241 protein-coding genes (2 of these 241 running past the window's edge) are annotated in these 227,959 nt (G+C 52.2%); 80 read left to right on the top strand and 161 right to left on the bottom strand.

The window, feature by feature from the left end; all coding sequences use genetic code 11:
- The 3 genes in view from KNP60_RS02165 to KNP60_RS02155 are tightly spaced (at most 49 nt apart) and all read left to right on the top strand, a layout consistent with a single transcriptional unit that may run on beyond the window.
- On the top strand, positions 1-725 hold the 3' portion of the coding sequence (locus tag KNP60_RS02165; protein WP_214796805.1) for a glycoside hydrolase family 43 protein. 202 nt of this gene lie to the left of the window's left edge; only the last 725 of its 927 coding nucleotides appear in the window; the start codon falls outside the window, past its left edge; the stop codon is at positions 723-725.
- A 21-nt stretch (positions 726-746) separates the two neighbouring features.
- Positions 747-2,531, top strand: a complete 1,785-nt coding sequence (locus KNP60_RS02160) for a glycoside hydrolase family 2 protein (protein ID WP_214796804.1) — start codon at positions 747-749, stop codon at positions 2,529-2,531.
- A 49-nt stretch (positions 2,532-2,580) separates the two neighbouring features.
- Positions 2,581-3,906, top strand: coding sequence for a glycoside hydrolase family 43 protein (locus KNP60_RS02155; RefSeq protein ID WP_214796803.1), 1,326 nt, complete (start codon positions 2,581-2,583; stop codon positions 3,904-3,906).
- A 91-nt stretch (positions 3,907-3,997) separates the two neighbouring features.
- Here the strand turns inward: KNP60_RS02155 and KNP60_RS02150 are convergent, their stop codons facing one another.
- The gene (locus KNP60_RS02150) at positions 3,998-4,858 is read right to left on the bottom strand and encodes an NAD-dependent epimerase/dehydratase family protein (protein WP_214796802.1); all 861 of its coding nucleotides are present in this window, start codon (positions 4,856-4,858) and stop codon (positions 3,998-4,000) included.
- A 266-nt stretch (positions 4,859-5,124) separates the two neighbouring features.
- Here KNP60_RS02150 and KNP60_RS02145 point away from each other — a divergent pair, with 266 nt between their 5' ends.
- Both KNP60_RS02145 and KNP60_RS02140 read left to right on the top strand, forming a co-directional pair.
- Entirely contained in the window at positions 5,125-5,577 is a 453-nt protein-coding gene (locus KNP60_RS02145) for a sigma factor (RefSeq protein ID WP_214796801.1), read from the top strand.
- A gap of 5 nt (positions 5,578-5,582) precedes the next feature.
- On the top strand, positions 5,583-6,458 hold the full coding sequence (locus KNP60_RS02140; RefSeq protein WP_214796800.1) for a tyrosine-type recombinase/integrase: 876 nt from the start codon (positions 5,583-5,585) through the stop codon (positions 6,456-6,458).
- Positions 6,459-6,624: 166 nt separating this feature from the next.
- Here KNP60_RS02140 and tagD read toward each other — a convergent pair whose 3' ends face one another.
- From tagD to KNP60_RS02065, 15 genes are all read right to left on the bottom strand, one after another.
- Positions 6,625-7,029 carry a glycerol-3-phosphate cytidylyltransferase gene (gene tagD / locus KNP60_RS02135; RefSeq protein ID WP_214796799.1) on the bottom strand — a complete coding sequence of 135 codons (405 nt, stop codon included), beginning with the start codon at positions 7,027-7,029 and terminating at the stop codon, positions 6,625-6,627.
- Complete coding sequence (locus tag KNP60_RS02130) at positions 7,030-7,854, bottom strand: LicD family protein (protein ID WP_214796798.1); 825 nt, start codon at positions 7,852-7,854, stop codon at positions 7,030-7,032.
- 68 nt (positions 7,855-7,922) lie between these two features.
- The gene (locus tag KNP60_RS02125; RefSeq protein ID WP_214796797.1) at positions 7,923-9,176 is read right to left on the bottom strand and encodes a glycosyltransferase family protein; all 1,254 of its coding nucleotides are present in this window, start codon (positions 9,174-9,176) and stop codon (positions 7,923-7,925) included.
- Between the two features lie 4 nt (positions 9,177-9,180).
- Positions 9,181-10,590 carry an oligosaccharide flippase family protein gene (locus KNP60_RS02120; RefSeq protein WP_214796796.1) on the bottom strand — a complete coding sequence of 470 codons (1,410 nt, stop codon included), beginning with the start codon at positions 10,588-10,590 and terminating at the stop codon, positions 9,181-9,183.
- Positions 10,580-11,911, bottom strand: a complete 1,332-nt coding sequence (locus KNP60_RS02115; protein ID WP_214796795.1) for a hypothetical protein — start codon at positions 11,909-11,911, stop codon at positions 10,580-10,582. Before KNP60_RS02115 ends, KNP60_RS02120 begins: the two co-directional genes overlap by 11 nt.
- A 195-nt stretch (positions 11,912-12,106) precedes the next feature.
- Positions 12,107-13,096: a glycosyltransferase gene (locus KNP60_RS02110; RefSeq protein ID WP_214796794.1), complete on the bottom strand. Its 990-nt coding sequence runs from the start codon at positions 13,094-13,096 to the stop codon at positions 12,107-12,109.
- Positions 13,093-14,220 carry a non-hydrolyzing UDP-N-acetylglucosamine 2-epimerase gene (gene wecB / locus KNP60_RS02105; RefSeq protein WP_214796793.1) on the bottom strand — a complete coding sequence of 376 codons (1,128 nt, stop codon included), beginning with the start codon at positions 14,218-14,220 and terminating at the stop codon, positions 13,093-13,095. Before wecB ends, KNP60_RS02110 begins: the two co-directional genes overlap by 4 nt.
- A gap of 6 nt (positions 14,221-14,226) precedes the next feature.
- Entirely contained in the window at positions 14,227-15,090 is an 864-nt protein-coding gene (locus tag KNP60_RS02100; RefSeq protein ID WP_214796792.1) for an SDR family oxidoreductase, read from the bottom strand.
- Positions 15,090-16,112 carry a polysaccharide biosynthesis protein gene (locus KNP60_RS02095; RefSeq protein ID WP_214796791.1) on the bottom strand — a complete coding sequence of 341 codons (1,023 nt, stop codon included), beginning with the start codon at positions 16,110-16,112 and terminating at the stop codon, positions 15,090-15,092. The genes KNP60_RS02100 and KNP60_RS02095 overlap by 1 nt, the downstream gene beginning before the upstream one ends.
- Positions 16,113-16,140: 28 nt before the next feature.
- Positions 16,141-17,367 carry a glycosyltransferase family 4 protein gene (locus tag KNP60_RS02090; protein WP_214796790.1) on the bottom strand — a complete coding sequence of 409 codons (1,227 nt, stop codon included), beginning with the start codon at positions 17,365-17,367 and terminating at the stop codon, positions 16,141-16,143.
- A 78-nt stretch (positions 17,368-17,445) separates the two neighbouring features.
- The gene (locus KNP60_RS02085) at positions 17,446-18,078 is read right to left on the bottom strand and encodes a sugar transferase (protein ID WP_214796789.1); all 633 of its coding nucleotides are present in this window, start codon (positions 18,076-18,078) and stop codon (positions 17,446-17,448) included.
- 17 nt (positions 18,079-18,095) lie between these two features.
- Complete coding sequence (locus tag KNP60_RS02080; RefSeq protein WP_214796788.1) at positions 18,096-19,973, bottom strand: polysaccharide biosynthesis protein; 1,878 nt, start codon at positions 19,971-19,973, stop codon at positions 18,096-18,098.
- A gap of 221 nt (positions 19,974-20,194) precedes the next feature.
- Positions 20,195-20,962, bottom strand: coding sequence for a tyrosine-protein phosphatase (locus KNP60_RS02075; RefSeq protein ID WP_214796787.1), 768 nt, complete (start codon positions 20,960-20,962; stop codon positions 20,195-20,197).
- A 14-nt stretch (positions 20,963-20,976) separates the two neighbouring features.
- A complete protein-coding gene (locus tag KNP60_RS02070; protein WP_214796786.1) occupies positions 20,977-21,693 on the bottom strand; it encodes a CpsD/CapB family tyrosine-protein kinase in 717 nt (238 codons plus the stop codon).
- Positions 21,686-22,411: a YveK family protein gene (locus tag KNP60_RS02065; RefSeq protein ID WP_214796785.1), complete on the bottom strand. Its 726-nt coding sequence runs from the start codon at positions 22,409-22,411 to the stop codon at positions 21,686-21,688. Before KNP60_RS02065 ends, KNP60_RS02070 begins: the two co-directional genes overlap by 8 nt.
- Positions 22,412-22,606: 195 nt before the next feature.
- Between KNP60_RS02065 and KNP60_RS02060 the strand changes: the two genes are divergently transcribed.
- Positions 22,607-23,839 carry a flagellar basal body-associated FliL family protein gene (locus tag KNP60_RS02060; RefSeq protein WP_214796784.1) on the top strand — a complete coding sequence of 411 codons (1,233 nt, stop codon included), beginning with the start codon at positions 22,607-22,609 and terminating at the stop codon, positions 23,837-23,839.
- Positions 23,840-23,866: 27 nt separating this feature from the next.
- Positions 23,867-24,883 carry a UDP-glucose 4-epimerase GalE gene (gene galE / locus KNP60_RS02055; protein WP_214796783.1) on the top strand — a complete coding sequence of 339 codons (1,017 nt, stop codon included), beginning with the start codon at positions 23,867-23,869 and terminating at the stop codon, positions 24,881-24,883.
- Between the two features lie 23 nt (positions 24,884-24,906).
- Here the strand turns inward: galE and KNP60_RS02050 are convergent, their stop codons facing one another.
- From KNP60_RS02050 to KNP60_RS02030, 5 genes are all read right to left on the bottom strand, one after another.
- A complete protein-coding gene (locus KNP60_RS02050; RefSeq protein WP_214796782.1) occupies positions 24,907-25,257 on the bottom strand; it encodes a hypothetical protein in 351 nt (116 codons plus the stop codon).
- Between the two features lie 125 nt (positions 25,258-25,382).
- Positions 25,383-26,582, bottom strand: a complete 1,200-nt coding sequence (locus KNP60_RS02045) for an alpha-amylase family glycosyl hydrolase (RefSeq protein WP_214796781.1) — start codon at positions 26,580-26,582, stop codon at positions 25,383-25,385.
- An 81-nt stretch (positions 26,583-26,663) separates the two neighbouring features.
- Positions 26,664-27,587, bottom strand: a complete 924-nt coding sequence (locus KNP60_RS02040; RefSeq protein ID WP_214796780.1) for an LCP family glycopolymer transferase — start codon at positions 27,585-27,587, stop codon at positions 26,664-26,666.
- A 103-nt stretch (positions 27,588-27,690) separates the two neighbouring features.
- Positions 27,691-28,536: a YihY/virulence factor BrkB family protein gene (locus KNP60_RS02035; RefSeq protein ID WP_214796779.1), complete on the bottom strand. Its 846-nt coding sequence runs from the start codon at positions 28,534-28,536 to the stop codon at positions 27,691-27,693.
- Between the two features lie 70 nt (positions 28,537-28,606).
- Positions 28,607-29,560: an LCP family glycopolymer transferase gene (locus KNP60_RS02030; RefSeq protein WP_214796778.1), complete on the bottom strand. Its 954-nt coding sequence runs from the start codon at positions 29,558-29,560 to the stop codon at positions 28,607-28,609.
- A 434-nt stretch (positions 29,561-29,994) separates the two neighbouring features.
- Here KNP60_RS02030 and KNP60_RS02025 point away from each other — a divergent pair, with 434 nt between their 5' ends.
- The 3 genes from KNP60_RS02025 to KNP60_RS02015 all read left to right on the top strand — a co-directional run bounded on the left by KNP60_RS02025 (position 29,995) and on the right by KNP60_RS02015 (position 32,000).
- Positions 29,995-30,207 carry a hypothetical protein gene (locus KNP60_RS02025; RefSeq protein WP_034779072.1) on the top strand — a complete coding sequence of 71 codons (213 nt, stop codon included), beginning with the start codon at positions 29,995-29,997 and terminating at the stop codon, positions 30,205-30,207.
- Positions 30,208-30,268: 61 nt separating this feature from the next.
- Positions 30,269-31,150, top strand: a complete 882-nt coding sequence (gnd, locus tag KNP60_RS02020; RefSeq protein ID WP_214796777.1) for a phosphogluconate dehydrogenase (NAD(+)-dependent, decarboxylating) — start codon at positions 30,269-30,271, stop codon at positions 31,148-31,150.
- A 316-nt stretch (positions 31,151-31,466) separates the two neighbouring features.
- Positions 31,467-32,000 carry a hypothetical protein gene (locus tag KNP60_RS02015; RefSeq protein WP_214796776.1) on the top strand — a complete coding sequence of 178 codons (534 nt, stop codon included), beginning with the start codon at positions 31,467-31,469 and terminating at the stop codon, positions 31,998-32,000.
- 30 nt (positions 32,001-32,030) lie between these two features.
- Here the strand turns inward: KNP60_RS02015 and KNP60_RS02010 are convergent, their stop codons facing one another.
- A complete protein-coding gene (locus tag KNP60_RS02010; protein WP_214796775.1) occupies positions 32,031-32,645 on the bottom strand; it encodes a flavodoxin family protein in 615 nt (204 codons plus the stop codon).
- A 119-nt stretch (positions 32,646-32,764) separates the two neighbouring features.
- On the opposite strand from KNP60_RS02010, the gene KNP60_RS02005 reads away from it, so the two are divergent.
- Together KNP60_RS02005 and KNP60_RS02000 are read left to right on the top strand one after the other, a co-directional pair.
- Positions 32,765-33,751, top strand: a complete 987-nt coding sequence (locus tag KNP60_RS02005; protein WP_214796774.1) for a metallophosphoesterase family protein — start codon at positions 32,765-32,767, stop codon at positions 33,749-33,751.
- Positions 33,752-33,937: 186 nt separating this feature from the next.
- Positions 33,938-35,137 (top strand): MDR family MFS transporter, encoded by a 1,200-nt coding sequence (locus tag KNP60_RS02000; RefSeq protein WP_214796773.1) that lies wholly within the window; start codon positions 33,938-33,940, stop codon positions 35,135-35,137.
- A gap of 6 nt (positions 35,138-35,143) precedes the next feature.
- On the opposite strand, the gene KNP60_RS01995 is transcribed toward KNP60_RS02000, so the two are convergent.
- The 3 genes from KNP60_RS01995 to KNP60_RS01985 form a co-directional block, all read right to left on the bottom strand.
- Positions 35,144-36,736 carry an FMN-binding glutamate synthase family protein gene (locus KNP60_RS01995; protein ID WP_214796772.1) on the bottom strand — a complete coding sequence of 531 codons (1,593 nt, stop codon included), beginning with the start codon at positions 36,734-36,736 and terminating at the stop codon, positions 35,144-35,146.
- A 59-nt stretch (positions 36,737-36,795) separates the two neighbouring features.
- On the bottom strand, positions 36,796-37,179 hold the full coding sequence (locus KNP60_RS01990; RefSeq protein WP_034779079.1) for a hypothetical protein: 384 nt from the start codon (positions 37,177-37,179) through the stop codon (positions 36,796-36,798).
- Positions 37,180-37,441: 262 nt separating this feature from the next.
- Positions 37,442-38,290, bottom strand: coding sequence for a MurR/RpiR family transcriptional regulator (locus KNP60_RS01985; RefSeq protein ID WP_214796771.1), 849 nt, complete (start codon positions 38,288-38,290; stop codon positions 37,442-37,444).
- A 126-nt stretch (positions 38,291-38,416) separates the two neighbouring features.
- On the opposite strand from KNP60_RS01985, the gene gnd (KNP60_RS01980) reads away from it, so the two are divergent.
- From gnd (KNP60_RS01980) to gntK, 3 genes are all read left to right on the top strand, one after another.
- Positions 38,417-39,301 carry a phosphogluconate dehydrogenase (NAD(+)-dependent, decarboxylating) gene (gnd, locus tag KNP60_RS01980; RefSeq protein WP_214796770.1) on the top strand — a complete coding sequence of 295 codons (885 nt, stop codon included), beginning with the start codon at positions 38,417-38,419 and terminating at the stop codon, positions 39,299-39,301.
- A gap of 83 nt (positions 39,302-39,384) precedes the next feature.
- Entirely contained in the window at positions 39,385-40,728 is a 1,344-nt protein-coding gene (locus KNP60_RS01975; protein ID WP_214796769.1) for a GntT/GntP/DsdX family permease, read from the top strand.
- A 17-nt stretch (positions 40,729-40,745) separates the two neighbouring features.
- Positions 40,746-42,245, top strand: coding sequence for a gluconokinase (gene gntK / locus KNP60_RS01970; protein ID WP_214796768.1), 1,500 nt, complete (start codon positions 40,746-40,748; stop codon positions 42,243-42,245).
- Positions 42,246-42,281: 36 nt separating this feature from the next.
- Here gntK and KNP60_RS01965 read toward each other — a convergent pair whose 3' ends face one another.
- A complete protein-coding gene (locus KNP60_RS01965) occupies positions 42,282-42,800 on the bottom strand; it encodes a dihydrofolate reductase family protein (RefSeq protein WP_214796767.1) in 519 nt (172 codons plus the stop codon).
- 66 nt (positions 42,801-42,866) lie between these two features.
- Between KNP60_RS01965 and KNP60_RS01960 the strand changes: the two genes are divergently transcribed.
- Entirely contained in the window at positions 42,867-43,766 is a 900-nt protein-coding gene (locus KNP60_RS01960) for a helix-turn-helix transcriptional regulator (RefSeq protein WP_214796766.1), read from the top strand.
- Between the two features lie 135 nt (positions 43,767-43,901).
- Positions 43,902-44,120, top strand: coding sequence for a hypothetical protein (locus KNP60_RS01955; protein ID WP_214796765.1), 219 nt, complete (start codon positions 43,902-43,904; stop codon positions 44,118-44,120).
- Positions 44,121-44,171: 51 nt separating this feature from the next.
- Here the strand turns inward: KNP60_RS01955 and KNP60_RS01950 are convergent, their stop codons facing one another.
- Together KNP60_RS01950 and KNP60_RS01945 are read right to left on the bottom strand one after the other, a co-directional pair.
- Positions 44,172-45,680 (bottom strand): PTS transporter subunit EIIC, encoded by a 1,509-nt coding sequence (locus KNP60_RS01950; protein ID WP_214796764.1) that lies wholly within the window; start codon positions 45,678-45,680, stop codon positions 44,172-44,174.
- A gap of 116 nt (positions 45,681-45,796) precedes the next feature.
- On the bottom strand, positions 45,797-47,146 hold the full coding sequence (locus tag KNP60_RS01945; protein ID WP_214796763.1) for a 6-phospho-alpha-glucosidase: 1,350 nt from the start codon (positions 47,144-47,146) through the stop codon (positions 45,797-45,799).
- A gap of 146 nt (positions 47,147-47,292) precedes the next feature.
- On the opposite strand from KNP60_RS01945, the gene KNP60_RS01940 reads away from it, so the two are divergent.
- The gene (locus KNP60_RS01940; RefSeq protein ID WP_214792307.1) at positions 47,293-48,012 is read left to right on the top strand and encodes a GntR family transcriptional regulator; all 720 of its coding nucleotides are present in this window, start codon (positions 47,293-47,295) and stop codon (positions 48,010-48,012) included.
- A gap of 38 nt (positions 48,013-48,050) precedes the next feature.
- Here KNP60_RS01940 and KNP60_RS01935 read toward each other — a convergent pair whose 3' ends face one another.
- The gene (locus tag KNP60_RS01935; RefSeq protein ID WP_029594764.1) at positions 48,051-48,458 is read right to left on the bottom strand and encodes an Lrp/AsnC family transcriptional regulator; all 408 of its coding nucleotides are present in this window, start codon (positions 48,456-48,458) and stop codon (positions 48,051-48,053) included.
- Positions 48,459-48,576: 118 nt separating this feature from the next.
- Between KNP60_RS01935 and KNP60_RS01930 the strand changes: the two genes are divergently transcribed.
- The 3 genes from KNP60_RS01930 (at position 48,577) to KNP60_RS01920 (ending at position 51,218) form a co-directional block, all read left to right on the top strand.
- On the top strand, positions 48,577-49,335 hold the full coding sequence (locus tag KNP60_RS01930; RefSeq protein WP_214796762.1) for an MBL fold metallo-hydrolase: 759 nt from the start codon (positions 48,577-48,579) through the stop codon (positions 49,333-49,335).
- A gap of 128 nt (positions 49,336-49,463) precedes the next feature.
- Positions 49,464-50,180 (top strand): polysaccharide deacetylase family protein, encoded by a 717-nt coding sequence (locus tag KNP60_RS01925; protein WP_214796761.1) that lies wholly within the window; start codon positions 49,464-49,466, stop codon positions 50,178-50,180.
- 99 nt (positions 50,181-50,279) lie between these two features.
- Positions 50,280-51,218: a M23 family metallopeptidase gene (locus tag KNP60_RS01920; RefSeq protein WP_214796760.1), complete on the top strand. Its 939-nt coding sequence runs from the start codon at positions 50,280-50,282 to the stop codon at positions 51,216-51,218.
- A 51-nt stretch (positions 51,219-51,269) separates the two neighbouring features.
- On the opposite strand, the gene KNP60_RS01915 is transcribed toward KNP60_RS01920, so the two are convergent.
- From KNP60_RS01915 to KNP60_RS01900, 4 genes are all read right to left on the bottom strand, one after another.
- Positions 51,270-51,668, bottom strand: coding sequence for a cytidine deaminase (locus KNP60_RS01915; protein ID WP_021066236.1), 399 nt, complete (start codon positions 51,666-51,668; stop codon positions 51,270-51,272).
- 132 nt (positions 51,669-51,800) lie between these two features.
- Positions 51,801-52,127 (bottom strand): cyclophilin-like fold protein, encoded by a 327-nt coding sequence (locus KNP60_RS01910; RefSeq protein WP_214796759.1) that lies wholly within the window; start codon positions 52,125-52,127, stop codon positions 51,801-51,803.
- A gap of 101 nt (positions 52,128-52,228) precedes the next feature.
- Positions 52,229-52,789, bottom strand: coding sequence for a sugar O-acetyltransferase (locus KNP60_RS01905; protein WP_214796993.1), 561 nt, complete (start codon positions 52,787-52,789; stop codon positions 52,229-52,231).
- Positions 52,789-53,520, bottom strand: coding sequence for an SDR family oxidoreductase (locus tag KNP60_RS01900; RefSeq protein WP_251131294.1), 732 nt, complete (start codon positions 53,518-53,520; stop codon positions 52,789-52,791). Before KNP60_RS01900 ends, KNP60_RS01905 begins: the two co-directional genes overlap by 1 nt.
- Positions 53,521-53,624: 104 nt before the next feature.
- Here KNP60_RS01900 and KNP60_RS01895 point away from each other — a divergent pair, with 104 nt between their 5' ends.
- Positions 53,625-54,503 (top strand): LysR family transcriptional regulator, encoded by an 879-nt coding sequence (locus KNP60_RS01895; protein ID WP_214796758.1) that lies wholly within the window; start codon positions 53,625-53,627, stop codon positions 54,501-54,503.
- On the opposite strand, the gene KNP60_RS01890 is transcribed toward KNP60_RS01895, so the two are convergent.
- The gene (locus tag KNP60_RS01890) at positions 54,500-55,069 is read right to left on the bottom strand and encodes a TetR/AcrR family transcriptional regulator (protein ID WP_214796757.1); all 570 of its coding nucleotides are present in this window, start codon (positions 55,067-55,069) and stop codon (positions 54,500-54,502) included. The two genes, KNP60_RS01895 and KNP60_RS01890, sit on opposite strands and share 4 nt — an antisense overlap.
- A gap of 141 nt (positions 55,070-55,210) precedes the next feature.
- On the opposite strand from KNP60_RS01890, the gene KNP60_RS01885 reads away from it, so the two are divergent.
- The gene (locus KNP60_RS01885; RefSeq protein WP_058764679.1) at positions 55,211-55,960 is read left to right on the top strand and encodes an SDR family oxidoreductase; all 750 of its coding nucleotides are present in this window, start codon (positions 55,211-55,213) and stop codon (positions 55,958-55,960) included.
- Positions 55,961-56,007: 47 nt separating this feature from the next.
- On the opposite strand, the gene KNP60_RS01880 is transcribed toward KNP60_RS01885, so the two are convergent.
- From KNP60_RS01880 to KNP60_RS01860, 5 genes are all read right to left on the bottom strand, one after another.
- Positions 56,008-57,039, bottom strand: a complete 1,032-nt coding sequence (locus KNP60_RS01880; protein ID WP_029594756.1) for a FecCD family ABC transporter permease — start codon at positions 57,037-57,039, stop codon at positions 56,008-56,010.
- Entirely contained in the window at positions 57,036-58,055 is a 1,020-nt protein-coding gene (locus KNP60_RS01875) for a FecCD family ABC transporter permease (protein WP_214796756.1), read from the bottom strand. Before KNP60_RS01875 ends, KNP60_RS01880 begins: the two co-directional genes overlap by 4 nt.
- 4 nt (positions 58,056-58,059) lie before the next feature.
- Positions 58,060-59,097: an iron-siderophore ABC transporter substrate-binding protein gene (locus tag KNP60_RS01870; protein ID WP_214796755.1), complete on the bottom strand. Its 1,038-nt coding sequence runs from the start codon at positions 59,095-59,097 to the stop codon at positions 58,060-58,062.
- Between the two features lie 368 nt (positions 59,098-59,465).
- A complete protein-coding gene (locus tag KNP60_RS01865; protein ID WP_214796754.1) occupies positions 59,466-60,227 on the bottom strand; it encodes a hypothetical protein in 762 nt (253 codons plus the stop codon).
- A 62-nt stretch (positions 60,228-60,289) separates the two neighbouring features.
- Positions 60,290-60,886, bottom strand: coding sequence for an FMN-binding negative transcriptional regulator (locus KNP60_RS01860; protein ID WP_214796753.1), 597 nt, complete (start codon positions 60,884-60,886; stop codon positions 60,290-60,292).
- A gap of 107 nt (positions 60,887-60,993) precedes the next feature.
- Here KNP60_RS01860 and KNP60_RS01855 point away from each other — a divergent pair, with 107 nt between their 5' ends.
- Positions 60,994-61,680: a haloacid dehalogenase type II gene (locus KNP60_RS01855; protein ID WP_214796752.1), complete on the top strand. Its 687-nt coding sequence runs from the start codon at positions 60,994-60,996 to the stop codon at positions 61,678-61,680.
- Here the strand turns inward: KNP60_RS01855 and paiA are convergent.
- Entirely contained in the window at positions 61,655-62,173 is a 519-nt protein-coding gene (gene paiA, locus KNP60_RS01850; protein ID WP_214796751.1) for a spermidine/spermine N(1)-acetyltransferase, read from the bottom strand. The genes KNP60_RS01855 and paiA overlap by 26 nt on opposite strands.
- A gap of 11 nt (positions 62,174-62,184) precedes the next feature.
- Positions 62,185-62,637, bottom strand: a complete 453-nt coding sequence (locus KNP60_RS01845) for a MarR family winged helix-turn-helix transcriptional regulator (protein ID WP_214796750.1) — start codon at positions 62,635-62,637, stop codon at positions 62,185-62,187.
- Between the two features lie 142 nt (positions 62,638-62,779).
- On the opposite strand from KNP60_RS01845, the gene KNP60_RS01840 reads away from it, so the two are divergent.
- Both KNP60_RS01840 and KNP60_RS01835 read left to right on the top strand, forming a co-directional pair.
- Positions 62,780-63,136: a DUF2200 domain-containing protein gene (locus tag KNP60_RS01840; protein WP_034779123.1), complete on the top strand. Its 357-nt coding sequence runs from the start codon at positions 62,780-62,782 to the stop codon at positions 63,134-63,136.
- Positions 63,136-63,558 carry a DUF1801 domain-containing protein gene (locus KNP60_RS01835; RefSeq protein WP_214796749.1) on the top strand — a complete coding sequence of 141 codons (423 nt, stop codon included), beginning with the start codon at positions 63,136-63,138 and terminating at the stop codon, positions 63,556-63,558. The genes KNP60_RS01840 and KNP60_RS01835 overlap by 1 nt, the downstream gene beginning before the upstream one ends.
- Before the next feature lie 30 nt (positions 63,559-63,588).
- On the opposite strand, the gene KNP60_RS01830 is transcribed toward KNP60_RS01835, so the two are convergent.
- Entirely contained in the window at positions 63,589-65,331 is a 1,743-nt protein-coding gene (locus KNP60_RS01830; protein WP_214796748.1) for a hypothetical protein, read from the bottom strand.
- A 119-nt stretch (positions 65,332-65,450) separates the two neighbouring features.
- Complete coding sequence (locus KNP60_RS01825) at positions 65,451-67,160, bottom strand: methyl-accepting chemotaxis protein (RefSeq protein WP_214796747.1); 1,710 nt, start codon at positions 67,158-67,160, stop codon at positions 65,451-65,453.
- 206 nt (positions 67,161-67,366) lie between these two features.
- Between KNP60_RS01825 and KNP60_RS01820 the strand changes: the two genes are divergently transcribed.
- A complete protein-coding gene (locus KNP60_RS01820) occupies positions 67,367-68,014 on the top strand; it encodes a TVP38/TMEM64 family protein (RefSeq protein WP_138858815.1) in 648 nt (215 codons plus the stop codon).
- A gap of 112 nt (positions 68,015-68,126) precedes the next feature.
- A complete protein-coding gene (locus tag KNP60_RS01815; RefSeq protein ID WP_214796746.1) occupies positions 68,127-69,653 on the top strand; it encodes a methyl-accepting chemotaxis protein in 1,527 nt (508 codons plus the stop codon).
- Between the two features lie 37 nt (positions 69,654-69,690).
- On the opposite strand, the gene KNP60_RS01810 is transcribed toward KNP60_RS01815, so the two are convergent.
- Positions 69,691-69,867, bottom strand: coding sequence for a hypothetical protein (locus tag KNP60_RS01810; protein ID WP_167491749.1), 177 nt, complete (start codon positions 69,865-69,867; stop codon positions 69,691-69,693).
- 180 nt (positions 69,868-70,047) lie between these two features.
- Complete coding sequence (locus KNP60_RS01805) at positions 70,048-70,908, bottom strand: SDR family oxidoreductase (protein ID WP_214796745.1); 861 nt, start codon at positions 70,906-70,908, stop codon at positions 70,048-70,050.
- A 147-nt stretch (positions 70,909-71,055) separates the two neighbouring features.
- On the opposite strand from KNP60_RS01805, the gene KNP60_RS01800 reads away from it, so the two are divergent.
- Positions 71,056-71,490: an Rrf2 family transcriptional regulator gene (locus tag KNP60_RS01800; RefSeq protein ID WP_058764740.1), complete on the top strand. Its 435-nt coding sequence runs from the start codon at positions 71,056-71,058 to the stop codon at positions 71,488-71,490.
- A gap of 22 nt (positions 71,491-71,512) precedes the next feature.
- Here KNP60_RS01800 and KNP60_RS01795 read toward each other — a convergent pair whose 3' ends face one another.
- Both KNP60_RS01795 and KNP60_RS01790 read right to left on the bottom strand, forming a co-directional pair.
- The gene (locus KNP60_RS01795; protein WP_214796744.1) at positions 71,513-72,349 is read right to left on the bottom strand and encodes a Cof-type HAD-IIB family hydrolase; all 837 of its coding nucleotides are present in this window, start codon (positions 72,347-72,349) and stop codon (positions 71,513-71,515) included.
- A gap of 146 nt (positions 72,350-72,495) precedes the next feature.
- Positions 72,496-73,377 carry an AraC family transcriptional regulator gene (locus KNP60_RS01790; protein ID WP_214796743.1) on the bottom strand — a complete coding sequence of 294 codons (882 nt, stop codon included), beginning with the start codon at positions 73,375-73,377 and terminating at the stop codon, positions 72,496-72,498.
- A 156-nt stretch (positions 73,378-73,533) separates the two neighbouring features.
- Between KNP60_RS01790 and KNP60_RS01785 the strand changes: the two genes are divergently transcribed.
- The 4 genes from KNP60_RS01785 to KNP60_RS01770 all read left to right on the top strand — a co-directional run bounded on the left by KNP60_RS01785 (position 73,534) and on the right by KNP60_RS01770 (position 75,381).
- The gene (locus KNP60_RS01785) at positions 73,534-73,779 is read left to right on the top strand and encodes a hypothetical protein (RefSeq protein ID WP_214796742.1); all 246 of its coding nucleotides are present in this window, start codon (positions 73,534-73,536) and stop codon (positions 73,777-73,779) included.
- A 13-nt stretch (positions 73,780-73,792) separates the two neighbouring features.
- Positions 73,793-74,773, top strand: coding sequence for an aldo/keto reductase (locus tag KNP60_RS01780; RefSeq protein ID WP_214796741.1), 981 nt, complete (start codon positions 73,793-73,795; stop codon positions 74,771-74,773).
- A 129-nt stretch (positions 74,774-74,902) separates the two neighbouring features.
- Positions 74,903-75,088: a hypothetical protein gene (locus KNP60_RS01775; RefSeq protein ID WP_214753760.1), complete on the top strand. Its 186-nt coding sequence runs from the start codon at positions 74,903-74,905 to the stop codon at positions 75,086-75,088.
- Between the two features lie 89 nt (positions 75,089-75,177).
- The gene (locus KNP60_RS01770) at positions 75,178-75,381 is read left to right on the top strand and encodes a hypothetical protein (RefSeq protein ID WP_214796740.1); all 204 of its coding nucleotides are present in this window, start codon (positions 75,178-75,180) and stop codon (positions 75,379-75,381) included.
- Between the two features lie 13 nt (positions 75,382-75,394).
- Here KNP60_RS01770 and KNP60_RS01765 read toward each other — a convergent pair whose 3' ends face one another.
- Entirely contained in the window at positions 75,395-75,898 is a 504-nt protein-coding gene (locus tag KNP60_RS01765) for a DUF305 domain-containing protein (protein WP_214796739.1), read from the bottom strand.
- A gap of 175 nt (positions 75,899-76,073) precedes the next feature.
- On the opposite strand from KNP60_RS01765, the gene KNP60_RS01760 reads away from it, so the two are divergent.
- The 3 genes from KNP60_RS01760 to KNP60_RS01750 are packed head-to-tail and all read left to right on the top strand — an operon-like array spanning position 76,074 to position 79,645.
- Positions 76,074-77,522 (top strand): UDP-N-acetylmuramoyl-L-alanyl-D-glutamate--2,6-diaminopimelate ligase, encoded by a 1,449-nt coding sequence (locus KNP60_RS01760; RefSeq protein WP_214796738.1) that lies wholly within the window; start codon positions 76,074-76,076, stop codon positions 77,520-77,522.
- 54 nt (positions 77,523-77,576) lie between these two features.
- Positions 77,577-78,254 carry a response regulator transcription factor gene (locus tag KNP60_RS01755; protein ID WP_214792256.1) on the top strand — a complete coding sequence of 226 codons (678 nt, stop codon included), beginning with the start codon at positions 77,577-77,579 and terminating at the stop codon, positions 78,252-78,254.
- The gene (locus KNP60_RS01750) at positions 78,251-79,645 is read left to right on the top strand and encodes a sensor histidine kinase (protein ID WP_214796737.1); all 1,395 of its coding nucleotides are present in this window, start codon (positions 78,251-78,253) and stop codon (positions 79,643-79,645) included. Before KNP60_RS01755 ends, KNP60_RS01750 begins: the two co-directional genes overlap by 4 nt.
- Before the next feature lie 37 nt (positions 79,646-79,682).
- Here KNP60_RS01750 and KNP60_RS01745 read toward each other — a convergent pair whose 3' ends face one another.
- Positions 79,683-80,639 carry a F510_1955 family glycosylhydrolase gene (locus KNP60_RS01745; protein WP_214796736.1) on the bottom strand — a complete coding sequence of 319 codons (957 nt, stop codon included), beginning with the start codon at positions 80,637-80,639 and terminating at the stop codon, positions 79,683-79,685.
- A gap of 59 nt (positions 80,640-80,698) precedes the next feature.
- Positions 80,699-82,555: a heavy metal translocating P-type ATPase gene (locus tag KNP60_RS01740; RefSeq protein WP_483299260.1), complete on the bottom strand. Its 1,857-nt coding sequence runs from the start codon at positions 82,553-82,555 to the stop codon at positions 80,699-80,701.
- 283 nt (positions 82,556-82,838) lie between these two features.
- Between KNP60_RS01740 and KNP60_RS01735 the strand changes: the two genes are divergently transcribed.
- The 4 genes from KNP60_RS01735 (at position 82,839) to KNP60_RS01720 (ending at position 87,479) form a co-directional block, all read left to right on the top strand.
- Positions 82,839-84,338, top strand: coding sequence for a multicopper oxidase family protein (locus tag KNP60_RS01735; RefSeq protein WP_214796735.1), 1,500 nt, complete (start codon positions 82,839-82,841; stop codon positions 84,336-84,338).
- 26 nt (positions 84,339-84,364) lie between these two features.
- Positions 84,365-84,946 carry a YdhK family protein gene (locus tag KNP60_RS01730; RefSeq protein ID WP_029594721.1) on the top strand — a complete coding sequence of 194 codons (582 nt, stop codon included), beginning with the start codon at positions 84,365-84,367 and terminating at the stop codon, positions 84,944-84,946.
- Between the two features lie 436 nt (positions 84,947-85,382).
- Positions 85,383-86,099, top strand: coding sequence for a peptidoglycan DD-metalloendopeptidase family protein (locus KNP60_RS01725; RefSeq protein WP_029594720.1), 717 nt, complete (start codon positions 85,383-85,385; stop codon positions 86,097-86,099).
- 204 nt (positions 86,100-86,303) lie between these two features.
- Complete coding sequence (locus tag KNP60_RS01720) at positions 86,304-87,479, top strand: sensor histidine kinase (protein WP_214796734.1); 1,176 nt, start codon at positions 86,304-86,306, stop codon at positions 87,477-87,479.
- A gap of 30 nt (positions 87,480-87,509) precedes the next feature.
- Here the strand turns inward: KNP60_RS01720 and KNP60_RS01715 are convergent, their stop codons facing one another.
- A complete protein-coding gene (locus tag KNP60_RS01715; RefSeq protein WP_214796733.1) occupies positions 87,510-88,952 on the bottom strand; it encodes a carbon starvation CstA family protein in 1,443 nt (480 codons plus the stop codon).
- A 246-nt stretch (positions 88,953-89,198) separates the two neighbouring features.
- Between KNP60_RS01715 and KNP60_RS01710 the strand changes: the two genes are divergently transcribed.
- On the top strand, positions 89,199-89,345 hold the full coding sequence (locus KNP60_RS01710) for a hypothetical protein (protein ID WP_214797008.1): 147 nt from the start codon (positions 89,199-89,201) through the stop codon (positions 89,343-89,345).
- A gap of 49 nt (positions 89,346-89,394) precedes the next feature.
- Positions 89,395-89,565: a hypothetical protein gene (locus KNP60_RS01705; protein ID WP_214764341.1), complete on the top strand. Its 171-nt coding sequence runs from the start codon at positions 89,395-89,397 to the stop codon at positions 89,563-89,565.
- 23 nt (positions 89,566-89,588) lie between these two features.
- Here KNP60_RS01705 and KNP60_RS01700 read toward each other — a convergent pair whose 3' ends face one another.
- From KNP60_RS01700 to KNP60_RS01670, 7 genes are all read right to left on the bottom strand, one after another.
- The gene (locus KNP60_RS01700) at positions 89,589-90,272 is read right to left on the bottom strand and encodes a glycerophosphodiester phosphodiesterase (RefSeq protein WP_214796732.1); all 684 of its coding nucleotides are present in this window, start codon (positions 90,270-90,272) and stop codon (positions 89,589-89,591) included.
- 1 nt (position 90,273) lies between these two features.
- Positions 90,274-91,590, bottom strand: a complete 1,317-nt coding sequence (locus tag KNP60_RS01695) for an ABC transporter substrate-binding protein (protein ID WP_214796731.1) — start codon at positions 91,588-91,590, stop codon at positions 90,274-90,276.
- A gap of 15 nt (positions 91,591-91,605) precedes the next feature.
- Positions 91,606-92,415, bottom strand: coding sequence for a carbohydrate ABC transporter permease (locus KNP60_RS01690; RefSeq protein ID WP_029594714.1), 810 nt, complete (start codon positions 92,413-92,415; stop codon positions 91,606-91,608).
- On the bottom strand, positions 92,412-93,317 hold the full coding sequence (locus KNP60_RS01685) for a carbohydrate ABC transporter permease (RefSeq protein WP_034779185.1): 906 nt from the start codon (positions 93,315-93,317) through the stop codon (positions 92,412-92,414). The genes KNP60_RS01690 and KNP60_RS01685 overlap by 4 nt, the downstream gene beginning before the upstream one ends.
- Positions 93,314-94,405: an ABC transporter ATP-binding protein gene (locus KNP60_RS01680; RefSeq protein ID WP_214796730.1), complete on the bottom strand. Its 1,092-nt coding sequence runs from the start codon at positions 94,403-94,405 to the stop codon at positions 93,314-93,316. The genes KNP60_RS01685 and KNP60_RS01680 overlap by 4 nt, the downstream gene beginning before the upstream one ends.
- Positions 94,402-94,989 carry a glycerol-3-phosphate responsive antiterminator gene (locus KNP60_RS01675; RefSeq protein ID WP_021066164.1) on the bottom strand — a complete coding sequence of 196 codons (588 nt, stop codon included), beginning with the start codon at positions 94,987-94,989 and terminating at the stop codon, positions 94,402-94,404. Before KNP60_RS01675 ends, KNP60_RS01680 begins: the two co-directional genes overlap by 4 nt.
- Before the next feature lie 200 nt (positions 94,990-95,189).
- Entirely contained in the window at positions 95,190-96,677 is a 1,488-nt protein-coding gene (locus tag KNP60_RS01670; protein ID WP_214796729.1) for a cryptochrome/photolyase family protein, read from the bottom strand.
- A 74-nt stretch (positions 96,678-96,751) separates the two neighbouring features.
- Between KNP60_RS01670 and KNP60_RS01665 the strand changes: the two genes are divergently transcribed.
- A complete protein-coding gene (locus KNP60_RS01665) occupies positions 96,752-97,378 on the top strand; it encodes a class I SAM-dependent methyltransferase (protein WP_214796728.1) in 627 nt (208 codons plus the stop codon).
- A gap of 2 nt (positions 97,379-97,380) precedes the next feature.
- Here the strand turns inward: KNP60_RS01665 and KNP60_RS01660 are convergent, their stop codons facing one another.
- The 6 genes from KNP60_RS01660 to KNP60_RS01635 all read right to left on the bottom strand — a co-directional run bounded on the left by KNP60_RS01660 (position 97,381) and on the right by KNP60_RS01635 (position 101,874).
- On the bottom strand, positions 97,381-97,659 hold the full coding sequence (locus KNP60_RS01660) for a hypothetical protein (protein WP_214796727.1): 279 nt from the start codon (positions 97,657-97,659) through the stop codon (positions 97,381-97,383).
- Between the two features lie 115 nt (positions 97,660-97,774).
- Positions 97,775-98,824: a C45 family autoproteolytic acyltransferase/hydrolase gene (locus KNP60_RS01655; RefSeq protein WP_034779192.1), complete on the bottom strand. Its 1,050-nt coding sequence runs from the start codon at positions 98,822-98,824 to the stop codon at positions 97,775-97,777.
- A gap of 63 nt (positions 98,825-98,887) precedes the next feature.
- Positions 98,888-100,627 carry a methyl-accepting chemotaxis protein gene (locus KNP60_RS01650; RefSeq protein ID WP_214796726.1) on the bottom strand — a complete coding sequence of 580 codons (1,740 nt, stop codon included), beginning with the start codon at positions 100,625-100,627 and terminating at the stop codon, positions 98,888-98,890.
- A 97-nt stretch (positions 100,628-100,724) separates the two neighbouring features.
- Complete coding sequence (locus KNP60_RS01645; protein WP_034779196.1) at positions 100,725-101,174, bottom strand: hypothetical protein; 450 nt, start codon at positions 101,172-101,174, stop codon at positions 100,725-100,727.
- 12 nt (positions 101,175-101,186) lie between these two features.
- Positions 101,187-101,609, bottom strand: a complete 423-nt coding sequence (gene fabZ / locus KNP60_RS01640) for a 3-hydroxyacyl-ACP dehydratase FabZ (protein ID WP_021066156.1) — start codon at positions 101,607-101,609, stop codon at positions 101,187-101,189.
- Positions 101,610-101,622: 13 nt separating this feature from the next.
- On the bottom strand, positions 101,623-101,874 hold the full coding sequence (locus tag KNP60_RS01635; protein WP_214753720.1) for a DNA-directed RNA polymerase subunit beta: 252 nt from the start codon (positions 101,872-101,874) through the stop codon (positions 101,623-101,625).
- Between the two features lie 206 nt (positions 101,875-102,080).
- Here KNP60_RS01635 and mscL point away from each other — a divergent pair, with 206 nt between their 5' ends.
- Complete coding sequence (mscL, locus tag KNP60_RS01630; protein WP_034779201.1) at positions 102,081-102,458, top strand: large-conductance mechanosensitive channel protein MscL; 378 nt, start codon at positions 102,081-102,083, stop codon at positions 102,456-102,458.
- 27 nt (positions 102,459-102,485) lie between these two features.
- On the opposite strand, the gene KNP60_RS01625 is transcribed toward mscL, so the two are convergent.
- The 4 genes from KNP60_RS01625 to KNP60_RS01610 all read right to left on the bottom strand — a co-directional run bounded on the left by KNP60_RS01625 (position 102,486) and on the right by KNP60_RS01610 (position 107,265).
- The gene (locus KNP60_RS01625; protein ID WP_251128447.1) at positions 102,486-103,583 is read right to left on the bottom strand and encodes a glycerate kinase; all 1,098 of its coding nucleotides are present in this window, start codon (positions 103,581-103,583) and stop codon (positions 102,486-102,488) included.
- 64 nt (positions 103,584-103,647) lie between these two features.
- The gene (locus tag KNP60_RS01620) at positions 103,648-104,427 is read right to left on the bottom strand and encodes a flagellar hook-basal body protein (protein WP_214753718.1); all 780 of its coding nucleotides are present in this window, start codon (positions 104,425-104,427) and stop codon (positions 103,648-103,650) included.
- A gap of 11 nt (positions 104,428-104,438) precedes the next feature.
- Entirely contained in the window at positions 104,439-105,212 is a 774-nt protein-coding gene (locus KNP60_RS01615) for a flagellar hook-basal body protein (protein ID WP_214796725.1), read from the bottom strand.
- Positions 105,213-105,333: 121 nt separating this feature from the next.
- On the bottom strand, positions 105,334-107,265 hold the full coding sequence (locus KNP60_RS01610) for an ATP-binding protein (protein WP_214796723.1): 1,932 nt from the start codon (positions 107,263-107,265) through the stop codon (positions 105,334-105,336).
- A gap of 181 nt (positions 107,266-107,446) precedes the next feature.
- Between KNP60_RS01610 and KNP60_RS01605 the strand changes: the two genes are divergently transcribed.
- Positions 107,447-109,258: a sensor histidine kinase gene (locus KNP60_RS01605; RefSeq protein WP_214796721.1), complete on the top strand. Its 1,812-nt coding sequence runs from the start codon at positions 107,447-107,449 to the stop codon at positions 109,256-109,258.
- The gene (locus KNP60_RS01600; RefSeq protein WP_214796719.1) at positions 109,239-110,018 is read left to right on the top strand and encodes a response regulator; all 780 of its coding nucleotides are present in this window, start codon (positions 109,239-109,241) and stop codon (positions 110,016-110,018) included. The genes KNP60_RS01605 and KNP60_RS01600 overlap by 20 nt, the downstream gene beginning before the upstream one ends.
- Positions 110,019-110,381: 363 nt before the next feature.
- On the opposite strand, the gene KNP60_RS01595 is transcribed toward KNP60_RS01600, so the two are convergent.
- The 16 genes from KNP60_RS01595 to KNP60_RS01520 all read right to left on the bottom strand — a co-directional run bounded on the left by KNP60_RS01595 (position 110,382) and on the right by KNP60_RS01520 (position 123,187).
- On the bottom strand, positions 110,382-111,143 hold the full coding sequence (locus tag KNP60_RS01595; RefSeq protein ID WP_214796717.1) for an SDR family oxidoreductase: 762 nt from the start codon (positions 111,141-111,143) through the stop codon (positions 110,382-110,384).
- Between the two features lie 20 nt (positions 111,144-111,163).
- Positions 111,164-111,577 (bottom strand): DUF4275 family protein, encoded by a 414-nt coding sequence (locus tag KNP60_RS01590; protein WP_214796715.1) that lies wholly within the window; start codon positions 111,575-111,577, stop codon positions 111,164-111,166.
- 101 nt (positions 111,578-111,678) lie between these two features.
- Complete coding sequence (mreB, locus tag KNP60_RS01585; protein WP_021066145.1) at positions 111,679-112,665, bottom strand: rod shape-determining protein; 987 nt, start codon at positions 112,663-112,665, stop codon at positions 111,679-111,681.
- A gap of 77 nt (positions 112,666-112,742) precedes the next feature.
- Entirely contained in the window at positions 112,743-114,044 is a 1,302-nt protein-coding gene (gene murA / locus KNP60_RS01580; protein WP_029594691.1) for a UDP-N-acetylglucosamine 1-carboxyvinyltransferase, read from the bottom strand.
- A gap of 244 nt (positions 114,045-114,288) precedes the next feature.
- A complete protein-coding gene (locus KNP60_RS01575; RefSeq protein ID WP_021066143.1) occupies positions 114,289-114,507 on the bottom strand; it encodes a DUF1146 family protein in 219 nt (72 codons plus the stop codon).
- A gap of 198 nt (positions 114,508-114,705) precedes the next feature.
- A complete protein-coding gene (locus KNP60_RS01570) occupies positions 114,706-115,902 on the bottom strand; it encodes an EAL and HDOD domain-containing protein (protein ID WP_214753706.1) in 1,197 nt (398 codons plus the stop codon).
- Positions 115,903-116,076: 174 nt separating this feature from the next.
- On the bottom strand, positions 116,077-116,487 hold the full coding sequence (locus tag KNP60_RS01565; RefSeq protein WP_021066141.1) for a F0F1 ATP synthase subunit epsilon: 411 nt from the start codon (positions 116,485-116,487) through the stop codon (positions 116,077-116,079).
- Between the two features lie 28 nt (positions 116,488-116,515).
- A complete protein-coding gene (gene atpD / locus KNP60_RS01560) occupies positions 116,516-117,934 on the bottom strand; it encodes a F0F1 ATP synthase subunit beta (RefSeq protein WP_021066140.1) in 1,419 nt (472 codons plus the stop codon).
- A gap of 34 nt (positions 117,935-117,968) precedes the next feature.
- Positions 117,969-118,826, bottom strand: a complete 858-nt coding sequence (gene atpG, locus KNP60_RS01555) for an ATP synthase F1 subunit gamma (protein WP_021066139.1) — start codon at positions 118,824-118,826, stop codon at positions 117,969-117,971.
- Positions 118,827-118,862: 36 nt separating this feature from the next.
- Positions 118,863-120,371 (bottom strand): F0F1 ATP synthase subunit alpha, encoded by a 1,509-nt coding sequence (gene atpA, locus KNP60_RS01550; protein WP_029594689.1) that lies wholly within the window; start codon positions 120,369-120,371, stop codon positions 118,863-118,865.
- 18 nt (positions 120,372-120,389) lie between these two features.
- The gene (locus KNP60_RS01545) at positions 120,390-120,923 is read right to left on the bottom strand and encodes a F0F1 ATP synthase subunit delta (protein ID WP_021066137.1); all 534 of its coding nucleotides are present in this window, start codon (positions 120,921-120,923) and stop codon (positions 120,390-120,392) included.
- Positions 120,923-121,450 carry a F0F1 ATP synthase subunit B gene (atpF, locus tag KNP60_RS01540; protein ID WP_021066136.1) on the bottom strand — a complete coding sequence of 176 codons (528 nt, stop codon included), beginning with the start codon at positions 121,448-121,450 and terminating at the stop codon, positions 120,923-120,925. The genes KNP60_RS01545 and atpF overlap by 1 nt, the downstream gene beginning before the upstream one ends.
- 71 nt (positions 121,451-121,521) lie before the next feature.
- A complete protein-coding gene (atpE, locus tag KNP60_RS01535) occupies positions 121,522-121,734 on the bottom strand; it encodes a F0F1 ATP synthase subunit C (RefSeq protein ID WP_024370837.1) in 213 nt (70 codons plus the stop codon).
- Between the two features lie 78 nt (positions 121,735-121,812).
- Positions 121,813-122,550 carry a F0F1 ATP synthase subunit A gene (atpB, locus tag KNP60_RS01530; protein ID WP_021066134.1) on the bottom strand — a complete coding sequence of 246 codons (738 nt, stop codon included), beginning with the start codon at positions 122,548-122,550 and terminating at the stop codon, positions 121,813-121,815.
- Entirely contained in the window at positions 122,550-122,963 is a 414-nt protein-coding gene (locus KNP60_RS01525; protein WP_029594687.1) for an ATP synthase subunit I, read from the bottom strand. The genes atpB and KNP60_RS01525 overlap by 1 nt, the downstream gene beginning before the upstream one ends.
- Positions 122,960-123,187 carry a hypothetical protein gene (locus KNP60_RS01520; RefSeq protein ID WP_029594686.1) on the bottom strand — a complete coding sequence of 76 codons (228 nt, stop codon included), beginning with the start codon at positions 123,185-123,187 and terminating at the stop codon, positions 122,960-122,962. Before KNP60_RS01520 ends, KNP60_RS01525 begins: the two co-directional genes overlap by 4 nt.
- A 645-nt stretch (positions 123,188-123,832) precedes the next feature.
- Here KNP60_RS01520 and KNP60_RS01515 point away from each other — a divergent pair.
- The 4 genes from KNP60_RS01515 (at position 123,833) to KNP60_RS01500 (ending at position 129,445) form a co-directional block, all read left to right on the top strand.
- Positions 123,833-125,233, top strand: coding sequence for an FAD-binding oxidoreductase (locus KNP60_RS01515; protein ID WP_251131323.1), 1,401 nt, complete (start codon positions 123,833-123,835; stop codon positions 125,231-125,233).
- Positions 125,230-126,552 (top strand): (Fe-S)-binding protein, encoded by a 1,323-nt coding sequence (locus tag KNP60_RS01510; RefSeq protein ID WP_251131292.1) that lies wholly within the window; start codon positions 125,230-125,232, stop codon positions 126,550-126,552. Before KNP60_RS01515 ends, KNP60_RS01510 begins: the two co-directional genes overlap by 4 nt.
- A 185-nt stretch (positions 126,553-126,737) precedes the next feature.
- The gene (locus KNP60_RS01505; RefSeq protein WP_029594683.1) at positions 126,738-127,862 is read left to right on the top strand and encodes an ABC transporter ATP-binding protein; all 1,125 of its coding nucleotides are present in this window, start codon (positions 126,738-126,740) and stop codon (positions 127,860-127,862) included.
- The gene (locus KNP60_RS01500; protein WP_214796710.1) at positions 127,859-129,445 is read left to right on the top strand and encodes an ABC transporter permease/substrate-binding protein; all 1,587 of its coding nucleotides are present in this window, start codon (positions 127,859-127,861) and stop codon (positions 129,443-129,445) included. Before KNP60_RS01505 ends, KNP60_RS01500 begins: the two co-directional genes overlap by 4 nt.
- A gap of 60 nt (positions 129,446-129,505) precedes the next feature.
- Here the strand turns inward: KNP60_RS01500 and KNP60_RS01495 are convergent, their stop codons facing one another.
- The 10 genes from KNP60_RS01495 to glyA form a co-directional block, all read right to left on the bottom strand.
- Positions 129,506-130,657, bottom strand: coding sequence for a GGDEF domain-containing protein (locus KNP60_RS01495; RefSeq protein ID WP_353048626.1), 1,152 nt, complete (start codon positions 130,655-130,657; stop codon positions 129,506-129,508).
- Positions 130,658-130,812: 155 nt separating this feature from the next.
- Positions 130,813-131,442: a uracil phosphoribosyltransferase gene (upp, locus tag KNP60_RS01490; protein WP_021066126.1), complete on the bottom strand. Its 630-nt coding sequence runs from the start codon at positions 131,440-131,442 to the stop codon at positions 130,813-130,815.
- A gap of 143 nt (positions 131,443-131,585) precedes the next feature.
- The gene (locus KNP60_RS01485; RefSeq protein ID WP_214796706.1) at positions 131,586-132,995 is read right to left on the bottom strand and encodes a glycoside hydrolase family 191 protein; all 1,410 of its coding nucleotides are present in this window, start codon (positions 132,993-132,995) and stop codon (positions 131,586-131,588) included.
- 362 nt (positions 132,996-133,357) lie between these two features.
- The gene (locus tag KNP60_RS01480) at positions 133,358-134,587 is read right to left on the bottom strand and encodes a hypothetical protein (RefSeq protein ID WP_214753697.1); all 1,230 of its coding nucleotides are present in this window, start codon (positions 134,585-134,587) and stop codon (positions 133,358-133,360) included.
- Positions 134,588-134,715: 128 nt separating this feature from the next.
- Positions 134,716-135,432, bottom strand: a complete 717-nt coding sequence (locus tag KNP60_RS01475; RefSeq protein WP_251131291.1) for a hypothetical protein — start codon at positions 135,430-135,432, stop codon at positions 134,716-134,718.
- 116 nt (positions 135,433-135,548) lie between these two features.
- Positions 135,549-136,787, bottom strand: coding sequence for a sensor histidine kinase (locus KNP60_RS01470; RefSeq protein ID WP_214796702.1), 1,239 nt, complete (start codon positions 136,785-136,787; stop codon positions 135,549-135,551).
- Position 136,788: 1 nt separating this feature from the next.
- The gene (locus tag KNP60_RS01465; protein WP_021066121.1) at positions 136,789-137,466 is read right to left on the bottom strand and encodes a response regulator transcription factor; all 678 of its coding nucleotides are present in this window, start codon (positions 137,464-137,466) and stop codon (positions 136,789-136,791) included.
- A gap of 72 nt (positions 137,467-137,538) precedes the next feature.
- Positions 137,539-137,808 carry a hypothetical protein gene (locus KNP60_RS01460; RefSeq protein WP_214796700.1) on the bottom strand — a complete coding sequence of 90 codons (270 nt, stop codon included), beginning with the start codon at positions 137,806-137,808 and terminating at the stop codon, positions 137,539-137,541.
- A 113-nt stretch (positions 137,809-137,921) separates the two neighbouring features.
- The gene (locus tag KNP60_RS01455; RefSeq protein WP_214796698.1) at positions 137,922-138,848 is read right to left on the bottom strand and encodes a hypothetical protein; all 927 of its coding nucleotides are present in this window, start codon (positions 138,846-138,848) and stop codon (positions 137,922-137,924) included.
- Positions 138,849-138,851: 3 nt separating this feature from the next.
- The gene (glyA, locus tag KNP60_RS01450; protein WP_214796696.1) at positions 138,852-140,105 is read right to left on the bottom strand and encodes a serine hydroxymethyltransferase; all 1,254 of its coding nucleotides are present in this window, start codon (positions 140,103-140,105) and stop codon (positions 138,852-138,854) included.
- A 129-nt stretch (positions 140,106-140,234) separates the two neighbouring features.
- On the opposite strand from glyA, the gene KNP60_RS01445 reads away from it, so the two are divergent.
- Positions 140,235-141,020 (top strand): alpha/beta hydrolase, encoded by a 786-nt coding sequence (locus KNP60_RS01445; RefSeq protein ID WP_214796694.1) that lies wholly within the window; start codon positions 140,235-140,237, stop codon positions 141,018-141,020.
- 36 nt (positions 141,021-141,056) lie between these two features.
- On the opposite strand, the gene KNP60_RS01440 is transcribed toward KNP60_RS01445, so the two are convergent.
- From KNP60_RS01440 to rho, 10 genes are all read right to left on the bottom strand, one after another.
- Positions 141,057-141,599, bottom strand: a complete 543-nt coding sequence (locus tag KNP60_RS01440) for a TIGR01440 family protein (protein ID WP_214711099.1) — start codon at positions 141,597-141,599, stop codon at positions 141,057-141,059.
- Entirely contained in the window at positions 141,596-142,036 is a 441-nt protein-coding gene (rpiB, locus tag KNP60_RS01435; RefSeq protein WP_021066115.1) for a ribose 5-phosphate isomerase B, read from the bottom strand. Before rpiB ends, KNP60_RS01440 begins: the two co-directional genes overlap by 4 nt.
- A gap of 4 nt (positions 142,037-142,040) precedes the next feature.
- A complete protein-coding gene (locus KNP60_RS01430) occupies positions 142,041-142,541 on the bottom strand; it encodes a low molecular weight protein arginine phosphatase (protein WP_034779240.1) in 501 nt (166 codons plus the stop codon).
- 22 nt (positions 142,542-142,563) lie between these two features.
- A complete protein-coding gene (locus tag KNP60_RS01425) occupies positions 142,564-143,574 on the bottom strand; it encodes an L-threonylcarbamoyladenylate synthase (RefSeq protein ID WP_138858770.1) in 1,011 nt (336 codons plus the stop codon).
- Complete coding sequence (prmC, locus tag KNP60_RS01420) at positions 143,540-144,412, bottom strand: peptide chain release factor N(5)-glutamine methyltransferase (RefSeq protein ID WP_214796692.1); 873 nt, start codon at positions 144,410-144,412, stop codon at positions 143,540-143,542. The genes KNP60_RS01425 and prmC overlap by 35 nt, the downstream gene beginning before the upstream one ends.
- Positions 144,412-145,482, bottom strand: coding sequence for a peptide chain release factor 1 (gene prfA / locus KNP60_RS01415; protein WP_034780138.1), 1,071 nt, complete (start codon positions 145,480-145,482; stop codon positions 144,412-144,414). Before prfA ends, prmC begins: the two co-directional genes overlap by 1 nt.
- Before the next feature lie 79 nt (positions 145,483-145,561).
- Positions 145,562-146,173, bottom strand: a complete 612-nt coding sequence (locus KNP60_RS01410; protein WP_021066110.1) for a thymidine kinase — start codon at positions 146,171-146,173, stop codon at positions 145,562-145,564.
- A 116-nt stretch (positions 146,174-146,289) separates the two neighbouring features.
- Positions 146,290-147,513, bottom strand: a complete 1,224-nt coding sequence (locus KNP60_RS01405; RefSeq protein WP_034779247.1) for a cation:proton antiporter — start codon at positions 147,511-147,513, stop codon at positions 146,290-146,292.
- A gap of 99 nt (positions 147,514-147,612) precedes the next feature.
- Positions 147,613-147,855, bottom strand: a complete 243-nt coding sequence (locus KNP60_RS01400) for a type B 50S ribosomal protein L31 (protein ID WP_021066109.1) — start codon at positions 147,853-147,855, stop codon at positions 147,613-147,615.
- Positions 147,856-147,937: 82 nt separating this feature from the next.
- Positions 147,938-149,278, bottom strand: coding sequence for a transcription termination factor Rho (gene rho, locus KNP60_RS01395; protein WP_214796690.1), 1,341 nt, complete (start codon positions 149,276-149,278; stop codon positions 147,938-147,940).
- Between the two features lie 378 nt (positions 149,279-149,656).
- Here rho and KNP60_RS01390 point away from each other — a divergent pair, with 378 nt between their 5' ends.
- Complete coding sequence (locus KNP60_RS01390) at positions 149,657-150,358, top strand: C40 family peptidase (protein WP_034779250.1); 702 nt, start codon at positions 149,657-149,659, stop codon at positions 150,356-150,358.
- 23 nt (positions 150,359-150,381) lie between these two features.
- Here the strand turns inward: KNP60_RS01390 and KNP60_RS01385 are convergent, their stop codons facing one another.
- Positions 150,382-150,888, bottom strand: a complete 507-nt coding sequence (locus KNP60_RS01385; protein ID WP_138858767.1) for a DUF421 domain-containing protein — start codon at positions 150,886-150,888, stop codon at positions 150,382-150,384.
- A gap of 118 nt (positions 150,889-151,006) precedes the next feature.
- Here KNP60_RS01385 and KNP60_RS01380 point away from each other — a divergent pair, with 118 nt between their 5' ends.
- The gene (locus KNP60_RS01380; RefSeq protein ID WP_214796689.1) at positions 151,007-151,405 is read left to right on the top strand and encodes a hypothetical protein; all 399 of its coding nucleotides are present in this window, start codon (positions 151,007-151,009) and stop codon (positions 151,403-151,405) included.
- Positions 151,406-151,415: 10 nt separating this feature from the next.
- Here the strand turns inward: KNP60_RS01380 and KNP60_RS01375 are convergent, their stop codons facing one another.
- From KNP60_RS01375 to KNP60_RS01335, 9 genes are all read right to left on the bottom strand, one after another.
- Complete coding sequence (locus KNP60_RS01375; RefSeq protein ID WP_214796687.1) at positions 151,416-152,186, bottom strand: ABC transporter permease; 771 nt, start codon at positions 152,184-152,186, stop codon at positions 151,416-151,418.
- Positions 152,176-153,102: an ATP-binding cassette domain-containing protein gene (locus KNP60_RS01370; RefSeq protein ID WP_214796685.1), complete on the bottom strand. Its 927-nt coding sequence runs from the start codon at positions 153,100-153,102 to the stop codon at positions 152,176-152,178. The genes KNP60_RS01375 and KNP60_RS01370 overlap by 11 nt, the downstream gene beginning before the upstream one ends.
- 102 nt (positions 153,103-153,204) lie before the next feature.
- Positions 153,205-154,173, bottom strand: coding sequence for a class II fructose-bisphosphatase (gene glpX, locus KNP60_RS01365; RefSeq protein WP_029594665.1), 969 nt, complete (start codon positions 154,171-154,173; stop codon positions 153,205-153,207).
- A gap of 17 nt (positions 154,174-154,190) precedes the next feature.
- Positions 154,191-155,444: a UDP-N-acetylglucosamine 1-carboxyvinyltransferase gene (gene murA / locus KNP60_RS01360; protein WP_214796683.1), complete on the bottom strand. Its 1,254-nt coding sequence runs from the start codon at positions 155,442-155,444 to the stop codon at positions 154,191-154,193.
- A 26-nt stretch (positions 155,445-155,470) separates the two neighbouring features.
- Positions 155,471-156,121, bottom strand: coding sequence for a fructose-6-phosphate aldolase (gene fsa / locus KNP60_RS01355; protein WP_034779261.1), 651 nt, complete (start codon positions 156,119-156,121; stop codon positions 155,471-155,473).
- 79 nt (positions 156,122-156,200) lie between these two features.
- On the bottom strand, positions 156,201-157,031 hold the full coding sequence (locus tag KNP60_RS01350) for a hypothetical protein (RefSeq protein WP_214796681.1): 831 nt from the start codon (positions 157,029-157,031) through the stop codon (positions 156,201-156,203).
- A 98-nt stretch (positions 157,032-157,129) separates the two neighbouring features.
- Positions 157,130-157,984 carry a class II fructose-1,6-bisphosphate aldolase gene (gene fba, locus KNP60_RS01345; RefSeq protein ID WP_021066099.1) on the bottom strand — a complete coding sequence of 285 codons (855 nt, stop codon included), beginning with the start codon at positions 157,982-157,984 and terminating at the stop codon, positions 157,130-157,132.
- 160 nt (positions 157,985-158,144) lie between these two features.
- A complete protein-coding gene (locus KNP60_RS01340) occupies positions 158,145-158,504 on the bottom strand; it encodes a response regulator (RefSeq protein WP_251131289.1) in 360 nt (119 codons plus the stop codon).
- An 80-nt stretch (positions 158,505-158,584) separates the two neighbouring features.
- A complete protein-coding gene (locus tag KNP60_RS01335; protein ID WP_034779268.1) occupies positions 158,585-158,935 on the bottom strand; it encodes a YxeA family protein in 351 nt (116 codons plus the stop codon).
- Positions 158,936-159,047: 112 nt separating this feature from the next.
- Between KNP60_RS01335 and KNP60_RS01330 the strand changes: the two genes are divergently transcribed.
- Positions 159,048-159,470, top strand: a complete 423-nt coding sequence (locus tag KNP60_RS01330; RefSeq protein WP_214796679.1) for a hypothetical protein — start codon at positions 159,048-159,050, stop codon at positions 159,468-159,470.
- 37 nt (positions 159,471-159,507) lie between these two features.
- Here the strand turns inward: KNP60_RS01330 and KNP60_RS01325 are convergent, their stop codons facing one another.
- Complete coding sequence (locus KNP60_RS01325; RefSeq protein ID WP_251131288.1) at positions 159,508-161,163, bottom strand: glycerol-3-phosphate dehydrogenase/oxidase; 1,656 nt, start codon at positions 161,161-161,163, stop codon at positions 159,508-159,510.
- Between the two features lie 260 nt (positions 161,164-161,423).
- Between KNP60_RS01325 and KNP60_RS01320 the strand changes: the two genes are divergently transcribed.
- The 3 genes from KNP60_RS01320 to KNP60_RS15600 all read left to right on the top strand — a co-directional run bounded on the left by KNP60_RS01320 (position 161,424) and on the right by KNP60_RS15600 (position 163,800).
- Positions 161,424-162,539, top strand: a complete 1,116-nt coding sequence (locus KNP60_RS01320; RefSeq protein ID WP_034779275.1) for an NADH-dependent flavin oxidoreductase — start codon at positions 161,424-161,426, stop codon at positions 162,537-162,539.
- A 265-nt stretch (positions 162,540-162,804) separates the two neighbouring features.
- Positions 162,805-163,017: a hypothetical protein gene (locus tag KNP60_RS01315; protein ID WP_034779277.1), complete on the top strand. Its 213-nt coding sequence runs from the start codon at positions 162,805-162,807 to the stop codon at positions 163,015-163,017.
- Positions 163,018-163,131: 114 nt separating this feature from the next.
- On the top strand, positions 163,132-163,800 hold the full coding sequence (locus tag KNP60_RS15600; protein ID WP_152567763.1) for a helix-turn-helix transcriptional regulator: 669 nt from the start codon (positions 163,132-163,134) through the stop codon (positions 163,798-163,800).
- Positions 163,801-163,814: 14 nt separating this feature from the next.
- Here KNP60_RS15600 and KNP60_RS01305 read toward each other — a convergent pair whose 3' ends face one another.
- The 5 genes from KNP60_RS01305 to KNP60_RS01285 all read right to left on the bottom strand — a co-directional run bounded on the left by KNP60_RS01305 (position 163,815) and on the right by KNP60_RS01285 (position 169,082).
- Positions 163,815-164,363, bottom strand: coding sequence for a GNAT family N-acetyltransferase (locus KNP60_RS01305; protein WP_214796678.1), 549 nt, complete (start codon positions 164,361-164,363; stop codon positions 163,815-163,817).
- 43 nt (positions 164,364-164,406) lie between these two features.
- The gene (locus tag KNP60_RS01300; RefSeq protein WP_034779281.1) at positions 164,407-165,237 is read right to left on the bottom strand and encodes a TVP38/TMEM64 family protein; all 831 of its coding nucleotides are present in this window, start codon (positions 165,235-165,237) and stop codon (positions 164,407-164,409) included.
- A 136-nt stretch (positions 165,238-165,373) separates the two neighbouring features.
- Positions 165,374-166,969, bottom strand: a complete 1,596-nt coding sequence (locus KNP60_RS01295) for a CTP synthase (RefSeq protein ID WP_034779284.1) — start codon at positions 166,967-166,969, stop codon at positions 165,374-165,376.
- Between the two features lie 234 nt (positions 166,970-167,203).
- Complete coding sequence (gene rpoE / locus KNP60_RS01290) at positions 167,204-167,683, bottom strand: DNA-directed RNA polymerase subunit delta (protein ID WP_021066088.1); 480 nt, start codon at positions 167,681-167,683, stop codon at positions 167,204-167,206.
- Positions 167,684-167,753: 70 nt separating this feature from the next.
- Positions 167,754-169,082 (bottom strand): hypothetical protein, encoded by a 1,329-nt coding sequence (locus KNP60_RS01285; protein WP_214796676.1) that lies wholly within the window; start codon positions 169,080-169,082, stop codon positions 167,754-167,756.
- Positions 169,083-169,255: 173 nt separating this feature from the next.
- Between KNP60_RS01285 and KNP60_RS01280 the strand changes: the two genes are divergently transcribed.
- A complete protein-coding gene (locus tag KNP60_RS01280) occupies positions 169,256-170,554 on the top strand; it encodes a methyl-accepting chemotaxis protein (RefSeq protein WP_214796674.1) in 1,299 nt (432 codons plus the stop codon).
- Positions 170,555-170,594: 40 nt separating this feature from the next.
- Here the strand turns inward: KNP60_RS01280 and KNP60_RS01275 are convergent, their stop codons facing one another.
- The 6 genes from KNP60_RS01275 to KNP60_RS01250 form a co-directional block, all read right to left on the bottom strand.
- A complete protein-coding gene (locus tag KNP60_RS01275; RefSeq protein WP_214796672.1) occupies positions 170,595-172,724 on the bottom strand; it encodes a (Fe-S)-binding protein in 2,130 nt (709 codons plus the stop codon).
- Between the two features lie 90 nt (positions 172,725-172,814).
- Positions 172,815-173,531, bottom strand: a complete 717-nt coding sequence (locus KNP60_RS01270) for a hypothetical protein (RefSeq protein WP_214796671.1) — start codon at positions 173,529-173,531, stop codon at positions 172,815-172,817.
- A gap of 6 nt (positions 173,532-173,537) precedes the next feature.
- Positions 173,538-174,053 carry a GNAT family N-acetyltransferase gene (locus tag KNP60_RS01265; RefSeq protein WP_214796669.1) on the bottom strand — a complete coding sequence of 172 codons (516 nt, stop codon included), beginning with the start codon at positions 174,051-174,053 and terminating at the stop codon, positions 173,538-173,540.
- 46 nt (positions 174,054-174,099) lie between these two features.
- Positions 174,100-174,528: a hypothetical protein gene (locus tag KNP60_RS01260; protein ID WP_034779296.1), complete on the bottom strand. Its 429-nt coding sequence runs from the start codon at positions 174,526-174,528 to the stop codon at positions 174,100-174,102.
- Positions 174,525-174,944, bottom strand: coding sequence for a YwiB family protein (locus KNP60_RS01255; RefSeq protein WP_214796667.1), 420 nt, complete (start codon positions 174,942-174,944; stop codon positions 174,525-174,527). The genes KNP60_RS01260 and KNP60_RS01255 overlap by 4 nt, the downstream gene beginning before the upstream one ends.
- A 127-nt stretch (positions 174,945-175,071) precedes the next feature.
- Positions 175,072-176,781, bottom strand: coding sequence for a glycoside hydrolase family 13 protein (locus KNP60_RS01250; protein WP_285800868.1), 1,710 nt, complete (start codon positions 176,779-176,781; stop codon positions 175,072-175,074).
- Positions 176,782-176,995: 214 nt separating this feature from the next.
- Between KNP60_RS01250 and KNP60_RS01245 the strand changes: the two genes are divergently transcribed.
- Positions 176,996-177,460 carry a GNAT family N-acetyltransferase gene (locus KNP60_RS01245; protein WP_214796665.1) on the top strand — a complete coding sequence of 155 codons (465 nt, stop codon included), beginning with the start codon at positions 176,996-176,998 and terminating at the stop codon, positions 177,458-177,460.
- A gap of 47 nt (positions 177,461-177,507) precedes the next feature.
- Positions 177,508-178,272, top strand: a complete 765-nt coding sequence (locus tag KNP60_RS01240; protein ID WP_214753656.1) for a MerR family transcriptional regulator — start codon at positions 177,508-177,510, stop codon at positions 178,270-178,272.
- Between the two features lie 26 nt (positions 178,273-178,298).
- Here KNP60_RS01240 and KNP60_RS01235 read toward each other — a convergent pair whose 3' ends face one another.
- The 6 genes from KNP60_RS01235 to KNP60_RS01210 are packed head-to-tail and all read right to left on the bottom strand — an operon-like array spanning position 178,299 to position 184,546.
- On the bottom strand, positions 178,299-178,952 hold the full coding sequence (locus KNP60_RS01235; RefSeq protein ID WP_214796663.1) for a hypothetical protein: 654 nt from the start codon (positions 178,950-178,952) through the stop codon (positions 178,299-178,301).
- Between the two features lie 35 nt (positions 178,953-178,987).
- On the bottom strand, positions 178,988-179,989 hold the full coding sequence (locus KNP60_RS01230) for a polysaccharide deacetylase family protein (protein ID WP_214796661.1): 1,002 nt from the start codon (positions 179,987-179,989) through the stop codon (positions 178,988-178,990).
- Positions 179,990-180,008: 19 nt separating this feature from the next.
- Entirely contained in the window at positions 180,009-180,593 is a 585-nt protein-coding gene (locus KNP60_RS01225; RefSeq protein WP_034779310.1) for a hypothetical protein, read from the bottom strand.
- A 12-nt stretch (positions 180,594-180,605) separates the two neighbouring features.
- On the bottom strand, positions 180,606-181,748 hold the full coding sequence (locus KNP60_RS01220) for an aminotransferase class V-fold PLP-dependent enzyme (RefSeq protein ID WP_214796659.1): 1,143 nt from the start codon (positions 181,746-181,748) through the stop codon (positions 180,606-180,608).
- Entirely contained in the window at positions 181,745-182,596 is an 852-nt protein-coding gene (locus KNP60_RS01215; RefSeq protein WP_167491737.1) for an NAD-dependent epimerase/dehydratase family protein, read from the bottom strand. The genes KNP60_RS01220 and KNP60_RS01215 overlap by 4 nt, the downstream gene beginning before the upstream one ends.
- A gap of 30 nt (positions 182,597-182,626) precedes the next feature.
- Positions 182,627-184,546 (bottom strand): polysaccharide biosynthesis protein, encoded by a 1,920-nt coding sequence (locus KNP60_RS01210; RefSeq protein WP_214796658.1) that lies wholly within the window; start codon positions 184,544-184,546, stop codon positions 182,627-182,629.
- Positions 184,547-184,964: 418 nt separating this feature from the next.
- On the opposite strand from KNP60_RS01210, the gene KNP60_RS01205 reads away from it, so the two are divergent.
- A complete protein-coding gene (locus tag KNP60_RS01205; RefSeq protein ID WP_034779320.1) occupies positions 184,965-185,717 on the top strand; it encodes a homing endonuclease associated repeat-containing protein in 753 nt (250 codons plus the stop codon).
- A 48-nt stretch (positions 185,718-185,765) separates the two neighbouring features.
- On the opposite strand, the gene KNP60_RS01200 is transcribed toward KNP60_RS01205, so the two are convergent.
- The 4 genes from KNP60_RS01200 to speE form a co-directional block, all read right to left on the bottom strand.
- Positions 185,766-186,716 (bottom strand): sodium-dependent bicarbonate transport family permease, encoded by a 951-nt coding sequence (locus KNP60_RS01200; RefSeq protein WP_214796656.1) that lies wholly within the window; start codon positions 186,714-186,716, stop codon positions 185,766-185,768.
- Between the two features lie 193 nt (positions 186,717-186,909).
- Positions 186,910-187,278, bottom strand: coding sequence for a Na-translocating system protein MpsC family protein (locus KNP60_RS01195; RefSeq protein ID WP_034779329.1), 369 nt, complete (start codon positions 187,276-187,278; stop codon positions 186,910-186,912).
- A gap of 2 nt (positions 187,279-187,280) precedes the next feature.
- Complete coding sequence (gene speB, locus KNP60_RS01190; protein ID WP_034779331.1) at positions 187,281-188,162, bottom strand: agmatinase; 882 nt, start codon at positions 188,160-188,162, stop codon at positions 187,281-187,283.
- On the bottom strand, positions 188,159-188,998 hold the full coding sequence (speE, locus tag KNP60_RS01185) for a polyamine aminopropyltransferase (protein WP_138858739.1): 840 nt from the start codon (positions 188,996-188,998) through the stop codon (positions 188,159-188,161). The genes speB and speE overlap by 4 nt, the downstream gene beginning before the upstream one ends.
- A gap of 205 nt (positions 188,999-189,203) precedes the next feature.
- Here speE and KNP60_RS01180 point away from each other — a divergent pair, with 205 nt between their 5' ends.
- Positions 189,204-190,124 carry an EAL domain-containing protein gene (locus tag KNP60_RS01180; protein ID WP_251131287.1) on the top strand — a complete coding sequence of 307 codons (921 nt, stop codon included), beginning with the start codon at positions 189,204-189,206 and terminating at the stop codon, positions 190,122-190,124.
- A gap of 38 nt (positions 190,125-190,162) precedes the next feature.
- Here KNP60_RS01180 and KNP60_RS01175 read toward each other — a convergent pair whose 3' ends face one another.
- Positions 190,163-190,306 carry a hypothetical protein gene (locus tag KNP60_RS01175; RefSeq protein ID WP_161566909.1) on the bottom strand — a complete coding sequence of 48 codons (144 nt, stop codon included), beginning with the start codon at positions 190,304-190,306 and terminating at the stop codon, positions 190,163-190,165.
- 133 nt (positions 190,307-190,439) lie between these two features.
- On the opposite strand from KNP60_RS01175, the gene cls reads away from it, so the two are divergent.
- Positions 190,440-191,969 (top strand): cardiolipin synthase, encoded by a 1,530-nt coding sequence (gene cls, locus KNP60_RS01170; protein WP_214796654.1) that lies wholly within the window; start codon positions 190,440-190,442, stop codon positions 191,967-191,969.
- On the opposite strand, the gene KNP60_RS01165 is transcribed toward cls, so the two are convergent.
- From KNP60_RS01165 to ypfJ, 9 genes are all read right to left on the bottom strand, one after another.
- On the bottom strand, positions 191,945-192,478 hold the full coding sequence (locus KNP60_RS01165) for a TVP38/TMEM64 family protein (protein ID WP_214796652.1): 534 nt from the start codon (positions 192,476-192,478) through the stop codon (positions 191,945-191,947). The two genes, cls and KNP60_RS01165, sit on opposite strands and share 25 nt — an antisense overlap.
- Positions 192,479-192,536: 58 nt before the next feature.
- On the bottom strand, positions 192,537-193,799 hold the full coding sequence (locus tag KNP60_RS01160) for a dicarboxylate/amino acid:cation symporter (RefSeq protein ID WP_214796650.1): 1,263 nt from the start codon (positions 193,797-193,799) through the stop codon (positions 192,537-192,539).
- Positions 193,800-193,956: 157 nt separating this feature from the next.
- Complete coding sequence (locus KNP60_RS01155) at positions 193,957-194,460, bottom strand: YwhD family protein (RefSeq protein WP_214753637.1); 504 nt, start codon at positions 194,458-194,460, stop codon at positions 193,957-193,959.
- Positions 194,461-194,517: 57 nt separating this feature from the next.
- A complete protein-coding gene (locus tag KNP60_RS01150; RefSeq protein ID WP_214796648.1) occupies positions 194,518-195,570 on the bottom strand; it encodes a DUF871 domain-containing protein in 1,053 nt (350 codons plus the stop codon).
- Between the two features lie 53 nt (positions 195,571-195,623).
- Positions 195,624-196,997 (bottom strand): PTS transporter subunit EIIC, encoded by a 1,374-nt coding sequence (locus KNP60_RS01145; protein ID WP_034779348.1) that lies wholly within the window; start codon positions 196,995-196,997, stop codon positions 195,624-195,626.
- A gap of 12 nt (positions 196,998-197,009) precedes the next feature.
- A complete protein-coding gene (gene murQ / locus KNP60_RS01140; protein ID WP_214796647.1) occupies positions 197,010-197,903 on the bottom strand; it encodes an N-acetylmuramic acid 6-phosphate etherase in 894 nt (297 codons plus the stop codon).
- 144 nt (positions 197,904-198,047) lie between these two features.
- Positions 198,048-198,503, bottom strand: coding sequence for a GNAT family N-acetyltransferase (locus tag KNP60_RS01135; RefSeq protein ID WP_214796645.1), 456 nt, complete (start codon positions 198,501-198,503; stop codon positions 198,048-198,050).
- Positions 198,500-199,348, bottom strand: a complete 849-nt coding sequence (locus KNP60_RS01130) for a MurR/RpiR family transcriptional regulator (RefSeq protein WP_034779356.1) — start codon at positions 199,346-199,348, stop codon at positions 198,500-198,502. The genes KNP60_RS01135 and KNP60_RS01130 overlap by 4 nt, the downstream gene beginning before the upstream one ends.
- A 107-nt stretch (positions 199,349-199,455) precedes the next feature.
- The gene (gene ypfJ, locus KNP60_RS01125; RefSeq protein WP_034779359.1) at positions 199,456-200,310 is read right to left on the bottom strand and encodes a KPN_02809 family neutral zinc metallopeptidase; all 855 of its coding nucleotides are present in this window, start codon (positions 200,308-200,310) and stop codon (positions 199,456-199,458) included.
- A 164-nt stretch (positions 200,311-200,474) separates the two neighbouring features.
- Here ypfJ and KNP60_RS01120 point away from each other — a divergent pair, with 164 nt between their 5' ends.
- Positions 200,475-200,663 (top strand): 2-hydroxymuconate tautomerase, encoded by a 189-nt coding sequence (locus KNP60_RS01120; protein ID WP_012727443.1) that lies wholly within the window; start codon positions 200,475-200,477, stop codon positions 200,661-200,663.
- A 52-nt stretch (positions 200,664-200,715) separates the two neighbouring features.
- On the opposite strand, the gene KNP60_RS01115 is transcribed toward KNP60_RS01120, so the two are convergent.
- From KNP60_RS01115 to KNP60_RS01105, 3 genes are all read right to left on the bottom strand, one after another.
- Positions 200,716-201,027, bottom strand: coding sequence for a hypothetical protein (locus KNP60_RS01115; protein ID WP_214796643.1), 312 nt, complete (start codon positions 201,025-201,027; stop codon positions 200,716-200,718).
- A 132-nt stretch (positions 201,028-201,159) separates the two neighbouring features.
- Positions 201,160-202,746 (bottom strand): Na/Pi cotransporter family protein, encoded by a 1,587-nt coding sequence (locus KNP60_RS01110; protein ID WP_214796641.1) that lies wholly within the window; start codon positions 202,744-202,746, stop codon positions 201,160-201,162.
- 23 nt (positions 202,747-202,769) lie between these two features.
- Complete coding sequence (locus tag KNP60_RS01105) at positions 202,770-204,065, bottom strand: HD domain-containing protein (RefSeq protein ID WP_214796639.1); 1,296 nt, start codon at positions 204,063-204,065, stop codon at positions 202,770-202,772.
- Between the two features lie 100 nt (positions 204,066-204,165).
- Here KNP60_RS01105 and KNP60_RS01100 point away from each other — a divergent pair, with 100 nt between their 5' ends.
- The 3 genes from KNP60_RS01100 to KNP60_RS01090 are packed head-to-tail and all read left to right on the top strand — an operon-like array spanning position 204,166 to position 206,211.
- Positions 204,166-205,014, top strand: a complete 849-nt coding sequence (locus KNP60_RS01100) for a lipoate--protein ligase family protein (RefSeq protein WP_214796637.1) — start codon at positions 204,166-204,168, stop codon at positions 205,012-205,014.
- Positions 205,015-205,018: 4 nt separating this feature from the next.
- Positions 205,019-205,864: a DegV family protein gene (locus KNP60_RS01095; RefSeq protein WP_214796635.1), complete on the top strand. Its 846-nt coding sequence runs from the start codon at positions 205,019-205,021 to the stop codon at positions 205,862-205,864.
- A 56-nt stretch (positions 205,865-205,920) separates the two neighbouring features.
- Positions 205,921-206,211 (top strand): hypothetical protein, encoded by a 291-nt coding sequence (locus KNP60_RS01090; RefSeq protein ID WP_214796633.1) that lies wholly within the window; start codon positions 205,921-205,923, stop codon positions 206,209-206,211.
- Positions 206,212-206,251: 40 nt separating this feature from the next.
- Here the strand turns inward: KNP60_RS01090 and KNP60_RS01085 are convergent, their stop codons facing one another.
- The gene (locus KNP60_RS01085; RefSeq protein WP_214796631.1) at positions 206,252-208,201 is read right to left on the bottom strand and encodes a glycoside hydrolase family 3 protein; all 1,950 of its coding nucleotides are present in this window, start codon (positions 208,199-208,201) and stop codon (positions 206,252-206,254) included.
- 327 nt (positions 208,202-208,528) lie between these two features.
- Between KNP60_RS01085 and lipA the strand changes: the two genes are divergently transcribed.
- Positions 208,529-209,428, top strand: coding sequence for a lipoyl synthase (lipA, locus tag KNP60_RS01080; RefSeq protein WP_332908964.1), 900 nt, complete (start codon positions 208,529-208,531; stop codon positions 209,426-209,428).
- A gap of 18 nt (positions 209,429-209,446) precedes the next feature.
- Positions 209,447-210,277: a lipoate--protein ligase family protein gene (locus KNP60_RS01075; RefSeq protein WP_214796629.1), complete on the top strand. Its 831-nt coding sequence runs from the start codon at positions 209,447-209,449 to the stop codon at positions 210,275-210,277.
- A 27-nt stretch (positions 210,278-210,304) separates the two neighbouring features.
- Here KNP60_RS01075 and amyS read toward each other — a convergent pair whose 3' ends face one another.
- The 5 genes from amyS to KNP60_RS01050 all read right to left on the bottom strand — a co-directional run bounded on the left by amyS (position 210,305) and on the right by KNP60_RS01050 (position 215,148).
- The gene (gene amyS / locus KNP60_RS01070; RefSeq protein WP_251131319.1) at positions 210,305-211,822 is read right to left on the bottom strand and encodes an alpha-amylase; all 1,518 of its coding nucleotides are present in this window, start codon (positions 211,820-211,822) and stop codon (positions 210,305-210,307) included.
- Positions 211,823-212,019: 197 nt separating this feature from the next.
- Positions 212,020-212,547: a DUF2812 domain-containing protein gene (locus KNP60_RS01065; RefSeq protein ID WP_214796625.1), complete on the bottom strand. Its 528-nt coding sequence runs from the start codon at positions 212,545-212,547 to the stop codon at positions 212,020-212,022.
- Positions 212,544-212,876: a PadR family transcriptional regulator gene (locus tag KNP60_RS01060; protein WP_214796623.1), complete on the bottom strand. Its 333-nt coding sequence runs from the start codon at positions 212,874-212,876 to the stop codon at positions 212,544-212,546. The genes KNP60_RS01065 and KNP60_RS01060 overlap by 4 nt, the downstream gene beginning before the upstream one ends.
- A 113-nt stretch (positions 212,877-212,989) precedes the next feature.
- Positions 212,990-214,117 (bottom strand): YfbR-like 5'-deoxynucleotidase, encoded by a 1,128-nt coding sequence (locus KNP60_RS01055; RefSeq protein WP_034779389.1) that lies wholly within the window; start codon positions 214,115-214,117, stop codon positions 212,990-212,992.
- Entirely contained in the window at positions 214,117-215,148 is a 1,032-nt protein-coding gene (locus tag KNP60_RS01050; protein ID WP_214796621.1) for an ion channel, read from the bottom strand. Before KNP60_RS01050 ends, KNP60_RS01055 begins: the two co-directional genes overlap by 1 nt.
- Positions 215,149-215,251: 103 nt before the next feature.
- Here KNP60_RS01050 and KNP60_RS01045 point away from each other — a divergent pair, with 103 nt between their 5' ends.
- From KNP60_RS01045 to KNP60_RS01025, 5 genes are all read left to right on the top strand, one after another.
- Positions 215,252-215,710: a hypothetical protein gene (locus KNP60_RS01045; RefSeq protein ID WP_021066042.1), complete on the top strand. Its 459-nt coding sequence runs from the start codon at positions 215,252-215,254 to the stop codon at positions 215,708-215,710.
- Complete coding sequence (locus tag KNP60_RS01040) at positions 215,707-216,072, top strand: hypothetical protein (protein ID WP_021066041.1); 366 nt, start codon at positions 215,707-215,709, stop codon at positions 216,070-216,072. The genes KNP60_RS01045 and KNP60_RS01040 overlap by 4 nt, the downstream gene beginning before the upstream one ends.
- Positions 216,069-217,292, top strand: coding sequence for a glutathionylspermidine synthase family protein (locus KNP60_RS01035; protein WP_214796619.1), 1,224 nt, complete (start codon positions 216,069-216,071; stop codon positions 217,290-217,292). The genes KNP60_RS01040 and KNP60_RS01035 overlap by 4 nt, the downstream gene beginning before the upstream one ends.
- Positions 217,289-217,702: a DUF350 domain-containing protein gene (locus KNP60_RS01030; protein WP_021066039.1), complete on the top strand. Its 414-nt coding sequence runs from the start codon at positions 217,289-217,291 to the stop codon at positions 217,700-217,702. The genes KNP60_RS01035 and KNP60_RS01030 overlap by 4 nt, the downstream gene beginning before the upstream one ends.
- Positions 217,703-218,030: 328 nt before the next feature.
- The gene (locus KNP60_RS01025; RefSeq protein ID WP_214796617.1) at positions 218,031-218,570 is read left to right on the top strand and encodes a hypothetical protein; all 540 of its coding nucleotides are present in this window, start codon (positions 218,031-218,033) and stop codon (positions 218,568-218,570) included.
- Between the two features lie 60 nt (positions 218,571-218,630).
- On the opposite strand, the gene KNP60_RS01020 is transcribed toward KNP60_RS01025, so the two are convergent.
- Positions 218,631-219,731 (bottom strand): globin domain-containing protein, encoded by a 1,101-nt coding sequence (locus KNP60_RS01020; RefSeq protein WP_214796615.1) that lies wholly within the window; start codon positions 219,729-219,731, stop codon positions 218,631-218,633.
- Between the two features lie 190 nt (positions 219,732-219,921).
- Here KNP60_RS01020 and KNP60_RS01015 point away from each other — a divergent pair, with 190 nt between their 5' ends.
- Positions 219,922-220,362 carry an RrF2 family transcriptional regulator gene (locus KNP60_RS01015; protein WP_021066036.1) on the top strand — a complete coding sequence of 147 codons (441 nt, stop codon included), beginning with the start codon at positions 219,922-219,924 and terminating at the stop codon, positions 220,360-220,362.
- 22 nt (positions 220,363-220,384) lie between these two features.
- Here the strand turns inward: KNP60_RS01015 and KNP60_RS01010 are convergent, their stop codons facing one another.
- Positions 220,385-221,317, bottom strand: coding sequence for a ring-cleaving dioxygenase (locus KNP60_RS01010; protein ID WP_214796613.1), 933 nt, complete (start codon positions 221,315-221,317; stop codon positions 220,385-220,387).
- 119 nt (positions 221,318-221,436) lie between these two features.
- On the opposite strand from KNP60_RS01010, the gene KNP60_RS01005 reads away from it, so the two are divergent.
- The 5 genes from KNP60_RS01005 to KNP60_RS00985 all read left to right on the top strand — a co-directional run bounded on the left by KNP60_RS01005 (position 221,437) and on the right by KNP60_RS00985 (position 226,422).
- Complete coding sequence (locus KNP60_RS01005) at positions 221,437-221,646, top strand: helix-turn-helix transcriptional regulator (protein ID WP_021066034.1); 210 nt, start codon at positions 221,437-221,439, stop codon at positions 221,644-221,646.
- A complete protein-coding gene (locus KNP60_RS01000; RefSeq protein WP_214796611.1) occupies positions 221,643-222,107 on the top strand; it encodes a hypothetical protein in 465 nt (154 codons plus the stop codon). Before KNP60_RS01005 ends, KNP60_RS01000 begins: the two co-directional genes overlap by 4 nt.
- A 112-nt stretch (positions 222,108-222,219) precedes the next feature.
- Positions 222,220-223,569, top strand: a complete 1,350-nt coding sequence (locus KNP60_RS00995) for an MATE family efflux transporter (protein WP_353048625.1) — start codon at positions 222,220-222,222, stop codon at positions 223,567-223,569.
- Positions 223,553-225,844, top strand: a complete 2,292-nt coding sequence (gshAB, locus tag KNP60_RS00990) for a bifunctional glutamate--cysteine ligase GshA/glutathione synthetase GshB (RefSeq protein WP_214796609.1) — start codon at positions 223,553-223,555, stop codon at positions 225,842-225,844. The genes KNP60_RS00995 and gshAB overlap by 17 nt, the downstream gene beginning before the upstream one ends.
- 77 nt (positions 225,845-225,921) lie before the next feature.
- Positions 225,922-226,422: an SRPBCC family protein gene (locus KNP60_RS00985; protein WP_214796607.1), complete on the top strand. Its 501-nt coding sequence runs from the start codon at positions 225,922-225,924 to the stop codon at positions 226,420-226,422.
- Positions 226,423-226,464: 42 nt separating this feature from the next.
- On the opposite strand, the gene KNP60_RS00980 is transcribed toward KNP60_RS00985, so the two are convergent.
- The 4 genes from KNP60_RS00980 to KNP60_RS00970 all read right to left on the bottom strand — a co-directional run.
- The gene (locus KNP60_RS00980) at positions 226,465-226,836 is read right to left on the bottom strand and encodes a YidH family protein (RefSeq protein ID WP_021066029.1); all 372 of its coding nucleotides are present in this window, start codon (positions 226,834-226,836) and stop codon (positions 226,465-226,467) included.
- 31 nt (positions 226,837-226,867) lie between these two features.
- Positions 226,868-226,990 carry a helix-turn-helix domain-containing protein gene (locus KNP60_RS15555; protein WP_285800867.1) on the bottom strand — a complete coding sequence of 41 codons (123 nt, stop codon included), beginning with the start codon at positions 226,988-226,990 and terminating at the stop codon, positions 226,868-226,870.
- Between the two features lie 79 nt (positions 226,991-227,069).
- On the bottom strand, positions 227,070-227,627 hold the full coding sequence (locus tag KNP60_RS00975; protein ID WP_214796605.1) for a hypothetical protein: 558 nt from the start codon (positions 227,625-227,627) through the stop codon (positions 227,070-227,072).
- Positions 227,628-227,645: 18 nt separating this feature from the next.
- Positions 227,646-227,959 carry the 3' end of an NAD(P)/FAD-dependent oxidoreductase gene (locus tag KNP60_RS00970; RefSeq protein WP_483299259.1) on the bottom strand. The gene runs 883 nt beyond the window's last position, so only the last 314 of its 1,197 coding nucleotides appear in the window; the start codon falls outside the window, past its right edge; its stop codon occupies positions 227,646-227,648.

The raw sequence follows: 227,959 nt of genomic DNA, 5'->3' as shown, positions 1-227,959 counted from the left end.
TCTCCCCGCCGGCCGGGTATTGGGGCGTCCGCCATTACTGGGCGCCCGAGGTCCATCGCGTCGACGACAGTTACTGGATGCTCGCGACGTGTAAAGGCGGGATTGGCGTCCATCGGGGCACGACGATTTTACAGGCCGACCACCCTGGCGGACCGTATCACCCGCTCTATAATGAAGCGACTACGCCTCGGGAAGAAGAGGCGCTCGACGGGACCCTATACGAGGAGGACGGCAGACGTTTTCTCGTCTACTGCCATGAATGGACCCAGCAATATTACGGAGAAATCAAGGCCATCGAACTTGACGCCGGGCATCCTATCGGTCGACCGTTTCAAATCGTCCGCGCCGGTGATCAGTCGTGGATTCGAAAGTTCAGTGACCCGCGCATCCAGAAGGAAGGCTATTTGACCGACGCCCCCTTCTTCTATAAAGCGACGAATGGTGACTTGCTCATGTTTTGGTCGAGTTATGCCGACGCACATGTGACAGGCGGTGCCGGAGGCTACACGGTCGCCGTCGTCCGTTCGACGTCAGGCTCAATTTTTGGGCCCTGGGACGAAGACGAGATGCTCTTCCTCGACAAGGACGCCGGGCACTGTAGCCTGTTCCGCACGTTCTCAGGCGAACTGATGCTTTGTACACATTCGCCCGACACACCTCACGGGATGGAACGTCCGACGTTCTTTTCGTTAATCGAGACAAATGATGGACTGTTGATTCAGTAACCGACAAAGGAGTAGACACTTATGACGATCACACACTTCCCTCGCCCACAATTCATCCGAAAAGACTGGCAAACTCTCGATGGCGCTTGGCGATTCGCCTTCGATGATGACAACAAAGGACTCCAAGAACATTGGTTCAAAGGATACGACTTCCCGCTCACCATCAACGTCCCGTTCGCCTATCAGACAGAACGAAGCGGTGTAAACGACCCGAGCTTCCATGACGTTGTCTGGTACGAGCGGACGTTTAACGTGCCGAGCGATTGGAAAGAGCGCGTCATCTTACATTTCAACGCGGTCGATTACGAGACGGCCGTATATGTGAATGATCAATTGGTCGGCACGCACATTGGCGGGCAGACCCCGTTCTCGTTCGACATCACCGACGTCTTGAATCACGGAGAAGAACGCGTCTCCGTCCGTGTGTTCGACCCGTCCACGGATGAGACGATTCCACGTGGCAAACAGTTCTGGCAAGAAGCGCCCGACTCGATTTGGTATACGCGGACGACCGGTATTTGGCAGAGCGTCTGGCTCGAGCATGTGCCACACGCCTCGCTCCAACGCGTCCGGATGACACCTGACCTCGATCAAGGCGAGATTCGACTCGCCTACGACGTTTCGCCCGGCGCGGTCGGACTCACGCTCGAGACCGAGATTTCCTTCCAAGGCGAGCTCGTCAGCTTAGAGCAAACCCGACTCGTCTCGACGACCGGGAAGCGCGCCGTCAACGTCCTGGGGCCGCATATCTTCCATACGAATTTCCATCACGACGGCCGGACGTGGACCCCGGAGAACCCGAACTTGTTCGATATCGTGTTCCGACTAAAAGACGACGAACGAATCGTTGACGAAGTAACGTCGTATTTCGGGATGCGAAAAATTCATACCGAGGGCGGCATGTTCTATTTGAACAACAAGCCATACTATCAAAAACTCGTCCTCGACCAAGGGTACTGGCGTGAGAGCCTCCTCACCCCACCGTCGGACGACGCGTTAAAGCGTGATATCGAGCTCGCCAAAGAGATGGGCTTCAATGGCTGTCGAAAGCATCAAAAAGTCGAAGACCCTCGTTTCCTCTACTGGGCGGATCACCTCGGCTATCTCGTCTGGGGCGAATCGGCTGCATCTGCCTTCTATACAGAAGACGCGGCGGCACGCCTGACGAGAGAGTGGATTGAGATTGTTGAACGTGACTATAACCATCCGTCGATTGTGGCCTGGGTACCACTGAACGAGAGCTGGGGCATCCCGCTCGTCCGGTCGGATGCGATGCAACAGCATCACTCACAGGCAATGTACCACTTGATTCACTCAATCGACGGGACACGTCCGGTCATTTCGAACGACGGCTGGGAACTGACCGTGAGCGATATTTGTGCCATCCATAACTATAATCATGGCCAAGCAGAAGAGACGGAGAAATACGAGGTGTATAAGCAAGACCTCGCGACGACCGAATCGCTCCTCGCCTCACAACCGGCCCGTCGTCGTATATATGCGAACGGCTTCAGCCATCAAGGAGAGCCGATTCTATTGACCGAGTTCGGCGGAATCGGCTACAAGATCGGTGGCGACGCCGGCTGGGGGTACACGTCGGTCTCCGACGGGGAGACGTTCGTGAACGACTACGCTCGCATCATGGACGCCGTCTACGCCTCCCGTGCGCTCCATGGCTACTGCTATACCCAACTGACAGATGTCGAACAAGAGATCAACGGATTGCTCACGTATGACCGGGAACCGAAAGTCCCGCTCGAGGCGATTCGCCAAATCAATGACCAGTGGCATCACGAAATCCGTTAATCCATTATAGGTGCCTCTCGGGGCACCTTTTCTTCTAAAGGAGGAGCTTATGAATCGAAAAACAATGTGGATTGTCGCCGCCCTTGTCGGTGCGATTGCCATTGCCCTCGTCGGGTGGTCGCTGACGAGAGCGGATCAATTGACCGAGAGTGATACGTTTAGGAATCCGATTTTACCGGACGGGGCCGATCCGTTCTTGTATGAGCATGACGGATCATACCTGTACACGCAGACGACCGGTAGCAACGTCACGCTATGGCGCACCGATGCCCCAACCGAGCTGGCGACAGCCGAATCGAAGGTCATCTGGCAACCGACGAAAGGCGAACGGGACATTTGGGCCCCAGAAATCCATTTCGTGAACGACCGCTGGTACGTCTATTATGCGGCCGTCATGCCGGGCGAGGTGCACAAGATGTATGTGCTCGAGTCGGCGACCGCGGACCCGTTCTCCGATTACACGGAAAAAGGTGTCATCGAGGACCCGTCCGGCAAGTGGGCCATCGATGGCACGATTCTCAAGAACGGCGATGACCTGTATTACGTCTGGTCGGGTTGGGAAGGCGACGTCAACGTCAGCCAATACTTGTATATCGCCGAAATGTCCGACCCGATGACGATTTCGAGCGAGCGGGTCGAGTTGTCTCGTCCGACCTATGACTGGGAGTCGCTCGGTGCCCCACCATCGATTAACGAGGGACCTCAAATCCTGATGAAAGAGGACCAAATCCATATCGTCTATTCGGCGAGCGGCAGCTGGACCGACTTTTACCAACTCGGCCTGTTGTCGGCGCCTAGCGATGCCGACTTGATGGAACCGGACGTCTGGACTAAACAAGAAGAACCCGTCTTCTCATCGAATGAAGACGTCTTCGGTCCCGGTCACGCTTCGTTCGTGACGTCCCCGGATGGAACAGAAGACTGGATCGTCTATCACGCCGCCCGCGCCAAAGGGAGCGGCTGGACACGGAACGTCCGGATGCAGCCGTTCACCTGGGAGGACAATGTCCCGGTGTTCGGCGAACCGGTCTCGACGGATGAAGCTCTCCCGCTCCCGTCTGGCCAGACAGGAACGCTCGCCGTCGGTATGAACAAGACGATAACGTCTGACGGCCCATTAGACCTGCGACTCGACATTCCTGAGAGCGGACGTTATCAAGTAGTCGCCTATATCGAAAACCAAGACGAGACACCGCTCACGCTCACGATTGGCGACCAAGAAATTCGTGGTATGGCCCTTCAAAATGACGGGACTGCACCTACGCTCAACACGGTCGTATTCGATGCGATTGAGTTACAAAACGGCTCCACACCATTTGAGTTGGCAAGTGAAGTCGAAATTGACATCAAGCGGATTGAGCTTCGGCGTCGCTAAGACAAGTTCATCATTCGGTCGATTTAATCATAGGTTTAAAACAAAACGTCCTCATCTGCTTATGCATGATGAGGACGTTTTGTTCGTAATATTAGTTTTTTTCTGTAGCAATGATACTATCATTAAAATCACGCACATGGTAGTCATGTTCATATGTCGACAATTCTTTCGCATACGCGAAGTCGCCGAACAATTTATTGATGGTCACGTTACGGTCTACGAGCTGACGGATGACACCATTGAACAAGCCCAATCCTCTGACCTTATTACCATGGACAGACCCAATCGTCGAGACGAGCTCCGACGTACAGACATACTCTTTGTTTTGCGGGTGGAACGTGCCACTGTTCTCATGAAGAACGACCTGTGCTAAAAACTCTGACAAGTTATCGATGTGAATCATACTACGTTGATTTTGATAACTCGGGAAGAACGGGATTTTCTTTGATAGACCAGCCAGCTTGATGTAGTTCCCTTTTGATCCTTTTCCATAAATCATCGGCGGACGGACATTCACGACGAGGAAATCTCGATCCGCAATCGCTTCAAGTTTCTTCTCGGCTTGTAGCTTGCTGTTCCCGTAGAAGTTCGTCGGCTTCGGCATTGTATCTCGGGTAATCATTTGAGCGTTCGAAGCATCCCCGTACACGATCATGCTGCTGAGGAAGATGAACTGTTTCACACCTTCAAGCTTTGCCTTCTCAGCAACCTCGGCCGTCAAATCTGTGTTCACTTTATAGTATAATTCCTCCATGCTCTTGTCCGTTGAAACGTGGGCAATCCCCGCAGCATGTAAAATCGCATCATACCCATCGAACGAAATGTTCTTCCATTCTCCGTTTCGCATCCCCACTGTATCGACTTGAACAGAGGTAGTATGATGTGCCTCCACCCATTGTTTGAATGCATTACCGACGTAGCTATTCGCTCCCGTGATCAATACTTTTTTCATGTATAGCCCTCCTCCATAAACTTAACTATGTATTTTCTATGATCTATAACTAATTTATTCGCCTTGAACGGGGAATAATCGTTGTTCTTCCCGATGCACCAATGGCCTTGTGCGAATGAAATAGAGGGGATTATCTCCTCGAAGACGCAATGATAAAGAGAGGAGCCGTAGAGGCAAGGGATACCAACACCCAAAAAGGTAAAGAACAACGATTATACTCGGTCTTACCTAGGAATCACACCGAGCGCTCAGGAAAGAGCAACTTGATGAACACGATTGACGAACAGATTCGCGAGTGGGAGCCGATGATCCATTATGTCGTTCGCCACCTATCCATCCACCCTAATGAACAGGAGGACTGTGCCCAAATCGCCCGGATCGCATTATGGGAAGCGTTGAACCGCGGCTGTACCTTATCGAAGACGTACTGCTTCCAACGCATCCGGGGAGCCATACTCAACCACCAACAAAAGAACGCGCGTCATTTGAAGCACGAAGTCGCAGCTGAACGAATCCCAGAAACATGCATCGAGTCAGAACGTCGATTCCACGACTGGCTCGATGAGCAAAAGAAGTTGCTATCGCCTCGCCACTTCGAGCTCCTTTGCCACCTCATCGACGGGACCGAATCGACACTGCCTTATTCTCCAAGCCGGCTTCGGGCCTATAAGGCAGATGTCCAACGAGAACTTCGAGAGGCCATCCAAATGAAGGAGTGATCAACATGGAAACCATTTTGTTGCAAGACGCGATCGAACTGTATATGCAAGACCTGATTGTTCGTCGAGAATTGCCAAAGACGACAATTAAAACGTATCGAAACACGTTGTGCCGATTCGAGAATTTCGTTGCCCAACGCAACGTTCTCTTTTTGCAGGACGTGACCTACCTCGAGCATGCGTTACCTTACAAACTGTCGCTCCAAGAGAAGGGTCTATCGAATTGTACGGTGCGTGCTTATATTATGTCAGTACGTTCCCTCTTCACGTTTGCCATTCACCAAAAATGGGTCATAGATAATCCGTTCGCCCAAATCATCACAAAAGACGGCGTGCAAAAGAAACCGAACGTCATCACCCGACAGCAGTTAAATTTAGTATTGTATCAGGCTAAAAACGCGACGTTATATGCCATCTATTTAGCTGGCGGTGACGCTGGACTTCGGATCAGCGAAATTCTCGATTTAGAAATTTCTCACCTCGACTTTGAGAACAACGTTTTGTATGTCAACAAAGGCAAAGGTGAGAAGCAACGCATCATTCCGATGAGACCCCGTCTAGCAAAAGAGCTCAAAGACTATATCGAAAGAGACCGGCCTAAGTTCCCGAATTCACCTTACGTGTTTCTCATGCCGAGCGGGCGACAAGTACGTGCCAACTATGTCAACGAGGATTTAAAATGCATTTCAGAGAAATACTTCGGCGTACATTTGACGACTCATATGTTGCGTCATAGTTTTGCCACCTCGTGTTACCGAAATGGAGCCAGCCTAATGGTAATTCGTCAATTACTCGGCCATAAACATGTCCAGACGACCGAACGCTATTTGCATGTGACGAATCAAGAAGTCCGAGATGCTGTCGACGACTTAGAAGATTGAAAATATGGAAACACATAAGTCCTTTCGACGCATAAAATCAAATATATTTTGATAGCAAACTTAGAGTGTACTTCGTGAATACTTTGCCTATTATTTAGTAAACAAGGGTAGTTTAATGAGCCTACTCATTAAACTACCCTTGTTTTTCGAACTAAAGTTTTTGATTTTATTTATTCCAACCGCCATTAATTCCTAATTCATTTTTAATTTTAGTAGTTGAAATCTCAGGAGTTCTTTCTAAATAAACTACCTCACAATACTCTTTTAAAAAATCAAACTTTCCTTTCCAATCATCTCCCATAACAAAATAATCAACTCTGTGATCCTGTACATCTTTAATTTTCTGTTCCCAATTGTCCTCAGGAATTACTAAATCTACATATCGTACTGACTCAAGTAGTTTTTTTCTTTCTTCATAAGAAAAATAGCATTTTTTACCTTTTTTTTCATTAAATTCATTTGTAGATAATGCTACTATTAAATAGTCCCCTTTTTCCTTAGCACGTTTCAAAATATTTATATGTCCGTAATGTAATAAATCAAAAGTACCGTATGTTATTACCCTTTGCAATTAAAATTCCTCCTCAAATGATACTTCAACAATGTTGTGTCGATTTAATCTTTGGCGTTCAGGTGGTGGAGTAAGGTAATCCCCGTAAAAATAAGTAAGATATTGTTCACAGCGAATTGGAGCAAGAAATTTTTCATTTTCAAAATCGATGTCTCTTAAGTTCTCAAGCCAGTCTCTTTCAATCGATTCTTTTTGGTAGCCATATGCGCCACCGAAAGTAACGATTTTACTAGAATTGTTTTTATTACTTAATTTCATAGTTTCATTTAAATATTTTTTTATTAACCTTACATCAATAGCGTAAGATGCAAATTTAAGAAGTGCATAAAAGTATTTTTTTAGGAAATCTCCATCCTGATACACTTTGTAATTCATTTTTATTAACAAGATACGCTTTAATACATAAGCTAAGATAGTTTGTAGTTTTTTCTTTATATTATTATTTGGTACATTATCAAACGGAAATATATCTATATATATTCCAGAATGCAGATTCGAATTTGCGGAATTTTTTTCTACAAATTTAGTTCCTTTTTTTCTTATTTTAGCTATAGGTAAAGCGAAATGAGGATCCGTTTCCCATGTTTGTAAAAAATATGATGGATTAAGTTCTAGATTGCATATTTGTAAAAATCTTTCGTATTCATCTCTCATCATTCCAATATCTAAGTCATCATCCCAAGGAATGAACCCTTTATGTCTTACAGCCCCTAATAATGTCCCTGCTATAATAGAATATTGTATATCATGTTTCTCACAAATTCTTTTTACTTCTAGAGCCATTTCTAATTGAACTTTATGAACTTTTTCTAACAAATCATTCATTATTTACCCCGCCTTAATAAGAGTTCATATTAATCGATTGTACCCACTAATATCCACAAGAAATCTGATTATCTGATTAAACTATTAATTTTTTTCACAGTATATTCAGGAGTAGCATCTAAAAATGTATGTTTTATTTCTTCAAAAGATAGCCGTTCATCTACATTATTTTTACAAAAGTTGATTATTCTATTTGAATTTAAGGTTTTATTATCCGAATTTTGATTTACACAAATTGCTAATTTGTATTTTTCTAACACTTCCAAATTTTTATCATTTGAATTTGTATAGAAATATATAATGGGTTTTCCGTAAGTAAAGTATTCGAATATTTTACTTGGAACTTGTTTGTCATCTTTATTACCTAAAGCCACCAAAAAGTCACTATTAATAAGTTTCTCAGGAATTTTGTCATTACTAATTTTCCCGAAACTCTTTATTTCAGATTTATTATAGGTATAATTCTCAATTATTCGGTCGCAATCACCGAATGAATATATATTGAGTTCCCCTTCAGACTTTTCAAATATTTTAGTGAATACATCTAACATGTACTTTGGATTTCTAATATTTTTGTAGAATGATCCTGCATAAACAAATTTGGTCTTATTGTTGTTACTGCTAACAGTTACGTTTGGCAATTTCAATAGTGGATGTTCTACTACATGAACTTTCTTCATAAACTTTTCATAGTGTTTCATATAATAACTATTCAATTGCTTTAAAATCAAAATCGAATCTGAATTTTCAACAGTATTTTTTTCTAATTTAGAATGAGCATTTCGTTTTAATATTTTTATTAATTTCAAGCGGTGTAAACTATCATTTTCTACAAATTGATCAAATAAATAAGGAATTACCTTGACCTCATTGTTATATTTTTTCTTGTATTGTATAGATGCAATTACACCTTCATAAGGCATACAAACTGGGATGATGGTATCTATAGGATGCGAAATACTAGTCAGTCCATTTATATAACTTTCAACTAAATTTTGATTAATAGTCGTTTTAGAAAAAATGATATTAAAATTTCGAAAGACTTTATTAAGTTTATTTAAAATAATATAACCTGATTTGATAAATCCCTTTGAAGACTCAATTTTATCATTTAATTTAAATTCTTTGACTAAGTCTTTAGTAGTTACACGTAAAATTTTCTGATTATTTATTTCATCATTTTCATTTTGATTGAAATAATCTTTTAAAGAAATAACAGTAACTTTATTACTTTTTGCTAATTCTTCGGCAATGTTACTCGCGCATTTTCCTACAGCAGAATAATTAGGATAATAACTTCCAACTACAAAAACAATATGCAAAAAATCATCCCCTCATAAAATAATCAATATTCTTTTTTATAAATTTAAGTTGAGTTAAAAGATAGAGCATAAGAATAATTGTATATCCAAAAATTCCTAATGAGAAGCTGACTTGGTATGCAAAAATTATAAATATAGTTATATAAAAAGCTTCGAGTAAAAAGCCATTGTCTTTATAAATTTCTAATTTTTTCTTTATAAATTTTTCAGAAAGATATAATCTAATGGCCATAGCACAAAATGTACTTAATGCTATAATAAATACAGATTGCGTTACAAAATATGAAACTGTAATTGTAACTATTGCAAAGATCAACCCCATAATATTCGCAACCATCATTGCTCTTTCTTCCCTTAAAAGTTTATAAAAAGGATTTATTACAATTTGCATCTTTGCTTGCAGAAATATTATCGCGAAAATTATTGGCAAATAATCAAAAACTAATTTGTATTCATTCATAAATTCTTCAATAAAAAATTTTAAAGGGAAATAGGAGACTAATAATATAAACACTAAGATTCGTATTAAATTATTTAGCTTTAGAAAATACAGTGAATATCGTTCTGCGTTAATTCTACTAAAAGTCGGATAAACTACTAAACCTAGTGCAGAAATAAAAATCAAAACCAAATTTATAGTTGAGTTTGCAAAAGAATAACTACTATGAACATCTATATTTTCGAATCTTTCTACAACGAACCTTCCAAATCCAAGAATCATCATTCCAGCGAAATTTGCTATCATAAGCTTTATACCCACTCTAATATTGTCGCTCAGCTCTTTTCTAGCAATATTAACACCTGCACCGTTTCCAAATATTAATTCTTTGCATGAACGAATCATTAGCACAAGAACTATTATTTTAGAAAGGAAATCAGTAAAAATAATTAGTAAATAATTATTTGTTTGAGTAAAAAGAGCGATTAAAATAACGATTAAAAGTAGTAGTTGATCTAAAATTGTATAAAAACTGTATTTTTTTAATTGATTGGTTACCTGTAAAATATAAATTAATACGCCACTAAAACTTGCAATAGGAATATTTATCGTGGCAAACATTAAAGCAATTTTTTTATTTTCATCCGGTTCAAACATGACTAAAGTGAATATTATCCATGTAATCATTATTTGAAGTATAAAAAATAATTTAATACTGGATCTAAATTTTTGTTTTGGTAACTCATTGTAATCATACTTACCGTACTTAAGGTATATCCCGTCATTGAATCCTAAAGTGAAAATACCTACGTAACTCAGATATAATAAATAGACTTGCCAATATCCGAAATTAGTAATACCAAGGATTAATGGTAACAGTAGAATTTTTGAAATACCTAAAACTAATTTGATAACTTGTGATAATAAAACAAAAATTGTGTTATTTATACCTTTTTTTAAGATTTCAGATTCCATTTTCAACCTCATTTTCAAACCCACAATAGTTTGGTGTATATCTAATTACGAGAGTTATTAAAAATAATGACATAGAATATACGTTATTAATAGAACCTGTGAAAGTCCAACAAACTATTAATAAAAAAATGATCAAAGAATTATCGAAAGAAATATTCATTTTTGCAATTCCTTTAAATATTAAAATCAACCATAATATAAAACCAAATAGACCTAAGCTCGCTAACAAGGTAGGTATAAATCCATGCGCGTAACTAGTACCAATACCAATTCCGAATAATGGTCTATCAAGAAAAATTTTAAAATTTTCTATCACGCTTATAATTCTAATATGCTCAGAATAAGTTTGATCTATTCTATTTAATACTAGTAAATCAACTACGTTACCCAAACGTATTAAATAGTATTCAAAGACACTTGAAAGTGTAACTGTAAATACAAATAATGTTGTTAGAGAAACAAATATCGTTTTTCTATTATTAAATATTGCATATATTGAACTCAAGGTTGCGAGATAAAGTACAGCAGAGAAAGATCTACTTAAAAACATAATTAAGCCTATGAAAAGTAATGAAATTAAGGTTTTACGACTTTTACCAGAAAAAACGATTACTAAAGTAAGCGAAAACAGTGCTGCAGCAAAATGTGCTGGTTCTTTGGTAAAACCTTGTAAGGCAAATGTATCACTTCTTTCGATTAACACTTCCACGGTCCAATCACCTAATCCAAAAAACCAATTATTGAATGAAGATAAGAAGTCACTCTGCAAAAAGTTTTTAACAACGAATTCTAAATAACCATAACCCACAACAAAATACCCAAAACTAATAAATCTTTTCGTTAATTCTTTTACATCACTTTTGCTTAGAATGCTAACACTAACAATCGTTATTAAAACATACAAAATAATTCTCAAAGACATTTTAATACTTTGAATGGTGAACTGTGCCATTGCCATTTCTCCAGTGAAATATCCAGTCCAGGGCATCCCAAATGTAATAATCGGCTTAGAATAAGGCAAAACTATTAATATTAAACCGCTTATTATCAGAGATCCGATAAACAGCAATCCTATGGTAATTATTGATTTGTTAACTTTATTTTTTAATAAATATGTCATAGAAAGCATGCCTAAAATTGCAAGCATAAACTCAGAATATTGTAGTTCAAAATTAGAAATTTTGAAGAAAAAACCAAGATTTATAAATGTTTCTATACAAATAGTTATCACCAATAAATACATGTATCTCTGCTTAAAACTTGATGTGTTAAAAAGCATATAAAATAACATTAAAATTAAAATTATACCAAATGGATTCATGAAATTCTCCTAATTTCCAAATCGGGTGAACATTTTTATTTAATTATACATTTCAATGCTGCATACGTTGTTAGAATTATTGTATCTAAATATAAAGATTTGCATACGTTGTCATTAAATGAACATTAAAAAAATTATAGTTCTCAAATTTTAAAGAATAATAAACACTTCGACGGGTATTTTGCAATCTAATTATTAAACTATATATTTCTTCATATGATTCGCAAGAGTTCTACAATCTGAAAATTTAAAGTATAATGCTTCCTCATAGCCTGTTAAAATTTCTCTGCTATATGAACAATCAGCAACAATTACTGGAGTCTTATGCATCTTAGCCTCGATCAAAGGTAAACCTACTGTTTCTATATAAGAAGGAAAAATAAGTACAGATTTAGTATAAAAATCAAATACTTCTTCTCTTTTTAAAACTCCAATAAATTCAATGGGTAGTTTTTCTCTTTTGACTATTTTATAAATTTTTTCAGTTAGAGAGTTCTCTTCTTTAGCTAAAGTAAGAACTACTTTATAATTACTAACTCCTTCCTTTTTTAACTTTAAGCATGCTTCTATTATTATTTGATGATTTTTAAAAATCATACCACTTGCCGGATAAAAGAAAGTACAAAAATTTTCAGACGGTTTATCGAAGAACTTAGTGACATTTTTATTAATTTTCGGATGCTTAATTACAATTTTTTTTGATGGTACATTTAACTTATAGGAAATCTCATTTTTCATCCAATTGGTCTGTACAATTACCTGATTTGCTTTTCTAATTGAATGTATTATTTTTTTTCCGACAATGTTTTGATAAATCCATAGAAATTTACTTTCCTTCAAAGAAAATTTCTTAGGAGAGAAAGGGAGTGCATTGTGTACAAACAAACTTTGATTTGTCCTTACGTTCGGGATAATAACATTTTGAAGAGAAAGTATTTGATCAACTTTATATTCACTAACTAGGCGTGGTGCAACGAAATAATCAAAGTATAATCTGTGAAACCAGCTAATCTTCACCCAAGGAAAACGTAGAACTTTCACATTCTGCGTTTCCTTTAACTCAGGCAAACTTAAAACAAGAATGTATTCATTTTCTTTATCAAGTAGAAATTCTTCATAAAAATCCTGCAGAACCGAAAGCGCACCTCCATTTTCTGCAGGAACATCAAAAACCATTATTTTCATGACTTTCTCCAAACCATCTTATTAACTATTCCGGTGTAACTCTGAATTAGTTTTATTACTTTTGTGCTTACATTTTCATCTACATAGTTAGGGACATTTTCTCCCAAGTCTCCCTGAATGTTCATTTCTACTGCCATGTCTACAGCTTGTAATACCTGCTCCGTAGTTATACTACCAATCACCATATTTCCTTTGTCTAATACTTCTGGTCTTTCTGTACTCGTCCTTACAGATACTGCAGGAAATTTGAAATAAGATGCTTCTTCAGCAATTGTCCCACTATCAGACACTACGCAAAAAGAATTCATTTGAAGATGGTTGTAATCTGAGAAGCCAAAAGGTTGTAAGCTTTTAACGTTAGAATGAAACTCAAATTTTCTATCTTCAATAATTTTTTTACTTCTAGGATGCATACTATAGATTATAGGTAAGTCATACTTATCTGCTAAGGCATTAATAGCATTCATTAAAGCCATAAAGTTATTTTCATCGTCTATGTTTTCTTCTCTATGTGCTGAAAGCAAAATATACTTACCTTTTTCTAAATTCAAAGTTCTAAGTACTTCACTATCTTCAATAGACTTTTTATTGTTTTTTAATACTTCTGCCATCGGTGAACCTACAACATATGTTCGATCTTTAGAAACTCCTTCCCAGTTTAAATAGTTTCTTGCGTGTTCTGTATAACAAAGATTCACATCACTTGTGTGATCAACAATCCTTCTATTAATTTCCTCGGGCAAATTCTCATCAAAACATCTATTTCCTGCTTCCATGTGAAAAATCGGAATTTTCAAACGTTTCGCCGAAATTACACTTAAACATGAATTTGTATCTCCTAGCACTAATAAAGCGTCGGGTTTCTCTCTTACCAGAATTTCGTAAGATTTTGCAATCACATTCCCCATAGTTTGTCCTAAATCGTCTCCAACTACATTCAAATAATAATCTGGCTCTCGAATCCCTAAATTCTCAAAGAACACTTGATTTAATGCATAGTCATAATTTTGGCCAGTATGAACAAGAACATGTTCGAAATATTTATCGCTTTTTTTAATTATTTCAGACAATTTAATTATTTCAGGTCTTGTACCAACAATGGTCATTAATTTTAATTTACTCATGTATTTTTACTCCTCGATTAGAAAATAATGCGAATACAATTCTTGATGTGTGTCAATCCACTCTCTCATTTCACTTATCATAACTTCATAACTTGGAACTTGAAACGAGAAGTCTTCTCGATTATTTACTAAAGATTTATCAAGCACGAGTTTGTCACTAGGTAATATTGTCAATTCATTATCTTTAAAGTATTTGTTGAATAACGTAAGTAATTCATACTTATTGATCACATCATTATTAACCAAATTGTACAAGCCAGAAAGATTTTCATCTAATGCTTTTTCCATTGCTTTGGCCAATGTCAATGTCGTTACACCCGTCCAAATAGCTTTAGTATAGCCTTGTACTTTACCTTCTTGCTTCATAAACCAATTAAATAGTCCTATTCCATCTCTTTTCATATCGGGTCCTATAATTGAATTTCTAAATGTTAAATCTTTATTATTATCTAATTCACCCAAAGCTTTTGAACGATCATAAAAAGTATCGCCGTCTTTTAATGCATTTTCAGAGTAAGATCCATCTTTGCCCGAAAACACACAATCTGTACTCATGTGAATAATCTTTGTCTTAGTGTTTTTAGTTAAATCGCTTAAAAAATGTGGTAAATAGCTATTTAGCAATACTGCATTTGATTTGTTATTTTCCGCATCCGCATTTAATATACCAACTGCATTAATTACTGCATCATATTCACCTTTTACAATTATTTTTTCTATTTCAGCAAAATTTGTAACATCGCCAATTATGCTTTCACAATAGTCGACTTTGTTTCTGCTTAACACTGCAACATTATGACCTGATTCCTTGAAATAGAGAGAAATGGTATGCCCAGCCATTCCTGTTCCACCTAGAACTAAGATATTCATTATTTAATTCCCCATATTTTTAACTCATCTTTAATAAAATCGAGATTTAATAGTTTTTCTTTTATTTGCTCTACGTTTAGTCGTTCTGTATTGTGAGAGTTATAATCCTCAACTTGTTGTAGTTCTTCATTCCCCTCCACGAAATATTTATCATAATTTAAATCTCTATTGTCAGCTGGGACTCTATAAAAACCACCCATATCCTCAGCCACTACATGTTCTTCTTTAGTCAAAAGTGTTTCAAATAACTTTTCTCCATGTCGAGTTCCAAAAACTTTAATTTCATTATCTGCATTAAATAACTCTTTAACAGCTTGAGCTAAATCTCCTATAGTAGAGGCAGGAGCTTTTTGCACCATTATGTCCCCAGCTTCAGCATTTTCAAAGGCAAAAACTACTAATTCAACTGCTTCTTCTAAACTCATCAAAAATCTCGTCATATTCGGATCTGTTACCGTTAAAGGTTGTCCAGTTTTAATCTGTTCTACAAACAATGGAATAACTGATCCTCTAGACGCCATCACGTTTCCATATCTAGTACCACAAATTAGTGTTCTATTTGGATTGACTGTTTTCGATTTAGCTACAAACACTTTTTCCATCATAGCCTTTGAGATCCCCATCGCATTAATGGGATATGCAGCTTTGTCTGTAGATAAACAAATTACTTTTTCAATTCCCATTTCAATAGCTCCAGTTAGAACATTATCTGTACCTAACACGTTTGTATTAACTGCCTCAAGAGGGAAAAATTCGCATGATGGTACTTGCTTAAGTGCTGCTGCATGAAATACATAATCCACATCGTGCATTGCATTTTTTACACTCGAAAGGTCTCTAACATCCCCAATGTAAAACTTCAATTTATCATCTTTATATAGTTTTCTCATGTCGTCTTGTTTTTTCTCATCTCGAGAAAAAATTCTTATTTCTTTTACATCTGTATGCAAAAATCTTTTCATGACTGCATTTCCAAAAGATCCTGTGCCACCTGTAATTAACAAAGTTTTATCTTTAAACATTATTATGTACCCCTATCATTTTATGTTTTTATCTTCCAAACCATGTATCCATTTTATTTAACAATGATGTTTTATCAAAGTTGTTATTATAGTAGTTCACTGCATTCAAAGACATGTTTTGCCGTTCATCTATTGACATCCCAACCATTTTTTTTATGTTTTCAGCTAAACCAATCGCGTCTCCTGCATCACCACAAACTCCGGCTTGCGATTCAGCGATTACTTTTTGTATTTCTCCATCGGCTGCAACGATTACAGGTATTCCACATGCTAAGCATGATTGAGTTTTCGCAGGAAGAGTAATTGAAAACACCTTACTTTTGGAAAGACTTATTAATGTCGCATCACTAACTGCCATGAAATCCGAAATTCTTTCAGGCGGCTGTTTACTTATGAAGTTAAAATATTCTGAGACTTCGTAATTTCTAGTTGTTTCTATAAGGGAATTTTTATATCTACCTTCTCCTACAATATTAAATCTAACTTTTATACTCATATCTTTAAGAATTTTTGCTGCCTTTGGAAGAATGTCTAATCCTTGAGCATATCCCACATTACCTGCAAAAATTATATTAAAAATATCGTCTTGAGGGATTTCTGGAACGTTAACATTAATTCTATCAATCGGTTTATAATAATCCTCAGCGTATTGGGGCCAGTATTCTAGCTTATCTGAATTAACACCACGGCTTTCGATTGATTCAATAAAACTATGAGATGATGTAAAAATTCTATCGCATCTCTTATAAATATAATCAACCATCGCACCTATTAAATTAATTATTTTTTTATTTTTAATTCCTGCAACGATTTCAACATTCTCAGGCCATAAATCTGTGACATATAAATAACAAGGAATGTTTCTCTTTTTAGCATACCAAACACCAGGAAGAGCTTGAGTCATTGGTGATACTTCATATACAAACACATAGTCTGCTTTTATTTTTGAAAACAGGCTCCAGAAATATCCTGAAATCACGAATGAAAGATAATTTAAAGCCAGCATAATTGAGCTACTACCTCTAGGGATAAGCGGAATTCTTATAATATCGACACCTTCGTAAGTATCTTTAGTTTTCTTAAACAGCCCGTATCCATTGTAATATTTTCCTTGCGGATAATTCGGTATTCCTGTTATTACTGTTACCTTATAACCTTTTTGAACCCATTCTTTGCAGATGTCATTAATTCGAAATTGTTCTGGATAAAAATATTGAGCAATGATCAATATATGTTTTTTCAAAGCTATATCCACACTTCCTTATTATCTTTGTTAAATACTTTAATATTAGTACTAATTTTAAATCAGCATGTATTATTGCCCGCTATAGTATTATTCAATAATTTTTTCTTCTGTACTGGCTACCTCAATCTCTGCTTTATGTTGCCCTTCTCTAACCCCATTACTTTGAACAACACTTACAATGGTTTTAAAAAAACACATACAATCCATCGTGAAACTAATTCTTCGAACGTATTCTCCATCCAATCTAGCTTTAATTTCGATTGGTAGTTCATCTCGACCATTGATTTGAGCCCAGCCAGTTAATCCAGGAGTTACACTGTTAGCTCCATACTTTTCACGTTCCTCAATTAAATCATATTGATTCCAAAGTGCGGGACGAGGGCCAATTACTGCCATATCGCCTTTTAAAATATTAAAGATTTGAGGAAGTTCATCAAGACTCGTTTTCCGAAGAAACTTTCCTACTTTTGTAATGTAGAGATCTGGGTCTAGTAATAAATGCGTTGGTGTATCATTAGGAGTATCAATTTTCATCGTTCTAAATTTTAAAATTTGGAAATGAGTTTGATTCACTCCGACACGCTTTTGTTTAAAAAAGATGGGACCTTTCGACTCCAATTTAATCGCAATCATAATCCCAACAAATAAAGGTGATAAAACAACTAATCCTACTAAAGAAAGAATGAAGTCCATTTTTCTTTTCTGCTCAATGTATTTCATTATTCACACTCCAATAGTCAAACAGTTTCTCGAATATTATCAGTCAACTCAATACCATCATTTGCCCAACTTACAAGATAAAGACTAAGTGCCTCGCTTGTTGTAAGATAGTCAATTTGATTTAGTTTTTCGTCTAAATTCTTCTCTTCTGAAACGATTCCTGTAAAGATTTTTGGATATACTGCTTCCGGATGGACTTCGCCTTCTTTCAACAACTCTTCGAACATTTTTTCGCCTGGACGAATCCCACTATATTCAATAGAGATTTGTTCCTCTGTAAACCCACTTAATTTGATCATGTTTCGAGCAAGGTCAACAATTTTCACGGGTTCGCCCATATCTAAAACGAAGACTTCTCCACCGTCAGCAAGCATGCCTGCCTGAATAACGAGTCGACTCGCTTCAGGAATAGTCATGAAGTATCTGGTCATTTCCGGATGAGTAACTGTAATCGGGCCACCTTTTTCAATCTGTTCTTTAAAAAGCGGTATGACCGAGCCGCGGCTTCCCAGAACATTCCCGAAACGAACTACAGCATATTTCGTACGGCTTACTTTTCCTAAACGTTGAACTACCATTTCAGCAATCCGTTTTGTTGACCCCATGACATTTGTGGGATTCACTGCCTTATCAGTGGAAATCATCACAAATCGAGAAGCACCAAATTCATTGGCCATTTCAGCAACGTTTTTCGTCCCATAAATATTATTCTTAACAGCTTCATGAGGATTAGACTCCATCAATGGCACGTGTTTATGGGCTGCTGCATGAAAGACAAGATGTGGCGTGTATGATTCAAATACTTCTCTTAATCGATTTCGATCTTGTACATCCGCAATAATGGGAATAAGTTCAATATTTAAGTTTAAATTACTTAGCTCACGTTCGATTAAATAGATACTATTCTCTCCGTGACCCAATAGTAAAAGGCGAGATGGCTGGAACTTTAAGATTTGACGACAAATTTCAGAACCAATCGAACCACCAGCACCGGTCACAAGGACCGTCTTGTCTTCTACTTCTGACTGTATACCAGAGATATCAAGTTCTACAGGCTCACGCCCAAGTAAATCTTCAATTGACACTTGGCGCATCTGATTGACCGATACTTTACCAGCTGCCACTTCTTCAATCATTGGCAACGTATGAACATTTGTACAAATCGCTTTTGCACGTTTGATAATTTCTAATCTTTCTTTGTAATTCATCGATGGGATAGCAAAAACAATTTTATCCACCGCTTCACGTTCAACTACAGATTCTAAATCATTAACCTTCCCTAATACTTTTACGCCGTTAACAGTTAATGACTGCAGATGACTATTATCATCAATAAACCCAATCGGGTTCATCCGATGATTTTGTGAGTGTTGCATTTGACGGACGAGCATCCGTCCGGCTTGACCAGCACCGATGATCAGCGTCCGTTTCTCATCTTTTCGTCTCTTTAATTTCTTATTAAATATGCCTGAAGCAGAATTAGAGTTCCAAGTGATTACTACACGCGAACCTAAGCGAATTGCTCCTAAGGCTAATAAGGAAAGACAGAAACTGAGAAACAACATGCGCTCCATTGCTTCTCCATACATTCCAAACTGTATAAGATATAGGGAAACTGTACTCATTACCAATGTAAGTGTTAGTCGAATGGCTTCTTTAATACTGGCGAATCGCCATGCTACATCATAGAGACCGCTTAGTCCCGCTATTACAATAAATAACACACTGTAAATAATCGCCGATTGGATGAAATGATTTTGATTCATCGAAAATAAAAATTCGACGGGATACAAAAAGAAATACGTAAATGTGATTGCAGAAATGATTGCAATAATATCTAGCGTAGCCAAAATACTAGTCCGAATCGATTTTCTTTTCAGCTCCGTAAATGACATTCATCGTTCCTCCTCGCTGGGATAATATATATTATATGTCTGATTCATAGAAAAAAGGATGTAACTTACATCCTTTCAAAATTATAAACTAAGGGTATCACTTTCGACCTAATATAAAAACATACGAGGAGTAAAATAAACCTACAATCGTTCGACAGTTGTCGACAAAAGAATCACATTACAAGCAAATTGTAAATATTTAGTCTTGTAAAATAAGTTAATTACTTTTTCCATTTCCCTCGCCAATTTTTAGTCGGCAACGTCGGTGGATCGATAAATACAAAGTCATCTTTTATAATTGCTTCCGAATTGACTACGTAATTTTCCCACTTGTCTAAACCGAGTTCTTCCTGAACAACCTTTTCGACTTCCGTCCAATAAAATGTTCGACGACCTGTACTATGAGCATCTGATGCGATTAAATGGCTGAGGCCGTTACGAAGGAAAGCAAATGCAAGCTCTTTCACGTTCTGACCGAACTCTCCTGTCAAACTACTCGTCGTAATCTGTGAGAGCGCACCAGACGAGACGAAGTCCATCAGTCGTTTGGGATTGGTGGCAAATTCTTTATTACGTTCTGGGTGAGCGATGACGGGGGTATAGCCTTCCGTTTGAAGGCCAAAGAATAGCTGTTCAGCATAAGCTGGTACAGAATCACTAGGAAACTCCACCAGGACATAACGTGATCCAGCAAGCGATAACGCTTTACCTTGCTCTAACGATTCCGCAAGGTCTCCAAAGATTCGAATCTCTTGTCCTGCATACAAATCAAGGTTGATCCCCTCTTGCCGCAAAACATTTTGTAATCTCGTGACAGCATTCGCTACATCGAGCTGGCTTGTGTCAAACTGCGGATGAAACGCGTGGGGGGTGACCACGATTGCAGTCACCCCTTCATTTACGGCGCGCTTCGCCATCTCGACCGCTTGTTCGACTGTTTCCGGACCGTCATCGACAGCCGGCAATAAGTGACAATGGATATCAATCATGGCACGCTCTCCTTTTATTCGTATGCATAGTAGTAGTAGTAATCGTCGCTGCCTTGTGGTTCGCGTTTGTTCAAGACAACACCGAGAATATGTGCTTCCGCGAGCGTCAACTGTTCTTTCGCTTTGACAACCATCTGACGATCTGATTTATCACAACCGACAACGAGAACGACACCATCAACCTTACGAGCCAAAAGACGTGTATCTGCTACTTGCATCATTGGAGGAGCATCTAAAATGATGATGTCATAATTTGCTCGAACTTCTTCTAAAACTCGATCCATCATCTTGGAAGATAATAATTCAGATGGGTTTGGTGGAATTGGTCCAGCCGCAATCAAATCTAAATTCTCGACTTGGGTCGAATGCGTGGCTTTTTCAACAGTCGTTTTCTTCGCTAAGACTGTCGAAAGTCCAATTCCGTTTGAAAGACGAAACGTGAAATGGGCTGTCGGACGACGCATATCACAATCGACTAACAGAACACGCTTACCTTGTTGAGCATAGACAACAGCAAGGTTCGACGAGGTAGTAGACTTCCCCTCCCCTGAAGAAGCTGAGGTAATAACCATTGTCTGTAGATCCTCATCGACTGCCGTAAACTCTAGGTTTGTCCGGATTGTTCGGTATTGCTCTGAAATCGGTGACTTTGGCTTGTGTAGTGTGATTAAGTCCCGACCCGTTTTATCATATTTGATATGCTTACTTTTCTTTTTTCCGAAGTTAAACATGGACTTGATCACCTTTCACGTTAGCTTGACGTTGTTTCATCATTTCGACTTTATCAATCACAGGGATTGATCCGAGAACAGGAAGTTCTAAAATGTTTTCAACATCTTGTTCCGTTTTAATACGACGATCTAATACCACTTTGAGGAATGCGATGGCAACACCAATCATTAAACCAAGAACTGTTGCGATTGCTGTGTTTAATATAATATTTGGACTAACTGGATACATTGGAACTGATGCATCAGACAATACCTTGACGTTGTCAACACCACTCATTAACTCGCTGACTTCTTCTGCGAACACAGTGCTGATTTCGTTGGCAATGTCCGTTGCTAGAACCGGGTTCGTATGTTGAACTTTAATATTGATGACCTGCGAGTTTTGTTCACTGTTGACTGTGATTAAGTTACTGATGTTCTCTGGAGCACCAATCACATTCTGTTGAACAGCTTCTAAAATTGCCGGGCTTTGGATGATGACCCGATATGTGTTTACGAGCGCGACCGACGACTGAACTTGGCTGCTATCAATCATGTTGTTCTGTGTTTCCTTCGGAGCGACGAGTACTTGCGTCGAAGCTTCATATGTCGGACTAATCACGAACGAACTAATTAAAAAGGCGATAAGCGCCGCGATGATTGCTAAAGTAACGATGAGCCATTTGCTCCGTTTTAAGATGGAGAATAATTCTCCAAGGGAAATTGTTTCTTCTTTCATGCTCGTGTTTTCTCTCCTCTGTTCTTTAAAGTCACTACTGGAAAAATTCCGCAGATAATATTTAACAATGCCAATACCAAAACATTATAGCAAAAATCCTCACAGTTGATGACCCATTTTTTAAAATTTGGGTTTTTTGGTATGTAAATCTGATAAACTTTGTTAGGAAGAACTTAACAAAAGGAGGAGTCAATAGTGCACGTTAGTGAGCGCCTACTCCAGTTGTACGCAGACACGAATGCGGCAACACGTACAAAACTGCAAGATACCATTAAACAAAATTTAGGGGACGGAAAATCGTTAAGTGTGTCCTTCGAAGAATTGACCGGAGCAACGCAAGAATCACTACCGACGGAAGAAAAGTCGGCGGGAGACTTCGCTGGTTGGATTAAAGACGGAAAGAAAGATGCCATGTTTCTTCCATACTATGTGTCTTTACTTGAGATGCATGACACCGTGTTGAACAAAGAAGCAACGGTTCATCAATCTGCATCAATTGACAAGACAGTCGTCAAGGGAACACCGATTGTGGACAAGGTACCGGTACCCGCCCCTGAAACAACCGTAGTCGAAACTACAAAAGCAGAAGAGAAATCAACTATTGCTAAACCACGTTATATGCCCGAAGCGCCAGTCCCATCACGAGCCGAACGAGCGAAGTATCAACGCACGATCGAGCCGGCAAAACCACGCCGAAAATCCGGCAAGTTGATCGGTGTGCTTTTCTTCCTGATTTTACTCATAGGAGGCGGCTATTTGGGGTATCCATATGTATTGGACTTGTTGGAACCAAAACAAGAAGCCAAAGTCGTCGAGGAAACACCGAAGCCAGATCCTGAGCCGGTCGTTCAAGAACCGGAAACGAATTATGTTTGGCTCGCATCGAAGAATGTCAACCTCGTCTCGGAACCGAACGGCACGACCGTCACCTATATAGGAGATATCGGCGACCGTTACGAGATTGTGAAGGAACAAGACGATCACGTTGAAGTGAATTTGGATGGGACGACAGCGTGGGCCCCGCTCGACGCGGTCACAACCGACTGGCCACAACGTGACTTGACGGATAGCGCTCTACTCGACTGGGTGAACACGAATTTGAACAACGATTGGCTCGGCGAATCAATTCCTGATTTCTTCACCATGAACGAAGCAGCACTTACGGAGACGATCGGCGCTCCTTACGGCCGGGAGACGGATGCATTGAACGCCTATACGTTCTATAACGGCGGCTTCTTCGTCATTCAACAAGACAAAGTACACGCCATCGACTGGACGAACACGCAAACGACACGCGAGGCGTTCCGCTCGCTCGGCGAACCAGTCTTGGAAACGGACGATGCAGTAGTTTACGAGAGTGAGACGTATTCAATCCGCTTATTCGAAGGTACGAACGGACAGACACGGGTACGACTGACTGAAAAATAAGAGAGTTTCACGGAAGGAGCAATCCCCATGAACACGATTCTTGTTACAGGGGGTGCCGGTTATATCGGTACCCATACCGTCCTACAGTTGCTTGAAGCTGATTACAACGTCATCGTCATCGATAATTTTTGCAACAGCTGTCATGAAGCGCTTAAACGCGTTGAGTCTTTGGCCGGAAAGTCGGTCACGTTCTACCTTGGCGATATCCGCGATCGCGAGTTATTAGAGAAAATGTTTACCTCGCACCAGATTGACGCCGTCATTCATTTCGCTGGATTGAAGGCAGTAGGTGAATCAGTTGCCGAGCCACTTCGCTACTATGAAGATAACGTCGTCGGTACGACCATCCTTTTAGAAGTAATGGATGAATTCGGTGTGAAACGGATTGTCTTCAGCTCATCGGCGACCGTCTACGGGATTCCTGAACGAACTCCGATTGACGAGACGTTCCCGCTCAGCGCAACGAACCCGTACGGTCGGACGAAGCTGATGATTGAAGACATCATGCGCGACCTTGCTGTATCTGATTCGTCTTGGAGTATTGCCCTCTTACGTTATTTCAACCCGATCGGCGCCCATGAATCAGGCCGAATCGGCGAAGACCCGTTCGACGTCCCGAACAATTTGATGCCGTACATCACGCAAGTCGCCGTCGGCCGCTTGAACGAACTGAGCGTGTTCGGTGACGATTACGACACACCGGATGGGACCGGCGTCCGTGACTACATCCACGTCGTCGACTTGGCCGAAGGTCACTTGAAAGCTCTCGACTATGTCATGGACCACACCGGCGCCGAGGCATTCAATTTAGGGACTGGGACCGGCTATAGCGTCCTCGACCTCGTCCATGCGTTCGAGGCCGAGAGTGGAAAAGCTGTTCCGTACCAAGTGACGCCGCGCCGACCGGGCGATATCGCCATGTGCTTCGCCGATCCATCGAAGTCGAAACGTGTACTCGGCTGGGAAGCGAAACACGACGTCCGCGCCATGTGCCGCGACGCTTGGAACTGGCAATCGAACAACCCGAATGGTTATCGGGCATAAGAAAAACGGCTGACACGAGAACCTTAAGGTTCTTCTGTCAGCCGTTTTGTCATGTCGACTTCAATAATTTCGGGTTCTTTGCCCGGTGTGACGAGTACCCCGAAGTCGAGGACGGCAATCAAGATGGCGATGCCGGCGAGCGCCCACGCTGCGTCGAACGTGAACTCACCGACGATTAATCCGAACAAGACGAACGCTGCGAACGTCAAATAGTAGAACTTACGCCAAATCGTCCGGTACTCGATCGCAAATTCACGGTCCCACATGTAGAAAAATACGAAGCCCGCTAATGCGATGAACAACGTCGCAAACATCCAATACGAAAATGAATGGAATGTAAGGCTTAAGACATGCATAAATAGTGACTGATTCATCGGAATTCGCTCCTTAGGTGTATGTAGGATTTTGTCATGGAAATTCCTTCTATATCCATTCTCCTACCAAATGAATCATGAGTCAATACACCTAAATCACACAATTTAAATTTGAATCAAAAGTCCTATTCAGATTTCACCCAAACAAACCCATACGCATCGAGGTCAATCGTCTCGACCGGCTCACCTGTGAATAGGTTCGTCCCGCTCGTCTGCACGGTGACCGGCTCATTGCTGACGTTCGTATACAGCATGAGCGTCTCCTCTTTACTCTTTCTTTCGACCGTGAAGACGCGTTTGTCGGACGTATCGATTCGCTGCTCAGCATAAGGCGAGAAGGCCGGATGTGTCCGTTTGACGTTCAACTGGCTGATGATACCAGAGAATACTTGCAGGCGATACGGATCCGTCTTTAGCTCTTGGATGAGCGCGTCATGGTCGACCGGTGTCTGGACACCGAGCAGTGTCCGGTAATCAACGGTCGGGATGCCTTGTAGCGAGAACAAGATGCTGTGAGCCGCGAGAATCATGTCGACGCTCGGCTCAATCAAATTTTTCTCGAACGGGTCACGCTCGTGGATCGACAAGAAGTTAAAGTATGTCTTCCCTGCTTCCGGCGCCTCAATCCGATTCGCCCAGTCGGACAGCTTCTTGGCATCCCCTTGCGCGAAAGCGAGCATCGTGTGCGACGCGAGGTCGAAGTGACAAATCGCATCGGCGACGCTGATGTACGAGCCGAGTGCTTGGACGTCCCCTTCATAGGCGAGAATCAACTGGCCGTGCGGTTTATAGTGATGAAGTACCGCGTGCCAGAGTTCGATGACGCGTTGAATGCTCTCCTCCGGCATACCACGGAATGATTGCACATGAACACGCAGCTTCGTCGCGCCTTGAGCGAGCCGCTCGATGAAAGCGTCCGTCTCCTCGAGCAGATTGAACTGTAGCTCGTTGTAGACGTCGGGCTCGGTGTCATACATGAGCTCGAACTCGTGCTTGAAGCGTCCGAGGTCCTCGTATAATCGGATGCGCGGATTGATGGCCGTATCGGTCGGTTTGGCCGGATACGGGAACAGCGAGACGAGATACAAGTCGCTGATCGACGCCTGGACGTGTTCCTTCAACAGGTCATGGAGTGCGTCCAAGTCGGGACTCCCATCCGTCGTGACGGCGTTCGCGTCCATCATGAGCACGCTCGTCTTCTCGCTCACACCTTCCCCGTCGTGCCAATGATGACCATCCCACTTCATGAACAGCTCCTGCCAGTCCTCTGATGTATGGTCATCCTCTAATCGGTTCATGATCGGTTCAACAGTTTCCCAAAGCATGTGATCCCTCCTCAGTGTCTCTTTATCACTCCCACCGATACACGATTTTCAAACGCAAAAAAAGCCGTCCCCAAGGACGACTCAGTTCATCAAGCGCTGTAGCTCGGCTTGGACATCGGCGAGTGAGGCTTCATTCGGATGCCAGTAATAGATGCCGTCCGACTCCAGACCACCCGCTCCTTCGATGCGAAGTGTGCTGGCGTTGCGGAACGCCTTCATATAGTCTGTCGACAACGCCACGAGCTCGTTGAACTCGATGTTTGTCTTGGCCCGGTTGCCGGCGACGTCGAGCAGCTTCGTTACTTTGTCGACCGAGAAGTCAGAACGTCCCTTCTCGACGATGGCCGCGACGACGGCGCGTTGCCGCTCTTGACGGCCGAAGTCACCGTTTGGGTCGTCGTAACGCATACGGGCGTATGACAACGCCGAGGCCCCGTTCAAATCGACCTGTCCGACTGGGTACGAGTAGCCGTCCGACGAAAACGCGAAGTTGTTCGTCACCGTGATGCCGCCGAGCGCGTCAACGACCTCGGTGAACGCCTCCATGTCCGCCTCGACGACGTAATCGATCGGGATATCGAGTAACCCTTCGACCGTATTCATCGCCATCTCGGCCCCACCGAACGCATAGGCATGGTTGATCTTGTCGTTCATGCCTTTTCCGACGATTTCTGTCTTCGTATCGCGCGGGATGCTGAGCATCGCCCCTTCGTCCGTCGTCGGGTTGAGCGTCATGACGATGATTGAGTCACTCCGTCCCTGCTCCCCGTCACGACGGTCAATCCCAAGCAGTAACACCGATACCGACTCTTTCTGCTCAATCGTCTCGACTTGTTTCCGTTCTTCGCTGATTTCCAAGTTGTCGTTCACTTTCGTCACCGTCTCGTTGACGTCCCGGTACATCGACCAGACGAACAAGCCCCCAGCGACGAGGAAAACCGTCAAGACGCCGAGCGTGATCGCCAACACCTTTTTCCAGCGTGATTTCTTCTTATGTCTCGCCATGCGTGCACCTGCTTTCAAAATCGTTAGATATGGATATAATTCCCGCTTCACGTGTTGTATTATAGCACGTTGTAAAAAAATGCTAACCATATCTTTTCAATTTTCATGGGAAATGTGTCTGATAGCGGGCACGTCGTATGTGGTCGGGCCAGGCCGCGTTGATTTCGGCCCCGAGCAGCATCGTCGCCGCCGTCAAGTAGAGCCAAATTTGCAATAAGATAACGATGCCGATCGTCCCATACGTGTCCCCGAACATCGAGAACCGGTCGACATAGACGCTATAACCTGTCGACAGTAGCTGCCAGGAGATGACGGCGAAGACGGCACCGGGGAGCGTCTCTGTGAATTTGACGTGTTGTTGCGGGGCGATCTTATAGAACATCGAGAACGCGAAGATAAGGATGACGGTTGACAACGTATAGCGCGCTAAAGTCGCCAATCGATCGAAGTCCTCGAACATTGGGAACCAGGTGTACATGAGCTCAACGAACTCACGGCCGAAGATATGGAACACGATCAAGATGACGGCCCCGATGCTAAAGGCGATGAGCGTGAGCAGACCGATCAAACGACGGACGACATAGCTTCGTGCCTCTGTCTCCCCGTAGGCGAACACGGTCAGCTTGACGAGGCGGGCCGTCCCGTTCGATGCCGACCAGACGGCGATGATGGCACCGATTGAGACGACACCGGCGTTGATGTTACCGCTGACGTCATAGACGATCGACAGCATGTCGCGCACGCTCGAACCCGGGATGAGAATCTCGATCTGTTCGATCAACAAGGCGTCGTCGATGCCGAGCCACGCCATGACGGTGAACAAGAGGACGAACGTCGGGAAGATGGCGAGAAACCAAAAGAACGCGAGCGTCGCGCTATAGTCGTTAATATGGTGGTCCTTGAACCGATGGCGGACGTCGATGACGAGGCGAACCAGGCGGTCGAGCACGCGCGTCACTCCTTTTCTTCTTATTATCGCACAAATCAAAACGCCTCATCCGATTGGATGAGGCGGTACGTCACTGTTCCATCAATTGTCCGAGATACGACTTCACGTCTTCAAGTGAAGCAGCGTCCGGGTTCCAGTAATAGATGCCGTCGCTTTCTTTCCCGCCCGTTCCTTCGAGGCGAAGGACGTCCTGGTTTTTGAAAGCAGCCATATAGTCGCTCGAGAGCGTCCGGATGTCTTTGAACGTCATGTTCGTCTTGGCGTTGTTGCCAAGCACGTCGAGCATGTTGTTGAACTTCGAGATCGAGAAGTCGTCTTTGCCTTTATTGACGAGCGCCGTGATGACGTCACGTTGACGCTCTTGGCGACCGAAGTCCCCGCTCGGGTCGTCATAGCGCATGCGCGTGTACGCCAGCGCCTCTGAACCGTTAAGCGTGAGTGCGCCCGGTTCGAACGTATGCTCACCTGACGTGAATGACAAGTTATTCGTCACGTTGACGCCGCCGAGCAGGTCGACCGTGTCTTGGAAGCCTTTCATGTCGACTTCGGCCACGTAATCGATCGGGATGTCGAGCAAGTTCTCGACCGTGTCGAGCGCCATCTCGGCTCCACCGAACGCATAGGCGTGGTTGATCTTATCAGACGTTTCTTTCCCGACGATCTCCGTCTTCGTGTCACGCGGGATGCTGAGCATCGCGCTTTGATCCGTGTTCGGGTTGAGCGTCATGACGATGATCGAGTCGCTGCGACCCTGCTCGTCGGCACGACGATCGACACCGAGGAGAAGGACCGAGATTGGCTTCTTATTTTCAATCGTTTCCGGTTGCATGCGCTCCGGGCTAAGGCCCGTCGACTCGTTCAACCGTTCGACGGTCGAATCGACTTGATTATATAAATATGTCGCCACCCCGACTCCAATGAGCAGGAACAGCCCTACTACGATTCCCGCGATGATCGCGATGCGTTTTACGGGTGAACTCTTTCTCCGGCGTTTCTTGACTCTCTTTTTCTTTTGCTCTTCCATGACATAGCACCTTTCTCGAACCTTTTAATGAATAAGACCAGGTTTTATTTTATCATGCAAATAATTTCGACTTTTTAAGAAATTTGTAAAAAAGGTAAATGTTTGTCGGCAAGTGTCGAAATATTCATTCGTTTTTAAATATCGGATTTCCCTCATGAATAGTTTAGTCTTCTGCCAACATTCCTTTGTAAGAGTACCACGCCTTGGTACAACTGAAACCGTTCTCACTTTTCACTCATATGTATAAGGTCCCATTTTTCTGTTAGAACTTTACTGGATTTATGTCGAATATACGTCGAATGTGTAATTTTTTAGGTCTGTTTCCTTATATTTAAAAACCTTTATGGGACAAATGGATGATTTTTTGTAATAATTGACTCATTCGTAATGTAAATGTAAATGAAAACCTATTAACTGGTCGGAGGAATCGGCAGATGCGTTATGTCGTCACGTGTTTTTTAGAGAAAAATGAGCTTTGTTCGTTTATCGTGTATGGAGGTTCGATTCATGAGGCATCGTCCACGTTCGAGAAGACGTTAAAGGTCGCGAGTCCTTTGAATGACTTCGTCAACTTGAGTGACGGGAAGCAAGTGAAGGTCGGGTCGATCCTCGCCTACCGCATCGATGAAGTGAAGCCCCTCTTTTGAAGTCCATCCATTTCGGGTAACCCTTATAAGGAAACCACTACAACGAACGGGGTGAACCGATATGGAATTAGGGATGATCGGACTTGGGAAGATGGGGTTGAACTTGGCACTCAACTTGACGGACAGTGGACACCGTGTGCTCGGCTACGACCCGGGCAACGTGTCGACGAGCCAGTTCGAGACGAAAAGTTCACTCGAAGAAGTCGTCGAAGGGCTCAAAGCGCCACGCGTCGTCTGGGTGATGGTACCGGCGGGCGACGTGACCGAGCACGTCTTGAACGACCTGCATGCGTTGTTGTCACCAGGGGATATCGTCATCGACGGTGGCAACTCGAACTATAAGGAATCGATGCGGCGGGCCGAGCACTTCAAAGACAAGCTCATCTATTTCTTTGACGTCGGTACGAGTGGCGGCATGGAAGGAGCGCGGCACGGCGCCTGCACGATGATCGGTGGAGATTTAGAGGCGTTCGGCAAAATCGAGGAATTGTTCCACGACGTGTCGACGGACAACGGCTATTTGTACGCCGGACCGAGTGGCAGTGGCCACTTCTTGAAGATGATCCATAACGGCATCGAGTACGGGATGATGCAGGCAATCGCCGAAGGGTTCGAGATTCTCGAGAAGAGCCCGTTCGAGTACGACCATGAGCAAGTCGCCCGCGTCTGGAACCACGGCTCGGTCGTCCGCTCGTGGCTAATGGAGCTGACCGAGAGCGCGTTCCATAAGGACGCGAAGCTCGACGAAATCAAAGGGGTCATGCATGCCTCAGGGGAAGGCAAGTGGACGGTCGAGACGGCGCTCGAGTACGGCGTGCCGGCTCCGGTCATCGCGATGTCGCTCATGATGCGGCAACGTTCGCTCGAAGAGGACACGTTCTCCGGGAAAGTCGTCGCCGCCCTTCGAAACGAGTTCGGCGGTCATGCGGTGGAGAAAAAATAATGAAATCAAACTAGTACTCGCTCTGATCGTGAGCAAATCTTTTAAAGGCGCCTTCGAGCGTCTTTTTTATGTTTGAATCACTGATTGTAAAGAAAGATCTCAGTCAACGATTCGACTGAAATCTTTCTGTTTTTTGCGCAATATTTTCTAGCGTGACAAATGTCTCTTTTATAAATTTCAAGGGAAATGTTACTACGAATGGAAAGTACAGCGATTACCTTCTTAAATGTACTATAATTTGTAAAATTCTAACCTTTAAAATTAGCTTATGATGAAAGGAGCACCGTATCTTGTGTTGAACAAGGAGTGGAAAAACATGTTGAAACTTCATGAATATCCGTTAAACGTCTCGAAAAATCTACACAAAGCCACAAGGGAAATCCTTTTTCGCCAACAGACGAACGATTGGCGAGATGTCGATTACACCTTCAATCGAATCGCCGACCAAGCGCTTCGCATCAGTGAACAAGATCATCGTTTCAAATTCGAAGGAGAGACGATGATCTATGAACCGATGACCATCCTCAAATTAACACGCACGTTCCCCGATGGTGGGGAGATCTCGTTCCAAATGATGTATCAACAGGAAGTAGACGAGGCTTATTTTGTCATTCGCGTATTGGATTACATAAGTCGTTTGAAAACAGCCTGGTTACCGCCTGGCTTTTTGTGCGCCGGACCGCATACTTATCAACACGTCCTCCAGTTCGAGCCTTGCTTAGTCAACGAGCATTTCATTGAACACATCATCGATTATATGATGAAGCAGAAAACGTTGATCGAGAAACGCATCAAACGCTACGGAAAACCTGTGCATCCAAGCGACACTCGTCCGTTCTTCGGTGAATAAGCATCAAAAAGGCGGCCGAGGCCGCCTTTCTCATTCCATTGTATTGCCTTCGGCCGGGATTGGCGTCTGCTTCAACATGTTCGCGAAATGGTACAAGTTGTACGCCATGACGCGTCCATTCTTTTTCGTGAAGGCGTTGTCGCGCCCGGCATCGATGTACGAGTCACCCGGTCCGGCCTCGCCAACCCAGTACGCGTCGACGTTCGGGGGGACGGTGAAGCCGATATGTGACAGGCCATACAGGATCGAAGCACAGGCGTGTTTCGCCCCGTCCTCGTTCCCCGTCACGACGACACCGCCGACCTTGTTGTAGTAGATGGCCTGGCCCTTGTCGTTCGTCAAAGCGCTGCCCCCATACAACCGCTCGATGACTTGCGTGGCGACGCTGCTCTTCTCGCCGAGCCAAAGCGGTGTCCCGATGATGAGGATGTCGGCGGCTTTGACTTTCTCAAAAATCTGGGGCCATGCATCCCCGTCCCCTTCATCCTCGGTCACGCCGAACGCGACGTTGTAGTCGACGACGCGGACGATCTCCGAGTCGACCTCGAGCTTATCGAAGTGCGGGATGATATCCTTCATCAATCCTTCCGTATGTGAGGTCGTGTCCCCGCCTTTCAAGGAACAGTTCAAGAATAAGGCTTTCATCGAATCCCTCCTTATAGTAGACAGTTAGGTGTTCCCCGCCCGTAGAAAGATTAATCTTGTCGACACGCTTGCCTTCACATGGGAAAATTAGGATAGATCAGATTCGGGAGGACTTGCCAATGACACGTTTCATTCATATAGCTGATTTACACCATGCGAGACATACCGGGAACGCCATCACGGCCGAACGGACGAGTTTTGCCACCCAAGCCGAGAAGCTCGCCCAGCTCGCGGAAGTCATTCGACATGAAAACATCAAGGCAGTGCTCATCGCCGGAGACATCGAAGTGAGCGACCCGGAAGATTTCGTCCCGTATTTGAAGACGTGGACCGCCCTCGGTGCATCCGTCTATTTGGTATACGGGGACCATGATATCAATCGGCTCGCTTATCACGACCGTTGGCGTCAGATTAAGCACGTGCATAGTTTCCTTCGACCCGGGTATGTCTTCGATGAAGCGCTCGGCGCCGCGATTTATGGGCTCAGCTGTGAGACGAACCAGACCAGGTTGAAAGAGGATGTCGCAAGGACGCCGATGCGAGACGACCCGTATCCGAACATCTTCCTCGGTCACGGGGACCGACAACGGTTCCCCACATCCGTCGTCGCCCGGCTCGGGTTCAGCTATTACGCCCTCGGTCATCATCATCGCTATGAGGTCACTCGACGTGGCGATGCCGACCTCGTCTATCCTGGTCATGTCTTCTCGGTGTGGGACGGATGCGGCAAGGCGTGGCCGACCGGCTATGTCATCGATGAGGTCACTCCTTCAGGGATCACACACGAGTTTCGACCGTTCACAGGTCCAGAGACGCGACGGCTCAGTTTCAATCCGTTCATCCGGGACGGGTCATGCATCTTGCTCACGCGCGACAATCTCGAGGGCTCGTCGGAACAATGGATTGAAGAGGACGAAACGGTGTTACGCGATTTCGTCCGCTCCACGTTGACCGCCTATCCTAATGATTATTTCGTCACACCGAGCCAATCGACAGGTTTTCCGACACGCCGGCTGTCGATGACCGGACGAACATTGCTGGAAGACGATGAACGATTCGAGGAATTTTTCGCCCGCAGTTTCAAGGCGACGAAGACGACGCAATAAAAATGACCCCCGATGGTTACATCGGGGGTCATTTCACAAACGTATGTTCGTTTCAAGGGACAGCGCAAACAAGCGCTCTCTTATTCGTTTCTTCTATTATTAGCGTAGCAAATCACGCAACATAAGTCTATTCTTTCTCGGCTTGAATCCGTACAGTGAAGACAGACCTACTGAAGGAGGACATTCATGGAAACATACCGCTGGGACCTCAACTTGAAAGTCCGCCTGTTCGGCGAAGGGCTGTTCAATCTGTTGTTTTGGATGTACTTCCCGTTCATCACCGTCTATTTCGCCCAGACGCTCGGCGTCGAACTGGCCGGTCTGCTCATGGCCGTGCCGCCGCTGTTCCTCCTCGCCGGGAGTTTATTAGGCGGATCGCTCGCCGACCAGGTCGGGCGCCGTCCCGTCATGCTCGTCGGGACGTTCGCGCAAAGTATCCTGTTTCTCGGTTTCGCCTTCTCGACGAACGCGATCGTCGACTATGTCACGTATATCGGCATCGGCTTCATGGGCGCCATCTACAAGCCTGCCAGTTCGGCCATGGTTGCCGATCTCGTACCGCCTGAGCACCTACGTGACGTATTCGCGACGTTCATGGCGTCGAACAATATCGGAGCCGTGCTCGGCCCCATCCTCGGGGCGGTCCTTTTTTTCGAGCATCGTCAGGCGCTGCTCCTCGGCTGTGCCCTCGTACTATTCGGATACGGGGTGCTGCTCGCGGCGCTCACCCATGAGACACGGCCGGGCTCGACCGGAAAGACAGTCGCGACGACATTCCGTACCCAGGGAAAATCGTATGCAACGATCCTGCGCGATCCGTTTTTCCGCCTCTACTTGATCGCCGGAGTGTTCGCCCTGATTCCGATCATGCAGCTCGACGTGTATTTACCGGTCTATTTGATCGAACAGGCCCCGGCCACATTCGATGTCTCGAACACGGTCCTGTTCGGCTGGCTCGTCGCCTATAACGGCCTGTTGTTCGTCGTCTTCATCATTCCTGTCACGCGCGCGTTCCGGGCGTGGGATGAACGACGCGTCTTCCTGTTGTCGACATTCCTCGCCGGCTTCGGGACGTTCCTCGTCGCCTTCTCGTCGAACGTCTGGTACTTGCTCGTCGTCACGACCGTGTTCACGTTCGGCGAGTTGATTCGCTCTCCGGTCAGCCAGAGCTTCGTCAGCCGCTATGCGCCTCCCGAATCACGCGGACAATACCTCGCGGCTGATACGCTCCAAAACACGATTGGTAAGTTCCTCGCGCCGGTAACGGTGCTCGCTTCAGGCTTCGTCTCCCCGCTCGCCGTGTTCACGCTCATCTTGCTGTCGGCGCTCGTCGGGATGGCGCTGTATTCGAAATTATTCCAACGACTTACGCAACAAGACGGATGACCGCGGTCATCCGTCTTTCGCCTGTCCATCGAATAATTCTTCGCCCCGCTTCACCCGACCGTCCGGGTACTTGTAGGCGACATGTTCGAGCGACAGTTTCGTCGGCGTGTCGAGTCCGGCCGCGGCCGCCATGTTGTAGAGTCCTTCCCGGAGCGAGATGATATAGTTCGTCACGCGGAAACTCTTCTCGTCGACGACGAGGGCGTGCTGCAGTTTCGGGTCGGTCGTCGCGACGCCGACCGGGCATCGGTTCGTATGGCACACTTGCGCCTGGATACAACCGACGTTGAACATGAGTCCGCGGGCGATATTGACGCAATCGGCCCCGAGCGCCAGGGCGACGGCAATCTTATCGGCCGTCACGAGCTTGCCGGAGGCGAACAAGGTGACGCGGTCACGGAGCCCATGTTCGACTAGTAAGCGATGCACGTACGGGAGCGCGGCCTTCAACGGCAGCCCGACCGTATCGGCGAGCTCTTGGTACGTCGCCCCGGTCCCGCCTTCCCCGCCGTCGACCGTGATGAAGTCAGGATGTTTCCCCGATGAGTCCATCTCTTGAATGAGCGCCTCGACGTCTGCGAGGCGTCCGACGACAAGCTTGATGCCGACGGGTTTGCCGCCGATGTCGCGCAAACGCTCGATGAAGCCGAGCAGTTCCCGGTCCGTCTTGAACTCGGAGAAGCGGTTCGGGCTGTCGATCGTCACGCCGACTTTGACGCTCCGGATGCGGGCAATCTCTTCCGTCACTTTTGAGCCCTCGATATGGCCACCCCTCGTCTTCGCGCCTTGGGCGAGCTTCAACTCGAAGGCGCGTACTTGTGGAATCTCGCTCTTCGCTTTAAACGCTACTTCCGAGAATGCCCCGTCCTCGGTCCGGACACCGAACAAGGCCGGCCCGATTTGACAGATGAGGTCGACCTCGCCTTTCAAGTGATGGTCCGACAGGCCACCTTCCCCGGTGTTCATCCATGTCCCTTTGGCCCGACCGAGCCCGATCGACAGCGCCGTGATGGCATTCTCGCCGAGCGAGCCGAAACTCATCGCGGATTGCCCGACGAGGCCGCGGACACGGAACGGTTCCCGACACGTCTGTTTTCCGATGACGATGCTGTCTTCTTCCATCAACAAGGACGGACCGACCTCGCGTTCGACGATCCGCTCTTTCCGCGTGAACAGGTTGTCCTCCTCGACTTGATACAGCCGCGTCGACACGGTGTCCCGGTTGTCGATGCGGAGCTCGTCCCGGTTCGTCGGGTAGAGCACGTTCTGGAGATAGAAGCCGCCGCCTTCGAAGTCCCGTTCCGAGCCGAATCCGATGATGCGCGACTTATATTTTCCGGAAATCACGGCCGCCTCGTAGTCGTTCCGGGAGAACGGTTTTGACTCATTGTCGTTCAAGAACAAGTATTGGCGCATCTCAGGCCCGACCTTCTCCAAGATGTAACGCACCTTGCCGAGGATCGGGAAGTTCCGGAGGACGGAGTGCTCGCGCTGGTGGCGGTCCTTCCGCCAAAGGTACAAGATGAACAGGAACGGGGCGGCAATCGTCGATACCATCAGGACGAGCACGATGGCGAGCATCGTCGTATTCACGGACATGGCGTGGCCTCCTTCAACTAGACAAATAACCCGTCCCGACCGATTCGGGACAGGTCAACTTATTTTGGTATGGTGACGTCGTCAAATTGCTCGTCGCGACAAAGTGTGATCGCCTGCATCGCGAGTTGATAGTCGTCTTGCGGCAGACTGATCAACTCGGTCGGGAGCACCCATTCTTTATTGTTGTACAAGTGAATGACGAGTTTCACGAGGATGAAGTCTTGTTTCTCGAACGTGTTGTCGTCGATGATGGTGGCCGTGCTGATTTTGCCTTGCTCGAGGTCCATGTACGGCAAGAGAAGGTTTCGCACCCGTTCGTTCCCGGCGATGACATAAAGGGCGGAGAAATACTCTTTCTTGACGTCTCCGGGACTCTTGAGGCGCTGGGCCAACTGTTTGAACACGTCGTAGTGCTCGGTCGTCAAGAAGTTAAGGTTATTCATATCGGTCGTTCCTCTCTGTATAAACGAAAATCAATCTGTTTATACTAATTCCACCCTTTTGCACTTTATAATCCTCAGGTGATACCCATACCCCTACTTGTATCTGTAAATCTTTTTCAAAAATCAGGTTTTTATACATATTGATTGTGCATATACAAGACAACAGGCTCCGTCATAATTTAGATGCTCCGAGCCGGGTCGAGAAACGCGTTCATCAAATGACACGCAAATAAGAAAAAGACTGGCCCGAGGGTCAGTCTTTTCACATGCGTCGAAGCGAGATGGCTTCGCGCATCTTCTGGAGCGATTCTCTACCTTCTTCCCCGCGCCGCATCATGACGACGGTGAACAAGGCGTCGATTAGACTGAGCTCGGCGATTCGCGAGGCGAGCGCCTCGGAGCGAAACTCCGTCTCTTGCGACACGGTATAGAGGGCGACGTCACACAGCTTCGAGAGCGGTGACTTCGCATAGTTCGTGATGGCGATCGTCGGCACGCCGCGCTCGTTCAATACTTTCGCCACGTCGAGCGTATCTTTCGAGGCACCCGAGTGCGAAATGAGGACGGCGACGTCATCTTCCGTCAGCTGTGACGCCGACATGAGCTGCATGTGCGACTCGAGGTTCGCCGTGACGAACAGGCCGCTCCGGACGAACTTATGGTAGGCGTCGAGCGCGATGACGGCCGAACCGCCGCTCCCGAAGAACTCGATGCGGCGGGCCGACAACAGCAGGGCGACCGACTTGTCGAGCGAGGCCGCGTCCAAGATTTGCCGGGTCGCCTCGAGCGTCTTCACGTTCGAAGTGAATATCTTCTCGGCGATTTCATGTGGCGTGTCTTCGTTCGAGATGTCTTCATGGATGTCTTGGAGCGGCGCGACGACGTCAGTGGCGAGCGCAATCTTCAGCGCCTGATAACCTTTGAAGCCAACGCGCTGACAGAAACGGAACACGGTCGACTCGGCGACGTCGAGGTCGTCAGCGACTTGGTTGATCGTATGGTGGATGATGCGTTCGGGCTGTTTCAAGATATAGTCGGCGATGCGTTGCTCTTTCTTGCTCAGTGTCGTATAGGCCCCACGAATCCGGGCCAGGCCGTTCATCGATTCCATGTGTCTCACCCTTTTTTCTTTTAACGATACCTTTTCGAAAAAAATTCCGCAATCTCTATTGAAAATAGAATTTAATTTGATATTATAGTGGAGAGATGGAAAAAAATTCGATTTAGAGGTGACGATATGCAAATCGGTTTGATTGGATTAGGCAAGATGGGATACAACTTGGCGCTCAACTTGAGCGACCACGGTCATACGGTCGTCGGGACGGACGCCGGGAACGTCGAGGCGACATCGAAGTTTGAGATCGTACCAACGCTCGAAGACGTCATCAACTCGCTCGAGACGCCACGCGTCGTCTGGGCGATGGTTCCGGCCGGTGACATCACCGAGACCGTACTGGCAGAACTGCTCGAGAAGCTCGATCCGGGTGACATCGTCATCGACGGGGGGAACTCGAACTACAAGCTGTCGGTCGCACGCGCCGAACAGTTCAGCGCCAAAGGCATCGCCTTCTTCGACTGCGGGACGAGCGGGGGCACGGAAGGCGCCCGTAACGGCGCCTGCACGATGGTCGGCGGAGACGCCGACGCCTGGCCGACGATCGAGCCGATCTTCAAAGACCTCTCGGTCGAGAACGGCTACTTGTACACGGGACTGGCCGGCAGCGGCCACTTCTTGAAGATGATCCACAACGGCATCGAGTACGGCATGATGCAGGCGATCGCCGAAGGGTTCGACATCTTGGAGAAGAGCCCGTTCGATTACGACTACGAGCAAGTCGCCCGCGTCTGGAACCACGGATCGGTCGTCCGCTCATGGCTCATGGAACTCACTGAGAACGCGTTCTCGAAAGACGCGAAACTCGACGACATCCGTGGCGTCATGCATTCCTCAGGGGAAGGAAAATGGACGGTCGAGACAGCGCTCGAGTTGCAGGCGGCGGCTCCGGTCATCGCCATGTCGCTCATGATGCGCTATCGCTCGCTCGAGGACGACACGTTCTCAGGGAAAGTCGTCGCCGCACTCCGTAACGAGTTCGGGGGCCACGCGGTCGTCAAGAAATAACCGCAAGGAAAAGGTCAGGGGTGGCCTTTTCCTTTGGTAATATTTGTAAACGGTTACACGTAAAATAAAGGGGGAACTACATAATGTCTGGCTCTACGCTTATACTTATCGCAGTCGCAGGGATTTTCTTGCTCTTATTCTTGGTCATGCGGACGAAGCTTCACGCGTTCGTCTCACTTCTCCTCGTCAGTCTACTCGTCGGGATCGCGGCCGGCATGCCGCTCGGGGACGTCATCGCCTCGATTCAGAACGGGATGGGCGGCACGCTCGGTTTTGTCGCCGTCGTCGTCGGTCTCGGAGCCATGTTCGGGAAGATGTTAGAAGTATCGGGTGGCGCGGAACGCCTCGCCCAGACGCTCGTCAATAAGTTTGGCGAAGACAAGGCGCAATGGGCGCTCGCCATCACCGGCTTCATCGTCGCCGTGCCGGTCTTCTTCGACGTCGGTTTCATCATTCTCGTGCCGATTGTCTACGGTCTCGCCAAAAAGACGGGCCGCTCGCTCCTCTACTACGGGATCCCGTTGCTTGCAGGTCTCGCTGTCACGCACAGCTTCATCCCGCCGACACCAGGTCCGATTGCCGTCGCCAACTTGATTGGGGCCGAGCTCGGCTGGGTCATCTTATTCGGGGTCATCGCCGGGATTCCGGCCGCGATTTTGGCCGGTCCGGTTTTCGGAAAATATATCGCGAACAAGATTCAAGTCAACATTCCAGACTATATGGAATTCGAAGAGATTGACACGTCGAAAGAGTTGCCGAGCTTCAAGATGATCGTCTCGCTCATCTCGATCCCGCTCGTCTTGATCCTCGCGAACACGTTGTCTACCGTCTTATTAGAAGAAGGCAACAGCATCCGCACGTTCTTCACGTTCATGGGTCACCCGTTCGTCGCCTTGACGCTCGCGACGTTGCTCACGTTCATCTTCCTCGGCACACGCCGCGGCTATACGCGTGACGAAGTGCAAGAGATTGCGACGAAAGCGCTCGAACCGGCCGGGATCATCATTCTCGTCACCGGTGCCGGTGGCGTGTTCAAACAAGTGTTGATCGACTCAGGTGTCGGTGACGTACTCGGGGAAATGATGGCCGGGTCACCGCTGCCGGCCATCGTGCTCGCCTTCTTGATCGCGACCGTTGTCCGTGTCGCCCAAGGTTCGGCGACCGTCTCGATGGTCACGGCGGCAGGACTCATCACGCCGCTTCTCGAAATCCAGAATATCACCGGTGCCGCGCTCGGCCTCATCGTCATCGCGATCGCCTCTGGTGCGACCGTCTTGTCTCACGTCAACGACTCAGGGTTCTGGCTCGTCAACCGCTACTTCGGGCTTGACGTGAAAGACACGCTCAAGTCGTGGACCGTCATGGAAACGATTATCGGATTGACTGGCTTCGCGGTCGTCTTCTTGATCAGCTTGTTCATTATTTAAGTTAGGAAGTGATGTGTATGTACACGATTGGCGTCGATATCGGGACGACGAGCACAAAAGCCGTCCTGTTCCATAACCAGCAACAACTCGCGGTACATAACGTGTTGTACCCGCTCCTCACCCCGGACACGGAGACGGCCGAGCAAGACCCGGTCGTCATCTACGGGGCCGTGCTCGAGGCAATCTCGGCCGTCCGCGCCAAAGCCGACGGTCCGGTCCGCTTCGCTTCATTCAGCTCGGCGATGCACAGCCTGATCGCGCTCGACGCATTAGGTCGCCCGCTCACCCACAGCATCACCTGGGCCGATAGCCGGGCCAACCCGTATACGCAAGAGATCAAACGGAACTTCGACGCGAGCGCGCTCCATATGCGCACCGGCACCCCGGTCCATCCGATGGCGCCGCTGTCGAAGCTGCGTTGGCTGAAACATGAGCATCCGGACGTGTTCCAGCAGGCAACCAAGTTCGTCTCCATCAAAGAGTACGTCTTCTATCGCCTGACCGGCCGCTTCGTCATCGACCATTCCATCGCCTCAGCGACCGGGTTGTTCAACTTGAAGAACTGCGACTGGGATGCGGAGGCGCTCGACGTCGCCGGAGTCACGCCCGAGCAACTGTCCGAACTCGTTCCGATGACGGAGATTTTGTCGCTTAAATCGGATGTTGTTGAGACGCTCGGTTGGGACTTCCCGCTCGTCATCGGGGCGAGCGACGGGGTGTTGTCGAACCTCGGTGTCGGGGCGTTCGAACAAGGTGTCGTCGCCGTCACAATCGGGACGAGCGGTGCCATCCGCACGGTCGTCCGGGAACCGGTCGAGGACCCGAAAGGACGCATCTTCTGTTACGCCTTGACCGACAAGCATTGGGTCATCGGCGGACCGGTCAATAACGGCGGCATCATCCTGCGCTGGCTCCGCGACGAGTTCGCGGCGAGCGAGGTCGAGACGGCGAAACGGCTCGGGATGGACGCCTATGATGTGTTGACGCGCATCGCCGAAACGGTCAAACCGGGATCGGACGGTCTGTTGTTCCACCCGTACTTGATGGGGGAACGGGCCCCGCTCTGGGACTCGAACGCACGCGGTTCGTTCTTCGGCTTGAGTATCCACCATAAGCGCGAGCACTTCATCCGCTCCGTGTTAGAAGGTGTCATCTTCAACTTGTATACGGTCATGCTGGCGCTCGACGAGTTGACGGGCGCACCGAACCGGATTCATGCGACGGGTGGGTTCGCCCAGTCGAGCCTGTGGCGCCAGATGATGGCCGACATTTTCGATACGCCGGTCGTCGTACCGGAGAGTCATGAGAGCTCATGCTTAGGTGCTGTCATGCTCGGCGAGTATGCGTTTGGGGACATCGACGACTTCACGGCCGTGCCGCAAGTCACGCATGAACATGCGCCAAATCATGAAGCAACAACGATTTATCGGGAGTTGCTGCCGATTTATATCCGGCTCTCTCGTCATCTCGCGGAAGAGTATGAAGCGATTTCCGCGTTCCAAAGGAAGCATGTATAGGAAGAGGCCGAGTTCATCGTGAACTCGGCCCTTCGTTTACCGCTCGTACGTCACCATGACGAACTGTCCGGACGCGCGTTGGCTCGTCAGTTTCAACTTCGTCTCTTTCGTGCCTTCTGGGAAGAGAGGAATCCCTTCGCCTAGCACGACCGGGGCGATGGCAATCTCATAGCTGTCGATCAAGTCGTGCTCCATCGCCGCCTTGATGACCTCGCCTCCTCCAACGATCCAAATGTCTCCGTCGATGTCTTGCTTCAATCGTTTGACGAGCTGCTCGATCGGCTCATCCGTGAACGTGACGTGCTCGGCTTCACGGTTCGGGTTACGTGTCAAAATATAGTTCGGGATGTTCGCGTACGGATAATGATTGTCCTCGAGCCGGAGCACTTCCTCGTATGTCTTCCGTCCCATGATGACCGCTCCGACCGTCTTGAAAAAGTCCGCGTAGCCGTTGTCCTCTTCCCCCTCGACCGCGAACAACCAATCGAGTTGGTCGTTCGTTCGGGCAATTTTTCCATCTAAACTCGTCGCGATATATAAGACGACGTTTGCCATGATGAATTCCTCCTTGATTCGTGATACATTCAGCTTACTTGATAAACACGACAAAACATGACGGGAATGGATAAGGTGAAAAAACGACATCTGCACTTGATTCGATTGTTGAATCGCGGGCGCCGGTTCACGGCGGATGAACTCGCTCTTGAGACAGGTGCCTCGGTTCGGACGATTCAGCGCGACATGTTGACGCTCGAGGAGCTCGGCTATCCGATTTGGAGCGTCCCCGGAACGGGTGGCGGTTATGAGATGTTGCCGAACCGCCTGCTTCCCCCGCTCCAGCTCCGGGAACAGGAAGCGGTCGCGCTCTACCTCACCCTCAAATGGATGGAACAGATTCCGGACGTGCCGTTCGGGGACATGCGGGACACGTTGTCCGACTGGTACGTCAACGAGTTGCCGCACGACCTCGAGACGAAAATCGCTCGGCTCGAAAAGAATATCCTTTGGCTCGGGAATCAGACCGTCCCACCGGCGCCGTTCACGAAAGACGTATTTCAGGCGGTCGAGCAACGGCGCAACATTGAGATGACGTACGCGACGACGAAAGGATCACGCACGTTCACGATTGCACCTGCTGGGATGGCGCTCCTCGATTTGAAATGGTACGTATTCGGTCTCTCGGATTACGGCCTGCGCCAATATCGCATCGACCGGATTGAAGCGATGCGCCTGCTCGATGAGACGTTCGAAGCGGACGACTTGGCGACGCTCCTCGAGGCGAGTGACGAACGAAGCGGTGTGACCGTTCGGCTCAAGCTCACCCCGCTCGGCCGCCGTCTGCTTGAAGACGTATTACCCGATATCAGCGAAAAGAATGAGTGGGACGTGCCGGAAGCCGAACTCCCGTTCTTGTCGCGGCAATTACTCGCGGCCGGGGCGGAAGTCGAGGTCGTCGAGCCGATTGAACTGCGGGAAATGATGCGGGAGCAAGCGGAGCGGTTATTGAACCGGTATCGTTAATCAAATCGATGCTTTGTCCTCATGTAAGAATTGTCTTTATATGGTAATATGAGTCCATATTGCTACATGTAAAGGAGCGTTCGCATAACCAAGCTATCGTTTTCAAAATTATTTGTCTCAATCAGTGTCATCTCATTGTTCGCTATCATGGTGTACCTTAACGTCTCGACGCTCGAACTGAACGAGACGATCGGTTCAGGGCTGTTCTACTTGAAAGGCTATTATGAGGAAGGCAACATGATCGTCACCGAGCAAGGGATTGGCGTCATCACGTTACCGCTCGCCATCGGTCTCGTCGCTTCGACACTCATCAAAGGCGCTCAATTTTATCGTGCCTCGTCGGTTACGAACTAACCTTCTCATCTCGGACAAAGAGCCCAACCGTAAATCGGTTGAGCTCTTTTTTCAATTCGCTTGGTCCATCTCTTTATGCAGTTTGAGCAACTCATTCTTGTACAAATCCGAGCGTCCTCCAAAGATGGCCTGGATGTTATTTTTCACTTTCACGACCCCGGCTGCCCCGAGTGCCTTCAACTCGTCCTCATCGATTTGGGACACATCTTTCAATTCGACACGGAGACGTGTGAAACAGGCATCGATATCGATGATGTTGTCACGGCCACCGAGCGCCTCTTGAATGGCAAGTGCCGTCGTTTGGATTGATGTCTTTCCTGATTTCTTTTCATTGTAGTCTTTGCGGGTAAACAGTTTCGTCTCTTGTCCCCCTCGGCCCGGCGTCGCCAAGTTCCATTTTTTAATCGCGAACGTGAAGATGCCGTAATAGACGAAGAAGAATCCGGCCCCAACGACGAGGTTCATCCACCAGCGCGGCGTCCCTGGCAACACATTCACCAAGACATAGTCAATCAATCCCGAGCCACCGGCCCAGCCGATATGGGCGTCAAGAGCGTACATGAACGCAAACGACACCCCTGTCAACACACTATGCACGACGTAAAGAAGTGGTGCAATGAATAAGAACGTGAACTCGATCGGTTCGGTGATCCCGGTCAAGAACGCCGTCCCTGCCGCTGCGAGCAAGAGGCCACGCACGACGGGACGCTTGTCCGGGTCGGCCTGACGGTACATGGCGAACGCCGCTCCAAGAAGACCGAACATGACGATCGGGAACTTGCCGGCCATAAAGCGTCCGGCCGTCACGTCGACACCTTCTGCGATTTGAGCGAGGAAAATATATTGGTCCCCGCTCACAATCGAACCGCCAACCGTCGCCGTGCCGCCAAGTGACGTCCATAAGAACGGTGCGTACCAGATGTGATGTAATCCGGTCGGAATCAATAACCGTTCGAGCATTCCGTATAACCCGACGTAAGCCGGATTCGTCGCATCACTCGCGATGACATTCGCCATCGCTGTGAGGCCGGTCTGAATCGGCGGCCAAATGAGCATCATAAAGAAACCGAGCAAGATGGAGAAGAATACCATGACGATACCGACCGAACGATCTCCGGCGAAAAAGCCGAGCATCTCTGGCGGGTTGAACGTGTGGAATTTTTTATACACCCAGACCGCAAGCAAGCCGACCGCGATCCCACCGAGCACACCCGTCTCAAGTGACGGGATACCGAGCAACATGCCGTACTCCCCGCTCTCATCCGCCATTTCCGGTGTGATCCCAAGGGCAATCGAAATCGTCGTGTTCATGATGACGTAGCCGACGAGTGCGGCAAGTGCCGCAATTCCCGACCCGCCGGACAGACCAACCGCGACGCCAATCGCAAAGATGATTGGCAAGTTGGCGAAGATGCTCAACCCGAATTGAAGCATCCCGGCACTGATCGCTTCGACCGTCCCGTTCTGTAAAAACGTCCAACTTTCTGCAAGCGGACCTGTTAGCGCCGCGCCGAGACCAAGTAAAATACCGGCCGCCGGCAAGAGCGCGACTGGTACCATGAGCGCCTTCCCGAATTTTTGAAATACCCCGAACCATTAACTCATTTGATTCACTCCTCATGTGTAAGCGTTATCAATTCACAAAACGAACAAAGGGGAATAACTCCCCTTCGTCTTTAGCGTGCGACCGTCTCCCGTTGTTTGAGGGCCGGCCAATAGTTTTCGTTCTCGTTAATCAAATCGTCAAGGATTTGACGGGCGACCGGCGCATCGACGACGGTCCGGTTGAGCGTGAGTGCCTGGAGTGCCTTTTCATAGCTGTTCTCGAAATAGGCGTCGACGACGAGCTGTTCGTAGGCGAGCTGTCCTTCAATCATCCCTTTGTAGAAGCGAGGAATGTGTCCGACAGCGAACGGTTTCGGTCCACGGTTCGTGAGCATCGCCGGCACTTCGACCATCGCATCATCCGGCAAGTTAGCGATGATGCCGTCGTTCTTCACCATGACGATGAAGATGTCGCCATTGTTGTAGGCGATTGACGCTGCGACGCGAATCATGTAGCAACCGTGGATGTCGACTTCAAGATGCACGTTCTCAAGTGAGTCGTCAGCGATGATTTGATCGCACATCGAGAAGACCCGATGCTGGCGGCCGTTGATGACTTGACGGGCCCGCGTGTTCTCCACATCTTCCTTCTCCGCCATGTCGGACGGATACAAATAATACTGAAGGTACGTGTTCGGCAAATATTCCGGGAAATCGGTGAGCATCTTCTCGACTTGCTTGAACGTCTTGATCCAAGATGGGTCGTTTGCGATCTCTGAGTCTTCTGGGATGAACCCGTCCTCTAAGATGGCGCGCTTGATGTCTTCCGTCAACTCATTGCCTTCTTTGTCATAGATGCCTGTGAACCAACCGAAGTGGTTGAGGCCGAAGTATTCCGGCACGAGATCCCAAATTTCTTTGCCGAGAATCTTCGCGTAGCTCACCATGATTGCAGCCGGCATATCACAGATATTCAAAATCTTTTTGTCATTCGGGTAGGCACGCTTCAACGCCTCGGCGACGATTGCGGCCGGATTCGTATAATTTAAGATCCAACCGTCCGGTGAGCCTTGGCGGATGTCTGCGACGAGATCAATCATGTCCCCAATCGACCGCATCCCATACGACATCCCGCCCGGTCCACACGTCTCTTGTCCAACCACGCCGTGACGGAGCGGAATCTGTTCATCTTTCTCGCGCATCTCCAGGCCGCCCGTTCGAATTTGAACGAAGAAGAAGTCCTTGTCGCGGAAGGCGTATTCTTTGTCCGTCGTATACTCGAACAGCTCGAGCTCTGGGTAATGCTCACGCAAGATGATTTCAGTCGCTTTGGCGACACGCTCCTGGCGCTCACCATCCGTATCGTAAAACGTGATGGAACGTAGTGGGAAGTGAGCCTTCTCTTCGATCAAGCTCATAATCATACCGATTGTGTACGTGCTGCCGCCACCGACGACGACGAGGCGTTGTCCTTGTTTCATGTGTGTGTTCCCCTTTCGAATACATATCTAATTGATTACAATACAAATTTAATACATATTATTTTAAACGTCAACAATATTTTTGAAAACATTTTACTTTGTGTATACTAGAAGTATGAATTTAGGTCGAAATCGGAGGGTCAGTCATGAAAGCAAAATCACCGCTCTACCAACAAGTCGCCCACAAAATGCGCACGTTTATCGAGTCCGGCACGTGGGCGCCCGGTGAGGCGATCCCGACCGAGGCTCAACTCGTCGAAGAGTTCAGCGTCAGTCGAGTGACTGTCCGGCAGGCGGTCAAATTGCTCCAAGAGGAAGGTCTCTTATGGAAACGACAGGGCAGCGGCACATACGTCCAGTCCGAAAAAATTGAACACAACATGTACGAATTAAAAAGCTTCACGGAAGACATGAAACGAGAAGGGAAAGAAGTGACGAACAAAGTGCTCACCTTCACGTTACAGCCACCGAGTGAGAAAGTGCGAGAGGCACTCGAACTCGAAGATGGCGAGCTCGTCTTCTACGTGAGGCGCCAACGATTCGCAGACGGCGAACCGCTCATCGTCGAGGACACATACTTGCCGCTAAAGCTGTTCCCCGACTTGACGTACGAAGTGATGTCGCAATCGAAGTACGCTTATATCGAAGAAATCAAACAGTTCAAGATTGCGGACAGCGTCCAAGAGTTCATCCCGGTGCTCCCGACAAAAGAGATTGCCGAGATGCTCGGAGTGAGTGAACGAACGCCCGTACTCAAAGTCGAACTCTATTCGTTTCTTATGGATGGCAGTCGGTTTGAGTTCACAGAAACGTATTTCAAGAGTGAAGAATACCGCTTCATCATCCGCGCCGGACGAAGACATTAAAAAGGACCTGTGAATCACAGCGATTCACAGGTCCTTCGTCAGTTAATGACGATCGACAACTTATAATTGACGTACTTGCTGAGCCCGTCCAAAAAGGCGTTCAGCTCTTGGTTCGACGGGAAGCGGCATTCCAAGACGTAACAGCCGTCCCCGCTCACCTTGTAGTTATTGCGGACGTACGGCCGGTGCTCCTCGAGGAACATGAGATACGGGTCGTGGAACGTGCTCGACGTAAAGATGGTGATCATCGCGTGGACCGGTAACCCGAGCTTGTCCTCGTTCACGCGAATCGTATACCCTTCGATGATGCCGAGGTCTTCGAGCTTCTTGACGCGCGTCGCCGTCGCCTGCCCGGTCAAGTGCACGTGTGCCCCGAGTTCTTTCATCGTTATCCGGCTGTTCGCCTGTAGCGCCTCGATGATGAGGCGATCTGTTGGATCGAGCATAGGTGACTCCTTTCACGATTCAAGCCAATCCGTCCAAACACTTGATTCGTGTTATGTATGAAACGACGGCTGCTTGTTAGACTGTACATACATTATAGCTAAAAGGAGAGATTTTTCTATGCACGTACAACTGATCCGTAATGCCACACTCCGCGTCGAATACGCCGGAAAGACGTTCCTCATCGACCCGTTCCTCGGGGAGAAAGGGGCCTATCCCCCGTTCCCGAACTCGGCACGGCAAGACGCTAATCCATTGGCCGACCTGCCAATCGCGATCGACGACATCCTGACAGGCGTCGATGCCGTCATCTTGACCCACCTGCATCTCGACCACTACGACGAGGTCGCAAAACAAGTTCTGCCGAAAGCGATCCCGCTGTTCGTTCAAAACGAGGATGATTTGACTGTCATCGAAGGCGACGGCTTCACGAACGTGACCGTGTTGAGCGACACGACAGCATTCGAAGGAATCAACCTCACGAAGACAGCTGGGGAGCACGGTCGCGGTCCGATTTTAGAAATGGCCGGTCTCGTGTGCGGTGTCGTCTTCACCCACCCTACGGAACAGACGCTCTATGTCGCCGGGGACACGGTTTGGTATGACGAAGTCGCCAAGACGATTCAAGCGCATCAACCAGCAGTCATCGTCGTCAACGCCGGGGACAACCAATTCGTCGAAGGCGGGTCGCTCGTCATGAACGAAGAGGACGTCCGCCATGTGCATGAGGCGGCTCCAGCCGCGACGATTATCGCGGTCCATATGGAAGCGGTCAATCATTGGAAGTTGTCGCGTCCTGACTTACGTGCCTATGCGGCATCACATGGCTTCGCCGATCAACTCATCGTTCCAGAAGACGGCGAGACGATTTCACGCTAACGAAACGACGGCCTGACCTTTCACGTCAGGGGCATTTTCAGCTTCATTTTTGAATCCTTTTTGTGGTATTCTATGCTTCATACCGATGCCATGTCACCCGTTTTTTGCCTCGAGGGAGTTTTGTGAGAATGAAGAAACGCGTCATTTTGCTCATGTCCATCTTTTTGTTAATCAGCTCCCTGTCTCAGGCGGCGATCCCGAAACCGAAAGCTTATAACGACCGCAGTCTCATCTATTTGACGCTCGATGACGGACCGAACCGGAAGACGGGCGCGCTGCTCGATGTCTTGAAGAAGCATCGGGTGAAGGCGACCTTCTTCATTCTTGGGAAGAATATCAAGGGCAATGAGCACCTCATCCGACGCATCGTCGCCGAAGGCCATCTCATTGCCTTGCATGGGATGACACACGTGCGCGAGGAGTTTTATGCGTCGCCGATGACGGCCGTGCGTCAAATGAAGGACGTGCAACGTCTCATATATGAAGTGACAGGCATCCATACGAACATGGCCCGCACGATTTACGGTAGTGACGCAGGCATGACGCCTGCGCACTGGCAAGCGATGGACGAGGCCGGTTTTGAGATTTGGGACTGGAACGTCGGCAGTCTCGATCATATTTATAAGAAAGACAACGCGCCAATCGAGCAGCGTGTGTTCAATCGGCTCGAGGCGAATTACAAGATGAATATCGCCTCGATCATCTTGGCGCACGATCACTCGATGACACCGAAAGCGCTCGATACGATTATCCGCTATGCGAAAGAACGCGACTATGAGTTTCGGACGTTAGAAGGGGTGCATCCCCCGTACAACTTTTTCAATCCGTGGGAACCGAACGAATGAAACATGCTGAGTCTACGTGGACTCAGCTTTTTGTTTGCTCGAAACTTTATGTTCTTTACGCCGTATACAATAGGAACAACCAGCAAAGGTGGAACCCACATGCAACTCGACGTCCGAACGTTTCCTAAATCATTTCTCGATGGTCAATTCGATTCGATTTATAGCCAGACGACCGACTCATTCAAACAACAGACCTCGCTCGACACGTTCTACCAGCTCGCCACTTCATTCAATGAAGGTGTTCGCCGCTATCGTGTGGTCAATGACATGAAGTTGAACGGTAGCCGTCACCTCGTCTGGATGGATGACCGGAAGGAACGTGTGCTGAGCGCGACGTTCAATCAGGACGACCTCATCGAGGAACTACTCATGACGCCATATCAACCCGATTCGAGGGGCGACCGTCGCTTCACGAAACATACATACCACCTTCCGTTCACGGATGACTGGCTCGTCGTATCAGGCGGCACACACCCTGGTGAGAATAGGCATTATCCGGAACGCGCGCAACGATACGCCTACGACTTCATTAAAGTGAACAACAACTGGTCATACAACAAGACAAAATCCGGGAACCACTCGTTTTATGCGTTCGGGGAACGGATCATCACACCATTGGACGGGACGGTTGTGGTGGTTGTCGATGATGTACCGGACGTTTCGGATTCGAACCATCCCTTTGGTAATCACGTCATCCTCGAGCATGCCAATGGCGAGTACAGTCTCCTCGCCCACCTCGAGGCCGGCTCGATCGCCGTCAACGTCGGGGACCATGTCAAGACACGCCAATTGATCGGTCGCTGCGGGAACTCGGGGGATTCGTCTGAACCGCAACTCCACTTCCAAGTGATGGACAGTCCTGACTTGGCATCCGCCACCTCGATTCGGATTCGTCTAAAAGGAAGAAAGAATCCGGTTCGTGGTCAAATCGTCAGACCGAAACAGTCCAACTCGTTGGATCGCACGAACTTAGCCGCTGACTTTTTATTCGAACTCGCGCTCGCCGTTCCTAGACTCCTGTTTAACTTTTGGCGGTAATCGTTAACTACAAAAAATGTCCCCGCATCGATGGATGTGGGGACATTGCTGTTACATCTCGAGTTCTGTGAACGCAAGCGGGACGAGCTCTTCCAGCGTCACTTCTTTCACGTCGGCGTTGCCGTTCGTGAGCAATACTTTGAAGTCCGGGTCGCCGAACTCGACGAGCACTTGGCGGCAGATGCTGCATGGCGGCAAGAAGTCGACCGTGTCGCCTGACACCGCGACGGCTTCGAAGTCACCTTTTTTATAGCCTTGCGCGACCGCTGTGAAGATGGCCGTACGCTCGGCACAGTTCGTCGCACCGAACGAGACGTTCTCGACGTTGACGCCGTCGATGACCGTACCGTCCTTCATGAGAAGCGCTGCTCCGACGCGGAAGTTCGAATACGGCGAGTAGGCGTTCTCTTTCACTTGGCGGGCACGCTCGACTAATTGTTGTTGGTTCATGGGATCATGGTCCTCTCTGACTCGAAATGAACTGATGCCAGTTCCCGGCCTCTCTTTTTGGGCAGGATTTTTAGCATACACCTCAAGCGATAGAGAAGTCAATGAATTTTTGAAAGCGGTCACAATCTTTTATCAGTTTTGAAACGTCAGCTCGACCGTCCCGCTCCCGAGTAGTGGTGCAAGCGTGGAGAAGTCCTCGACCCGACCGATGCGCGTATATGCATAGCTCGTCTCGACGTCTTTATAAAACAAGACGAGACAGTCATCGCCATACAGCATGACATCCCCGGCTCGAATCGAACCGCCACGTTCCGGGTTCGTCGGGAACGGTTCATCGAAATAGAAATATTTCTCGTTCTGATGCAAGTCCTGCATCGACAACGTGAGCGGCAGACGGGCTTGGAGCGCTTCGGCTGTCGGGTTGGTTTCGAAACGTATTGAGACGTTTAGTTCTTCCACTTGTGACGTCACTCCTTCCTGATTCTCCGGCTTCCTCACCGTGTCGTCCCCACACCCAGCGAGAAACAACATGGAAGCGACTAATCCGAGCCGGATGACGTTCATGACGTCTGAACGACACGGGCCGGTGTCCCGGCGACCGTCACATTGTCCGGGACGTCTTTCGTCACCGTCGCGTCAGCTGCGACGATGGCGTTCTCGCCGATGGTGACACCCGGCAAAATCGTCGCCCCAGCCCCGATCCAGCCGTTCCGTTTCACGCGAATCGGCTTCGTGATCAAGCCGCGCCGTTCGGTCGGGTCGGTCGGATGGTTGACCGTCAACAGTTTGGCGAACGGGCCGATCAAGACGTGGTCCTCGATGTCGATGCCTCCGAGATCGGTGAACATGACACCACGGTTGATGAAGATGTCTGTCCCGAGCGTGATGTGTTTCCCGAAATCGGTATAGAACGGCGGCAGCACCGTGACCGAGTCCGCGACGTCTTGCCCAAGTAGCTCCGAGAGCGTCCGCTGGAACTCGTCTTTCGGCAAGTACTGATAGTTCAGGCGCATGAGTGTCGGCTCGATGGCTCGTTGAATGTGATGAATCTCTTTAAAGACGGCTTCACCCGCAGCGATCGTTCGGCCGGACACGCGTTCTCTCAATCCGCTACCCATCATCACACCTGTTGTTTCGTCGGACGGATGATGAGGTTGCTTACAGAGACCCGGTCCGGCGTATCGATGGCATAGACGACCGCTTCAGCCACGTCCTCACTCGTCAATCCCCACTCGGTTTGCGCCTCATGGAGCGCCTGGGCGGCTTGTTTGTCGCTGATCGTGTTGTACAGCTCGGTCTGGACGGCTCCCGGCGAGATAATCGTCGATTTGACGTTGTTCTCGCGCTGTTCTTGGCGCAAGCCTTCCATGATGGCGCGGACCGCGAACTTCGTCCCGCAGTAGACGGCCGACTCCGGATAGACAACGTGGCCGGCCACCGAATCGGTCGCGATGATATGACCCGACTGTTGACGTTCCATGATTGGAAGCACGGCGGCAATCCCGTTCAACACCCCGGTCACGTTCACATCGAGCATGGCCTGCCATTCGTCACGGCGACCGTCGACGAGCGGGGCTGTCGGCATGATCCCGGCGTTATTGAACAAGACATCGACTTTCCCGAACGTGTCGAGTGCCGTCTTCACGACCGCCTCGACGGCTTCGTAGTCCGTGACATCAGCTTGCTGGATGACGATGTCGGCCTCGGGATGCTTCGCTTGGATGGCTTCCAACCGGTCGAGACGACGAGCGACGAGCACAAGTTTCGCGCCCCGTTCGGCCAACAGATGAGCCGTCGCTTCCCCGATTCCGCTTGACGCTCCCATGATGATGACAACTTTATTGATGGTCATAATCCATTCCTCCTTTGATTGACTCCAGTATAGGAACGGACAAGCGTCATGTCTAATGCTACTATTTGATTAAGAACCATAACGAAAATGCATGGAGGAATGACATGGAGCTACAACAACTACGCTACTTCCTCGCCGTCGCGAGCGAAAAGAACATCACCCGCGCGGCCGAACATTTACGGCTGTCGCAACCGGCGCTGTCCCGACAAATCCATCAGCTCGAGGACAGCCTCGGCGGTCCGTTGTTCGAGCGGAGCCAAGGCGGGGTCACGCTGACGGAACGAGGCTACTATTTGGCCGAACACGCCAAAGAGATGGTTCGTCTGGCCGATAAGATCTCGATCAACTTGAACACGGCGACACCCATCAGCGGAGAATTGTACATCGGCGGTGGGGAAACGGAGACGCTCACCTCGGTCGTCGAGACGTTCCGACAGATGAAACAGCTTCATCCCGACGTCAAATTACGCCTGTATAGCGGCAACGGAGACGACGTCATCGACAAGTTGGACCGAGGCATCCTCGACTTCGGGGTCGTCATCGAACCGATTAATCTGGCCACGTATGCCTCCCGCAAGCTCCCTCATGTCGACCGTTGGGGTATCTTGACCCGCCGTGACAGTCAGGTTGGACAAAAGAATGCCATCGAGACCGGGGATCTTCTCGACTTGCCGCTCATCTTGTCAGAGCAATCGCTCGTCGACCGGCATTTGTCGGCCCGGCTCGGCATCGATTTGACTGAAACGGACGTCGTCGCGACGTACAACCTGCTCTATAACGCCTCGCTCCTCGTCCGGGAAGGCATCGGCCACGCGCTCTGCCTCGACGGGATCATCAACACGCAAGGGACCGAGTTGGTGTTCGTCCCGCTCCATCCCCCGCTCACGTCTTCCGTCCATTTGATTTGGAAGAGCGGGAGTCGCCTCTCGAACGTCGCCTCAACGTTTTTACAGCTGTTTGATGAACGGGAAACGGCCACCTAAACACGGCGGCCGGAATCGAGGCGCAATATGTGCGCCAACTGCTCGTTCATCTCGTCCGGGGTGGCCGCAAAGTCGTGTTCGGCCCAATGGATGATCATCCCGACGATGGCGTTCGCTTGATACGAACAGAACAACTCATGGTCAATCTCGTCTTGCTTGTGCGCCGCCGTGTCGCGGAGGAGCAACTTGCGCACTTCGTCGAACAACATGTAATAGTACGCGAGCGGTACGTTTTTCGAAAAGACGATGCGATAGAAGTCGACGTACGTCTGGACGTGGTGAAAGATGCGAATCGTCGATGGTTCGAGTTCACGCGGATTGAGCAGCTTCACATGTCGATACGGCTCCTCATACGACTTGGCGAGGTCGGCCGTGATCTCTTGGAAGTACTCCTCGAATACGTCCTCGACCCGGGCGTAATGCAAATAAAACGTGCCCCGATTGACATTTGCCACACGACAAAGTGCTGAAATCGTCACTTGTTCGAGCGAATGATTCCTCAATAATTCGACGAGCGCCTCATGGAGCGCTCGCTTTGTTTTGACGACACGCAAGTCCGGCTTCATAGTTTGCACATTCCTCTCAACAGTTATGGCTGGAAGTGTTGATTACTCAACAGAACGTCTCTTTTTTGATGATTGTAAGCGCTTTCCAACATTCATTATAATAGTTATTGAACACATGTTCAATTAAAGGAGGAGACAGTTATGCGGTTATCGGGGAAAGTGGCGATTGTCACAGGTGCAGCATCAGGAATGGGGAAAGCGATCGCGGAACTATATGCGAAGGAAGGAGCCCGCGTCGTCGTCTCGGATATGAATCTCGACGGAGCGCAGGCCGTCGTCGAGGGGATTTCGGGCGAGGCGTTCGCCATCCAAACAGACGTCACGTCTGAAGAGGCGCTCCAGCAGTTGTTCGACGAGACGGTGAAGACGTTCGGTCAAGTCGACATTCTCGTCAACAACGCCGGCATCATGGACGGGATGGAGCCCGTCGGTGAGATCTCAAACGAACGTTGGGAGAAAATCTTCGCCGTCAACACGGTGTCGGTCATGAAATCGATGCGCATCGCCGTCGACTTGTTCACGAAGCAAGGGCACGGCGTCATCGTCAACAACATCTCGGCCGGCGGTTTGTACGGCGCTCGGGCCGGCGCGGCCTATACGGCGTCGAAACACGCCGTCGTCGGATTGACGAAGAACACGGCGTTCATGTATGCCGACCAAAACATCCGCTGTAACGGGATCGCGCCGGGCGCGGTCGCGACGAACATCGGCTCGACGATGACGAACATGAGCCAGGCCGGATTCGGTCGCCAGCAACTCGGGATGGCCATCAACCCACGCATCGGACAACCGGAAGAGATCGCTCAACTCGCCCTCTTCCTCGGCTCGGACGAATCGAGTTTCATCAACGGTCAAGTCGTCGCCATCGACGGCGGTTGGACCGCCTACTAAACCAAAAAAATGAGCCATATCCGACGCCGGATGTGGCTCATTTCTCGTTATAGCTCCCCTCTCCGGTTCATCCGAATCAAGAGATAAATCAAATACGGCGCCCCGACCATGCCGGTGATGACGCCGACCGGATAGCGGGCCGTGAAGGCGAACTGACCGATGAGATCGGCCGCGAGCACCAAGATGACACCGACGAGTGCCGCCGGGATGATTGTCGAACGCCCGTCCCCGACGAGCCGCTTCGCGATCGGTCCCGCTAGGAATGCGACGAACGCGATCGGGCCGGTCGTCGCCGTCGCGAGCGCCAGCATGAGCACCGAGGCGACAATGAGCAGCACCCGCGTCTGGTTCGTCTTGACACCGAGCGACGTCGCCGTCATCTCCCCGAGCTCTAAAATCTGGAGCTGTCGGCTGAGCCGGAGGATGACCGGGAGGCAGAGCGCGACCGCGATCATGAGCGGCGGGAGCGTCTCCATCTTCACCCCGTTCAAGCTACCGCTCAACCAGCGCATCGCCGTCCCGACATCGTTTTGGCGGCTGATGAGCAGCAAATAGTTGATGACCGCCGTCAGCATCGCTTGAATCCCGATGCCGACTAAGACGAGCCGGCCGATCGAGAAGGCGGCGCCTTTCGACAAGAAGTAGATGGCGAGGACGGTCAACAGCCCGCCGATGATCGAGATGATGGAGACGAACGTATCGCTCGCCTGTAGGACGACGATACCGAACACGGCCGCCGCACTCGACCCGGTTGTGATGCCGATGACGTTCGGGTTGGCGAGCGGGTTACGAAGCATCGTTTGGAACACCGTCCCGGCGATCCCGAACGCGAGTCCGGCGAAGACGCCGGCGAGCATGCGCGGCAGACGAATCGTGCCGACGGCGAACGAGGCGCCCGGTACTTGTTCCCCGAACAAGACACGGATGACGTCCGCGACCGGATAAATCGTGTTGCCAAGCATGAGCATCGTCGCGCTCAACGTAAGGGCCAGCGCGAACAAGACAAGCGTCACGAAGACGGTCCGTTGCCGGCGCTTGCGACTGTTATGGATGATGGGTTGAATCGATTGGTTCGTCATACGCCACGCACCTTCACTTTCATCGTCAAGGCGATCAAAATCGGGGCCCCAACGAACGCCGTGACGATCCCGACTTCGAGTTCACCGGGACTGCCGAGCAAGCGCCCCGCCACGTCAGCGAACGTCAATAAAATCGCGCCCGTCAGTGCCGACATCGGGATGATGTACCGTTCATCCGCTCCGATGACCAAGCGGACGAGGTGCGGCGCCAAGAGACCGATAAAGCCGATTGGTCCAGCCAGTGCCGTCGCCGCCCCGCACAAGATGACACCTGCGAACGAGGCGATCCCTTTCAACGTGCCGATGCGGACACCGAGACCTGTGGCGAGCTCTTCCCCGAGCGCCAAGATGTTGAGGGACGGTGCCGCCAAGATGGCGATGACGATACCGCCGATAAAGAACGGCAGGAACGTCATAATCGAATCCATCGTCCCGGCCCCGACGCTACCGACTTGCCAAAACCGGAACTGGTCCATGACGTTCGAGCGCGGAATCATGATGGCCATGACGAGTGACGACAACGCCGCACTCGTCGCCGCGCCGGCCAAGACGAGCTTGAGCGGCGTCGAACCGCCCCGCCCGAGCGACCCAATCCCGAACACGAACGCCGCCGTCAAGAGCGCGCCGGCGAGCGCGAACCAAATATAGTCGCTCGCGGTCGAGATATTGAAGAAGGCGATCCCGACGACGACGAACAGCGCCGCTCCCGTGTTGACCCCGAGAATGCTCGGGTCGGCGATCGGGTTGCGCGTCACCGACTGCATCAATGCGCCCGAGACACCGAGTGCTGCCCCGCACATGAAACTGAACACCGTCCGAACGACCCGCTGCCGGACGATGTCCGCTTCATACGACTGAACAGCCGGACGGAATAAACCGTCAAGCAGTTCATCCCATCCGACTGTCCGTGAGCCGAAAGCAAGCGAAGCGAGCATACAGACGACGAGCAGGACGAGCGACCCTACAAGGAGGAGCCCGAACCGTCTCGGCGTGTGTAACTTCTTCGGCATATTCATTTGATTACTCGACTTTCGCGAGTGCTTCTGACACGAGCTTCACGTAGTCATCGATCGTATATTCAATCGAGAGTGGTGATGGTGTCCCAGCAGCCGCGAGCGGCGTGTTGTCTTCGATCATGACGACCGAACCGCGTTTGATGGCCGGCACTTTGCTGTAGAGCGGGTCAGCTTGAAGTGCTTTCAACGTCTCTTCGTTGCCGTAGGCGACGAAGATGTCGACGTCGTTCAAGATGTCAGCGTTCTCTGAGCTGAGCTCGAGGTAGAAGCTGTTCTCATCTTCGATTTGACTCGTGATGTTCTCAGGGTACTCCATGCCGAGCTCTTCGATGAATGCACCGCGTGGGTCACCCGTCGTGTAGATGTAGAACTTCGACAGGTCGTCTGGGCTGAGCGCGACGAATGCCGCTTTCTTCCCTTTCATCTCTGGCACTTCAGCCGCCTTGTCGGCGATGAGTTTCTCTGTATCTTCAATCAACTGTTTGCCTTCTTCTTCCATGCCCATGGCCATTGAGTCATAACGAACCGTGTCCTGCCATGATGACACCCAAGGCGTCTCTTGGTATGCGACGACCGGTGCAATCTCTGTCAACGTGTCGTAATCTTCTTGCGTGATGCCTGAGTAGGCAGCGAGAATGACGTCCGGCTGTGAGTCGGCGATCGCTTCGAAGTCGAGGCCGTCCGTATCTTGATAGATGTTCGGGTTTTCTTCACCGAGGTCTTTCAACTTGTCAGCCGTCCATGGCAACATGCCGCTGCCGTCTTGGACACCATAGTTCGCAGCCGAGAATCCGACTGGTACGACGTCGAGCGCGAGCGCCACGTCTTGGTTCGACCAACCGACCGTTGCGACGCGTTCCGGCTTCTTGTCGATGACCGTCTCGCCTAACGCGTGTTTGATTGTGATTGGATAACCTTCTGCCGTTTCAGCAGATTCATCTGTCGTGGCTGCATCTTCGTTGTTCGAGCCGCATCCTGCGAGCACGAGCACGAAAGCAGACATGATGATGAACATATGTAGCATTTTCTTGTAGCTGTTCATGTCCTAGTCCCCTTTTTCTGTATGACAACGTTTTACGCCGACATTGATAATCATTATCATTTATGAGTATAGGATGAATGCGGGCGTGCTGTCAATCTGAACTTCAAGATATCTTGTGAAAAATAGAAACAGCCTGCATCTCTCAAATGGTGAGATGCAGGCTGAAGTCATAACGTTTGGTTAGCCAAATTGATCAGTTGTCGGACCGGTAAGCGGGTCTCGCCGTCAAGTTCGATGGAGTTGCCATCGATGTAGTAGATGATTCGGGCAGTGAAGCCGTTTTCTCTTCAGCCCTTAGCAGTGTGAATAGGAGAAATGCCTTTAAACCAAAAAAGTACTATAACAAAACGTACAATTTCAAATTAATTTTATTGATTGTTTTCAAACTCGTCGAAGTATTCTAACAGAAAAATTAGTTCTTCTCCTAATGTTTTGAGGTTTCTAATATATTCTTTTTGATCAACCTCAAAGCCTATTTTAAGACCAAAATCCAAAGGTGTAGCAAGAGTGTTTTGAAAAAGTGTTTCAACGGTCAATAAACTTTCCCTTAAATCATCAGGTAAGAACCCCATATACCTAGAAATAAACTCTTCAAAAATCTTTTGATTTTCTTCTTTAGATATTTTGCAAAATAGTTGATGTTCAATTTTTTCAATTTCACTACTAACTTCTGTTGGTTTTTGCACTATGTAATGCCATTCAATTTTCTCATTCATAAAATCAGGTGGGACTAACTGTTCTAGGTTATTCATTATTTCCTCAATTTTTTGTTTCATTTCTTGACATTCATTGCTTTTATATCCAAAAGGTTTTCGTGAAATTAAATGTACGTATTTTCTACCAATATCAAGAATCAATCCTTTATATCTTTTCCTTGTAAGTTTGTATGCTTTAAATTTAGCTTTCTTTTCTTCACTTTTTGATAGTAAGTAAGCTATAAAATAATACGTAATGAGGATGCTTAGCATTTCCACCATGATACCAGGGATTATCGAAACTATAATTCCTCGATTGACTTCTTTTAAACTGTAAAGAATAAGAAAAGATATACCAATAGTAATAATAGTAAAAGTAATAATAAATATATGTTCCTTTTTCCCAATTAATTTATTTATATTTCTTTTTCCCATATGTTTCTTCTCCCTAATTTTAATACCTTCAATTCGAAATAAAATTAATTTATCATATTCCTTTATTTTTCTTTACGTCGCATCACATCTGCCATCGGACACCCTGCTTGCTCGAGCTCGGAGACGATGCGTGTATAATCCGTTTCGTTTCGATTCTGACTCAGTTTGAACGCCGCCTGCATCTCTTCGATGTCGATACGGAAGCCGACGACGCCATATTTCTGTCGCTGCACCGGCTCGGACAATTCCTCCCAGACGACGGCGTGCTCCCGGTCCCCTTCATGATCTTGAAGCAGTCCGGCCAAGTCTTCCTCGAGTTGGTCCGCATTCAGGATGGTCGCCTGTCCGTATGCATGAACGGCCTGATAGTTCCACGTCGAGACGTCCTCATGCCCGTACCACGACGCCGAGACGTAAGCGTCCGGGCCTTGGACGATCAAGAGCACGGTCTGGTCTTCAATCGTTTGCCACTGTGGATTGTTTTTGGCGATGTGTGTCGTGAACCAGACTAGGCCCTCTTCCTCATGGAAACGGAGCGGTACGTGCGTCGCAATCGGCTTCTGTCCGTCATGCGTGACGACGGTGCCGAACGGATGGGCCTTCAGAAAGGCGTAGACTTCTTTCGGGTCATTCACGGCGTATAGTTTTGGGACGTACATCAAATTCCTCCTGTCTTGTTCGTTGTTCAACTGACTGGACCCTTCCGTATAATTCACGCCAACTAGGGTAAAGAGTAGATGACGCGATTTTACTGAGGAGGGATTTCATGAAACCAACTATTAAAATATTCGTGTTCGATGTATACGGGACCTTGTTCGACGTGCATTCCGTCAAGACAGCGTGTGACGAACAATTCCCCGGAAAAGGTGAACAAATCAGCCAGGCGTGGCGGATGAAACAGCTCGACTACTTCTTTACCCGCCACATCATGGGACGTTATGAGGACTTCTCTGTCGTCACGCGCGACGCGCTCCGGTATGCATTGTCGGCGGCCGAAGTGACGTGGACGACCGAGACGGAGGATGCGTTGATTGCCACGTACGCCGACCTGTCACCATATGAAGAGGTCGCGGATGTCTTGCACCAGCTGCATCATAAACAGACTATCGTTCTCTCGAACGGGACGGACGCGATGCTCGAGGCGCTCATCCACAACGCCGGGTTCACCGACCTGTTCGACGAGCTCGTCAGCATCGACGGCATCAAACAAGCTAAGCCGTCACCGGCCGCCTACATGCACTGGTTCAAGAACAGCGGGTTGAAGCGGGACGAGGTGCTGTTCCTGTCCTCGAACGGATGGGACATCGCCGGTGCGAAGAACTTCGGGTTCCATACGGCTTGGATCAACCGCGACGGCAAACCGGTCGATATGCCCGACCTGGCCCCTGACGCCGTCTATGAGGACTTGTCCGGGATACTGGAATGGGTCACGGACGAAGCGGCTTGGCCATAATCAAATCGACTTGGGCGTCATCGCCCATATAAAACGTGTGTGCCCCGGTCTGGACGAAGCCGTGCTTTCGGTAAAAGGCGAGTGCCTTATGGTTATGTTCCCAGACACCGAGCCAGATTTCACGTTTGTTCAGCTCACCCGCGCACGTGATGGCCTGGTCATACAACGCCTTCCCGACGCCGCTCCCTTGGAAGGTGCGTCGCACATAGATCCGTTCGAGTTCGAACGCCTCCTCGCCCATGGCCTCGGTCTGGGCGTTGTTGGCGTTCACTTTTAAGTAACCAGCCACTTCCCCGTCAAGCATGGCGAAGAAGAACTGTGAGTCCGGATTCGAAAGTTCTTCTTTGAGTTGCGCCACGTTGTACGCCCGCTCGAGATACGCCGCCAGATGCGCCGGGTCGTTCTCCGCCTCGAACGTCTCCGTGAACGTCTCGATGCTGATAGTGCGAAGTGCGTCAACGTCTTCGATTGTGCAAGCTTTGATGGTGATCATGTTCGTTCCCCCTAGTAGTCTCGTTTCTTCCCTTTCTTCACGGCATCCCAGTCCCCTTCGATATTGTGGCGGACCCGCTTCAACAGCCGGAGCAGCTGCTCGGCTTCCTGGTCGCTCAGCCCGGCGAGCGCGACGTCCGTCGAATGCTCGTGCTCGCGGATGATGACCGGGTACAGCGTCTTGCCCCGTTCAGTCGGGACGAGCCGCTTGATTTTCTTGTTGTGCGGGTCGTCCTGCTTTGTGATCAACCCGTTCGTTTCCAACTTTTGAACCGCCCGCGCCGCCGTCGTCCGGTCGACTTTAATCAGTTCGGCGAGCTTTTCTTGAATGATGCCCGGCTCTTCACAAATCCGGACCAAATACAGATATTGCCCTTTCGTCAGCTCGAGCTCTTTGAACTCGATGTTGCTGATCGAGTCGAGGGCACGGGCAATCATCCCGATTTCACGCAACTGGTCTCTCATACAATCCTCCTGATTGTTGTATTTACAATATGTTACGTTTAGTATAATCCATTTAGTTGCATTTGCAACAAAAAGTATTTTAGATATGAGCTTAGATTATGTGAGAAAATAAAGGTATCATTCCACGAAACGAGGGGATCTCATGGCACACCGCATTTACACGACGAGCTTTGCGAGCGTCTATCCGCTCTATGTCGCGAAAGCCGAACGGAAAGGCCGGACGAAAGACGAAGTCGATACGATCATCCGCTGGTTGACCGGTTATGACGAGGCCGGGCTTGAACGTCAACTTGAAGCCGAGGTCGACTTCGACACGTTCTTCGCCACCGCACCCAAGATGAACGAGGACCGCGCCTTGATTAAAGGTGTCGTCTGTGGCGTCCGCGTCGAGAACGTCGAGGAGCCGCTCATGCGCGAAATCCGTTACTTGGACAAACTCGTCGATGAACTCGCCAAAGGCAAGGCGATGGCGAAAATCTTACGGGGAGGCGACGTCTGATGGACTATACGACACTCGTCGACGACAAACGGCTCGACGCCTTCATCCGTTTGATTGATGTCATCGATGCGAACTTACCGGCCGGGTTCGAGAAGACGACCGACGGGAACGGCATCCATTATGTCGTCCCGCTGTCGACGTATCCATCCGGGTATCACGTCACGCCGGGCACCCCGCTCCCGTTCTTGAGCGTCATCGCCCAGAAGAACCATGTCGCCGTGTATCATATGGGCGTCTATAGCGACCCGGAACTGCTGCGCTGGTTCGAGGACGCCTACGCCGCCCAAGTGCCTACGAAGCTCGACATGGGCAAAAGCTGTATCCGATTCAAAAACGTGAAGCATATCCCATATGAGTTGATTGGTGAGCTCGTCGCGAAGATGACTCCGGAACAATGGATTGCAGCTTACGAGTCACGTTAAAAAAGCCAAACCTCACTCGGTTTGACTTTTTTACTTTTCTAAATCACTTTTTTTGAAATGATTGTAGTAATAAGTTCTAACATGCTCTGTAGTTAGTGTTGGATATTCTTGTTTAAGTTGCTCAACTACTCTTTGAAATCTCTCTTTAAGCGTGGAAGTCATTTCATATTTTTTTAAGTATATATTTATTTTTTGATTTCGTATTAAAAGCATATCTTTTTTTCCTAGATTCATTTTTCTTAACCGATCCCTAACGCGTTCTAAGGGCAATTCAAGAACTTCAGCAATATCTTGTGATCTCATTCCATCTTGATACAATTGAGTTATTTTGACTCGGTAGTCCTCTTTACCTTTCATAAATTTTGTTTTATTTTCTTTACCATCAAATTTTGAATAATAGTAACCTTTTACAATGCTAAAAGTAATATCAGGATGTTCATGTATTAAACTATCTACAATCCATTCAAACTTCTCAGATAAAATTTCATGATCAGTATAACTAGAGAGTAGTTCATGAATTTTATTATTTCTAATTTTCATGTTTGCACTTTGATTAAGGCCCAAGTTTCTTAAATGATAGTTAACCATATTTATTGACATATTTAATTGATTTGCGATTTCTATACTTGGCTTACCCTCATGAGAGAGTTCAATTAAATTCATTATAGTTTCTTGATAGTTTTGTTTTTTCTGTTTCTGCCTCAGTTTATATTCTAATGGATAGGTGCCACTATATTCAGCTAACGCCTTTCCTAACAAAATAACATTCACGTATTTATAAGAAATATTTACTTTTTGAGCGATAGTCGGATTATCCATTCCTTGTTTATCATATGCAATGATTTGCTCAACCAACATTTTATGATACTCATGAATATCAGAATTATATTGATTTTCATCAATACTTTTGACTATTAGATCAAGCTCGCTAATAATTTCAGTTTGCTTTTCCACCTCTAATTTTTTAAAAAAGGGCTGTAGACCTAACCATTTGTAAATACTCATTTTTCGAATACCATGCTTAACCGTTATCGTTTCTCGACTTCCTAAGAGATAGATCACAGTAACAGCATCGAATTCATTCTTGTACTTAAGTACCTCCTTGTCAATTTCAGTTTTAATACTTCTCTTTATATCGATTGCTATATGAACTTTACTATTGTATAAATCTGGGGTACAACCATTGCTAAACCGTTTAAAATATTCGAAAGGTGCATCAACCTTAGACAGAATTTTCACGATATCAAATTCTATCTCTTTACCTTGCTTTAAAAAAACTCCTATTTCTGTATTCCTACTAATTAAATCTGGATTTTCACCCACACTGATAAGAAAAGAACGATAAGAATATCTTCCCTTATATAATCTCTGAGTTGCTTTGTAGAACGCTAAATGGTGGTCTCTAATATAACTTTCATACAATGGTTCAGATTGCTGCTTTAGTTTATCGAAATACATCGTCAAAGTTATCTCATCCCAAAAACCCTCTATCCAACCATAATATTTATGGAAAATGCCCTCATACATAAAGGACACTAACTGACTTAAGGTATAAGGACCAGGGTAGTCCATTAAAAATTTCAGGTGCGAAAGTGAAATGCCTGTTCCATTTGTATGAGTGATTCCTACTTGTCCACCTTTATAAATTTTCATTTCAATCCATTTATTATTAATACTTTGTCTCTTGAACCACTTTCCGTCATCACACTTAACTCTTTTTGTTTCAATCAAATCTATATGGAGCTGATTGATTCGTAACAAAAACTTATTCAATATTCTTCTCCTCGCCTAGACAATAAAAATTTTAAGCCACATTCTTTATCAATCAACTACAAATAACAAGTTAAGTCTAGTCATTAAAAAGAGTAGAGGATTATCCCCTACTCCACAAATCATATCGTAAATTTCTTCGTCATTTGACGCATCTCATCTGCCATGTTCGACAGTTCTTGGGCCGAGGCCGTGATCTCTTCCATCGACGCCATCTGTTCTTCCGTCGCCGCCGAGGTGTTCTCGGTTTCGGTCGCGGTCGTCTCGGTGATGCCTTGGATTTCGTTCACGGACGTCAAAATCTCGGTTGCCCCGGCTGCCATCTCTTGAACGGCGCCGGACACTTCCTCGACTTTTTGTCCCACTTCTTCGATTGCCCGCTTGATATCCTCGAACGCGTCGCCCGCTTGTTGGACGTTCGTGACGCTATGGCCCATCTCACTCTCGACGATGTGCATCGTTTGGACGGCTTGTTTCGTCTCCGTCTGCGTATCCCCGATCAAACCGGAGATGCGTTTCGTCGCGACGGCCGACTCTTCGGCAAGTTTCCGCACTTCTGACGCTACGACGGCGAATCCGCGTCCTTGGTCACCGGCTCGAGCCGCTTCGATGGCCGCGTTCAGTGCGAGCAAGTTCGTCTGTTCGGCGATACCGGAAATCGTGCCGGTGATGCTGCCGATTTCTTGCGAGCGGACGTCGAGTTGACCGATGACCGTCTGCAACGCCTTCACTTTCTCATTCATCGCCTCGAGCTGGGACTCGAGCGTCTCAATCAACTCGTTGCCGGTCCCGACTTTTTGGAGTGCCCCGTCTGACAACTCGGTCATATGTTGGGCGCTATTCGAGACGTGATGAATCCCGTTCGTCAGTTCGGTCAATGTGCTGTTCGATTCTTTCACCCGCGTCAATTGACGGAGCGAACCCGATGCGATCTCTTCCATCGTGACGGCGACCATCTCCGTCGCTTTCGTCGTCTCTTCGACGTTCGATTTCAAATCGTCCGATGACGTGGCGACGCGTCCCGCCGTCGACGTGACGTTACTGATCAAGTCACGCAAGTTGTCTTTCATATGATTGAACGACACCACGAGCGACCCGATTTCGTCACGTGACGTGTAGGTGCTGTCGACCGTCAAGTCTCCTTCACCGGCTCGGCTCATGAGTCCATTCAACTCACGAACCGGTCGCACGATGAGACGCGTAATGTAGATTCCGAGCCCGATTGAGACGAGCGCCCCGATGGCGACGAGCACCCAGAAGACGAGTACCGACTGGGCACGATTTTCCTGCATCGTCTGACTAGCCGTCTCGGCTTCTTGATTGATTCCATCCATGACGACCGTGGCTGTTTCGACGAGCGCGAGGCGGATTGGGCGTAGCTCGCTGACATATTGGCGATAGGCTGCCGTATTCTCGTTTCTGATTGCCGGTTGCAAGACGATATCAACCCGTTCCAAATACGTCGTAATCAAAGTATTCAAATCTGCGACCTGTTGTTGCATGTCAACATTTGTCGAAGCGAAGTTCTCATTGAACAACCTTAAATTCTCGACCATGCTGTCTCGTCGCTCCGTAATATTTTCTTGGAGTTCCGCGTTACGACTTTCTTCGGTTGCCAACATCAACTCGAGTACATAACCTTCAAGCGCACGGTTGTCCGTCCGAATCTGACCGAGCGCCCGAATCGGCAGCAACCGCTCTTCGTATAATTCTTCTCCCGCGTCGGCCATCCGTCCCATTAGGACATGACTGAGTGCCGCGATGATGACGAGCGTTGCGATAAACACGGTGATGAGCACCGTAAATTTTTTAGACATATTTAAATTTTTCATGATCATCCCTCCTATCTGCTTTATCGTAGGAAAGCAGCTTCACGTGAAGCGTGATCGCACATGCGTTGACCTAAGTTTCCATTTTCATCGCCGTTACCTGCTCGTCAGCACATTCGGCACCGGTTTGTAAGCTGGCTCACCTTCATTCGAACGAAAAATGCGCTACGATAAATAAAAGACTGATCGATTCGAAAGGAATGATTCGCGTGCCACGCCCGCTCAAACTCAGTCTCATGCTCGCCGTGTTCGGGAGCATCTTCTATATCACGCACTTCCATTATGAGCTTCGCCCGTCTGACGTCCGTGACGTCGTCTTGTCGTTCGGCTGGTGGGGTCCTGTCGTCTTCTTCCTCATCTATGCGATTGGCCCGATCATCTTCTTGCCGACGTCGGTATTGTCACTCGGGGCCGGTCTCGCCTTCGGGGTATGGCCTGGCGTCCTCTATATCTTGTTCGGGGCGACGGCGGCGGCCGTGACCGGGTACGTCATGGCCCGACTGTTCGGCCGTTCCGTGCTCAAGGTCGAGAGCTATCCATGGTCGGAGAAACTGTTCACGCAGATGGAGCAACGTGGTTTTCTATACGTGTTTGTCTTGCGGCTCATCCCGCTCGTCAGCTTCGATTTACTCAGTTACGCCGGCGGGATTGCCAAAGTCAAATTCAAGTCGTTTATCCTGGCGACCGTGCTCGGCATGATTCCCGGGACACTCGCTTACAGTTTTCTCGGTGCGAGTCTCGCCTCGGGAAGCATCACCTTGGTCGTCATCGCCGCCCTCGTCTTCGTCACGTTGATCGGCGTCACCTACTATTTCCGGGAACCCGTCAAACGGTGGCTCGGGCTCACGTCAGACTAGAGAAGCGCGATCGCTTCTCTTTTTTTATGTCGGCGTGTAAAAACGATAAACATTCGGGTCAATCGGACGATACTCTAGTAGCTAGATTGACCCATCACCAGGAGGAATCTATATGAGTTCTACGAAACGCAATCAATTGATGCTCGTCACCACGTTCGTTATCGTCTTGACGTCTGTCACCGTCCATCTGCTCCACCGCTTCACGGATTTTGCCTATACGTACACCGTGCTCCGAAACGGTGCCGTCGGTTACGCATATCCCATCGCGACATGGGTCCTGTTTGCCGTTCCGATTGTGCTACTGATCGCCATGGTCGTCAGCCAACGTGTGAAACCACAACTGTTCCCGCACTTGATGATGCTCACGCTCACGTTTTCGAGCATCTCGACCGTCGCCGGTGGACAAGGGCTCGTCGAGTATCACTTCTCGATTTTCGTCGTCTTGGCGATTCTGTCGTTCATGCGCCGCATAGATTTAATCATCTATAGCACCGTCATCTTCGCCGTGCAGCATCTAGCCGGATACTTCTTGGTCCCCGAGATCATCTGTGGGACGGCCGACTATCCGTTCAGCTTGTTGCTCGTTCATGCGGTCTACCTCATCTTACTGAGCGCCGTGCTCATCGCGCAGATTCACTTCCGTAACCTTGAGTCGTCGCGTGTCAAAGCACAAGAAGATGAGACGCGCCGTCTGTTACAGCAGGCCGTCACCGATGCGAGTCAACTCGTCATGACACTCAAAAACCATGCGACCGAGCTCGAGACGGCCGCCAACCAGTCGCTCGAGTCTGGTGAACAAATCGCCGTCACCGTCGATCCGATTGTCGCCCACGCGACCGAGCAAGAGACGTCGATGAACCATGGGGCCGATGAGATTCAATCGATTCGCTCCCTCACCGCTCTCATCCAAGAACGGATGGCCCAGACGGCTGCCGCCTCGTCACGCATCGCGTCCGATGCCATCGCCGGGAACAGTGACATGCAACGGATGGAGACGAAAGTCGGTGAGATCATCAGTGAGTCGGAGCGGCTCGAACGTGTCGTTGCGACGATGTCGAACCGATCAACCGAGATTCAAGCCATCCTGCAACACGTCGAGACAATCAGCGACCAAACGAACATGCTTGCCTTGAACGCCTCGATTGAAGCCGCACGGGCGGGTGACGCCGGTCGTGGTTTCGCCGTCGTCGCTTCCGAGGTCGGCAAGCTCGCCGTCCAGTCTCGAGATTATGCAGCCGAGATGACCCGCGTCCTCGGCGGACTGATGGATGACACGACCGTAGTCCGCGATTCGGCACAGTTATTCAAACGCGCGACCGAGAACTGTCAAACCGTCTCGGCCGATGTGACGGCCGTCTTCCATCGTTTGACCGAAGATGTCTCCGAGATCGACGGTCAAATCAGTTCGATTCAAGAGACACGTCAACGCGTAACGTCGCAGATGGAGACGCTCGAAACGCGCCTCGCGACGACGAAACGAGCGGCGAGCGAACTGCAGCAACAGATTCAGCACGTCGCCGCCGCGACCGAGGAACAAGTCGCCATCCAAAAAGAGTTGAGCCACATGTCGGACCGCCTCGCCTCGACCGCGAGCACGTTAGAAGACGTGACCGGTCAGCTCGAAGCCCGAGCGAACTAAAAAACAGACCGCGAATGTGGAGATTCGCGGTCTGTTTTTATGAATGGCTGAAGAATGAAATTTTTGCAGTCGACCGAATGATGAGTACCGATACGAGCATGAGGATGGCCGCGATTCTAAAGCCCATATCCCCGATGACATTGAATTCATATCTCAGCCCGAACAGTAATCCTAATCCTAAGACAACGCCGATTAAGAACATCATGTTTTTCATGTAATCGATCCTTCCTATAAACATATTTACCGATTCTTTCATATGTACACTTAAGATTATCCATTAATTTCTAGTATACGCGATATGGCTGAGGTATACGCAAATATGTGAAGACAAATCGCTAGCAATCATCAAAAAACGTCACGTTCTCGATGTTCGAAAACGTGACGTCACTATCGTTTATAACGTCGATACGAGCTTTTGAAGCGCCTCTTTGAGCGGTGTAACCGGACGACCGAGCAATAGCTCGAAATCGTTCGACTCAACTTCGAGCGAGCCGTTGCGGATACTGTCTTGAATCCCGACGACGATTGGGATCGCGCCATCTGGCACACCGGCGCCGCGCATGACACCGGCGTAAGCGTCCAAGCTCACTTCTTGGAGTGTCACCTCACGGCCTAGCACTTCACTGAGCGCCTCGACAAGTTCGGCTTGCGTATGGAGCGGGCCGGACAACTCGAAAATGTTCTGTTCGAAGTCATCCGCGAGGAGCACGTTCGCTGCCGCTTCAGCGTAATCGTCTTGCAACGCCCAACCAACCTTCCCATCACGGGCAGCCGTCACCCAAGGTGCACCGGCAAGCACGCCTTGGATGCTGCCAAGTTCGTTTTCTAAGTACCAGTTGTTGCGCAAAAACGCATGCGGGATGCCCGTCCGTTCGATTGCGCCTTCCGTCTCGACGTGTGGCGGTGCCATGAGGTTTTGGCTCTCTGTCGCATCGGCGAGGCTCGTATAGGCGATGAACGATACGCCTGCGCGTTCAGCCGCCTCGACGGCGTTCGCATGTTGACGGATGCGCGTGTCGTTGTCGCCGTCCGCCGAGATGATGAGCAATCGTTCGACACCTTTGAACGCTTCATCGAGCGTCTCCGGCTTGTCGAAGTCGCCGTGTCGTACATCGACCCCTTTCGCTTTCAGTGCTTCTGCTTTTTCAGGGTTGCGGACACTGACCGCGAGTTCACTTGCGGGTACCGATTTGAGCAACACATCGACAATTTTCGAACCGAGTTTCCCGGTCGCACCTGTGACTAAGTATTTCATGAATCATTTCCTCCCTTTAACCTGTAATTGAATCAGTTACATGTAACCATCATAGTTACAGCATCTTCGTTTGTCAATTGTTTGTTCCCTGTTATACTGAAGATGTAACCAATTCACTTACACGACTGTGCAGAAAGGTGGTAGCCTATGTCCATCAGTAGCCGTTTCGCGGTCGGCATTCATATCTTGACGTTGATCGAGGTCAATCAGGACGGCGTCACCTCGTCTGACTTTTTGGCCGGCAGCGTCAACACGAACCCGGCCCTAATCCGAAAAATCATGGCCATGTTGAAGAAGGCCGACTTGATTGAAGTGAAGCCTGGCGTCGCCGGAGCCAAACTGACGAAAGACTTGACCGAGATTTCGCTCTATGACGTCTATCGCGCCGTCAGTGTCGTCGAGGAGAACGAACTGTTCAGTATCCATGACAACCCGAACCCTGCGTGCCCCGTCGGCCAACATATCCAAGCGACGATCGAACCGATTTTCATCCACGCCCAATCGGCGATGGAGTCTGTGTTGAAGCATGTGACCCTCGCCGATGTCGTGAACGATGTCGCCACGAAAAGCCAAGCAACCTGAAGAGAGGTTGCTTGGCTTTTTTTCAGATGAGTCGATACTTTTTGAAGCTATTCGCAAGCCCGTCTTGATCACACGCGTCTGTCACGTCGTTCGCGACACGCTTGACCTCGGGTTTGGCATTGCCCATGGCGACACCGACCTCAACGTATTCGAGCATCTCGATGTCGTTCAACCCGTCCCCGTAGGCGAACGTCTGCGCTCGCTCGAGACCTAGATGTTCGAGCAGCGTCGCAATCGCCGTCGCTTTATTGACGCCCGGAATGGATAGCTCCCCACTGTTAGCCCCGAATACGGCGACCGTGCTCGGGATGACGGTGAAGCGGGATGCGAACTCTTGTTGGATGACGTCGAGCGGGACAGACGAGCCGAGGAACGAGATTTTGTTCACGTCGGGACGGACGAGGTCGACCCCTTCCATCATCGCGTCATGAAACGGCTTCAAGCCGCGTTCAATCGTCGCGCTCGCTTCCGGATTGTTCGCCATCAACTCGTCGATCATCGTCGCCACCCGTGCCTTGGCGTTGCCGCCGGCGAACAGGCCGTCGTTCGACTCGAGATAGAAGTCGATGCCGTGTTCGGTGAAGAACGAGATGAGATGACTCAAATCATCGACGGAGACTTGTTGATGGTACAGCACTTCCTCCTCGAGCTCGATGTAGCCCCCGGCTGCCCCGATGATGCCGTCAAAGCCGACGTCGAGAATATCCGAGAACAGCTCGGCCTTCGAGCGCCCGGTCGACAAGAAGACGAGATGGCCGTTCTGTCGCGCCTCCCGGACGGCCTCTTTGGCCGATTCCGGGATGTTGCCGTGGTCATCGATGAGCGTGCCGTCGACGTCTAGAAAGATGATGTGTTGCATAATATCCTCCTTTTTTGTCCTGAACACAAGAAAAACCTAAACCAGACGCCACATGTGCGCCCAGTTTAGGTTTTGCCTGGTCATCCAGTAACAATCCTGATGTATGTCGTTTTCCCCTCAAGCATACCGCTCGCACATTTCCTTTGTCAAAGCTGTCGTTGTTGCCGCACATCGGCCCGTGGCGACAGCCCGAACAACCGGGCATACTCGCGGCTGAACTGCGATTGACTCTCGTAGCCGACCTGGAACGCCGCCTCGCCCACGTCCGTCGCCTGCATGAGTAACAGCCGTCTCGCCTCTTGGAGCCGTAACTGTTTTTGGAATTGGAGCGGGCTCATCGCCGTCACTTCCTTGAAATGACGGTGGAGCGTCGAGACGCTCATGTTGGCGACGCGGGCCAATTCCTCACTCCGAATCGTCTCGTTGAAGTTCGCGATGATGTGGTCGATGACGCGCTTGATCCGGAACGCCTGACTCCCCTCATACGCCAACTGCCGTAGCATCTCCCCGTTCGACCCTTGCGCCACCCAATACAGGAGCTCGCGCTTATAAAGCGGCGCGAGTTCCACATGATCCGGTGTGTCGACGAGACGGGCGAGACGGAGCGCGACATCGAACAACGCCTCGTCAGCATCGGCGATATACATGCCTCGTTTCGGTTCACGCGGCTCGGTCAGCTCGACGTGCCCGACGGCATCGATCAAGTCGTCAATCGTCAACTCGAGTTTCAGCGCCACGTATGGAACGTCTGCGCTCGCTTTCGTCACTTGGCCCGTCACAGGCAAGTCGACCGAGGCGACGAGGTAATGCCCGCCCTCGTAGATGAGCCGCTCGTCGCCGAACAACATCTCTTTCCCACCCTGCAGGATTAGGCAAAATGACGGTTCATTGACGCGAGTGATCGGTTCGGTCACCATCGATTCATGGATGAACGTCATCGCCGGAACGATCGTCGGATGCACCCCGTCCCCCGGTATGTGTCGTGTGATGATGTCAATCAGTTGCAGTCGTGTCTCGATGTCGTCCATCCTCCCTCGGTTTTCTCCCCTTCAGTATACGGTAGATCGTTTTCTTGGACGAGGCCTGTCCAACCTGTTGAGAGGATTAGGCAAAAACACGACATGAACGCGCTAACGCTCGCCCCACATCTCGCGACATACTGGTGGCAAAGGAGGGGAATCGACATGGAAAAGACGTATCACGTGACGGTCGAACGCGGCTTCGCGACATTTCTCACCCGCTGTGCGCATTACGCCCTTGCCCATAACGTGGCGATTCGGCTCGATTCATTCCGACTCGAACCGACGCCCGAGGCACTTGTCGAGGCGCTAGCGCTTCCGATTGGCACCCATACCGAATTACGATTGACCGTCAACGACGACAGCACCGTGGATGAGTTCGAACGGTTCCTCTCCACGTATCAACTTTGAAGGAGGCATTTTCGTGGAATACGTAAAACTTGGCAATACGGGACTCGACGTCTCAAGGCTCTGTCTCGGCTGTATGGGCTTTGGCGACGCGAACCGATGGATTCACGACTGGGTACTCGATGAGGCGGCGACCCGTCCGATCATCAAACAAGCACTCGACCTCGGTATCAACTTTTTTGACACGGCGAACATCTACTCGAAAGGCACGAGCGAGGAATACGTCGGACGTGCGCTTCGGGATTATGCGAACCGGGACGAGATCGTACTCGCAACAAAAGTTCACGGTCGAATGCACGACGGTCCGAACGGTGGCGGCTTATCGAGGAAGGTGATTCTGTCGGAAATCGACCATAGCTTGAAGCGGCTCGGCACCGATTACGTCGATCTGTATATCATCCACCGCTGGGACTATGACACACCGATCGAAGAGACGATGGAGGCGCTCCATGACGTCGTCAAATCCGGGAAGGCCCGCTACATCGGTGCATCGGCGATGTACGCCTGGCAGTTCCAAAAAGCGCTCCACGTGGCGGAACGGAACAACTGGACCCGGTTCGTGTCGATGCAGAACCATTTGAACTTGATTTATCGGGAAGAAGAGCGTGAAATGTTGCCGCTTTGTCGGGAAGAGAAAATTGGGGTCACACCTTACAGTCCGCTCGCCTCGGGGCGCTTGACCCGCGACCTATCGACCGTGACCCACCGCTCCGAGACGGACGTGATTCAACGTTCGAAGTATGACGCGACGATGGACGCCGATCGGCTCATCATCGAGCGGGTCGCCGCCATCGCTGAGACGCGGGGGATCACTCGTACCCAAGTCGCCCTCGCCTGGCTCCTTCAAAAAGACACGGTCACGTCTCCAATCATTGGCGCCACGAAAGCACGTCATTTGGACGAGGCCGCCCTTGCGTTGACCGTCACGCTGACAGCGGACGAGATCGCTTCACTCGAAGAACCGTACGTGCCGCATGCGGTCGTCGGTGCGTTATAATCAACATCACTTTGATTTTTTCCGAGCTAACAATATGTGAAAATAAGTTCTTTCGACCTTAAAAGTTTATCCTTCTTCAAAATTGGTTAACTCTTTACTAAAGACCTGTTACGAGGAGGAATTAGACTTATGTCTGATCACAAACAAAACGGTAAGTATGACCACATCATTGACCAAGTTGCAGCCAAGGCGAAAGAAATAACTGGGAAAATGAATGATGACAAATCGACTCATCAACGCAACGACGGCCATTCCGACTCTTTAGCGGACAAAGTCAAAGGCGTTCTGAATCAATTCCAAAAGCCTAAAAAGTGAGGAACCGGGCGTCTAGCCAACAAACTAAACCGAGGCGCTCGCCTCGGTTTTTCTTATGTACACTGGGGAAAAATCATTTAGGAGGTCACATGGATTATTCAGCGACAGAACTGACGGAGGCGAAACGTCAAATCGATTCGATTCTCCACAAACTGAACGAGACGGTGAAGACGCTCGAAGCAAAAGACGAACCCGCCCGTTACAAGGCGCAACTGACGCTCGCCAAACGTCGCATTCAGGCGTTGACGATTGCCGTCGACTTGATTGAGACACAACTCCCTACCGACACATGACAACAGCGGCCGATCACTCGGCCGCTGTTGTTTGCGCTTCGGCTTCTTCAGCCGCCTTCGCTTCCTCTTCTTCTTGTTCTAGCTCTTCGATCAATCGCTTCATCTCGGCGATTTCTCGTTCTTGCGCTTTGATGATCTCTTCTGACAACTGTTTCACGCGCGGGTCTTCGATTTCCGCCCGTTCGCTCGTCAAAATGGCGATGGAGTGGTGCGGGATCATCGCTCGCATCCAACTGACGTCATCGACCGTCGTCTGGCTCCGGACGAGCCATAACGACAAGCCGAAGACGAGCGCGCTCACGCCCAAGATGATGGCGTTCAGCTTCTTGTTCTTGTACATGCCCCACATGAACAGCAACATGACGAACGCCATGACCGAGCCCATGATGAGCGCCATGTACAGACGCGTCTGACTGAAGAAGATGTGGTCGAGTTGGAACACGTTCAAATACATGAGCCAGTACATGAGGAACGTCGACACAAGAATCATCACTCCGAATTTCGCATAAGGTTTCATTGTTCTCTCCTGCCTTTCTATTTATTTGCTTCTACGTATTCCTTTGCCTATTCTTTTTTCGTTAAAACCCCATGATTCATCTAGTCGAGCGAGCGTTCCTACCATTTCACTTCTTTTTCACAAACAGGGGCTATACTGTCAAAATGGACTTTGCCGACAAAGGAGACATCAAGACGTGTTAAAAAACCTGCAAGACCTGTTGACAGAGCTGAAACAGCTTGTGACATGGACGTATTTAGACAATCCTGCCGAAACGATGATTGAAGGCATTTCCTTCTCCTCCAAAGAAATTAAACAAAATTTTTTATTCGTCTGTATATCAGGGTATCGACGTGACGGTCATGACTACGTGAACGAGGCAATCCACAACGGGGCCGTGGCCATCATCGCCGAACGTCCGATCGAGGCCCGGGTGCCTGTCATCTACTGTAAAGATACGAAACATGCATTAGCTGAACTCGCCAGTGCGTTCTATGACCATCCATCGACGCGACTCCGTCTTCATGGCGTCACCGGGACGAACGGAAAAACGACGACGACCGCCCTGGCACATCAACTGTTCGACCAACTCGGCATATCCGCCGGCTTGATTGGCACACTCGGTATCACCTATTCCGGTCAGACGTTCGAGACACCGAACACGACACCCGATTCGCTAACCATCCACCGCCACCTCCACACCATGATCGAGGCCGGCGTGACGGATTGTCTGATCGAGGTATCTTCCCAATCCATCGCGGAGAGACGTATCGCGAACTTGTCATTCGAGACGACCTCGTTTCTCAATCTGTCGCACGACCATTTGGATTACCACGGCACGATGGAGACGTATGCGTACACGAAAGCCCAATTGTTCGCGCAATTATCGGATGTGGGTTGCGGCATCGTCAATGGTGACGACCCGTATCATGAGCTCATGCGGTCCGTCGCACCACCTCACGCGAGGCGGTTCAGGTTCAGCCGTCATTCGTCTGTAGCCGATTTAACCGGTCAGACGGAAGCTGACCGTTTTATCGTTCGTATGGACGGAGAGACGGCGTTGTCTGCGCCCCCGTTCCTAGAAGACTATAACCTCGACAACACGTTATGTGCGATCAGTATCGTCCTTCAAACGGGTGTCTCTTTAAAAGAGATTGTCCCTCACCTCTCGAACTTAACCTTGCCGAGCGGGCGACTCGAGAAAGTGTCGGGCATCACGACACCCGTCTATATCGACTACGGACATACTCCGGATGCCATTGAAAAAGTCGTGACATCGCTAACGGCCCGTCATTCTCGTGTGCTCGTGTTACTCAGCGCCGCCGGTGAGCGAGACCGGATGAAACGTCGGATGATGACCGACGTGGTCGCTGTTTCAGGCGCCGACTTCATCTTGACCGTCCATGACCCGCGCCATGAAAATCCCCAGCAAATCCTCGACGATTTAGCGGATGGACAGTCTGCCGAACTCGCCCATTTCGACAAGCGCGAAGAAGCCATCCGTTTCTTCTGTGAGCGGATGGTAGACTATGACTGTGGGGTCCTGTTCGGGAAAGGACATGACCACGTCGAGCGCATCGAAGACGTCCTCGTGCCGTTCGACGAATCGGAGCTTGTCCGACAGTTCTTTACAAGGAGAACGTAGCACGACTCTCGAAATTGGTAGGAACGATGGACGAAAACAAAAGGAGGACAACAGATGAACATCTTGATTGTCGATGACGAAGTAAAAATGAGACGGCTCCTTCGCTTATTCCTCGAAGGGGACGGCTACACTTGCATCGAGGCCGCGGACGGACGAGAAGCCATGGAGCTGCTATCTGAACGTCCGGACTTGGTCATGTTGGATATCATGATGCCCGGTGTCGACGGGATCACGTTGTGTCGCCAAATCAAAGCACTCGACGCCGAACTACCTGTCGTCTTATTGACGGCCCGCTCGGATAGCGAGACGACGATCCGCGGATTGGACGCCGGGGCTGACGACTATGTCACGAAACCGTTCGAAGGCAACGTGTTGTTGGCCCGGATTCGCGCAGTGTTACGACGGAGCCGCGTCACGAATGTGAATTATGGACAATTGCGCTATGAAGAAGCGAGCGGACGCATCCTGTATCAAGAACAAGAAGTCGTCATGACGCCAAAAGCGACGGCCATCTTAAAGTTGTTTCTGCAACATCCGAACCGGTTGTACAACCGGATGGATTTATATGACCTGGTATGGCCTTATTCGTCCGAATCGGACCCACGCACGGTCGACGCCCATATCCGTATGATTCGCGACAAACTCGGCGAGGCCGGCTTCCCAATTGACGACTATTTGAAGACGGTGTGGGGACGCGGGTATCGCTGGAGCGAGGAGCGATCGGACTCATGACGTTACGACGCAACAGCCTCCCGTTCCGAATCAGCTTGATTTTTTTGTTGACGACATTGCTGATTGAAGGTGTCTTGTTCTTACTGCTTTACCACACGTTGCTCGGTGAGCGCGTCGTCGAAGAAATCGATCGCCTCGAGTCGCGGGCCGAGAGTCATGCGAACGTACTCTCGATGAGCTTTGATGCCGAGACGATCGGTCATGTCGCGACGATGGAAAGTGAGACCGATACGAAAGTCGCCATCACCGCTCCCGACCATTCGATTTTGCAGACGTCCAATCGCTTTCCCGACCCGCTCGCGACGCTCGTTCAAGATGAAGCGAGCCGAGAGGACATGAATGAAACGATCGTGCTCGAAAATGATTGGGAGAACGAACCGTATCTCGCGGTGCGGACCCCGATTGACGCCATGGAAGACGACACCCGCTTCGGATATGTGTATATGTTTCTCCCGACCGAGATCATTCACGAGATCAGCCATCGCCTCCAACTCCGATTTCTCTACATCACAGGGATCGCGCTCGTCATCACCGTTTTGACGTTCGTTTTGCTGAGCCGTTTGATTTCAAATCCGATTCAGCTGTTGCGCCGAGCCACCGAGAACGTACTGACGAATCCTGAAACGTTGACGCTTCCGACGACTCGAGAAGACGAGATCGGGGAACTTGCCCGCTCGATTGAAGCGATGTCGCTCGAACTCGTTCGTCTTCGTAAAGAGCGCAATCAATTTTTATCCGACCTCGCCCATGAGATCAAGACGCCGCTCACGTATCTGCAAGGCTATGCCGAGATCGCGTCAAAACCACAAACACCAGGACCGTTAAAAGAACAGTCGATTCAAACGATTCTTGAGGAGAGCCAAGCGCTGACGGAACTCGTCGAAAATGCATTCCAACTCGCCCAGTTGGATGAGAACACGTTCACGTTGCATCGCGAAACCGTGCCTGCAGGTGAGTTATGCGAAGACTTACGCAGAGTGCTCGATACGATGTTCCGGGTGACGCCGATCGCCTTCAAAACTCAGACCGATTGCGGCGCAACAGACGTCATCCTTCAGTTGGACCGAAGTCGAATCTTACAAGTGTTCCGTTCCATCGCCCACAATGCGATTGAACACAGCGAGGCACGCCACGTCCGATTTGATATGCAGCTTGCGGATGAGTCGCTTCATTTCACCATTCAAGATGACGGGAAAGGCATCCCACAAGAGGACCTGCCTTACATCTTCGATCGTCTGTATCGGGTCGAAAAATCACGTTCCCGTCGGACAGGAGGCAGTGGCCTCGGACTCGCCATCGCCCATCAAATCATTCGTCTGCATGACGGCACGTTGACCGTCGCCTCCGACCAATCTGGGACGACGTTTACCATCACGCTTCCACTCCACTAAAAATGGCCGGCCCCTGACTCAGGCGCCGACCATTTTTTCAGTTCATCTTCCCCGCTTTCAACAGTTGCGTCCATCCCTCGTCTTCGAAGACGTACACACTGTTGTCCGACGTCGCCAGCAACAATCGTTCTGCTTCCATCACGAGTTCAATCGGGACGTTGTCACCGTTCATCGACGGCAAGTCGACGGACGTCTCCGTCTCGTCGGTCAAATCAGAGACGACCAATTCAAACGAAGCGTCCTGTTCAGTGATGTACGCCAGTCGTCCTTTTGCCGTGGCCATGGTGACGATATTCCCTTGATCATTGAACGGTTCGAACGTATCTCCCCCGTCGTCTGAAACGAGGATGCCATCCGGTCCATAGACGAAGACACGTTTCGCTTCGCTCGCATCGGCCGTGATACCGGCGATGCCACGACCTTCGATCCCGTCCATCTTCATCGGCTCAAACGAGACACCGCCGTCGAGCGAACGATAAAAACCTGGCGCGAGCTCTTTTGTCGCTTGTTCTAAATACACGTAAAGGCTCTCGGATTCGAAGCCCGCACTCATATAGTGAAAATCGGCCTCGCCCTCTAGCGAACGAATTTCGAGCGTCTCGCCTTTCTCGGTTCCACGGACGACGCCGAGCGGATTCTTATACGGCGAATCCTGCGCCGGGTGACCGCTCGCGTAAAAGCCGTCCGCGACGAGCTCAAAGCCCATATAGTCATGCCGGTTCGACGACAACTCGTACCAGCCGTCTTCCCTGAATTCCATCAGTCCCGTATGCGTCGCGATGACCGGGCGTCCGTCTTGCCAAAAACCGGCACCGTGAATATGGGAGACTTCGGTGCCTGCTGCTGTCGCTTCCCAGCGGTCTGTCGTCTGTTCCGTTGTCGATTTCTCTTTCTCAACAACCGGTGCAGTGGTCTGATCCTCTGTCGGATCCGCACCGCACGAGGCAAGTAATACGGTCGTCACGAACATCGGTACGAATAGCTTTCGTTTCATTCTAGTTCCCTCCATCTTTAGCATCCTACTCATTATAGAGACTAAAGATGAAAGAATTGTTAAAACTTGAGCGTCCGGGCATTGAGCGCGACGATGACCGTACTGAGGCTCATGAGCACCGCACCGACGGCCGGTGACAAGATGAGGCCGAGCGGTGCCAACACACCCGCTGCGAGCGGGATGGCGACGATGTTATAGCCGGCGGCCCACCACAGATTCTGAATCATCTTGTTGTACGTGTTGCGAGACAAGTCGAGAATCGACAGCACGTCTTTCGGGTTGCTCCGGACAAGGACGATATCGGCCGTCTCGACAGCGACGTCGGTCCCGCTCCCGATGGCGATCCCGACATCCGCTTGGGCCAAGGCCGGTGCGTCGTTGATGCCGTCCCCGACCATCGCCACTTTGCTGCCATCGGCTTGGACGGTTTGGACTTGCCGTGATTTATCATCCGGTAGCACTTCTGCGTACACTTCATCGATGTGAAGTTGCGAGGCGACCCAGTTCGCCACTTTCCGGTTATCCCCGGTGAGCATAATCGAGCGGACACCGCGCTCTCTCAACGCTCGGACCGTCTCTTTCGCCTCATCGCGAACCATGTCCGCCAAGGCGATCATGCCGACCAATTCCCCGTCGCGAATCGTGAAGACGACGGTCTTCCCGGCGGCCGATAACTGATCAAATGCCGTTTCATCGATCGATAGCTCGTGCTCGCGAATAAAACGAGGACTGACGACTTGAACGTGTGCCCCATTCACGCGACCTTCTAGACCGACGCCCGTGATGGAGGCGAAATCGACGACCTCAGGTAACGTCAAACCTCGCTCTTCCGCTTCACGAAGAATCCCTCGTGCGAGCGGATGTTGCGAGGCCGTCTCGACGGCGGCAGCCAGACGCAACACTTCATCGTTCGTATACGAGGATGCGGTTTCAATGTCCGTCACCCCAAAATCACCTTGCGTCAGTGTGCCCGTCTTATCGAAGATGACCGCATCGAGATGACGTGCCTCCTCGAACTGGGTCCGGTTTCGAATCAATAGCCCTCGCTTCGCGGATAGCGACGTCGAGACCGCCACGACAAGCGGGGACGCAAGGCCGAGCGCATGCGGACATGAGATGACCATGACGGTGACCATTCGCTCGACGGCCATACTGACCGAGTAGCCGAGAGCGAGCCAAATGACGAACGTCAGCACACCCGCCCCGACGGCGACATAGAACAACAGCTTGGCGGCCCGATTGGCCAGATTTTGCGTTTTCGATTTGGACTCCTGTGCTTCTTTGACCAAGTCGATGACTTTCGACAAGTATGTGCTCTCTCCCGTGCTCGTCGTTGAAATCGTCATACTTCCTTCTTGGTTGATTGACCCGGCGATGACGACATCTCCCGTTTCTTTCTCAACGGGCATCGACTCCCCGGTCAACATCGACTCATCGACCGTCGTCCGCCCTTTCAGCAGTTCCCCGTCGACAGGGATCTGCTCGCCCGGTTTGACGAGAATCAAATCCCCCGCAGCGAGCGCCGAGACGGGAACGTCTTCGATATCACTCCCGTTGATGCGGTGCGCCACACTCGGTAATAGACGAACGAGCTGTTGCAACGCGTTCGAGGCACCCATGATGGAGCGCATCTCAATCCAATGCCCGAGCAACATGATCACGATCAACGTCGCCAACTCCCAAAAGAAGTCATGTCCATGCCCATACCCGAACACGATAGCGACACTATAGAAGTACGCGACGCTGATGGCCAGTCCAATCAGCATCATCATCCCCGGGTTTCGTTGACGCAATTCGTCGATGCTCCCTTTCAAAAACGGCCACCCTCCATAGACGTACACGATCGTCGCCAACACGAATAGCGTCTGCTTTTCATAAGTAAACGTAAGTTCGAAACCGGCCCACTCTTGAATCATGTCCGACAAGATGAGGATTGGAATCGTCAGTCCTAACGAGACGAAAAATCGACGCTTATACTCTTCAATCATCCCTTCATGTCCGCCGGCGTGCGAGTCATGCGCTTCTCCGTGTTCATGATGAGATGACGCGTGGTGTGAATGTTCCACGTTGACCACCTCCTATGTATACCATATACCCCTATGCAGTATATAAAAACTAAATTTCCCGTTTAACAAAAATTTCATAAGTTGTTGGTATAACTAAATAGGTTCTCGCTTTAACTAGAAAGGATGATGCCTTATGAACCGCGTCATGAAATGGATTATCGGGATGGTTATCGTAAGTATCGTGATTGGACTGCTCCTCCTGTTGTTCACGTTCGCTCCTGGAGGCTGGATGATGGGAAACGGATCATTCATGGGAGATCGGGACAATGGCGGCATGATGCACGGCAATGGTGGGATGGGACGTGGGAACACGATTGACCTCATCACCTCCGACGAACCAGCTCAACCGCTTCCGATTCCGAAACGGCTACAACCTGACCGCGTCACAGACGAGGCGCTTTATTATACGGTCCGCACTGAACGTGGCGAGCATCGCTTCTTCGACGAAGGCGTCAACACCGAGACGCTTGGCTATAACGGGACTTTACTCGGCCCAATGATTGAGTTGCCGGCTGGGAAGACCGTGTATATCGACACGATCAATCAGCTCGCCGAGCCGACCTCTTTCCATTGGCACGGTCTCGTCATCCCTGGAGAAGAAGACGGCGGACCGCACCACCTGATTGGCCCCGGTGAGCAAAAACAAGTTCGTCTCGAGATTGACCAAGAACCGGGCACGCTTTGGTTCCATCCGCATCCGATGGGCGCAACGGCCGAACAAGTATACCTTGGTTTGGCCGGACTCTTGTACGTAACGGACCAAGCGGAGAACGGGTTGCCAAACGAGTACGGTGTCGATGACATCCCGCTCATCGTCCAAGACCGTCTCTTCACAGACGACGGACAACTCGATTACGATCGCCAGATGAACGTCGATGGCACGGTCGGCGATACGTTGATTGCGAACGGAGCCATCAATACGACGTTCGACGTGACCACGAACACGTTACGCGTCCGTCTCGTCAACGGCTCTAACGCTCGGAACATCGACTTCTCATTATCGAACGGATCGTCATTCACTCAAATCGCGACCGACGGCGGGTTGCTCGACAAACCCGTACCACTCAAAACGTTGACGCTCACACCTAGCGAACGTGCCGAGATATTAATCGACTTCTCAGACTTGTCGCTCGGAGACGATCTCGCTCTTCAAGCGGATGGGATTCCGTTCACGACGTTCACGGTGCGTGACGAGGTCGATCAAGACGGCGAATGGAGCGATGCCTTTGACGGAACGTCTGCGTCTAACGAATCAAGCGTTGCCGACCGACGCCTCACGTTGTTCGGGATGGGCAACATGGTGTCGATTGACGGCAAACAATTCGATCCCGATCGAATCGACATCAATGTCCAACAAGGTTCGACCGAGATATGGGAAATTTATAATCGAGAAGACATGATGGGCGGGATGACCCACCCGTTCCACGTCCACGGCGTCCAATTCCGGATACTTGAACGGGACGGCCAACCCCCGCCTGACAACGAACGCGGTTGGAAAGATACGGTCGCTGTCGCACCGGGCGAAAAAGTAAAAATTGAAATGACGTTTCGGGAGACAGGGACGTTCATGTATCACTGCCACATCCTGGAACATGAAGAAAACGGGATGATGGGACAGTTGAAAGTAAACTAATCACACGTTAATTGGAGGGAATAGGAATGAAGATAAACAAAAAACTTGGAATGATGACGATGGCACTCTCACTGAGCGGTTTGCTCGTTGCTTGCGGCGAAGATGAAACGACGAACAATGACACGAACATGAATGACCAGATGGAAGAGACGATGGACGGAAACGACCATTCAGGAATGGATATGTCCGGGTCTGGTGACGTCCCCGAAGGCTTGAAGTCAGCGGAGAACCCGACGTTCGCGGTCGGTGACACGGCCATCATCACAGAAGCCCATATGCCAGGTATGGAAGGAGCCGAAGCGACGATTGTCGGTGCTTACGACACGGTCGTATACAGCATCTCGTATGATCCGACGCATGGGGGTGAACGTATCGAAGACCATAAATGGATTATCCATGAAGAAGTCAAAAACGCCACGACCGAACCATATGAGGTCGGCGATGAGATCGATGTCGAGGCTGAACATATGGAAGGAATGGGCGGCACGACGGCAACCGTCGATTCGGCTGAAAAGACGACCGTCTATATGGTCGACTTCACGTTAGAATCAGGTGAAGAAGTGACCAATCATAAATGGGTCACCGAGGAAGAACTGTCGGCACCATAATCGAAATATTCATCTGAACGTGATCACGCCTTCTCCGTAAGGGCAGACACGCTAAACCGGGGCGCATGCCTCGGTTTTTCTTATGTATAGAGGAAGCACTTCAAGGAAAGGACTGACAAAAGCGGCTGATTCTCATCGGTCTTTTTTATTTAGGCCAAACTAATTAAAATTACCCTGTTTTTCAAAAGCTAAACTATGAGAAATCGGAGTTTTTTTGAATATTAGGCATATATTCTTTTACCAACAAAACGTTGTATGTCTCAATCACGTTGGTATAACTCGACTTTTCCCACTACACTGTCGTTTTCATAACGATTATACTTTTTTGAAATATAAATGACATATTAGAATCTATTTTTTGATGGTAAAATTTTTTTGTAAGGTAATTATCATTGTTCTGTCGCATTGTTACATAATTGAAAGGATTTACCATACTATGAAAAAACAACTGATGACGATTACATTAGGCGCCCTTCTTGTTTCCGGCTTGACACTTCCCGCTTCGACACCGGTAGAGGCAGCTACATCGTATAAAGTCAAAGTCACGACGAATGTCCTGAACGTGCGGAGCGGCCCATCGACGTCTTACCAAAAAGTCGGCAGTGCCAAACTCGGCCAAACGTTCACCTATCTCGGCGCGACCGGTTCATGGACGAAAATCAATTATAACGGCAGTACAAAATACGTCTCGAGTACATATGTAAAAAAATATAGCAGCACATCACTCCAAACGGCGACAGCGGGCAAGCTCCTCATGCCGACAAAAGGTACGTTGACGCAAGGGTACGGCCCGGCGAGCGGAAAATATGGCTACACGTTCCATAACGGCATCGATTTGGCGGCCGCCAAAGGCACGACGGTTCAATCGGCAGCATACGGCCAAGTCATCGTCGCCCGGAACTACGGCGCCTACGGCAACCACGTCATGGTTTCACACACGATCAACGGTCAAGCCTATACGACCGTCTACGCCCACTTGGACCGCTTGAACGTCGTCAAAGGACAGAAGGTCGCCAAGGGTGGGAAAATCGGTACGGTCGGCAACACCGGCAACTCGTTCGGGAACCATCTCCACTTCGAGGTCCATAAAAACAAATACGTCTATAGCAGCTCAACGGCTGCCAATAGCGTCAACCCATACACGTTCTTCTAAGCCTGACGCCTTCCTCGCATCCTCGAGGGAGGCGTTTTTTCCTAGAATCGAGACCGAATCGTCCAAGTGTCCCGATCATGACCGGTTTTTAGCTAGGCCCATGGGTGGTATAGGGAATTAAGCCGGAATATCGTATAATGAATGGGAATGCTACGCACTTACTTACTTTCATAATATAACCTTTGATGGAAAGGAGGTTCTCTCATGAATCGAAAGTCATTTTATCCGGCACGGCGAAATCATGGACGGTCCGCGAGCAGTCGATCCGTCGTGACGAAGCGCGCCCGCTCCCCTCACGCCTTCCCGATCGCCTCGCTCGTCGAAGAGGTGCAGGACGCCGTCTGCTATATCGACTTCACACGGAACCATCTGTATTCGAATGAACAGCTCCGCGTCATCTGTCCATCGATGGAGACCCGTCGCTTTCCAAGCATGGACGATATGACCCGTTTCTTTTATGAGACGTTCGAGCGGAACGGGGCCGATATGACCGACGTGACGCTGTTTTGGGACGAGCTGTTGACGAACCGGTTCGGCTGTTGCCCGAGCATGGATGCGAAGTCGCTCCGCATCGGCGAGCGGACGATGCAACTCATTTCGAACTTCACGCACACCCCGCGTGGCGTGTTCATCATGTGGCGGGACGTCACCGACGCCATTCGGTTCGAGGAGCAGAAGGATGCTTTCCTCGCCGAGCTGTCCCACGAGTTCCGCTCGCCGCTCACAGCCATTAACGGCTATGCCGAACTGCTCATGTACCAGCATAGCGATAACGACAAGACGCACGGGATGTTGACGCTCGTCAAACGGGAAGCCGAGCGGCTCGAGCGCCTCGTCGACAACTTCCTCGACTATCAGCGGGTGAACTATTCCGAAGAGCTGTTATCGCTGTCGACGTTCGCCTTGCGACCGGTGCTCGAGGACGTCGTCGCCCACTACAAGGCAACTTCTCCCCAGCACGACGTCATCTTGTCAGCCGACGACGTGACGATCGAGGCCGACGAGGAAAAACTGTTGCAGTTGCTTCACAACTTGATTGGCAACGCCATTAAGTACTCTCCGGACGGCGGCACGGTCTATGTCGAGATGGCGACCGAGGGCGACACGTACGTCCTGTCGGTACGGGACACGGGGATCGGCATCCCGAGCGACGCCATCCCGTACGTGTTCGACGAATACTACCGCGTCGACTCGGACGCCCACCGTCCGATCAAAGGGACCGGGCTCGGCCTCCGCATCTGCAAACGGATCGCCGAGGCACACGGTTGGGGCATTCACGCCGACTCAGTGTACGGAGAAGGAACGACGTTCTCCATCTATCTGTATTCCCACAGCACAACGAGTACGACACTGCTCACGGAACAAGAGACAACCGACTAAAAAGGGTTTGGCCGAGGCCAAACCCTTTTGTCATGCTGCTTGATCGCTTGATATGTCGCACTCGAGCCCTTGTTCACGCATCGCTTTCGCGTGGCGGAAGAACAAGCCGAACAGTGTGACCGTGCCGATTGTGGCCAAAACATACGGGAGCACCCCGTCCATCTCGAAGCCGATCGGAGCCGTCAAAATGTAGAACCAGACGACATACAACATGAACGTCCCGGGCAACAAGGCGATCCAGTAGTTCCGTCCTTTGATATACAAGTACGTCGCACCGACGAACAAAGCGATGACCGCCGTCGTCTGGTTGGCCCAGTTGAAGTATTGCCACAACAGACGGAAGTCGACTTTCGTCAAGATGAATGACAGGACGAAGAGCGGGAGCGCGATCCACAACCGTGACGTGAACTTCTTCTGGACGATGTTCAAGTAGTCGGCGATGATCATGCGGGCACTCCGGAACGCCGTGTCGCCCGACGTGATCGGCAAGACGATGACACCGAGGATGGCGAGCGTGCCGCCGATGCTGCCGAGCATGAGCGTCGCCACTTCTTGGACGACGAGCGCCGGCGTGCCGGCATTGATCATGGCGAGCAGTTCACCCGGCTCGAAGATGGCCATGGCGGCAGCCGCCCAGATCATGGCGATGACCGCTTCGACGATCATCATGCCGTAAAAAATGCTGCGACCGTTGCTCTCTTTCATCGTCGTCCGCGAGATGATCGGTGACTGCGTGGCATGGAAGCCTGACAGTGCCCCGCACGAGATGGTGAAGAAGATGAGCGGCCAGAGCGGCAAGCCGTCCGGATGCATGTTCGTCAACGTCATCTCTGGGACTTGATAGCCTTGCGTGAATAGACTGACGGCGATGCCGACGGCGCTCAACAAGAGAAGCGCCCCGAAGAACGGATAGATGCGGCCGATGATTTTATCGACCGGGAGCAGTGTCGCCAAGATGTAGTAGGCAAAGATGCCGAACGTGACGATGGCGAGCGTCGAGCCGTTGCCGTCGAACAAGTTGTTGATCATATTGGCCGGTGACGTGACGAACACGGTCCCGACTAAGAGCAACAACAGCAACGCGAAGCCGTTGACGACGTGGCGGAGCGACCGACCGAGGAACTTCTCAGCGAGTTGCGGCAAGTGCGCCCCATTGTTGCGAAGCGAAATCATCCCGGTCAAATAGTCATGCACCGCGCCGGCGAAGATGGAACCGAGAACGATCCACAGGAATGCGACCGGGCCATACAAGGCACCCATGATCGGCCCGAAGATCGGACCGACCCCGGCGATGTTCAACAGTTGAATCATCGAGTTGCGCTTCGTCCCCATCGGCACGTAGTCGACGCCGTCCTGTGACGCATAGGCGGGCGTCGTCCGCTCTTCTTTGATCCCGAACGTCTTCTCGACGTACCGGCCGTAGACGAGATAACCGAGCAATAATAATCCTAAAGCAATGAAAAATGTAACCATCGGGTGGTCCTCCTATATATAAGTGATTTATGATTTCTTCATGTGAAATGTATCACATGATTAATATAGCAGGGTCCCCGGCCGTTGAATAGATGAATTTGCTCACAATTTCACATGAAAATATAACTGTTCATCGTTTAGACAAACGTTGGCGTTGAGCCGTTTTCATGAAAACGCTTGCTTTTAGAATGAAATGATTCGAAACCGGGAACAGTCGAACAGAGAGAAGCAGAAAGGATGATTTTTGTGAAACGTCAACGTGGATTTTTAGCACTCCCGGTCGCCATCGCCTTTGTCCTCATCTTCGGTCTGTTGTTCGATAACTGGTGGCTCGGACTCGGGGGCGGCATCGCGATGTTCTTCGCGTTCCAAGGGACGAAGAAGAAGGCTTGAAACTTTTTGAGGCGGCATCCGTATAAATTGGACAAAGGAGGAGTTCTCTATGTCCAATAAACAGACGACCGGCAGCTATGCCTTCCCGCTCGCCCTCGCAATCGGTATCTCGTTAGCCATCGCCCTCGACAACTACTTGATTGGGCTCGCGATTGGCGTCGGGATATATTTCGCTTTTAGTGATTCGCCGAAGAAAGATGAACAGAAAAGAACCCCTTGAGAGTCGTCTCTCAAGGGGTTCTTTCAGTTGATGCGTTGAAACCGCTCGACCTCGTCCGTCATGATGGCGTCGACACCAGTCATGTCCGGCAACTCGCTCGGGTCATTGATCGTGTAGAGACGTAGCAACCGATTTTGTTCGCGGAGCGTCGCCGCCTCCACTGTCCCGGTGAATTCCGGCTGGGCGTGGACGGCCTCGGCTCCGACTCGTTCCACAAATTCAACCAGATTCGGATGCCCATCAGTTGTCAGGACGGCAATCCTCGCCTCGCGGGCGATATCCCGCAACCGGACGAGCGTGTCCGGGTTGAACGAGGAGAAAACGACGCGCTCTTCTAACTTGAACTCGGTGACGGCGAGCCACGTCAGATACTCGATCCCGTCATAGTCGAACCGGTCCGTCTTCAGCTCGATGTTGAGCGTGACGTCGGTCGGTTCGAGCAAGACGAGCACTTCCTCGAGCGTCGGGATCCGTTCCCCGCTCTCCGTCCGTAGCAAGCGGAGCTGCCGGAGCGTCATGTCTTTGACGAAACCGCTCCCGTTCGTCGTCCGGTCGACCGTCTCGTCATGGATGACGACGAGGCGTCCGTCGCGCGTCAATTGGACGTCGAGCTCGATGCCGTCGACATGTGGCAACGCCGCCTTGAACGCGCTTAGTGTGTTCTCCGGATACTTGGCGCTATAGCCGCGGTGTCCGTAAATCAACATGTCACTGCCCCAAGGTGGAAGTTGTCTCATCGGCCGCGCGCTTCAACGCCTCTTCGACCGATACGCCTTGGTATAGGCTCTCCATCGCATTGACGACGCTTTGACGGGACTGCGGGAACGTCGAGATGAGCGCGCCTTGTGTCGCTGGTGAGGCTGTCGTCTCACTCAATTGATCGACCGTCACTTTCAGTTGCGGGTACTCGGCCCACATCTCTTTGACGATCGGCTCGTCATACGCCTCCGGATTGATGGCGAAGTAGCCCGTCTCGACGTGCCATTTGGCCTGTGCTTCTTTCGACGCCGCATACTTCATGAACTCCCATGCACCTTGCTTCGTCTCGTCGGCGATGCCGTCACCCATCCAGAGCGAGGCCCCGCCGATGATGACGCCTTCACGCTCCGCTTCGTTCGGCACCGGCAAGTATGATGCTCCGACCTCGAAGTCGGCGTTATCCGCGACGGTGCGAATCCCGGCCGACGAGTCGAGATACATGGCGACTTTCCCTGATTGGAAGGCGGCGCGCATGTCGTCCCAGTTTTGGCCGACGTTCATGAACGTCTTGTCGTCGTACATCTCTTTGATCAAGTTGAAGGCGTTCTGTCCTTCTGCCCCATCGAATACCGCTTTTGTCGGCGCACCGCTGCGCCCGTTGTCGTTGTCGACGTAGAGCCCGCCTTGCGCGGCGACGAGCTGTTCGAAGAACCAACCGTAGTTGAGCATCGTGAAGCCGGTCTGGCCGTCGGTCGTGTCGGTCGTCAGTGCCTTCGCCGCCTGCTTCAGCTCGTCATATGTGCGCGGCGCTTTCTCCGGGTCGAGTCCCGCTTGTTCGAACGCATCCTTGTTGTAGATGAGCACCGGTGTCGACGAGTTGAACGGCATCGAGTACTGCTTGCCGTCGACTTGATAATAGCTCAAGATGTTCTCTTCCCAAACGCTCGTGTCGAAGTCTTCTTTGTCGATGAACTCTTGGACCGGCGTGATTTTGTTCGAGTCGATCATATATTTCGTGCCGACCTCGAACGTCTGCATGATAGCCGGTGCGTCCGGTGACCCCGCGACGGCGTTGAACTTCGTGAGCGCCTCTTCATACGTGCCTTGGAACACCGGTTTCACTTCATACTCTTCTTGCGACTCGTTGAAGGCGTCGACTTGGTTGTTAAGCGCGGTCTCTAAGTCCCCGCTCATCGCATGCCAAAATACGACTTCCGTCTTCCCGTCCTCCGTCGCCGAAGCGGCCGGTTCCGCCTCTTCGCTACCACATGCCCCGAGCAACAATACCGAACTGGCCAACCCTGCGAATAATGCTTTCTTCTTCATCGTATATTCCCCCTATTATTTGATCGCGCCTTGTGTCAAACCTTCTTGTAACTGCTTTTGTCCTGCGAATAACAACATCAGCGTCGGGATGATAATCAAGATGACCGCCGCCATGACGACGCCCCAATCCGAGGCGACCTCGTTCGACTGCATCTGTTTAATCCCGATTTGCACCGTGCGTGCCTGCTCCGTGTTTGTCACGAGGAGCGGCCATAAGTACATGTTCCATGTCGTCAAGAAGCTATATACCGACAACGTGACGAGCGGTGTCTTCGAGACCGGCAAGACGACGTTCCAAAAGAAACGGAAACGGCTGATGCCGGCGATTTGTGATGCCTCGTACATCTCGTACGGAATCGTCTTGAACTGTTGCCGGAGCAGGAACGTCCCGAACGCGAGCGCGAAGAATGGCACCGACAGCCCCCACACCGAGTTGAGCCAGCCGAGCGACTGGATCGTCAAGAAGTTCGGTACCATCGTCGCTTCCCATGGCACCATCATCGTCGCGAGGAAGAGCATGAAGATGAGCCCTTTTCCTTTGAAGTCGATGAAGACGAACGCGAAGGCGGCAAGACTCGACAAGACGACTTGGCCGACCATGACGAGGAGTGCGACGACGAGACTGTTCCATAAGTACGTCATGAGCGGGATTCGTTCGAACGCGGCGACATAGTTGTCGAATGTGACGTCGCGCGGGATGAGGTTCCCTTTCAACACTTCGCTCCCGTCCATCAGGCTGATCGAGAACGCGTAGGCAATCGGGAACAGCATGACGACGGCGCTCAAGACGAGGAGCGTATACGTGACTACTTTCCGGAGCGTCATTGGTAATGCACCTTCCTTTCGACGAGCTTGAACTGGAGCCACGTCAACAGGAGGACCGTCAAGAACAAGAGCACGGCCTGCGCACTCGCCCCGCCGACGTTATAGTTGATGAACGCGTCCTTATAGATGGCGTAGACGATGACGTTCGTCGAGTTCGTCGGTCCGCCTTTCGTGAGCAAATCGATTTGTCCGAACGTCTGGAACGCATTGATGAGCGAGATGATGCCGACGAAGAAGAGCGTCGGGGACAGCATCGGGATCGTGATGGCCCGGAGCTGGGTCCAATATCCGGTTCCGGCGATGTCCGCACTCTCATACAATGTCCGGTCGATGTTTTGCAGCCCGCCGAGGAGAATCAAGAACGTGAAGCCGATATTCATCCAGACGGTCGCGAGCGACACGGATAAGAGCGCGTACTGCGGGTCAAGGAGCCACTGCACCCCGCTTGCCCCAACCGCTTCCAAGAAGCGATTGAAGATACCGATGGACGGGTTGTACATGAACATCCAAATGACCGACGAGGCTGCGACGCTCATCCCCATCGTCGCCGAGAATGCCGTCCGGAAGATGCCAATCCCGCGCAGCTTCTCGTTGGCGAGGAGCGCGAGCCCGAGCGCGATGATGATTGTGAGCGGGACGGTCAACAGAACGAAGCCGACCGTCGCCTGGATGCTCTGCCAAAACGAGGCGCTCGTGAACAGTTTGGCGTAATGCTCGCCGCCGACGTAACTGAGCGGCGTCCCTTGCGTGTCCGTTTGAAAGAAGCTCAAGTAAATCGTCCGGAACAACGGATAGACGAGAAAGATCCCAAATAACGCGATCGACGGGGACAAGTAGAGGAGTCCGCTCGTCGCGTCCGATAATCGGGTCCGGACGCGTTGTCTCGGAAGGGCGACCGTCATTGGAACACCTCCAGCGCCTCGAACAGTTTCGGTTGCCGCGGTTCGATGCGATTCCCCGTCGCGTCAAACAGTGACATCTGTTTCGGGTCGACGTAACAGGCAATTTTCTCCCCAATCGCGAGCGGCCATTGTCCGGGCCATTTGGCGAGCCATTCGACGCCGCCCATATCGAAGGCGAGAATCGTCTCCGTGCCGAGCACTTCGATATTTTTCAGTTCGGCGTAGAACGTGATCTCGTCTTTCGCCGGCGTGATTTGTTCCGGCCGGATGCCGAGCGTCGCCGTATCTTCTCGCGTCAGCGTGTTCGGGTGGAATAGACGCCCGTCCGAGGCGACCCAGCCCTTGTCACTCCGTTGCACCGACGTCAAATTCATCGGCGGTGACCCGATGAACGAGGCGACGAACGTGTTCGCCGGCTTATTGTACAAATCGAGCGGTTGACCGACTTGTTGGACCTGGCCATCGTTCAACAGCATCATCCGGTCGGCCATCGTCATCGCCTCGACTTGGTCGTGCGTGACGTAAATCATCGTCAGTTTGAACTTGCGTTGCAGCTGCCGGATCTCCGAGCGCATCTTGGCCCGAAGTTTCGCGTCCAAGTTCGAGAGCGGCTCGTCCATGAGGCAAATCGGCGACTCGGTCACGATGGCCCGGGCCAGTGCGACCCGTTGCCGTTGCCCGCCCGACAGTTCGCGCGGCTTCCGCTTCAAATAGTCGGTCAGTCCGAGCGTATCGGCCGCTTCCAAGCAACGTTCACGCTGCTCGAGCTTCGTCAGTCCTTTCGTATGTAACCCGAACGTGATGTTTTTCTCGACGGTCATGTGCGGATAGAGCGCATAGTTTTGGAATACCATCGATAGTTGCCGCTCGCTCGGTTTCAGTTCGTTCGCGGCGACGCCGTCGATGCGGAGCGTCCCGCTCGTGATCGATTCGAGCCCGGCGATCATCCGGAGCATCGTGCTCTTGCCACAGCCCGACGGTCCGACGAGGGCGAAGAACTCACCCGCCTCGATCGTCACGTCGATGCCACGGATGACTTCCGTCTCGTCGTATGACTTTTTGATGTTCTGCAGTTGAATCGATTTCATATGATGTCCTCCTTCATTCCTTGCGACGCCCAAAGCCGCTCGTCCCCGGTCGAGACGGCGAACGCCCCGTGGGACAGGGCTTCATGCACGTGAATCGGTTTCCGGATCATCCCGCCTGTCACAATCGGCAACGAGACGTGTTCCGCGACGTGCTCGATGACACTCGGGATGAGACCCGGCATCAGTTCGAGCGCGTCCGGCTGTTGGTCTTTCGCCATCTTGATGCCTGAGGTGATGGCGTCCGAGTCGACGAGGAACAGGCGCTGCACCGTCATCAGGCCGGCCCGTTTGGCGTGTTGGATGACAGACGCCTTCGTCGTCACAATCCCGTCGGCGCCGACCCGTTTCGCCAAATAGTCGATGCCGTCCCGGTCGAGGCTGATGCCGTTGATGCGTTCGGCGTGCAGGAACACGGTCCGATTCTCACGCTTCAAATGGGCGACGTAGCGGTCGAGCGTGCTGAGCGTCCCCATCATGAGGAACGTCGTCGTCACGTCCGACTGCAGGAACTTCTCGAGTTGTTTCGGTGATTTGATGGAGGCGATCATCTTCTCTTGTCCGATCGTGCGAAGTGTTTCATTCACTTGAATCATCCTTCCCTAGAAAAAAGGACCAACAGAAACAGGACGTCATCGACGTACGGGCTTCTGTTGGTCTCTCGAATGTTCTACCGGTTGCTATTCACTTGGCATGAGGGGTCTCACAAGTCATATCGTACCGGATGAATGTAAAGCGTCCGTGAAGCTCGTGCAAAAGTTTGTGAAGCCGACGTAAAAAAAACGACTCATAATGAGTCGGTATCGTCGAGCGTCTGTCTCGCTTTCGCCAAGATGTCGGCTTTGACGGCATCATCCCGGCCTTGCCAGTTACGGACCATCATCTTCATGCGCTGATTCTTCGCGAACCGGTCCTCGTGCTTGTCGATGAAGTGCCAATACAAAGCGTTGAACGGACAGGCGTCGTCCTCGGTCGTATGTTTCGGGTTATACTTGCAGCCTTTGCAGTAGTCGCTCATCTTGTCGATATATTTCCCCGAAGCGATATACGGCTTCGTCGCCAATCTCCCGCCATCGGCATGGAGCGCCATCCCGAGCACGTTCGGCAACACGACCCAGTCGTAGGCATCGATATACATCTCGTTGAACCAGTCGCTCGTCTGTTGCGGCGACACTTCGAACAGCGTCGCGAAGTTGCCGAGCACCATGAGCCGCTGGATGTGGTGGTTGTGCGCCCGCTCGATGACCGGCTTCACACTTTGATGGACACAGTGCAGGTCTGTCTTAGCGTCCCAGAAGTAGCTCGGCAAATCGCGCTCATGCTTGAACGTGTTGACCGATTCATAACCCGGCATCGACGCCACATAGACGGCGCGCATATATTCGCGCCAGCCGAGGAGTTGACGGACGAATCCTTCGACCGAGGCGAGCGGCGCGTCCGACGCCACCGCCGCCTGGACGACCTCGTCCGGTGTCAGGAGCCCGATGTTGATGGCCGCGGACAACAGGCTATGCGACATGTCTTGATTGTCCGACAGCATCGCGTCCTGATACGGACCGAACGTCTCGAGACGCGCTTCGACGAAACGAGCGAGCGCACGGCGTGCCTCACTGCGCGTCACCGGCCAGACGAACGGGGTGATGTCTCCCGGGTGGTCCTTAAAGTCGGTCTCGACTTTTCGGATGACGTCTTTCGTGATGGCGTCCGGCCGGAAATGGATCGGTGGTGGGAACGTGAGTCCTGCTTTCGGCGGCTGGCGGTTGTCCGCATCGAACGACCACTTGCCACCCCGTGGCTTCCCGTCCTCGAGCAACACATCGAACCGTTTCCGCATCTGGCGATAGAAGCGGTCCATCCGCCACGGCGTGCTGCCAATCGTGTCAACCGCTTCCTCCTTCGTTAAATAGAAGAGCGGCACGTCCAAATGTTCGACGAGCTTGTGCTTCTGACCCAACTGTTGCAACTTCTTCTCCATCGCAGCGTCGGTGACGGCCGTGTAATGGATTTCTTCCGGTTCGTACCGTTTGAAGTGGTCGTCCCACGCATCATGGAACGAGTCCGCCTCGTGATAGTCGACGGTATAGCCATTTTCTCGCAGTTCCTCAGCGAAGTGACGCATCGCCGAGAAGATGAGGACGAGCTTCTGTTTATGGTATGGCCGCCACGTCGCCCGTGATGTCGCCTCGATCATGACGATGACGTCATCCTCCTCGATGTGATTGAACAGCTCGAGTTCATGCGACAGTTGATTGCCGAAGATCCAAAAGGAACGCATCGATTCAACTCCCCTCCCAAAATGGTTATGCTACACTCAATCTACCTCGATGTTATTTAGAAAGGAATGGTTCGATGCGCTTCCCACGTCTTCAAACATGGATTGACAGTCAATACGAGAACCCACGTGGCATCGTCGGCACGTATATCGGCGAGAAGATGGTGCGCCAACACCGGGTCGAAGTCGATTGGACGATTGAGCGACTTCATATTCAGCCCGACAATCGCGTCCTCGATCTCGGTTGCGGGGCCGGCGACGCACTGGCGCAGATGCTGCGTGGCTACAATCACGTGCATGTGACCGGACTCGATCGTTCCCCGACCATCGTCCGCTCGGCGCTCCGACGAAATCGAGTAGACGTGCAAGCTGGGCGAGCCGAAGTCGTCGAAGGCGACCTCGGGACGCTCCCGTTTCCGGACGCGCAGTTTGACCGCGTCTTCAGCATCCACACACTCTACTTTTGGGAAGACGTGCCGGCGGTGCTTGCCGAGATTGATCGCGTTCTCGCACCAGGTGGGTCATTCGTCATCACGTACTGCGATGGGAAAGCTGACGTGACGTGGGATGGCATCGCGTCTATCGTGCGGGAACAGTTCATCCCCGCCGCTTCCGCGCTCGGTCTGACCGACGTCGTCGAGACACGAGGTCCTGACTCGCGTGATTATCATACGGTCGCCGTGTCCGGACGAAAGCCCGTCTAACGTCAGCTTCGACTCTTCCGTGTGACCGCCACGCCGCCAAATCCGCTGATGATGGCGATATAGAAACCTAAATCATAGAACCAACCGGTATTGTTCACTTCATAGACACGATACGTGTCATTGAACAATCCTAGAATGAGTGACACCGGTGCGATCCAACCGTGCCAAATCCCCCAAAAGAAGCCAGCCGGGTCGGTCGTGTACGTCCCGTCGCCCGGCACACAGCCGCCGAGGACGACAATCAAACTGAGCATGATGGCCAATAATCCGATTCGTTTCATAATGAATCCCTCCTGCTATGAGTATTCCCGGTTTTACGGAAAACAGTGCGGCCTGACGTGCGCCAGACGAACACAAACAAGCAGCGACTCTTCATGAGCCGCTGCTTGTTTTTCGTTACCGCCACAGTTGAACCGTGTTCGCGAACTCGATATCAGTCGCGATTTCCCCGTCGAGGGCATGTAAATCGAAATCCTTGCCGTCGAGCCACTCCTGAAAATCGAAAATGACAGGGTCGCGGTCGCCACCGAGGGCAAACCACGTCTCGAGCGTCTCCGGGAAGTAAGCGGCCGTATGGATCGTGCCGGCCCAGCTCTTGTACAGCTCCGAGAAGACGCCCTTGTCCGAGTCGTTCATGAGCCGGAACGCGCTCTCGGCGTCCTGGACGATATGTTGATACATCTTGATTTCCATCATCCGGCGTGTTGAATCGTCGAGATGGTAACGGTTCTCGTGTTGTAGCAGCTCGAAATGGTTCGTACAGATATTCGACTCGCGGACACGAATATCGCGTGGTGTCGCTTCGATCACGCGTGTCTTCGACGACTTGTCGTGGACGACATACGTGAACGAGCCGCGGTGCGGAATCTCTTGAAGCAGATCGACCGCTTCCTCAACCGTGGCGCACGTCTCGAGAATCATTCGGCCGATCATCTGGCAGACGAACCCATCTCCAGGCCGCCGGCGGTTGATGAAGTTATAACCCATGGCGAGCCCTTTCTCGTTCATCCCATCCATCCGGCCGGTGACACGCGAGACGGGACCGATGACGGCGTAGCCCTCATCTGGCTGGAACACGTTATAGCGTCCATCGTACGTCATCGGGTGATAGTCATAGTTGCGGACGAGGAAGTTGTCCCCCGTCAAAATCGAACAGCCGCTGACCGGGTTATTGACCCGGAAATGACCGAAGTGAAGGAGCGTGTCGGCGAGCGTCAACTCGAGCTCGTCCTGCAGACCGAGCAGTTCTTCCCAAATCTTCGGGGCGAATCGATCGAACGCCTGCTTCGCCTCGCGCTCATCAATCTCAAAGCGCGGGACGCGGAGCTTCCATTGGTCGGTCCGATTCTCGAGCAGCTTGCTGCGCTTGATGTATTGTCCTTGAAAGCGGCCAAAGTCATAGTGACTGCCGCGGAATTGTGTGAGTTCACTTGAGACACGTTGCATGAAAAAACCTCCCTTGCGCCTAGTATAACGGACGCAACGGAGGTATGTCTGACTTGAGACTGTTCACAACTTGAACTGGCGGCTCATGCGTTGCATGTCCTCGGCCGTGTGCGACAAATCTTTGACGAGCCGGTTCATCGTCTCGCTCGTCGCCGACATCTGTTCGGTCGAGGCTGCCACTTCCTCGTTACCAGCCGTACTCTCTTCAGAAATCGACGCGATGTCAGAGAGACCACGTTTGATGTCGTCTTGGTTCGTCTTGACGCGCCCGAGTTGTCCTTGCATCGAGTTCGTCAGGCGCTGCATCTCCCGCACGCTCTGCTCGATCTCATTGAAGGCGCGCTTCGTCTCCTCGAGCGTCCGCTTGCCGTCCTCGGCGGCGTGCATGCTGTCCGTGAACGTCTCGCCGAGCGCGATCGAGTTTCGTTTGACGCTGCCAACGATTTCCGAGATCTCACTGACCGATCGGGCGACGCTGTCGGATAACTTGCGAATCTCAGAAGCGACGACGGCGAAGCCTTTTCCATGCTCCCCGGCACGGGCCGCCTCGATGGCCGCGTTTAAAGCGAGCAAGTTCGTTTGCTCCGAGATTTGACGGATCATCGTGACGAGTGCCGTCACTTCGTCCGCCTGTTGCTCGAAATCTTTCACTTGTCCTTGCGACTCGCGCACTTGCAGATGGATGTTCGTCATTTTGCCGACGGCATCCTCCATCAGTCCGAGTCCTTCGGCCGTCACGCGGCTGACGACTTCCGCTTGCTCGCTCACACCGTTGCCGTCGTGCGCCGTCTGGTCGACGAGTCCCGAGAACTCGTTCATGTGTCCGTACAGTTTCATCGTGAGCACGCTCTGATTCTCGACACCGCCCGCGATTTCTTCCATCGTGAACGCGATTTGACGCGAGGCATCGTTCACTTCTTCCGAGATACTCGCCACGTTGCCGCTCTCGTCACGCACCGTCTGAGCGGACGTCTGCAATCCCGAGATCAAGTCGCGGAGCATTTTCGTCATCTGATCCATCGAGGCGGTGAGCCGCTTGATCTCATCGTTCGCTTTCAACTGGATGTTGTCCATCTCCCTGGCCGCTGTCGCCAAGTCGCCGCTCGCGATATGGGTCGCGACACGTTCGAGCTCACGGAGCGGTCGGAGTTTCCAGCCAAGGTAGCGCCAGATGATGACCGAGGCGATCCCAAGCAAGATGACGAGTCCGATGAGAATCGGCGGCAAGCTCTCTTGCAACACGTCTTCCGTCACCGCGGCGACGTCACTCGCCCCTTTATCGATTCCAAGGACACCGATGACGTCCCCGCCTTGTTTGATTGGAACGAGCACGGTCATATAGTCCCCGTACTCTGGATCCTCGACAATCGGTGTCGTGACGGTCCCACCTTCAAACGCCGCTCTCGCATCTGCAAACGACGTCGCTGTCGTCGGCGTTCCGATATCGACCGCGTCGGCCGCGCTCATCCCATCGACGATGATTTGAAGCTCTTCGCCGTCGGCTGCGAGTGTGTACACATACATGGCCCCGATTTGCGTCCGATACGTGTCGAGCTGTTCCCGAAACTGCTCGAACCGTTCTTCTTTCGTCGGGTTCTGTAAAAAGGCCGCATACGCTTCCGTGTCGATCGCCTCGCTGATGCGGGCCCCGTCCGCTAACAGGACCGCTTGCATCGAGCTCTGTACCGTATGCTTCGTGCTGACGTACTGCAGCACGCCGAACATGACGATGAGCAGCGTGATGAATGCCAACATCATCGCCAAAATCCGTGTCTGCAGTGACTGTGGTTTATTTCGTTTCATGTGATTCCCTCCATTCGTCCTTATTCCTTATATCGGACGACTGTCGCGAAGAGTCCACAAAAAAACGGATGATTTTCGACAAAAATCATCCGTTCGTTCATTCATTTGTCGAATCTACAACCTCGAGCGGCATCGACACCTCGGCCTCGCCTTCTTCTCCGATATGGAAGAGCGGGAGGGTCTCGGTAACGAATAGGTCAGGGTTCAAATCCGCTTGATAGACGTACGTCCGGACGTCCCCTTCGCGTTCCGCGACGAGTTCACCGAACGGGATTGGGACACGGGTGCCATCGACTTCATAACTGATGATCGTCGTCGGATCGAGGCGACGGTCTTCGAGCATCCGAATCGTGAACAGCATCGTCGAGCTGTTCGTCCGCTCGAGCGAGACCGCAATCGATTCCGATTGACCGGCCCGTTTTTCAATCATCGCATCTTCGACGTCCTGCTCGAACACGACGTTCTCTTCGGCCGGATCATCTTGCACTTGTTGGCAACCGACGATGGTCGCCAATCCGAGAATCAAGGCAATCACCAATACGCGCATCTCGTTCTCTCCTCACTTCAAGGCGAAAGTGAGTTCCGCTTCACAAGCAACTTCTCCATCGACCGTCGCCACGGCGCGCCCTTTACCGATTGGTCCGCGCACTTTCAAAATCTCGACCTCGAGGCGTAATTGATCGCCCGGGACGACTTGACGTTTGAAGCGACATCCATCGATACCTGCGAAGAACGCGAGCTTGCCTCGGTTCGACTCCTGCTTGAGCATCGCGAACGCGCCGACTTGCGCGAGCGCCTCGACGATCAACACGCCAGGCATGACGTTATAGTCTGGGAAATGTCCATTGAAGAACTCTTCGTTCGCCGTCACATTCTTTAATCCAACGGCCCGTTTGCCTTCTTCGACCTCAAGAATCCGGTCGATGAGCAAAAACGGGTACCGATGCGGGATCACTTCTTTAATCTGTTCAATCGTGTACATGGTTCCACCACCCTTATGATGTTAGCCAAAAATCGGTGATATGGCGCCACGTGTCGATGTTGAACACGTCCTTCCACTCGCCTCCGCCAATCACGCTGTACCCGATGATGGCCCCAATCGCAAGCATCACGAAAGCCAACAACAGGACAACGATGACGCGTAACAAGATTGGGAAACGTCGATGGTTCGATAATCGTTTCCGCTCCGTCCGCTCTTTAGACTCGGTCTGTTCCGAGCCGTTTTGTTCTTCCTTCGCCACGTCCATACATCCTTTCAGCTGAATTAATTATAACATATTAGTACCAGGTAATAAAACTGTTGCATGAGTTCTATATAAGTGTAACGTATCTACTATACGTCGAACAAGCGCCCGGCCTAGGGCAAGGGCGACGCTTCTGTGAAAAATACTGCCCGTTTCCACCTATGCTGTGCTACCGTAAGAGTATTCATCATTTAGGAGGGTTTATTTTTATGTGGAAAGAATTCAAAGAGTTTGCAATCAAAGGCAATGTAATTGACCTCGCCGTCGCCTTCATCCTCGGGGCCGCCTTCACGGCCATCGTCACGTCGCTCGTCAACGACATCTTCATGCCGTTCCTCGGCATCCTCATCGGCGGCATCGACTTCTCGACGCTCGCGGTGTCGGTGCTCGGCGTGAACGTGACGTACGGCAACTTCTTACAAGAAATCGTCAAGTTTTTCCTCATCGCCTTCGCCTTGTTCATGATGGTCAAAGTGTTGAACCGTCTGAAACGTGAGAAAGCGGTCGAAGAGACACCAGAACCGGAACTGTCGCGTGAAGAGCAGCTCCTATCTGAAATCCGTGACTTGTTAAAAGAGCGTCCATAACGTAGTAACGCCTGAACCGAAGTCGGTTCAGGCGTTTTTGTCGAGAATCGACATCACTCGGCTGACGGCGTCCGTGAGAAGCGGTTCTGCCTGGTGCATCGCCTCGGCGAGCGTCATTACCCGGGAAATGATTGAAAACACGGCACGGATTCCGGCGTCCGGAACGGCGATTACGTCTGTTTGTCCGGTGAAGACGAGCGTCGGGACCCCGTGTGCGTGGGCGAGACGGGCCAACCCGTACGGTGCTTTCCCGTGAAGCGACTGCGCATCGAAGCGACCTTCTCCCGTGATCAACCAGTCGGCCGTGCGCAGTTTCTTCTCCAGGTTCGACCAGCGTATGACTTCTTCAATGCCGCTCACGTACCGGGCACCGAGGTGGTAGAGCGCGAAGCCGATGCCTCCGGCTGCGCCCGCCCCAGGTCGCGTGGTCAAATCACGTTCGAAACAACGGGCGTACGTGGCAAGCAGTTCGTCATAGCACACGACTTCTTCTGGCGCCAACCCTTTCTGCGGACCGAACACGGCCGCGGCCCCGTCTTGTCCAAGGAGTGGATTCGTCACGTCCGCGGCGATGCGCCATTCGACATAACCCGCTTCCGGGAGGAGTCCTGTCCAATCGACTTGCACGACGCGCTCAAGTTGATGCGGGAACGGTCCAATGACATGTCCAAACTCATCGAAGAAGCGGACACCAAGCGCCTCGAGCAATCCCTTTCCCCCGTCGACGGTCGCGCTCCCGCCGAGGCCGACGGTGATGCGTGTCGCCCCGCGCTCGAGCGCATGCCGGATTTGCAAACCCGTTCCGTACGAACTATAGCGCCACGGGTCGAGCGTATCGACGAGTGTGAGCCCGGACGCTTCGGCGACTTCGATGACCGCTGCTCGTCCCGCCTCGAGCCACCCGTAACGCGTTGTTCGTAACGTCCCGTCGAGCGACACGACGTCCTGCGTGACGATTTCGGCATCCGGATGTGTCAGCAGCCACGCGTCTAAAAAGCCTTCCCCGCCGTCTGAGATCGGTACCTCGACGACGTCGTGCCCAGCGAGCGCCCGACCAACCGCTCGGTTCGCCTCCACACTCGTCATCGACCCTTTGAACGAATCCATCGCCACGACAATTCGCATGTCCATCCCTCCTCCTATTCAGTGTAACGCAAAAACCGCCCTTCCGAAGAAGAACGGTCCCTGATTAACGAAGCGACGTGACGAGTCCCATCATCTGGTCACTCATCGACAACGCCCGTGAATTCATCTGATACGCGCGCTGCGTGATCGTCATATCGGTCATCTCTTTCGTCAAATCGACGTTCGACGATTCGAGGGTGCCTTCAATCAACAAATTGCCGAGTGGACGGTCGATGTCAGCCGCCAAGTCGGCCGCATAGACGTTGTCTCCGAGTGGACGGAGCGCCGACGTGTTGCGTACCTCGACAATATCGAGGCGGCCGAACTCTTGCTCGACGCCGTTCACGCTGGCGACGACCGTGCCGTCTTGACGGACGCGGTGCGCCGTCGCCTCGTTCGGCATGACGATCGGATTGCCGTCCGCACCAAGAAGGGCGTTCCCGTTCACGTCGACGAGCGTCGTTTGTTCACCGACCGAGAGCTGCATGTTCCCGCTCCGGGTCAATCCGACACCGTTCTCTGTCTCGACGGCGAAGAACTGGCGGCTCGCTTTCAAGAACACATCAAGGCCACGGTCCGTCTTCCGGATTTGGCCGATATTGAACTGTTGACTGATGTCAGCGACGTGGCCGCCAACGCCGATGCGAATCCCATTCGGGGTGTCGCGTCCGACTTCAAGTTCGGCACGCGGTTGATTGTCATACGCCTGCGACAAGAGCGAGGCAAAGTGGGTCTGTTCCCGCTTATAGCCGGCCGTATCGACGTTGGCGATGTTATGGCCCGTCACGTCAAGTTGACGCTGAAGCTGGGTGAGCGACGAGACCGAGTTATAGATCGATTGCATGGGCTTCCTCCTTAACGAATCCGAGCGATCTCAATGGCCCGCTCGGCACTCTTGTCATACGCTTGGACGACTTTTTGGTTCGCCTCGAACTGACGGTACGTCGTCATCAAATCGGCCATCGTCCGATCGAGGTCGACGTTCGCCTCTTCGATGAATCCTTGTTGGAATTGGACGTTCGCTGCTGGCGGTGCGTCTCCGTTGACCCGGTAATCGTTCCCGACCTGTTCGAGCGTCGCTAAGTCATTAACTTGGACGGCACCGAGTGTCGCCACATTCTCGCCGAGCGACGTGATTTGTCCGTCGCCTGACAATGTGAACTCACTTGATGGCAGCTGGATGCGCTCGCCTGCGTCAGAGAGGATATATCCGCCATCCGCCGAGCGTAAAAAACGCTCCTCGTCGACCGCGAACCGTCCATTCGTCGTATAGAGCGTCTCGCCGTTCTGTTCGACGGCGAACATGGCGGCACCCGTCGCGTCAGCCGGCACCTTCATATATACGTCGGTCGGGCTGCCCGTCTCCGAGATGCTCCCGCTCGAGAATCGAGGCATCGTCTCTTGAAGGTAGACACCTGTCGATAACGTGCCAACTTCACCTTGGACGCGTGAGCGCGCATTCCCAGGGTGGCTCACTTGGGCGAGCAACATTTCCGGGAACGAGCGAACGACGCCGTTGGACGCCTTGAATCCTGGTGTCCGGACGTTACCGAGGTTATTGCTCAAAATCTCTTGTTGGCGCTGGAGCGCGTTCATCGCGCCCGCCGCCGTATATAATCCGCGTAGCATGGTCGTCTTCCTTTCATCGTTCAAAGTCTTCACTCTGTATATCGTACCAAATGAATGTTTCATTCACCGTTTTTTGAAAAAAAGTAAAAAAACCACTTCACGATGATGAAGTGGTTTTGCATCAAGCGACGATCGGGAGTTCGACCATCATCGTCGTCCCATTCCCAAGTTCCGAACGGACACTGATCGTTCCGCCGTGCGATTCGATGATCTCTTTACAAATCGCGAGTCCGAGGCCGGTGCCTCCAATATTGCGACTCTGCTCGTTCTGGACACGGTAAAACTTATCAAACAGTCGTTCGGCATCTGCGGGTGCCACACCCATGCCTTCGTCTTCGATGGCGATCCGGATGACATCGTCCTCGCACGAGACGTTAACGGCGATATTACCGCCGTCGGGTGAATATTTAATGGCGTTGTTCAAGATATTCGAGAACACTTGGCGCAGTTGCGCCGGGTCTCCTGAGACACGGAGCGTTTCATCACAATCGAAATGGAACGCATGCAACTCGGTCGAACCGGCATGAATCTCGAGAACGTCCGACAACAGTTCGAACAAACTCTCGACTTTGAAGTCTTGCTCCGCTTTACCGGCCTCCATCTTCTGAACATCGAGCAAGTTGCTGACGAGCCGCTCGAGCCGGGTCGTCTCGCTATGAATCATGCTCAAGTAGCGTTTCCGCTTCTCTTCGTCGACGTGACGATGTTCAAGCAGTTCGGTAAAGCCGAGAATCGATGTGAGCGGGGTCCGAAGCTCGTGAGAGACCGTGGCGACGAGTTCCGTCTTCAAGCGGTCGACCTCAATCTCTTTCGTAATGTCCCGCGACACAAACATCACGCCGAAACGTTCGTCCTGTAGTTCAATTGGTTCGGCGTACATCCGTATGATACGTGTTCCCCCTTGCATCGAGTACGTAAACGTCTCATCGAAGATTCCACAGTTTTTGGCTCGATGTGTGAAACGATTTAGGCCGTCCTTGTCGTCGATTTGTTCCATAAATGGTTCGTAATACGCATCGATTGGGTACAAGCTTTGACGGTCGCCAAATGGGAATGGTTGTTCATACAGTTCAAATAAAGCCTCGTTTGCGAAGCGTTGGTTCGTGCCCACCTCGACAAAGACGATGGCGTCGCGCATCGTATGTACAATCCGGGCAGTCTTCTCTCGCTCTTTTTCAAGTTCGTCATGTTGATAGATCAACGAGCTCGACATCTCCGTAAATGACTTCGACAGTTGACCGACCTCGTTTTGGAGCGGTTTGATTGGAATGAGCGTGGCGTGCGGGTCGACCGCGAGCCGTTCACTGTTCGTAATGAGCGCCTCAAGCTGTTTCGTTAAGCGTACGATATACGGTTGCAAGCTGATGAACAGAACAAACAAAGCTCCGAGTAGAATGAGCAGCCACATCCATTGGGCTTTCGCGAGCTGTTCGGATAGTTGCTCACGCAGGCCCGTCTCTTGATAATCGAGCTCAGACCGATAGTCCGTGAACACCGATTCCATGTCGACGATGCTCGCGCTCATATCGGCCGCACTATTTGAATTAAATTTGAATCGCGTCTGATTCGATGATGCGTTGCTCGGCATGAGTTGGCCGACAGTCGCCATCTGTAAGAACGGCTCATTGACCTCTCCGTTCGCTTTAGCGACGACGTAACGCTCGAGGCCAGGCATGACCCGGGTCGTATAGATGGTAAAGAGCAACCGCGCATCGTCCGCGAACGTCGTCTCTTCGCTCGTCGCAGCGTTTTGTTCGAACCACTTCGTCTGGTCGTCGATTCGGTCTTGGGCTCGCTTGACTTCCGCTAGCAACGCGTCATCTCCGAGCAAGACGTGACCGCGCATCTCGTATTGCATCGACTGCCATGTTTCAAACAAATCGGTCGCCCGCGATCTTTGTTCACTGATCCGTTCGAGCTCGACTGTCGTTTCGCGGATTGCCTGTTGGGTATAAAAGTATGTGCCGAGTGACGTCAATGTGATTAAGGCGATCAATACGTAAAACACAGTGAGGACTTGGCGGCTAATTCGTTGTTCGATCCAGCGCTTCATATGTGGCCTTCTTTCATATCGGGGATTGATCGGATTGGATAAGTCAGTATGTTCGGCTATTCAAAAAAGTCAGTTTCGTGTACGATAAGAAAACATTCGTCACGTTTATATGTGAACGATTAGTGTCAGTATATCGTTCGTTTCTCACAAGAAACTCACAAACCACGAAGGGAATATGCAGATGACCCCTAAATCGATTGGGCTGGTCGTGTTGATGGTCTTCTTCGCGCTCGCAGGCGGCTACGCCTTGACGCGCGGACAGACGATTGACGACTCAGTCACCGTCACACAAGGAACGGCCGATTTGACCGATTCTCGTGTGACCGAACAACTCATGCGTCTCGATGGGACGTGGCGCTTTCAATCGAGCCTGCTCGAGCGAGTCGACCGCGAGTCTTATCGACAACTCCCGCATGTGACACCACACAAGATGACTACTTATGAAGCTGACATTTCACTGCCTCCCGGACAATACGCTTTGCGTGTTCCGCGTAACCACCCACATGTCAACCTTCTCATTGATGGAGAAGCTGTTTCACCCGTCTACGCATCGACAGATGAAGACCTTCGGCATGCCTACCTCGTTCTTCTGGATACGCATACCCCGACGTTCCGTCTGACGATTCAAACGGCTGAGACGAATGAGCTCTCGACTGGGATTTCCGATAGCCTGCTCATCGGTCCAACAAGCAATATGATGACCTATCATAATCAATACTTCAGTTATGAGTTCGTGATTATCCTCATCTCGCTCCTCATTTTTTCATTCTACGCAATCGTTTGGCTGTTCCATCGTAAGGAATCACTCTATTTATATGGAGCTGCTTTCTTTTTCCTCGTCAGCGTCTCGCTTATGACGAGTGATCAAATGATCGTATTCGAAATCGTCCCTATGATGTCTTACGTTTTGGCCCATAAATTAAATTTGATTACGGCATTACTAAGTGTCGCGATGTTAATCAACTTTGCGTTACGTCTCGAACGCGTCCCGTTTCGGCACTTTTTGAAATACGCGTCCTACCCGTTCTATGCGTTCAGCCTGATCGCCTTGGTGCTGCCAGAAGGTGCACACTCGACGTTCGACCAATTCCCTTGGGTGTATGTCCTGTTCATCACGTTTTTCTGGACCGGGCTGAACATCAATTGGCTGTTCGAACGAAAAAACGACGGCTATCCGTTCGAATTTCTCGTGTTCACGATCTCACTCATCATCGGCTATGTCGGCCAGTTGATCAACGTTCTGATTGACCACCCGAACCAAGAACTGTATACGAGCGTCATGTCGCTCATTTACTTCCTGCTCATGTTCACGTTGCTCCCGATTCACTTGTCGACGGATAAACGGCAAAAGCGTGAAGTGCAGACGTTCGCCAACCAAAGTGAGATTTCGTTCTTCAACGCCCAAATCAAGCCACACTTCCTATACAACACGTTCGGGAACGTGATTGCGCTCTGTTACACGGCACCGACCGAGGCGGCACGTTTGCTCAGTCATTTGAGCACATATGTCCGCTTCATCTTCGAGAACGGGCGGACCGAGAACGATATCTCGCTCAAGCAAGAACTCGACGTCATCGACTCGTATTTGATGATCGAGCAGACTCGCTTCAATGATGCATTCACCATCACGAAAGATATCGACGAATCCGTCCTCAACGCCTCGATTCCACCGCTGTTATTGCAACCGCTCGTCGAGAACGCGGTCCAGCATGGGTTGATGAAACAACCAGGCATCAAACGGCTCATGTTGTCGGTCCAGTCCTCAGATGATGCAATCGATATCCGGATTGCCGATAACGGGATTGGCTTCAACCCGAGTCCGCACGTGAGACGATCGACTGGAATCGGCATCTCGAACGTCAAGAATCGGATCGACTTCTTGCCTGGTGCCACGTTTAAATTAAATTCTGAACCAGGAGTCGGCACGCATGTGCATATCCGACTCCCAAAACGAGAGAGGATGAACGAGCAACATGCGCACGATTTTGATTGAAGATGAACACCATATTTTAAGGATGATGGAGCGCCTCATCCAAGCCGAACCGAATTTGAAATGGATGGGGTCGTTCCATGATCCGTTCCAAGCGCTTGAATTTTTAGCAGACCAGGAAGTCGATCTTGTCTTTCTCGATATCGAGATGCCCCAGATGAACGGTCTCGATTTCGCCAAACGTTTGCCCGAGACGACTCAAGTCGTCTTCACGACGGCGCACAGCCAATACGCGGTCGATGCGTTCAACCTGCAAGCGACGCACTATCTGCTCAAGCCGATCACCGAACAGATGATTCACGATTTGATTCCACGCGTCTCGAAGCGATACAAGGAGACAATGTCGACCGAGCATCACCGGACGTGTACGATTCAATGTCTCGATCACTTCTCGGTCAAGACGCAAGACGGCGACCTCGTCAAATGGCCGACACAAAAGACCGAGGAACTGTTCGCCTACTTGATTTTCCATCGTGATAAAGTCGTCAACAAGTGGCTGATCGCCGAGACGCTGTACCCGGACATCGACGAGCCGCAACGTGCGCTCCACAATGTCTATAACCTCGTCTATCGTTTGAAGAAGACGCTCGCCGAGTACGATTTGAGCATCTCGGTCCAGACGATCAATAACGGCTACTCGCTTCACTTGGACGACGTCTGTCTATGCGATTACCATGATTGGCTGGACGCGAAGCACAAACCGTTCCCACAAGCAGATTTGAACGCCCGTCTCTTCGTCGACAAAGACTATACGTGGCATTGAAAAAGAGCTTGTCCCGATTCAGGAGAAGCTCAACTCGTTGACCACTATGAAACATCCTGCTCGTCTTTCGGCGCCCACGCTTTCCGCAGGCAATCCCGGAGCCGCATCGCGACTCACGTCGCTGCTGGGTCTCCGTCGGATTGTTTTCCTGTCGGAGTCGGGGCGCCTTTGACGAGCAACGCGAACGGTCGCCTTCAGGCGGCCGTTTTTCATGTCTATCGCTCTTCATTCACATAACGATCATTGAACACAAGAGACGGCAACTATACATCGTCGCCCCCATTCAAAACGAACCAACTCGCTGTTTGGCGAATCGGTTCGTTCACAACCCGAGCTTGTCCCGACCTATGGGACAAGCTCTTTTTAACGGCCGACGAAGCCGCCATCGACGTGAAGATGTTGTCCGTTGACCCACGCCCCGTCCGGCCCCATGAGGAACGCGATATAGCGGGCCGTGTCCTCAGGTGTGCCGACGCGTCTATGCGGGAATAGCGGTACGAGCTGCTCACGGAGCGCGTCATCAATCCAACCCGAATCGGTCGGACCCGGGTCGAGCGCGTTCACAGAGATTCCGTACTGCCCGACCCCATTGGCCAGTGCCGGCGTGATGGCGATCAGCATGCCCTTTGTGGCGATATAGGCCAGGTTGGACGCATCCGCGCCCCCGGACACCATGAACAAGATGCGTCCGTCCGTATGCCCCGCTTGTTTGTATCGCTCGATGAAGGCGAACGTCAGGCCGAGCGTTCCTTCGTTATTGACGAGATAATGGCGACGGAGCGTCTCGGTCGAGAACGTATCGACACTCACGTGCCGCTCATACGTCGCGTTGTTAATGAGACGGCTCGGAGTACCGAGCGCCGCTTCGACGCGGTCGAGCAGCCCTTCTGCCTCTCCAGACGACAAATCATACGCCTCGTGTGCGACGCGGGCGCCTGAGGCCCGTAATTCGTCGACAAAGCCGTCGATGAAGTCGGGTTCCGCTCCGACGCCTTCCGTGCCGTCAAACGGGCTCCAGTGCGTCATATACAAGTCGTGGCCTGCCATAGCCAGTTTTCGCGCGATGGCCGCCCCGATGCCTTGCGTCCGGCTGACACCGGTAATGAGTGTGAGTGGTCGTGTCATTCAATCATCCCCTTTACTCCTTAATTGGTGAGAAAATACGGTCCCCAGTCCGCTTCGTGCGGGATGACATACGTCCACATGTAAGCCGGATCGACGATATAGATATCCGCGTAGTCCATGGTCTCGACAATCAAGTCTCTCCTAGTGAGTGGTTTTGCTTGCGTCAAATCGAGCTCGAGCACATCGTTCGAGTGTTGAAAAAAGAGGATCGCTTTCCACTTTCCGGCCCGTTCGAACGCGTGATCAGCAGCCGTTCCGACGAGACAGCTGTCAGTCCTTGCCACGATATCCTCCCACAAATAAGGAGAAAGCCGTGTCGGCTGTTCTGGTCGTATGAAGTGTGCCACCCATGTCTGACGCGCTTCTTGGCCCCGTTCTTCAACCTCTGTGACCTCGACCCCTTTCGCCGTCAATCGCTCAATCAATGGATTCATCTGCACCCCTCCCCCTTTAGTCTATCCATTTACAGGAAATTCGGACAGTCTTGAATGCAAAAAAGGCACGACGCCTGCAGACGTCGTACCTCTATCTCGTATTACTTCAAACGATCTAAATGCTCGAGCATGATGCCCGTGCCGTGTGCGACGCTGAGCGTCGGCTCTTCGGCGATCATGACGGGCAACCCGACACGCTCGGCCACGAGCTGGTCGATGCCGTGGAGGAGCGAGCCGCCACCTGTCATGATGATGCCGCGGTCGATGATATCGGCCGCAAGTTCCGGAGGCGTCTGTTCGAGGACGCGCTTCGTCGCTTCGACGATTTCATTCGCCGATTCGGCCATCGCTTCACGGAGTTCTTCCGACGTAATCGTTACCGTACGCGGAAGCCCACGCACCATGTCACGACCGCGAATATCCATCGTCTCGTTACGTCCCCCTGGGAAGACCGTCGCAATCTCTTTCTTGATTTGCTCGGCCGTCCGCTCACCGATGACGAGCTTATGCTTGTCCTTGATGGCGCGGAGGATGTCCGTATCGAAACGGTCTCCGGCGATTTTGATCGTTTCACCGCAGACGATATCGCCCATCGAGAGGATGGCAACGTCTGTCGTCCCGCCACCGATGTCGACGATCATATGACCGACCGGCTTCCAGATGTCCATGCCCGAACCGACCGCTGCTGCCTTCGGTTCTACGGCGAGGAAGACCTCTTTCGCGCCGGCCTTCTCGGCCGCCTCACGGATCGCTTTCGCTTCAACCGGTGTCACGTTTGCCGGTGTACAGATGAGCATGCGGATGCCGCCAAAGAAACCGCGGACTTGGATCTTCTCGACGAAATGGCGAAGCATTTCTTCGGTTGTCGCGAAGTCAGCGATGACCCCATCACGGAGTGGACGGATGGCGACGATGTCACCTGGCGTACGTCCGACCATCTGATACGCTTCCGTTCCGACAGCGAGTACTTTCCCTGTCGAACGCTTGATGGCAACGACGGATGGCTCGTCGAGGACGATGCCTCGACCTTTGACGTGGATGACGACGTTTGCTGTTCCTAAATCAATCCCGATATCTTTTGAAAACATGGTGTGTAGGTTCCTCCGTTCGTTACTTCATTGAAAAGAGCGAGAAGAGTCTCTCCTCGCTCCTATGAGTCTATTAATTAGTTCTTGACCATTTCTTCGGCAACTTCGACGTTCCCTTGGATTCGCTCGATGTCAGCACCAAGCGCTTGCAATTTTTTGTGGAAGTCGACGTAGCCACGGTCGATGTGGTAGAGATCGCCAACACGTGTCTCTTCGTCCGCGATGAGTCCCGCGAGGACGAGGGCTGCACCGGCACGAAGGTCAGTCGAGACGACTTCAGCACCTTGGAGGCGAACGCCGCCTTTGATGATCGCCGAGCGTCCTTCGATTTTAATGTCTGCGTTCATACGGCGGAATTCTTCGACGTGCATGAAGCGGTTCTCGAACACTGTTTCGGTGATGACCGATGTGCCGCCAGCTTTCAAGACGAGCGCCATCATTTGTGCTTGGATGTCAGTCGGGAAACCAGGGTGTGGCATCGTCTTCACGTCGACCGGCTTCAACACATCCGGTGCGATGACACGCATGCCTTCTGACGTATCCTCGAACTTGACGCCCATTTCTTCCATCTTCGAGATGAGTGGGCGAAGGTGCTCGCGCTCAGCGCCGATGACTTCGATGTCGCCACCTGTGATCGCTCCAGCAACGAGGAACGTACCGGCTTCGATGCGGTCAGGGATGATTGAATGCTCGGCACCATGGAGTTTCTCCACGCCTTCGATTCGAATCGTTTCTGTACCGGCACCACGGACGTGTGCGCCCATACCGTTCAAGAAGTTGGCAAGGTCGACGATTTCAGGTTCTTTGGCGACGTTTTCGATGACCGTTGTTCCTTCAGCAAGGACTGCCGCCATCATGATGTTCTCTGTCGCGCCGACAGATGGGAAGTCCAAGTAGATCTTCGCACCTTTCAAGCGACCGTCGACCGAAGCTTCGACGAAACCGTTGCCGATGACCGTCTTCGCGCCCATTGCCTCGAAGCCTTTTAAGTGGAGGTCAATCGGACGTGACCCGATCGAGCAACCGCCTGGCATTGCGACACGCGCATGCCCAAGACGAGCAAGGAGAGGACCCATAACAAGGATCGAGGCACGCATCTTGCGGACGTACTCAAGCGGCGCCTCGTCTTTGATTGTGCCCGACGCATCGACAGTGACTTCGTTATTCGCTTCGTCAAACGCAACCTCTGCACCGAGGTGGCGAAGTACTTTGTTAATCGTGTACACATCAGCGAGGCGTGGCACGTTTTGAAGTACCGACTTTCCTTCGCTTGCTAAAAGAGTGGCAACCAATGTTTTGAGTACGGCGTTTTTAGCTCCTTCAACACGCACAGTACCTGACAATTTACGTCCTCCACGGACTACAATCAAATCCTTCATATCTCTCTTTGTCCTCCAACTTCGTTGTTTTTTTGTTTTATACGTCGATATCCGCTACCGGATGTGGTTATGTCGATTACTACGATGGTTTGTAACACGTGACGCTTCATCAGAGAGAAAAATAATAATAAAAGCACTCATGAAATTCTGATGAAAAATTCGTCATGTCAGACGAATTTATCCTACACGATAAACATATAAGAAACGTTACAGCAGGATTACAGTTTAGTAATCGTTTCCCTGCCTACTGTAATGGTGCGAGCGCCTGGGCCAATCGGATATACTCCAAAAAGAACTGGGCGATCAGTGAACCGAAGACGACGGCCACGAGGACACGCAAGACTGCTGCTTGCGGACTCCTCACTTGATTGAGCAAGCGGTCCCATTTGACCGGCATGAGTGCCCACCAAGCGACGTAGATCGCTACGACGTAAATGACGAGCGATAACACGGTGTTCAACATCGACGATTCCCCTCTTTTCAAAAATTCGTACCATTTTTAATCATAGCATGTCACGTCAGAGAAAAAAAGACTTAGCGTTTAAGTGAGTGGTGGAATGGGTTCATCCGATCAACTCGCTTTCTCTCCATAAACCGCATACAAAAAGGAACGTCAATCGGCGCATGGCCTTAGTACAGTAATTGACGTCCCTTCAACATTTCAAACATTATTCACTTCGCCATCATACGTTTGGCTCCATCGAATCGCCTCGACATAGTAACGTGACAAGTCAGGCGCTGTCTCCTCGACAGGCACGGTCAACTGCTCGTAGGCGAGGACCATGTCGAGTAAACCGCGCAACTCGTTGTCTTCTCCGAGGAGCGCTGCCTTGACGATGGGTTCGACCGGCAGCTCCGAGACGAGCGTCTGCATCTCCTCATCCAAAATCACATCGAGCGACGAGAAGATCCCGGTGATGAACGCATCGAACGCCGTCACTTGCGGCAACGTCTCGGCGGCGATCAGCTCCATCATCTTGCCCCGGATCACACTCTGTTTAATCAATTCTTTCGATTCGGACGTCTGCAGCTCCCGAAGCAACATCAAGTACGACCAGCGCCGCATCTCATCGAGACCGATTCGTGCGACGGCCTGCTCAATCGATTGAATCGTATGACGACCTTTCTGATAGACCGTGTTGACCGAACGCAACATCTTATACGACAAATCCACACTGCGTTCGATTTGGCTCGCGATGCGGCGGAAGTTCGGCTCTGGCGTATCGAGCTCTTTCAACACTTCGACGAGCGTATGCCGGAGCGGATGAACCTCGGCACCGTGGACGACCGTCGGCCGGCTGAAGAAATAACCTTGGAACATGTGATAGCCGAGTTTTTTGGCGATCTCATATTCAAACGGCGTCTCAATCTTTTCCGCTAAAAATTCGACGCGATGCCCGAGCGCATCGATCAGCCGCTTCTGTTGGTCGATCGGCGTTGCTTGATAATCGATTTTAATGATATCGGCGAGCCCGATGAGCGGTCGATACTTCTCTTCGAACACGAAGTCGTCGAGGGCGATCGTATAACCTTTCCGGCGCAAGGAGCGCAAGGCGGCCAATACTTTCTCTGTCGGCTCGACGTGTTCGAGCACTTCGACGACGAGTGTCTGCCGTGGCAACAAAGCCGGCACTTCGCTCTCAATCAAATTTTGTGGAAAGTTGATGAACGCCCGCGTCCCTTCCGTCAACTCCCGAAAGTTGAAGACGAGATAGGCATTATGTATCACGTCGGCGGTCGCGAGTGCGTCATCGACGTGTTCAAATATATTTTTCTCGCTGCGGCGATATAACAGTTCATAGCCACAGACGCGTAATTTCTGATCAAAGATCGGTTGGCGCGCAACATAAACTTTCATTCCCTTTAGCTCCTTTACCGTAGTTCCCACCTATATTATCGGATAAGGCGCCCCTCCCTTCCACTATTTGGGCGTGAAACTTCTGATGCTTTTGACCTATATATATAGAAGGAACGTAATCTATTCGGTCTAGACGCAAAAAAATCTCCCCTGCGGCTGCAGGAGAGATGTTGGTTATTCTTTGATATCGCGAATGCTCAAGCGGTTGATCGCTTTTTTGAGCGCGAGCTCCGCGCGACGGAATTCGAGGTCCGAGAGCTTCGTGTCTTGGAGACGACGCTCGGCACGAACTTTCGCCGCAGAAGCGCGGTCGTAGTCGATTTTATCCGCCATTTCGGCTGTTTCAGCTAAGATCGTCACCGTGTCGGGACGAACTTCCATGAAACCGCCGCTGAGTGCGATCAGCGTGCGTCCACCATCTTCGTGGCGCAGTTTGAGAACTGAGATGTCGAGCGGTGTCACCATCGGGATGTGTTTCGGTAAGATACCGAGTTCACCAGTCACCGATTTTGCGACGACCATCCGTGCCTCGCCCTCATAGGCTGCACCATCCGGGGTGACGACGTTGACGTGAAGAGTATTCATCGTCTAGTTTCCCCCTTCCGTGTAGGTCTTAGACCAACGTCTTCGCTTTTTCGATGACGTCTTCGATTGGACCAACGAGACGGAATGCATCTTCTGGAAGATCATCGTGTTTACCATCGAGGATCTCTTTGAAGCCGCGGACTGTCTCTTTAACTGGTACGTACGAACCTTTTTGGCCTGTGAACTGCTCAGCCACGTGGAAGTTTTGTGACAAGAAGAACTGAATGCGACGTGCACGGTGAACCGTGAGCTTATCGTCTTCAGACAACTCGTCCATACCGAGGATTGCGATGATATCTTGAAGCTCTTTGTAACGTTGAAGCGTCTGCTGGACGTTACGGGCTACTTCGTAGTGCTCTGGTCCGACGATGTCAGGCGAGAGGGCACGTGAAGTCGATGCGAGCGGGTCAACGGCTGGGTAAATCCCCATCTCCGAAAGACGACGCTCCAAGTTAGTCGTTGCATCAAGGTGAGCGAACGTTGTCGCTGGAGCCGGGTCAGTATAGTCATCGGCTGGTACGTATACGGCTTGAATCGATGTAACCGATCCTTTAGCTGTTGACGTGATCCGCTCTTGAAGCATACCCATTTCCGTCGCGAGTGTCGGCTGGTAACCTACGGCAGATGGCATCCGACCGAGAAGGGCCGAAACTTCCGAACCTGCCTGTGTGAAACGGAAGATGTTATCGACGAAGAGAAGAACGTCTTGTCCTTGCTCATCGCGGAAGTATTCTGCCATTGTAAGACCCGTCAAGGCTACGCGAAGACGCGCGCCCGGCGGCTCGTTCATCTGACCGAAGACCATCGCCGTTTGCTTGATAACGCCTGAGTCCGTCATCTCGTGGAACAAGTCATTTCCTTCACGCGTACGCTCGCCGACTCCTGCGAATACAGAAATCCCGCTGTGCTCTTGCGCGATGTTGTTGATGAGTTCCTGGATGAGAACGGTTTTACCTACACCGGCACCACCGAAGAGGCCGATTTTACCACCTTTGATGTAAGGCGCGAGAAGGTCGACGACTTTGATCCCTGTTTCCAAGATCTCAACTTTTGTCGACAATTCATCGAACGTCGGTGCGAGACGGTGGATTGGTGACCGACGGACAGTCGGTGATACTTCTTTATCGTCAATCGGGTTACCGAGTACGTTGAAGACACGACCGAGCGTCTCTTCTCCGACCGGTACTGAAATCGGTGAACCTAAGTCAAGTACTTCCATGCCGCGGCGAACGCCGTCCGTTGAGTCCATCGCAATCGTACGGACCGTGTCATCCCCAAGGTGAATCGCCACCTCGAGCGTCAAGTCGACACTGACATCTTGCGCCGATTCAGCCACATGCGTGACTTTAAGGGCGTTGTAGATGTTCGGTAAGTGGTTGTCGAACTTAACGTCGATAACTGGGCCCATGACTGCGACTACGCGGCCTTTCATGCCGTATTCGTTCATCGTGTTAGCCTCCTACAATCTAGAGGGCGTGCGCTTATTCAAGCGCAGCCGCACCTCCGACAATCTCTGTGATTTCTTGTGTGATCGCCGCTTGACGCGCGCGGTTGAACTTGAGCTTGAGTCCACGGATGAGTTCATCCGCGTTGTCCGTCGCGTTCGACATCGCCGTCATCCGAGCCGCGTGCTCCGATACTTTCGCATCGAGGAGCGCGCCATAGATGAGTCCTTCCGCGTAACGCGGGAGGAGCGCTGCTAAGATCGTTTCTTCTTCTGGTTCGTATTCATACATCACATTAGATGCGGTCTGTTCGATATTCCCAAGCGGAAGCAATCGATCGATCTTCACTTCTTGGCTGATGACAGAGATGAATGAGTTGTAGCAAAGCTTCAATTCATCGATCTCGCCTTCACTGAACGCGCCGACCGTCTGTTTGACGATCTCTGCGACTTCAACGAATGATGGCTGGTCGTTGAGTCCTGTCATGGCACTGTACACCGGAATGTTACGGGCCTTGAAGAACTGAACGCCGACCTTCCCGATCACGTACAGACGGTATTCGTCTGTTGAACCGTGTTTGGCTTTCAACTCGCGATACACGTCACGAAGGACGCTGGCGTTGTATCCACCAGCAAGTCCGCGGTCTGACGTGATGACGATATAGCCGGTCCGTTTAACGGGACGGACTTGAAGCATCGGGTGTGTTGCGCCTGAAGTACCGCCGGCAATCGACGAGATGACTTCCTGCAACTTGGTCATGTACGGCTTGAAGTTGGCGTTGCTCCCTTGAGCGCGGTTCAATTTCGAGGCCGACACCATGTTCATCGCTTTCGTGATTTGCTTCGTGCTTTGGGTCGAGGTGATCCGCATCTGGATCTCACGTAATGATGCCATTTCGATTCACCACCTTAATAGACGCTCGTCACCGGATTAAACCGATGGCGAGAACGTCTTTTTGAATTCCGTAAGTGCATCGACCATCGCCTCGTCAGCAGGAAGGTTTCCTGTTTGACGGATTTCACGGCAGAGGTCCGCACGGTTTTGGTCGAGCCATGCGTTCATTTCTTTTTCGAAACGACGGATGTCTTCGACTGGGACGTCATCGAGATGACCTTTCGTGAGAGCGTAGATGATGATTACTTGCTTGTCGACCGAAAGCGGTGCGTTCAAGTCTTGTTTCAAGACTTCAACAGTCCGTTGTCCACGGTTGAGCTTCGCTTGTGTCGCTTTGTCGAGGTCCGACCCGAACTGGGCGAACGCTTCGAGCTCACGGTATGACGCGAGGTCAAGACGGAGCGTACCGGCAACTTTCTTCATCGCTTTCACTTGAGCCGAACCACCAACACGCGATACCGAGAGACCGGCGTTGATCGCTGGACGTACCCCTGAGAAGAAGAGGTCCGACTGAAGGAAGATTTGACCGTCTGTGATCGAGATTACGTTCGTCGGGATGTAAGCCGAGATATCCGACGCTTGTGTCTCGATGAACGGAAGTGCTGTCAATGAACCGCCGCCGAGTTCGTCGTTCAACTTCGCCGCACGCTCAAGAAGGCGTGAGTGGAGGTAGAAGACATCCCCTGGGTAGGCTTCGCGGCCTGGAGGACGACGGAGAAGAAGCGAGAGCTCACGATAAGCTGCCGCTTGTTTCGAGAGGTCATCATACACGACGAGGACGTGTTGTCCGCGGTCCATGAAGTACTCACCCATCGATACCCCAGCGAATGGTGCGAGGTAAAGAAGTGGGGCTGGCTGTGAAGCCGATGCCGAAACAACGATCGTGTAATCGAGGGCGCCGTTTTGACGGAGCGTCTCAACTACGCCACGGACAGTCGATTCTTTCTGACCGATTGCGACGTAGATACAGACCATGTTTTCTTCTTTTTGGTTGATGATCGCGTCGATTGCGATCGAAGTCTTACCAGTTTGACGGTCACCGATGATGAGCTCACGCTGACCGCGACCGATTGGTACGAGGGCGTCAATCGCCTTAATCCCAGTTTGGAGCGGTTCGTGAACTGACTTACGGGCCATAACGCCGTAAGCTTTACGCTCGATCGGGTTGTATGTGTCCGTCACGATCGGTCCGAGACCGTCGATTGGTTGTCCGAGCGGGTTGACGACGCGTCCGAGGAGCGCTTCACCGACTGGAACTTCCATGATGCGGCCCGTACGTTTTACCGAGTCGCCTTCTTTGATGCCTTTGTAGTCGCCAAGGATGATAATCCCGACGTTACCTTCTTCTAAGTTTTGCGCCAAGCCCATTACGCCGTTAGAGAACTCTACGAGTTCCCCCGCCATAACGTTATCGAGTCCGTATGCACGAGCGATACCGTCACCTACTTGAATGACTGTACCTGTCTCACTGACTTCGATTTCAGAACCGTACGAAGCGATCCGCTCTTTTAGCAGGGCGCTGATTTCTTCAGCTTTGATCGTCATTGAATTCACCCCTATTTCTTACGCATTCAACAATTCACGCTCGAGGCGTGTTAGTTTGTTTTCGATTGTGTCATCATACGTCGTGTAGCCGATCTGGACACGGAGTCCACCGATGACGTCTTCATCGACGACGTTCTTCAATTGAAGCGTCTTGTTCATCTTCTGACCGAAGACGAGTTCGACTTCTTTCAACTCTGTTGCCGACAACGGGTAAGCACTCGTGACGAACCCTTCGGCGATGCCACGGTAGTCGTTGATATAATCAAGGACGTAGCGCGACAAGCCGCGAACTTCGCTCGCACGGTCGTTTTCGACCATGACGAGAAGTGTGTTGAGCACGATATCTGTCATGTCACCAAAGCTATGTGTTAAAAGCTGTGCAAGCTCGCTGTCACTGATCGCCGGATTCGTTAAGAGATCCGTGAGTTCAGGAGTCGCGTGGAGCACTTCATCGAGCAGACGCACTTCCGCTTCGACTTGGTCGAGCGTGCCTTGTTCCCGCGCTAAGTCGAAGAGCGCTTTGGCATAGCGTTTTGCTAACGATGTGTTCATCAGTTAGCACCTTTCGCTTTAGACAGGAAGTCTGTAACGAGGGCACGTTGTTTCACTTCGTCGCCTTTAAGGTCTGACTGAAGGACGTGGCGTGCGGCCGAGAGCGCCTGTGTGACGACTTCGGTCTGGAGCGATTGCTTCGCGAGCTCACGCTCACGTTCGATCGCTTTACCCGCCTCGATCTTGATTTGTTCGGCTTCCAAACGCGCCTGCTCCACCAAGCGTGCTTGTTCCGCTTCTGCTTGACGACGGCTTGAATCAAGCATTTCTTTCGATTCTGTACGTGCTGCGCTTAACGCGTCACGTTGTTCGACTACATATGTTTCCGCATCTTTGCGGCTCTTTTCAGCGAGCTCAATTTCGTTCGCTACATACTCTTCACGCTGTCTCATCATTCCAAGGAGTGGTCCCCAAGCAAATTTCTTCAACAGGGCCAAGAGTACGAGGAATGTGAAAAGTGTAAAGATCATATCCAGGATGCGGAGGCCTTCGCCGCCAGCACCAGCTGCAATCATCATCGTATCCATGCATACCCTCCTCTTGACTAAATAAGTGAGGGAGACACGCTCCCTCTTACGTTGTTCTCGTTAACTCGTAATCAAGAGTTGAGGAGAAGGAAACCGACAGCCACACCGATGATCGGGAGGGCTTCAACCAAACCGATACCGATGAACATTGTTTGACGAAGTTCGTTTTTGAGTTCTGGCTGACGTGCTTGTCCTTGTACTGTTCCGTATACGATGAGACCGTTACCGATACCAGCCGCGAGTGCTCCAAGACCGATAACGAGTGCTGTTGCGAGAAGATTCATTTGTTCCATTGTGTATATTCCTCCTAAAAGTTAAGTAAATAGTTTTTTTGTTCAACGCTTTGGCGAGACCTGCCCGAATTAATGCTCGGCAGAAGCTTTATGCCCGATATACACCATTGCAAGCGTCAGGAAAATGTAGGATTGGATAACCCCGATAAAGATTGAGAAACCTTGCCATAAAATCATTGGGAGAATTGCGAACACAGCACCGAGCGGGTTAAGTGCCCCTTCTGCGGTAATTGCGAGTCCCAAGATGATGGTAATCATGATTTCACCGGCAAAGATGTTACCGTAAAGACGCAGACCGAGCGTCAAGGTGTTCGCGAACTCCTCGATGAGCTTGATCGGCAATAAGAACCAGACCGGCTTCACGAATTCCGCCGAGTAGTGCTTCAAACCGTGTAGCTTCACGCCGTAATAGTGCGACATTGCAACGACGAGTGTCGACAATGCCAACGTGACGTAAGGATCGGCCGTCGGTGAGTTGAACCATAGATAGTGACCAGAAATGACGTTAAACGGTAGACCCATTAAGTTTGAGAAGAGAATGAACAAAATCAACGTCATTCCAAACCCGATAAAACGGCCACCTGTCTTCCAGTCCATCGCACTCGAGATAATCCCGCGTGTGAATTCTGCGAAGAATTCCATTAAGTTCTGCTTACCAGTCGGCTTCATAGCCAAGCGTCGCGTTCCCCAAACGGCAAACGTAAATACGAGTAGTGATGCGATCAGCACCGTAATGACGTTCGTCCAGCTCCCATATAACGTATAATCTCCGAGTTGTAGAGAATATGTGGGAAACTCATGACCCATTAGTATTCACCTCTTTTCCTGCTGAGCTGGGCAAGTGTGAACTCGCCAAATTGTATGATGTGGCCGGCGATTAGACCAGTTACCACCGCAATCAGCGATACTCGATCCTCATAAAAGAGACCGACTATCACGGCTAGTGCACCGACTGCCATCCTTGAAACAGTCCCGTGCGACTTCGGGCGTCGTCCATGTTCGATTACGTCAAACATCCGAATGACGCTTCGATTCTGCATATGTAGAATGATGAGACTGGCGACCCCGCCTAAGAACAAGCCGAGAAATACCGGTTTGTACATAGGGACGATGAGCGCTCCGATGAGGAGAATGGCGAACCATCCGATAAACCACTTCGTATAGCGTTTCATCAACTGCTGTTGTGCTTTTCTGTCTGCTTGCACTTGTTGTAAGTTCATTCGTCCTCTCCTGTCAGTAAACTTCGAAGGGTGAGAACTAGCGCCGTGATCCCGAAAGCCATTCCGAGAAGCACTGACACATTCCAACCAAACGTGCCCCAAATTTCACGTCTCGCCCCGTATTGGCCAACGAGATAACCGATGACGATCGGTCCAGCGAGCGCGGTCGAGATTTGAGAGGCGAGCGAGGCATAAGATAGGTAACGATTGTCTTTTTTCGTCATCCCCATCCCCCTTTCGAGCTGCCGAGCCATGCATCTTCTCCATCGGATTCACACTCGCGTGACCATCAAAAGTCACACAAGTTCAGAGTACTGGAAATGGCATAAGAAGTCAATTGATTTCACAATTATAAAAGCGCTTTAAATCAAGTCGTATCAAGGCTTTTACGCAGTTCACAAACTAAATTAAAATCATCAAATTTTAAGAAAGTATGAAGAAACGGTGAAATAAAAATGTTGACTTTATAACATTTCACATTACGAACCAGATGAAGAATAGTTCAGTTATACCTTCACGTTTTGGAAATTACAATGCAAAACGGCTTACGTTCACAAAAGGTTTTGAAACAAACGTTGACCCGATTTTGAAATCGTTTACATCGTCCTGTATCAGTATACCGATTATCTTTTTGTCATGTCGAGGGGTTCTGACGAATTTGTAGTGATGAATCTCACAGGGCAATTTTTGTCGTCCACACGTCTGGAAAGCCCTTCCTATCAACCCGAAATGGGTGGACAATACCAGTTCGAATGGCTACGATTACGATGTAAGCGCTATCTAAAAATGTGTCGATTTTGTGACTTTCGAAACCGACGCCCGCATCGAATGCATGTTGATGCGTGTGAGGAGGAACTAGAATGGATTGGATGACCCAGCTACGCGAGGAAATTGGCGCCGATGTCGTCTTCACGGACTCGACGACCCGACTCGCCTATTCATTTGACGCGACGCCGAACTATCAAGCGATGCCAGACGCGATCGTGGCCCCCCGCTCGACCGAGGATGTGCAGGCCGTGTTGCGGCTGTGCCACGAACACCGGATCCCCGTCGTCCCACGCGGATCGGCGACAAATCTTGCCGGCGGCACGACGCCGCTTTCAGGTGGTGTCGTCATGGACTTCCGTCATATGGACAAGATTGTCGAGATCGACGAGAAGAATTTGACGGTGACGGTCGAACCGGGCTGCATCACCGCCCATTTGGCACAAGCCGTCGAGGCGAGAGGCCTGTTTTATCCGCCGGACCCGAGTTCGATGAAAATCTCGACGATTGGCGGCAACATCAGTGAGAACTCCGGCGGCTTGCGCGGGCTGAAATACGGGGTCACGGCCGATTATGTGCTCGCGCTCGAAGCGGTGCTCCCGAACGGCGAAGTGCTCCGTACGGGCGGGAAGCTCGCGAAAGACGTCGCCGGTTATGATTTGACCCGTGTCCTCGTCGGCTCGGAAGGGACGCTCGCCGTCATCACGCAAGCGACGCTCAAGCTCATCCCGCTCCCCGAGACGAAACAGACGATGCTCGCCTATTTCGAGGACTTGGACAGCGCGGCCCGGACGGTGAGCCGCATCATCGAGAACCGCATCATCCCGGCGACACTCGAGTTCATGGACAAGAAGACGATCGAGGTCGTCGAGGCGTATGCGAACATCGGACTGCCGACAGACGTCGGTGCTCTCCTTCTATTAGAACAGGACGGACCGCGTGACGTCGTCCGGCGCGATATCGAAGCGATGCACGCCGTTTGTCTCGAGGAAGGGGCCTTGTCGGTCGAAGTGGCCCGGGACGAAGCGCACGCCGAGACGTTGCGCTATGCGCGGCGCATCGCCTTATCCGCCCTGGCCCGCCTCAGCCCGACGACGATTTTAGAGGATGCGACCGTGCCACGGAGCGAGATCGCCGAGATGGTCCGGCGCATCGAAGCGATCGGGCGGGCGTACGACATTCAAATCGCCACGTTCGGCCACGCCGGGGACGGCAACCTGCATCCGACGGTCGCGACCGATGCCCGGAACCACGAAGAGATGGAGCGCGTCGAGGCCGCGTTCGCCGATATTTTCGCCGCCGCGCTCGATCTCGGCGGGACAATCACCGGCGAGCATGGGGTCGGGGCGATGAAAGCCCCATATCTCGAATGGAAGCTCGGACCGGCCGGGATAGACGTCATGAAAGGCATCAAGCTCGCCTTCGACCCGCACGGCATCATGAACCCGCAGAAGATGTTCGCCAAAGCGGCGAAAAAACGCATCGTCCAAGGAGGGGTCTCATGAAGCAGAGAACCGAACTCGCCACCCGCATGACCGAGAATCTCGATTACGAAGAGATGCTCGGCTGCATGCGCTGCGGCTTTTGTCTGCCGACATGCCCGACATATATCCGCTCGAAAGACGAGTCCGCCTCCCCACGCGGCCGCATCGCCATCATGAAAGGAGTCGTCGACGGGTTGATTGAACCGGATGAGGGCGTCGAGAAGACGCTCAACGAATGCCTCGGTTGTCTCGCCTGTGAGCCGGCATGCCCGGCCGGGGTGCGCTATAGCGTCCTGCTCGAGGACGCACGCGCCGCCATCACCGAACATAAACGTGCGACGGGACAGATGCCCGTCCGCGAGCGGATCGTCCGGAAAGTCGTCTTTGACGGGCTGTTCTTGAATAAAGCGAAGATGGAGACGGCGACGGGCTTCCTTCGCTTTTATCAACAGTCCGGCGTCCAGACGCTCACCCATAAACTCCGCATCCTCGAATGGTTCCCAGACCAACTCCAAAAGATGGAGACGATCTTACCGACGGTCCCGGCGAAGACGGAGCGACGACGTCGTCCCGAGCGGATTCGAGCGACGGGTGCGACGACGGCCCGGGTCGCCTTCTTCAGCGGTTGCTTGATGGATACGATGTTTTATGAGACAAACGCGAACACGATCAAACTGCTCCAAGCGGCAGGTTGTGATATCGTCATCCCGAAAGCGCAACAGTGCTGCGGGGCACTTCACGGCCATGCCGGTGAACAGACGGGCGCCGTCACGCTCGCCAAGCAGAATATCGCAGCGTTCGAGGCCGAGGACGTCGACTACATCATCACGAACGCTGGTGGTTGCGGGGCGTTCCTCGTCGGTTATGATCATCTGTTGAAGCACGACCCGGAATGGGCCGAACGCGCCGAACGATTCACGGCCAAGATCAAAGACTTCGCCTCGATCTTACTCGAGGTCGGCTTCCTCGAGCGAGTGTCGCTCACGCTGCCGGCGCAACTCATCACGTACCAAGACTCGTGTCACCTTCGCAACGTGCAAAAAGGGGCACTCGCCCCGCGGGTATTGCTCCAGGCGATCGAAGGGGCCGTCTATATCGAGCAGAAGCACGCCGACCACTGCTGTGGCTCGGCCGGTGTGTACAACATTCTGCAGCCCCATATCGCCAACGACATCCTCGAGATGAAGATGGGGCACGTGAACGCCACGGCAGCACAAACGATCGTGACGTCAAATCCGGGTTGCCACATGCAAATGCAACTCGGGATTCAAGAGCATGGGACTGAATCGATGCGCGCCGTCCACTTGGCGGACCTGCTCGTCGAAGCGATGTCATCCTGACCAATCAAGAGGAACGGCCCGCTGATCCGGGTGCTGTTCCTCTTTTTTCTCCTTTTATAAAAAATAGAAGTAATAATCCCCGCTTTATTCGACCTTTAAACGCTTTTTTCAAAAATAATGTTTACAATCCTTCGACAACGGGCATATAAGGTTATGTGAAAATAATTATTGAAAAGGGTGAATGCATGATTGAATTTAAACAAGTGCAAAAAACATTCAAGAACACGACCGTCTTGAAAGAGATGAACCTCACCATCAACAAAGGTGAGCTCGTCGTCTTTATCGGCCCGTCCGGCTGCGGAAAGACGACATCACTCAAAATGATCAACCGTTTGATCGAGCCGACGGAAGGGACGATCATCGTCAACGGACAGGATACCCGGAAGATGGACCCGATTGAACTGCGTCGCCAGATGGGCTACGTCATTCAACAGACCGGCCTCTTTCCGCATATGACGATTCGCGAAAACATTCAATTGATTGCCGGTCTCGAAGGACACGCCGAACAAGACATGGATGCGCGCACCGAACACCTCCTCCGCATGGTCGGCCTCGACCCGGACCAATTCATCGATCGCTATCCGAGCGAATTGAGCGGCGGTCAGCAGCAGCGTATCGGTTTCGCCCGTGCCCTCATGAACGACCCGGAAGTCATTTTGATGGATGAACCGTTCAGCGCCCTTGACCCTGTCACTCGAAACGATCTCCAAGAAGAGCTGTTCAATCTTCAAGAAGAAGTGAAAAAGACGATTGTGTTCGTCACCCATGATATGGATGAGGCGATCAAGCTGGCCGATCGCATTTGTATCATGCGCGACGGGGAAATCGTCCAATTCGATACTCCGGAACAAATTCTCCGGAACCCGAAAGACGAATACGTCGAGTCGTTCATCGGGAAGAATCGGATTTGGAACAGCCCTGAATTCATTAAAGCGAAAGACATCATGATCACCGACCCGGTATCGATCAGCGGGAAGCGGACGGTGCTTCAAGCGATTGAAATCATGCGCTCCCGCAAGGTCGACAGCTTGTTGATCACAGACCGTGATCGTGTCCTTCAAGGACTCATCAAATTGAAAGATGTCCACGGTATCCAAGACAAGACGAAGCGGCTCGAGGAAGTCATGAACACGAATTACGCTTTCGTCTCAATCGAGGACTCGCTCCTCGACATTTTAGACGTCATGAACACGAGCGACCAAGGGTATCTCCCGGTCGTCGACGGTTCGATGCTTCACGGTTTGATCACACGCAGCAGTTTGCTTTCCGTCCTCAGTGAGCAATTCATGCAAGAGGAGGAAACTATATGAATGCCATTCAATCGTTTTTCAATTACTTCACGAGCAACACCGACCAAATCGGGACGCTCTTGCTCGAACACTTACAGCTGACGGTCTTCGCCGTCTCACTCGCGGTCTTACTCGGGGTACCACTCGGGATTCTCATCTTACGGATTCCACGTCTCGCCAAGCCGATTCTCGGTCTGACGAGCGTCGTCCAAGCCGTACCGAGTTTAGCACTCCTCGGATTTTTGATCCCATTCATCGGAATCGGATCGACCCCGGCCATCATCATGGTCGTCTTGTACTCGCTCCTCCCGATCGTGAAAAACACGTATACGGGACTATCGAGCATCCCGGGCGATACGCTTGAGTCGGCCAAAGGGATCGGGCTCACCGACCGCCAGATTTTGAGTAAAATCCAGCTTCCGCTCGCACTGCCGATCATCATGGCCGGGATTCGGATCTCGGCGGTCACGGCCGTCGGGCTCATGACGATTTCGGCGTTCGTCGGAGCAGGTGGTCTCGGTTACCTCGTCTTTGCCGGAATCCAGACCGTCGACAACAATCAAATCCTCGCCGGTGCCATCCCGGCCGGACTGCTCGCCTTGTTGATTGACTTCATCGTCAGTCGCATCGAGTATAAAGTAGCTCCGAACGGCATCGTCCTCGCGGATGGACGGATGAAGAAGAAAACACGTCGTTCGGCGAAGAAAGTGACGAAGCCGCTCATCGTCATCGCGACAGCGTTCACGCTTCTCCTCGCCGGTTCGATTTACGCCTTCACCCGTGAAGACGATACGATTGTCGTCGGTTCGAAAAACTTCACCGAGCAATTGATTCTCGGGAACATGGTCGCCGACTTGATTGAAGACAAGACCGACCTCGATGTGAAACGTCAACTGAACCTCGGTGGCACCCAGGTCGCTTTCAGCGCCTTGCGTACCGGAGAGATCGACACGTATGTCGAGTATACAGGCACATTGTTCGTCGACGTCTTGAAGCAAGAAGTCGAGAACGACCCCGACGTCGTTTACGACAAAGTCGTGAAGCAAGTGAACGAGCGGTTTGATATCCGGACGCTCGACCCGATTGGCTTCAATAACACGTATGCTATCGCCGTCAAACAAGAAGACGTCGACACGTACGACTTAAAGACCGTCTCTGACCTCGCCGCAGTGAGTGACGAGCTCGTCTTCGGTCCGACAATCGAGTTCTCGAACCGGGAAGACGGCTACCTCGGATTGAAAGAGGCGTACCCGTTCAACTTCGAAGACGTGAAACCGGTCGACGGCGGACTCCGCTACACGGCACTCATGAACAATGAGAGTGACGCCATCGACAGCTTCTCGACCGATGGATTGCTCAAGCGTTTCGACTTGACCGTCCTCGAGGACGACAAACAGTTCTTCCCACCGTACTATGCGGTCCCGATCGTCAGCGAAGAGACGCTCGCCGAGCATCCTGAGCTCGCGGACGTATTGAACTTGCTGAGCGGGAAAATCACGGATGAGACAATGCAAGAACTCAACTATCTTGCCGACGTCGAAAAACAACGTCCAGAGAAAGTCGCCCGCGACTTCCTCATCCGAGAAGGATTAATCGAAGAATAAGCACACGAAAAACGACCATCCCGTATCCATCGGAATGGTCGTCTTTTGGCGTTCCTTGATTCAAACGGCTTTCCCGACCGAAACGCGATTGCGCCCGCTCTGCTTCGCCTGATACAGTGCCCGATCGGCCGCTTCAATCAAGTCACCTTTCTCGTTACCCAGCGCAGGCGCTTGTTCGGCGACACCGATACTGACACTCACTTTCCGAAGCGGATGATAACCTTCATGTGGGATGTTCAGTTTGAGCACCGCTTGTCGAATGCGTTCAGCAATCTCTTTCGGTTGTCGGGCGTGACGTGGCCGGAGCAGCACCACGAACTCTTCTCCGCCGTATCGTGCGGTCATCCCGTCTCCCCCGACCGCCTTGTCGATCGCGTTCGCCACCTGTTCGAGACAAGCGTCTCCGGCCAAATGGCCGTACGTATCGTTGTACACCTTGAACGCATCGATGTCGAGCAAGAGGAGTGCGAGCACGTCTCCGGTCTCCGCAGCCTCATCCCACATCCGCTCGAATCGTTCATCGAAGGCGCGTCGATTCCAAATACCGGTCAACGCATCATGCAACGAGCGATGGATGAGCGCTTGTTTGCTGCGCTCGAGCCGGAACGTATGCATGAACGTCATCAACAGTAACAGTGCAATCCCGACGACGATCACGATCACCCACTTCGCCGAGCTCGAGGCGGTATCACTCCGGATTGACGCCTGTTGAATAATGTTGTCGATATCCTCACGAATCGCTGCATCGACGTCCCGAAATCGATTGATGTAGCCGATGCCACTATAGCGTCGCGCGTTCGCCATTTCAATATCTCCGGCCTCGACGAGCTCAATTTGCGATTCGTGGAACGCTTCCATCTGTCGGATGAGCGGCAACGCCTCTTCTTGAATCAACTCCTGCATGATCGGGTGACGATGATCGAGTTCTCGGATGACGTGAATCGTCTCCGACAACGAGCGCTTCGTCGCTTCATACTGCTCGAGTGACAGGGTGTCTTGATTATATGTATAGCCTCGGACCGACAGCTCTTGATCGAGCAACAACCGGAGCAGCTCTGAGGCGGCGTTCGCAATCGGGATCGCCTCTTCGACGATCCGACGGTTCTCTCGTTCGATATCTTGAAACGCGCTATAGCTCCAGATGCTCGTCAAAAACAGCGCCATCAAAGAAATGAGCAAATATCTTTGTAGTAGTGAGAATTTAGTCTTCACGGCGTCTCTTCCCTTTTTCATGATTGGACCGCCATACTGTCCCTTCCTTTTCTACTATCGGTCGTGACTCGCTTCACCTCAACTATTTTGAATCGATCGCGGCACATTCCACAAAAAAAGAGGATCACTCGGATCCTCTCTGTACGGGTTCGTGCTTATTTTGTTCCGAACAAACGGTCACCCGCGTCACCGAGTCCTGGGACGATGTAACCATGGTCGTTCAACTTCTCGTCAAGTGCGGCGAGATAGATTTCGACGTCTGGGTGTTCAGCTTGAACACGTTCCACACCTTCAGGGGCTGCGCAGAGGCAAGCGAGCTTGATCGACTTGGCACCGTGCTTTTTAAGCGCGGCAATCGCATCAGCGGCCGAACCACCAGTTGCGAGCATCGGGTCGACGACGATGAAGTCACGCTCTGTGACGTCCGTCGGCAACTTGAGATAGTATTCGTGCGGCTCGAGCGTCTCCGGGTCACGGTATAGACCGATGTGACCGACTTTGACGTTCGGCATCATTTTGAGGAAGCCATCCACCATGCCGAGGCCTGCCCGTAAAATTGGGACGATTCCCAATTTCTTGCCGGCGATCATCTTCTGTGTCGATACAGAGACCGGTGTCTCGATTTCTACATCAGTAAGCGGAAGGTCGCGTGTAATTTCGTATGCCATGAGTGACGAGACCTCGTCTACGAGTTCACGGAACTGCTTTGTCCCCGTCTCTACTTTGCGCATAATCGTCATCTTGTGCTGAATCAATGGGTGGTCATAAACGTGTACTTTGCCCATCATGCTTCACTCCTCTCTCAATCTCTCTTGAGCATTGTACCCTAACTTTTCTGAGAAAGGTAGGGTCAACTTCTGTTTTCTAAGAGGTCAGACGAAACCCGAAGGAACGGAATCGATCCCTCGGGCTTCAGGTGACACGTCGATCAGAATTTGAAGAAATTCAGAAAACCGGCCGTCTTGTGTTTCACTTTTCCGCACATGTTTCCTTTGGCGGCGTGATGGTCGTTAGACGAGCTGTGCTTGGCGGCATGCTTTTTAGCATGTTTTTTGGCATGCTTTTTCGCCTTCTTCTTCTCTTTTTTGTCTTTCTTCTCTTGCTTCAACTCGGCTTTTGTCTTTTGTGTCGACTTCTCTTTTGACGCAGTCTGTTCATTCGCCGACGGAGCCGGTTTCGTCGTTGTCGTTGTAGCCGGCTTTGTCGTAGTTGTTTCAGCTGGCTTCGTTGTTGTTGTTGTAGCCGGCTTTGTCGTAGTTGTTTCGGCTGGCTTCGTTGTTGCCGTTGTAGCCGGCTTTGTTGTCGTCGTTGTAGCCGGCTTCGTCGTAGTCGTTTCAGCTGGCTTCGTTGTTGCCGTTGTAGCCGGCTTTGTCGTAGTCGTTTCAGCTGGTTTCGTTGTTGTCGTTGTAGCCGGCTTTGTCGTAGTCGTTTCAGCCGGTTTCGTCGTAGTCGTTGTAGCCGGTTTCGTCGTAGTCGTTTCAGCTGGCTTCGTTGTTGTCGTTGTAGCCGGCTTTGTCGCCGGTGCTACCGCGACTGGCGCTGGTGTCGGCGCCGTGTCTTTCGTACGTGTCACAAGTCCCGCGTTCCAGTTCACGTAAGCATCCGCTTCATGGAAGTGGATGAAACCAGAATCTTTGGCGAGCTTGTGGCTATCCGCGCTAAGACGCGTCGAAATCGTGAGCGTCTTGACCGAGTGCTTCGCGTCGACCGCTTGTAGCTTCTTGATCATGTTTTGTGACCAAGCGTCGCTCTTGATCGTATCGGCATTGAAGCTCTCCCACATGATGCCGTCGACATATGGCGCCGTCGATGTTTCAAGTGTGTCGAAGCCCCAGTTTTGGACCATGGCGATATCCCCATAGCGAGCCCGTGCTTGTTTCAAGAAGTTGACGAGGCCGTCTCGTTGTTGTTTGAGCACCGTCGGGTTGTTCAAATGTTCGTTATCGATATCGCCGACCGTATCCATGAACACGCCATCGATGCCTTTGGCGACGACTTGGTTCTGGATTTCCGTAAGGAGTAACCCTTGGAAGTGCGGCGAGGCGATGTTCGTCAAGTACGAATCCCATTCTGAGTAATGGACACGTTGTCCGTTACGCGTAAAGAAGTCACCTGACTGAAGTTTTGACATGAGACCGGTGTTCCATGTCGCGACTTCCATGACGCTAATATAACCGAGCACTTTCGTCCCGCGCGCTTTGATTTGCTCCACTTGTGCTTTCGTGTAGTGGAGCGGCTCAATGATGACGAGATCGTAGTTCTGCATATCTTTTAGAATCGCTGCCGTTGGATGGCCATAATACACTTGATAGTTCTTCACACCGTCGAGTGGGTTCATGGTTTGTGCCCCCGTTTTAGACATGTTCAGACTAACAATTAACAACACTACCGTTAGAGACATAATTAACTTTTTCAATTTCACTACCTATTCCTCTCCTGATGACTGACAAAACGTGGTGACGGACGATGATGGTTGAATGGAGTTGTGTCTCGTTGTTCCCCCTTTTCTTTCTATTCAAATGACGAGAAGGTTAGTGCTGTGTGTTTTATGGATGTATCGGATTCGTGTATGTAATGTTGAACCTTCGCAAAAAAAATTATAGGATAGTTTTTCACGAAAACATAGTGTCAATTTGACAACAAAAAACCGCTTCACGACATGAAAGTGTCATGAAACGGGTAAAACAATAAGTTATTTGGTCATATGTAAGTATTCAGCGTTGACTCTAATTCGAGACGATCAATCAAATAGACTCGTTCCGTCTCGACGTCCATCAATTGAAGGGTGTCTTGCCCTTCCTCCATCCAGACGTCAAACCGTTGTTCGGTCAACTGTTCATAGAGCGCGAGCGTCCCGCATCGTTCCCCGGTCGGCTGTCCACTACTCGGCTTCACGTGGGATAACAATTCAAATAGGTCGCTCGTACTCGGCCCACCGAGATGGGCGATTTTCGTCTCCGTCTCATACGTCGCCAGACGCATCGTCTCTTTTGGCTCCGATACAATCGTCAATTCCCCGGCGCCAGGCCGTTTCACCGTGCCCCACACCTCGATTACGGTCCCGTAACGTTCCGACAACTCGACCGATGCCCGTTCAGTGAAATCATGGATGGGCACATCTGCTAGGACGACCCGCTTCAGCAGCCTGCGCTCATTCGCAATTGATGCAAAAACGGCTTCCGTTGAGTCGACGGCGACATATTCGCCCGTGAAGACGGCCGGTAGCACGGTACGTTCCCATGCTTCTTCCCTCCCCATCTGTAACGTGATTCGCTTGTCGGCCAATTGAGTCAAGAAGGCGACCCCATCGTTCTTCCCGCTCTCAAAGACGAACAATCCGGGCTCGATCATTTGCCCTTTCGCCGCCCCGTCCTGAAAGACTTGGTACGTGACGTGGAGCGCCCCTCGGTCCGGTGTCTCATACCGGAAGACGGATCCTGGGATGATCGTCTCGTGTGCCTTATTGACCGAGAAGGACTGTATCACATTTTCGACGTTCGGTTCAGGAATGAACGACAGCGTATCTCCGACTTCGATTTCAACAGAATTCGCCGTAACGGCAGCCTCGAACGCTGCGATCTTGTCCGTGCGGAAGACCCGTGCGTTTTGCTCGTCACTGTTCAAGCACGAGACGTAGTGCGACTCCCCGCTCCGCCAATATTTGACGGTCTTGCTGCCTAATTCGTCGTAGAAAGGATGACGGAATGTAATGGAGGCCACTTCAGCCCGACGCATCGGCAACACGTCCGTCGGTTTTTGCTCACAGTAATTCAATAATCGCGACTTCAGCGCAGACGTCAACGGGATGTCTCGGTCTTGGTGAATCGCATACGTCGACAATGACCGCAAGTTGAGCGCGTTCGTCTCGTTTGCGCCACATCCGCTTAAAAAGATGATGCCAACGATCATCATCCATAAGACGTGTTTCATTCCGCCCCCTCCTTTCACATTTATTTGGGTACTATCACCTAAAATTTTCTTTTTCACTTTATCATACAATAATAATTACTTATATAGTTAGAAGAACAAACAAAAAATGCCACTTGCGTGGCACTTTTTTAGTCGTCGTCTTGATCATCGTCCCGATCGTCATCTTGGTCGTCATCATTTTGATCGTCGTTTTGATCATCTTGATCGTCTTGGTCATCCCGGTCATCGTCACGTTCAATCTCTTTCACTTGCTGTTGAAGGTTCAACTCAAGTTTGACGCGGTCACCGGCTTTTGGCGCCTCGTCGTCAAGCTCGTAGCGGCTCGCGAGTTTGAACGTCTCTGACTTGCCGTCACGCTCGATGGTCACGTCACGGTCCGACAAGCTGACGAACGTACCGTAGATGTCAAAGTCGTCACTCTCGCGGTCGACTTCCTTCACTTCCTCGTTTTGATTGAACTCGAGTTTGACGCGGTCACCGGCTTTCGGTGTGTCGTCATCAATCTCATGACGGGCCGCGAGCGGATACGTCGCTTCCTTGCCGCTGAAGCTGATCGTCACGTCCCGGTCTGATAGGTTGACGAGGGTACCATACAATTCATAATCATCGTCATCGACCGAGCGGACCGGCGTATCACTCGAGGCTGTTCCTTCTGTCGACGCGGCCGCTTCCTTGTTCGCATCGTCTTGTGCGTCATCTGCGGCATCATCCGTTCCACTGTTCACACTGTCGACCGACCGCGGGACGATGACCGTGTCCGTGTTGTCATTCGCAACATACAACCCGATCCCTGCGACGGCGAGGACTGCCAAGCCGACGCCTAAAATCCATCCGATTAGTTTCATGATGTTTCCTCCTCGTTTCATGTGGTGAACTTGTTCTACATCTTCATCATAGAACGGTGACCTTAGAGCACCACGAGGATTCCATTAGAAAATGATGAGAATCTGCGAAAGGTTTGTCATTTTGCGACGAAGAAGACGCTGCCGTCCGGCGCGTTCGCGTAACTGCCGACCGACCAACCGTTCATGTCGGCCACTTCCTTGGCGATGGCGAGCCCGAGTCCGCTGCCGCTCCGGTCCCGCGCCTCATCGAGTCGATAAAAACGGTCGAACAGACGCGCCCTGCCGTCATCGCTCAGCGTCGTCCCATGGTCACGCACTTCAATCCGACTCGGTGTCATCGTCACGTGCGTGTCAGTCGCGTACTTCAAGCTGTTGTCGATGAAGATGACGACGAGCCTTTGCAGCGAATCACGGTGCCCGTACCACGTTCCTGTCGCCTCGATTGGAACCCGGACGCCATGCGAACGCTCGAACCGCTCGGTCAATTGTTCGGCGAGCTCGGTTAATTCAATCGCTTCAGCCTCGATTTCTTCAAGTGAGGAGAAGCGGCTCAGTTCAAGCATCGGTTCAATCAAGTCTTCGCGCATTTGCCGGGATTCCGTCAAAATATGGTCGATCGCCTCGTCACGGACGGCCGGGTCGCTTTGTCCCCAGCGCCGGAGCAGTTTGGCGTACCCTTCGATGACCGTGAGCGGCGTCTTCAGTTCATGTGAAACATCGGCGACGAAACGCCGTTGTTGCTCCATCGACCCTTCGACCCGGCCAATCATTTGATTGAAGCCGGTCGCAAGTGTCGACACTTCGTCTTGGCTCGTCCCGACATCGATGGTCTCAAGGGTGCCCGATTCCGTGATCCGTTCCATCGTCGTCTCGAGCCGACGGAGCGGGTCGAGCCCTTGCCTGACGATCCAAAGGCTGCCGATGAACGTCATCGCCACGGCGATCAAAAAGATGATGAGAAAGATCGTGGCGAGCGTCTGGAGCGTCTCACTCACCGCCGCGTCTTGAAACGCGTAGCCGAGCCCGTTCGACGTCGCGATGACGAACCAGTCGTCGACGAGGGCCGGCTCGCCGAAATTGACGGGAAACCGCAATCCTTCCTCGGCCTCTCCGCCGATGATGCCCCAGTCACCGTTCGCTTGCCGTTCGAGCACGACACTGTCCTCGTGTAACGACAAGACGGCCTGGCGATTCCGCTCGTCCTCCTCGAGCAAGCTGAGTGCCTGGCGCAAGACGTCATAGCGGGCGTCGACGATCTGTTGACGCGAGACGAGCCAGGCGACACCGAACGAGGTGATCAGGAGGAACAACATGAACCCCGCCATCGCCAAAGCGATTTTCGTCCGTAGCTTCACCTTATTCACCACGCTTCAGCATATAGCCGACGCCTCGGACCGTCTGAATCCAGGAGCCACCGAGTTTCTTCCGGACATAGCGGACGTACACATCGACGACGTTCGTGTCCCCGTAATAATCGAAGCCCCAGACGTGTTCGACGAGTTGGTCGCGTGTGAGCACGCGTTCGGGATGTTCGAGCAGATAGACGAGTAAATCGAACTCACGTCGGGTCAAGTCGACTTTTTGCCCCTCGCAGATTACTTCGTGACGATTGACGTCGACGGTCAGCCCTTCATAAGATAAGACCCGTTCACTCGTATCGACTTGGACGTGTTGCCGCATCCGTAAGAACGCCCGAATCCGTGCGAGCAACTCTTCCATCTCGAACGGTTTCGTGATGTAATCGTCGGCCCCGAGGTCGAGACCGCTCACTTTGTCGTAACGGTCCCCACGTGCCGTCACCATCAATACCGGGAGAAGCGGCTGCTCTTCTTTGACGCGGCGCACGACTTCGAGTCCGCTCATCTGCGGCAGCATGACATCGAGCAACATGAGGTCAATCCCACCAGTGAGTGCCCGGTCGAGCCCGGCCCGCCCGTCATGAGCGACCTCGACTTGATAACCGGCATGCATAAGTTCAAGTTCGAGTAATCTGGCAATTTTAGCATCGTCTTCAACGACGAGAATCGTAGGCATTCCATTCATCCTTTCTTAAAAAAAACGCCGAGCAGTCCGCCCGACGCATCATTCTAAGTGTTCCCGGATTCCTCAGTCAAAAAACGGACGAACTGCTTCTGGAATCGCTTGTTCGATGCGCAATTCGAGTGAATCGCCCATCCGGTCAAACGTCGTTTCAATCCCTTCCGCCTGAAACGCTAAATCAGTCCCGACTTGAGCGATTTGGTCGAGCCAAGCGTTACCGGTCAAGGTGAATAATAAGAACCCGGCGACCCCTGCCGCCATGAGTGTAAATGCGAGCGCACCGACGGCCACTCCTCGAACCATTCTTCCAATCTTACCTCTGCTAGTTGCGCGCATAAATCCCTCTCCCTTGTCTATTTTCTTTCTTTACTGTACGGGAGCGAGCTGAGAAAGAGCGGTGAAACAGATTAGAATTTGATGAGAAAAAGAGGCCACAGCACGCTGCGACCTCATTCTTCCTCGAGCACCGATTTGGCAATCGGCGCCCAATACGTTCCATCCATGGCGGCGACCTCGGCGAGCGTCGTCCGGTACATGTCGTCCCCGGACTTCTTCTCGGCGATGCCTTTCATCCATAAGACGTCCGCTTTATATCCCGATTCTGGGTACGTCTCGACGTAAGCGGCATAGTCTTGGATCTCCGCTTCACCGAGCTTGTTGTCGACGAGCAAGCGATAAAATCCGACCGCCTGTTCTTGACCGGCTTTCGCCTTGCCGACGAGGAGCGCATCGGCTTCCTCGTATCGTTTGTCCGAGACGAGTGTCTCGACTTTAGCGAGCGGGATGACGGCCTGTGCCTCAGGCGACCCGGTCGTCTCGTCCTCGGTTTGGAGCGCCTCGTTCGCTTCTTCAAGCCGGGCGACTTCTTTCTCGAGTTCTTCTAACCGTTTCGCGAGTGCCTCCTCTTCCGTCACCGTCACGACCCGCTCGTCGGAAGCGGACGGCGTCACTGGGGGTGGCGCCGGGTCCGGCCAAAAGGCGAGCGCGACCAGTCCGAGCCCGACGACGAGCGGCAGGCCGAGCCATGTCTTGTCCCACTTGAACGCGTTCTTCCAATCTGACAAGTCCGCATGACCGATGACGGCCGGCGAGAACGAACGAAAGCGGCGCTTGGCCGCCTTCTTTCCGTTCGCCTTCACTTCGAGCGCGAGCCCGAGCCGATGAAACGCCGCCGGCACTTTCATCCCGAGAAGCGGTACGATCCGTTCACTTGCCTCGATATAATAGCCATGATCGAGCAGCGTCGTGACGACCTCGAACTCGTTCGCGACGAGGCGAAACGTCGGGTCGTGCTCGCCTTTTCGGACGAGCCATTCGGTCATATCGATGAGCGGCAGTTCCGCGAGTTCCCGATCTGCGAGTGTCCGTACGTCCATTCGTCAGCCTCGTTCAGGATAGAGCGGGAACTTCGCCGTCAACGCGCGCACGGCTTCATGCGCTTCGGTGAGCACCGCCTCATCTTCATGGTTCGTCAAGACGCGTCCGATCAAGCGAGCGACTTCACGCATATCGTCTTCTTTCAATCCGCGTGTCGTCATCGCGGCCGTCCCGAGACGAATCCCGCTCGTCACGAACGGTGAGGCCGGATCGAATGGGATCGTGTTCTTGTTGACGGTGATGCCGGCCGCGTCGAGCGCATGCTCGGCCGCTTTCCCGGTGATATCGATGCCACGGAGGTCGACGAGGAGAAGGTGGTTATCCGTGCCGCCCGATACGATGCGGAGTCCCTCTTCTTCTAATCCTTGCGCGAGCACTTGTGCGTTCTTGATGACTTGTGCCTGATAATCTTTGAACTCAGGTTGAAGCGCTTCTCCGAACGCCACTGCCTTCGCAGCGATGACGTGCATGAGCGGACCGCCTTGAATCCCTGGGAAGATCGACTTGTCGATCGCCTTGGCGAACTCCTCTTTACAGAGGATCATGCCGCCGCGTGGACCGCGGAGCGTCTTGTGTGTCGTCGTCGTCACGAAGTGCGCGTGCTCGACCGGGTTCGGATGAAGCCCGGCCGCGACGAGACCGGCGATGTGCGCCATGTCGACCATGAGGTAAGCATCGACGCTATCGGCGATCTCACGGAACTTGGCGAAGTCGATTGTCCGCGGGTACGCCGAGGCACCAGCGACGATGAGTTTTGGTTTATGTTCTTTCGCGAGGGCTGCGACAACGTCATAATCGATGTGTTCTGTCTCTTTGTCCACACCGTATTCGACGAAATTGTATTGAACGCCTGAGAAGTTGACCGGACTTCCGTGCGTCAAATGGCCACCGTGCGACAAGTTCATGCCGAGCACCGTGTCACCGGCTTCAAGTACTGTAAAGTAAACGGCCATGTTCGCTTGGGCACCCGAATGCGGCTGCACGTTGGCATGTTCTGCACCGAACAGCTCTTTCGCACGGTCGCGGGCCAAGTTCTCGGCCACGTCGACGAACTCACAACCACCGTAGTAGCGACGGCCTGGATAACCTTCCGCGTACTTGTTCGTGAGCACGCCACCTTGCGCTTCCATGACTGCTTCTGAGACAAAATTCTCCGAGGCAATGAGTTCGATGTTCTCGCGTTGGCGACCGAGCTCGTGTTGCATCGCTTCAAACAATTCCGCATCCTGTACTTTCAACTTCGTCGTGTTTACCATGTTGAAACCCCCTCTGAATGTCTAAAAATCAACACCCCCATCGTAACATATGCTTCTTTTTTTGGGTATCGTCTAATCCACGGGCAAGTTGGGTATCATAATGAAGAAGACGATCAGAGGAGGATGTTTATGATTGAGACAAAACAGATCACCATCACCCCGTTCGAGCGCGAGCGGACGATTCGGATTTATACCCCGGCCGATTACGACACGACGGACAAACGTTATCCCGTGCTCTATATGCATGACGGACAGAACGTGTTCGCCGACGAGGACGCGAGCTATAAGATGAGTTGGCGCGCCGGCGAGTATGTGGACGCCTCGAAACGCGACTTGATTATCGTCGGCATCGACAGTGCCCCGGGCGAGATGCGACTCGACGAATACGGACCGTGGGAAAACCCATACATCGGTGAGAGCCTGCTCGGTCAAGACGTGACGCTCGGCGGCCAAGGGTCGGCCTACATCGAATATATCGCCCAAGAGTTAAAACCGATGATTGACGCGAACTATCGGACGAATCCGGACGAGACGGCGATGATGGGCAGTTCGATGGGCGGGTTGATCTCGATTTACGCCGCATGTGTCTATCCCGACATCTTCAAACGCGTCGCCTCGCTATCATCGGCGTTCTGGTTCAACCAGACCGAGCTTGAACAGTTAATCGAGTCGAGCGATTTGAGCGGTGTCGAACGTCTATATATGGACGTCGGTCGGAAAGAAGTCGAACAACCGTCAGCGGACGGTCCGACGAACGAAATGTATCTCGAGTCGAGCGAACGCGTCTATGCGCTCCTCCACGACAAAGTCGACCATATCCGTTTCGAGGTCATCGAGGAAGGCGTGCATAACGAGCTCGCTTGGCGTGAACGGTTCCCGATGGTCCTTTCCTACTTGTTCAGTGAAGAGTTATAACGCAAAAAAAAGCCGGTCCTCGCGACCGGCTTTCGTTTATTTCGCTGGATAGTGGGCCCGGGGGCCGCCAATCAGTTTCGGCCGCGTGACGGCGAACGTGACATACGCCTCACCGAGCTGCTTCGCTGATAAGCGGACCGGAATCGCGACCGGCTTCAAATGCATACCGATCAGCGTCGACCCGATATCGATCCCTGCATCCGCTTGAATCGATTCGACGACGCAAGGCGTATCGAAGCTTTCGTACGCTTTCTCCGCCATCGCCCCGCCCGCTGCGCGCACAGGGACGACCGTCACTTCTGTCAAACCGAACTGTTTCTGCGTCCGTCGTTCGACCGTGAGCGCCCGATTGATATGTTCACAGCCTTGAAAGGCGAGATGGACACCGGTCTTGTCGCGAAACGTCAGAAACGCTTCGATGAAGTCCGACGCCACATCAATCGAGCCCGCTTTCCCGATCGTCTTACCGACGACCTCACTCGTCGAACAACCGATGACGAGAATCTTGTCCTCATCTAACGGAAACCGTTCGTGCAACTCCGTCAATAAGTTCAAAAGTTCCGCCTTCATCGCCGTCACTTCGTTTCGTAAGCGCTCATCTTATCGACACGGTTCGAGTGGCGTCCGCCCTCGAAATCTGTATCGAGCCATGTCGCCACTAAATCGAGTGCAAGACCCGGTCCGATGACGCGCTCGCCCATCGTCATGATGTTCGAGTCGTTGTGTTGACGTGTCGCTTTCGCGCTGAACGAGTCATGGACGAGTGCCGCCCGGATGCCTTTCACTTTGTTGGCGGCAATCCCGATGCCGATCCCTGTCCCGCAAATCAAGATGCCACGGTCGAACTCACCAGCCGCGACGGCTTCAGCGACCGGAATCGCCACGTCTGGATAATCGATTGACTCGGCCGAGTGTGTCCCGAAGTCCTTATACTCGTGACCAAGCTCTTCCAATAGTCCGATGATGTCTTTTTTCAAGTTAAATCCGCCATGATCGGCGCCAATTGCGATTTTCATTCGTTCATTCCCCCGTCTTCTTTGGTAGGCGTCTCGGTGGTTTTGTCACCTTTGACCCGTCATTCGTCAATTTTAGCACAAGTCGATTCACGAGTGGTTCGAGTTCGTTTCGGACTTGGCGGTAGACGTTCATCGACCCTCCGAACGGGTCATTGATGTCGCGCTCGAGTCCGGTGACGAACTCGTATAACGTGAACGTGCGGTCGGCCAAATCCGGGTACGTGTCCCGAATCTGTTCACGATGCGCCCGTGTCATCGTCAAGATGACGTCCGCCCAACGTCCGAGGACGTCGTCGAATGTCTGGGTCACGTGATCGAGCTCAATTCCTCGTTCACGCAACACTTGGAGTGCATTTTCTGAGGCGTCGAACCCTTGCATCGTCCGCAGCCCGGCCGAACGAATATCGAACTCGTCCCCCGTCACTTTCGAGCGGAGCAGGGCCATCGCCATCGGGCTTCGGCATGTGTTCCCACTACATATGAATAATACGCGTTTCATTGACATCGCGTGATCCTCCTCTATGTCCTTAAGCCTCTTCCTGTGGACGGATGACTTTACCGCCTGCCGCCTTGTAGAGGCGGTTATATACGGCAAGAGCGACTCCCGTCGGTTCAATCCGATTCACGTAAATCTCTTCTACATCCGTCTCATCAAACTTTCGCAACGCCTCATACAAACGCTGGGCCGCTGTCTCCATCGAAATACCGAGGGAGAGAGTGACGTCCGCCGGGGTCGTCGCTTCATCGAATACGAGTGCGCCAACTCGCTTGCCCGTCGCCTGTCGTGTCGTGATGACACGGACGAGGTCATCGCGTCCTCCTTCGACTAAATAAAGAGGGGCGCTCGGGGCGTAATGGGTGTACTTCATTCCTGGTGATCGTGGCGCAGCTGCTTCATCGCTCAAGTTGGCATCGAGAATGACCGGGCCGATGACCGCCTCAATCGCTTCTTTCGTCACGCCGCCCGGACGTAAAATCATCGCCGGCTCCGTCGTGCAGTCGATCACGGTCGATTCGACACCGATGCCTGTCGGTCCCCCATCCATAATACCCGCGATCCGGCCAGTCAAATCATCTGCCACGTGCCGGGCTGACGTCGGTGATGGACGTCCAGAACGGTTCGCGCTCGGTGCCGCCAGTCCAAGACCGGACGTACGAATCAATTCCAGCGCGGCCGGATGATTCGGCATTCTGAGTCCGATCGAATCAAGACCAGCCGTCACGAACGAAGACGCTCGGCCGTTCGACGGTAAGATGATGGTCAAGGCACCAGGCCAAAACGCTTCCATCAAGCGTCTGGCGACCGGCGGGATGGTTTGCGCGAAATGCTCGGCCTGTTCGACCGAGGCCACGTGGACGATGAGCGGGTTGTCCGACGGTCTTCCTTTCGCCTCGAAAATCTTTTTGATGGCGACGTCGTTCGTCGCGTCTCCGGCGAGTCCGTAGACGGTCTCCGTCGGCATGGCGATCACCTCGCCCGCCTGCAAGAGACGTACCCCTTCCTCAACTTCTGTCGGCTTGATCCATTTCGTTTCCATGCGCAATCCCTTCCCTCACGGCGTAGACGATTCGGTCTTTGCCGTTTATATCTTTTAAAATACCCGTTTCTGCTTCAGGATAACGTTCGGACAGGTACGATTTCACAACTTGTCCTTGATTATACCCGATTTCAAATGCAATCAATTGCCAATCGGCACACAAGACGCGCATCGAGTCGGCGATAATCTTCCGATAAAAATCGAGCCCGTCTGCTCCTCCGAACAAGGCGAGGTGCGGCTCATAGCCTGAGACCGTCTCATCGAGCAGTTCGTCCGCCTCGATATAGGGCGGATTTGAGACGAGCACACGAATCGAGTCGTCGGCAATCGGGGCGAGGCAATCACCTTCATGGAAGGACACGTCCGCCCCGAGCGCTGTTGCGTTCCGCTTGGCGACAGCAATCGCTTCCCGGGAAATATCGACCGTCTGGACGCGGACACCGAGTTCGAGACTTAGCGTGACGGCGATTGCCCCGCTGCCGGTCCCGATATCGACGATGTCATCATCGGCCACGTCGGTCACGTGCTCAACGACCCATTCGATCAACTCTTCCGTTTCCGGGCGCGGAATCAAGACGTCCCGATTGACCTCGAACATCCGCCCGTAAAACGGGGCGTGACCAATCAAATGCTGGACCGGCTCGCCTGCGAGCAGGCGCTCGAATCCTGTTCGGAATTTAGATTCCTCATCATCTGTCAATTCGTCGGATAAACGGATGAGCAGTCCCGTCCGGTCGACGTCAAGGACGTGCATGAGCCACCACTCCGCGGTCGAGGCATCGCGCCCCGCGTCAAGAAGTTCCCGCTCCGCTTGCTTCAATCTCGCGGCGATTCGCATCAGTCCACGTCCTCCATGAGACGGGCCTGCTCGTCCATGACGAGGGCATCGATGATATCTTCAAGTTCCCCAGCGAGGACGCGGTCGAGCTTTTGAAGCGTGAGTCCGATGCGGTGATCGGTCACGCGGCTCTGTGGGAAGTTATACGTCCGAATCCGCTCCGAGCGATCCCCTGTCCCGACGGCAGACTTGCGCTGCGCTGACAGTTCTTCGAGGTGTTCGCTCTGCATTTTGTCATAGAGCCGAGCCCGGAGCACTTTGAGTGCCTTGTCTTTATTCTTATGTTGCGACTTCTCATCCTGACATGAGACGACGAGCCCCGAGGGAATGTGCGTCAACCGCACGGCCGATTGGGTCGTGTTGACCGACTGGCCCCCTGGTCCGGACGACGTGAACGTGTCGACACGAACGTCTTTCATATCGATATGCACTTCGACGTCTTCGGCTTCCGGCAATACCGCGACGGTCGCCGTCGATGTATGGATGCGTCCGCCCGACTCGGTCGATGGGACGCGTTGAACCCGATGCGCCCCATTCTCGAACTTCAATTTCGAGTAGGCGCCGGTCCCGTTGATTAGGAACGTCACTTCTTTGAAGCCGCCGAGTTCTGTATAGTTGGCGTCGATCAATTCGGTCTTCCAGTTCTGCCGCTCGGCGAAACGCGTGTACATCTTGTACAAGTCGACTGCGAACAGTGCCGCTTCGTCCCCACCGGCCGCTCCGCGAATCTCGACGATGACGTTCTTGTCGTCGTTCGGGTCTTTCGGCAACAGCAAGACGCGAAGTTTCGCTTCGAGCGCCTTCACTTCCGGCTCGAGAAGCGCCATCTCTTCTTTGGCGAGCTCCCGCATGTCGGCATCGAGTGTGCGGTCTTCAAGCATGAGTTTCGCTTCTTTATACGCCGTGCTCGTCTCTTTATAGTGGCGATATGCCTGTACCGTCTCCTCGAGCTGAGACTGTTCTTTTGAATATTGTCGTAATTTATTCGCATCGCTGAGCACTTCAGGGTCAGCGAGCATCTCATTTAATTGCATATAGCGTTCTTCTAATACGCTCAAACGGTCAAACATGATGATCCGTCCTTTCTCCGTCAAATCGAACTGTCTTCATTATAGCAAAAAACGAACCGCCGAGGGCGGTCCGTGGACGTCAGTCGGCCACTGTATGGCGGACTGGGCGTGGTTTATTCGGGACGTCATGACAATGGCGGCAACGCGGCTCATACGACTCCGAGGCACCGACCAAGATGACCGGATCCTCGAAACGGGCCGGTTCCCCGTCAATCAATCGTTGCGTCCGGGAAGCCGGCGCCCCGCATGACAGACAGATCGCCTGCAGTTTCGTGACGAATTCGGCACGTGACAACAGTTCCGGCATCATTGTGAACGGCTCGCCTCGGAAGTCCATGTCGAGTCCAGCGCAGATGACACGTTTGTCTTCTGACGCCAATTGCTCAATCACATCGACGATCCCTTCGTCGAAGAACTGAACCTCGTCGATGGCGATGACTTGCGTCTCTTCGCGCACCGCATCGTACAAATCTTGACTCGATTGAATCGGTACGGCCACGACCGAATTGCCGCTGTGGGAAACGACGTTTTCCTCATGGTAACGGTCGTCAATCGCCGGTTTGAACACTTGGACAGGGATTTTCCCGTAATGCGCCCGACGGACACGGCGGATCAGTTCCTCCGATTTCCCAGAAAACATACTCCCACAAATCACTTCTATCCAACCGTAACGGTTCGTCACATGCATCATTCTACTTCGCCCTCTCCTTCGTTAATCGCTTTCCGATTATAACCATCTTTCGGTCACAGGAAAAGGGTTGACTTCTGACAAAAATCGGAACGGCATGCTCCCGTCCCGATTTCGCTTCATTCGTCTGCCGCTTCTTCTTTTTTATTATCAATCAAATGCAATTTTCGAGCGAGCGGTCGAATCGTCAGCCCGTGTAGTGTCACAGAAATAAAGACCAGTCCGATCGTGAGCGGTAGCATTTGCGACGCGTCGTCAATCCCGAGATGCGCCACTTCTTCTGCGAAAAAACCGGCGACTGTCATGGCGACGATTCCACGCGGGGCAATCCATCCGATGAAACCACGTTCGCTGAGCGGAAGCCCGACGCCGATTGTCGATCCATAAATCGCGAGCGGACGAACGAGAAACAAAATGCCGGCAATCGTCAAAAGAAGCGGCCATTGGAAGATGTTGAGCAGTTCATCGCGTGACAGCGACGCCGTCAGCAGGATGAACACCGACGAGATGAGCAAGATCGAGATGTCCTCTTTAAATGATTGCAACTCCTCGATGATTTCCTCATCCCGATGTTTCGTGTTCGCCATCGTCATTCCCATCGCCGTCACGGCGAGCAGACCGACTTCGTGCATCATGAATTCACTCAATGAGAACAAGATCAAGACGGCCGTCAACGTGACCGAGGCCCGGAGATAGCGAGGGATTTTCTCACCGACAAACCAGCCCATCAACACGTGCCCGAACAAGTAACCGAGACCGATGCCGACGAGGCAAGCGCCCGCGAACAAGAGTTGCATCCACAAGTCCATTCCTTCATAGACGATATAACCGATGCGGATGACGAACAAGCCGAGCAGGGCGCCGACCGGGTCAACGATGATTCCTTCCCATTTCAAAATGGCACCGACCCGATCCTTTAAATGCGCTTGGCGCAATAACGGGATGACGACCGTCGGACCGGTGACGACGAAAAGTGCGCCCATCGTCCAAGCGACAACCCAATGGAGACCTCCGACGTATTGAATCAACAGTGAGGCCCCGACGAACGACAGCGTCACCCCGATCGTCACGATGCGGACGATGGAGCGGCGAAATTGATTGATTTCACTGAAATGGAGGCCGAGGCTCCCTTCAAACAAGATGATAGCGACGGCAAAAGAAATGATCGGGCTATACAGTTCACCGAGCAGTTCTCGCGGGTCGAACAATCCGAGCATCGGCCCGGCCAGTACACCGGCGACCGTCATGACGATGATGGCCGGGATTTGATAGCGCCAGGCCAACCATTGTGACAGAATACCGACGCCAATCAATAAACTGATACTAATCAGTATGAATTCCATAAAAGCCCCCTCACGTCAGTCTTTCGTCTCTTTACCCATCAGAAGACAACAAAAAACCGCCAAGGGCAATCCCTAGGCGGTGTGCATACAAGTTGACGATTAACGTTGGTACTTCTTGTTGAAGCGCTCGATACGACCGTCTGCAGATGCGAATTTCTGGCGACCTGTGTAGAACGGGTGCGAATCAGAAGATACATCGACACGGATGAGTGGGTATTCGTTACCATCTTCCATCGTGATTGTCTCGTTAGAGTAACGAGTCGAACCAGAGATGAATTTGAACTCAGTCGTCGAGTCCATGAATACGACTTTACGGTATTCTGGGTGGATTCCTTGTTTCATTGCTTTTCAACTCCTTCGGCCCTAAGTATTCTTTCAACCTAGAGAAAGTTCACTAGAATATAATAGCACCCGGCTCACGGATTTACAAGTCTGTTTTCGTTTTTTTCACCGGGCGTCGACTCTTTTTCTTATCGGCCTCAAGCGCCGCAAAAAAGTCGAGGTTCGTTTTCGTTTCGCGGACCCGCCGCAAGAACTGATCGACGAAATCTGGCGACTCGTTCATCGTCCGTCGAATCGTCCAAAGCGAGTCGAGCTCGCCTTTGCCGAGCAGCAATTCTTCCTTGCGCGTTCCCGAACGACGGATGTCGATGGCCGGGAAGATTCGGCGTTCCGCGAGCTTCCGGTCGAGATGGAGCTCCATGTTGCCCGTCCCTTTGAACTCTTCATAGATGACGTCGTCCATGCGTGACCCTGTGTCAACGAGCGCCGTACCGAGGATCGTCAAACTGCCGCCGTCCTCGATGTTACGGGCCGCCCCGAAGAACTTCTTCGGTTTATGGAACGCGGCCGGGTCGATTCCGCCGGAGAGCGTCCGTCCGCTCGGTGGGACAGACAAGTTATACGCTCGCGTCAGACGCGTGATCGAGTCGAGCAGGATGACGACATCCTTCTTGTGTTCCACGAGACGCATCGCCCGCTCTAAGACGAGCTCTGAAATCCGGGCGTGGTTCTCCGGTGTCTCATCAAACGTCGAGTAGGCGACGTCTGCGCCCGGCACCGAGCGCTGGATGTCCGTCACTTCTTCTGGCCGCTCGTCAATCAAGAGAATGATCAACTCGACGTTCGGATGGTTCGTCGTGATCGAGTTGGCGATCTCTTTTAAAAGCGATGTCTTCCCGGCTTTCGGCGGGGCGACAATCAACCCACGCTGTCCAAATCCGACAGGCGCGATCATGTCCATGACGCGGACCGACAAATGATTCGGCTCTGTCTCGAGCACCATCTGCTGTTCCGGGTAAATCGGCGTGAGCGCCGGGAAGTAATCCCGATTCCGAGTCGAGTCGGCCGTCTCGCCGTTGACCGCTTCGACACTGAGCAGCCCTTGGAACCGTTCATTCTCTTTCGGTTTCCGGACTTTCCCCGTCACGAGGTCCCCGTTGCGAAGATTAAAGCGCCGGATTTGCGAGGCGGCGATGTAGATGTCTTCAGACGATTGAGAGTAGTTGATCGGTCGGAGGAAACCGAAGCCTCCATCATTTTGGGACTGCGGGTTTGGCGGGATGATCTCAAGGATGCCTTCGAGGAAATAAAGATCTTTCGATTCAGCCTGTGATTTTAAAATCCGAAACATGAGCTCGCGCTTGCGCGCCTCTCGATATTGGGGCACGTTCACTTCTTTCGCGATCTCATATAATTCTTTCAACGTCTTCGTCTCGAGTTCCCGAAGCGTGTAATTTTTAGCCGGTTCTGTCGCTTGACTCATTCAAGTCACCTGTCTTTCATGATTCTATATTTCAAAAATAAACGTTCAATCCTCATTCATCTAATCACAATTTTGTCGAGCCGTCACTGTTTGAAAAACGGCTTCATGACAGTCTATTCCCCTGTTGTTGAAAACATAACAGTCTTTTTCCTTTCTATGTAACAAACAAGTCTCTATTCTCGCATATTGTTTCAAATATGTTACAAGAAAACCGTTTTTGTCTCGCGATTGAAAAATGCCATCGGTCTTGCGCATGATATAGTTTATTTGCACAGGAAACCGGGTAACATACGCAACTTGTGCTCTAATCTTGTTTATACACATCGATCATATACAGCCACTTAGGGTTTTATTTTAAAAAACGGAGGGAAATATATTATGTTAAAGCGTTTCGCATCTATCATTGTCGCTGCCACTCTCGCTTTCTCGGGTCTTGCTTTCACAACAGGTGAACAAGCAGAAGCCGCTACTGGAACATTCGCTTACTCGAAAGTTAACGGCTTGAACATCCGCACAGCACCGTCGCTCAAATCGAAAGTCACGACAACGATGAACAAAGGCCAACGCTATACATACCTCGGTAAAGTTGGTTCGTTCTACAAAATCAACTACAAAGGGTCTCACCGTTATATCTCAGCTTCATCGACATATACGTACTTGAAGCCAAACACGAAAACAGCGACTGCGAAGAAAGTCACAACGTCTTCTACATCAAGCGCTCGTACGAAACTCGTAGCCGAGTCGAAGAAGTATCTTGGTACACCTTACCGTTACGGCGGAACGACAACTTCAGGATTTGACTGCTCAGGTTACACAGGTCATGTCTACAAAAAAGCCATCAACAAATCGATTCCACGTGATTCACGTTCGCAATACGCAAACTCGAAAAAAGTTTCGAAGTCAGCGATTCAAGCCGGCGACCTCGTGTTCTTCTCACACAACGGCCGCACGATCCAACACGTTGGAATGGCACTCAGCAAAACACAAATGATCAACTCTGAAACAGGCGGCGTTAAATACGCGAGCTTCACATCAGGTTACTGGGCACCACGTTATGTCGGTGCAGGCACGTACCTCTAATTTAAACGATCAAACGACTCGGTTCATCGGAACCGAGTCGTTTTTTTCGTCTGGACGTTTCGCAACACCGTATCCGTGCTCGTCAACACCGAGAACGTCCCATCCGTCTCCAAGACGACAGCCTCGACTTGATCGAAATCCGTCCCGCTCGATCGAATCGCCTGCAACACTTCAATCTCGAGCACCCGTTCCCGGCGCATCGTTTCCTCTAAATATGTCCCGTCATAGTAAAGCAGTGCCGGCGTCGACTTGATCAGTTGATTCACACGTTTCGAGCGGGTCGCCAATTTGGCCATGACGTATTGCATGAACACGAGCGTCGCAAACGCGGTCAGTCCGTTCAGCAGCGGTGTCTGGCGACTCGTGAGTGTCGTCGCCAAAATTGATCCGAGCGCCACGGTGACGATAAAATCGAAGGCGTTCATTTTGGCGAGTGTCCGCTTGCCGGAGACGCGCAAGATGAGGATGATCGCCAAATAGGCTCCCACCCCGGTCAGTATGATTTGCAACATCGTTCGCAGTTGGTCCATCGTCTCCCTCCTTCTCTACTGCTGTTCCACGAAGCGCATCGATTCAATCCCTGTTCATCTTCCGTTCATCTGGCTTCGTTACGATAAAGCCATCACGTTGAAGGAGTTGTTCTATGCCATGGAAAAGATTTGGAGTCTTCGCTTAATTCGCCTCGCCGCGCTGTTCGGTGTCATCGGGACGGCGCTCGGATCGCACATGTCGGGTGCCGGCAGTTATGCCTTTCGTCCGATTCATGCCCACATTCTGCTCGCCGGTTGGCTATCGGTCTTCGCCTGGGGCGTCTTCTATCGCTTGTATGCGGTCCGGAACCAATTACTCGTCACGATTCACGGGTGGACGGCTGTCATCGGATCAATCGGATTGACGAGCGGAATGTGGCTCTATACGATGAACCCGTTCCAATGGAATGAGACCGTCACCCTCGTCTATTTCATTATCGGGGGCACGGTCTCATTAATCAGTTTCATTCTCTTTTTGATTGTCACGTTTATGATCGACCAGGACGAGCGGGGTTGAACCCTGCTCGTCATTTTTGTTTTAAGGCGCCTCGCGCATTCGTCGCTGCGAATACGACCATGATGACGCTCATCGCCCCGGCGACGGCAAGTCCAGCCGATAAGGCGCTCCAATCGATCGTTGGTTGCGTCAAGACGGCACGCATCCCTTCAAAAATATACGTCGTCGGATTGAACGTCGCCGCCACTTTCAGCCACTCGGCCTCAATCAACTCTTTCGGGACGAACGTCGTCGATAAGAAGATGAGCGGGAAGAACAAGAGCGTCCCGGCCTGGGCGGCCTGAGCGTTCCGTGTCTTCAGCGCGACACCGACCGAGTACCCAGCGAAACCGAGGCCGAACCCGATGGCGAGCAACACCGTGAACAAGAAACCAGGCAAACCGACCGGAATCGATAAGCCGAGCAAGAACGCCACCGCGAAGATGAGGAGTGTTTGGACGAGCAGTTGCAACATGCCGGCGATCATCGGTCCGAGCACGATGGCCGTCCGCGTCGCTGGCGTGAGGAGCAACCGGGCGAAGTACCCGCTCTCGATATCACGGACGAGCGCTTGTCCCGTCCCACCGGCCCCACCGACCGCCCCAGAGACGATGGAGACGGGCAAGATGAAGTTCAAATAGGCGCTCCCATCAAACTGAGGAAGCGAAGCGACACTCGACAACCCGCTCGTGTAAACCAGTAAGAAAAAGACGGAAATGATCAAGTTCGGGATGAACGAGAACGGGTTGCGAACCGTCGTCAACAGACTTCGTTTCGTAAATAACCATGTCTCAGTCCACATTCGGCACTCCTCCTTCATAAGATTCTCCGGTCACTTTCAAAAACACGTCGTCGAGCGACGGCTGTTTCACGGTCAAACGTTCCGGTTGTAGTCCCTGTTCATCGAGCCGGCGGACGACATCCATCAACGTATGGTCGACGAGCTCGAACGCTACGTGTTGCCCGGTCGCCGCATGACCGAACAGACCCGCGGCGGCCGTCGCCTCTTGGGGATTATGAAACATCATCGAAATCGTCTCTCCGCCGACGAGGCGCTTCAGTTCTTCCGCCGTCCCTTCACTGACGAGTTTCCCGTGGTGGATGATGGCAATCCGGTCGGCCAGTTCATCTGCTTCTTCTAAGTACTGAGTCGTCAAGAAAATCGTCGTGCCGAACTCCTCGTTGAGCCGTCGCACCTCATTCCAAATCTCGATGCGGCTCGCGGGGTCGAGACCCGTCGTCGGTTCATCTAAAAACAACACGGTCGGGCGATGGACGAGCGTGAGCGCTAAATCGAGCCGACGCCGCATCCCGCCCGAATATGTGCCACTTCTCCGGTCGGCCGCTTCGGTGAGCGAGACGACACGAAGCAATTCCTCGGCGCGCATCTCCGCCTCTTGTTTGGTCATCTTGAACAACCGCCCTTGCAGGACGAGCAGTTCCCGCCCGGTCAATACTTTATCGATCCCGGTCTCTTGCAGGGCGACACCGATGGACAACCGGACGTCTTTCTCTTGTTTGACGACATCAAATCCGTTCACGCGCGCCTTCCCTTCGGTCGGCCGGACGAGCGTCGTCAACATTTGCACGGTCGTCGACTTCCCGGCCCCGTTCGGTCCTAAAAATGCGAAAATTTCCCCTTCCTGGACCGAGAACGAGATGCCATCGACGGCAGGGACATCTCCGAACGTCTTGACGAGTGACTCCACTTCAATCATCCTCACACACCTCCTGCCCTTCCTTTCCCGTTCTGCGTGCATTGTAAATATGTAGGAACACATCAAAAAAGCCGCGGACATCACGTCCGCGACTCGAGAGAATTAAGGTTTCATGACCATTTTCGGTTTTTTCTTCAAGGAGTGGATGCCTTCGACGAAGCGGACCGTCCCCGACTTGGCACGCATGACGACCGAGTGCGTCTGGCCGCCTTGTCCTGTGAACTGGACACCGCGGAGCAGCTCCCCGTCTGTCACGCCCGTCGCCGCGAAGATGCAATCTTCGCCTTTGACGAGGTCGTCTAGAAGCAAAATCCGGCCCGTGTCGGCGATGCCCATGTCTTGGCAACGCTTCTCTTGGGCTTCGTCTTCAGGAAGCAGACGGCCTTGGAAATCACCGCCGAGGCACTTCATCGCGACGGCCGCAATGACACCTTCCGGCGCTCCGCCCGAACCGAGCAATAAATCGACCCCCGTTTTCGGGAACGCCGTGTTGATGGCCGCGGCCACGTCACCGTCTGGAATCAACTTGATGCGAGCACCCGTCGCCCGGACGCGTTGAATCATCTCTTCGTGACGGTCACGATGTAAGATCGTCACGACGACGTCTTCGACGTTCTTGTTCTTCGCCTTGGCGACGATGGCGATATTCTCTTCAATCGAATTGTCGAGACTGATCAATCCAGCCGCTTCCGGACCTACGGCAATCTTGTCCATATACATGTCCGGCGCGTGGAGCAAATCACCGGCATCGGCGACAGCGAGGACGGCGAGCGCGCCCCACGTCCCCGTCGCGACGATGCTCGTCCCTTCGAGCGGGTCGACGGCGACGTCGAGACGTGAGCCATAACCGTTCCCAACTTTCTCACCGATATAGAGCATCGGCGCCTCATCCATCTCACCTTCACCGATGACGACGACCCCTTTCATCGGGATCGTATCGAACACTTCACGCATCGCGGTCGTCGCCGCGTCGTCCGCTTCTTCTTTCAAGCCTTTACCCATCCAGCGAGCCGAAGATAGCGCTGCCGCTTCTGTGACTCGGACCAATTCCATTGATAAACTACGTTCCACCCGAATTCTCCCCTTTGTTACTCGGACACCTCATCGACCCAGGCGAGGGCGCCGAGTTGTTTTAGTTTGCCGACGAAATCGACATAAGAATCGTTCAATTTTTCCGCATGGATCACCGTGGATTCACCACTCGCTTGAAGTCCTGCCAAGACGAGTGCCGCCCCGCTCCTCGCGTCCGCACATTCCATTTCCGCATTGGCGAGTGTCGTCCCACCACGGATGACGGCCGAAGCGTCCTCGAGCGTGATCTGTGCGTTCATCCGTCGCATTTCCGCGATATGGCGGAAACGTTGGGCGTACAGTTTATCCGTGACGACACTCGTCCCGTCTGCTTTCAACAGCGCGGCCGACATGATCGGTTGCAGGTCGGTCGGATATCCCGAATAGTGGAAGACGCGAATATCGATCGGACGGAAGGCGTTCGCCCGTACTGTGATCGATTCCTCGTCCACTTCGACTTCAGCCCCGTAATCCATCAACTTTTGGATGACACCTTCTAAGTGGGTCGGGATGACGTTTCGAACCGTCACTTCCCCTGCCACAGCACCAAAAATCATGAATGTCCCGGCCTCTAAGCGGTCAGGAATTAGCGTGTGCGTGCAGCCGTGTAATTTGTCGACCCCTTTAATGCGAATCTCGTCGGTCCCTGCCCCGATGACATGTGCCCCCATCGAAGTGAGCATCGTCGCGACGTCGACAATTTCCGGGTCGATGGCCGCGTTCTCGATGACGGTCGTCCCGTCTGCGAGTACGGCCGCGAGCATGGCGCTCACCGTCGCCCCGAACGAACGAAGGTCGAGATAAATCCGATTCCCTTCCAACTTTTCAGCGTTCACATGATAGAGTCCCGATTCGTTCTCGACTTTAATCCCGAGACGTTCGAGTGCTTTCAAATGTAAATCGATCGGTCGTGGACCAATCGCATATCCACCGGGAAGCCCGACGGCCCCTTTCCCAAAACGAGCCGCAAACACCCCGAGCAAATAGACAGCGGCTCGGACTTTACGCGTTTCTGAGCCGAGTAGCGGCATGGCGACAGCGTCTTTCGCATGAAGCGTCATCCGCTCCCCGTCCCGTTCAATCGCGACCCCGAGTTCTTGTAATAGACTGAGCATCACTTCGACGTCCTCGATCACGGGGACGTTTTCAATCGTCACCGGTTCTTCCGTCAACAGTGCTGCGACGAGACAAGGCAAGGCGCTCTGTTTGGCACCGCTAATGTCGACTGTTCCTTCAAGCTTTTGCTGTCCTACGATATGGAGAATTTCCACGATGATCAAACCTTTCTGCGACAAACTTATTTGGATTGAGCGTTGTTCCAATCCGCTAAGAATTGCTCGATCCCTTTGTCAGTGAGCGGATGTTTCATCATCTGTTCGATGACTTTATATGGTACCGTGGCGATGTCAGCGCCAAGAAGGGCTGCTTTCGTCGCGTGAACCGGATGGCGAACGGAAGCCGCGATGATTTCCGTCTCGATCCCATGAATGGCAAAGATATTGGCAATCGTCTCGACAAGGTCGAGGCCATCTTGACCGATATCATCCAAACGACCGATGAATGGCGAGACGTATGACGCGCCGGCCCGAGCCGCAAGTAACGCTTGGTTGGCGTTAAAGATGAGTGTCACGTTCGTCTTGATGCCGAGCTGTGAAAACGTATTGACCGCTTCCATGCCTGCTGGCGTCATCGGTACCTTGACAGTAATATTCGGCGCGATGGCCGCAAGTTCCTTTCCTTCTTCCACCATACCCGCTGCGTCGAGCGCAATAACTTCCGCGCTGACTGAGAGATCCCCGACGATCTCACAGATTTCGCGTAGCCGTGTATGGAAATCGACGCCTTCTTTGGCGACGAGCGATGGATTCGTCGTCACGCCCCCGATGACGCCCATCTGATGAGCTTTCTTGATGTCTTCCACGTTTGCCGTATCAATGAAAAAACGCATGTACAATTCCTCCTCGAATGGTGTTGTGATCGCTTACACTTCTTATTATGAGGAAATTGTCATGGAATTGCTACACCCTTTACGTCAATGCGGCGATGGCGAACATCGATCCGATGAGTAAACCAACGCCGACAAGCGTCCCCACTGCCGTCCATCGTTTCACGTTTTTTTGTTTTGTCTCAAACTCTTGATACGGCCCTTTCTTCAAGCGCTCCGATCCATGCGTCTCGATCCAAAGTCCGACCGCGGTCTCTTCGTCGGTCACGAGGTTGCCTGTATACGTGAACGGGATGATTTCTTCGGGTCGACGGAGCATGTCGAACCGCTCCCGCCGTGTCGCGATGTTCGCCCCGATCCAGTAGAGCCGTTTCGGTGTATAGAAAACTGGCACGCTATCTCCGATAAAATACTGAATCCACTGTTCGAACGCGGCGAGATCGCGTTGGTCGAACAAGATTTCCATTGAATCCTCCTCGGTCATGATGGCGAGCATCGGGCACAACTCAATCGTCCGTCGTCTATAGGGATGCGGCATGGCCGCTTCTGTCTTTCGGACGATGGCCGGGAAGAAGACGACTTGCTTGATCGCATCGAGCGGGAACGATTGCTCGACTGACTCACCTGGCTCGTGCCGATACGTCGTCCCCTCAATATGTGTCGCGGTCACTTGATAGTGCGATTGGTGCCGCTCTTTCCAGAACAGCTGGCGAAACAGTTGCAAGAACCGATACACGCCGTAACCGCCGAGTGCAGTGAGTGACAACAGCGGAATCAACCACGGTTTCGGATTCATGAGGATGAGAATGACCGGCAGCGCGGCAAAGGCCAACGTTATACCAATTATAATGATGGGACCGACGATATAAAAAATGCGCCAAAATGATTCTGTCGAACGTTCTTGATACTTCATGCAAACTCCCCCTTTTCATCTATATACGGTACCCTAACCGCTTACGTTTCAATAAAAAAAGCCGGTTCTCACAGGGAGAACCGACTGATGTGACAGGATTATGCTTGGTTGCTTGAACCGAACTCACGCATTTTGCCAGTAACGACGTTGTAGATCGCTTCGACACCAGGGCCGATGACTTTACGTGGGTCATATACTTTCGAGTCCGTGTTGAGCTTCTCACGTACGGCACGAGTCCATTCTTGTTGGCACTCTGTGTTAACGTTGATTTTGCTGTGACCGAGCTCGATTGCTTTTTTGATTTGGTGCTCAGGAATACCTGAACCGCCGTGAAGAACGAGTGGAGTTTTAGTCGCTTCTGCGATTTCTTCCATCTCTTTGAAGCCGAGTTTTGGCTCGCCTTGGTATTCTCCGTGTACAGAACCGAGTGCTGCCGCAAGAGCGTCAACTTTCGCTTCTTTAACGACACGTACACACTCGTCGAGGTCAGCGTATTGTACGCCGCCGACAACGCCGTCTTCTTCGCCGCCGACTGTGCCGACTTCCGCTTCAACTGAAGCGCCTTTAGCGTGTGCATATTCAACGACTTGTTTCGTCATTTCGATGTTCTCTTCGATCGGGTGGTGTGAACCGTCGATCATAACAGACGTGAAACCAGCGTCGATCGCTGCTTTACACTTGTCGAAAGATGAACCGTGGTCGAGGTGGATTGCAACTGGAACAGTGATGTTGTAGTCGTGCATGAGACCTTCAGTCATTTTAACAACTGTTGTGAAGCCACCCATGTACTTCGCTGCACCTTCTGATACACCGAGGATAACTGGTGATTTCTCGTCTTCCGCAGCGCGAAGAATCGCTTGCGTCCACTCGAGGTTGTTGATGTTGAATTGGCCGACTGCATACTTGCCTTCGAATGCTTTGTTAAGCATTTCTGTCATTGATACTAATGGCATAATGACATCCTCCTGTCTGTTCGCTATTGTGCACTATGGGAAAAGTGCTCCCGTGCAATTCGTTCCCATTATAACACACGTCGAAACGTGTGCCTATGCTATTCGGGCATAGAAATGGCTCTGCGCAAGCGTTTACATATGTCATCTTCGTGACGAATCACTAGATTTTTAGGACTTCTCTCACTTTTTCAATCATGCCATAAATATCGAACGGCTTTTCAAATTGCGCGGTGATGCCCAGGCGTTGCACTTCTTCGAGTGTCGATTTCTCGCCGAACGCGGTCATGATCATGACCGGGGTATCAATGTCTCGTTGACGCATGTTTCGAAGCACCTCATGGCCGAACATGCGCGGCATGTTCATATCGAGCAATACTAAATCATATCCGTTCTGTTCAAGCTTTTCCCAAGCGCTCAGTCCGTCATTCGCCGTGTCGACCTCAATGCCGAGGTTTTGGAACACCTGCGCCAACATCAACCGAATCCCGTCTTGGTCGTCTGCGATCAACATCCGTGACATCCATCTACCTTCTCTCCATATTTTGCAATACTCTAACCATACCAAATCCAATTTCATTTGGCGACGCGACTATTTTGAAATCAAGGCAACGGTATCGCTACCGGTTCATCGGTCTGTTCGTCCTTCAGCTGGGCCGGCACTTCCGACTCGGCTACCGGTTCGTACGCGGTCACCCGTCCCTCATCTTTGACATATACTTTCAAAAAATCACCTTCAGCCAAGCGCGTCGGGTCCTGGAACGTAATCGGGCGTTTTTTCCCATCTTCGTCATAGCCGATCATCTCATACGTGTATGTCGTTCCTCGGTCGATCACTTCCGCACTCGGTACTTTCGCGTAGTAGACGTCGGCAAAGAGCCGATTCGTGTCGACGAATTGCCAGCCGAGAAATAAGATGAGAACGATGCCACTAATCGTAAGTCCTCGTTTCATCGCATATCCCCCACTCTCCTCGTTTCCATCTTGTTCAATACCATCGTGTCCCCATTTCTAAACACTCGGCACGCTGATATACTGAACACATGAAACGAATAGGAGCTAAATCATGAAACAATATTTGTTATACGTGTTGTTCGTCTTGGCGCTTGGAAGCATGGTCGCACTTGTGGTGAACGTCTTCGGGGAAGACCAAGAAGAGACACCGCTCGCCGCGGCCATCGAGACCGATCTCGAGGAATTGCCGGAGACGTTCGCCGTCTTGTCCGAGACGTTCGATGAGCCAATCGCAGACAGTGACATCGCCCGCATCAAAAAGCTGGCTTCTAACCCGGACCTCGACGAAGCGGACGTGCACGCGCTCGGCACAATCGATGTGATCTTCGAAGGACGACCGACCACGCTGACACTCGAAACAGAAGTGTACCGTGAGGACGGTATATATCTTTATCTTTATTTGCTCGGCGAACCGGACGTCGTCGAGGCGCTCGACGAACGCATCATGGCGTACTATGAAGAACTGGGCATATGAAAAGGAACCTCGCCGCGGCGAGGTTCCTTTTGGTTCATTATTCAACGGTCACTGGGACAACGGCGAGATCAATTTCTTTCTCGACTTCGGCCCGTTCTTCGGCGAGACGAGCGTCCGACCATTTGAAGACGTCAGCCATGCAACGGAGCACGCCGTCTTTATAGTCGCGGACGAAATCGATGTCGAAGAACATCGCCCCGGTCCGGCGTACGAGGAAGTCGATGGCCCGAGCGACCGACTCTTCTTCAATGCCGTACATGAGTTGTGCATAGACGTACTCTGGAAGGTCGTACGCGTTCGAGTCCATCCGCTCGATGACACGATCGATGTTCGATCCGTATAGACGAACGAGCTGCTCGGCTTTGACGTCATCGAGACCAAGGTTCTTCAGTTCAGCCTTCTTCTTCGTCAAGAAGTCATCGAACCCTTTCGAGCCACCGACATGGCCGCCCGACATCGGCATATGCTTCGTACGCGAGGCGAGGAAGACGATACCTTCTTCTTGTTTGAGCAGTTTCGCCACTAAATCGACGACTGTCTCTGACATCTTGCGGTAACCCGTCAACTTCCCGCCGGCAATCGTAATCAAACCGCTCTCTGACTGCCAGACCTCATCTTTACGTGAAATCTCAGACGGGTCTTTGCCTTCTTCATAGATGAGCGGACGAATCCCGGCCCAGCTCGACTCGACGTCGTCTGCCGTCACATTGACATCTGGGAACATATAGTGGATCGCCTCTAAAATATAGTCGCGATCCTCGGTCGTCATACGTGGGTGAGCCTTATCCTTATCGAAGAACGTGTCCGTCGTCCCGACGTACGCCTTGCCGTCACGTGGAATCGCGAATACCATCCGTCCGTCCGGTGTATCGAAGTAAATCGCTTGCTTGAGCGGGAATTTCGATTGGTCGATGACGAGGTGAATCCCTTTCGTCAAGCGGAGCATCTTCCCTTTGTTCGAGCCGTCCTGCTCGCGGAGCACGTCGACCCAAGGTCCGGTCGCATTGATGACTTTCTTCGCATAGACCTCATACGTCTTACCGTCGATTTGGTCCTCGACGTGCACGCCGACGACTTTGCCTTGCTCATAGATGAGACCGGTCACTTTCGAGTAGTTCATTAAGAGGGCACCGTGATTGGCCGCCTCTTTCGCAACTTCAATCGTCATCCGAGCGTCATCCGTCCGATATTCGACGTAATATCCGCCACCGACAAGACCGTCTTTTTTGACGAGCGGTGCTTTTTGAATGACTTCATCCGGTTTCAACATCAAGCGGCGCTCTGCGCGTTTGACGCCGGCCAAGAAGTCGTACACCATCAAGCCGACCGCGGTCGAAAGTGGTCCGAACGTGCCGCCCTTATGCATCGGCAACAGCATGCGCTCCGGTGTCGTGACGTGTGGCCCGTTCTCATAGACGATTGCCCGCTCTTTACCGACTTCGGCGACGAGTGCGACTTCGAACTGTTTCAAATAACGTAAACCTCCGTGGACGAGTTTCGTCGAGCGGCTCGACGTTCCGGCCGCGAAGTCTTGCATCTCGAGTACGGCCGTCTTCATCCCACGGGATGCGGCATCGAGCGCAATCCCGGCACCAGTGATGCCTCCGCCGACGACGAGAATATCATGGCGTTCCCCCGTCAATTGTTCGTATCGTTTGGCACGTTCTTTCGCTGAGAAATTTCTGATTTCCATCTTGTCCCCTCCTATAATGAATCCGGTCAGATGTATATGAAAAGAGACCACAACAAAACAAGGCTTCGCCCCCCATGTCGTGGTCTCTCTGTAGTCTCCAACCGGTTATCAACTTTTCTCCTGTATTATACCCTATTCTCACGTCTTCAACCATCGACCCGCTCACCGAGTGTGCAACGTGCCCCTCAGAAAGCGTCCTGCTCGCAATTTCGAAAAGAGACGACTAGACTTCAAGGTATCACCAACAAGGAGGAGTTTTTATGAAACGCATGTTACAACCTTTCCAATTTAAAAACGGCGTCGAGCTCCACAACCGGCTCGTACTCGCGCCGATGACGCACTATTCGTCTGAACCGACGGGTGAAGTGTCAGAGCACGAACTCGCCTACTACCGGAAGCGGGCCAAGAACGTCGGACTCGCCATCACGGCATGTGCTTACGTGACCGAGGACGGCAAAGGGTTCCCGAACGCTTTCGGTGTGAACGACGACAAGTTCATTCCAGGGCTGCGCCAGCTCGCCGAAAGTCTAAAAGCGGAAGGCGCGAAAGCGATTCTCCAAATCTTCCATGCGGGACGCATGTCTCCTCCGGAACTCGTACCGAACGAACAACCGGTAAGCGCAAGTGCCGTCGCACCGGTCCGTGAAGGGGCCGCCACTCCACGTGCCCTCGAGACCGAGGAAGTCGAAGCCATCATCGAGGCGTTCGGCGATGCGACACGTCGTGCCATCGAGGCCGGCTTTGACGGCGTCGAGATTCATGGGGCGAACACATACTTGATTCAGCAGTTCTTCTCACCCCACTCGAACCGACGCGACGACCGCTTCGGCGGCGACGTGAACGCACGTCTCACATTCCCGCGTGAAGTCATCCGCTCGGTGAAACGTGCGGCCGAAGGCACAGACGACTTCTTGATCGGTTACCGCTTCTCACCGGAAGAAGTCGAAAAGCCGGGTATCACGCTCGACGATACGGACGTATTGATCGATATGTTGCTCGAAGAAAACCTCGATTACCTCCACGCCTCGCTCTGGAACTTCAACATCGGTTCAATGCGGAACGAGAACGTGACGGAGCGGTCGATTGATCGCATCGCCAAACGCATCAACGGTGCCATCCCGCTCATCGGAGTCGGACAGCTCCAGCGCCCAGGTCAAGTCGAAGACGCACTGAACGTCATCGACCTCGCCGCGCTAGGCCGCGAACTCATCATCGACCCGGATTGGCTCGAGAAAGTGAAAGACGACCGAGAAGACGAGATCGAGACCGAACTCGACTTGAACAAGCAAGCCGAACTCGCCGTACCGGCTCCGCTCTGGAACGCCATCACGACACGCGCCGGCTGGTTCCCAATCAAAGACCAAGCCGTCAAATAAACCGTAATCCGCAGACTTCGCGTCTGCGGATTTTTTGTTTCAATTCAATCCATCGAGCGGTGTGAGAAACAAGATATGCTATGGACACAATTCTGTCACATTTTTCATCTTTTTCACCACTCCTTTCGTGTTGACCTAACTTTGCAAGCCTTCTCCCCCTTCGTAAGCTAAGGACAGGAACCGTTTCCTCCATGAGACTGCTGGACAAGCCACGCTTGCGCCACGCCTGTCTGTTTGACCGTCTTTTGAAAGGGGCATATGATGTATGACAAAAAAGCCAATCGATCTCGATGCGTACAACAAACAGCTCAATCAACACCAACAGCGGACGAAACAAATCGCTGAAACGTATCGACAAAAAAGCAAGGAACTCGAACACCACCTCGAATCATCCACTCGTTCCCGTGAAGAAACGCTCGCACGAGAAATCGCCGAGTTGAAACAAGCGACCAAGCGGAACGTTCCACGCGATAAATAAACAGTTCCGAACTGTACGACGAAAGAAGTGAATCATCCGGTGGAAAACAAAATCAAGCGCCAATTTCAGAATCACCTGCATCGTGACAAAAATTTGTTCGATGATTTTCAGCATGTGGATAACTTTTATACGCTCGACCAACAGATCGTGAGTGCGCTCCGCAGCGCCCACCCGATTCGGGCCGAGCAACTGCTCGAGACGCTAACGCTCGACCTGCTGAAACTCCCGGTCGCGGATGAATATATGAGTGTCCGTTTCTATTACCGCGGTCTCGTCTATCACGTCATCCGCTTGATCCCGGTAGATAATCCGAACGTCCAAACCGCACTCAATTACACGAGCGCACTTCTCACCTTAATCGATGAACTGACGACGACGCTCGATTTTCTCTACGCCATTCCCGTCATTGTCGACCATTTGACGAAAATGATGGCGTTTCTCTCCCCTCCCGTCTCGACCAATCCGAACGTCACGACGGCCATCCATTTGATTGAAGACCACTTGAAAGAACCGACGTTGTCACTCCCGTGGATCGCCCAGCAAACCGGGTTGTCGAACAATTACTTGTCGGCTCTGTTCAAACAGGAAGTCGGCGAGAGTGTACCGGAACGAATCCGGCGCCGCCGCATCGATACGTCCATCGCCGATTTGCTCGGGACGAACTTACCGATTTGTGCCATCGGCGAGAAATATTGTTTCGCCTCGTGCACGGCCTATATCAATACGTTCAAGACATATAAACAAATGACCCCGCTCCAATACCGCCAACTGTTCCACATATGAAAAGCGCTAAGCCTCTACCGAGACTTAGCGCTTTCTGTCATCCATTCTTCTCGCAACATGCCCATGCGAATCGAGTCGTAACGCACGTCGTCGACGACGCGCACCTGACGAATCCGACCTTCGAGTTGCATGCCGACCTTCGTGGCCACTTTCATCATCCGCTCATTGCCGGACCACGTCGTCAATCCGACCCGGACCGTCGGCAACGTCTGAAACAGATGGCCGACCCACAGCTTGAGCGCCCGCGTTCCGATGCCCCGATTCCAACGATCGGCTTGATGGAGGATGATCCCGACCTCGAGCCAGTTCTGACCCGCATCTTCATAATAGAAGGAAACCGTCCCGTAGACAGTCCCATCGACCTCGATGACCCACATGTCGTCACGCCCGACGTGCTCGTCGGCGCTCTCGCGATACACCTCATACGTCTGCGCCCGATGTTCAAAATACGGCGCGTCCCACTTCTTGAATTCTGGTGCCTCATCCTTATACATCAATTCCCATAACCGATCCAAGTCGCGTACCTCGATCGGTCGAATCACTAACGCTTCATCACGAATCATACCCTCGTCCTCTCTATCAGTGCTGCTATACTCTTTCAAGGAATCAGTTCGAATTCCCTTTTTTCCGCTTTCGCCAGACGAGCGCCAAGATGACGAGCAAGAGACTCGCCGTCACCGAGACGATGGCGAACGGACTCGCACCGGTGATGAACAATTCGCCGAGCGAGACCGAATAGGCGAGACCGAACGACGTGACGAGCTTCGCCCCAATCGCAATCAACGCGAATCGAGGGAACGGTACTCGGCTGAACCCGGCCGCGAGACAAATGATCTCGTCAGGCAAGATTGGAATGATGAACAAGACAAGTAAGACACCGAGACCATATTTGTCCACATACCGGTCATACGTCGCGAGCTTGTCAGCATCGATGAGACGCATGATTCGTTCTCGTCCGAACCGGGCAAGTCCGTACATGACGAGAATACCGAGCGTCGTCGCGACGCTTCCGATCAAGGCCGCTCGGAGCGGCCCAAGGGCGACACTGCCGATCGGGACACTGACCGCCTCCGGGACCGGGAGCGCGATCGGTTGCAGGAAGCTGAAGGCGGCGAACAACCACATCGCCTGGTCCTCGTACTGTTCGAGCAGCCGCTCGAGCCCGTAAGAATCGTATAAAACAAGACCGAACGAGACGTAATACACGAAGACGAACAATAGGAACAACGTGAACGTGACTTTGAGCATCTGTTTCAAGTACGTATTCGACCCTTCACGAATCGATCGCAACAGACCGATCGACAGTGCGAGCAACACGATCCCGGTCCATCCAAGTTGATAAGGGAGCAATAGCGTCGGCAAGACGACGAACGGCAACAGGCTGAGCGCGACGAGCGCGCCTCCGTATCCGATATACACCATCATTCGTTTCTGCATGTCGCATCGCCCTCTCCCCGTTCTACTCTTAGTGTACCCGGATTCCTGCCTCGATGTATCCATCTGGGGCTACGGAATGTATCAGCCTTTTGCCCGAGAAAAAAGGCCACAGTCTGATGAGACTGTGACCTGACACTCACTCGCCGAGTGAAGCTTGGATGAAATCGTGGAACAAGCGTTGTGGACGCTCCGGACGCGAAATGAGTTCTGGATGGAACTGCGACGCGACGAACCACTTGTGCTCTGGAATCTCGATGATTTCGACGAGACGGCCGTCCGGGCTCGTTCCTGAGAACTTGAACCCTTCCGCCTCGAACGCCTCACGGTACTCGTTGTTGAACTCGTAACGGTGACGATGGCGCTCGTAGACGAGCTCTTGATTGTACGCCGCATGTGCTTTCGTACCTGGCTCGAGCTTACATGGATAAAGGCCGAGACGGAGCGTGCCGCCGAGGTCCTCGATATCTTTTTGCTCTGGGAGAAGGTCGATGATCGGGTAGTCCGTCGTCGGATCGATCTCCGCCGAATGGGCGCCATCGAGCTTCAAGACGTTGCGGGCGAACTCGACCGTCGCAAGCTGCATGCCGAGACAAATCCCGAAGAATGGGACGTTGTTCTCACGGGCATAACGTGTCGCTTCGATTTTCCCTTCGATTCCGCGTTCTCCGAATCCGCCTGGGACGAGAATCCCATCAGCATCCCCGAGAATCGTCTCGACGTTTTCCGCCGTCACGTCTTCTGCGTTGACCCAATCGATATCGATGTCCGCGTTGAAGGCGTAACCGGCGTGTTTGAGCGATTCCGCGACCGAGATGTACGCGTCACGAAGTTCAACGTATTTCCCGACGAGGGCGATTTTCACTTTCTTCTCGAGGTGCGTGACCGTGTGGACGAGCTCTTTCCAAGCCGTCATATCCGCAGCTGGCGTGTTGAAGCCGAAGTAGTCGTTGACGAGTTGGTCCATCCCTTGTTTTTGAAGGTTGAGCGGTACTTCATAAAGGGTTGATGCGTCTTGTGCTTCGATGACCGCTTCTTTGCGCGTGTCACAGAACAAGGCGATCTTTTCACGCATATCTTCCGGGATGTCGTGCTCGGTACGGAGGACGATGATATCCGGTTGAATCCCGTAACTGCGAAGCTCTTTGACGCTGTGTTGCGTCGGTTTCGTCTTCATCTCACCGGCAGCGCGAAGGTAAGGGACGAGCGTACAGTGAACGTACATGACGTTCTCTTTGCCGATGTCGTTCTTCACTTGACGAATGGCCTCAATGAACGGAAGCGACTCGATGTCCCCGACTGTTCCACCAATCTCTGTGATGACGACATCTGCGTTCGTCTCGCGACCGGCGCGGAAGACGCGGTCTTTAATCTCGTTCGTGATGTGCGGGATGACTTGGACCGTACCCCCGTTATAATCGCCACGGCGTTCTTTTTTCAAGACCGTCGAGTAGATGCGACCTGACGTCACGTTGGCGTTTTGCGACAAGTTGATGTCGATGAAGCGCTCGTAGTGACCGAGGTCAAGGTCTGTCTCAGCGCCGTCATCTGTAACGAACACCTCGCCGTGCTGGTACGGGCTCATCGTCCCTGGGTCGATATTGATATATGGGTCAAACTTTTGAATCGTCACGTTCAAACCTCGGTTTTTGAGTAGACGTGCGAGCGAAGCGGCTGTGATCCCTTTACCGAGTGAAGATACTACCCCACCTGTTACGAAAATATACTTTGTCATCATCATTCTCCTCTCTTGAATGCCACAACGGGAAACGAAAAAACAAAAAAAGCAAAAGTGCCCCCACTGAAATGGAGGACACTTTTGCTGCATCGTTACGTGCTAAACTAGCCCATGACTAATTTACGTCAGAGACGATGCAGTCGTCAAGTCATTATTTTTTCTTTTTTTCAACTATCAAAAAGAAAAAGAGACACGCCTAGCCGGGACAAATGCCCGGCTTTTTGCGGTCTCTTATAAATCATCCTCGTCTTCAAGGTCGAGGTCGTCGTCCAAGTCTTCGTCCTCGAACTCGTCAAGGCCTTCCACTTTTTCGGCTTCATCCTCGGCATCGAACTCAGATGCGTCAAAATCTTCACCTTTTGCAAAGACGTCAAGGTCGTCTTCAATGTCGACGATGCCTTCATCTGTCTCATCGATCTCTTCTTCGAACTCATCGAGCTCACCGCGTTGGCGTGCTTCGATGACGAGATCTTCGTCTGACTTATCGAACGGATACCAAACACGAAGCGCCCAACGGTTAGCTCCCAAGTTGACGAATAGTCCGTCGATGTTCATGTCCGTGTAGAGTTGCGCGATTTTCTCGAGCTCTTCCTCTTCACTTGCGAACGTATAGTTTTGTCTGATCAGCTCACGGATCTCATCAAATGATACTGGTTGCTCGCCAGTCTTTTGAAGAATTTCGTAAACGAAATCGATCAACGATTTATTCATTAAAGGACACTCCTTTTCCGTCACTAGTTAAACATCACTCCTCATTATAAACAAAACCGATATGAAAAAGCTAGAGGAAATTATTTTGAAGTTTCAACGGTTTTTGGATGCTTAACCAATAGAGCGTAATCAATCCAACGTTGAAGATCCACGTCAGTCCGAGCACCCCAAGCATCCAATCGCGTGGGACTTTGAAGGACAACTCCGCATTGACCGACTGGCCGGTATATAGACCGTAGCCGAGCAATCCGACCATGAGCGCGGAATACGCGACGACCATCCCGAACCGTTTCCATAGTTGCAACAGCAACGAGGCAAACTCTTTATTGCCCCCATACGATGCATATAGATAGACGTGACCCGCACTCGCATACATCGTCTGGACGTATCCGCTCACAAACAAGACCGGGATGAACACGAGCGGCTCCAAGAATCCGAGGAAGAATAGCAACGACGTGACGAGCAGGACGTAGTACGGATGACGCGCCACGTCGAACACACGGTTCAATAATATCCAGCCGATGACGCCCGCCAAGAACGGCATGAACACATAGAAGAAGAGCACTTGAAACGAATATAGGGCCAGACTGACGAATACGGCGCCAATCAACGTCCAACCGCCGAACAATCCAACGATGAATGAGAGCAACTGGACTTGCCGTGTTTTGGTCGCACTGACATACGTTCTCGTCCGCTCCTGGAACAATACCCATCCGACGTACCCGAGCAGAATAATCATCAATAAAAAGATTTCCACGTACCCGCTCGCCCCTTCCAACAGGCTGAGGAGACGGCTCACCAACGTGAACACGGTGACGGTGATGAAGGCAAGCACGAACTTCCCGGTCTCCCACGTCCACGTCGCCGTTTTCTCGAGCGGCAACTTTCTCACGAACAGCCACGGCAGGATCAGACTGATGAGGAAGAGGATGACAGCCTCGTCATATGATCGACTCAACACATAAGAGAAAACGATGATCCAGGCAACGAGAGCGAGTACGAGCGGGAGCGAACTCCCTTTCTCATCTGACAGTTGTTTTGGTGCCGACAATTCGCTTAGCTGTGACAAAATCGTCGTCATAATCGACCCGACACCGATCGATCCGACACCGACAAGAAAGGCGCTCAATTCGATGGCCCAGCCAAACGGCAACAAAAAGCAGATGAGTCCGGTCACCAAGACGGATAATGCCAACAAAAATGTCCGTTTCGAGCCTAGCCGCCCGATGACATACACCCATAACAATAGCCCCGACATACTCTCTACATAAAAAATCATGAACGGAATCAATCGTCCTGAGCCTTCTTCCACTGCCATAAGCGATAAAAATAGGATTTGGGGCAAAATTTGACTGCTGAGGGCACTGACAATCGTCAATAACATGACCGTGTTCTTCAAACGGAACACCTCATTTCTCAAAAATGGCCGAATCCATCTCTCTTTCTCCTCTTTCCCGCTTCTAGTGCGAAAACAACCAGCTTCATCGCACATCGATTTCTCAGTTTTTTCACATGTTTGCCGATATAAAGGAGAACGCTATTTTAGCTGTATGAGAAAAAGGAGAATGAATCATGGCACTGTTCCGTAAAGCAAAACCTGCCGCCTATGCCGCGTCGATCGGCTTTCCCGATGTGGCGACGATCGCGCAACCAAACGACCCAAATTTGAACGGACGCACCCATTATATGGGCTATACGGCGTCGCAAGTGAAACAACTTCAAAACATGGCCCCGCTCGTCGAAGCGGTGTTAGATGACGTACTTGAAAACGTGCTCGACCACTTGATGTTGCAACCCGAGATGGTCCAACTCGCCAACGCCTCATCGACGCGTGAGCGTCTGAAAAAGGTATTCGCCGACTACTTCCGTAGCCTGTTGACCGGAAAGATCGATGACAAGTTCCTCGCCATGCGCAAGCGGATGGGGCAAACGCATCATCACTTCTCGGTACCGGTCGTCTGGTTCCTCGCGACGTATTCCGCCTTCAACACGTTGCTCATCCCCAAAATCGTCGAGGCGTATCAACACGACCCGGCCACGATGACTGAGTCGCTCCTCGCTTTGTCTCACGCGATGAACTTGGACGCTCAAATCGTCACCGAACAATATGTCGACGCCCGCCTCGATGAAATCGAATCGGCAAACGTCGCTCGGGCGGCGCTACTTCATGACGTGAGCCGCGTCAGCACAGAAGTCGCGACGACGATGGAACAGACCGGTCACGCCATGTCCGAGACGAGCAAGCGGGCCCATCAAGTCTTGTCCGAGACCGAGCAGACGGAGAAGATGAGCCGCCACTTGATGAACTTGACGCATACGAACGGCGAACAAATCGAACAGATGGAGACCGAGTTCAAGCAATCGGCGACGTATGTCGATGCCTCGCTCGAACGGATCACCGCCCTCAAGGACGGTTCACAAGACATCGTCAGCATGACCCGGAGCATCGAACAGATCGCCAATCAGACGAACTTGCTCGCCTTGAACGCATCGATTGAAGCGGCCCGGGCCGGTGAGCACGGTAAAGGCTTCGCCGTCGTCGCCACCGAAGTGCGCACGCTCGCCGAGAACGCGAAGCAGCTGAGCAGCCAAATCAACGTCCTCATCCATGAGAACGAGACGAACATCGCCGCCCTGCTCGATCAGATGGGACAGATGCATCGGACGAACGACGAGGCGATGCGTCAACTCGGTGCCGTCAAAGCAGGCTTCTCGACCGTCAAAGACGAGATGGGCAATTACGTCCTGTCGTTCGAACGGAACAAGCAAGACCTCGGCCAAATGGTCGAGACGATCTCGGCCATCAACGAGACGACGCAAGGCTTATCGCACTTGACGTCTTCTTTACTAGCTACGTCCGAAATGCACTGACGACAAAACAAGGCACGGTCCGCGGACCGTGCCTTGTTTGTTATTGAACGAGTGGTTCTGGTACTTCAATCGGAGCGAGGGAGCGATCAAGCAATTCGACGACGTCGAACGTGCCGACCGTCTCATCGACTTCTTTCGCTTTCGTCCCGTCCGAGAGCATCGTCAAGCAGTACGGACACGCCGAGCCGATGACGGTCGGCTTCGTCTCGAGCAGCTGCTCGGTCCGAGCCACGTTGACGCGCGTCCCGACTTTCTCTTCTTGCCACATGAGACCGCCGCCAGCGCCGCAGCACATGCCGTTCTCACGGTTCCGGTCCGCCTCGACGAGTTCGACACCCGGGATGCGTTCCAAGACGAAACGTGGGGCGTCGTAAATGCCGTTATAGCGCCCGAGGTAGCACGAGTCGTGATAGACGACCCGTTCGTTCACGGAGAAGTCCGGTTTGACCCGGCCCGTATCGAGCAGCTCGGCGAGGAGCTCGGTATGGTGATACACTTTCACACCCGTGAGCCCGAAGTCCGGATACTCGTTTTTGAACGTGTTGTACGCGTGCGGGTCGACCGTGACGATTTTCGTGACCCCATACTTCTCGAACAGCTTGATGTTCGCTTCGGCAAGCTCTTGGAACAACAGCTCATTCCCGATGCGGCGTGGTGTGTCCCCTGAGTTCTTCTCTTCGTTCCCGAGGATGGCGAACGAGACACCGGCCTTGTTCAAGACGCTCGCAAAGCTTTGCGCGACTTTTTGGCTGCGGCTATCGTATGAGCCCATCGCCCCGACCCAGAAGAGGAATTCGAACTCTTCACCGGCCTTCTTCTTCTCTTTCGCCGTCGGGATGACAAGTTCTTCCCGGTCTTTGCGCCAATTCTCGCGCTCTTTCCGGTTCATCCCCCACGGGTTGCCTTGACGTTCGATGTTGGCGACCGTACGCTGCGCCTCAGGATCCATCTTGCCTTCCATCATGACGAGGTAACGGCGAAGGTCGATGATCTTGTCGACGTGCTCGTTCATGACCGGGCATTGGTCCTCACAGTTGCGACATGTCGTACATGCCCAAATCTCTTCTTCGGTGATGACGTTGCCAATCAACTCGTCGGCGACGAGCATATGCCCGTCTTGAGCCGCGGCCGCGATCTCGGCCCCTTGCGTGTTTTGGAACATGAGCGCCGGTGCCCACGGCGATTTACGCGTGATGGCGGCCCCTTTCATGTTCATGTGGTCGCGCAGTTTGACGATGAGGTCCATCGGCGACAACATTTTACCAGTCCCGGTCGCCGGGCAGACGTTCGTACAGCGTCCGCATTCGACACAGGCATACAAGTCAACGAGTTGTTTTTGATTGAAGTCTTCGATCTTATTGACGCCGAAGACGATTTCTTCATCCGACTCCTCGGCCTCTTCCATCGCTGAGAAGTCGACCGGTGCGAGACGACCGACTTGGTGCGTCCGTCCGAGCCAGACGTTGAGCGTCCCGGCAATCAAATGGGCGTGCTTGCCTTGCGGGATATAGATCATGAAGCTGAGCAAGAACAAGAGGTGAAGCCACCAGAAGACGACGAACAAGGCGAAGGCGACGCCTCCCGGTACCCAAGCGAACGCCGAACCGATGAGTGTCGCGACCGGTTCGCCCCACATCGGGAGCTCTTCTTTATAGACGAGGTAGAATCCGTTCCCGAACAAGACCGATACCATCAACCCACCGATGAAGATGAGGGCGAGACCGGCCAGAAAGTTTCGTTTTAAACGCACGAGTTTCTCGACGTAACGGCGGTAGAATCCCCAAACGACCGCGACGAGAATCATGAGCATGACGATTTCTTGCATGAACGTGAAAATTGGATAGAGTGGACCGAGCGGGATGTGCGGGAAACGCGTCCCGACAGCAAGTCCTTTCCAGATGAAGTCGATGGCCCCGAACTGGACGAGGATGAACCCATAGAACATCATGACGTGAATGATGCCGCTCTTCTTGTCTTTCAACAGTTTCTTTTGCCCGAACACGTTGATCATGACCTGTTCAAGCCGTTCCTTATTCGTTTGGCTCCACTCTGCCTTTTTCCCGAGCTTGATGAACGTATAGCGCTGGTACACCAACGATGCGAACAAATATAGTCCATAGCCGAGGACGAGCAAGAATAGAATCCAGTTGACGATTAAAAATGTAGACATCCCCAAAACTCCCCCTTATGAAAACGGATTCAATCTTGAGTTCAGTATATCAAACAATGAATGAACAGTCATTCATTTTTATCGAAGGGGTCAAAAATTAAGCACATGCTTCAAGAATAAGAGGATGCCGCCATACCCGACGACCGCGAGGACGAACGTCCGGAAGTTGAGGTTGCGGTCGGCCGGTAGCTCGAACTTGACGATATTCAGAATCATCGCCCCGGCGACGAACGCGAACAAGATGGCCTCGACGTGCGAGGCGAGGTCGATCAAGCGGGAGAAGAAACCGCCGGCAAGAATCCCGCCGCTCAACAAATAACGCCCTTGCCGGATGTACCGTTCCCCGTAATGGCGATACAAGTCGTGGCCGACGGCGAGGAAGTGGACGCCGAGCGCCGTCGCGTAGAAGCTGCGTGCGACGAACGTGACGGATGACGCCGTGACGACGTAAGCCGAGAACGACATATATGCCGTCAACAGCGTCACTTGGAGCCAATACGACACGTTCTGGTCAATCGTCTCGTCTTTGAAATGGGGCGTTCGGACGACACGCATCGTCCCGTAAAAGACGGTGAAACCGAGCAGGCTGATGACATAAATCTCCGACGGCAAGGCCAGATCGAGCCAATCGACTTGAAGCGTGTCTTGCCGCTTGTTCAAGGACGGCAAGAGATACATGAAAAAGTATGTGATGGCGATCCCGCTCGAAAACGAGAACCATTTTTGAGACGGCACCCGGTCTCGCGGAAACAGATAAATTCCGAAAAAATTGATGAGCGCTAAATAGACCACGATCCAGTTCGCCATCTCATGTCACCCCTTCAGTTCAATCCAAAACCGCTCGACAATTTTTCCGCCTTCCGCTGTGAACGGCGTGTCCGGCACGCCGCCATTGTTCAAAATGACTCGGCGTGACGCTTCGTTCGTCCGGTCGCACGTAATCAACGCCCGCTCGATCCCGAGTTCTTTCGCTTTCTCGAGTGCGAGTTCGAGCTGTTTCGTAGCGAGACCCCGTCCGCGGGCACTCGGCTTGATGCCGTACCCGATATGTCCCCCGAAGTTGAGGAGGTTGTCATTCAATTCGTGACGGATATTCGCCGCCCCGAGCAACTCGTCCCCGTCCGTCAGCCAATACGTCGTGCTCGGCACCCAACTGACGTTGTTCACCCGTACTTCTTTATCACGAATTTCTTTGACGTACGTCGCAAAATCGGACGCGTCACGGTCGACGGCGTTCGGGACGATCGTTTCGGAGCGTTCCCGCCATTCCTTTAAAAAATCGAGCACGTTCGCTTCCTGCTCCATGGATGTCTTCACTAGTCGCAACATAACGCTTCCCCCTATTTTTATGTATAGAAAAGACCGCAAAGCGGCCTTAATCTTCGAGTCCTAATCGTTTTGGCATCTGCGGGGCGAGCTCACGTGCCTCGTCAAGACGGCCCGCTTCGACGAGCGTATGGAACCGTAAAAACTCCTCGTGCGTCGCGTCACCGATCGCCGCCAAGTAGTCGATGTAGCGGTCGTATACCGATCTATCTTCCGGTCGCGCCTCGATCAAGGCAATATAGAGCCGGACCGTGTCTTCCCCATAAAGAAGCGGGAACTCATCGTTCAATTGGAGCAATTTATCGACCGAGTCCATATCGACGCCGGTCTCGTTATCGTAGTGCCCGACGACCTGTTCGGCGTGGTCCTCGAGGCGGCCGCGCCACTCTTCATATTCGTCCTCATTCGTCTCGAGCATCTCGAACCAATCCTCGTTCAACATCTCTTCAATCTTTCTCACGCGTTCTGCAAAGTTCATGCTTCGTCTCCTCCTTCAAACGTCCACGTGACGTCGACTACATAGTTACCTGCCAAGTCATCGTTCATCGACAACTCGTAGGCGAAGCGACAACGTCCGTCCGCGACATCGAGCCGCTCCGTCGTCGTCGCCATCGTCATCGACATGTATGGGTTTTTATATAGGCTTTGGGTCAAGCGCCCTTCAATAAAGGAATGATTCATCTCAATCGGTCCTTTACAGATGAGCGCGAGCCGGCCCGTCGTATATTTGATCGTTGTCGGCACGACGCCGTCTTCTCGTTCTTGATCGAACGTCAAGACGAAGCCGGTCTTCAATTCATAATAGAGCCCGTCGGCTTGCAGCTCAATCGGCTCCTCGATTTCACTGATCATTGTCTTTTGGCGCACACGTACGCGTTTCGGTTCAATTGCCATGGTGATTCCCCTTTCCGCTGTCCCATCGTACCATATCTCGCGAATGGTCCGGAATCGGTAACTTTTTCTTTCCCGGTTCGCGGACCGTTCACACTACAAAAAAGACAGGGTTCCCCCTGTCTTTGAATCAACTTAGCTTATAGACGCGACCTTCGAACGGCTTCAAATGAAGCAGTGTCGTCTCGTCATGCGGCTCGAGCGGCATGTTTTTCAAGACGACGTCTTCTGAGCGAAGCGTGATCTCCGTCGCAAAGATGGCTTCTTTTCCTGTCAAATTCGTCATGACGAGGTATTGCGAGTCACCGAGCGTGCGTGTGTACGCGTAAATCTCTGGGTGCTCCGGCAAGACGATGTCATACGTTCCATAGACGAACGTCTCGTCTTGTTTGCGAAGACGAATCATCTCTTTATAGAAGTTGAGAATCGAGTCCTCATCTTCGAGCTGAGCATCGACGTTGATGTCCGTATAGTTCGGGTTGATGCCGAACCAAGGCGTCTCCGCGAACGTGAAGCCCGCGTTCGGGGCATCGCTCCACTGCATTGGTGTGCGCGTGTTATCACGTGACGAGTTCCACGTGATGTCCATCATCTCGTCATGGCTCTTGCCGTTCTCGAGACCGATGTAATACCGGTTGCGCGTCGCGATATCATCGTACTGGTCAATCGAGTCGAACTTCACGTTCGTCATGCCGATCTCTTGGCCTTGATAGATGAACGGCGTCCCTTGCATGAGGAAATACATCATCGCAATCGACTTGGCGCTTTCTTTCCAATAGCGCTCGTCATCACCCCATGATGACACGGTCCGCGTTTGGTCATGGTTCTCGACGTAAAGGGCGTTCCAGCCGTCCGCTTCGAGGCCTTTTTGCCATTTCGTGAGGACGTTCTTCAAGTGGACGACGTCGAGCTTCGACTCGGCGTCTTCACGCCAGAGACCCATGTGTTCGAATTGGAACACCATGTTCATCTTGCCTTCCTTCTCGCCGACCCAAAGGTGGGCATCGTCAGGCGAGACGCCGTTCGCTTCTCCGACTGTCATGATGTCGTGCTTGTTGAACGTCTCGTCGCGAAGTTCTTCTAAATAACCGTGAATCCCGTCGACGTTCATATGCATCTCGAACGATGGCACGAAGTCGAGGCCTTCCGGGTTCGGCAAGTCGCCGAACGACGGGTGTTTGCGGATGTGGCTGATTGCATCGACACGGAAACCGTCAATCCCCTTGTCGAGCCACCAGTTGATCATGTTGTACACCGTCTGGCGCATCTCGGCGTTCTCCCAGTTCAGGTCCGGCTGTTTCTTCGAGAAGACGTGCAAGAAGTATTGTTCCGTCGTCTCGTCAAACTCCCAAGCCGACCCGCCAAAAATTGACTCCCAGTTGTTCGGTTTCGAGCCGTCGGGTTTGCCGTCACGCCAAATGTACCAGTCACGCTTCGGATTGTCTTTCGAGCTCTTCGATTCGATGAACCATGGGTGCTCATCCGACGTATGGTTGACGACGAGGTCTAACAGCAATTTCATGCCGCGCGCATGGACTTCCGTCAACAGACGGTCGAAATCTTCCATCGTCCCGAACTCGTCCATGATGGCTTGATAGTCGCTAATGTCATAGCCGTTGTCATCATTCGGCGATTTGTACATCGGACAAATCCAGATGACGTCGACGCCAAGGTCTTTCAAGTAATCGAGTTTGTCGATGATGCCTTGAATATCGCCAATCCCGTCCCCGTTCGCATCATAAAAACTGCGCGGGTAAATTTGATAAGCGACAGCTTCTTTCCACCAGTTTCGTTTCAGTGTTTTCGTTTGTGTGTGTTGGTCACGTTGTAAAAGTTGCATGTGTCAATGATACTCCCTTGTCCCTAAACTCACTGCGCATCCTATATACTAATATCAGTGCTGTTGTCTCTTTATCTCGTTAGCGCAATCGTTTGCACGATTGCAGTAAGTTTATCTTACCAAAAATCATTCCACGACACAAAGATGTTTTCAACAGCTTACTCATCGTGTACCCTACACGAATTTGAAATGAAATGAAAGTGAGGCGACTTACATGATCCGTTTGGCCACACAGGCCGATCTCTCGGCAATCGATCAACTGATTTTAACGAAAGCGCAATCGTTTCGGGCCGCTGGAAAAACGCAATGGCAAAAATATTTAGAGCCGAGTCGGACCGATTTTGTGATCCATGACGTCACGAACGGAACCGTCTATGTATACGAAGCGAACGGAGACATCGCCGGGTCGGTCAGCTTGATCCCACCGACGTCTTGGGACGAGAACTTGTGGGACGATCCTGACGCGGCCGTCTATTTACATCGCCTCGTCGTCGATGACCAGATGAAAGGACGACAAGTCGGTGAACAGTTGATGCGTTATGCGCTTGCAGCGACGTCGGACCGAGTGCGCCTCGACTGCGTCGCCACGAATCACTTCTTGAACGCCTATTATCCTCGCTTCGGCTTCAATTATGTCGGCGAACGAGATGGATTCTCTTTGTTCGAAAAAGAGGCTTGACCTTGACGCGACGTCAACGTGTACGCTGATTTCAAGGAGGTGAGGACATGTACACGATTCAACAACTCGCGACGCTCTCTGGCACGACCACAAGGACGTTGCGTCATTATGACGCCGTCGGTCTGCTCGTCCCGGAACGTGACGTCAACGGCTATCGGCGCTACTCGTCGCATGATGCCGAGCGGTTGCAGACGATTCTGCTGTATCGTTCGCTCGACTTCCCGCTCGAGACGATTCAAGGCTTACTCGAAGCCGAACCGTTCGACCGGACCCGTGCCCTCGAGGAGCAAGTGACCGCCCTGCGCGCGAAAGCCGCCTATTTTGCGACACTCGCCGAGACGGCGGAATCGACGCTCACCTCACTGAGAGGAGGAATTCCAATGGAAGACAAATCGTTGTTCAAGGGATTATCGTTTGACGAACTGAAAGCCCATGAAGCGAAGCACGAGGCGGAGACAGAAGAACGTTGGGGCGAGAGCGAGGCGTACAAGACGTCACGTGCGCGCGCCGACAAGCGATCGAAAGAAGACTGGGAAGCGCTCAGTCAACAACAAGTCGATCTCGTCAAGCCGCTCGTCGACTTGTTCATGGCCGGCGTCCCGGTCGAAGACCCGCGTGTCCAAGCGGCCGTCCGGGCGAACCACCTGTTCATCAATGACCAGTTTTATGACTGCTCGCTCGACATGTTCAGCGGACTCGGGCAGATGTACGTCATGGACGAACGTTTCACCGCGTTCTATGACAAGTACGCGCCTGGACTGGCCGTCTATTATAATGACGCCATCCAACACTATTGCATCACCCAAAGCTAAACGGCCAAAGCATCGCGCTTTGGCCGTTATTTTGCCGTTCGACGGTCATACACATCTTCCTTTAGCAATAACTCGATTTGACGTCTCAAGAGCGGGAGCGCCGTCGTGAGCTGCAAGTACGGATACGTGGCAAAATTATCCGTCCCGCCGATGTAGAGCACGGCCCGGTCGACCACGGACCAGCCCCGCTCGGTCCACTGTTCGATTCGTGCCTCACAGACGTCCGGTTTGGCCCGGAACGCCCAGTACGCTTGGAGTTGTCCTTCTGCCATCGTCGGTGCGACCGTCAATACCGGACAGTCGAATCGGGCGAGGACGCTCGGGTCAATCGGCCCCGTCTCATGGGTGACGATGAGCTGCGGGTCGAGACGATCGAGCCACATCGTCGTCTTCGTATCGTTCAATGAGGTGACACGTAGAATGTGGTGGAACGGAATCGGCTCATCGTTCAATGGATAGCGACCTTTCAGTTCTCGGATCCGCGTCCGGCTCGAAAGGCGCATGACAGGCGACGTCAGCCGGACGTATACATGCGTCAGCCAATGCTTGATGGATTCCGGACGATGCTCGCTCGGCCCATCTTCCTGAATGACATGGGTCACCCCTAGGTTGCGGATCGCATGATAGACGTAGGCAGATGTCCGGTGTTCTCCAATGAGTAGTACGATCGGTCGGCCCATTTTGTCCCTCCCCTTTCTCTTCCTCCGAACGCCTCTCATCCGTGTCGTTCCTGCGTCGAGACGACGGCCGGGCGGCAACGGTCCGCCACTTCTTCCATCGATAAACTTTCAAATTGATACGTTTGATGCAACGTTTCATAATGGGCGATGATTTCACTCAACAAGGCCATGTTTTCGGATACATGTTTGCCGAAGTTGTGCGGGTGCCACCAAAGATGGAACACTTCCCCCCGTTTGGCCGCATGCGTCATGCTCCGTTTGATGCGCCGCACTTTGAGTCGGTCGAGGAAGCGAAGCGCCGGCACGTAAGGTCGAAGGAATCGGCTCGATGGGACGTTATAAGGAGATGATTGCCGAATGGCTGCCCACGAGACCGTGTGGTGCCCCGTCAAATTGACGTAGGCATCAAGCAGACGAAGAGCCCGTCGTCCTAAGCCCTCATCCCCTCTCGCATCGGCCCGATAAATGTAATGGGTCTCATTGCCGCGATAGACATCGACTCCGACTTCTTGCGCCGCTTGGAAATGCTCAGGGCTCGATTGATTGCGCGGATAGACGATGCTCTGAATGGGTAAGTCGCGACGTGCGGCCACCCGCTTCGCCGCCTCGAGATCGGCCTTGAACGCCTCGATGGTCACTCCTTCTTCTAAACAAGATAGATGACAATACGTATGCGTCCCGATGGTTTGACCAGGCGTCGCCGCGATTTGATCGACGAGTGATTTCCCGAAGTGATACGGGTCGACCGCCTCGTCCGCCCCGACGTGCTGCATCCAATTGTATGAAGAATATTCGGGATGCCGATACGCCGGTTGAATCGTCGGCAAGTCTTTCAATAGCTCTGCTTTCGTCTCATAGAACAGGAATCCGACCGTCGCCCAAGTCGCATGAATCTGGTGCGCGGCAAACAAGTCGAGCAAGCTCGGCACGACTTGCCGGACCCCGAGTAGATTCTCGCCATACGCCTCAATCGTCGTACCGTCAAACGTGCCCCAGTTCAATTCAAAATCTAGTGAGATGACAAACGCTCCGTTCATCGAGACCCCTCCTCTGTCTTCACTTCTTTCCTTCACACGACTCACGAAGCTCTAGTTCGGCGAGCGCCCGTTTCCAGGAGCCGTATCGACGGGATACTTTGGCGACACTTGGTCGTCTATGTTGTTTCGCCCATTTTTGATAGGTGATCGCGTTGAATGGCACGACGACCCGACTTGCTTCTAGCAACGATTGGACGATTTCTGCTTTTTCACGTTCTGGCTGGACGGTAAAATGGAGCTCCTCTAGACGCTCTACCGTTTTCACGGCCAGACTCCAAGACCCGAAATGGGAAATAATATCACCTAGGGAAGGACCGGGATGATCTTTGACCCATTGTTGGTAATGGGTGCTCGTCAACTTCCCTTCCTGTTCAAGTGCGAGCCGAAGCGCTGCAACGAGTTCTTGTTGGGTATAGTGTTTTCGGGCTTCTAAGAGGCCGGCTGCTTTCAAGGCGCCGGTCCATGACCCGTAAAAATTGAGAACGTCGAGAAATGTCGGGACGTCCCGGTCTCGGCTCCAGAGCTGATATTGTTTAACCGTGAGGGTCGGAGTCAGAGATGCAGCGGCTCGAAGCGCTTGAATGATCTCTGCTTCCCGGTTCATCGTTCGTCCTCCTCAGACACTTTGTTCCGTGACGATCGAGCGCGTATCGAGCACGGTCTGGATGACTTGCTGTTGTTCCCCGAGAGTCAAGTCGGATCCCGATGGAAGGCAGATCCCATTCTCGAACAGACGCCGACTGACATCTTCTCCATCGACCGTCACATATTCGGCATCGCGATACACCGGTTGCAGATGCATCGGTTTCCAGACAGGACGAGATTCGATGCCGGCACTAGCGAGTCGCTCCATCACCGTGTCACGGTGCAAGTCTGTCTGATCCAACTGCATGGCGGTCAGCCAACGATTGGCCCGTGAGTGCGGGACTTCTTGCTGATACGTCGTCCCGAGCTGACGGAACATATGCTCATAGCGAGCGAACACGCGACGTCGTGCTTGAACGCGCTGCTCAATCACTTCGAGCTGTCCCCGACCGATCCCGGCCGAGACGTTGCTCAATCGATAGTTATAGCCGACTTGTTCGTGCTCATAATGCGGCGCGTCTTCCCGAGCTTGCGTGGCCAACTTGAGCGCCAACTGTCTCGTTTCCTCATTCGGCACCATGAGCATGCCGCCGCCTGATGTCGTGATGATTTTATTGCCGTTGAACGAATAAAACCCGATGTCCCCGATGGTTCCCGTCATTTGCCCGTGCCACGTCGAGCCGAGTGATTCGGCCGCGTCCTCGATCAACGGGACACCGAACTCACGACAGATGTGGCGAATCTCACCGATTTTCGCGACGACGCCGTACAGGTGGACGACGATGACCGCTTTCGGAAGCTTTCCTTTCGTCGCGGCTTGGACGAGCGCTTTCCGAAGCGCGTCTGGCGACATATTCCACGTCGCCGTTTCCGAGTCGATAAAGACCGGAATGGCGCCGACGTAACGGATCGGGTTGACCGATGCGACGAACGTGAGTGACTGACAGAAGACCGTGTCCCCTGTCCCGACGCCGAGCGTAAGTAGCGCCAAATGGAGGGCAGCCGTCCCTGAGCTTGTCGCCAAGGCGTGAGGATGGTCCGCATATGCAGCCACTTCCGCTTCAAATGCATTGACGTTCGGGCCGAGCGGCGCAATCCAATTGCTCGCGAACGCCTCTTCGATGTAGGCCATCTCACGGCCCGACATATGGGGCTTCGATAATAGGATGTTCATTTGATGCCCTCCTTCATCATGGTTTTATACGAGATATACCAATCGACGACTTGCTCGAGTCCTTCAAACAGCGATGTGCTCGGGCTGAAGCCGATCAGCGTGTCGAGCGTCGGGACGGCCGACTGCCGAAGTACCGACTCGCGCATCGGCAACGACGTCTTCGCCGATTTGTTGAGGATATGTCCGATGTCGGACAGTAACGTTTGGACGTTCACGTAGTCGGAGGCCGGGATTTGGAAATATCCGACTGGCGACATCCCGGTTTGAATCAAGCGAAGCAAGCGGACGACCGATTCGACGACATCATCGATATAAGAGACGTTGATGATATCCGTCGCGTAATACCCTGAGAGTCGGACACCGCGGTCGACGGCGACAATGGCCTTTGACACTAGCGTCGAGGCATCGTCCCAAGGTCCGAAGACGTCTTCTGTGAACAGATGGATCACCGGACGTTCCCCGTCTTCCTGTTTTACAGGCAAGTCGAACGTGATGAACGATTCAACCGGGACCCGTTTCGTTTGGATGGCGATGTAGCGTTTCATCAACTCGTAACGTTCCAGCGGCTCTTCACTTCCGTTATGGCGACGGGTCGAACATAAGATGATGTGTCTCGGTTCGTGTCGATTCAAGACGCTGCGCATGACTGTCTTGTTCGCGAGCGTTGAACGGATCAAATGGAACTGCGGGTGGGTGAGAACGTAGAGCCGCTGTTTGGCGATTCGCGTCTTATGCCGCCCTTCATCGTCAATCCCGACGACATCAAACCCTTCCTGCAATAGCCGACGTGCGATATGAAACCCTTGGAAACTGGCTACCCCGACAATAAGAACTGTTTGATCGACCATCATTCTCCCCCTCTTCACTCGTTATGACCTTCAATTTCCGTCAGCGAGGCGTGTCCCGGCGATATGAGGACGCATTCGCTTCACGCCATGTGTAAAGAGACGATCGATGTCTCGGTCGAGGTCGTCACTATTGGCGATAAAGAGCAACAGGTAGGTCAGGGCCTCTTGGTCGTCTCGTAACGTCTCAATCAGATGCAGCACGGAAGCGACGGTCGTGAAGGGACGGGTCCGGCCGACAAAGATTTTGGGGAAGACGTTCGCTTCTGGACCGAGTTCGCTCGCGGCGAGCAATTCTTCATATAACTTCTCACCCGGACGAATACCGGTGACTTCAATGCCGATCTGTTCGGTCGTAAAACCACTCAACTCAATCATTTTTTTCGCCAAGTCGATGATTTTGACCGGCTCGCCCATGTCGAGCACGAAAATCTCTCCCCCTCTGGACAAGACGCTCGCTTGGATGACGAGCCGGCTCGCTTCCGGGATGGTCATGAAGTAGCGGGTCATCTCAGGGTCGGTGACAGTGACCGGTCCGCCCCGGAGAATCTGTTCTTTAAAGAGCGGTACGACCGAGCCGCGACTACCTAAGACATTTCCGAAGCGTACGACTGCGAAGATCGTCTCGCTCGTTCGGGCTTTCTCTTGGACGATCATCTCGGCGATTCGTTTTGTCGAGCCCATCACGTTCGTCGGATTGACCGCCTTGTCGGTCGAGACCATGATGAAACGGCTCACGTTATGCCGGGCCGCGACATCGACCATATGTTTTGTCCCGTAAATATTGTTTTTGACGGCTTCGAGCGGATTGTCTTCCATGAGCGGCACATGTTTATGAGCGGCGGCATGATAGACGATGTCTGGCTGGTACGTGCGGAACACATCTTCGAGCCGAGCTTCGTCTTGCACATCCCCGATGACCGGGTGCAGGATCGTCTCCGTGCCGAGCCCACGCAACTCTCGCTCGATCAAGTAAATGCTGTTCTCCCCATGACCGAGGAGAATCATTTCTGCCGGGGCAAATTTGATCAATTGGCGACACAACTCCGAGCCGATTGAGCCACCGGCGCCAGTGACGAGCACGGTCGCGCCTTCGACATGGCGAGATATTCCAGATATGTCCAATTGAACCGGCTCACGTCCGAGCAAATCCTCGATTTTCACTTCGCGAATCTCGTTGATGGAGACTTTTCCGGTCGCCAGTTCCGAAATCATCGGCAAGGCGTGGGATTCGGCTCCTGTCTTCTCGATTCGTTTCAGCAAGGCGAGACGCCGTGTATAAGGCAAGCTTGGAATGGCCAAAATAACCACTTCGATACCATGCTCTTGAATGATGCGTTCCAAATCGTCCGTCATCCCGAGGACCGGGACGCCGTGGACGTAGAGTGCCTGCAGTTGCGGGTTGTCGTCGAGCAGACCGACGACGCAGAGGACGGTCGTCCGATGCTCTTTCAACTCGCGGACAATCAACTGGCCGGAATCCCCGGCTCCGATGATGAGTGCTTTTCGTCCCGGATGGTTCGAATGGGGTTTGAACACGTCAAACACATGGTTGCGGGCTAAGAAGCGGGTGAACAAGATCAGGTTGAATGCGAGCAAACCTTGTACGGCGATAATCATCCCAAGGCCAGCCCCGAAGTGGAACTGGTTGTAGGCGTACAACACCAAATCACTGCTCAGTAAGGCGATGGCGACTTGTTTCATCTCATGGATGGAAGCGTAGCGCCAGTCGATGCGATGAATCTTCAAGACGCTCCCGACGAGACTGAAGCTGACGATTTTAATGGCGACCATCATCAACATCTCGCTCGATTCGAGTGCCGCATACGACGTGATCGTGGAGAACATCAATTCAAACGTCGCGTACAATACAAACGAGACGATCAAGATGTCGAGACATAAAAAGAGCAAATTGCGTTGATTCTTCCGATAGACATTCACAAGTGTTGCCATGGTAGTTCGCACCTCCAAGAGTCTGAGTTGTTCGTTCGTGGTGTAGGTTGGAATGCGCAAAAGATGCGTCGATGCTAGTAAACTACCCGACTATCCTCAACAAGTTTAAAGATAAAACGAGCTTTTTCTCATTAACGACATAGATGCGAAAAAGGAGTTCACGAAATTATTATCATGATTTCATTCACATAATGAATAATTGTCGGACAAACGGGAAATGGAAATACATATAACCCGAATTGGGTATCGTTTACATTATTTTGAACTTAGCTAAAACGCCACATAAGGAGGTAGAAATCGATCGTAAGCATCCTTTTTGACTAGCTCGTTGACTCTTCAACCAATACATGCTGTTCATTCACACCAAGAGACCTTCCGAGACGCTCGCTGCGTCTCCCTCCAAAGGAGAGACACCAAGATGAAAAAATGGACACGCCCTCAAATCGTACAAGCGTTGCAGTTAGCTGCTCAAGAACATGCCGAGCTCGATTCGAAACGGTATAGTGTATGGTCGCAAACCAAAAATGTCCCGTCCCTTTCCACCGTCATCCATCAGTTCGGGTCTTGGCGCGAGGCGCTCGCCGCTGCCCAAATCCAAATGTCGTTCCATTACTACTCGGATGAAGACATCCTCCGCGCATTGAATCAAGCCGCCGAGGAGTTACCGCTCTTCACGAGCCAAACGTATCGGGAATGGTCGAAAGTGACACGCTCCCCGTCGCTCACGTTGATCAGCAGCCGTTTCGGCTCTTGGTCGAACGCGCTCCGGGAAGCGAAACTTCAGACGACCGCCGCGAAAAACAATGAAGAGCGCATCATCCAAGCCTTGATTGAAGCGTCCGAAGAACTCGAACGTCTCACGTCCCAGCACTACGCCATCTGGGCCCAAGAACGCGGTTATCCGACAGTCGCGACGATCGCCCGGAAATATGGATCTTGGAGCTACGCCTTGTTCGTCCTCGACATCGCCCCGCCGAAACGGAAATGGGACGAAGAAGATGTCATCGAGGCCCTCCGCGTCGCGAAACATGAATTGTCACACTTCAGTATTCTGCATTACCGGAAATGGGCCGAAGGACGCAACGTGCCGAGCACGTCGACCATCAACGCCCTCTTCGGCAGTTGGACGGCCGCATTAAAATGCATGGAAGAACAGACGATCACCCAATAACAAAACCAATAACAAAAGCCCTGTCTCATCGTGAGACAGGGCTTTTGTTCAAGTGACGATCGAAATGAATAGCGGGATGCCGATGAGCAAGTTGAACGGGAACGTGACGGCGAGGGCGAGCGTCAAATAAAACGACGGCTCCGCCTCCGGGACCGATGCTTGGAGCATGGCCGGTGCGGCGATGTACGACCCGCTCGCCGCGAGCGTCATAAGCAGAATCGTTCCCCCATCAGACAGTCCAGCCATTCCGGCAGCGAGAAAACCGATGGCCGCGCCGACGAGCGGAAACGTCATCCCGACGACTAAAAACTTCATCCCGTACGACGGTAGCGTCTTCAGCTGATGACCGACCTTTACGCCGAGGCTGAGCAAGAACAACAGCAACACGCCTGGGAACAAATCGACAAAAAACGGGGTTAATGCCGACGTATCCGGGGTGACCAGCCCGACGATGAGACCAGCCAACAAAAGCAAGATGCTTTTCGAGAGCAGACTGTCACGGATGACGGTGAGCGATTGGGTCGGTGCGGCCGTGATGCCGAGGACGCGGCTTTGATTGTATAACAACAGCGCGACGACGAGACCCGGAATCTCGAGGACGACGACGAGCGTTGTCATGAACGGCTCATAACTGATGCCGAGACGCTCGAGCTGGGCCGTCGCGGCGACATACGTCACGAGCGAGACCGAACCGAACGTCGCGGCCATGGCGATGCGTTCCGGAAACGTGAACTTCAAGAACGCTCCAAGGCCGAACGCGACGAGCGGAAGTACGAGACCAAGCACGAGCGTGACGGCGAGCGGGAACGCCAACTCGTCCATCGATACCGAGGCGAGCCCCATCCCTCCTTTCAATCCGATGGCAAGCAGTAAGTACAAATTGAGCGTGATGCTGAGTGACTCAGGAATCTTCAAATTCGATTTGCTGAGAGCGGCAATCACACCTGTCACGAATAGGAGCACCGGGGCGCTCGTCAATAAAAACATCAATTGTTCCATCTTTTCCTCCTGGACGACAAAAGCGCACACCAAAGAAAGGTGTGCGCTGCATGCCGACGGCTCGAACACGTTCGCTCCGTCTAGCCGACAACTGTCGGGTATTTAGTTCGTCAGCTCCGGGACAGGACGACGGGAATGTCGCACGGACACTTCCCAATCCTGAACCGTCTCTGCTTCTAGTGTAAAAATGTCGTCACGGCTTGTCAATCCCGCCATCCCATGGTGCATCAAGTCGAAAGACGATGAGGCGTTCCCCTGTCTTCGTGCTGATATCCGTGTGAAGCGAGACGAGACGCCGACCGAGCACGTCATGTAAAATCGCCTCGAGTTGGGCTCGCCCTGATTCGACGAGGTTATTGCGATATTTCTTCAATTGCTCACGACCGGCCGACTTGGCGGCCAGTTCGTACTCGGCCGGGGTCAAGACGCCCTGAAGCGTCACGATGGCCAAGTCGCGGAGCAGGTCTGCTTTACACGTCAATGAGCCGCGCCCGAGATACTCTTTCTCCCATTGGGTGATCCGAGCACTCAGTTCCATTTCGAGCTGACCTTTTTTCGGCATCGTTACTTCACGAATCCAATCATCATCTCGCGAAGGATCTTCGCGGCGGCGATGGCCGTCATGTCCGATTGGTCATATGCTGGTGACACTTCGACGAGATCGGCACCGATGATGTCGATGTCGGCGTTCGCGATGGCGTGCACTGCTTCAAGCAATTCTTTCGTCGTGATGCCACCGATTTCTTGCGTACCCGTTCCCGGGGCCGCCGATGGGTCGAGGACGTCGATGTCGATCGTGACGTACACTTTCTTCCCAGCGAGCGTCGGTAACACACGTTTGAGCGGTTCAATCACTTCATATTTATACATGTTATAGCCGACTTCTTTGACCCAGTCGAACTCTTCTTTCATCCCAGAACGAATTCCGAACGAGTAGCAGTTAGACGGTCCGATGAGTTCGGCCGCTTTTTTGAGCGGTGTCGAGTGCGAGAGCGGCTCACCTTCGTAGTCGTCACGGAGGTCCGTGTGCGCATCGAGGTGCAAGATGACGAAATCATCCCCGTACGCATCGTGCATCGCCTTGATGACCGGCCATGTGACGAGGTGTTCTCCCCCCATACCGAGCGGGAACTTGCCTTCTTTGATGATGTCTTTGACGAACGATTCGATCATGTCGAGTGATTTCTGGGCGTTTCCGAACGGGAGCGGGATATCACCGGCGTCATAGACAGCTGCTTCCGTCAAATCACCATCAAGATAAGGGCTATATTCTTCGAGTCCGATCGAGACTTCACGGATTCGGTTCGGACCGAAGCGTGAGCCTGGACGGAAACTGACCGTCCAGTCCATCGGCATACCGTAAAGGACCGTCTTCGCGTCTGTCACTTCCGGCAGGCTCGCGATAAACACTTTGCCTGAGTAGGCTTCATCGAAACGTTTAATCATTTCGTCAAGTCCTCCACAAATTTCGGAAGGACGAAGGCCGCATTGTGAAGCTTCGGCGTGTAGTACTTCGTCTCGATGTCATGGAAACGCTCGGCCGGCACTTGTTCTGGGTCGTACTGTTTCGAGCCGATCGTGAACGTCCACATGCCGCTCGGATACGTCGGTACGTTGGCCGTGTAGAGCTTCGTGATCGGGAAAATCTCTTTCACGTCACGTTGAACCGTTTGGATGAGCTCCGGCGTGAACCATGGGTTGTCCGTCTGCGCGACGAAAATGCCGTCGTCTTTGAGCGCTCTCGAGATGCCGGCGTAGAATCCTTTTGTGAACAAGTTGGCCGCTGGGCCGACCGGTTCTGTCGAGTCGACCATGATGACGTCATACTCGTTCTCTGATTCGGCGATATGCATGAAGCCGTCACCGACGATGACTTCAACACGCGGGTTGTCGAGTTCGCCTGCGATATTTGGTAAGTATTTCTTCGAATATTCAATGACTTTCCCGTCGATGTCGACGAGAACTGCTTTTTCGACTGATGGGTGTTTCATAATCTCACGGATGACGCCACCGTCTCCGCCACCGACAACGAGCACATGCTTCGGATTCGGGTGTGTGAAGAGTGGGACGTGAGCCACCATCTCGTGATAGACGAATTCGTCCTTATCCGTCGTCATGACCATTCCGTCAAGCAACAACATTGTTCCGAACTCGTCCGTTTCGACCATTTCTAGTCGTTGAAACTCCGTTTGTTCGCTCTCATAAACGTGGTTTACACGGAACGTAATTCCGTAATCTTCTGTTTGGTGCTCCGTAAACCATAATTTTAATTTTTGGTCCATCGATAGAACCCCTTTCTGTTCAAAAAGTTGTTCGTATGCGAGTGGCGTTTTGAGGCGCTTCTTATTCATACGATAGGAAGTATACAAAAACTGTACCCATTTTGCACGATTTTTTTATTTATTTACCTCGATGTGTGAGTTTTAGGTGAGTTTTGTCCGATAAACTGATTAGAGAGTATTTCGATTATTTGAAAGGAGGGATCCTATGTGGTCTCCTTGTACCGCCTGCTCCACGACCATCCCATTTTTTGAACGGGGCCTCGTCGTCGTCAATGACAAGCCCCACCCGTACGACTCGTTTGACGAATTGACGGAACACCTCGCCGCCGTCGAGGAAGACGTATACTGTGTCGACCCGGGCACAAAACGCCAGACTGCCGTCGTCTCGGCGAGCGACCTGCTCGAACAAATCGCCAACCGCGACACGATCGAATTGATTCAACACGGTGACTTCGAGAGCCACTTGCAACCGATCATCCATCTCGACACCGGAGAACGGTTCGGCTACGAGGCTCTTCTCAGAAGCCAGAACAACGTCTCACCGGGCGAACTGTTCCGGGCCGCGAACCGATTTGGGCTTCACTCGAAGCTAGATCAACGTGCTCGCGCCGAAGCGATCAAAGCGACGTATCACGCCGTCGAGCCGCACGAGAAGACGTTCATCAACTTCTTGCCCTCGACGATTTACAACCCGGATTACTGCCTTCAGCACACGTTCGAGATTATCGACCGGTACGGACTCAGTCCCGATCGTTTCATCTTCGAGGTCGTTGAGACGGAGAAAGTCCAAGACGTCGCCCATTTGCAACATGTGTTCTCTACATATAAGAAGCGTGGTATGAAAGTCGCCCTTGATGATGTCGGGGCTGGCTTCTCGACGCTCGATATGTTGAAGCGACTTGAGCCCGACTATGTCAAAATCGACCGGTCGTACATCTCCTTCTGCGACCAAGACGCCGAGAAACGAGCGTTCTTGAAAAACGTACGTCAATTGACGCGCTCAATGGGCATCACCATCCTCGCCGAGGGCATCGAACGCCCCGAAGAAGTCGACGTCTGTCGCGAACTCGGGTTCGACCTCGCCCAAGGCTATTACTTCGGTAAACCGTCTCCTTATGCGCTTTGACGCAATGAAGGCCTAGAGCACCCGCTCTAGGCCGTTTTTTAATCCTCGTCTTCCTCTTCGTCCATGTCTTCTTGCATCTCTGTATCTTCGTTGTTCATCGGTTCTTCCTCAGCTCCCCCGCAAGCCCCGAGGATGATGCCCGTCGCCAACAGCGACGCGGCCAATGTACCTTTCTTTTTCATCATGAACACCCCTTTTTACGTTGTGTCGTACAGTACGGTTAATTCCCTCGCGCTTCATACTGAAACGTTTTTTTAGGTTAAGAACGTGTAAACGGTGGAATGAATCTAGTGATGACAACTGAACAGAAAGAAGGTGTACTTGTTGAAACGACGCGTCTGGCAACTCCTCATCATGATTGTACTCGGCATCTTCCTTCTTGGTTTGCTTTACTCGATTGATGGGCTCATCCCGTTCCTAGTTGGTGCCGCCATTCTCATTCCGCTCATCGTCGGCTGGCATATCTTATTTGACCATGTCCAACCGCAGGCCAAGCTCGCCTGGCTGCTCGCCGTCTTGTTCATTCCGTTCCTCGGTGCCCTCGCCTGGGTACTGTTCGGCCGAACACCTCGACGACACCGACGCATCAAACGGACCTCGACCGAGATTCGGATGTTCCGGCAAGCAATCGAGGCCGAACGGATCGAGACGGCAAACGACGTGTCGGATCGCTTTCCTCTCACGCGCACACTCGAGAAGCTCGGCGCGACCGGTGCGGATGGTCACACGTCGACGAAACTGCTCGTCAATGGCGAGGAAAAATTCGATGCGGTGATTAAAGATATCGAGCAAGCGACCCATCATATCCACGTCCAGTATTATCTATTCCGGACCGATGAAATCTCGCTCAAGATTCGTGACGCTCTCATTAAACGATCCAACGAGAATGTCACCGTCCGCTTTTTGTATGACGGCCTCGGCAGTCAAGAGATTAGCGAAGCGTTTCTCGAACCGCTCCGCGAGTCCCGTGTCCACGTCGAAGCGTTCGACCCGGTCGTCCACCCGCTCCTCGTCTTTAACGCCAACTTCCGCAATCATCAAAAGTTGATCGTCATCGATGGGCGAATCGCTTATACCGGCGGACTGAACGTCGGGGATGAATATCTCGGGAAACATAAAAAACTTGGATTTTGGCGTGATACCCATCTGCGCCTCGAAGGACCGCTCGTCCGGGAACTCCAGCGTTTGTTCGTCGAGAATTGGCTGTATGCCGGTCATGAAGACGATACAGAACGCTGGGACTTGTTCGCCGACAGCAAACATTTACCGGAGTATTTCATCGATGACCCGCAACCGGACAACGGGGCGACACAGCTACTCGTCACGTCTCCTGGAAAAGATGTCACGATCCGAGACGGGCTCATTACGCTTTTGATGGAGGCGAAGGAGTCGATTTGGATCACGACGCCATATTTGATTCCGCCTCCCGAATTGCTCGCGCTGTTAGAAGTCGCCGGCCGGCGTGGCATCGATGTGCGAATCGTTGTCCCCGGAAAAGGAGACGAATGGTTCAGCTTCCACGCGACCGAATATTATTTCGAACAACTGCTTAAACGGAACATTCGGATTTATAAATACAATCGCCATTTCATCCATGCAAAAACCGTCCTCATCGATGGCAAGATTGCACTCGTCGGGACGGCTAACTTTGATTTTAGGAGCATGTATTTGAACCATGAGATGACAATCGCCCAGTATGAGACGTCATCCATCCAACAGCTGCAAGAAGCGTTCTTGAAAGACTTTGATGAGTCGATTCTCATCGACTGGTCAATGCTTCGCAAGAAATCGAGCGGCAAACGTTTCATCGAAGCGTTCTGTCATATCTTCTCGCCACTCCTTTGAGACAAGCGCCAAACCGCATACAGGATAAGGAGAACCGCAATGAGACCGAGTTGCCAGCCCGCGGCCACGTGTAAGACCGCCGCGACCGCGAGCGCCTCGATCAACAATGCCGGCACTTTCCCAATCGTGCTCGCTACGGCGAAGGATGGGAGCGACATCCGGCTGAATGCGGCCGACAGCGTGACGAGTCCGGACGGGACGAACGGCATCAGCCTCAGCCCGAGGACAAGAAACCATGCCTCAACGCCATCTGCTTCGCGGAGCCGTTTCAAACGCTGCCCATCCGGTGACGTGAACCGGTGGAGCGCTTTGCGATAAAGAATAAAACTGAGCACAGCACCCACTGTCTCGCCGATGATGGAGACGGCGACGCCCGGTCCAAATCCTAGCAGTTGCACGTTCAACGCCGTCAAAAATGCGCTCGGTAATATACCGGCGACGGCGATGAGTATATTCAATAAAAGGCTGACGACAATGAACAAAGGGACCGGTAACACTTCCCATTCCATACAATTCCCTCACTTCAAGTGAAAAGGCTGGCCCGTCAATGACGGGTCAGCCTTCTGTTTATTTTGCTTCGACTTCATCCCACGCGTCTTCGTCGACAGGTGGAAGGTGTTTCTCTTCAAGTTTCGAGACAACGACCGCGCATGTCGCGTCGCCGGTAATGTTGACCGACGTCCGGAGCATGTCGAGAATACGGTCGACACCGATGATCAGGGCGATCCCTTCGACCGGTAAGTTGACCGACTGCAAGACGAGCGCGAGCATGATGAGCCCGACACCAGGTACACCCGCCGTCCCGATCGAGGCGAGTACCGCTGTGATGACGACCGTCACGAGTTCGGTCATCGTCAAATCAGCCGCGAACACTTGGGCGATGAAAATCGTCGCGACCCCTTGCATGATCGCCGTTCCGTCCATGTTCACCGTCGCGCCGAGCGGCTGAACGAATGAGGAGATGGAACGCGGCACGCCGAGTTTCGTCTGGGCGAGTTCCATCGATACAGGGAGTGTCGCGTTCGAAGACGACGTCGAAAACGCGAGCGTGATCGCTTCGTAGAAGTTTTTAAAGAAGAAGACCGGACTCATCTTCCCGAGCAGGATGAGCGCCCCGCCGTAGACGAGTACCGAGTGTAAAAATAGCGTCAAGACGACCGCGAACATATACCACGCCATCGCTTTGACAGCATCGAAACCGATACCTCCGATGGCCGAGGCGATCAAAGCGAACGCGCCGTATGGGGCGAGCTTCATGACCAAGTGAATCAAGTGCATCATGATGCGGTCGCCTTGTTTGACGAAACGGCGCCACGTTTTGGCCCGTTCGCCGAGTGCGATCATCGCAAATCCGATGAGAGCCGCAAAGACGATGATTTGAAGCATGTTGCCTTCAGCGAGCGCTTGAATCGGGTTTGTCGGAATCATGTTGACGAATGTCTGCACGATGTTTGACGACTCTTCAGCCGCACCCGATTCGAATTCAAGGTTTGCCGTTTGGAAGTCACCACGCTCTCCCGGTTTGATGACCGAAGCGACACCCATCGCCAAGATGATGGCGAGCGCCGTCGTCGTCAAGAAGAAGAGGAGCGCCTTCGATCCGACCCGCCCGAGCTCTTTCGGGTCCCCGAGACCCATGACGCCGAGAATGATCGAGAAGAAGACGATCGGAACGACCAGCATTTTAATCAAGTTCAAAAATACAGTACCGACTGGGGAAAGGATATACGTATTGACGATGTCATATACGTTACCGGACAGACCGGCGAGCCCTAGCCCGACAAGGACCCCTAAGGCGAGGCCAATTAAAATTTTCTTCGTTTCACTCATCGTGTCACCCTTTCTTTTTTGCACAGTGCGTTTAGTATAGCATAATGCTGAATATTCATACAATTACGGTAAAATCACAACATCATAACAAATTCATGTTCCCATCTTCACTTGAACGAAAACAAAAAAGATTGGAGACCAAAACGGTCCAATCTTTTCACTCGGCATCGAGACGCGCAAGTTCGGTTTGAAGTTCGGTCGATTGCTCCCAAATCTCAGGACGATGTTCTTTCAAAAACGCGGCTAGCACGCTGCGTGACGGTGCGTCCATCATATCGATGAGAATACGGCCTTTGAGCGATTTGTCCATCTGGTTGACGTGGTACGGCAACAGCTTGTATCCGCGCCGTGCCTCAAGGTCGACCGACATGTCACAGGCCGCGACACCGCCATAATAGAACCCTTCCGGCTTTCGACCGACCGTGACCCAGACGATCCAGTACGGTTTGCCGTTCGGCACCGCTTCCGGATCCGTCAAAAACTTGATGCGTTTCTCGATCGCCGATTTAGCATGCATGGCCCCCATATCGATGACCGCGGTCCCCGCCTCGACATCGATGATGACGGGAGACATATTGTTCAAACTGAGCGAACCGACCCCAAAACCGCCGTGGCCATCGGTCGAATCGTCAGCGACGATGTTAAAATTAATCTCTTTCATAGACTTCCCTCCCTCTCTACTGTACACAAAGACGAGGGAATGTGGCAATCCGGAACGTCAGCACCATTCAATCCGAAACGTCGTACCCGGTCCGATGGCACGGATGAGCGGCCGGTCTGCCTCGATGACCCGGCCGAGAACGTTGACTCGTGCATCAGGCGGAAGATCCCGTTTCGTCACTTGCATCTCGCCGGCATAGCGCCCGTAATCCGCATTATCGACCGTGATCGTCCCAAGCGGACGCGGTCTCGCATCCATCGGTTCAAGCAAGCGGTCCCCAGGTCGGCCGTAAGCCCGAGACTCGACCGAACGGACGACGTCACGCGCCGGGTCCATCCGGTTCGTCTGGACGCGATAGAAAGCAGCCTCAATCGTCGTCTCTGCTTCGGCCCGGAGGACGAGCATCCCGTCGGCGTTTGAAGCGAACTGTTCAATCGTCTCGTCAGCAAGTCCCGGATCACCGATTAAAATGCGATCGACCGAATCGGCGAGGTCCAAGTAACAAGCAAACGTCGATAACGTTCGATGGTCCTCGAGCGTCGGCAACCGTTCAAACAGCGGTCCGCGGAGTGACCCATCTCCCGGGATGAACGCTTGAACGCTCAATCCTTGGCGTTTCAACCAATCGTTCTTGGCATCGAACCAGTTTCGATCAAGCCCCGTCTCTGGGCGCGGATAGAAGTTGTGCCATGCCTCGACGTTGTCCGTCACGAGACCGTACCGCCTCATATCCGCGAGCTCACTTTCTGTGAGCGTGCTCGCGTTCAAGGCGACCGTCATCCGCGTCGACAAGTCGGCGACTTGTTTCGGGGTCACGCCGTAATCGACACGCAGTCCGGTCACACCCCACTCGACGAGCGTGTGGGCATCATCCCACGTTTTGCCGAGCGCAGCAAGCGACGTTGGCGCGATATCGGCGAACAGCTCCATGTCGAGTTCACGTGCGAGCATGCCGAGCTGTCGCAATCGTTCCGTATAAACGGATGGATCGTCCTCTGGAATATGTAGGGACGTGAACATCGACGTAAAGCCAATCTCACGCATGCGTCCGACCCATGCCTTGAAGTTTGACGTGAACGGTTCGCTCAAATATACCGATAATCCTTTCATCAGAAAACCTCCTCATTAAATGAAAAGGCGACTCCAAAGAGCCGCCTCGGTTGTTAAATTCCGTCCGCCATCTCTTCTTTGAATCCGAAGAAATATGTGAAGACAAAGCCTGCCGTGTACGAAATGACAAGACCTGCGATGTACGTCAAGTACATGCCGTTGTCGATGAGCGGTGTGAGCGAGAGACCCGAGACCCCAATCCCGAGTGCTGCCGTCTTCATCGTCGCTTGGAAGGCGCCGCCGACCGCTGCTCCCATACAAGCCGTCAAGAACGGACGGCCCAGCGGAAGCGTGACCCCGTAGAGGAGCGGCTCACCGATGCCAAGGAATCCGACCGGGATCGCCCCTTTGATGATGTTACGGAGACGTTGGTTGCGCGTCTTCACAAAGATGGCAAGTGCTGCCCCGACTTGTCCGGCCCCGGCCATTGCCAAGATCGGCAAGAGTGCCGTGTTACCGACCGTGTTGAGCAACTCCAAGTGAATCGGTGTGAGTCCGTGGTGCAATCCGACCATGACGAGCGGCAAGAAGAAGCCAGCAAGAACAGCCCCTGCGACCGGTCCACCGACTTCGAGCACAGCGTTAAGACCTTGCATGATACCGTCCGACAACACGCCTGCGACCGGCATGATCGCATAGAGCGCCGTGAAACCGACGACAAGTACCGTGAGAAGCGGTGTGAAAATGATATCAACCGCTGTCGGCATGAAGCGACGGACATGTTTCTCGATGTACGTCATGAGCCAAGCGGCAAAGATGACCCCGAACAGTCCACCCCGCCCGACGACGAGCGGTTCCCCATAAATGGTGATGTCCGCGAGCACCGGGTTGAAGAGGATCCCCCCGGCGATGGCACCGAGTACCGGCGTCCCGCCGAACTCTTTTGCCGTATTCCAACCGACGAGAATGGCGAGGTAGGCGAATACCGTGCTACCGAGCAACAAGAGGATTTGCATCCACGTTTCCGTCGGGTCGACCCCGGCGTTCTTCGCGAAGTTGGCTCCTCCGTTAATGATACCTGAAGCGACAAGTCCTGGAATGAGCGGAATGAAAATATTCCCTAAGCGACGCAAGAAGCGCTTGAACGGCGACTTCTGTTTGTCTTTCACTTTTTGACGTTCGATGGCGGCCCGTTCATCCGGAGTCAAGTTCGCGTCGACCGATTCTTCTCCGATGGCGAGCCCCGTCTCACGGCTGAGATGATCCGCCACACGGTTGACCGTCCCCGGGCCAACGACGATTTGCAACGTCTCATCATCGATGACACCCATGACACCATCGATTTGTTTCAAGGCGGCAAGATCCGCTTTCGTCGGATCTTTGAGCGCCAAACGCACACGTGTCATACAGTGCGCGAGTTGACGAATGTTGTCTTTCCCCCCGACATGCTCGAGTATCGCATGCGCAAGAACCTCTTCTTTCTTCATCTCGAATCCCCCTTATAATGCGTCACGGACGAATCCGTTCGCACGCTCTAATCGCTCGACTGCCTCCGCATGCGGGACATCGGCTAAAATCATGACGATCGCCGTCTTGACGTGCCCACCGGATGAATCAAAATAACGCGCGGCCGTCTGTTCGTCGACCCCTGTCGCTTCCGCAATCATCCGTTTGGCCCGCACTTCCAACTTCTCGTTCGTCGGCTGCACGTCGACCATCAGGTTTTGATACACTTTCCCTACCCCAATCATCGACGCCGTCGAAATCATGTTGAGGACGAGTTTTTGCGCCGTCCCTGCTTTCAAACGGGTCGAACCGGTCAACACTTCCGGTCCCGTCTCGACCTCGATTTTATACTCGGCGTGGTCGCTGATTTTTGATCCTTTGTTACATGATAACGCAGCTGTCGTCGCCCCGACTTCACGGGCGTAATCGAGCCCGCCGATGACGTACGGTGTCCGGCCGCTCGCGGCGATTCCGACGACCGTGTCCTTCTCGCCCAAGTGAAGCGCTTTCAAATCATTGACTGCCAAATCCTTGCTGTCTTCTGCTCCCTCGACGGCTTTGATGAGCGCACGCTCGCCTCCGGCGATGAGTCCGACGACCATGTCCGGTGATACGCCGAACGTCGGCACACATTCTGCCGCATCCAAGATACCGAGCCGTCCGCTCGTCCCTGCGCCGATATAAATCAAACGCCCGCCTTGTTTGAAGGATGCGATGGCACGCTTCGTCACTTCGGCAATGACCGATAGCTCTTCTTTAATGACGTGGGGGACCGATTGATCTTCCTCGTTCATCACGGCGAGGAACTCCTCAACCGCCATCTCGTCCAAGTGCATCGTTCGTTCATTCCGTCTTTCAGTAGCCAGTTTGTCTAACATCGCCACCATCCTTTCTTCTCTCTGATTTCATTGTACTAACTTGAAATTAAAAGTCAAACTTATTTAAAAAAATAAGGAAATAAAATTTCATAAAAGGAATGAGGATGCCGCCCAGTCCATAGAAAAAGCCCAGCCCATAGCGGACCGAGCCCTTCATTCGACCAGTTTCTTCATCACGTGGACTTGGTCGCCCCGTGCCGTGACGGAATCTTTTTCGTACACATAACCTTGTCGTTCCCAAAAGTGATGTGCCCGTTCATTGTGCGGCAAGACACCGAGCCGAAACACCGTCTGGAAAGGGCGCATATATTCCTGTTCAAGTTGCTCATACAGCCGTTGCGCGACGCCGGTACCATGAAATCGCTCGTCGACGACGAACAGGCCGAGCCAGAGCGATCCGTCGACTGGATGTTCTTTCAACAAATCAGCGACCGCGATGACGTCCCCTTCTTCAAAGACGAGGCTGACGGTCCCTTCGGCTTCAAAGTCGGTCAAATTCTCGTCCCGAAACGCTTCAGGCGTCTGTCCGTTCAAGCTCGCGAACGCCGACTGCCGCAACAAGAACGCCGCGACCTTGTCGCGCCACGTCGCATCATAAACGTGAATCATCGGCGCAACTTCACCATCTCGTCACGCGCCTCGGCGTAACGGTCAATCAAACTTTCGCCTTTCCGGTGCAACAGACCCATATAGAGCGTATCGATGATCGTCAACTGGGTCATCCGTGAAGCAATGCTCGCGATCCGGAAATCACGTTCGACGCTCGGCGTGCAAAGACGGACGTCCGCCTCCCGATAGAGCGGAGATTTATCGAGGTCCGTGATGGCGACGACCGGCACCCCTTTCTTCTTGGCGAAGCGGACGAGTTCGAGCACGTCTTTCGTCCGACCCGACGTGCTGATGGCGACGAAGACGTCGTTCGGTCCGAGATGCGGGATGAGTGACAACATGTAATGGAAGTCTTGCGACGTCTGGGCCGCATAGCCGAGTTTCGTGAATTTGTACTGGGCGTCGTACGCCGCCGTCGACGAACCGCCGACCCCATAAAACACGACCCGGTTCGCTCGGGCGAACGTATCGATCGCATGCTCGAGCTCGCGTTTGTCCATCGCCTCGGCGCACGCCTCAATCGCCATCTTGTTCACATGGATGACTTTTTGAAACGAATCGTACGGTGTATCTTTCTGCTGTAACACGTTGAAGTCAGTGAGCGTCGTCTCGGTGATGGCCAAGTCTTTGACGAGGGCGAGCTTGAACGCCTTGAAGCTGTCGATGCCGACGACGCGGGCGAACCGGACGATACTCGCCTCTGACACATCCGTCTTTTGAGCAAGTTCTTTCGTCGTCATGTTCGGAACGAGCGTCGAGTGGGTCAAAATATAGTCTGCGATTTTCTTCTCGACAGACGTCATCTCACTTTTAGCGAGTTCGATTTTTTTGAGTAAGGATTCCATCGGGTCATCCCCTTCCTACTTCTAGTTTCTGTTTCCATGATAGCGGATTCTTTCTGCACAAGCCAACTTGGATATGAAAAAGGCCAAGCCGAAGCTTGACCTGATCGTTATAAGTTTTTGGCATTGAACGTATCGCCGCCTTGAATCGTCCCGTTTTGGAACCCTTTGTCGAACCAGCGTTTCCGCTGTTCGGACGTCCCATGGGTGAACGAGTCTGGCGTCACATAGCCGCGTGCCTGTTTTTGAAGCGTGTCATCCCCAATTTGATGCGCCGCGTTCATCGCCTCTTCGACATCCCCGGCCTCGAGGTAGCCCATGCCTTGGGCGTGGTGGGCCCAGACACCCGCATAATAATCGGCCTGAAGCTCGAAGCGGACCAAATATTTATTGAACTCGGTCTCACTCATCTCGTTACGGAGCGGCATGATCTCATCGGTCGTGCCGAGCAACGTCTGGACGTGGTGGCCGACTTCGTGGGCGACGACATACGCCATCGCGAAGTCACCCGGTGCGTTGAAACGTTGACTGAGTTCATCATAGAAACTTAAATCGATGTATAGTTTTTGGTCACCGGGACAGTAGAACGGTCCGACAGCTGATCCTGCGATACCGCAGGCAGATTCAACCTGGTCTTTATACAAGACGAGCGTCGGTTCCCGATACGTCAATCCGTTCTCTGCGAATATATCGGTCCATACTTCCTCGGTATCCCTTAGCACGACCGACACGAAGTCCGCCATCTCTTCTTCCCGTGCCGACCCTTGATACGTCTCGGACGACTGTGGTTCGCCGATCCCGATGTTGTTGACAATGTCTGCCGGATTGCCCCCGTTCAGCAACGTGAAGACGATGACCAAGATGAGACCGAAGCCTCCGCCAATCCCGGCAATCCCTTTCCCTCCGACACGTTGTCCCCGTCGATCTTCGACGTTACGACTTGCTTGTCTACCCTTCCATTTCATCCGCCTGTTCCTCCTACGTCTAGTCTGTCTTGTTCCTTACCCCGTTTTCACATATTTCGCACCTGCATTTTTTCTTTGTACCGTCCGCTCAATCGATTTTCTGCTTTCCACCCGCCCCACCTTTCACTAGAATGAAAGGGAACGAACTAAAAGGAGGAAATGTTATGCCATACGTAACTGTTAAAATGCTCCCAGGCCGCACGGTCGAACAAAAACGTGCCTTGATTGAAAAAGTGACGGACGCCGTCTCGGAGACGACGAACGCCCCGAAAGAAAACATCACCGTCTTCATCGAAGAAATGGACGCGACGCACTACGGTCAAGCTGGCGTTATGCACGCGGACAAGAAGTAATGAGGTAAAAAGAATGCCATGTCCCTGTTGTGGACATGGCATTCTTTTTACCTCAAAACGGCATTTTATTAGAAATAGTTTTTATAATCAAATCTTCTACGATTGTTTCGACTTTAGTGATTTCTAAAAAGCCGCTCTCATCAATCCGTGGAACCGCATTAGTCTCAAGGAATCTCCAATCATATTGAATCGTTTCTAAATCATTCGCATTGGCAATTTCTTTAGACGTTGCTCTCATTAAAATACGGAATTTATATGGCCAGAGCCCAGTTTTGTGTTTTTGCATGACAAAGTGCTCATTTTGTTGAACATTACTCCAAAAATTCAATCCGCCCATTGTTGAAACAGGTTTTCTAAATGGCATAAAAAATCCTCCCATAATGTCTAATGTACAATCATTATACAAATATAGATGTTAAAAGTGTTTGGATTTTTATTTTTTTGGTTTATATTTTCAATTACATAATAAATGTTGGATGTATTTTTACAAATGTGGTCAGTCTTCCAGATTCACTTCAAACCGCTCGCTCGGGACGGTCGGTTTAATGAGATGACGCGTCGCCCGCCAAATGTGATAGCCAATCCGATCGAGCCAGAGGAGAGCTTGCACCTTTTGAATCGTTTGGTCCATCTCAAGCTGATTGGCCGCCGTCTCCTCGAGCAGTTCGGCCCGGTGTGCTTTTCGATATTCGGCGAGCTGTTTCGAGGCCGTCTTCCACTGCCGAGACTCTTCCGGGGGCGTGTGATGGTTGAGCGTCTCCAACATGTCGAGTTCATGCAAGACGAGCTGGCGCGCGACCAGGAAGTCTGTATCCCGAAGGGCGTCGACCGGGTCGACTTCACGCATGACGAACAGCCACCGCTCCAAGTGATCGATCGTGTGAAGCAGCGACAAGTGTTGCCCATAGTCGTTGCGGCCCCGCCCTTCCTCCAATTGAATCGTGCTCAAAAAGACACGCACGTCCCCGAGCGTCTTCTCCACGAGTTGGAGCTCGTCGTCGCGCTTTCGTCCTTCCGCTAGCAACAGTTTCGTCTCTTTGGCGAGATAACGCTCGATTTCAATCAACGAACGTCGGGCCGCTTCGAGCGCGACCGTCGGGATGCGGGCCATGTTCGGGTTCAAGAACCGGGTCAGCTTCTCCGCCCGGCTCGGGACCCACTTCAGCAACCGACGGCTGAACGCCTCGTGGAACGGCAAAAACGTGAACACACCGAGCAGGTGGAACGACGTGTGGAACAAGGCGAGCCGCAACAGTTCATTCCAATTGAGACGGTCGGCCACACCGTTGACGACGCCGAACAAGAGCGGAAAGGTTAGCCAGCCGATAAGTAAAATCGAGCCGTGGACGAGCACGTGCGCCAAGACGATGCGGCGGGCCGACTTCCAGCCTCCGATCGACCCGAGCGCGACGACGAGACTTGTACCGGCACTTTGCCCTAAGACGAGCAGACACGCTTGGGCAAGGGTGACCGTATCAGTCGCGAGCGCCGTCATCGTCAAGACGAGACCGATGCTTGAAGACTGCAATAAAACAGTCATCAACAGGCCCGTACCGAGAAGCGCAAGTTGGTGGAGCGGTGTGTCCGCTTCCCAACTGGCGAACGAGAACGTGACAACTTCCCGCATCGCCTCTTGGAGCGTTCCGATGCCGACAAAAATGAGGCCAAGTCCGACCATGAGCATGCCGATGCGTTTGACGCGCCGCCCAATCAAGCGCAGCGCCATGCCGACCCCGATGAGCGGGAGCAACAGCTCGCGGATATCGACGTTATAACCTAAGAGCGCCACGATCCATCCGGTCGTCGCGCTACCCGCGTTCGCTCCGATGACGAGTGTGAGCGCTTGGGTGAACGTCAGCAGGCCGGCACTGACAAAACTGATTGTCATGAGCGTCGTCACGGTCGAGGACTGAAACAACGTCGTCATCGTCGCTCCGAGAAAGGCACCCGAAACAGGTCCTTCAGCCAAGCGATTCAATCGTTGCCGGAGCCGCTCCCCGGCCATGTTTTTCAACGTATCCGTCAACAGCATCATCCCGAGCAAGAAAATCCCGACCCCGCCGACCAATGTGCCAATCCCCATGGTGTCACTTCCTTTTCAACGATTCACTCTCCCCGTAACGTTGACAACATCCATGTTTTTTCTGACGCGTAATCTTTCAAATTGAGGAGCACGTCCTCAGGATAATAGATTTTCTCATCTGACTGGCGCGAGTTCAAAATCGATTGGACGAGCATCGACACTTCCGAAATTTCCCGGCGGTCGCCTTCATTCATCTTGAGATAGATGCCTTCGTATGTCCCGTGCCCTTTATACAAGTCGTACGGCAGTTGACTGAGCTGGTCCTCGAGTAAGTAGTAGCGGGTCGGCAACCCGATTGACTCCATCGTCGAACGCAAGCGGTCCATGTAGCGGACGCGGTTCGCTTCCGGGAAATTCTTATACTTCAACAGGCGGCGGTTGACGAACCGGCTCGCGAGATCGGCCAAAATCGGGTCCGCCTCGTCCATCCATTCTTGGAAATAGAAATAGACGATTGTCTCATCAAGCTTCAAGTAATGCTCGAGCGTCATGTCTTCATGGTTAAAAATCGGCAAGAAATGCTTCGGCGTCATCTCGAAGGCGTAGCCTGACTCGTACAGCTCTTGCGCCCGCTCGAGCACGGCTTTGAGCAATAAATCGCTCGATCGCGTCGCCGGATGCAAGTAGACTTGCCAATACATTTGATAGCGGCGCATGATATAGTCCTCAATCGTATGCATCCCCGACTGTTTGACGACGACTTGATCTTCATCGGGACGCAGCACTCGCAACATCCGCTCAAGATCGAACTTCCCATAACTGACACCGGCGAAATGGGCGTCGCGGAGCAGATAGTCCATCCGGTCGACATCGAGCTGCGAGCTCAGTATATTGACGAGCAAGCGGTTCGGGTGCGTCTTATTGATGATGGCCGCTACTTCTTCCGGGAAACCAACGCCCATCTCCGACAGCACTTTGTTCACTTCCGTGTCGCCGAGGATGATTCGTTCGGTCCATACCTCGTGGCGAACGGCGAAGACGTGCTCGAACGCGTGTGAGAACGGACCATGGCCGACATCGTGCAGGAGCGCCGCTGCGAGCAACAGCTCCCGGTTGCGGTCGTCCCACTCTGGATACTCGTGGAATTGGTCGATCAGCTGCCGCGCGATCTCATAGACGCCGAGCGAATGATGGAACCGGGTATGTTCGGCACCATGGAACGTCAAAAACGACGTCCCGAGCTGTTTGATGCGCCGCAAGCGCTGAAACTCTTTCGTGTTGATCAATTCCCAGACGAGATGATCATAGACATATATATAGCGGTGAACCGGATCTTTGAACACTTTCGACCCCGATAATTGACCTCGTGACGTGTACATGACGTTGCCCCCTACATTTCATTAATGATTGGATTCGACTTCTAGCGCGTGGTTCCTCCCATGCTATAATGGGGAGGAAATTATTTATTGAAAAGGAATTATGTATATGACCCATCCATTATTACGACAACCGACCTACCGTGTCATTGACCAGTCTTCGCTCGGTCCGGCGTTCCAAGCCGAGCAATCGTTCGCGACGGACGATACGCTCTGTGCGTCGACCGCGACGTCTGGTGCCGTCCTCAGGTCCTGGGTTCATCTAAACACGGTCGTGCTCGGGATTCAAGACGCCCGCCTGCCTCACTTGTCAGACGGCATCCGTTTTCTACATGAACACGGCTTCCGTCCCGTCGTCCGCAATTCAGGAGGACTGGCCGTCGTCTTAGACGCGGACGTGTTGAACTTATCTTTGATTTTACCCGAGAAAGACGGGATTCAAATCGATAGCGGCTACGAGGCGATGACGTCGCTCATCCAACTCATGTTTCAAGACGTGACGACAGACATTGTCGCTGGCGAAATCGTTGGGTCTTACTGCCCCGGCAGTTTCGACTTATCCATCGGCGGCAAGAAGTTCGCCGGCATCTCACAGCGCCGTGTCCGTGGCGGTGTCGCCGTCCAAATTTATTTGAGCGTCCGCAAGAGCGGGAGCGAACGCGCCGCCCTCATCCGTGATTTTTATGAGCGCGCCATCCAAGGCGAAGCGACAAAATTCACCTACCCGGCCATCGTCCCTGAGACGATGGCGTCACTCGAGGACTTGCTCGGTATCCCGCTCACCGTCGATGACGTGTTGCGCCGCGCCTACACCGTCCTTAGTGACGTGAGCCGGCTCATACCTGGCACTCTCGACGCGGACGAGCAGGCGACGCTCGTGACCCAGCTCGACCGGATGTGGAAGCGCAATGAACCGATTCGTGAGATTGAACAACAATTAATAGAGGAGTGACCGCATGTTTAAAATCATAACCGATACCGGCGCCGATTTGACCCAAGACCAGGTCGTCGAGTACGGTCTCGAAATGCTACCGCTCGGTGTCGTCATCGACAACGACGAATTTTTAGACGGTGAGACGATTCAACCGAAAGACGTGTACGACGCGATGCGTGCCGGGAAGACGCCGAAGACGTTCCAAATCGAGGCGGCCCGCCTCGAACAATGTTTCCGTCAACATCTCGAATCGGAAATCCCGTTCCTGTACCTCGCCTTCTCCGGTGAGCTTTCAGGCACCTATCAGACGGCCGTCATGGTCGGAAACCTACTTAAAGAAGAATACCCGAACAGCACGTTCCATATTCTCGATACGCGTGCCGCCTCCGTCGGCCAAGGATTGTTCGTCAAGACGGTCGCTGAATATGGCCAAGATCATACGTATGAAGAGACGGTCGCCTACGCGACGTCGCTCGTCGGCAAAATCCGGCATTTGTTCACGGTCGAATCGCTCGAGTATTTGATGCGCGGCGGCCGTGTCTCGAAAGCGAGCGCGTTCATCGGGGATTTGTTGACAATTTTACCGCTTTTGACAGTCGAAGACGGCAAACTCGTCCCAATCGAGAAGGTGCGCGGTCACAAGAAAGTGTTACGCCGCATCGTCGAGTGGATGACCGAGGCGAAACCGCTCGTCGAGGGTGGGCATATCTTCATCGGTCACGGGGACGACCCGGTCAAAGCCGATCAGTTCGAGGCGTTGTTACGGGAACATGTGAACCCGGCGAGCGTCACGAAGACGATCGTCGGTTCGGCCATCGGGGCGCACACAGGCCCAGGCCTTCTCGTCGTCGGCTATTTTGAGGCGTGAAGAAACGGCGCGTTTGGCTCACAATCGGATTATTCCTAATTATTGGAGCATATGCGTTGTTTCACATCGATGAAGCCAACAAACGACGGTTTCTTCAGAATTATTTGCAGCAACATCATGCACTTTCTGATTCGTCTTATTCATCGCATGCCAGTATCACTCAATTCGGTACCATGTTCCATGTCACGTTAGTTGATGAACCGGACATCATGTACGACTTTTTTGTCAAACGACGCGATGGTGTCATGCATGTCGTTTACAGTTTTAATTTGGAACAAGGACACGGTCTCCGTGACCGCGAGTTCGAAACCGTCAACTACGCCATCCTTGATACGTTATTCAAATGACAAACCGCGAGCACCCTCATGGGCGCTCGCGGTTTTTTGTTCATTTATTCCAGTTGCGGAATCCGTCACCGAATTCAAGGTGGAGATCGTCGCCGAACACGCCGTTCTCGAACGTGGGTACGTCGACTGGGAGTTTGCCCGTCGGTTTCACTTCACCGAAGATGGCACGAATGCCGGCCGGGAGGTTCGGTCCTGCCGATTTGGCATTGCCCGCCTCTGAATCCGGTCCGTTCGGGTCACCTTTGAAGCCGTAGATGATAAGCTGGGCCGGTGCATCTGGTTGAACCGCCACATCATACGGGTTACGCAGGCTGAGCAAGACTGACTTCTTGCCCGTCTCGTTCGCGTAACGGAACACTTCGGCCGGCACGTAGTTGTCCGCCGACGTCGATTTCAGCTTGGCGCTGTTGTTCACGTTCGAGCCGACGATGATATAGTCGGCCGCGTCGAGTTTTTCTTTCAATACCGGGTTTTGATCCAAGTGTTTCGTCGATGCCGTATAGTTCGCGGCGATGACGTTCACGTCTTTCATGTTGCCGGCATTTTTCTCGAGTGACTTGATCGTTTTGATCATGCTGTCCGTCTGGTCTTTCGCCGGCGACAAGACGAGGACCGTCTCACCTCTTTTCGGTTTGAACGGAAGCGTCTTGTCGTCGTTCTTCACGAGCGTGACCGCCGCCTCGGCGATTTCACGTTCTTTCGCTTTATGCTCGGCACTTCCGACGACCGCATTCGCCTCGGCGAGCTTCGCTTCGAGCGTCGTCGTGTCGACCGACTCGTCCCAAATACCACGTTTCGCTTTGAGCGTCAAAATGCGCTCGACCGCTGCATCGATCTTCTCTTCTGACAGGCGTCCGTCTTCGACGGCCGCGATGACGTCGTCAAAGATCGTCTCGAGCTTCACGACGTCCGCGTTCGACCGTAAAATCGTCGGCATGAGCGCGATATCCACGCCCGCCTCGAACGTCTTGATGACCGCTTCGGCTTCCGTGAAGTTATCGGCAATCGCTTGCATGTTCAAGGCGTCCGTGACGACGATTCCGTCATAGCCCATCTCTTCACGCAAGACGCCGGTGATGACATCGTCCGACAACGTCGCTGGTAGCGGGAACGTTCCGCGTGGCGAGTTCACGACCTCATCCTCAATTTGTGGCATGCCGATGTGCGCCGTCATAATCATGTCGATGCCTTCGGTGATGGCCCGTTTGAACGGTAACAGTTCGAGCCCACGCAAGTCTTCGAGCGATTTGTCGACGATCGGAAGTCCGTAATGCGAGTCGACCGCCGTGTCACCATGACCTGGGAAATGCTTCGCCGTCGCGGCGACACCCTGGTCTTGAATTCCTTGTGTCATCGCCGAGCCGAGCTCACCGACGAGTTCTGGGTCGCTCGAGAACGAGCGTACGCCGATGACCGGGTTGGCCGGGTTGTTGTTGACGTCTAGCACCGGACCGAAGTTGACGTTCACCCCGAGCGCGTTCAACTCCGAACCGATGATATTCCCCGCGTCGTATGCGTACTGGCTGCTCCGTGTCGCCCCGAGTGCCATGTTGCCTGGCAAGTTCGTGCCCGTTCCGAGACGTGTCACGATCCCACCCTCTTGGTCGATCGTGATGAAGAGCGGCACGTCGTTGCTTTCGTCTTGTTTGACGACTTCTTGGAGGTCGTGGACGAGTTTCGTCGTCTGTTCGGTCTCAGTCACGTTTTCCGCGAACAAGATGACACCCCCGAGATCAAACCGATCGACGACACGCGCCACGTCTGTTGCGAGCGCCGTATGGTTTGCCCCGTTCCATAATCGGAAGTCTGGCATGATCATTTGGCCGAGCTTTTGTTCAAGCGTCATCGAATCGAGCTTGGCGTCGACACGCTGCTCAATCGACGGGGCCGGCGTCTCCTCTGCCACGACCGCGTTCGCCATCGGGACCGATGAGACGAGTAGTGCTGTCGTTAGCCCCAGTGTCGCCGTCCAGTTCAGTGCTTTGTTCATGTTTTCCCCACTCCTTTTTGAAAGTTTCCCCGACCCCCAAACAAAAAGGCATGGAGGAAGAAGCGTTGCCTCACCAACGCTCGTTCACCCCATGCCTGATCGTATCAGTTACATATGGTCCTTATTCAGGTGGTCAACGTCAGTATAGCAATTCAAAAAATGGGAAACAACACTTCACATGAAAGCGTAACCATTTTGAAATATATGTTCTGTTTTGACACACAGCTGACCTGTATTGGCAAAGCCAATAATTTCGCTGGTTCGAATTCGTCCTCATCTTTGGTAAACTCATTCCGTTAGGGGTTAACTTTCACAAAGGGGGAAATCATCTTGGCACGAGGGGAAATCAAACGAAAGCCGGAATGGTTAAAGATTAAACTGAACACGAACGAGACATACACCGGTCTCAAAAAGATGATGCGCGAGAAAAATCTACATACGGTCTGTGAAGAGGCGAAATGTCCGAACATCCATGAATGTTGGGCCGTCCGCCGTACCGCGACGTTCATGATTCTCGGAAGTATCTGTACGCGGGCTTGCCGCTTCTGCGCCGTCACGACAGGCAAGCCGAACGAGCTCGACTGGGAAGAACCGAAACGCGTCGCCGAATCGGTCCGCCTCATGAACCTGAAGCACGTCGTCATCACGGCCGTCGCCCGCGACGACTTGAACGACTACGGAGCGACGGTATTCGCCGAGACAGTCCGCGCTGTCCGTAGCATGAATCCGGAGACGTCAATCGAAGTGCTCCCGTCCGATATGATGGGTGACTTCTCGGCGCTCCAGACGCTCATCGATGCCGGACCGGACATCATGAACCATAACTTGGAGACGGTCCGCCGTTTGACGCCGAGAGTCCGCGCCAAAGCGACGTACGACCGGACGCTCGAATTTTTGAAACGGTCGAAAGAGCTGAACCCGGACATCCCGACGAAGTCGTCGATCATGGTCGGACTCGGCGAGACACGCGAAGAGTTGATTGAGGCGATGGATGACCTGCGGGCCCACCACGTCGATATCCTCACGCTTGGCCAATACTTACAGCCGACGAAGAAGCACCTCGACGTCGAGCGCTATTACCATCCAGATGAGTTCGCCGAGTTGAAAGAGATCGCGTTGGCGAAAGGCTTCTCCCACTGTGAAGCCGGACCGCTCGTCCGTTCTTCATATCATGCGGACGAACAAGTCCACAAGGCGCGTCGTCATACGATGTTGCCAATCGACTAAGAGAAAGAAGAGACACATATGACTGGAACGACATGGCATTTGCTTCACACCGCCCCGCTGTCCCCGGCCGAGAATATGGCCATCGACGAGGCCATCGCCGGCTGGGTCGCACGCGGCGACATGAAACCGACACTCCGTTTTTACGCCTGGGCCCCGCACGCCATCAGCGTCGGGCGCTTCCAACGAGCGACGCGCGACCTCGACCGCGAGGCGCTCACCTCGAATGGCATCCCGGTCGTCCGTCGTTTGACCGGTGGGCGGGCCGTCTTGCACGCGGATGAGCTGACGTATAGCGTCATTCTCCCTGAGACGATGCCGTCTTTGCCGACGAACGTCATCGAGAGCTATCGTCTCTTGACCGAAGGGGTGCGCCGCGGCTACCACGCGCTCGGCGTCCCGGCCGAATTCTCGGTACCATTGACCGAGGCAGACCGCGAGGCACTCCGAAAACCAAAGTCGGCCGTCTGTTTCGACGCCGCTTCGTACTACGAGCTCGCCGTCGGCGGGAAAAAGATTGCCGGGAGCGCCCAAGTGCGCCACCAAGGCGCCGTCTTGCAACACGGGTCAATCCCATTGTCGATTGACGATGACGTCCTGTTCGACTGCTTCAATCTCGAGGCCGATGCGAAGGCGGAGGCGAAAGCCCGATTTGGTGACAAGGCCGTCTCCTTGAACGAGACACTCGGCCGACCGGTCGCCTTCGACGAGGTCGCGGCGGCGTTCACGGACGGATTTCGCGACGCGTTCGATTTGACGTTCGAGCCGCTGACGTTCAACGAAGCGCAACAACAAGAGATTCAGGAGCTCGTCACTAAGTACGAGAGTGACGAATGGGTCTGGAAACGTTAAAAAACGAGTCTCGCGACTCGTTTTTTCTTATTGTTGCGTATAGATGGAGACCGAACCTCCGTTGACGAAGAACTGGCCCCAGCCGTCAGCATTGATTGTGACGAGACGGGCGTTGTTGTTCGTCATGTCTTTCCATACCTCGCCGGCGTTCTGTTTGCCGACGTACATCCACTTCGAGCCGCCCGGACCGTCCGATAGGATTGTCGCGAGACCCGATTTGGCGCGGTCGGTCACCCCTTCACGTGTCCAGCCGATGACGTCCTGATGATCGAGATAGTCATGTTGCGTCCCGTAGGCGAAGTCTTTCCGTGCCTTCAGAATCGGTTGGAGCGTGCCCGACATGTTCGGGATCTCACGGTTCGTCGTCCCTTTCGTGCCATAATAGTCCCCGTAGAAGAGGGCCGGATAACCTTGAGCGCGCGTCATGATCGTCGCGTAGGCGAGCGGTTTGAACCAGTTGGCGACCGTCGACTCGAGCGACTGGCCTGGTTGTGAGTCGTGGTTATCGACAATCGTCACGGACAGCGACGGATGCTGCTCGGTGACGGTGCCTTTCAAGATGTTGCGCATATCGTAATACCCGCCGCCGTTACCGGCCGCTTGGAAGTTGTAATGGAGCGGCACATCGAAGACGGAGTGCGTGTAGCCCGTCTTGTACAGATAGTCGTTGATGGCACCGAGATCGTTCTTCCAGTACTCGGCGACCGTGAACATCTCTTTCCCGGTCGTCTGGCGCACGCTCGTCACCCACTCCTTCAAGTACGAGTGGCTGATATGCTTGACCGCATCCAATCGGAAACCGTCGAGCCCGAGCGAGTCGGCGTACCATTTGCCCCAGTTCTTCATCTCTTGGCGGACCTCGGGATGTTCGAAGTCAACGTCCGCGTACATGAGGTAGTCATAGTTTCCGTTCTCGTTCGACACGTCCGTGTCCCACGCCTTGCCCGTGCTCTTGAACTTATAGATGCGGCTCAAGCTGCGTGACTGATCCCAATCGGTCCCGTCAAAATGGTACCAACGCCATTTGAATGGCGAGTATGTATTGTTGCGCCCCGCGAAATTGAAGCCGGTCCAGGCCGAGATGCCGTACTCCCCGGACGTCTCTTGGTTCCGGTTCGACGGATTGACCTCGATCGCCTGGACACTTTCAGTATAGTCGGCCCCGCCCTTATGATTCATGACGACGTCGCCGTAGACGCCGATGCCTTTGCCGCGCAAGTTCGAGATAGCGGTCTGGAGCTGGGCTTTCGTGCCGTACTTCGTCCGGATTGTGCCTTTTTGGTTGAACTCACCGAGATCGTATAAATCGTACGCCCCGTATCCGACATCGTTTTGTGACGTGCCTTTATACGCCGGCGGAATCCACACCGTCGTCACCCCGATGTCTTTCAAGTGCTGCGAGTCGTTCGATAGTCGGTTCCAATGCAGTCCGTCGTTCGGGACATACCATTCAAAGTACTGCATCATCGTACCGTTTTGCGGCGTCGCCGCCTGTGCGACCGGTTGCCCGGCGAGCAGTGCAATCGCGGTGACACCAGCCGTCATCGCTAACCCTTTCCGTCTTTTACCCATGCCCGTTCCTCCTCTTCAAAATGAATGCAAGCGCTTTCATTAATTATCATGCCCGATTCTATTTTGGTTGAATAGAGGATTTCCATAAAACAGTTCTCTGCGCCTAACTATTTTTTCTTGAATAGTTCAGTCGACCAAAGCAAAACGGATGGCTTGTGCCATCCGCCTAGTCATTCATTCCGTTCCAAACGTTTTCGCTTCACGAGGAAACCGAGATACGGGAGTCCGGTGAAGACGAGTCCGATCACCACGAGGGTTTGGACAATCCAGATGATCGCCTCGGCCGTACCCGACCAACTTAATTGGAGCAACAGCATCAGCCCGATTGAAATGACCAGGCACACGAGCGCGGCTTTTCCCATTTGCCGCTCGACTTGCGCATATTTGTCATGCGTTGTCGTTTGATCGGTGTAAAGCGGTATGGCATCCGGACGACCTTTGAACACATGAATCTCATCACCGGTCGATGTCACGTGTTCCCAACCGCTCGCGGCGAACAGCTCGAAGTAATCTTCGTCCGGCCGTTGGCGGTAATCGAGACTGTAGCGTACATCCATCGGCTCTCCTTCGACGAGCGTATAGCCGAGCGGTGCGAACTTCTCTAAATGCCAGCCACGAGCTGCCATCTCCCCTAGCTTTTTCATTTCCCGCTCTTCGGCGAACGCCAGTCCCCAACTCGACATATATTTCCGTTTCATCGGTGTCCCTCCCCTTCCAAAATGAAGCGTGCATCGTCAACGATTGCTTGCCGTCGTTTCAAATCCTCGGCCACGAGTGCGCGGCCTTGGGTCGTAATCACATAACTCTTCTTCTTCCCGTCCCCGTCGAGCGGCTCGATGAGCTGTGCGTTCACGAGCTTTTTGATAATCGTATACATCGACGCCGGGCCAATCTTGATTCGCCCCTTCGTCAACTCCTCGACGAACTGCATAATCAAGTAGCCGTGACGCGCCTCGGTCAAGGCGAGGAGAATGTAGAACATGCTGTCGGTCAATTCTCCGAGTTCAATCGTGTCATTACGTGGCATCCCGCCACCTCCTATATCATTCATTGATATATCTTACCCTCACTATATATCGTTGAATGATATATGTCAATGAATGATATAAAAAAGCCGCAGACGGTTCGTCTGCGACCTCGTTAACTGGTGACATAATCTAAATCATGCAAGATGTACGCCAAGAAAAACAACATGCTCGGGTTCTCGTAACGCATCTGCACTTTACGGAGCTGCTCCCGATACGTGACCTCGTACTCGGCCCCGTTCATCTTCCGCTCCATGTTCATCTTGATGAGCGCGTCGAGCTTGTCCATCATATCGACGAGCATGCCTTCATACGTGTCATCTTTCGAATCGGCCATATAGCGGCGGAACGCCGGCTGCATGTAGTCCGGCAGGAGCGACAACAACGCCTCGCTCTCGGCTCGTTCGTATGCTTCGAACGCCGCACCGGTCTCCGCGGTCGAATGTTTCACCGGGCCGAGCACGTCCCCGGTCACCCCTTCGACGAGGTCGTGACAGAGAAGACGGGCCGTCAGTTCGGCGACATCGACGTCGACGTCATACTTCTCGCGCTCCAACAAGCCGCTGAACAGCCCGAGCGCGGCCGCCCGGAATCCATGGATGGCGTCGTTATCGTCAATCGTATTGAAACGGCCTTTCCAACGCCTTACGCTGTCCATCCGCATGACGTTCTCGATGAACGTCGCCACGTCGGTCTCCGCCTCGACTTGTTCGTAGAGCCAGCGGACCGATTCGAGCGGATGATTGCGCAGGGCTGCTTTCATCTCTTCAAGCTTCGCGACGAAATGGGGCGAGCCGTGTCCGACTTCGCGCCGCACGAACAGCATCGCGTCGAACGAGTCGATGCCGTCGACGAGCCGTCCTTCGAATGAGTCGTCCTCCGCCTCGACGAGAAAACGATAGAAATGCGGCCGCAGCGACTGCGACAGTAACTCGACGAGGCCAAGACTCGCCGTCCGCTCCATCCGTTCGATATGTTCTTTGAGCGTCGGTTCTTTTTTCGTCCGATGCATGATCGGGCCGGTCTGCACTTCGTTCATATCATGGAACAACGCCTTGCCGAGCACGTCGAGCAAGTTGACGTCCTGTCCTTTGTTCTCTTCGTAGTATGCGGCAATCAAGCTGAAGACAGCGACGCGGAAACTGTGGCTTGCCGCGTTGTCATGATAATGCGGCGCATACTCGTCCCAGCGTTGCACGTTCTGCATGCGTGTCATCTTGCGGATAAACGTTCCGTTATGCATCAAATTCCTCCTTGGTTCAGTCGTTCCCACGAGTCATCGTGACAGACGATGTACAGCATATCGTTCGCTTGAAGCGGTGTATCGAGCACTGTCGCGTAATCGAGACGGTCGTTGACGGCGATCAACGTCACGCCTTGACGCAACAAGCTCTCGGCAGCATCCCGGATGGTCGCCCATTCCGGTTTCGGCGCGAGCGCCTGGATGTTGCCGCCTGACTGTTTGCTGAGCAGCTGACGGAAAATCGATGTCGTCCCCGGTTGCAGCGTCGCTTTCGCCATGAGGAGTGACACCGAGTCGTTCGCGAGAATAAAGTCGTCAATCCGAACGTGTTTGAATTTCGAGATGTTCCGTTCCTCGCACACCTCAACGACTGTATGCAAATCGACGCCGCGTTCAGACGATAGCGCTTCGACCGCGGACGCGATGAGCAATGATTTTCCGTCGGCGAGGAGGGTCTCCGTGATGCGGGCATCCGCGAAGATGGCGATGCGGCGCGCCTTTAAAATATTGGCCTGCAAGAGTACCGTCTCATCCGACGCGTCACCGTGGACGAAGTGAACGTTATCGTGGTCGTACGGTTCTTCCTTCAACTGATCAATCAAGACGATCTCAGCCTTTGGCTCATAGATGAGCACTTCATCGATTGCTTTCTTTGTCTTCGGCGACCAGCCGATGTAGACGTAATGCCCTTCTCCTCGATACACTAACTTCCCCTCCCGTTTTAACCGTTGAAACGTCGCACCGACTTCAACGAGTTTTCCAATCAACGCCCCGATAATCCCAATCCCGAACAGGAACAAGAAAATCCCGAGCCAACGTCCCGCGACCGATGTCGGGAAAAAGTCACCATATCCGACGGTCGTGAGCGTCGTCATCGTCCACCAGAATGAGTCGAACATCGACGGGAACGTCTCCGGTTCAAGCACAAATCCGAGGACGGTACCGGTCAAGATGATGACGAGTGATGCCAAGACGACGTTTAAAAACGATAATTTCGATAATCCGCGCCAGACACGAAAAAAGATATGCACAGAAAAACCCCTCCTTTTCCTATATACTAGAGACAACTTACTTGATTTACGAAACCACCTTACGTTCGGTTTCGTATAGAAAGAAAAAAGAAAGGACGACGTCATGAACTCAATCGTTTTAGAATATCGACTCTATAAAAATGAACTTTCGTTCGAGCCACTCTACCATTATACATCGCTCGGCCTCGATGAAGTACTCGCCCGCCGCGAATGCGAATTTTTCGTCAAGGACGGCATGACCTACAAACAGCGCTCATCGGCGCTCGAAGGCGAGCAATATTTCTTGATTTACGTCGACCGCTACACGGAAGGGCCCGTCGACAAGCACGAGACGACCGACATTAAAGTGGAAATTCGGACGCTCGACGACCGGTTCGACAACCCGATGCTCGAGGCGTATTACGTCGATCGGCATCTCGACGCACTCGCCATGCTCGGCAGTCAATACTTGTACGTCGCCGGCAAAGAGTATGAACGCGACTCGGCCGAGACGGACGAAGATCGTGGCGTCTATGTCATTTACGTTACCCCTACAGGTTATACATTGGAGGAATCAACATGAAGACAAGCAAAAAAATCTTGAGCGGTCTATCGGCTGCTGTTTTGACCGCATCGTTAGCGGCTTGTGGCACCGACGAAACAGAACAAGCGACGTTACCGGAAGAACCGACCGGCTACGAGTGTGACGATTGGGATTGGGATGACGAAACGGAGTCATATTACTGTGACGATGATCGCTCGCCTCACTTCGGTAGCTTTTTCTTGCTCGGTAGCCTATTCAATTCAAAGAGTGCATTGAAGAACTCCTCGGCATATAAAAATTACCGCTCAAACGGCGGCGCCAGCAGCATCACCCCGAACAAATCAAACTCAGGCTCCAACTCGGGACTCGGCAGCGGCTCAAAAGGCGGCTTTGGGGGATGAAGCGTGACGCACTGTTTGGCCAAATCCCTTTCTTTTGGCCTGACTTGAACGACGAAGAGTACGCCCTTTACGACTGTCTCGCCATGTCGGATGACGCGGTGAGGCAGATTCGTGAGGCGACGCGTGACGTCGATGCGATTTTCCGCAAGACGAACCGTCTGCTTCGGACGCTCCCGGACGATACGCTCCGCCTGCTCGGTTATCCTGAGGCGAGCCTGCCGTTCCTGCGCGACAAGGCGCTCCCGCAAGAGACGATTATCGGTCGCTATGACTGGATCGTTAAAGACGACACGCTTAAACTGATGGAATTCAACGCCGACACACCGACGTTCATCAAAGAACTGTTCGATGTGAACGGCTATGTGACGACAGAATTCGGACTCGACGATCCGAACGCGGCGTCGACCGAAGAGCTCAAGGCCGAACTTCGAAAAGCCGTCATCGCAGCGTGGCAACGACTCGACCGGGACGGGGCACCGAAAATCGTCTTCACGGCCCACGATGACAACATCGAGGACAAATGGACGACGCGTTTCCTTCAAGAGACGCTCGATTTGCCGTCCGAGTTCGTCCCGCTCGACCGATTGCTCGTCGAGGCGGACGGCGTCTTCACAGCGTCCGGGGAAAAAGTCGACGTGTTATATCGTCAGACGTACCCGATCGAGCATCTGGTCGACGACCGGGCACCCAATGGTGATTTGATTGGCATCCGCCTGCTCGAACTGAACGCGGCCAAACACGTCTCGCTGCTCAATCCGCTCTCGGCGTTTCTCATGCAGTCCAAAGGCGTCCAAGCGCTCATTTGGGAACTGTATGAGGCTGATACATATTTCGACGAAGCGGAACGTTCCATCATCGAGACTTATTTTTTACCGACGTATCTCGAGGCCGAGCCGTTTATCGGCCAGAGCGCGTACGTGCAAAAGCCCGCCTTCGGCCGGGAAGGCGACTCGGTCATCCTCTACGACCAAGCCGGTGTCCCGTTCCATAAAGAGACACTCCAGACGTACGCGGACGAGACGGCGGTGTATCAACAGTTCATCGAGCTACCGACCCGTCTGACGAACACGGTCAACGGTCCGCTCGAGACGCACTACATGGTCGGCTGTTTTTGCTTGAACGGCCATCCGTCCGCTCTCGGCGTCCGCGCCGGCAGCATGATTACGAACAACCAGTCTTACTACTTAGCCATCGGCACAACAAAGGAGAATAACTTATGACGTTCATCACGCTCGATTCCATCTTGAGCTTCCTCGCTCACCTCGGCACAGGGTTTGGCCTGATTTTAGCCGGACTTGTCGTCTTCGCCCTTACGACGAAGTATTCGGAACGTAAATTGATTAAAGAAGGTAACGTCGCCGTCGCCTTGAAACTTTGGGGGAAAGCGATCGGACTCGCCATCGTCATCTACACGGTGTGGGCGAACAGCGTCAACCTGCTCGACGCCTTCATCTGGGGACTCGTCGGGATTCTCGCTCAAGTGCTCGCCTTCTGGACGTTTGAATACGTCCTGACGCCAGGCGTGAACTTAGAGAAAGAAGTCGAGAACGGCAACCTCGCCATCGGGATTAGCCTTTTCTCCGCCTCACTCGTCGTCGGCATCATCGTCGCCGCGAGCTTGACGTACTAATCAAACAGCCCATGCACTCATAAAGAGGCATGGGCTGTACTTGTAGAGGAAGAATGAAACGTCTACACGCAGACTGACTTGGGCTTTGCTCATTTGTTTCGCAAATGAACGTCCTCAAGATGTCGCCTTTATTCAAATAACCGGCAATCATTATCAAGAGAGGCATGCTTTAAACGCCATTGATGATGACGACTTTTCTACAACCCACATCATCATATTAGATAACGCCCCAAAGAAGAGCTTTACCCTTCAAACGTTAAAACAACATGGGCAAGTTCTCGACACCATTCATTAATCTGAAATCAAAATCGAGGCAAGGGGGAGAAAAATGTCAAAACGTGGACTCGTACTATTGCTGATGGGCATGCTCATCGTCATCACGATTTCGGTCACGGCCGGCGTCGGGTATTATCAGGACGAGCAACGAAAACAACCTTTGGCACAGGCGCAACAAAAACTGCATGAGCACATGACCGCCCAAGGCTGGTACACATACGTAGAAGGCAGCACCGTCGTCTTATTTACGAATGAAGACGAGACGATTCTCGGTCTCGGTATCATGAATTCAGATGGAGGCTTCAGCGTGTCGACATGGGACACGATTGAAGAAAAACCGTTCGATTCGATTCACTTTGGCAATACGACTGATGAATACATCGGGATTCGCTTCAACGAAAAACCGGAAGATGTGGCTTACGTGCGACTGAGCGGTTCGGATTGGAGCGAGACATACACCGTGAACGACCCTCGAGACGAAGGGTACGTCATGTCTTACTTGATCACGCTCGGTGAATCACAACGGGGTAGATTCGAGACACTTGAGACGCTCGACGGCGACAGAAATGTGATGCATGCGGAAGAATTATAAAACCGCAAACCGATGACCGGTCTGCGGTGATGTGACGACTGTTTTGGCAGTCGTCTTTTCTTATGCTTTGGCAAGTACGGCCGATGGACCGAAGAACTCGTAACGGGCTTGTGGAATCGTTTGGACGACCGTCTCCATCATCGCGGTCGGACCGCACGTGTAGACGTCGTGTCCCTCGACATCAAGTGCTTCGAGTTGTTTTGCACTCATACAGCCTGATACGTCATCGACGTGCGTGATGAGCTGAAGACCAGCGTTCACGAGTTCATCGAGCTCTTCACCGAGCGGACGGAGGTTCGTGCTACGAACCGCGTGCAACAACGTGACTGAACGCCCTTGGCCGAGTGCCGTTTTCGCCATGTTGAAGAGCGGTGTGATACCGATCCCGCCAGCGACGAGTGTGAGCGGGCGGTCCGTGTCTTCAAGCACGAATTCACCAGCCGGCGCGCTCACTGGAATTTCCGTGCCGACCGTCTGCCCGTGGAGCCAGTTTGAGACGAGCCCTTCCGCTTTCGGAGCGATCCAGTAACCGTCTTCTGTCGTCTCGACGACGCTATATTGACGATGGTGCAAGATGTCTTCCCCAGCGATACGAGCTTGGACCGAGATGTATTGACCTGGGATGGCCGTCCCGACGACGCCATCGTTCGCTTTGATCCGGAATCGTTTCACTTCCGGCGTGTCTTCGATCACTTCAGCGACCGTGAACGGTTTGAAACCAATCCATGGCGCATCGGCATACATCTGTTTCTCGAGTGAGATGAAGACGTCGGCGATGACACCATATGCTTTCGCCCACGCGTCAATGATGTCCGGCGTGGCTGCTTCACCGAGCACGTCTTGAATCGCGCCGAGTAAGTTCTCGCCGACAATCGGATAATGTTCCGGACGGATGTTCAAGCTCTTATGTTTATGAAGCGCCGGTTGGATGGCCGGAAGAATCGCTTCGAGACGATCGATATGGACGGCTGCCGCGTAGACAGCGTTGGCGAGCGCCTCTGGCTGACGACCGCGTTTTTGGTTCGTATGGTTGAAGAAGTGGCGGACTTCTGGGTTGTTTTCGAACATGCGCTTATAGAAGTGACTCGTGATGGCAACACCGTGGTCTTTCAAGACCGGTGCTGTTGCTTTGACGATATCCATGGTTTGTTGATCTAACATATTGTTTCCCCCTTTTTGAAAGTACACGTCCATTATGTGAGGTAAGTCACTTCAAAAGCAATATATAAAATACTTGTTTAGACACAAGTTCAAATTTCCGCCTTGAATCCGCCACGCTTTTTTCACATCTTCCATCGTCGCGCTTTCGTCAGATGTCTTGTACAATGAACGGATGAAGAGGTGAAACATCATGCGGCTCACGCAAACGTGCGATTACGCACTCCGAACACTCATGTATAGCGCCACATTCTCCCATCGTCTCGTGACGATTCAAGAAGTGGCGGATCAATATCAGATTTCAAAGAATCACGTCATGAAAGTCGTCTATGAGCTCGGCAAGCACGGTTATCTCGAATCGGTGCGCGGCCGTGGCGGCGGTTTCCGGCTCGCCCGACCGATGGAGGACATCAACGTCGGCGACGTCGTCCGGACGATGGAACCGTTCGAGCTCGTCGAATGTTTCGGCGAGGGACGATGTGTCATCGCGCCCGCATGCGATTTGCGGAGCGTCTTGAACGAGGCGATGCTCGCCTTCCTGCACGTGCTCGACCGCTACACGATTGCCGATCTCGTCGCCAACCGGACGAACGAACTGGCCATGTTGCTAGGCATACAAAACCCGACGGACTGAAATAGTCTGTCGGGTTTTCCTGTTATAGCGGCTTCAATATGGCTTCGATCTCGGCTCGTCGCGGCTCGAGAAACGGCGGCAAGGCCAAGCGTTCCCCGAGCGTCTCGAGGGATTCGTCGGTCGTAAAACCAGGTCCGTCCGTGGCGAGTTCCACCAAAATCCCGCTCGGTTCGCGAAAATAAATCGATTTGAAATAATAACGGTCGATCAGACCAGAGTGACTGATGCCAAATGAATCGAGCCGCTCGACCCAACGCGCCATCTCCAAATCATCCTCGACGCGGATCGCGACGTGGTGGACACTACCCCGGCCCGGGCGCTCCGATGGCAAATCGGGACGGTCGACGAGATGAATCTCTGTCGCCACACCGCCATCCCCCGTCTCGAACACACGAACCGATTGACCGTTTCGCTCGAACTCAGACACGAAGCGATATCCGAGCACGTCCGTCAGCACCCGTTCCGTCTTCTCAATTCGCCGCACCGTCCACTCGCTAAATCCGAGGCCGAAGACGGCGACGTCTGCCGGTACCGGTCCGTTTTGCCACGGCGTCCCTGACCCGCCCTCGACGAGACAGAGCCGTTGTCCTTCCTCATCTTCGAAGTAGAGCGTCGGACGACCGAGCACATCCTCTACCGGATCATGAAGTACACCGAATTCCGAAAATCGCTCAAGCCAGTACGACATTGCCCCATTCGGCACCCGAAGCGCCGTCCGTGAGATGCTGCTCGATCCTTTATACGTCTGTCCGAGAAACGGTAGCTCGAAGAATGTTAAATCCGTCCCCGGTGTCCCCGATTCATCTGCGTAAAACAAGTGGTACATCGACGGATCGTCTTGGTTGACCGTCTTTTTGACGAGCCGCATCCCGAGGACCTCCGTATAGAATCGCAAATTCTTCAACGCGTCCCCCGTCATCGCCGACACGTGATGTTGTCCTATAATCGCCTTCATCCGACTTCTCCCCTTTCGACTTTGATTATATTGTACCATCCACAAATAAGTAAAGTTAGCTTTACATTAAGTAAAGTTTACTTTACAATAAAGATAGAAATAAGAAATGAGGTGGCGGCATGCCATTAATCAATCGCGTCAAAGAGTTGCGGGCCCGGCATCAATTGACCCAAGGCGACTTGGCAGCCAAGGTCGGTGTGACGAGACAGACGATCATCTCGCTCGAAAAAGGGAGCTACACCCCGTCGCTTCTGCTGGCGATGCAAATCGCCCGCGTGTTCGAGGAACCGGTCGAATCTATTTTCACAATCGAGGAGGAAACAAATTGAAACACGTCGTCATCCAATCCATCTCCAGCATCATCTTGTATGTCCTGATGGCTTTTCTGTTCAGTTCGTTCTTATCTGACGTGTCGACCGTCATCGAGACCGACCGATTCGAAATTGAGTTTAACTTATTGCCGCTCTTGCTGTTAGTCGGCTTCTTCATCGTTTGGACGGTCTATTCGTTCAAGACGCGCCCGAACCAAAACATGAGCTTCGGCCAATGGTCGGTCCGGATGACGGAATTTAGCGAAGTCGACGAGCGGGAACAAATCATCACGGCAAAAGCGACGAAAGCGGCCTACGTCTCGTTCGGGATCACCGTACCGCTCCTCATGGCATCGTTCATGTTTTATCCGCTGTTCGAGAACGCGCTCCCAGCCTATCCGATTTACGCACTCGCCTCGACACTCATCATCTCGACGCTCGTCTATATGACGACTTGGATCCGCGCCTACACCCAGTAAGGAATTCACCTCGAATTCCTTTTTTTGTGTCGATTTTTCGTCGAGTCGTTCCCTACGATTGCGAATTCGGTCACGTCGTGCTTATATATAACTAAATGGTTATATACTAAATGTGTTGAAGGAGTCTTTCATCGTGAAAACCATCGATTTGACGACCGGTCAGGTTCAACGCGTCATCGTGGCGCTCGCCCTTCCGCTCGTCGGCAGTTCGCTTTTACAGTTCACCTATAGTCTCGTCGATATGTTCTGGGTCGGCGCGCTCGGTAGCGACGCCGTCGCCAGCATCGGCGCGGCCAGTTTTTATATCATGCTCGGTCAGGCGATTCAATCGCTCATCGTCGTCGGCGCCGGCATCAAAGTGTCGCAAGCCGTCGGGCGGCGGGATCAAGAGTTGATTCAGCGCTACGTCCGGGCCGGGAGGCGAATGAACCTCGGGATCGGACTGTTGTTCGTCGTCCTTCTCGCTGTACTCGGCCAGACGCTCATCGGATTTTTGAACATGAATGCACCGATTGTCGAACGATTGGCGTACAACTATTTGCTCGTCAGTGCACCGATGCTCGTGTTCTCGTTCTTCAACTTGCTGTTCGCCCGTCTGTTCAGTGCTTATGGCAATACGACGACGGCAATGCGTATCAACGCGACCGGGGTCACGCTCAATATGATCCTGTCACCGCTCTTCATCTATCCGCTCGGACTCGGCGTCGTCGGTGCCGGTCTCGCGACGCTCGTCGCGAACGTCGTCATGTTCGGTTTCTTCTGGCACCGGGCCCGCGCTTTATTCGATTGGGAGGAGACCGTCGAACCAAATCGCACGGACTATATAGAGATTCTTCGCCTCGGTTTCCCGATGGCGACCCAGCGCGTCTTGTTCACGGTCATCAGCATTTTCCTCGCTCGCATGATCGGCTCATACGGGACCGAAGCGATCGCGGCCCAGCGCATCGGGCTTCAAATCGAGTCGATCGCCTATATGATGATCGGTGGACTGAACGGCGCCATCGCGAGTTACACGGGACAAAATCTCGGCGCCCGCAAAGTCGACCGGGTCCATGAGGGCTACCGGGTGACAACGCGGCTCGGCGTCTTGTATACCGGGCTGATCACCCTCGTGTTTTTATTCGTACCGGACGTCCTGATCGGGCTGTTCGTCGATGATCCGAGAACGATCGAAATCGGCGCGAGTTATTTACGAATCATCGGGATCTCGCTCATCTTCGCCTCCTTCGAGATGATCGGGAACGGTTATTTCTCAGGGCTCGGTCTGCCGAAGATCCCAGCGACAATCTCAATCGTCTTCACCGTCGCCCGCATCCCGCTCGCGCTTGCCCTCGAGCCCTATCTCGGTCTCGATGCCATTTGGTGGAGCATCGCCATCTCAAGCATCGTCAAAGGGCTCGTCTCCGTCCTCTATGTCCGACTAATGAAAAAGGAAGTGACTTCCCTTGCAGAAGCGATTTAATCAACTAAGCAAACAACTGTTGCACGGGCGTTTCGCCATCGAGCGTGAAATGCTCCGCGTGACACCTGAAGGGACGCTCGCCGTAACGAAGCATCCGGCAGGACTCGGTGACAAGGCGACGCACCCGTATATCACGACCGACTTCTCGGAAAGTCAGATTGAACTGATCACCCCGACGTTTCCGACCGTCGAAGCGGCGCACAATTTCTTAGAAACACTGTACGACGTCACGGCACTGAACATCGGCGATGAACGGCTTTGGCCACAGTCGATGCCGTGCGCGCTTCCGGACGGCGGGGTCATCCCGCTCGCGGATTTCGGCAATTCAGGACTCGAGGCCGGCCGCTATCGGGAACACCTGCTCCAAAAATACGGGGCGAAGAAACAGCTCATCTCGGGCATCCATTTCAACTTCTCGTTCGCAGACGAATTGATTGCCGCCCTCTATGAAGGGTCGCCGGAACGCTACGACCGTTTCAAGAACGACCTGTATTTAAAACTCGTCCGCAACTATTTACGGACGCGTTGGCTCGTCGTCTATCTGTTAGGCGGGACACCGGCTGTCCATACGAGCTATGAAGAACGTTGCGTCAGTCAAATGCAGGCACTCAGCGAGGACGTGTATTCGAATACGACGGCGTTGTCGTACCGGAATAGTGACTGCGGCTACACGAATGTCGAGCCGCTCTATCCGGATTATTCAACGCTCTCGGACTACACCGCGAGCGTGCGCCGCTTCATCGCCCAAGGTGACCTCGCCAACCCGAACGAGCTCTACTCTCCGATTCGGCTGAAAACGTCACGGGGCGGCAATGACTTGGAACGACTGGAGACGAACGGCATCGATTACGTCGAGATTCGTAACATCGACCTCAACCCGTTCGAGAAGACCGGCATCGCCCTGTCCGACTTGAAGTTCCTGCACGTCTTCTTGCTCTACTTGACGTTGAAAGACGAGACACGATTTACGGACTGGCAAGCCGAGGCGTTCCACAACCAGCAACGCGTGGCGAAAGAAGGCCTATCCCCAACGCTCTTGCTGTACCGCGATGGCGAGGCGGTGCCGCTTCAGACGTACGCACGCGATTTGCTCGACGAGATTGAAGCGTTCAATGACCGATACGCACTCGGGTTCGATGATGTCTTCGCCTCTGTCCGGGATCGGATCGACCGTGTCGAGGCGACTTACGCGTCGCGGCTCACCACCGCTATGACGACAGATGGCTATACGGACTGGTCGCTCCGTCAAGCCGAAGTGTTCTATCAAGACGCGTACGCTAACCGGTTCCGGATGCACGGCTACACGGATATGGAGCTGTCGACGCAGATTTTGATGAAGGCGGCCTTGAAACGCGGCTATGCCGTCGACGTGATTGACCGGGATGATCAGTTCATCCGAATCCGGAACGGTAACCAGACCGAGTACGTCAAACAAGCGACGAAGACGTCGAAAGATAACTACGTCGCTGTCCTCATGATGGAAAATAAGACGGTAACGAAACACATACTCGCCGAACAGGGCATCCGGGTGCCGAGCGGGGTCGAACTCCGGAGTGAAGTCGATTTACAAGACGCCTGGTCTACGTTCGCGAACCAGCCGATCGTCTTGAAACCGAAATCGACGAACTTTGGCATCGGCATCCACATCTTCAAGGACGGCACGACGTTCGACGAGACGCTCGAGGCGTTCCGTCACGCCCGTACGTTTGACGACGTTGTCCTGCTCGAGACGTTCCTGCCCGGGAAAGAGTATCGTTTCCTCGTCATCGGAGACGAAGTCGCAGGCATTTTACACCGCGTCCCGGCGAACGTGACCGGGGACGGTGTGTCGACGATCCGTGAGCTCGTCGCCAAAAAAAATGAGGATCCTCTCCGGGGCAAAGGTTATAAGACACCGCTCGAAAAAATCGACATCGATGACATCGTCGTGGCTTTCCTCCGTTCTCAAGGCAAGACACCGGACAGTGTCCTCGCCGATGGTGAGCTCGTCTTCCTTCGTGAGAACTCAAACATCAGCACAGGCGGTGACAGCATCGACTATACGGACCGAATCGCCGACTTCTATAAACAGATTGCGGTCGATTCAGCAAAAGCAATCGGCGCGACGATTTGCGGCGTCGACATGATGATTCCCTCACTTGATGGAGATATCGACTATGGCATCATCGAGCTGAACTTCAATCCGGCCATCCATATCCACGCCTTCCCTTACGAAGGCAAGGAACGACCGATTGGCGAGACCGTGCTCGATTTGTTATTTGACGGAAAAGGTTGAACAAATCCCTGAATCGGGAATAGAGACTACATTGATTAGACAGATGTATCTTCTTTCTCGAGAAAGGGGTCTTTCCAATGGAAAAAGTAAAGTCTCAAATCGAAGGCAACACATTAGTTGTCGAACGCAGTTTTAACGCGCCGCGTGCGCTCGTGTTCGAGGCATTCTCAACACCGGCCCACCTCGAATCCTGGTGGGGACCGGCCGGATGGAAGACAGAGATTCGAACGTTCGAGTTCGAACCTGGAGGCACGTGGCATTACAAAATGACATGTGTCGACAAGGATCAAGGCGACTATTACGGTATGGAGTCCTGGGGGAAATCGACGTTTCTCGAGATTGATTCGCATCGAAAAATCGTCTACACGGATGCGTTCTCGGACGCAGACGGGCACGTCAATCCAGAACTTCCCGTCATGACAATTACCAATGAGTTCATCGATATCCCAAACGGCACGCTGTTCATCAGCCGCTCCGAATTCACGGACGCCGAGTCGCTCCAGCAAGTCGTCGAGATGGGGGCCGTCGAAGGCTTTTCTTCGCAGCTCGAACGGCTCGACGCCATCATCTCTCGATAACAAGAAGCACCGCGCCTCATCCGAGGAGCGGTGCTTGTTTCATTAAAATAAGAAGTAGCTGACAATCAAAATCAACGTGAAAATGAACACCATCCCGATGGCGAGCGCAACGAGGCTCATCTTCGCCGATTTGAACTGCTGAGAGTTGATCGTATGCACCTTTTTCAAATACGACCGGGTCCCGACGAGGATCGTCGCGATCCCGAAGATGATCGACAAGATGCCGATGGCCGTAATCAATTGGTGCTCGGCCCCGCTCAAATTCTCACTTCGATAGTAGTGGAAATTCGTCACGAGAAAGCCGATTCCGATGACGGTGATCGCCGTCCGAATCCAGGCGAGAAACGTCCGCTCGTTGGCGAGATGTTGCTGGATGTACTGCGAATCGACCGTCTTCTCTAAATCAAGTTTCATAACTCTCCCTCTTTCTAGCTGTCATCGTCGATCAACCGTTTTTTAAGCATAACGCGATCGGCTTCAGACTAATGCCAAGTGTCTCTCCAATCTCGATATTGCCGCAACCGAGCATCGTCAAACGTATCACTTCCGGTTCGCTTTCTTCTTCCATCATATCCCCGCGGGTAAATGATGCCAACTATTGTGAATACACAAACCGGACGTGATGCATCCACGTCCGGCCGAATTCATTATTTTTTTGTTTGTTCAGACAATACGTCGACCGTCGCTTGCATATACTTGAGCCCGTGCTGGACCGATGGCTCTTTCAACCAACGAAGGAGCGAGAACAACGTGATGTTGCGGTCGTCGCTTTCGGCCCGTGTTCGGATTTCTGTGAGCATCGCGCGCGTGACGTCGGCTTTCTCTTTTACCGGTGCGACATATTCATCGACCCGTTGACCAATCAATTCTCGTGTCTGCTCGTCCGCGTAGACGTCTTGTGCGAAAGCGAGCACCTGTTCAAGCTGATTCGTCACCTGAAGCAACATCGGCAACTTCTCGGCGAGCTTGACCGCAGCCTCGAGCGTCTCGACCTGTAAATTCGACGAGTCAAGGAGCGTGTCGAGTTTGTCTTTCACGTGCTGGTCGTTCATCGTCGCCATCCCGAAATCGACGGCGTCTTCGAGGCGGCGCAGCGACTTTTCAATCTCGGGCAACCGTTCGACGAGGGAGACGAGCGCTTGCTCGACGTCCGGCCGCGTCAAAACAGATTCTAATGTCTGATCTTTTGTTGTGGTATGTTCCATCGTCTTCTCTCCCTTTTTTCACATCGTCCCTTTCAACATCCCGTTCCAATACATGACCGGAAGAAAGTCTTTTTTCAAGATGTACATGCTGTGCCGTTCTTTCGCCTGATTGAACGGCATCGATTCTTGTTGTACTTTTTCATAATCGAATTCGGCCAAGATGAGCTTGTTGTAACCTGTGACGATTGGACAAGACGAGTAACCATCATACGACGCGACCGGGACTTGACCATACATGAGATCGCTCACATTTTTAGCGACGACGGGCGCTTGTTTCCGAATCGCAGCCCCTGTCTTCGACGTTGGTAAATTCGTGCAGTCGCCGAGTCCGA

It is taken from the genome of Exiguobacterium sp. s5 (assembly GCF_018618075.1).
Lineage (GTDB): Bacteria > Bacillota > Bacilli > Exiguobacteriales > Exiguobacteriaceae > Exiguobacterium > Exiguobacterium mexicanum_A.
The sequence above is the reverse complement of the archived record's forward strand: the minus strand, read 5'-3'. Positions and strand labels throughout refer to the sequence as shown.

Bases quoted from the DNA above. Each gene is read 5' to 3' on its own strand.
- KNP60_RS02160 (WP_214796804.1), top strand. From the start codon at position 747: ATGACGATCACACACTTCCCTCGCCCACAATTCATCCGAAAAGACTGG.
- KNP60_RS02155 (WP_214796803.1), top strand. From the start codon at position 2,581: ATGAATCGAAAAACAATGTGGATTGTCGCCGCCCTTGTCGGTGCGATT.
- KNP60_RS02150 (WP_214796802.1), bottom strand. From the start codon at position 4,858: ATGAAAAAAGTATTGATCACGGGAGCGAATAGCTACGTCGGTAATGCA.
- KNP60_RS02145 (WP_214796801.1), top strand. From the start codon at position 5,125: ATGAACACGATTGACGAACAGATTCGCGAGTGGGAGCCGATGATCCAT.
- KNP60_RS02140 (WP_214796800.1), top strand. From the start codon at position 5,583: ATGGAAACCATTTTGTTGCAAGACGCGATCGAACTGTATATGCAAGAC.
- KNP60_RS02130 (WP_214796798.1), bottom strand. From the start codon at position 7,854: ATGAATGATTTGTTAGAAAAAGTTCATAAAGTTCAATTAGAAATGGCT.
- KNP60_RS02120 (WP_214796796.1), bottom strand. From the start codon at position 10,590: ATGGAATCTGAAATCTTAAAAAAAGGTATAAATAACACAATTTTTGTT.
- KNP60_RS02115 (WP_214796795.1), bottom strand. From the start codon at position 11,911: ATGAATCCATTTGGTATAATTTTAATTTTAATGTTATTTTATATGCTT.
- KNP60_RS02110 (WP_214796794.1), bottom strand. From the start codon at position 13,096: ATGAAAATAATGGTTTTTGATGTTCCTGCAGAAAATGGAGGTGCGCTT.
- wecB (WP_214796793.1), bottom strand. From the start codon at position 14,220: ATGAGTAAATTAAAATTAATGACCATTGTTGGTACAAGACCTGAAATA.
- KNP60_RS02100 (WP_214796792.1), bottom strand. From the start codon at position 15,090: ATGAATATCTTAGTTCTAGGTGGAACAGGAATGGCTGGGCATACCATT.
- KNP60_RS02095 (WP_214796791.1), bottom strand. From the start codon at position 16,112: ATGTTTAAAGATAAAACTTTGTTAATTACAGGTGGCACAGGATCTTTT.
- KNP60_RS02085 (WP_214796789.1), bottom strand. From the start codon at position 18,078: ATGAAATACATTGAGCAGAAAAGAAAAATGGACTTCATTCTTTCTTTA.
- KNP60_RS02080 (WP_214796788.1), bottom strand. From the start codon at position 19,973: ATGTCATTTACGGAGCTGAAAAGAAAATCGATTCGGACTAGTATTTTG.
- KNP60_RS02075 (WP_214796787.1), bottom strand. From the start codon at position 20,962: ATGATTGATATCCATTGTCACTTATTGCCGGCTGTCGATGACGGTCCG.
- KNP60_RS02070 (WP_214796786.1), bottom strand. From the start codon at position 21,693: ATGTTTAACTTCGGAAAAAAGAAAAGTAAGCATATCAAATATGATAAA.
- KNP60_RS02065 (WP_214796785.1), bottom strand. From the start codon at position 22,411: ATGAAAGAAGAAACAATTTCCCTTGGAGAATTATTCTCCATCTTAAAA.
- galE (WP_214796783.1), top strand. From the start codon at position 23,867: ATGAACACGATTCTTGTTACAGGGGGTGCCGGTTATATCGGTACCCAT.
- KNP60_RS02050 (WP_214796782.1), bottom strand. From the start codon at position 25,257: ATGAATCAGTCACTATTTATGCATGTCTTAAGCCTTACATTCCATTCA.
- KNP60_RS02045 (WP_214796781.1), bottom strand. From the start codon at position 26,582: ATGCTTTGGGAAACTGTTGAACCGATCATGAACCGATTAGAGGATGAC.
- KNP60_RS02040 (WP_214796780.1), bottom strand. From the start codon at position 27,587: ATGGCGAGACATAAGAAGAAATCACGCTGGAAAAAGGTGTTGGCGATC.
- KNP60_RS02030 (WP_214796778.1), bottom strand. From the start codon at position 29,560: ATGGAAGAGCAAAAGAAAAAGAGAGTCAAGAAACGCCGGAGAAAGAGT.
- KNP60_RS02025 (WP_034779072.1), top strand. From the start codon at position 29,995: ATGCGTTATGTCGTCACGTGTTTTTTAGAGAAAAATGAGCTTTGTTCG.
- gnd (WP_214796777.1), top strand. From the start codon at position 30,269: ATGGAATTAGGGATGATCGGACTTGGGAAGATGGGGTTGAACTTGGCA.
- KNP60_RS02015 (WP_214796776.1), top strand. From the start codon at position 31,467: ATGTTGAAACTTCATGAATATCCGTTAAACGTCTCGAAAAATCTACAC.
- KNP60_RS02010 (WP_214796775.1), bottom strand. From the start codon at position 32,645: ATGAAAGCCTTATTCTTGAACTGTTCCTTGAAAGGCGGGGACACGACC.
- KNP60_RS02005 (WP_214796774.1), top strand. From the start codon at position 32,765: ATGACACGTTTCATTCATATAGCTGATTTACACCATGCGAGACATACC.
- KNP60_RS02000 (WP_214796773.1), top strand. From the start codon at position 33,938: ATGGAAACATACCGCTGGGACCTCAACTTGAAAGTCCGCCTGTTCGGC.
- KNP60_RS01995 (WP_214796772.1), bottom strand. From the start codon at position 36,736: ATGTCCGTGAATACGACGATGCTCGCCATCGTGCTCGTCCTGATGGTA.
- KNP60_RS01990 (WP_034779079.1), bottom strand. From the start codon at position 37,179: ATGAATAACCTTAACTTCTTGACGACCGAGCACTACGACGTGTTCAAA.
- KNP60_RS01985 (WP_214796771.1), bottom strand. From the start codon at position 38,290: ATGGAATCGATGAACGGCCTGGCCCGGATTCGTGGGGCCTATACGACA.
- gnd (WP_214796770.1), top strand. From the start codon at position 38,417: ATGCAAATCGGTTTGATTGGATTAGGCAAGATGGGATACAACTTGGCG.
- KNP60_RS01975 (WP_214796769.1), top strand. From the start codon at position 39,385: ATGTCTGGCTCTACGCTTATACTTATCGCAGTCGCAGGGATTTTCTTG.
- gntK (WP_214796768.1), top strand. From the start codon at position 40,746: ATGTACACGATTGGCGTCGATATCGGGACGACGAGCACAAAAGCCGTC.
- KNP60_RS01965 (WP_214796767.1), bottom strand. From the start codon at position 42,800: ATGGCAAACGTCGTCTTATATATCGCGACGAGTTTAGATGGAAAAATT.
- KNP60_RS01960 (WP_214796766.1), top strand. From the start codon at position 42,867: ATGGATAAGGTGAAAAAACGACATCTGCACTTGATTCGATTGTTGAAT.
- KNP60_RS01950 (WP_214796764.1), bottom strand. From the start codon at position 45,680: ATGGTACCAGTCGCGCTCTTGCCGGCGGCCGGTATTTTACTTGGTCTC.
- KNP60_RS01945 (WP_214796763.1), bottom strand. From the start codon at position 47,146: ATGAAACAAGGACAACGCCTCGTCGTCGTCGGTGGCGGCAGCACGTAC.
- KNP60_RS01940 (WP_214792307.1), top strand. From the start codon at position 47,293: ATGAAAGCAAAATCACCGCTCTACCAACAAGTCGCCCACAAAATGCGC.
- KNP60_RS01935 (WP_029594764.1), bottom strand. From the start codon at position 48,458: ATGCTCGATCCAACAGATCGCCTCATCATCGAGGCGCTACAGGCGAAC.
- KNP60_RS01930 (WP_214796762.1), top strand. From the start codon at position 48,577: ATGCACGTACAACTGATCCGTAATGCCACACTCCGCGTCGAATACGCC.
- KNP60_RS01925 (WP_214796761.1), top strand. From the start codon at position 49,464: ATGAAGAAACGCGTCATTTTGCTCATGTCCATCTTTTTGTTAATCAGC.
- KNP60_RS01920 (WP_214796760.1), top strand. From the start codon at position 50,280: ATGCAACTCGACGTCCGAACGTTTCCTAAATCATTTCTCGATGGTCAA.
- KNP60_RS01915 (WP_021066236.1), bottom strand. From the start codon at position 51,668: ATGAACCAACAACAATTAGTCGAGCGTGCCCGCCAAGTGAAAGAGAAC.
- KNP60_RS01905 (WP_214796993.1), bottom strand. From the start codon at position 52,789: ATGATGGGTAGCGGATTGAGAGAACGCGTGTCCGGCCGAACGATCGCT.
- KNP60_RS01900 (WP_251131294.1), bottom strand. From the start codon at position 53,520: ATGACCATCAATAAAGTTGTCATCATCATGGGAGCGTCAAGCGGAATC.
- KNP60_RS01895 (WP_214796758.1), top strand. From the start codon at position 53,625: ATGGAGCTACAACAACTACGCTACTTCCTCGCCGTCGCGAGCGAAAAG.
- KNP60_RS01890 (WP_214796757.1), bottom strand. From the start codon at position 55,069: ATGAAGCCGGACTTGCGTGTCGTCAAAACAAAGCGAGCGCTCCATGAG.
- KNP60_RS01885 (WP_058764679.1), top strand. From the start codon at position 55,211: ATGCGGTTATCGGGGAAAGTGGCGATTGTCACAGGTGCAGCATCAGGA.
- KNP60_RS01880 (WP_029594756.1), bottom strand. From the start codon at position 57,039: ATGACGAACCAATCGATTCAACCCATCATCCATAACAGTCGCAAGCGC.
- KNP60_RS01875 (WP_214796756.1), bottom strand. From the start codon at position 58,055: ATGAATATGCCGAAGAAGTTACACACGCCGAGACGGTTCGGGCTCCTC.
- KNP60_RS01870 (WP_214796755.1), bottom strand. From the start codon at position 59,097: ATGAACAGCTACAAGAAAATGCTACATATGTTCATCATCATGTCTGCT.
- KNP60_RS01865 (WP_214796754.1), bottom strand. From the start codon at position 60,227: ATGGGAAAAAGAAATATAAATAAATTAATTGGGAAAAAGGAACATATA.
- KNP60_RS01860 (WP_214796753.1), bottom strand. From the start codon at position 60,886: ATGTACGTCCCAAAACTATACGCCGTGAATGACCCGAAAGAAGTCTAC.
- KNP60_RS01855 (WP_214796752.1), top strand. From the start codon at position 60,994: ATGAAACCAACTATTAAAATATTCGTGTTCGATGTATACGGGACCTTG.
- paiA (WP_214796751.1), bottom strand. From the start codon at position 62,173: ATGATCACCATCAAAGCTTGCACAATCGAAGACGTTGACGCACTTCGC.
- KNP60_RS01845 (WP_214796750.1), bottom strand. From the start codon at position 62,637: ATGAGAGACCAGTTGCGTGAAATCGGGATGATTGCCCGTGCCCTCGAC.
- KNP60_RS01840 (WP_034779123.1), top strand. From the start codon at position 62,780: ATGGCACACCGCATTTACACGACGAGCTTTGCGAGCGTCTATCCGCTC.
- KNP60_RS01835 (WP_214796749.1), top strand. From the start codon at position 63,136: ATGGACTATACGACACTCGTCGACGACAAACGGCTCGACGCCTTCATC.
- KNP60_RS01825 (WP_214796747.1), bottom strand. From the start codon at position 67,160: ATGAAAAATTTAAATATGTCTAAAAAATTTACGGTGCTCATCACCGTG.
- KNP60_RS01815 (WP_214796746.1), top strand. From the start codon at position 68,127: ATGAGTTCTACGAAACGCAATCAATTGATGCTCGTCACCACGTTCGTT.
- KNP60_RS01810 (WP_167491749.1), bottom strand. From the start codon at position 69,867: ATGAAAAACATGATGTTCTTAATCGGCGTTGTCTTAGGATTAGGATTA.
- KNP60_RS01805 (WP_214796745.1), bottom strand. From the start codon at position 70,908: ATGAAATACTTAGTCACAGGTGCGACCGGGAAACTCGGTTCGAAAATT.
- KNP60_RS01800 (WP_058764740.1), top strand. From the start codon at position 71,056: ATGTCCATCAGTAGCCGTTTCGCGGTCGGCATTCATATCTTGACGTTG.
- KNP60_RS01795 (WP_214796744.1), bottom strand. From the start codon at position 72,349: ATGCAACACATCATCTTTCTAGACGTCGACGGCACGCTCATCGATGAC.
- KNP60_RS01790 (WP_214796743.1), bottom strand. From the start codon at position 73,377: ATGGACGACATCGAGACACGACTGCAACTGATTGACATCATCACACGA.
- KNP60_RS01785 (WP_214796742.1), top strand. From the start codon at position 73,534: ATGGAAAAGACGTATCACGTGACGGTCGAACGCGGCTTCGCGACATTT.
- KNP60_RS01775 (WP_214753760.1), top strand. From the start codon at position 74,903: ATGTCTGATCACAAACAAAACGGTAAGTATGACCACATCATTGACCAA.
- KNP60_RS01770 (WP_214796740.1), top strand. From the start codon at position 75,178: ATGGATTATTCAGCGACAGAACTGACGGAGGCGAAACGTCAAATCGAT.
- KNP60_RS01765 (WP_214796739.1), bottom strand. From the start codon at position 75,898: ATGAAACCTTATGCGAAATTCGGAGTGATGATTCTTGTGTCGACGTTC.
- KNP60_RS01755 (WP_214792256.1), top strand. From the start codon at position 77,577: ATGAACATCTTGATTGTCGATGACGAAGTAAAAATGAGACGGCTCCTT.
- KNP60_RS01750 (WP_214796737.1), top strand. From the start codon at position 78,251: ATGACGTTACGACGCAACAGCCTCCCGTTCCGAATCAGCTTGATTTTT.
- KNP60_RS01745 (WP_214796736.1), bottom strand. From the start codon at position 80,639: ATGAAACGAAAGCTATTCGTACCGATGTTCGTGACGACCGTATTACTT.
- KNP60_RS01740 (WP_483299260.1), bottom strand. From the start codon at position 82,555: ATGATTCAAGAGTGGGCCGGTTTCGAACTTACGTTTACTTATGAAAAG.
- KNP60_RS01735 (WP_214796735.1), top strand. From the start codon at position 82,839: ATGAACCGCGTCATGAAATGGATTATCGGGATGGTTATCGTAAGTATC.
- KNP60_RS01730 (WP_029594721.1), top strand. From the start codon at position 84,365: ATGAAGATAAACAAAAAACTTGGAATGATGACGATGGCACTCTCACTG.
- KNP60_RS01725 (WP_029594720.1), top strand. From the start codon at position 85,383: ATGAAAAAACAACTGATGACGATTACATTAGGCGCCCTTCTTGTTTCC.
- KNP60_RS01720 (WP_214796734.1), top strand. From the start codon at position 86,304: ATGAATCGAAAGTCATTTTATCCGGCACGGCGAAATCATGGACGGTCC.
- KNP60_RS01715 (WP_214796733.1), bottom strand. From the start codon at position 88,952: ATGGTTACATTTTTCATTGCTTTAGGATTATTATTGCTCGGTTATCTC.
- KNP60_RS01705 (WP_214764341.1), top strand. From the start codon at position 89,395: ATGTCCAATAAACAGACGACCGGCAGCTATGCCTTCCCGCTCGCCCTC.
- KNP60_RS01700 (WP_214796732.1), bottom strand. From the start codon at position 90,272: ATGTTGATTTACGGACACCGCGGCTATAGCGCCAAGTATCCGGAGAAC.
- KNP60_RS01695 (WP_214796731.1), bottom strand. From the start codon at position 91,590: ATGAAGAAGAAAGCATTATTCGCAGGGTTGGCCAGTTCGGTATTGTTG.
- KNP60_RS01690 (WP_029594714.1), bottom strand. From the start codon at position 92,415: ATGACGCTCCGGAAAGTAGTCACGTATACGCTCCTCGTCTTGAGCGCC.
- KNP60_RS01685 (WP_034779185.1), bottom strand. From the start codon at position 93,317: ATGACGGTCGCCCTTCCGAGACAACGCGTCCGGACCCGATTATCGGAC.
- KNP60_RS01680 (WP_214796730.1), bottom strand. From the start codon at position 94,405: ATGAAATCGATTCAACTGCAGAACATCAAAAAGTCATACGACGAGACG.
- KNP60_RS01670 (WP_214796729.1), bottom strand. From the start codon at position 96,677: ATGCGTTCCTTTTGGATCTTCGGCAATCAACTGTCGCATGAACTCGAG.
- KNP60_RS01665 (WP_214796728.1), top strand. From the start codon at position 96,752: ATGCGCTTCCCACGTCTTCAAACATGGATTGACAGTCAATACGAGAAC.
- KNP60_RS01660 (WP_214796727.1), bottom strand. From the start codon at position 97,659: ATGAAACGAATCGGATTATTGGCCATCATGCTCAGTTTGATTGTCGTC.
- KNP60_RS01655 (WP_034779192.1), bottom strand. From the start codon at position 98,824: ATGCAACGTGTCTCAAGTGAACTCACACAATTCCGCGGCAGTCACTAT.
- KNP60_RS01650 (WP_214796726.1), bottom strand. From the start codon at position 100,627: ATGAAACGAAATAAACCACAGTCACTGCAGACACGGATTTTGGCGATG.
- KNP60_RS01645 (WP_034779196.1), bottom strand. From the start codon at position 101,174: ATGCGCGTATTGGTGATTGCCTTGATTCTCGGATTGGCGACCATCGTC.
- fabZ (WP_021066156.1), bottom strand. From the start codon at position 101,609: ATGTACACGATTGAACAGATTAAAGAAGTGATCCCGCATCGGTACCCG.
- KNP60_RS01635 (WP_214753720.1), bottom strand. From the start codon at position 101,874: ATGGACGTGGCGAAGGAAGAACAAAACGGCTCGGAACAGACCGAGTCT.
- mscL (WP_034779201.1), top strand. From the start codon at position 102,081: ATGTGGAAAGAATTCAAAGAGTTTGCAATCAAAGGCAATGTAATTGAC.
- KNP60_RS01625 (WP_251128447.1), bottom strand. From the start codon at position 103,583: ATGCGAATTGTCGTGGCGATGGATTCGTTCAAAGGGTCGATGACGAGT.
- KNP60_RS01620 (WP_214753718.1), bottom strand. From the start codon at position 104,427: ATGCAATCGATCTATAACTCGGTCTCGTCGCTCACCCAGCTTCAGCGT.
- KNP60_RS01615 (WP_214796725.1), bottom strand. From the start codon at position 105,212: ATGCTACGCGGATTATATACGGCGGCGGGCGCGATGAACGCGCTCCAG.
- KNP60_RS01610 (WP_214796723.1), bottom strand. From the start codon at position 107,265: ATGAAGCGCTGGATCGAACAACGAATTAGCCGCCAAGTCCTCACTGTG.
- KNP60_RS01605 (WP_214796721.1), top strand. From the start codon at position 107,447: ATGACCCCTAAATCGATTGGGCTGGTCGTGTTGATGGTCTTCTTCGCG.
- KNP60_RS01600 (WP_214796719.1), top strand. From the start codon at position 109,239: ATGCGCACGATTTTGATTGAAGATGAACACCATATTTTAAGGATGATG.
- KNP60_RS01595 (WP_214796717.1), bottom strand. From the start codon at position 111,143: ATGACACGACCACTCACACTCATTACCGGTGTCAGCCGGACGCAAGGC.
- KNP60_RS01590 (WP_214796715.1), bottom strand. From the start codon at position 111,577: ATGAATCCATTGATTGAGCGATTGACGGCGAAAGGGGTCGAGGTCACA.
- mreB (WP_021066145.1), bottom strand. From the start codon at position 112,665: ATGTTTTCAAAAGATATCGGGATTGATTTAGGAACAGCAAACGTCGTC.
- murA (WP_029594691.1), bottom strand. From the start codon at position 114,044: ATGAAGGATTTGATTGTAGTCCGTGGAGGACGTAAATTGTCAGGTACT.
- KNP60_RS01575 (WP_021066143.1), bottom strand. From the start codon at position 114,507: ATGTTGAACACCGTGTTATCGCTCGTCATTTACGTCGTAGCGATCTAC.
- KNP60_RS01570 (WP_214753706.1), bottom strand. From the start codon at position 115,902: ATGAAAGTTTATGTTGCGCGCCAACCGATCTTTGATCAGAAATTACGC.
- KNP60_RS01565 (WP_021066141.1), bottom strand. From the start codon at position 116,487: ATGAATACTCTTCACGTCAACGTCGTCACCCCGGATGGTGCAGCCTAT.
- atpD (WP_021066140.1), bottom strand. From the start codon at position 117,934: ATGAACGAATACGGCATGAAAGGCCGCGTAGTCGCAGTCATGGGCCCA.
- atpG (WP_021066139.1), bottom strand. From the start codon at position 118,826: ATGGCATCATTACGTGAGATCCAGATGCGGATCACCTCGACCCAAAGC.
- atpA (WP_029594689.1), bottom strand. From the start codon at position 120,371: ATGACGATCAAAGCTGAAGAAATCAGCGCCCTGCTAAAAGAGCGGATC.
- KNP60_RS01545 (WP_021066137.1), bottom strand. From the start codon at position 120,923: ATGAACACATCGTTAGCAAAACGCTATGCCAAAGCGCTCTTCGACTTA.
- atpF (WP_021066136.1), bottom strand. From the start codon at position 121,450: ATGGATACGATGATGATTGCAGCTGGTGCTGGCGGCGAAGGCCTCCGC.
- atpE (WP_024370837.1), bottom strand. From the start codon at position 121,734: ATGAATCTTCTCGCAACAGCACTCGTTATCGGTCTTGGAGCACTCGCG.
- atpB (WP_021066134.1), bottom strand. From the start codon at position 122,550: ATGGGTCATGAGTTTCCCACATATTCTCTACAACTCGGAGATTATACG.
- KNP60_RS01525 (WP_029594687.1), bottom strand. From the start codon at position 122,963: ATGAACTTACAACAAGTGCAAGCAGACAGAAAAGCACAACAGCAGTTG.
- KNP60_RS01520 (WP_029594686.1), bottom strand. From the start codon at position 123,187: ATGACGAAAAAAGACAATCGTTACCTATCTTATGCCTCGCTCGCCTCT.
- KNP60_RS01515 (WP_251131323.1), top strand. From the start codon at position 123,833: ATGACCCAGCTACGCGAGGAAATTGGCGCCGATGTCGTCTTCACGGAC.
- KNP60_RS01510 (WP_251131292.1), top strand. From the start codon at position 125,230: ATGAAGCAGAGAACCGAACTCGCCACCCGCATGACCGAGAATCTCGAT.
- KNP60_RS01505 (WP_029594683.1), top strand. From the start codon at position 126,738: ATGATTGAATTTAAACAAGTGCAAAAAACATTCAAGAACACGACCGTC.
- KNP60_RS01500 (WP_214796710.1), top strand. From the start codon at position 127,859: ATGAATGCCATTCAATCGTTTTTCAATTACTTCACGAGCAACACCGAC.
- upp (WP_021066126.1), bottom strand. From the start codon at position 131,442: ATGGGCAAAGTACACGTTTATGACCACCCATTGATTCAGCACAAGATG.
- KNP60_RS01485 (WP_214796706.1), bottom strand. From the start codon at position 132,995: ATGAACCCACTCGACGGTGTGAAGAACTATCAAGTGTATTATGGCCAT.
- KNP60_RS01480 (WP_214753697.1), bottom strand. From the start codon at position 134,587: ATGAAACACGTCTTATGGATGATGATCGTTGGCATCATCTTTTTAAGC.
- KNP60_RS01475 (WP_251131291.1), bottom strand. From the start codon at position 135,432: ATGAAACTAATCGGATGGATTTTAGGCGTCGGCTTGGCAGTCCTCGCC.
- KNP60_RS01465 (WP_021066121.1), bottom strand. From the start codon at position 137,466: ATGCCTACGATTCTCGTCGTTGAAGACGATGCTAAAATTGCCAGATTA.
- KNP60_RS01460 (WP_214796700.1), bottom strand. From the start codon at position 137,808: ATGCGCGCAACTAGCAGAGGTAAGATTGGAAGAATGGTTCGAGGAGTG.
- KNP60_RS01455 (WP_214796698.1), bottom strand. From the start codon at position 138,848: ATGGACGTACGGACACTCGCAGATCGGGAACTCGCGGAACTGCCGCTC.
- glyA (WP_214796696.1), bottom strand. From the start codon at position 140,105: ATGGTAAACACGACGAAGTTGAAAGTACAGGATGCGGAATTGTTTGAA.
- KNP60_RS01445 (WP_214796694.1), top strand. From the start codon at position 140,235: ATGATTGAGACAAAACAGATCACCATCACCCCGTTCGAGCGCGAGCGG.
- rpiB (WP_021066115.1), bottom strand. From the start codon at position 142,036: ATGAAAATCGCAATTGGCGCCGATCATGGCGGATTTAACTTGAAAAAA.
- KNP60_RS01430 (WP_034779240.1), bottom strand. From the start codon at position 142,541: ATGTCAATGAAACGCGTATTATTCATATGTAGTGGGAACACATGCCGA.
- KNP60_RS01425 (WP_138858770.1), bottom strand. From the start codon at position 143,574: ATGGAAACGAAATGGATCAAGCCGACAGAAGTTGAGGAAGGGGTACGT.
- prmC (WP_214796692.1), bottom strand. From the start codon at position 144,412: ATGCGAATCGCCGCGAGATTGAAGCAAGCGGAGCGGGAACTTCTTGAC.
- prfA (WP_034780138.1), bottom strand. From the start codon at position 145,482: ATGTTTGACCGTTTGAGCGTATTAGAAGAACGCTATATGCAATTAAAT.
- KNP60_RS01410 (WP_021066110.1), bottom strand. From the start codon at position 146,173: ATGATGCATGTGACGAACCGTTACGGTTGGATAGAAGTGATTTGTGGG.
- KNP60_RS01405 (WP_034779247.1), bottom strand. From the start codon at position 147,513: ATGGAATTCATACTGATTAGTATCAGTTTATTGATTGGCGTCGGTATT.
- KNP60_RS01400 (WP_021066109.1), bottom strand. From the start codon at position 147,855: ATGAAACAAGGAATCCACCCAGAATACCGTAAAGTCGTATTCATGGAC.
- rho (WP_214796690.1), bottom strand. From the start codon at position 149,278: ATGAGTCAAGCGACAGAACCGGCTAAAAATTACACGCTTCGGGAACTC.
- KNP60_RS01390 (WP_034779250.1), top strand. From the start codon at position 149,657: ATGTTAAAGCGTTTCGCATCTATCATTGTCGCTGCCACTCTCGCTTTC.
- KNP60_RS01385 (WP_138858767.1), bottom strand. From the start codon at position 150,888: ATGGACCAACTGCGAACGATGTTGCAAATCATACTGACCGGGGTGGGA.
- KNP60_RS01380 (WP_214796689.1), top strand. From the start codon at position 151,007: ATGGAAAAGATTTGGAGTCTTCGCTTAATTCGCCTCGCCGCGCTGTTC.
- KNP60_RS01375 (WP_214796687.1), bottom strand. From the start codon at position 152,186: ATGTGGACTGAGACATGGTTATTTACGAAACGAAGTCTGTTGACGACG.
- KNP60_RS01370 (WP_214796685.1), bottom strand. From the start codon at position 153,102: ATGATTGAAGTGGAGTCACTCGTCAAGACGTTCGGAGATGTCCCTGCC.
- fsa (WP_034779261.1), bottom strand. From the start codon at position 156,121: ATGCGTTTTTTCATTGATACGGCAAACGTGGAAGACATCAAGAAAGCT.
- KNP60_RS01350 (WP_214796681.1), bottom strand. From the start codon at position 157,031: ATGAAGTATCAAGAACGTTCGACAGAATCATTTTGGCGCATTTTTTAT.
- fba (WP_021066099.1), bottom strand. From the start codon at position 157,984: ATGCCATTAGTATCAATGACAGAAATGCTTAACAAAGCATTCGAAGGC.
- KNP60_RS01340 (WP_251131289.1), bottom strand. From the start codon at position 158,504: ATGTCACGGATGTTGATCGCAGACGACCAAGACGGGATTCGGTTGATG.
- KNP60_RS01335 (WP_034779268.1), bottom strand. From the start codon at position 158,935: ATGAAACGAGGACTTACGATTAGTGGCATCGTTCTCATCTTATTTCTC.
- KNP60_RS01330 (WP_214796679.1), top strand. From the start codon at position 159,048: ATGAAACAATATTTGTTATACGTGTTGTTCGTCTTGGCGCTTGGAAGC.
- KNP60_RS01325 (WP_251131288.1), bottom strand. From the start codon at position 161,163: ATGGAAATCAGAAATTTCTCAGCGAAAGAACGTGCCAAACGATACGAA.
- KNP60_RS01320 (WP_034779275.1), top strand. From the start codon at position 161,424: ATGAAACGCATGTTACAACCTTTCCAATTTAAAAACGGCGTCGAGCTC.
- KNP60_RS01315 (WP_034779277.1), top strand. From the start codon at position 162,805: ATGACAAAAAAGCCAATCGATCTCGATGCGTACAACAAACAGCTCAAT.
- KNP60_RS01305 (WP_214796678.1), bottom strand. From the start codon at position 164,363: ATGATTCGTGATGAAGCGTTAGTGATTCGACCGATCGAGGTACGCGAC.
- KNP60_RS01300 (WP_034779281.1), bottom strand. From the start codon at position 165,237: ATGCAGAAACGAATGATGGTGTATATCGGATACGGAGGCGCGCTCGTC.
- KNP60_RS01295 (WP_034779284.1), bottom strand. From the start codon at position 166,969: ATGACAAAGTATATTTTCGTAACAGGTGGGGTAGTATCTTCACTCGGT.
- rpoE (WP_021066088.1), bottom strand. From the start codon at position 167,683: ATGAATAAATCGTTGATCGATTTCGTTTACGAAATTCTTCAAAAGACT.
- KNP60_RS01280 (WP_214796674.1), top strand. From the start codon at position 169,256: ATGGCACTGTTCCGTAAAGCAAAACCTGCCGCCTATGCCGCGTCGATC.
- KNP60_RS01275 (WP_214796672.1), bottom strand. From the start codon at position 172,724: ATGTCTACATTTTTAATCGTCAACTGGATTCTATTCTTGCTCGTCCTC.
- KNP60_RS01270 (WP_214796671.1), bottom strand. From the start codon at position 173,531: ATGGCGAACTGGATCGTGGTCTATTTAGCGCTCATCAATTTTTTCGGA.
- KNP60_RS01265 (WP_214796669.1), bottom strand. From the start codon at position 174,053: ATGTTGCGACTAGTGAAGACATCCATGGAGCAGGAAGCGAACGTGCTC.
- KNP60_RS01260 (WP_034779296.1), bottom strand. From the start codon at position 174,528: ATGAACTTTGCAGAACGCGTGAGAAAGATTGAAGAGATGTTGAACGAG.
- KNP60_RS01255 (WP_214796667.1), bottom strand. From the start codon at position 174,944: ATGGCAATTGAACCGAAACGCGTACGTGTGCGCCAAAAGACAATGATC.
- KNP60_RS01250 (WP_285800868.1), bottom strand. From the start codon at position 176,781: ATGCAACTTTTACAACGTGACCAACACACACAAACGAAAACACTGAAA.
- KNP60_RS01245 (WP_214796665.1), top strand. From the start codon at position 176,996: ATGATCCGTTTGGCCACACAGGCCGATCTCTCGGCAATCGATCAACTG.
- KNP60_RS01240 (WP_214753656.1), top strand. From the start codon at position 177,508: ATGTACACGATTCAACAACTCGCGACGCTCTCTGGCACGACCACAAGG.
- KNP60_RS01235 (WP_214796663.1), bottom strand. From the start codon at position 178,952: ATGGGCCGACCGATCGTACTACTCATTGGAGAACACCGGACATCTGCC.
- KNP60_RS01230 (WP_214796661.1), bottom strand. From the start codon at position 179,989: ATGAACGGAGCGTTTGTCATCTCACTAGATTTTGAATTGAACTGGGGC.
- KNP60_RS01225 (WP_034779310.1), bottom strand. From the start codon at position 180,593: ATGAACCGGGAAGCAGAGATCATTCAAGCGCTTCGAGCCGCTGCATCT.
- KNP60_RS01220 (WP_214796659.1), bottom strand. From the start codon at position 181,748: ATGAACATCCTATTATCGAAGCCCCATATGTCGGGCCGTGAGATGGCC.
- KNP60_RS01215 (WP_167491737.1), bottom strand. From the start codon at position 182,596: ATGGTCGATCAAACAGTTCTTATTGTCGGGGTAGCCAGTTTCCAAGGG.
- KNP60_RS01210 (WP_214796658.1), bottom strand. From the start codon at position 184,546: ATGGCAACACTTGTGAATGTCTATCGGAAGAATCAACGCAATTTGCTC.
- KNP60_RS01205 (WP_034779320.1), top strand. From the start codon at position 184,965: ATGAAAAAATGGACACGCCCTCAAATCGTACAAGCGTTGCAGTTAGCT.
- KNP60_RS01200 (WP_214796656.1), bottom strand. From the start codon at position 186,716: ATGGAACAATTGATGTTTTTATTGACGAGCGCCCCGGTGCTCCTATTC.
- KNP60_RS01195 (WP_034779329.1), bottom strand. From the start codon at position 187,278: ATGCCGAAAAAAGGTCAGCTCGAAATGGAACTGAGTGCTCGGATCACC.
- speB (WP_034779331.1), bottom strand. From the start codon at position 188,162: ATGATTAAACGTTTCGATGAAGCCTACTCAGGCAAAGTGTTTATCGCG.
- speE (WP_138858739.1), bottom strand. From the start codon at position 188,998: ATGGACCAAAAATTAAAATTATGGTTTACGGAGCACCAAACAGAAGAT.
- KNP60_RS01180 (WP_251131287.1), top strand. From the start codon at position 189,204: ATGTGGTCTCCTTGTACCGCCTGCTCCACGACCATCCCATTTTTTGAA.
- KNP60_RS01175 (WP_161566909.1), bottom strand. From the start codon at position 190,306: ATGAAAAAGAAAGGTACATTGGCCGCGTCGCTGTTGGCGACGGGCATC.
- KNP60_RS01165 (WP_214796652.1), bottom strand. From the start codon at position 192,478: ATGGAATGGGAAGTGTTACCGGTCCCTTTGTTCATTGTCGTCAGCCTT.
- KNP60_RS01160 (WP_214796650.1), bottom strand. From the start codon at position 193,799: ATGAGTGAAACGAAGAAAATTTTAATTGGCCTCGCCTTAGGGGTCCTT.
- KNP60_RS01155 (WP_214753637.1), bottom strand. From the start codon at position 194,460: ATGAAAGAGATTAATTTTAACATCGTCGCTGACGATTCGACCGATGGC.
- KNP60_RS01150 (WP_214796648.1), bottom strand. From the start codon at position 195,570: ATGAAAGGATTATCGGTATATTTGAGCGAACCGTTCACGTCAAACTTC.
- KNP60_RS01145 (WP_034779348.1), bottom strand. From the start codon at position 196,997: ATGAAGAAAGAAGAGGTTCTTGCGCATGCGATACTCGAGCATGTCGGG.
- murQ (WP_214796647.1), bottom strand. From the start codon at position 197,903: ATGGTGGCGATGTTAGACAAACTGGCTACTGAAAGACGGAATGAACGA.
- KNP60_RS01135 (WP_214796645.1), bottom strand. From the start codon at position 198,503: ATGATTCACGTTTATGATGCGACGTGGCGCGACAAGGTCGCGGCGTTC.
- KNP60_RS01130 (WP_034779356.1), bottom strand. From the start codon at position 199,348: ATGGAATCCTTACTCAAAAAAATCGAACTCGCTAAAAGTGAGATGACG.
- ypfJ (WP_034779359.1), bottom strand. From the start codon at position 200,310: ATGAAATGGAAGGGTAGACAAGCAAGTCGTAACGTCGAAGATCGACGG.
- KNP60_RS01120 (WP_012727443.1), top strand. From the start codon at position 200,475: ATGCCATACGTAACTGTTAAAATGCTCCCAGGCCGCACGGTCGAACAA.
- KNP60_RS01115 (WP_214796643.1), bottom strand. From the start codon at position 201,027: ATGCCATTTAGAAAACCTGTTTCAACAATGGGCGGATTGAATTTTTGG.
- KNP60_RS01110 (WP_214796641.1), bottom strand. From the start codon at position 202,746: ATGGGGATTGGCACATTGGTCGGCGGGGTCGGGATTTTCTTGCTCGGG.
- KNP60_RS01105 (WP_214796639.1), bottom strand. From the start codon at position 204,065: ATGTACACGTCACGAGGTCAATTATCGGGGTCGAAAGTGTTCAAAGAT.
- KNP60_RS01100 (WP_214796637.1), top strand. From the start codon at position 204,166: ATGTATATGACCCATCCATTATTACGACAACCGACCTACCGTGTCATT.
- KNP60_RS01095 (WP_214796635.1), top strand. From the start codon at position 205,019: ATGTTTAAAATCATAACCGATACCGGCGCCGATTTGACCCAAGACCAG.
- KNP60_RS01085 (WP_214796631.1), bottom strand. From the start codon at position 208,201: ATGAACAAAGCACTGAACTGGACGGCGACACTGGGGCTAACGACAGCA.
- KNP60_RS01075 (WP_214796629.1), top strand. From the start codon at position 209,447: ATGACTGGAACGACATGGCATTTGCTTCACACCGCCCCGCTGTCCCCG.
- amyS (WP_251131319.1), bottom strand. From the start codon at position 211,822: ATGACGGCTGGTGTCACCGCGATTGCACTGCTCGCCGGGCAACCGGTC.
- KNP60_RS01065 (WP_214796625.1), bottom strand. From the start codon at position 212,547: ATGAAACGGAAATATATGTCGAGTTGGGGACTGGCGTTCGCCGAAGAG.
- KNP60_RS01060 (WP_214796623.1), bottom strand. From the start codon at position 212,876: ATGCCACGTAATGACACGATTGAACTCGGAGAATTGACCGACAGCATG.
- KNP60_RS01055 (WP_034779389.1), bottom strand. From the start codon at position 214,117: ATGCATAACGGAACGTTTATCCGCAAGATGACACGCATGCAGAACGTG.
- KNP60_RS01045 (WP_021066042.1), top strand. From the start codon at position 215,252: ATGAACTCAATCGTTTTAGAATATCGACTCTATAAAAATGAACTTTCG.
- KNP60_RS01040 (WP_021066041.1), top strand. From the start codon at position 215,707: ATGAAGACAAGCAAAAAAATCTTGAGCGGTCTATCGGCTGCTGTTTTG.
- KNP60_RS01035 (WP_214796619.1), top strand. From the start codon at position 216,069: ATGAAGCGTGACGCACTGTTTGGCCAAATCCCTTTCTTTTGGCCTGAC.
- KNP60_RS01030 (WP_021066039.1), top strand. From the start codon at position 217,289: ATGACGTTCATCACGCTCGATTCCATCTTGAGCTTCCTCGCTCACCTC.
- KNP60_RS01025 (WP_214796617.1), top strand. From the start codon at position 218,031: ATGTCAAAACGTGGACTCGTACTATTGCTGATGGGCATGCTCATCGTC.
- KNP60_RS01020 (WP_214796615.1), bottom strand. From the start codon at position 219,731: ATGTTAGATCAACAAACCATGGATATCGTCAAAGCAACAGCACCGGTC.
- KNP60_RS01015 (WP_021066036.1), top strand. From the start codon at position 219,922: ATGCGGCTCACGCAAACGTGCGATTACGCACTCCGAACACTCATGTAT.
- KNP60_RS01010 (WP_214796613.1), bottom strand. From the start codon at position 221,317: ATGAAGGCGATTATAGGACAACATCACGTGTCGGCGATGACGGGGGAC.
- KNP60_RS01005 (WP_021066034.1), top strand. From the start codon at position 221,437: ATGCCATTAATCAATCGCGTCAAAGAGTTGCGGGCCCGGCATCAATTG.
- KNP60_RS00985 (WP_214796607.1), top strand. From the start codon at position 225,922: ATGGAAAAAGTAAAGTCTCAAATCGAAGGCAACACATTAGTTGTCGAA.
- KNP60_RS00980 (WP_021066029.1), bottom strand. From the start codon at position 226,836: ATGAAACTTGATTTAGAGAAGACGGTCGATTCGCAGTACATCCAGCAA.
- KNP60_RS15555 (WP_285800867.1), bottom strand. From the start codon at position 226,990: ATGGAAGAAGAAAGCGAACCGGAAGTGATACGTTTGACGATGCTCGGT.
- KNP60_RS00975 (WP_214796605.1), bottom strand. From the start codon at position 227,627: ATGGAACATACCACAACAAAAGATCAGACATTAGAATCTGTTTTGACG.